Here is a 230,686-nt window from a genome sequence, read left to right as displayed (position 1 = left end):
CTTTTTACCGGAAGCCGTTCCGTCCCATTTGAAATCTCTCATTTTGTTTGCTTCATAAAGCTTATTGCCGTATCTGTCATATACTATAATTACAAGATTTTTCTTGTATGCCAGAGCAGAATAATCAATGTAGTCATTCACATTGTCTCCGTTAGGGGTGATTGCATTAATCAGATTGGGAACAGTGATCTGTACCTCAACAGGCATACAATTGTAAAAGTCTTTAACGAAAACTTGGGCTTCCCCTCTGTGAAGTCCCGTGAACGTATTAGAATCCTGCCAGTCGGTACCATTTAAAGAATATTTATACGGTGGGGTTCCTCCTGATACATTGACGGTTACTGTTGTGTTATTGATGTCGATGCTTGTAATGACAGGATTGGCAGAGGCAATAACCTTTACAATCTGCGTTGTAATACAATCTCCGGTTTTCAATTTTACCCAATAAAGACCTACGCCAACTCCCTGAATAGAGGAGGTTGTTGCTCCTGTGCTCCATTCATAGCTGCTAAAACCAGGACCTGCGTCCAGATCTGTTCTGCCGTCAATACATTCATTTTATCTTTTAAAACGGTAGAGGTTACAGGTGGTAAAACGACAAGATTGACTTTTGCAACAGCAAAACATGCAGTGGCATCTGTTACTTTTACATATACTGAAGTGCTTACAGACATATACTGAGTTGGATTGACAATTTCATTGGTTCCGGCCAGAGCATCTGCAACAGAGGTGTAATATTTTTTAGTGAAACCGCTTGTCAGTGTTGTTACATTAGCGGAAGTCAGATCAAATAAGGCATTTGTGATATTGTTTTGAAGGAAACAAGAGCGAAGCGTGGCTTCTTTCACGGGAGTGTCCGGATAGAATGCTAAAGTGATTTTTGCAGTACCAGTACATCCCAACGGTGTTGTTACTTTTACATAAACATTTCCTGCTGCTGAAGTATAGGTTCCCGGATTTTGTATTTCATTGGTACCCGAATTGAGATCATTCAGGGTTCTGTAGTATTTTTTGACAACACTAAGCCCGCCTGCTACATCTGCTGCGTTGAGGTTGAATAATCCTGTTCCCCCTTTATTGTTGTTACATGCTGTTAAAGTTTTATCAGTAAGCAGAAGAGGGGCGAGTACCAACAGTATTTTTCCGTCGGGGTTGTCACACAGTATTCCTGCATTATCCTTGACGATAACGGTCACTGGGGTGTTTGCGTTGAATTGATAGTTGGTAGGATTTGTAATGGGAGTTGAGCCCTGTAGGTAGGTGAAGGTATAATTAGAAGGGTTGCTTACAAGTTGTGAATTAAAGGTGGTTAAATTTACAGACCCGAATCCTGTCGTTGGATTAGGACAGAAAGATTGTGTCACTGTATTTTGTAAAATAGGAACTTTATCGGTATAAATTTTAACGTTTTTAATAGAGTGTCTAGCACTTGCAGCTCCTGTAGATGCAGAGAACCCAAAGTATCCCTGGGTCATATTGGCGGCTGCTCCTGCTGGTGTAAATGATTGAGAAGTAATAGTATTTCCGTCTACCTTTACAGTAATGATCCAATTGGTTGGCAGAGCAGGATCTGTTTGTCCTGTAACTTCAACGTGCTTGTATGTATTTCCTACAAAAGGTTGGGTAGAATTAAGATCCGCTGAATGGAATGAGCTTCCTGCTGTATTATAATATTCTAAGCCATTTGTATCTGTCGTATTCGGAACCACGCCATAGGCAACATGAACTTTACTCATCAGTCCACCACCACCCATATTATTGTAAATGTCAAAACCAGTAATAAGGCCTGTAGCATTTTGAGGTATGCCTAATCCTGCTCCTTGTTGGCTTGTGACTGGAGGGTTCGCAAGATACCAGAATGCAAAACCATCTCCTTTTCCGGAAGAAGTTCCATTTCCGTCGATTCTGAAATCAAACTCTACTCTCCATTTATCGCAATATTTCAGATTGATGGGGTCGTTTAATTTTATAGATCCTGATTTATTTATTAAATCATCAGTGAGCATTATAAAATCTCCATTAACTATGGCAGGAGTAACTAAAGTCCACCCTGCAGTGGTTACCGGATTTCCTGTTAGCTGATACGTTTGGGAAAGTAGCCCTCCTGATAAAAAAAGCAGAAGAAGGGAAATATAAGACAGTAAAAATTTATTCATTGAATTGGGATTACTTTTAATTAGATACTGTAAATATATTAAATCCCAATTAATTAATATGTGTTTAGTGTTAATTTTACTGAAAATGATAGTAAATTTTCAATGAATTACGTGATAAACGGGTGAATATTGAATAGTATGAAGGTGAATTTAGATTTATTAAAAAAGAGTGTTGTTTTCCAGCCCTTCAAAATAGGTGTCGATCTCAAGTTCAGAAGAAGCTGCAGCAGCAACGGCGAGTTTGTCACAAAGCTCATTTTCAAAGTGTCCGGCGTGGCCTTTTATCCAGTGCATTTTAGGGGTGTGCTTATTGTACATCTCAATGAATCTTTTCCATAGATCTGGATTTTTTACATTTTTCCATCCTCTTTTGATCCATCCTGCGATCCAGTTTTGGTTTACTGCATCAGCGACGTATTTGCTGTCCGTATAAATGTGAATATCATTCTCCGAAGACTTTAGTTTTTCCATAGCGGAAATTACAGCAAGGAGCTCCATCCTGTTATTGGTGGTTTTCCTGAAACCTTTGGAAAATGTTTTCTGATAGTTCTTTTCAGGCACACGCATGAGAATTCCATAGCCTCCTTTTCCGGGATTTCCACTGCATGCACCGTCGGTATATATTTCTATTCTCAAAAGTCTTGGGAGATATAAATTAGTAGTTCATTTAAAATAAACTGAAAGAATACTAAACTGTTATTTAATTTAAAATGCTATCAATTCTAAAACGGGAAATCATCATCGTCATCAAAATCATTCATTGAAGATCCCGAAAGCTTCGAGCTGTCCGGAAGATCAAATGCCGCACCTGGCTGAATAGTTGTTTTGATCTTGTCAAATCCACTAGGTTCATTAGATCCGAAATTAGAAGGATAACCTCCTAAGCCCCCGTCAAAAGCAGCTTCAATATCACCAAATCTTGCAAAATGTTTTAAGAATGACAGTCTCACATCAGCGGTGGCACCATTTCTGTGTTTTGCGATGATCAGCTCTGCCTGGTTTTCCGTTGGTGTTTCCGCGCCTTCTTCATCATTATCCCAAACTGCAATTTTATAGTATTCCGGTCTGAAAATAAAGGATACAATATCTGCATCCTGCTCAATCGCTCCGGATTCCCTCAGGTCAGAAAGTTGAGGTCTTTTTCCAGGACGAGCTTCCACACTTCTTGACAGCTGTGAAAGGGCAATAACAGGTACATTGAGTTCCTTTGCAATGGCTTTCAATGAACGTGAGATCATGGAGATTTCCTGTTCACGGTTACCCACTCCTTTTCCTCCGCCTCCTGCGGTCATCAGCTGAAGGTAGTCGACCATGATTAGTCTTACCCCATGCTGCATCACCAGTCTTCTGCATTTTGCCCGGAAGTCGAATATAGAAAGAGAAGGGGTTTCGTCAATAAAAAGGGGTGCGTTTTCCAGTTCAGATACATTGGAGAAAAGTCTCTGCCATTCTTCGTCATCCAGAGTTCCCTTTCTCAGTTTTTCGGATGAAATTTTGGTTTCAGAAGCAATCATCCTGGTGATAAGCTGTACTGATGCCATCTCGAGAGAGAACAGTACCATAGGGATTTTGTGGTCTACTGCAATATTTCTTGCCATTGACAGAAGGAAAGCTGTTTTACCCATCGCCGGACGGGCCGCAATGATGATAAGGTCAGAATTTTGCCAGCCTCCTGTTTCTTTATCAATATCTCTAAATCCTGAAGGGACTCCTGAAAGTCCTTCTTTATCTTTCAAAGATTTAATCGTTTCAATAGCCTGCTTTACTAATGAGTTAGCCGTGTCAAATCCTTTTTTAATCGTTCCGTTGGTGATCTCAAAGAAGGACTGTTCAGCCTTATCTAAAAGTTCGAATACATCAGTAGATTCCTTATATGAAGAATCGATAACGTTGGCCGAAACATTGATCAGACTTCTTAAGATGTATTTTTCAAGAATAACACGTACATGGTATTCAATATGGGCGGATGAACTTACCCCCATCGTAAGGTCAATGATGTAATGATCACCTCCTGCCTGGCTTAGCTTATCTTCTTTTTTTAACTCCTGGATGATCGTCATAAGATCCACCGGATGGTTGCCTTCATAAAGTTTTAAGATGGTGGAAAAAATAACCTGATGTCTCGGGTCATAAAATACTTCCGGAGTAAGAAGGTCAATAGAGTGGTCAAGTCCCTTTTTGTCAATCAAAAAAGTACCTATAACCAGTCTTTCAAAATCTACAGCATTGGGTGGCATTTTTCCATCCGCAATAGATAGCTCTCTTGCAAAGTTTCCGTGCGTAAGGGATGATAATGTTTCTTTCTGCGCCATGATGCAAAGATAGTTTATTTAAAAAAAATAATAACTAACAAGTTATCAGCAATCCTCCGGACGTATTATAAACAGAACCAAAAAGATGTTGATAAAAATTTGGGGATCAAAAATAGAAAATTTTCAATAAGTAGTATTCATTCATTTGAAAATGATTACTATTTTTTTGGATTATTATGGTTATTAGAGATGATTTGTTGAGTGGAATGAAAAATAATACATAAAAAAAGACTGTCATTTGTGACAGCCTTTTTTTTGATATTTAGAATAGCTTATTCTTTATTTTTTACCAGTATCCATCCTGAATATTTCGTTTCGGTACCGTTCTTATCGTTTTCGTTCCAAGAGATAGAGTACCAGTAAGTACCGGTAGGGATTTTCTTGCCGGAAGCTGTTCCGTCCCATTTATAATCTCTCATTTTATTCGCCTCATAAAGTTTGTTTCCGTATCTGTCATAAACTATAAATACAAGGTTTTTCTTGTAAGCGAGCGCGGAGTAGTCAACCTCATCATTAACTTTATCTCCGTTTGGAGTAATTGCGTTGATCAGATTCGGAACTGTAACGGTAATCTGGATAGGATTACAGTTGAAAGAATCCTTTAAGAATATCTTGTTTTCTCCTCTAGGAAGTCCGCTGAACGAGTTAGATGCCTGCCACGTAACCCCATCAGTTGAATACATATAAGGAGGAGTTCCGCCTGACGCATTCACTGTAATGGTATTGTTGCTGATCTCCACACTGGCAATTACCGGTTGTGTGGATGCAAAAATGGTTACAGTCTGAAGGGTAAAGCATTTTCCTGTTTTTAGTTTTACCCAGTAAACACCTATTCCTGCATTACTGATCGATTGCGTCGTAGCGCCCGTGCTCCATTCATATCCGTCAAATCCAGGTCCTGCATCCAGGGTCGTTTTTTCTTCCGCACAAATCGTTTTGTCTTTCAGGACAGCAGATTTTACCGGAGGAAGAACTTTTAACGTTATCTTAGAAATAGCATAACACTGATTAGCATTAGTAACTCTTACATAGACTTCGGTGCTTGCTGTGAGATAAGCATCAGGTGCTGCAATCGGGTTCGTTTCAGCTGTTGCGTCAGTTAATGTCTTATAGAATTTTTTGGTTTGCCCTGCAATAGCTCCTACATCGGCTAGTGTCAGATCAAATTTTGCCCGCAGGATATCGTTTTCGATATAACATTCCTGTATCAAAGCATCTTTTAATGTAACTACCGGGTGGAAGGATAAGGTAATATTTCCTATAGCAGTACATCCGAATGCAGAAATTACTTTTGCATATACTATTTTTTGAGCTGAAATATAGTTGGTTGGATTCGTGATCTCATTGGTGTCAGCATTTAAATCAGCAAGGGTTGGATAGTATTTTTTTGTACCTCCAGTAAATACATCTGCTGTAGTCAGATCAAATTTTCCAGTTCCTTCTCCATTATTATTACATGCGAAAATAGTTGCATTTTTTGCTGTTATGCTTGCATCTTTGAACTTGAACTTTCCGCTGATGAAACACTTGTTAATAACACTGTCTGGATTATCAGGATCCAGATATCTGATTCTGTAGTAATAAGTGGTCGTTCCGTTTACTGTAGCTATGTTAAGAGGACTATTTCCGGTAACAACATCATTGGTATTGTTATGATAGGTAACTTTGAAGTTAGGATTGTTTCCATTAACGATACCTGCAGTAAGTGTATTGAAATTGAACTGTGAAGGAAGCCCGCATACCATAACGTCGCTTGGTTGGGTAGCATCAGCATTTGGAATTCCAGGTGGCAGAAAAGGGTTCGGTGCCAGAACAGGATCGTTGAATGCTGAACTTAAACTTGCAGTACCTCCCCAGATTAATTTAAATCCATCAGGAGAACTTCTAAAATTGTCTACAACCAGATAGTAAGTTTCTCCGGCTTGTACTTGCATATAAGGGCTCCATTCAAATGCATTCCCTGCGTTTCCGTTGGTGTTGGGAGGTGGAGGTGGAGGCAAGGTTAAAGTAAGACCAGTATTTCCTGTCGGAGTACTACCATTATAGTTACATCTTAGTGGTGTTACAAAAACGTTATTGGTATTCAAAGAGGTACATCCATTGGTCGTTGGACCATATACTGCAAAATCGTAATCGTCGGAATTAACATTTGGATCAATAACAAAGGTTAGTGTTCCTGCTGTTGCAACGGTAAAAGTATACCATACCGAGTAATTTTCATTTCTGCCCAGACATCCATTTGTCGATAGATTTTCAACGATATCTCCATGTCCGGACGGAGTGTAGGAGATTTCGGAGTTTCCGCAGAGTGGGATGGCCGAGACACAATCGGACTGTGCATGAAACACCTGTGCTATAAATAAAATTAAAAGAAGTAATGTTTTTTTCATGTTTAAAATGATTTTTGTGAAACAAGATTTAAGTAAAATAAAGTTATCAGCATTTATGTTGAAAAAAACCGCCCCGTAGAGCGGTTTTGTATTTTTAACAAGAAATTATTCTCTGTTTTTTACCATGACCCATCCTGAGAATTTGAATGGGGTATTCTTTTTATCATTTTCATTCCACGTTACAGAATACCAGTACGTTCCCGTAGGAATCTTTTTACCGGCTACGGTTCCGTCCCACTTATATCCGTTGGATTTATCGGCCTGGTGGATTTTAGTTCCATATCTATCAAATATACTGAAAATAAGACCATTTTTACCGGATAATGCTGAATAATCTATGAAGTCATTGACACCATCTCCGTTTGGAGTAATGACATTGATAAGATTAGGGACCACCACTGTGATCTCAATAGGGTCACAGTCATAAGCGTCTTTTACATAGATTTTGTGGTCTCCTCTTGATACGTTAGTGAATACATTGGAATCCTGCCAGTTGACATTATCCATAGAATACTTGTATTCAGGAGCTCCTGCAATGACATTCACAGTGATCGTTGTATTTGATATATCAATGCTTGAAACGACAGGCTGCTCAGAAGCGTATACTTTTACCGTCTGCAATGTAATACAGTCACCTGTCTTCAATTTAACCCAGTAAGTTCCCACAGCTACACTGTTGATGACCTGTGTAGTTGCTCCTGTACTCCACTCATAAGCATTGAATCCAGGACCGGCATCCAGAGTTGTTTTATCTTCTATACAGATAATTTTATCCTGTAACACGTTAGAGTAAACAGGCGAAAGAACGGTTAATGTTACCTTCGCAATATTATAACATCCCTGTGCATTGATGACTTTTACATAGATCACTCCGCTTGGAGCTGTATACGTCAGAAAATTTAAAATTTCATTGGTTCCGTTTACTGCATCTGTTTGTGATGGATAGTATTTTTTAGTCGCCCCCAGTTGGGTTGTTACCGTAGCATTGCTCAGATTGAAAGTACCCAGTGAATGATTGGTTTCAAGGAAACATGTTCTTAGCGAAGCATCAGTTACGGTTACCAGTGGATGGAACTTCAGGGTGATTTCTGCAGTTGCTGTACATCCGAATTCGTTCGTAGCTTTTACAAATATTTTTCCTTCTGCTGAGACAAACTGGTAGATCGACGGGCTTGTGATTTCATTCGTTCCTGCATTAAGATCGAACATTGTAGGATAATACTTCAACACGTGGCTAGGTAAGGCTCCTATAGTAGCAGTGGTAAGATCAAACATCGCTGTCCCGGCGTTATTATTGCTGCAACTTGTAAGGGTAGCATTGGTTAAAGCGAAGCTACCGTCCCTGAATTTGAATTTTCCTGTAATAAAACAGCCATTCATAGGATTGGTAGGGTTGGCGGGATCCTGATACACAATTCTGTAATAATAAACTGTCGCAAGATTAACTATTTCTGACGTTACAGGATTTCCTCCTGTAATCGCATCATTGGTGTTTTTATGATAGGTTACCTTGAAATTGGCGCTGTTACCATTGATAACTCCTGCATTCAAAGAGAGGAAGTTGAATGGTGTAGCCAATGAGCATACGGTTACTTCATTCGGGTCAGCAGGGTTAGCTGCAGGAAGTCCCGGGGTAATGAATGGAAACGGAGCAAGCGCAGGGTCGTTGAATGCAGAACTTAAACTGGCAGTACCAGTCCATGTCAGAGAGAATCCATCCGGTGAACTTCTATAGTTATCTACAACAAGATAATAGGTCTCACCTGCCTGTACCACCATATGTGGACTCCATTCAGACTGGTTTCCTGCACTTCCATTTGTATTTGGCGGTGGCGGTGGCGGTATGGTAAGGAGTAAACCTGTATTTCCCTGAGAAGAACCTGTACCGTTGAAATTACATCGTACAGGTGTTACAAAAACGTTGCTGTTATTCAGCGAAGTACATCCGTTGGTAGTAGGTCCGTAAACTGCAAAGTCATAGTCATCGGTATCGATAGTCGGATTAATGACAAATGCCAATGTTCCCGAAGTGGCCGCCGTGAAAGAGTACCATACGGAAAAGTGTTCATTTTCAGTGTCACTCAGACAAGAGTTTGCTCCAATGCCTTCCAGTATATTTCCTGGTCCGGAAGGAGTATAAGAAATATCTGAGTTTCCGCAGATAGATATTGCACTAATACAATCTGACTGAGCATATAAGATGCGCGAGCAGATGATTAGAAAAACGAGTAATGCTTTTTTCATAAAGGGGGATTTAAAAAAGACAAATATAAAAAATTATTAAAGTTAATTTAAAGATTTTGTGATATATTTAATAGAATCAGGATATTATTGCCTAATAATTCATTTTTCTCAGCTTGGGATTGGTACTTGCTACAAGGATAGCTACCAGTACCGTCATGCTTCCTCCAAACACGACAGAGCGTACGACGCCCAGCAATTTTGCCATCAGCCCACTTTCAAATTGTCCCATTTCATTACTGGACATGATGAATATAGAATTCACACTCAATACACGGCCTCTGATATGGTCGGGAGTTTTCAGCTGAACAATCGTTCCTCTGATAACCACCGAAATTCCATCAAGCATTCCGCTCATGACAAGGAATATAAAGGAAAGCCAATACAGCTTGGACAGTCCGAAACCAATGATGCAAAGCCCAAATCCGGCAACCACCACCAAAAGTATCTTTCCCTGATTCTTTCTTAGCGGAACAATCGCCAAAAGAGTAATGATACACATAGATCCTATATCAGAAGCAGCATTTAAAAGTCCGAAACCTTCTGCTCCTGCATCCAGAATATCTGTCGCAAATACCGGAATCATAGCTACAGCTCCTCCAAAAAGAACCGCAAACATGTCAAGACATAGTGCCCCTAAAATTTCTTTGGTCTTAAATATATAGGAAATGCCTTCACGCATACTCTCCACAACATTTACTTCTTCCTTCTTATGTTCTGAATGCTGCTGTTTCAGCTGCCAGAAAAATAGAGAAGCGATGAATATTAACGAAATAATAACGATTAAAGTATATTGTACTCCAAAATAACCAATAAGAAGTCCGCCTGCAGCATGTCCGCATACCGAGGATATCAGAAAGGTAGCCTGATTCAGGGTAACGGCATTAGGAAGGTTTTCCTTCTTGACGATTTTGGGAATCATTGATGGAACGATAGGTCCGATGAAAGCTCGTGCAATTCCCGTAAAAAATATAACTGCATATATAAAATAGGTAATTTCATGTCCGTTAAAATGCATTTCTACATTGAAGAAGGCTGGAATAAGCAGAAGTCCAATCAGAAAAATATAAGCATAATTACAAATCAGCAGTAATCGCTTCTTTTCATTCATATCAATAACATGTCCGGCATACAAAGCACAGCTTACTGCAGGAATAACCTCGGAAAGCCCAATGAGGCCTATTGAAAATGGATCTTTCGTTAATTGATATACCCACCATCCCAGTAAAGTAGCGAGCATTCTGAAGGCTAAAACAATAAAAAATCTTCCTGTGAGAAGATTTCTGAATTCAACATTTTGCAATGTTTTTAACGGTGTAAAGGAAATCATGCACAAAAATAGCCCTAAATATTCATTTAAGGCTGTTTTATAGGGTGATTTTTAAATGATAAATCAAATAGTTTCCGAAAGATAAAATCTATTTAGTCTGCTCTCAACGAACTGATCACGATAGCTGCAACCCCGGCTGCTCCGATCACTGTAGCACCAGCCGTTACCCTTGCTTTGGATCTGTCCTTTACAGCAGCAACATTGGATTTTGGGATGATCACCTCTGTACTGTCTTTTTTACCGCCAGTCCCAATAATTTTATCACCATCAATGTTTCGGAACAGTATTTTCTGTTTTGGAGAACCATCTTTCATGGTAACCACATACGTTTTTCCGGCTTGAAGATTAGAATAATTATTTTTTGAAACATCATCGCTGTACTTTGTGGTAGCGCAGGATGAAATCACAAATAAAGACGTTAGTAAAGATGATTTTAAAAGTACAGATGCTCTCATTATTATTTTTTATTTTTTCAAATTTATAATTTTTTTCGAATATATGTTTTCGGAATTGAAAAAATATCTTTAAAGTTTGTAAATTTCTAATAGATCTGCAATTTTTCTGTCATTCGCCAGTCTTGGGGTTTTATTTTGTCCACCCAGTTTACCCTGCGATTTTGCGTACTCATGAAAAGCATTCTTTTTCAAGGTTTTAATATGAAGAGGCTGAAGAATGTTTCCCGTAATAAGATCTTCGTAATACGTATTTCTTTTTTGAAGCTGATAGTCCAGCTCACTTCTGAATCGTTCCATATCCTCAGGTTCTTTTTCAAATTCAATCAGCCATTCATGATAGGGAAGTCCTTCAGTTGGGTTGACCTGCGGCGCAAGGTGGAACTCGATGATCTGGGCAGGATATTTTTCCAGCGTAGCTTTCATCGCTTCCTCTACTTCAAATGCGATAACGTGTTCCCCGAAAGCAGAAGTGAAATGCTTCGTTCTGCCGCTTACCAGGATTCTATAAGGATCTTTATCAATAAACCGGACAACATCTCCGATAGAATAAGCCCACAAGCCAGAATTCGTAGTCAGGATGAGTGCGTAATCTTTATTGAGTTCTACATCTTTTAATGGTAATCTTCTTGCTCCGGGTTTGCCATATTCTTCCAGTGGAATGAATTCATAGAAAATTCCATGATTGGTTAGCAGAAGAAGCCCCTCTTTGGTATAGTCATCCTGAAAAGCGAAAAATCCTTCGGATGCCGGAAAGGTCTGGATGATATCTACTTTTCCGCCAAGCAGATCTTCCATTTTATCGCGATAAGGCTCGTAATTAACACCTCCGGTGACTAAAAGCTGGAGATTGGGGAAAAGCTGTTTGATCTTTTTACCATGTTTTTCGGTAAGCTTTTCAAAATACATAATCAACCATGGCGGAATTCCAGAAATCAGCGTCATGTTTTCATGTTCTGTTTCCTCAATGATTTTGTCTACCTTGGCTTCCCAGTCTTCCATTATATTCGTATTCCAGCTTGGTAGTCTGTTTTTTTGAAGATAAGCAGGAATATGGTGGGCTACAATGCCTGAAAGTCTCCCTGTTTTAATTCCGAAAACTTCTTCCATCTCAGGACTTCCCTGCAGGAAAATCATTTTCCCATTCACAAAGTCTGCATTGTTTTTCTGTGCAATATAGTGAAACAGTGCGCTCTGAGCCCCTGCAATCTGGAAAGGCATTCCTTCCTTAGAGATAGGAATGTATTTTGAACCTGAAGTCGTTCCCGAAGTTTTTGCGAAATATTCCGGGGTATCAGTCCAGAGGATATTGGCTTGTCCTTTTTTGACTCTTTCTATATAGGGTTTGAGATCTTCGTAATCAGCAACAGGAACTTTTTCCTGGAATTCTTTTACAGAATGAATGTTTTCAAAATCATGCTCCCTTCCGAAAAGAGTTTTCTGAGCCGTCTTTACAAGAGACAACAAAAGAGCTTCCTGATTTTTCTCTGAATTTTTTTTGAAATCCCCGGTTTTCTGAACATGTTTTTTTGCCCAGACCAGTGCCGCATTTTTCTTGAAGAAATTTAACATGCTTCAAATTTATAAATAAGTAGAGAATATGGAATCATTTTGATTAAGATATGCCATAAAAAAAACCGGCGAATGAGTTTCACCGGTTCTTCGAAATTTGATTATGAAAATAACAACTATATGTTAAAGTTTACTTGTTGGCTTTGTACCTTTTGTCTGGAGTGCCGTCTTTTTTAAGGTTTTTATTTTCTTTATACCTTTTATCGGGGGTTCCGTCCTTTTTCATTTTAGATGCAGGCTGAGCCGTTTTAGCTGCCGGAGCTTTTACTACTTTTGTAGTGGGATGAGGGGCTGCAGTCGTTGCCGGAACAGTCTGTTGTGCGGTTGCAAATCCTAGTCCTAATGCCAGAGACATTGCTGTTAATAATTTTTTCATGAGGGTGTATTGTTTATTTTTTCTTAAGTAAAGATATACAAAAAACGGGCTGAAAAACGGGTATTTACAACCTTAACTAAAGTTTATTACTGCTTAAAAAAAACTTAAAGTCAAAGGTTTAAAAATAAAATAAGCCTGCTTTCATAACGGAAGCAGGCTTGATATAAATATGAATGATAGATTTAACGTGTACAGTTGGCCGTCCATGTCTTGCCATCCTTAATATATAAAATTTTCAAGTCATTATTGTCAATTCTAATATAAGAGGTAGCAGTCCCACCAACCATGACAAGAGTATGGTCTCCAGATTGTTGAAATTCAACTCCGTTAAGATCCGGAATACCATTGGAGAATGCAAAATTGTATTTCGTACCGCTGGCAATCTTGGTTACAAATACACTTCCGTTATCAGTACTGTTGTTTGTAGATCCATCGTTATAAGAGATACTTCCCTTGTAAGTTCCTGCGAAGAAATCATTGTTTACGGGATCATCATCATTACTACACGATGCAAAAGATAATGTGGTAACAACGACCAACATCAATACGCCTAAGATTCTAATTGCTTTTTTCATAATATTATTTCTTTAAGTTTCGATAAGGTCACATTCCCAAACACTATGCCATGGGATAAATCCTTATTTTTTTTAACTTTTAATTAGATAAATTTGTAAAAAAATTAAGATTTGGGTATGTATTAACTGATTTTATTTAGGTTGCAGAGATTACCTGATTTTCCTTTAAAGAAAAAAATATCCTTACCTTTGTTGTGCATAAACGGTTTCGGATCACTCCCGAAATCGCTTTTGTCGTTTATGCCATTACTATTTATGCAGCTAAAACCCATTCACGAAAAATTTCTTCCGGACCTTCTTCATCAAGAATTTGGAAAAGAAATATTTACTCAGTTAGAAAACAGCCAGCATATTTCCGTAAAGGGAAGTGCCGGTTCTTCGGTTTCTATTTTTGTGGCCGAGCTTTTTTTGACCCGGAAGAAAACCATCCTTTATCTGGTAGATGATAAAGAAGATGCTTTGTATGCCAATACAGAAATGGAAGACCTGATGGGAAAGGATAAAGTACTGTACTTTCCTGCAACACACCTGGAGCCTTATCAGGTAGAAAAAACGCAGAATGCCAATCTTGTCCTTAGAACAGAGGTCTTAAATAAGATCAATTCCGGAAAGTCTCCCAAAGTTATCGTTGCCTATGCGGGAGCGTTATCTGAAAAGGTCTTAAAGAAAGAAGATTTCAAGGCGATATCACACCATATAAAGGTAGGGGATCAGCTTGATTTCGATTTTGTAGACGAGTTGCTTACTCATTATAGCTTTCAGCAGACAGATTTTGTTTCTGAACCCGGAGAATTTTCTGTCAGAGGTGGAATTGTAGACGTATTTTCGTATTCTTACGAAAAACCATACCGTCTCACATTCTTCGGAAATGAGGTAGAAAGTATTAAAACTTTTGATATTGAAACTCAGCTTTCCGTGGATAAAGTGAAAGATTTTCAGCTGGTTTCCAACATGAATTTTTCTGTAACTGGAACCAGAGTTTCACTGCTGCAACTATTGCCTGTTGATAGCTTTATCATTTCAAGGAACGGTCCTGTCGGAATGCAGAAGATCAGAACTTTTTATGAGAAATCTCTGGAGAAATATGATACTTTGAGTAAGGATATTGCTCACAGAAAACCTCAGGAGCTTTTTATATCAGACCAGGAATTCCTGTTTGATTTTAAAAAGTTTAAAACCATTGATTTTGCGGGTACTCCTATTGAGGGAATCAAAGAAATCACCGAAATAAAAGTAGAACAGCTTCCACAACCTTCTTTTCATAAGAATTTTGAATTATTAATTGAAGATCTTGAAGAAAAGCAGAATGAAGGGTTCGATACCTGGATCTCTTTTTCAACTGAAAAGCAGAGAGAAAGGCTGGAGTCTATATTTGAAGAACTGGAACATGAACTTCCTTTCAAAAGCTTCAGGTCTGAACTTCATGAGGGGTTCGTAGATAACGGGCAGAAGCTTTTGGTCTATACAGATCATCAGATCTTTGACCGTTACCAGCGGTATAAAGCGAAAAATACTTTTGCAAAATCTGAACAGCTTACCCTGAAAGATCTGATGTCCTTGAAAATTGGAGACTACATTGCTCACATTGATCATGGAATCGGAAAATTCATGGGACTTGTTAAAGTTAATAATGATGGGAAGATCCAGGAATGTTTTAAGCTAACCTATAAAAATGGAGACTTATTATATGTAAGTATTCATTCGCTTCATAAGATCTCAAAATTCAATGGGCCGGACGGTAAGGAAGTTGTCCTTAGTAAGCTGGGGTCACCGGCCTGGAAATCTTTGAAGCAGAAAACAAAAGCCAAAGTAAAACAAATAGCTTTTGACCTTATAAAATTATACGCTGAAAGAAAGACAGCAAAAGGATTTTCTTTCACTCCGGATTCTTATCTCCAGAATGAACTGGAAGCGAGCTTTATTTATGAAGACACTCCGGATCAGGAAAAAGCAACCATTGATGTAAAAAGGGATATGGAAGCAGATACGGTGATGGACAGGCTGGTCTGCGGAGATGTGGGGTTTGGTAAAACAGAAGTTGCTATCCGGGCAGCATTTAAAGCGGCAACGGATGGAAAGCAGGTAGCTGTGCTGGTTCCTACAACGATTCTTGCTTTCCAGCATTTCAGAAGTTTCAAAGAAAGATTGAAAGATTTTCCGGTGAATGTTTCTTATGTAAACAGGTTCAGAACAGCCAAGCAGAAAGCAGAAGCTTTAGATGGTCTTAAAAATGGAAAGGTAGATATTATAATAGGAACCCATCAGCTAGTGAGCGCTTCAGTTAAATTTAAAGATTTAGGATTGCTGATTATTGATGAAGAGCATAAATTCGGAGTTTCCGTAAAGGATAAGCTGAAAACCTTAAAAAATAATGTTGATACTCTTACATTAACTGCTACTCCGATCCCAAGAACCCTTCAGTTTTCGCTGATGGCGGCAAGAGACCTTTCGGTGATCAAAACTCCACCACCAAACAGACAGCCTGTTGATACACAGTTGACAGGATTTAGCGAAGAAATACTCAGGGATGCTGTTTCTTATGAGCTTCAGAGAGACGGGCAGGTTTATTTTATCAACAACAGGGTAGAAAACCTTAAAGATATTGCCGGGCTCATCCAGAGACTGGTCCCCGATGCAAGAGTCATTACAGGACATGGTCAGATGGAAGGCAAGCAACTGGAAAAAAATGTGCTTGATTTTATGGAAGGAAAGTATGATGTGCTTGTGGCTACTACTATTGTTGAAAGTGGAGTAGATGTTCCCAATGCGAATACCATCTTTATTAATGATGCGCACCGATTCGGAATGGCGGATCTTCACCAGATGAGAGGAAGAGTAGGGCGTAGCAACAGAAAAGCATTCTGTTACCTGATTACACCTCCTTATGATATGATGACTTCCGATGCCAGAAAACGACTGGAAGCGATTGAACAGTTTTCAGATCTTGGAAGTGGATTTCAGATTGCCATGAAAGATTTGGAGATTCGTGGTGCCGGAGATCTTCTGGGAGCAGAACAGAGTGGTTTTATTAATGAGATGGGTTTTGAAACGTATCAGAAAATGATGCAGGAAGCTTTGGAAGAGCTTAAAGATGATGCGGACTTCGAAAATTTATTTGATAATGAAGAGGACAGGCAGAAACTTTTCAAATCCGTTAAAGATGTAAATATTGATACGGATCTTGAGCTGATGCTACCGGATTTCTATATCTCCAATACAGAAGAAAGGCTGCTCCTGTATCAGAAAATTGCAGAGATCAACAATGAGAAGGATCTCCATCAGTTTGAATTGGAGCTGATTGATCGTTTTGGTGCTTTACCTCAAGAAGCGGTTAATTTGTTAAAGAGTGTTGCGCTGAAATGGCTTGCTGCCGACATCGGGTTTGAAAAAATCGTTATGAAGAATGGCGTATTTTTAGGATATTTTCCGGCTAATCCTCAGGATAAGTTTTATCAGACGGATAGATTCAGGCATATCATCAGCTATTTAACCCAAAATCCGGCGGAAGCACAACTTAAAGAGAAGGTGGGAAAAGAAGGAAATCTACTCATGATGAGAAAAGAAAAAGTGAAAAATGTGGATGAGGTTAATATGCTGTTGAAGACCATTATCGGGCATCATTAAATAAAATGTGCTTTAAAATTTTAATAAAAAACAAAAAAGATCTGGAAATGTAAGTTTTCGGATCTTTTTTTATGATTTTTTTCAGTAGAAATGCTAAAAAACGGATGATATAATGTAGATCTTAAAGGGCTTTAAAATCACCATATAATGAGAAAAGAAAACGCTGTATCTATTGCTGTTATTGGGTTTACCGGGGTTTGTTCTGCTCAAAACATGAAAAAAGAAATGATTTGTAGTAATAATTCTACTTTTTGGTACAATTAATTCTATAACGTAATTGCTTTATTTCTACCAGTTTAACTGGTCATAAAGTTTTTTTTATGATTTTAATTCATACCTTTGCAGCCCATATTATGAAAAGAATTATCTATTGTTGCGCAGCCGGGCTTTTATCGCTTTCTGCTAATGCGCAAGTGGGAATTGGGACTGCTTCTCCCAAATCTAATCTCGATGTCAACGGGAAAACCACGTTAAGAAAAGAACTTAGAGTAGGCGGTACATCTTCTCAGGCAGGAAGTGCCGGGTTGAACGGCCAGGTTTTGGTTTCACAGGGAGAAGGCTTGCCTGCTGTCTGGAAATCATTGAATGTTTCCTTTATGGAGGAAGGACAGTACAAATTGATCAATTCGTACCTTTCTTCAGATCAGGCAGGTATTACGACGCTTTCAAGTGGTGTCGCGGCAGATGATGTTTATAAAAATAGTGTAGGTGATGATATTACCGATACCTCAAAGGGAAAGTGGTCGAAAATTGATGGATTGCAAAACAGTTTTATCATCAAAAACGGAAAAAACAGACTTACTTATCAGTTTCAGACAGGGATAGAAATGAAGGCTCCCGATGCTGCTACTTCAGAATCTATTACTTTTACCTGTGGTGTTTTCCGAAACGGAAAATTGGTAGCAGTACGTCCGGATAAGGTTGTTTCAAACAACAATACAGAGAAATCCGGTATTCAGGATTATATTTTTACCCTTAACTATACAGAGCAGAATGTTCCAATTGGCACCCAGAAGCTTGAAGTAGCGTGCCGAAAAATCAATGCATCAAATGTAAATTCGCAGTTTACCGTAGGACGTAATGTGTCGGATACGAATACGGTTTCCAATGCATTTACACTGGAGTCGATTATGAAGATCGATGTTATTGAATATGTAACTTATAAAAGCAATTAATTGATGAAAAATATTATATCAATCCTGTTTTTTATAGCAGGACTGTCTCTTTCTGCTCAAGTGGGAATCAATACCAATTCTCCAAAAGCAAAACTTGATATCAACGGTGATATCAATTTAAGAAATAAAATCGTTGTTCTGAACCCTACAGACAACAGTCTTTCTCAGGGAAATAACGACCAGATTCTTGTTTCTCAGGGAGAAGGTTATCCTCCAATCTGGAAATCACTTCGTATTCCTGAATATGAGCCTAACAAATTCTATTTAATATTCAATAACTCTTTTTCAGACAGAACCGGAGTGAAATTTACCAGTACGGAACAGTCCAGTATTGCGGCTAAAAATACGGCATTTACTAAAGGGGCTGATATTTCCAGCCTTCCGGGATTTAAGAGTATTGCTGGTTTGTCACAGCCTATCAGCGTTTTTAGTACAGAAAGCAAAACTTATTTTCAGTTTGAGACCGTAGTGCAGGCTAACCTGCCGGCCAACGGAACACCGGATATTTCTATAGATTATGCATGTGGTATTTTTGTGGATAACAAGCTTGTCAATCTAAGGCAGAGAAACTTAAAAGCAAGTAGTGCAAGCAGTACTTTTATTACCCATAATCAGATTGGAGTAGTCGCTAATCTTTCCAAAGGACAGCATACGGTAAGCGTTGCCTGTTCAAGACTTGGGTCCTACAGAACTGCAAGTGATGTTGTACTGGCTATAGGAATCAATGCAGAAACGAACATTAACAGCTTTATTGCTCAGTCTTCTCTGAAGGTAGATGTATATGAGGTTCCTCAGGTGTTTAATGCAATTATAAACTAATCTAGGCATGAAAAAAATTATTATTATAAAATCTTTGCTGTTTGCTGTAGTAGCCAATGCACAGGTGGGGGTAAATACTCCCAATCCTAGTACGATGCTGGATATAAACGGTGATATCAACGTAAGAAAAGAAATCAGGACCGGAGGAACGAATTTATTGAAAGGATCAGCCGGATCAGCCGGAACTATTTTTCATAACAATTCGGAAATGAATGCGAATGACTGGAAGAGTATAAAAATTGCTGATGGGCAGGGTAGTATGTCTGTGTTTTCACTGAATACGGTTTCGGATCAAACCGGTGCCACTTTTTCCTCTCCTAATGGGGCTACAACTCCCTACACGGAGGGAACGGCCATTAACAATACCTGGACCGTTCTTCCTGGAACAGTTGATACTTTTTCTATTACCAATGCTGTCAATAAAGTGGTTTTTACTTTTCAGACGACAGCCCAGAAAACAGGGAATGCGAATGCTTCTTCAGGTTTTGCCTGCGGGATTTTTGTGGATAACAATCTTAGAGCGGTTAGAACGGATGTTTTAATAGGATCGGAAGGAAGTTATAAAATCTTTAATCTTAATGCAACCCTTACGAATCTTACTCCGAAGAACAATTACAACGTGTCAGTAGCCTGTACCAAAAGAAACCTGAATTCGGGGACTTTAGGAATAGGAACTGCCGTTAATACGCAATTTCTGAATAATGAGATGTCTCAGTCTGTTTTGACAACATCTGTACTTCAGCCTTACTAAATTAAGCAATAGATCATCATTATAAACCTAAAAGCATTATGTTTTTAGGTTTTTTTTATCAAAAGATAAACATTGTTGTGGATTTGTTGAATAAGTGAATGTTTTCATCAAAAAAATAAATTATATTTGTAAACTCACTAAAATATTTTTTCATGGGAAAAAACTATCTTTTTAAAGTCATTACCGGAGTGGTTTTCGGGCTTCTGGTTTCATGTGACAATTCTTCATCAGATCAATTTGAACCAAGCGCCAATAATGGCGGAAATAACGGGAATACAACCCCTCCACCAGCCAGAGTCCTGGAAAAAATCACATTAAACAATAATGTTCAGGAAGAATATACAGTCAATGGAACTGTTTTTCAGAAAGGAATGTTAAGAGATGGAGTGACCAATAATTATTATACAGGTACAGCGACGTATATCAATAATAAAATTGGAAAAATAAAATTTGTTGGAAGTTTAACAGGCAGTATGGCTTATGATTTCAGCGTAAGTGAAGACAGCAAAGGGAATGTATACAGTGCTACTTGTACCGCTACAGCGGCTGCCGCCATAGATTCATTTGTAAGTGATTATACATTTACCTATGATGCTACAGGCAAAAAGCTTGTTAAAATTCTGGAAAAAAGAAAAGTATCAGGAAATACCGCATACAGCTTATTTACTGAAAGCACTTTTACTTATAATGGAGATAATATTTTTAAAGCAGAATGCACCAATGGTACTCTTACCGGAACAGGTGCTCCTAATATGACTACCGCTAAGTTAACTGTGTACAGCTTTCAGAATTATGATTCTAAGGTTAACCCGTTCTCAACGCTTCCGAAAACATTTTTCACAGCCTGGAGCTTGATCCGTCCTGAAAATTTCTACAGAATTTCTCCCAATAATCCTACATCTGTATTTGTAATGCCTCCAAGTCCTGCATCTGGAGTGAATACCCCAATGACTTATGTGTATGATGCATTTAACTATCCGGTTTCCGATAAGGATCAGGTGCTTAAATATGCATACAGAACCTTATAAGCCTCAATTGATTATCGGTTTTATTAGAATATAAATAAAAACATAACTTTTGTTCAAAAAAAAGTTATATTTGTCAAAAAATAAACAATTACCTGGAAATGAAACGACTTTTCTACTTTATTTTATTAATAGCAGGGGTTTCTTCAATACATTCCTGCAAGGACATGTTGGACGAAAACGGAGATCCATTACTGGATCTGAATAATACAGGAGGATTAAATGGTCCTAGAGCATTATACAGAGAAATCACAGATAAAGATACATTAGCAGAATATCACTACAGTGGCCTTTTGGTAACAAAAGTAATCACGGACAGTGCTTCAATTACGGATATTGCTTACAGTGGCAACAAAGTGAGCCAAATTTCCTTCAATGGATTTCTGGATCTTGATGGAAACGGAAAGCTCGATAAAGACAGTGTTTCTTACAGCCAGTTATTTACTTATGGACCCAACGACAGGTTAGAGACAATTTCTGAAAACCGTTCTGTTTTCAGAAGACCGCCGCCTGTTCCTCCTGCAACAAATCCTGGACCTCAGACGCTTTTAAGAAAAACAAAAGCACTTTATAATCTGAAATATAACGCTTCTACCGCTAAACTGGATTCTATCATTATGAAAAATGGTCCTGATGTCTCCGGAACGCCGTTTGTGTTTATCAGCTATTCTAAAACAGGATATACTTATTTAGGGGATAACGTATCCAGAGTAGTAAGAAATTACGGACCTATGGCTGGTGGAGCATTTGGAAGACCTACCACCAGATTGGCATATGATTTTGTAAATTATGATACTGAAATCAGTCCGTTTACACTGCTGCCTGGGGTTTATAAAATTTCAAGACTTCTATCTACAGAGATCAATGACAGAGAAAGCCATATCTTGTCTCCGAATAATCCTAAGAAATTGTCTGTAACAGACCTGATACCACCAATTCCATCTCCTGTAAGCAGAACAACAAACTATAACTACGATCCTCAGACGTATATGACGAAAGGATTTGGAGTGAACTACATTTATAAGCCATTCTAACAAGAATCTTTAAAATATACAGGCCCAATCTTTGTAAGATTGGGTTTTTTTTATTTTTTATCGCTTAATTTTGCAAAAAATTTCTAAATGAAATATTTAATAGTTGGCCTTGGAAACAAAGGTCCGGAATACGAAAATACACGCCACAATATAGGATTTAAAGTAGCTGAGAAAATAGCGGAAACACTGGAAGCTTCATTTAATACAACCAATTTTGGCTGGATGGCAGAAGGGAAATACAAGGGAAGAAAAGTTTTCGTCCTGAAGCCTGATACCTATATGAACCTTTCCGGAAATGCGGTAAAGTTCTGGATGCAGAAGGAGAATATCCCATTGGAGAATGTACTGATCATTACAGATGATCTTGCCCTTCCGTTCGGAACTCTGAGAATGAAAATGAAAGGCTCCGATGCAGGTCACAACGGTCTGAAAAGCATCAATGAAATGCTGAAAACCCAGAATTATGCAAGACTTCGATTTGGAATCTCTGCAGACTTTTCCGAAGGCCGTCAGGTAGATTATGTGCTGGGAACATGGAATACAGAGGAGGCTGAAAAACTTGGTGAGCGAATTGATCAATTTTCGAAAGCCAGCCTGTCTTTTGTTTTTGCCGGTATCAACAATACAATGTCAGCATTCAACGGAAAGTAATTCACGATTATCTTATTCTGGATCTAGATAGAATAGATTGTTTAATTTCCTTTATCATTAGAGTACAGTCATTAAGTTCAGAAAATTTATCAAAAAATAAAGACCACCGATATTTTGGTGGTCTTCTTTTGTGCTTTAAAAATCAATTTCCAATCTGATTTTTTATATCCGTTTATTATAAATGTGCAAATTTTAGTTCTTACAACCAGGTTACTACTCCGGTTTCAACATCATAGTTGGCTCCAACTATTTTAATTTTACCTTCATCTTCAAGGTTTTTAAGTGTTGAGCTTTGTGCACGGATGTCTTCGATGGCACTTTTTACGTTTTGCTGATTTAATCTTTCTAAAAGTGAGCTGTTTTTTGATGAACGCTCTTCTCCTTCTTCGATAATGTTATTGATAATTGGGTCAAAATGATTAATCAGATGGTTCAGATTATCCATTCCCATTTCCTGAATTTGTGCCGCGTCAAGGCCTCCTTTTAGTGCACCACACTTAGTATGTCCTAAAACGACTACAAGTTTGGACCCTGCCACGTTACAACCAAATTCCATAGAGCCTAAAATGTCCTGATTTACAAAATTACCGGCAATTCTGATACTGAAAATATCTCCCAATCCCTGATCAAAGATAAGTTCTGCAGAAGTACGGCTGTCGATACAGCTTAGAACTACGGCAAAAGGCCATTGTCCTTCCCGCGTTGCATTCACTTGTCCTAAAAGGTCTCTGTTTGCTTTTAGATTATTTACAAATCTCTGATTTCCATCTTTTAAAAAGTCTAATGCTTTTTCAGGCGTAATTGTAGATTGAGTTTCGTGTGTATGTGCTTTCATATGATTTATTTCTGTTTAAAATTAAAAAAATTATTGGAATGAGCTTACATTGCTCTTTTGTGTGTGATCAGAATGTGAGAATCTTCGTTTGTTTCATAGTCTTTGTATGAAGTTTTGAAGCCTAACAGTTCCACATTGATGTCTTCTTCTTTTGCCCGTATATTGGCGAAATCCTGGATCATTTCCAGTACATCCGTCGCAATATATGAAGTCCCTCTTGCATCAATGATCACGGTAGAATTGGACTTGATATTTTTCAAAGTCTTTTTTATTGCTGCCTTATTTAAGAAAGAAACTTCCTCGGCAAGCTTAATATTAATCCCGTCTGCATCATCCAGTTTTTCTCTGCTAAGATAATAAGCCCGTTTCATATTTCCCTGAAGGATATAAAATACGGAAATAGCCAGACCAATACCCACTCCTTTGAGAAGGTCAGTAGCTACTACAGCAACTACCGTAGCGACAAACGGAATAAACTGGAATTTACCCAGATGCCAGAAATGCTTGAACGTGGCAGGTTTTGCGAGTTTGTACCCTACAAGAATCAATACTGCTGCTAGTGTAGCCAGCGGTATAAGGTTCAATATAAAGGGAATGGTCAGCACGCATACCAGTAAAAGCAGACCGTGGATCATGGCCGATGATTTTGATGTGGCCCCTGAGTTGGCATTGGCGGAACTTCTTACCACTACAGAAGTCATAGGAAGCCCTCCTATAAATGAACTGATCAGGTTTCCGATTCCCTGCGCCTTAAGCTCAAGATTCGTGTCGGTAATTCTTCTCTGTTTATCTAATCGGTCTGATGCTTCAATACAAAGCAGTGTTTCTATAGAAGCTACAATGGCAATGGTGGCCCCGACTATCCATACCTTAGGGTTGGTGAATCCATTAAAATCAGGCATCGTAACAAGATTTTTGAAATCATCCAATGACTTAGGAACAGGTAGCGAAACGAGGTGTTGTGTACCAATCGCCAAAGAGCTTCCGGACAGTTTGAATAATTCGTTAAGAAGTATTCCTGCCACTACTGCTACCAATGCTCCGGGAAGCATTTTCATTCTTTTTAAAACCGTAATTCTATCCCATGCAATAAGGATACCTACTGAAAACAGGGTTACCAGGATCGCTCCAGTATGGATCGCTCCGAATAATTCCGTGAAATATCCTAAATTGAGTCCGTTGTCAAAAATAGATTCATGCCCTTCGTAATCTTTGTCGAATCCCATGGCGTGAGGGATTTGTTTTAAGATAATAATGATTCCGATGGCAGCAAGCATTCCCTCAATCACATTATTAGGAAAATAATTGGATATACTTCCTGCTCTGACGAATCCTAAGATCAGCTGCATAAGTCCCGCAATGATTCCGGCACAAAGAAAAAGATCAAATGCTCCGAGATCTGTAATAGCGGTTAAAACAATGGCGGTAAGTCCGGCAGCCGGACCTGAAACTGATATATTTGAATTACTGAGAAACCCTACGACTAATCCTCCTACAATACCGGAGATGATGCCGGACAAAGGGGGAGCTCCGGATGCTAAAGCGATTCCCAGACATAATGGAAGCGCTACTAAGAATACAACGAGTCCTGAAGGGAAATTCTCCTTGATTCCTCCTATGAATGATGTTTTTTTCATAATGTTTTGAAAAATACTATAACCGACTGATCTATCCTTAGATAATCAATTATAAAAGATTGGAAATTTAATTTAAAAGCACACGTACCCGATATCAGTTTTGATATGAATACTATTAAAAAATCTAACTATACTTAAAAATTAAGCTTCCGGAGGCGGAGAAAATATGGTGAGTAGGGGAGACAGATGAAAAGAATCATCTATCAGCTCAAAAGACACACCCTGAAGATCAGGTTCTGAAAACTTTACGTAATCAAATACGTCTAAAGGTTTAGGAAGGGTCTTTTCGTAAACAATAAAAGATGATGGGTGAGAATGAGGTTCCTCTTCATTGATTATTACATTGGTCCTTACAAGATCCCAGCCGGCAACAGCAGCAATGCCTGGCAGTGCTGTGAAGTTTAGGAAAAAGGTCAATACAATAATACTCCAGAATTTCATCTTACATTCATTTTAGAAAAACTATTTTGTTTTTCTGCTCATTACCCAATCAGAACTTGTAAGGTTGTAGATCTTTTGGATGTCTTTCAGAATTTTTTCAAAATCGATCTCCAAATCAATAATCTTACCTGTTCTAAGGTCAAATACCCAGCCGTGTACAACAGGATGCTCATCAATGATGTATCTTTCCTGTACGCAAGCCATTTTGATCACGTTGATGCATTGCTCCTGAACATTAAGTTCCACAAGTTTATCATAACGTTTTCCTTCATCTTCGATAGAATCTAATTCAGCCTGGTGCAATCTGTAAACATCCCGGATGTTTCTCAACCAAGGATTTAATAATCCCAGGTCCTGAGGAGTCATCGCTGCTTTTACACCGCCACAGTTATAATGTCCGCATACGATAATGTGTTTTACTTTTAGATGTTCTACAGCATATTGAATGACCGCTGTGGAACTCATGTCTAAAGTATTAACGACATTAGCAATATTTCTGTGGACAAAAACTTCTCCAGGTTTTGCTCCCATGATCTCTTCCGCTGTAGCCCTGCTATCTGAACATCCAATGTACAAATAATCAGGATTTTGAGTTTTTGCAAGCTCATGGAAGAATTCAGGATCTTGTGAGATTTTAGACTCTACCCACTTTCTGTTGTTTTCGAAAATAACTTCGTACGATTGTGACATAATTTTAATTGGTTTATAATTATTTATTTCGTTTAAATTATTTTCAAATTCAATAGATTAAATCGATAACTATGCAAAAATATAGTTTTTGCTGAAAAGCCAATCAGTTTTAACAATATTTAATATTAAAATATGCTTAAAATCATATTCAAAATGACTGATACTTGCAGTTTCCGGATGAATTCCCATTAAAAAATAATAATCCAAACTCAAAATGCCTATATAAAATTACAAACTATAAATGAAAAAATTAAAATTGAAGATTAAAATATTCTTAATTCATCAAAAAACCGCCTCAAAACTGAGGCGGTTCAAGTTTCATATTACTTAAAATACTATTCTTTAATAATTTTTACAAGCACTTCAGAGTTGTTAATTCTCATCAGATATGCTCCAGATATTAAAGAAGAAAGATCAGTTTTTTCATTTTCAAACTTACCCGATTTTACCAGTTGTCCGGACATGTTGTAAATCTGATAATAGTATTCCTTGACATCATTAGGTTTTATGTAAAGAACACTTTTCACCGGATTCGGGAATACTGTAAACTTATCTTTTGCAACAATTTCTTCAATTTTTGTTTTAGCAAAAGTTTTAGACGCTTTTTTTAATGCATCTTTAGGGACAGCAACAGCATTGGGATCATATCTTCCTATCTCATTGCCATTTCCGTCATATTGAATTTTGGCACAGCGACATGACATTGCTGCCTGCGGATAGTGCGGATATCCTGTCTGGAAGTTAAACTCTCCTGAAGATGCAATATCAAAAATCATTCCTATACCCGCTCCTGAGTAAACATCAGAAGGAGAAGCGGTCCATATTCCGGATTGATTAAATCTCAATCTGCTTGTACCGTCAGCTGTGACTAATGTAAGATCTTTTCCTCCCTGAAAACCTCTTATTCCATTATTTGCAAAGTTGCCTATTGTGAATCTGCTGTTATTAAATACAAATCCAAATCTTGTAGCAGGATAGTAGGAGATTGAAGAGATACTTCCCGGATAAAACTGGTTAGCAGGAGAATAGGCGTCTCTTTTTGCCATGTATACCGCTGCTGGTGCCAATCCATACTTCGTTGAAGTTTGATATCCATTGTAATACCATGGATTATTTCCATGAGAGAATGACCAATAATTGTAAAAATTAGATAATTGTGGCATTGTAGAATATACGGCGGCAGAAAAGGTATCCGGAACTCTCCATCCTTCAGGACAAGGATCAAAAGGTGATTTTACTGAACCATGTCCCCATCTGTCTGTAAATTGTCCGGTTTCATCTGAAATCCAGTCTCTCACTTTCTTGAATTGATTGGTTTCCGTAGAAGGATTCTGGTATAGGTAATACAGCGGATTATTAACCGAATACTGCAATATCTTTTTAATCTTATCCTTTTTAGAATCTGCAGAAGATAAAACCAAAGAATAATCTACACTATATTCCTTGGAATAATTTGCCTTATAAGAATTGTCGTCTATAATTCCGGAATAAGGAATTATCCCATTATTGATAGCGCCATTTTGTGCACGAATGGTATATCTGGCCATACCTGCATACTGTGTTAAAGTAATTCCTGTTACAAAATTATAATTTCCCCCGGGATTAAAGAAAACCGGAAGAGGGTCTTTTCTTCCCCATTGGAAATGCAATCCTCCACTTTTGCTGATCTGCGGAATAAAGCTATAGTTATAACTTGCTCCGGCTACCGGCTCATCTGGAAAACGCATTAATGCTCCTAAATCTCTGTCCATGAAAGTAGTTTTCAGTGGAGCGCCTATACTTTTTACAGGATTAATAAATGCAGTGTTCGCAACATTCATGATACCTCCGTTAGATAAAGTCTCCGTTTCATAATCCAATGATGATACTGCTGTTTCCGGAGACCAGATATGCCAGCTCCAGATAACAGGATCCTGCATTTTGCCATTGGCCCACTGTCCTGAATCACCCAAATGGAAAGCTACAACACCGTTACCGGATTGGTTTTGATTTAAAGTAACTTTTAATTTGGCAGTTTCTTTTGTTCCGTCAATGATTTCTATGTTCTGAATCAAATTGACATTGGTGGTCCATACTACAGATGCAGATTTAATATTTCCTGATGGAAAATCTCCTGTAGTGCTCAGATGCAGCTTGTGCATGGCATAGGCTTTACTTAAAGGAATTTCAATAATACGGTCTTTTTCAGCTTCTGCTACATTCAGAGTACTGTTCGTATATTCCACATAACTGTTAGGTTTTTTTGTCCATTCTTTTAAAGTCGCAAGAGTATACTCTTCCGATGGAGTACTGATGAATTCGGTAGCGAACACAGCAGGCATATAAGCATTGTTAGGATCCTTAATACATCGTATTCCTGATGTTTCGTGCGTATTTCCATCATGAGATGTAGAGGCAATTCTATACCATCCGAAGTAAGGAGGTTCTTTGATATTCGCGGGATCGGAGATATAGGACAAACCTCTTGGGCCATACCATGGTGCTGCTCCTGATCCGCTGGAAAAAGTTGAAGATCCTAAAGATCCGTCCGACGAGCCATCCTGATATAAAAGGCTAGGTTTTACAAGCCCTGAAACAGAAGCTGCTGCGACACCATTGATCGTAACGTTGTTAGGATAATATTCATAGTTTCCGTTAATAGGAATCAGTCCTAAATCGCGTCCGGAAACTCCTTTGAAATCAAATCCTATTCCCGGATATATCTTAATTCCGTTAAATCTGGTTGTTGAGGTTGCCGGATTGGAAGTAAAACTGTCTTCATCACCTGATCCACCCATTCTTCCCCATGGAGATGAGCTGTTCGCAGTACCTATAGTAGCATAGTAGGAAGGTACTCTCCAGTTGCAAGGGCATGGATCATAGGGTGATTTCAGAGCATAACGCATACTTTCTTTAGCAACAAGAGTATCGCTGGAGTTATTGTTGCTCACTTTACCACCACGGGTGTCACCCCACAGGTCCCATGAAACATTTAATGAAGAATTTGACGTATCAAAAACCTTATATTTCTTTTTAGAGAACCAAGTTGTCCGGCGCTGTAGGTACCATGAGTTGTTATCATTCTGTACAAACATATCTTCATCATTATTATTGACCGTTTCGCCTTTTTTCCTAATATATAGGGGAGGTATGATAAGATTGATCGGGTTTTTTATAGAATACCTGATATTTCCATTGGGAGTGTCGGACCCTGTGTTTTCCTGAGCAGAATATAAACTTCCTCTGAATTTCACAGGCATTTTTGATGATCCGGCAGGTAGGGTAACGGCTCCTTCATTTCTGATCTTTCCTACTTCTCCGGTAATTTCATACATGGTACCGTCTTTATATACTAAGGCGGGAAAAGGATCTTTTCTTCCCCATTGGTACTGTAGTCCCTGAGATTTATGCCAGTTATTTCCCAGAAACCCTGCATTGGTTGCTCCCAGGTTTCTGTCCATCCATTTCCAGTCTGTAACAAGATGTCCATCCTTATCTTTTTCGAAACCAAGATGATAATCGCTTCCGTTTGTAGGATCATCGGTTACCCAAACATGCCATGTCCAATATATTTCATTATTTACTTTGTAGGAAACTGATGCATTTCCGGTAAGTAATTTATTGATCATCACTTTAATCCTCGCATTTTCTCCTGAGCCTTCAAGGGATACGGATTTTATAAGACCTGCTTCATCTTCCCAGTATAAACCTGCAGCTTCTGTTCCGGCAGGAATACCTGTATAATTTTCATTGTCATCTTTCATAAATTCCCCACCGCTTTTCCACATCGCATGGGCTTTCTTGACAGGAATGTATAAACCGTCAATGCTGTTACCGTTGTTATCTTTCCCTGTAAAAATATAACTGTTGGGAGCTTTGGTCCAGTCTGCGTGATCAGATTCCGCACCCGGATTTATAGTGTAACAGGTAGTTGGGCAGTCTTCTGTGGTAGGGTTTCCGAAAAGGCCTACATATTTTATAAATTTATTGATTTCGGTTTCTATATCGATCAAAGGTCTTGATGGACCGTTCCAGCTATTGATGACTTTTCTGTTTCGAATAGCACCAACACCATACAATGAAGCCTGAGAAGTATTGCTTAACGAAAAGTTTTCCGAACCAGGCCCTCTTTGTTTGTTATTAAGTGGAGGATAGCCAAAATCATTAGTTGTATTATAATTACTTGTAGCCGTAAGAGAAATGTATTGTCCGTTGCCTTTATAGACTCTTAATCCGGTGACTTTACTGATAACAATGACAACGGGTTGCTGATTGGTAAAAACATCCCCCAGCTTTTCATTGATGTAATTGTAGAGATTATAATACCTGTTAAGAAGAGCATTAGAATTTGTAAAGTCTAAATAACCCCTGCCCCAGGGTTCTCCACCCTCTTCAGGAGGTAGGAACCAGTTGCTGAAATTAATGAAAAAACTTTCATTTGAGAATTTTCCGGCAAACATATATACCGGATCGTGATAGGAAAACTCAAAGGGACTCGTATCACTATCCTGATAGATAAATTTCTGCGAACTGGCGATCGTGGAAAGACTGTTGGGATTGGTGATATTAATAATAGGTGAGTTGGTATTGGAATTATCCAATGTTGCATTACCCTGAAAAGACAAAACAATATTATCTAATTTTTTTGTCAGATGTTGAGAAGTTACCCTGTCTTTAACTCCCGAAACAGATCCATTGGAGTTATATAAAACAGTTCCGTCTTTTTTAGGGGTAAAGAGAAGAGTATACTGGTTTTCATCTAAATCGCAGTTTCCATAGGTATAATTGGCCTTTTTATAGTGCTTGACTGTTTTTTCCCATGTGATGGACTGCCAATTGGTAATGCTTGCGTCTGAACTGAGTTCAACTTTTACAGAGTGAGTACTCGAAGTTGATTCAGGAAGCTCGAAATTAGCGGTAAGATCCTCGTTGTAATCATAATTGCCTGCAAAGGTTTTGCACCATACAGATACCCAGTTATTTTGAGCATCTTTGTACTTGATGGTTACCTTTACATCTCCAGCAGTATTAGGCTTTTGAAAGTTACCTTTTATTGTAACTAATCCCTTTTCATTCACATTCTGTGAAATGGCGATAAGTGGATCAAGATCATAAATGCTTGGAGGCAAGGGTATTCTATGATCAGGCTCAGTAATTCTCTCATGGAGCTTGGGGACAAGAATAGTTCCCGAAAAAGCATGAGACGATGCAATGCAAAAGACTGCAGCAAAAATCTTTAATGTCGATTTTTTTTTCATACGTATAAAATTAAAAGTGTTTTTTTTCGAAATAGGAGAGACGATAACCCGAATGAAATAACAGTCAATCATATCAATACAATTTTAGTGATGATGTTTGGTTTTTTTATCCCAACTTGATCAGCAACTGAACGTTCTGTAATAGATAAAATAAGTGCTGTTTTTAGTTTTAAGCTATATCTGTGCGTTAAACCAGATTCCTGACCGGATAAGTTTTTGCATTGATGAAAAATGAGGCAGTACAGAAACATGCATCATGTTGAAGCTGTGAGTTTTTTTTCATGTGTTGTGTTTTTATAAGTTTTTGTTGTGTTTTTGAAATATTTAAATTAAGACAAACTTTAGTGTTTAAAATTTCTTTAACAAAAATGGATAAAATAATTTTCCCCCACAATAGAAAAATTGACTTTTTATGAAAAAAAAACTTCTGTAGATATAAATCTATAGAAAGAACTTTTATACTTTATTGTTGATGTATGCCTCTGTCGCTCTTTCTGTTGGGGTAATTGTTCCTGGATTTCCAAGGACTACAGAATTTGTCGGAACATCAAAATTAACATAAGAATTAGGGGCAATTAAAACATTGTTTCCAATCGTAATCCCGCCTACGATGACAGCGTTTGCTCCAATCCATACTTCATCACCAATGGTGGGAAAACCCTTTAATTTTCCACGATTTTGCTGACCTATAGTTACGCCTTGAGCAAGGTTACAGTTTTTCCCAATTTTAGCTTTAGGATTGATGACCAGGCTTCCCCAGTGCCCCAGGTAAAAACCTTCCCCAATTTCAGTTTCAGGATAGATCTGGTAGCCGTATTTTATTTGATAATGTCGGAGAACCAGTTTCCAGAATATTCCTAAAACTGATTTGCCGCTATATTGTTGAGCTTTTCTCAGAATATAAATAAAATGCAGGTTCGGATTGATACACTTTTTCCAGATCTCAAATGAAGAGAGCCATTTTCCGCTTTCCCTGTAAAAATCTTTTTGTATCACTGTATAACCCATTCTAAAAATATTTATAATTCGTCAATAATTTCCTGAAGTTTCGCTACAGATTTCTGCAGAACAAAAGGCAGATCAGCTGCCGCAATTTCTTTTTCGTAACGGCCTGCAAGGTCCGGATCCGTAAGGAATTTTTTCATTCCCTCATAGATCCCGTCCTCTGAGTTGGGAGTAATAATTCCTAATTTTCCTTCCTGAAGTAGATCTTTTATTCCGGAAACATCTGTCGATACAACAGGCTTATTCAAAATTAATGCTTCTGCAATAATAGTAGGGAAGCCTTCATGTCTCGAAGACATCACATAAAAATCAGCTTTTTTCAGGTAAGGATAAGGATTGCTTCTGAAACCTAACATTTTTACCGTTTCCTGAAGCCCTAAATGATTAAGTTTTGTCTGAATATTTTCGTAATCGAAACCATCTCCAATAATGATGATCTGATGTTTTAATCCCTCATCCATCAGTTTTTTATGGACATCCAGAAGCCTGTCATAGCCTTTCTGTGGATAAACCGTTCCAATGGTTATGAAAGTTGGGATTTCATTGGAAAAAGGATAATCATCGATGGCAGTATTTGCCTTATTTAGTGTATCTGTTTTGTCAATGGGGTTAAAGATTTTAATAACCGCTTTCTTTTCTTTATCATTCCGGGCCACCTTCTGCATTTCTTCTTTCAGTTTGTTGGAAATAACCAAAATTCGGTCGAATTTGAAAAGCTGTCTGATCACATCCGGAGTATATTCTTTCAGATTAAAAATGTCATTCTGTATCCAGATGATTTTTTTTGAATCCTTTTGCGGACTAGAAAGCAACTCCCGGTACATCCCATGAATAGCTGCTATTTCTACATCATATTTTTTATTTTGAAGTACAAATTTATAAAGTAGAGAGGGAAATAGCAGAAACATTTTCTGATAAAGCACTCTGAATGCTTTCACCGGAATTTCGTGAGGCTTGTTGGTTGTGATCATTTCCCCTTTAATCAGGTAGTGCAGATTGACCCATGATGGGACTTCCTTAATATACATTCCTGTATAAAGGTTGATCAGCAGGTCTACTTCATATTTGTCCTCAGGAAGATTTTTGAGAAAGTTGATAAGAACTTTTTCAGCACCACCATGGCGTAGGGAACCAATTCGGATCAATATTTTTTTTTTCAAAATAATAGATATTATTTATTTAGTCTTTTTTTTAATTGTAGCAGCAATTGATACTGTTTGGTTTTAAGTAACAAAAATAAAACTTTCCGGTAATAGCCGGAGTATAGAAAGTGATTTTTATCAATAGTTGCTTTTATCTTATTCATGCAGATATATGAATCTTCCTTATTGAGTTTTTTTCCTATAATGCCTTGATCTATGCAGGCTTCAATTATGTCCCAATCAACCTGATAAATATATTTTTTTATTTTTTTTCCTGTTTGTTGATGATGGAAAAAAATAAAATCCGCTATGGCAGAGTGTAATATGAATAAAGAATCAAAAGAATGTTTTGTTCTGCTTAGAGAATTCTCTGTAAATTCATAATGATAGAGCGCTGCATTGATAATGTTTATAGCCTGAATTTGTTTGATATATTCCAGGAAAAATATCAAATCTTCCCCATAGCTCACTTCGCTGTTAAAAGTGATATTGTTTTTTGTTATTATTTCTCTTTCAAAAAATTTTCCACACGGACCTCCGAAATATAATAAATTATTCCTGAGAAATAATTCTGTAAAGTCGTTTTGTAGGTTATAGGTTTTATAATGTAAGTTTCTGGGCTTATCCCGAATAACATTCTGAAGGAGTAAAATGTCAGATGATACATAATTGTCAATAAAAACCTGAAGATAGTTTTTTTCAACCCAATCATCAGAATCAATGAAACAGATCGTCTTTCCTTTAGCAAGGGAAATTCCAATATTTCTTGTATCGCTCACCCCGCTATTCTTAACTTTATCAATGACCTGAATTCTTGAGTCCTGTTCAGCAAAAGAATTCATTATTTTTAAAGAATCATCACTGGAGCCGTCATTGATTAAAAGCAATTCAAACTCTCTGTAAGTCTGCCTTAAAATGGAATCGACACACTGATGTAAAAAATCAGCAGAATTATATACAGGAACGATAATAGATATATGGATGCTTTTTTCTAAAGGATTTTTTCCCATTGCTGTATTATTTTTTCTTTCTTCCATGTATTGGATTCAGCATATGAAGACTGTATAAGACTGTCTAATAATTGATCATTATTGATAAGGAGTTCAAGTTTTTCAGCAAAGAGTTGTTGGTTATGCAAAGGTATCAGAAATCCATTCTTTTCGTTAATGATATCAGCGGGACCAAATTCGCAGTCATAGGAAACAATAGCATTGCTGCAAAACATGGCCTCAACCAGTGCTAAACCAAATGCTTCGCTTAGGGAAGTGAATGCAAATATTTTAGATTTTCCTAAGAGTTGAGATATTTCATAGGGGTTCTTTATTCCCAATAGAAAAATAGTATTTTCTAAATTATTATCTTTAATATACTGCGTAATGTTTTGTCTTTCAGGCCCGTCTCCGATAATTTGTAATTTCCAATCTGACGTTTTCTGGGTGTCATGAAATATTTTTACCAGTTCAATGACATTTTTTGTTTTATCTAATCTGCCTACAAAACTTATAATGTTCTCTTTTTGGTCGATTGTAATAGACTTTTGCTCCTCAAAAATTTCATCAATCATATTCGGAATAAAAAAAGTCTTATTAAGTTTTTCGTAATATGCTACAGAAGGTTTATTGATACAGATAATGCTCTTAAGCTTTTTATAGTTCTTTCTAAATAATTTATCATATAGTACACCTCCAACACGAAAGGAAGAGTGTTCCCAGGCGATAGTTTTTTGACTGATATTCTTTTCACCGGAAAGCATTGTAGAAAGTTTGTACCAGCAAGAAACAATGGTATCATAATGATGATGATGTTCTCTAATCCATTCTTTTAAAACAACATACGATCCTAAATCATAGAAATAGGAATGAATATTATATATTTTAGGAATGAATTTGTATTTCTTATTAATATGAGTGGCAAATTTTGAGTATTTATTTGCAAAAGAATCTATATAATACTTGGTGATTTTTGTATTGACAGGATAAAAATCCGGATGGGTGTCCATTAAGAAAAGAATATCCACATCATATCCATTTTCAACCAGTTCTGAAGTCAAATTTGTGAGTACTTTAGCCACCCCGCCAATTTGTATATTTTGATAATATACAAATAGAATTTTTTTTCGGTTCATTATGTTTTTTGTGTTTTTATCTTATTCTTCTGGCTTTTTTAAATTTATAGGGGAGGTTAGCCTTAATATATTCATCTAATTTTTTTCGGTCTTTTTCCAGTTCTCTTGGATATACAGGACTGCTCTTCAAAACAATGTCGCCGTAATCTTCTATTGTGCAAAGGAACTGAGCCGGATTGCCAATGAAAACGGTGTTGTCAGGCATAGACTGTGATAAAACTGAATTGGCCCCCAAAATGCAATTGTTGCCGATCTGTACATCATGAGTGATCACGCAATTAATACCGATTGTACTGTTATTCCCGATTTTAATTCTTCCAAGAATTCTGGCATCCTCATAGCCCGGAAGTTTTCTCAGAAGAGTAGTCGTACCTCCATGATTTACAAATCTTACCCCTGCAGCGATATTTACATCATTACCTATTTCAATGAGATAAGGTTCAGTCCCAAAATAAATTTTGTCCGGCATATTGAAATTTCTTCCGACTTTCATACCATGATATTTAGCAACTTCAAGGTTGGCCTTATTGATAAAGCCGTGACAGACGGAATATATTTTCAATACGATTCTGAATATGAAGATCATTATTGTAAATTTGTTGTTTACTTTTGCAAAGAAAAAGAATTTATATGATAAAAGTTTCCAAAATAGAATATTATTTGCCTCAGCAGGTTCTTACTAATGAGGATCTTGAGAAAGAATTCCCTGAGTGGAGTTCAGATAGAATCCATGATAAGGTGGGTATCAGGCAGCGCCACATTTCCTCAGACAGCGAGACTGTACTTGAGCTTGCAGTAAAGTCTTCAGAAAAACTTTTTGAGAATTATGACAGAAATAAAGTAGATTTTATCCTTTTCTGTACCCAAAGTCCTGACTATTTTCTACCAACGACTGCCTGTATACTCCAGGATAGGCTGGAACTTCGGAGAAATATTGGAGCTATAGATTTTAACTTGGGCTGTTCCGGATTTGTTTATGGACTGGCTTTTGCTAAAGGATTAATTGCTGCCGGTATTGCAAAAAGTATTTTACTGATTACATCAGAAACTTATACAAAGCATATCAATCCTAAGGATAAGGCAAACCGAAGTATATTTGGTGATGCATCAGCATCCGTAATTGTAGAGAAGTGTGCAAATAGCAAAGATTACCAGTTCTGTCTTGGAACAGACGGAAGTGGTGCTGAAAATCTTATTGTAAAAAAAGGAGCTTTTAAAACAGATTTTGAACTGAATCCTGAAAATGATTTTGAACCGGAAAATCTTTACATGAACGGACCTGAGATTTTTAATTTTACAATTGACAATGTTCCGGGATTGGTAAAAGAAACTTTAGAAACAAACGGCCTCACGATGGAGGATATTGATTATTTTGTTTTTCACCAGGCTAATTCTTTTATGTTGAATTACCTAAGAAAAAAAACTAAAATACCGTCAGAAAAATTTTATATTGATATGGAATATACAGGCAATACCGTATCAGCAACGATTCCGATTGCCCTGAAAAATATGATGGATAAAGCAATACTTAAAGAAGGAGACCGTATATTGATTGCCGGTTTTGGAGTAGGATATTCGTGGGGAGCAACGATACTTGAAATTTAAAGAATAACATAAATATTAAAATAAAGAATATGAAGACATCCGTTTTTTTAGAGAAATTACAGGAAGAATTAGAAGAAGACGAAACACTTACACTTGAAACGAACTTGAAGCAACTGGAAAGTTATGATTCTATCAGTCTGCTTTCCGTGATTGCATTTGTTGATGAAAATTTCGATAAGAAAATTGATACAAAGCATTTTAAGGATATAGAAACTGTTTCTGATCTTATGAATATTATCGGTAAAGAAAATTTTGAAGATTAATGAATCAGTTTTCTTTAAAAGATAGAATAATTCTTATTACAGGCGCTTCTTCCGGTATTGGAAGAAGCTGTTCTGTAGAATGCAGCAGGAGTGGTGCCCATCTTATACTTATAGCAAGAAATGAAGAAGAACTGCAGAAAACAGTATCGATGCTGACTCCGGGTACCAGAACAGAAACCATTATTGCAGATATTACGAATGCTGAAAACCTTGAAGAGCTGATCGCTGATAAAGTATCAATCTTAGGTAAGATTTCAGGATTTATCCACTGTGCAGGAATAGAAAAAACACTTCCGTTAAAGAAGCACACCGCTCAGATTTATACAGATATTTTCGCCGTTAACGTTATTTCCGGTTTTGAAATTGCTAAAATCCTGTCCCTGAAAAAATATAAAAACGAAACGTCTAGTTTTGTCTTCATTTCTTCAGTAGCAGGAATGGTAGGAGAGATTGGAAAGGCAGCTTATTCGGCAAGTAAGGGGGCGGTAGTTTCAGGAGCACGTTCTCTTGCGATGGAGCTGTCACGAAGTGGAATAAGGGTCAACAGCGTAAGTCCAGCAATGGTATATACGCCGATATTGGAAAAAATGTTTGAAAATATTGGTGAAGATGCTGCTGGAGAAATTCTTAAAAAACATCCATTGGGAATAGGACAACCTGAAGATGTGGCCAATGCATGTATCTTCTTACTTTCAGAAGCTTCAAAATGGATTACAGGATCTAATCTTGTTGTAGACGGAGGATATTCCGCCCATTAATTCTTTTGATAAAGATCCTCAAGAATACTTTCCACCGTATCAAATATTTTTTGATTATCAAACTGGTCCTCTATGTTTTCCAGATTTTTTCTGATTTTAGAAAGAAGTTCAGGATCTGTTAGAAATTTTTTCATAGCAGAATACATTTCATCAGTTTCATAATTGATGAGGTATCCGGTTTCCTGATCTTTAATCATCACTCCTACATCTCCGGTATTGGTTGCGATAATGGGTTTTTGAAGGATCAGTGCTTCCGCAATTACCAGGGGCCATGCCTCCGATTCGGAAGGTAAAATGAAGTAATCTGCATTTTTTACATAGGGATAGGGATTCATTCTGTTTCCTAATAAAATAAATGTTTCCTGAACACTATGTTTAGAGATCTGATCCGTAAGATTCTTCATTTCTTCGCCACTTCCTACGACCACAATACTATGATGAAAACCTTCATCTATTAACCTCTTGTGAGCATCAATAAGTTTGTGATACCCTTTTCTGCTGTGCAGTCTCCCGACGGAAACAAAAACGGGGCCTTCAGGAAGAGCTTCTATCTTTTCTGCTGCTTTTTGTTTTATTTCATCGATAGGGATGGCATTGATTACCACACTTTCCTGGGGGTATTTCAGATCAGGATAATGCTCGTGCATCAGATCTTTGATTTTTTGTGAACAATAGATTATATGGTCGAATTCCGGAAAGTTTTTAAGGATATCAGCAACCAGGGGTTGCAGAGAGAGTACGTTGATCTCAGAATGGAACCATCCAATTTTTTTAGACGCTTTGTTGCTTGAATTGATGACCGATGAAAATGCTGAATAGGTAGGAGCAATCTCGATATCAAATTTTTTATTTCCTAAAATGCGGTCTGATACTTTATGGTTTTTCAAAATACGGGCAAGCATCAGCCTTCTGCGGACCAACTGCAGTTTATGAATAAGAGGGTTTTTAGAGAAATCTTCCTTCCCCTCTGTAAAGTAGACCTTTTTTACATGGGCCGGAAATTCATTTCTAAGTTCTCCCTGATTCAGATTCAGGCAGACTGTGATATCAAATTTTTCAGGATCAAGATTATGGAGAATACTGAGAACCACTTTTTCTACCCCTCCCATTTCCATAGAGCGGTGTCTGAAAAGTACATTAATTTTATTTTTTTTCATGATTAACTAAATACTTGTTGTACAAATATTTTTAATTTTTTCTTAATCCTAAAAACAATTGAACTTTGATATTCTAGTAAACTATAAATTTCGGTAGAGTTACTGTACTCGTTTGGGACAGCTTTACCGTTTATAGTCTTTAGATTTCTGCGTTTCATGGCATTGAAAATTACCTTTGCAAAATACTCACGGGATTTGGGTCTGTTTTCATTTTGGGAAATTCCTCCTGAATGTGTTCTGTAAAGATAGTGAGCCTCATTGATAAACTGAACTTTTCCTTTTTCATACATTTTTAAATACAGATCCTGATCTTCAGCAATTCTCATGACGGTATCCATCTTTTCAGTCTGGTTATAAACATCTTTTCTGAAACTTACGAAATGAACAATATGAACAGGACAATTAAAAAAGTACGGATCATTATTGGGAACACTCATTGTAAGTTTAGGAATCTCTATCGGAACAAGGTTTTCGTCACACTTTACAAATTTTGAGTAGGTAAGTACTACACTACTGTTTTTCTTGAAAATGGTAATGCTTGAAAGCAACGCATTGGGAGAAATGGCATCATCAGGATCTACAAAACCACAGATGTTACCTTCTCCAAGCTCAATGAGTTTGTTTTTTGTAACTCCTACACCACTGTTTTTTGTGTTTTCGTATATTTTGAAGCGAGGGTCGTTTCCAACTATTCCTTTTATGACTTCTAAAGAATTGTCTGTAGAGCAGTCGTCAAGGATGATAGCTTCCCAATTGTCATAAGTTTGTGCAATAATGGAATCATAGCAGGTTTTGAAAAATTTACCATTATTATAATTAGCTATCAGGATGGAAAACTTCATTGGACATATAAGTGTTTTTTGAATTAATAAATTTTTTACAAATATAAAAATTAAACATTACAGAAAAATATTTATTTTTGTGGATTAAACTTTAACACAGTGAGTGAAATAAATAGAGTTCTCAAAACATTTCTAGGGTATTTGAAAAGACCCGATCTTTATCCGGAACTTGGCCGGAAAATCATAAAAAATACAGTCAACAGAGGCAATGCCTTTAAAGGAAAGGATAAAACGAATTCCTGGGCTTCAGAAAGATCCGTTTCCCAAACGGAAGCGGTATCTAGGTTGTTTGGTCTTGATATAAGTGAGTTTAGGAACGGTTATGCAGATGTTTTAAAGACAGCTGCACAGAGGGAGCAAGATTGTCCGGTAAAAATGGGTGGTCCGGGAGCTTTGGAGCTGATTTACTATGCATGTGAATTTACCCAAGCAAAGAATGTCGTAGAAACAGGGGTGGCCTACGGATGGTCATCATTGGCCTCCCTTCTGTCTTTGGTGAAAAGAAACGGGATACTGTACAGTTCGGATATGCCCTATTTGGCGCAGGACGGTGATCAGTATGTGGGGTATGTGGTGCCGGATAACCTTAAAAGAAGCTGGAAATTATTCCGTTTTGCAGACAAAGAATCACTTCCCAAAATTTTTGCTGAAAATTCTGTTTTTGATGTTCTTCATTATGACTCAGATAAAAGCTATAACGGCAGGATGTGGGCTTATGAAGCTTTATATAGACACCTCAAAAAAGGTGGGGTTTTTATCAGTGACGACATTGGTGATAATTCTGCTTATCAGGATTTTTGTGAAAAAAATAATATAGATACCACAGTAGTAGAGTATGAAGGGAAATATATTGGAGTTTTCATAAAGTAATTTTATACTTACTACATTAAAGAAAACTTTATGCTCTTTAATTCTATTGCTTTTCTCATTTTTCTGCCTGTAATTTTTATTCTGTACTGGTGTGTATGTAATAAAAATTATAAATTCCAGAATATGCTTTTATTAGCGGCCAGTTTCTATTTCTATGGCTGTTGGGATTGGCGTTTTCTGTTTCTTCTTGTGTTTTCTATCCTGCTGGATTATTTTTCAGGTATTCAAATAGAAAACAGTAAGACAAAAAAGCAGGCCACATTCTGGCTTGTCTTAAGTATTACGATCAATCTGGGTTTCTTAGGATTCTTTAAATACTATAATTTTTTCATTGAAAACTTTGCTGAATTATTAAAAACATTTGGTTTTGGGGTCAATATGTGGATTTTAAAAGTGATTTTACCCGTTGGTATCTCATTCTATACTTTCCATGGCTTATCATACGTTATAGATGTTTACAAAAAAAGGATTCCGGCAGAAAGAAATTATGTGGATTATGCTGTTTTTGTAAGCTATTTCCCGTTATTGGTAGCAGGACCTATTGAAAGAGCAACCCATCTTCTTCCACAGATTCAGCGAAAAAGATCTTTTGATTATGAAAAAGCAAAAGATGGGGTAGCACAGATTCTTTGGGGCTTCTTTAAGAAAATGGTCATTGCTGATAATTGCGCACCCATTGTCAATGAAATATTCAATAATTACCATACGGAAAGTGCCAGTAATTTAGTTGTAGGAGCCATTCTTTTCGCTTTCCAGATTTATGGCGATTTCTCGGGATATTCTGACATTGCACTGGGAACGTCCAGATTATTTGGTATCGAATTATTAAAAAACTTTTCATACCCCTATTTTTCCAGAGACATTGCAGAGTTCTGGAGAAGATGGCATATTTCGCTTTCTTCATGGTTCAGAGACTATCTTTATATACCTTTAGGAGGGAGTAAAGGAGGATTGTGGATGAAAATCAGAAATACTTTTATCATCTTTCTGGTAAGCGGTTTCTGGCATGGTGCCAACTGGACTTTTATTATCTGGGGTGGACTAAACGCTCTGTTTTTTCTTCCATTATTAATTGCTGAAAAAAACAGACATAACCTGGAAGTGGTGGCAATGGGAAAAATTATTCCCTCATTCAGGGAGGTTTTTAACATTCTGATGACTTTTGCGTTGACCTGTTTTGCCTGGATTTTTTTTCGCGCAGCAAGTGTTTCTGATGCCATTGGGTATATAAAAGGAATTTTCAGTCAGAGTTTATTTTCATTTCCCACTTCTTTTAACCCGGTTTTATTTGGTCTCATTTTGTTTATGCTTGGAATGGAATGGGCAAACAGAACACAAGACTATGGCCTGAAAATCCAAGAGAAAAAGCCAATTATGAAGGCAGTTATTTACATTGTAGTAGCTTACCTTGTATTGAATTATGCTAATTTCGGGAGTAATGAATTTATATATTTTCAGTTTTAAATGAAAAGATTTCTTTCCATATTATCTTTATTTATAGCCATAATGTTTATTATTGGCTTAATCAAGCTTGCGATAAGTCCCAACAGTAATTATTCTTATCCATTTTTAAGTGCAAAAATGGAATATTTAAAAAAGCATCCCGAATACAATCTTTACTTTATAGGGAGCTCGAAAATTAATAATCAAATTGACTGTAAATTACTTGATGCAAATGTTGAAGGTTTAAAATCATACAACTTAGGAGCAAATGCAAGTTTCAATTTAGAGAATTTCCAAACGCTGGAATATGTCCTTGAAAATCCATCTTTTAAACCGAAATATATTGTTCTTGAACTTCAGGATAAAATAAATATTACCAGATTGAACCTGAAAACAGAAAGAAGTTTTGGTGCTTTTAACTATGAAAATACAATTTTTGCAAGTCAGTTTCAACTGAATAATGACAATTACAAACAGGTTGTTCTGGCTTGGGCTTCATTTGTGCTCAATGTTTTTCATTTTAATAAAAATAGTGATGAAAAAGCTGTTCAGGAAAATTACAATCGTTTTGTTTATGAAGATCAGGGCTTTTCACCGCTTGAATACAGTGTTGTTCCAAGAACTAAAGAAAATCAATTAAAAAGGGTCATTAAAGATAGGCTTGCGGGATATCATGCAGATCATGAAAAGCATGGTTTAAATAGAGCCTTGGTTGAAAAAATCAATGAAATTGCCGGAAAATGTAAAAAAAGAAATATTCAGCTTATCATGTTTATTCCGGGACCGGCAGAACCGGCAGCAAAAAAACTTGAGGTATATAAAGATAAATTCAGTGTTCCTGTCATAAGTCTTGTAGATCCGGATGAATATCCTGAATTTTACCTCTATGAAAACAGATGGGATTATGGACATTTGAATGAAAAAGGTTCTAAAATTTTATCAAATAAATTAGTGCCTTTTCTGAAAAATATTTTGCAAAAAGATATAGAGAAGTAAAAGGGCATAACAAGTGATTTAAAAGTCCTTGATTGCTTTAGTCAAAATGAAATAAATGCTGTTGAACAGCTTTCATGAATGAAGATAAGTCAGATTACCTTTACCCGATTTCTTGCAGCGATAGCCATCGTAATTTCTCATTTTAATAAGGATATGTTTGTCTATAAGACAGATTATATTTCAAGTATATTTCTAAAAGCCAATGTAGGAGTTAGTTATTTTTTCATTCTTTCGGGTTTTATTATGATCGTGGCTTATCATAAGAAAGAAAAAATCGCCTATTTTGACTACTATAAAAACAGATTTGCAAGGATCTATCCGCTATATGTTATGGGGCTGTTACTCTATCTTGTGACGAGATATTTCAACTTCAGTACAGATAAAGTATTTCTGTATCTTTTTGGTTTGCAAAGCTGGATTCCTGGAAAGGCTATGATCTTGAATTTTCCGGGATGGTCTATTTCCGTAGAGTTTTTGTTCTATATGATTTTTCCATTGCTCTATAATTATTTTTATTCCAAAAAAAATAAAAGCATCTGGGTAGCAGCTCTTGTTCTATGGGTCATTACCCAGGTATTTTCCCATCTTTATGAAGCTTCACCATCTTATAAAGGGCCGCATACAGAAAGTCATGAGTTTTTATATTATTTTCCGCTGATGCACGTGAGCGAATTTCTGGTGGGAAATCTTGCAGGACTGTTTTTTGTAAATAATTTTAAACAGAAAAATTATGATATTCCGGTAGTCTTGATCTTTACAGCGATTATGCTTGCCCTGATCTTCATTCCTCTTTTTTATCACAATGGACTCATGGCGTTGCTTTTCATTCCGCTAATTATTTTAATTTCCCGTAATAATGGTGTCGTAACCCAACTTTTTTCACTAAAGCCTCTGGAATATCTTGGTGAAGCAAGTTATGCGGTATATATTACCCATATTCCCATTCTTTATATCCTGAGAGAGTTTCTGAAATGGCAGAAGTATACACTAGATATCAACAGCATATTCTGGATTTACCTGATTTTTCTAATCCTTACTTCCCTACTGTTTTATCAATTTGTTGAAAAACCGCTCAGAGATTATCTTAAAAAACTAAATATCAGATAAAATCTTTATTTTTGTATCAATAAACACAACAGAAAAAAATGAAAAACGTTCCCAAAACATATATTAAGTATATCTGCACTACAAATAAAGGTCGTTCAAAGACCTCTAAAAAGAATAATGGAGATCTGACAGAATTGGTGAACGGTACATTAAGGTTTTAATAAAATAAAAGAATTTATGTACAAAACTTTTTCGGAATTGAAAAAGGAACTCCGCAGAGATATTCCACAGCTTAAGAAGATCAAAGTTGCACTATTAGGTGATACTGCTACACAGTTTCTCAATATTGCTTTGAAAGGAACCGCCATCAATGAAGGTTTTGAGTTTGAAATTTTCGAGGCAGATTTTGGTCAGATTTCAAGACAGATTCTGGATCCCACCTCAGAATATTATGAGTTTAATGCAGATTACACCATTATTTTTGAATCTTCTCATAAACTATTAAGCCAATATTATAAATCCTACGATACACAGCCTTCTTTTGCAGAGCATAAAATATCTTCTATCGAAGATCTTTACCAAAATATACAGAACAGAACCAAAAGCAGGGTGATCTATTGTAATTTTACATCGATTAATAATCAGGTTTTTGGAAATTTTGCCAATAAAGTAGAATCTTCCTTCGTTTTTCAGTTGAATAAGCTTAATTATCTTTTGTCTGCGCAGATTGCCTTTACTCATGATAATTTCTTTATTGCAGACCTGAATTCTATTCAAAATAAATGGGGAAGAGACTTTATGTTTTCACCTAGCATTTATGTCAATACCGAAATGGTGCTTTCACTGGATGCACTGCCCATTGTTGCCCATCACATAGCCGGCATTATTTCCTCTCTGGAAGGGAAGTTTAAAAAATGTCTGATCCTTGATCTTGACAATACAACCTGGGGCGGTATCATTGGTGATGATGGTCTTGAAAAAATCCAGATCGGAAGCCTGGGAATAGGAAAAGCATTCACAGAATTTCAATACTGGATCAAAGCACTTCAGAGAAGAGGAGTTATTCTTGCAGTATGCAGCAAAAATGATGAGGATAAAGCCAAAGAGCCTTTTGAAAAACATCCGGATATGGTCCTTAAACTAGACGATATTGCAGTTTTTGTGGCGAATTGGGATAACAAAGCCGATAATATCAGAAAAATACAGAGTATACTCAATATTGGTTTTGATTCTATGGTGTTTTTGGATGACAATCCTTTTGAAAGAAACATTGTACGTGAAAATCTCCCTGAGGTATACGTTCCCGAATTACCGCAAGATCCGGCTGAATATCTGGAATATCTGTATGGATTGAATCTTTTCGAAACAGCAAGTTTTTCTCAGAATGACGCCGAAAGGACAAAACAGTACCAGGTAGAGGCACAGCGTGCAGTAGATCTGGATAGCTTTACAAATGTGGAAGATTTTCTGAAAAGTATGGGAATGATCTCTGATGTAAAATCTTTTGACAACTTTTCAAAACCCCGGGTTTCCCAGCTAACCCAGCGCTCCAATCAGTTTAATTTGAGAACTATACGATATACGGAGCAGGATATAGACCGTCTGATCCATTCTGAAGAACACTACACTTTTTCATTTACGCTGGAGGATAAATATGGAGATAACGGACTGATTTGCGTGATCATTCTTGAAAAGAAAACTCCTGAGACCCTTTTTATTGATACCTGGCTGATGAGCTGCCGGGTTCTGAAAAGAGGGATGGAGGACTTTACGCTGAATACTATCGTAGAAGCTGCGAAGAAAAATGGCTACAAATATGTTGTCGGAGAATATCTTCCTACAGCCAAAAACCAGATGGTAAAAGACCATTATGAAAGACTGGGATTTGCAGAAGACAATGAGAAATGGGTCCTTGACATAGACCGTTACCAATCTAAACAAGTATATATCAACAATAAATAATAAAATCATATCTAAAAACATTATGAACAAAGATGAAATTTTAGCAAAACTGACAGGAATTTTCCATGATGAACTGGATAACGATGCCATTGTATTAAGTTTTGAAACCACTGCTGAAGATATAGAAGAATGGGATTCTCTTTCTCACATTCAGCTGATTGTAGCTGTGGAAAAAGCTTTTAAAGTACGTTTTACATCCTCGGAAATCCAAAGCTGGAATAATGTAGGAGAAATGATCGACTGTATACTCTCCAAATAATGATACTTCAGGAAAACCAGGCTTTCAAGCATCAGTTTAAAGTAGATGACCATATTTATAATGGTTTTATCTCTGTTTTTGATGACCGTAATTCTCTGCATACCGATGAGGAATTTGCAAAGAATAAAGGATTTCAGTCCAAGGTAATGCACGGCAATATTCTGAATGGTTTCCTTTCTTATTTTGTTGGCGAACTGCTTCCTACAGAAGATGTAATGATTCTTTCGCAGAACATTAATTTCAAGAATCCGGTATACCTGGATGATGTGTTAAATTTTGAAGCGATACTCACAGATCAATCGGAAGCTGTGCAGGTGAATACATTTTCATTTAAGTTCATTAATGCCAGCCTTAAAACGGTTGCTTCCGGTAAAATACAAATCAAAGAATTCTAGTGAAAAAAGTTGTTTTGACCGGAGGTTCATCCGGAATAGGTAAAGAAATCAATGTTTTTCTTTTGGAAAAAGGGTATGAAGTATTATTTACGTACTGTCATTCAGAAAGCTCTGCAAAAGAAATAGAGAATAGGTTTCCCAATGCAAAAGCATTTCATATCGATTTTACTTCCGAAGAACAAATGACAGATTTTCTGGCTGAAATTGAAAATTTTGACCCGGATATTCTGATTAATAATTATTACAGCGGAAGTTTTATAGGCACCTATTTTCATAAGACAGAAGCAGAAAAAATTCTTGAGGATTTTAAGAACAATATACTACCTACTCTTCAGATCACACAGCAATCGATTCATATTTTCCGGAAGAAAAAACTGGGGAGAATTATCAATATTCTTTCTTCGTCTATGGTCGCTCCCGCGATAGGAACATCGGTATATAATTCCAATAAAGCTTATCTGCTTCAGATGAATAAAAGCTGGGCAATTGAAAATGTGAAATTCGGTATTACCTGTAATTCTGTTTCTCCGTCTTTTATCCCGACAGATTTTCATAAGGATATGGATGACAGGATGAAGGAAATGATTGTTTCGGGGTATCCGTTGAAAGATAAACTTGAAGGCGGAGATGTGGCTCATATTATAGAACTTTGCATCAACGGTGGAAAACATTTTAACGGAAACCATCTTTTTGTAGATGCATCCCACTATTAATAAGATTTTAAACAAAGATTAATGCAGTTTACCTCTATTGCTTTTTTTCTATTTTTTACCGGCGTTTTCGGTCTTTACTGGTTCGTATGCAAAAAGAATCTGAAGTTGCAGAATTTTTTGCTGCTGGCTTCCAGCTATATTTTTTATGGATTTTGGGACTGGAGATTTCTGGCTCTTCTGGTTGGAAGTTCTGCAATTACCTATTATTTGGGACCCAAAATTGCTGAGACGCATGGGAAAACAAAGAAAATTTATCTTAATACAGGTTTGGTCCTTGCTATAGGAACCCTGTTTTATTTTAAATATTTTGGATTTTTTATTGATTCCTTTGCTGACCTTTTTGATATTAAAAATAAGATCACGCTTAGCATTATTTTACCACTGGGAATCAGTTTTTATACTTTTAGAATCGTTAGTTATTTTCTTGATATTAAAAATAATAAGCTAAAGCCTGAGACAGATGCTTTGGCTCTTTTCAATTATATTGCGTTCTTTCCGAGTATGACTTCCGGACCTATTGATAAAGGGGGACTTTTGCTCCCCCAGTTAAAAAAAGAAAGGATTTTTAAAGCAGAAGATGGTGCTGATGCTGCAAGACAGATCCTGTACGGAGCATTTAAAAAACTGGTAGTAGCCAATAGTATTACGCCAATTACCCAGGGAATTTTTCAAAACTATGAAGCCCACTCTGGCAGCACAGTGGCGTTTGGTGCTATTCTGTTTCTTTTTGAGCTGTATGCGGATTTTTCAGGATATTCTGATATGGCAGTAGGATTTGCGCGGCTTCTGGGCTTTAAAATCACCAAAAACTTTGCTTTTCCCCTTTTTGCACAGAATATTGCAGAATATTGGAGAAAGTGGCATATATCGCTTACTTCGTGGCTGACAGAATATGTTTTTACACCTTTAGTGATTCAGTTCAGAGATTATGGAAAGAGAGGGCTTATCGCGGCGATTATTCTTAATTTTATACTGATCGGGGCCTGGCATGGACCGAGATTTACATTTGTATTGTTTGGACTGCTTCACGGTCTCTATTATATTCCTTTGATTGTAAAAGATAAGCTAAATAAAAAGAAAAAAATAACAGGCAACTTTCCCACCCTTACAGAATTGGGGAATATATTACTTACAATGGTAATGGTATGTTTTGCACTGGTTCTTTTTGCTGCGCCTGATCTGAAAGCTGCTTTAGGGATGTATGGAAAGATTTTCAGTATTTCACTTTTTTCTGTTCCTCAGTTTATTAAGATTAAAATATTGGGATTAATTGGGATTCTGATTCTGATTGATTGGATGAATAAAGATCAGGAACATGGGCTCGATGTCAAAAGATTAAACCCTTTGGCGAGAAGAGGTTTATATGTTTTTCTTATTTTCTTGATCATGTATTACGGAGTGTTTTCCAACGGAAGTTATATCTACGAACAGTTTTAATATGAGAAATTTTTTATTTAAAATATCGTTCTATATCATTGGAGTAGCAGGAGTTCTGCTATTGCTGGGGTCTTATGCTGATGGCAATACAGACGATAATTATATGCATTTTGCCGTTGAAAAGCCTAAGAATATTATTTTAGGGGATTCAAGAAGTGTTCAGGGGATTGTACCTGATGTTTTGAAACGTAAACTTTCAGTCCCATTTGACAATTTTTCGCTCAATATAGTGCAATCTCCTTACGGACCGATTTATCTTAAAGCTTTAAAAAGAAAACTGAATCCCGATACTAAAAATGGAATTTTTATCCTGACCGTCAATCCATGGAACCTGTCACTCAATAATATTGTAAAGAAGTCAGAGGATTTTCCTGAAGAGAATTCCCCGTTTAAGAATATGTATTTTTACAATATGTCTCCCAATTACGAGTATCTGATTAAAAACTTAGACAAAAGCTGGTTTAGAATTTATCTCGACAGGGAAGAAGTGGGAAGATCAAACACTTTCCTGCATAAAGACGGCTGGATGGAAGTTCAAATTGATATGAACAAAGATTCTGTAGCAGCAAGAACAGCTGAAAAAACAGAGTATTACAGAGCTATGCTGGAGAATTATACGTTGTCCCAGGAACGGATGAAGGCACTCACAGAGATCATAGACTATCTGCAACCCAAAGGGAAGGTGTACCTGGTCCGCATACCGGCTTCTAAGAATATTATTACGCTTGAAAACGGAAGATTTCCTGAATTTAACGGATTAATGAGAGATCTCTCCCATAAAAAGAATATCAAGTTTTATGATTTTTCTGACCACCCGGATGATTTTGTGTATACGGATGGAAATCATATGTACAGAGAATCCAGTAAAATTCTTACTTCAAAAATAGCCGATTCTATAAAAGCTGATGTAAGGAAATCAAAATAAATTATCTCTGAAATTAATATTATAAAGCCCGGAACGTATACTCTTGTAATCTGTCAACAGGTATTTCAGAATCATACCCCATTTCTTCGTTAGCGGGGCGTTAGCGATCTCAAAGCTCCGGTACATCCTGCTGATGTGTTGTTTTACGTTACCAGGTACTTTGTTCTCATCATGAGCCCAGCGGTCAATTTCCTTCCATAAAAGAATCCGGGTACTTGCAGGATTTATTTTTTTGGAATCTACCAGAGTAATTCGGTTATTTTCATGAACCCCTCTTACCGCTACAGCCTCATCAAGAATTCCGGGATAAAGATCAAGATAGAAAGAAAGACGGAAAAGAAATTCGGTATCCTGATGTAGCCTTAAATTGGTCCGGAATAAGATGTCCATTTTTTGTAGTAGTGATTCTTTGCGGATTGTAAGAGCATCAATACTGAAAAGTCCGAAACTTCCCAACATATAAATCTGTCCAAGAAAAACATCTTTTGGACTATGTCTTTCATAAACGGTGGTAAGCTTATCTTCAAATAAGGAATAGTATTGCTCCTTAGCTTTTGCAGAATAATAATGTACCCCCAATGCTCCGTAAACGCCTTCCACTTCGGGTCTTTTGAAAAGTTCCCTTTCTGCATCAAAGCGGTTGGGAAGGAAATAATCATCTGCATCCAGAAAAGCAATGAAATCTCCGGTAGATTTTTCTATTCCCAAATTTCTGCTGGGTCCGGCGCCGTGGTTACCTTTGTCCGGATGCTGATAAAGTCGCACTCTTGTATGCTTTTCGGCAAGTTGAGTGCATACCTGAAGTGCATTATCCGGAGATTTATCTTCTACCAGAATCACTTCATGCACTTCATCAAATTGCAGTGCAGATTCTACGGCCTGAGAAACAAATTCTTCAGCATTGTAAACGGGAATAATTACTGAGATTTTCATTTTTTAATTAAAATTTTCTACGACAAAGATAGTATTCTATCAAGCTTTATAGCTGATTTAGTTTCAAATAGTTAATAATGTATTTTTATGCTAAGGAATTAAAGAATGTTTGAAGTTAATATTATACAACCCTGACCTTATACTTCTGTAATCAATGAACAAAAATTTGATCACCATTTTCCATTTTTTTAATTTGGGTGCTTTGGCTATTTCAAAACTGCGATGCATTCTTTTGACGTGAATTTTAGCTTCTTCAGGAATCTGTTCTTCCGTCTGTACCCAGTTGTATATTTCACTCCATAACAAAGATCTTGAGATAGCCGGATTTATGATATGGGTATCTACTTTTGTGATTCTGTTATGCTCATGTACACCTCTTATCGCAACAGCCTTATCAATACTGCCCGGATAAAGATCAAGATAGTAGGACAGACGCAGCAGAAACTCGGTATCTTCATGAAGCCTCAAATGAGATTTAAAGAGTATCTTCATCTTTTTCATTAAGGATTCTCTCCTCACTGTTAGTGTGTCAATACTGAAAAGCCCAAAAGTTCCCCGCATATGAATCAGTCCGAAAAAGATATCTTTTGGATGATGTTTTTTATAGATCGTGGTTAGCCTGTCCGCGAATAAACGGTAATACTGCTCTTTAGCTTTTTCAGAGTAATACTGCACACCGAGAGCTCCATAGACGCCTTCTACCTCAGGATTTTTAAAAAGTTCTTTTTCTGCAGTAAACCGGTTAGGAAGAAAGTAATCATCAGCATCTAAGAAGGCTAAAAAATCACCGGTTGCTTTCTCCATTCCTAAATTTCTGCTTGGACCCGATCCATGATTACCTTTATCCGGATGCTGGTATAATTTTACTCTTTCATGGTTTTCGGAGAGCTGCCTGCAGATCTGCAGGGCATTATCCGGAGATTGATCCTCTATCAGGATAACTTCGTAAACTTCGTCGAACTGAAGTGCTGATTCTACCGCGTGAGAAACAAAATTCTCCGCATTGTAGACGGGAATGATAACTGAAATTTTCATTTTCATCTTCATCTTTGGAACAATTAAAATAACTTTTGTGTTTTTATAATAGGCTACTTTCGGTCCTATTCAATTTCTTTTCACTACAAAATAAGACAAAAAATTCTGTAACTTCAATGACAATAACCGTTTTTATCGTTAAAAAAGGAATGTGACACAATCCATGGGCTTAATTTCTCTGATATTTATAGCCTGTTTGGATTTTATTGTATTGATTTTCATTGCTTTAAATAAGTAAAGCGATATTTTGTTTTCAGAATTCTCGGATCTTTAACAATTGCCGCAAATAGAGCTGTTGCTTTGGCCGGACCTTCTTTTAAAGAAAGTTCAAAAGCTTTTTTTTGCAGAAAAATATGTCGTTTGGCATCCGGATCTATCCTATTTTTCCTGGACCATTGGTATAAAGAATTCCAGAAAAGAGATTGCCTTTGATTATACTGAGGAGTATATTTGATGATTTTTGTAATCCTATTATCATCATGTATGCCTCTTATAGCCACAGGTTGATCTATAATCCCTGATTTTAAGTGGCAATGATGGGCCAATTTAATAATCAGATCCGAGTCCTGATGGACACGCAATTCCTCGTTAAATTTCAGTTTGTTTTTTTCAAGAGCTGATTTTCTTACAGTCAGAGCATCCAAAGTAAAAAAAGTGCCAAATTTTTTGGGAGTCTGACCTAATAATCCTTTAAAAACTTCTTGTCCTTCCGCCGGATAATTTACCGTCAATAAATATTCGTCATTGATATTTGATAAAAAGTCTTCTTCGCCTTTTTCAGTCAGGAATTCTGTTCCGATTGCATTAAAAACGCCTTCGATTCTAGGATCTTTAAAAAGCACTCTTTCTGCATCAAATCTGTTGGGAAGAAAGTAATCATCAGCATCAAGAAACGCAATGAAATCACTAGAGGATTTTTCAATTCCGAGATTTCTGCTGGATCCGGCACCATGATTGCCTTGATCCGGATGCTGGAATAGCTTGACCCTATCATATTTCAGGCTAAGTTCCCTGCATATCATCAGCGCATTGTCCGGAGATTGATCTTCTATCAGAATCACTTCTTCTACTTCACGAAACTGCAGAGCAGATTCTACGGCTTTAGAAACATACTTTTCTGCATTATATACAGGAATGATCACAGATATTTTCATTGCTATCTATTGTAATAAGTGAAGCGGTATTTAGTTTTAGCAATTTCCGGGTTTTTCAATAGTTCTAAAAAGATGCACCCATATTTTATCAGTCCATCTTTTAAAGAGAGATCAAATGATTTATAAATTAAATAAATCCTTTTTTTATATTCAGGAGAAATGCGGTTTGAGAGAGCCCAGTTATACATCGATTTCCATAGTAGTAATTGTCTCTGGTTGTACTGTGGTGTATATTTTATGATTTTTGTAATTCTGTTATCATCGTGAATTCCTCTTACTGCAATAGCCTCATCTATAATCCCTGTTTTCAGATAACAATGGTAGGCCAGTCTCATGATCAGTTCTGTATCCTGATGAACCCGTAGCGATTCATTAAAACGGATATGATGACGATCCAGAGAAAGCTTTCTTATGGTAAGAGAGTTAAGGTGAAATGAGGTACCGAAAACTTCAGGAGTTAAACTTAAAAGCCCCCTGAAGACTTCTTTTCCTTCTGCCGGGTAATTAACCGTACTGAGAGAAACCTCCTTGAATTTGGATTGAAATTCCTGTTTTCCTTTTTCTGTTAAATATTCTGTACCAATAGCGCCGAAAACGCCCTCTATAGCAGGGTTGGAGAAAAGTTTTTTTTCAGCGTCAAATCTATTGGGAAGATAATAATCATCTGCATCAAGAAAAGCAATAAAGTCAGACGTTGCATGATCAATACCTAAGTTTCTTGAAGCGCCTGCGCCACGGTTTTCTCCATTCGGATGCTGAAATAGTTTTACTTTAGGAATTTCGGACAACAGTCTTCTGCAGATCTCTAATGAATGATCGGTAGATTGATCTTCAGCCAGAATAATTTCTTTTACCTCGTCAAAGTAAGCAGCTGATTTAACTGCTTTTTCCAGGAACTCAGCAGCGTTATAAACGGGTATGATAACAGAGATTTCAATCATAATATAGATTGGTTATTATCCGCCCAAAGAGCAAGCTGAAGAAGATTCCAGTGTTTCTCATCTTTTTGCAGAAACTGTTGGGTTGCTTTATAATCAATGAAATTAAAAACTTTATGATTGGAGTTGGTAAGTAAATCATTGGAGAGATTCATTAGATTTTCTTCTGCAAACCAGTTCTTCACGCCTAATCCAAATCCTTGCTTGTGGCGTTTTCTGATGGTTTCCGTCCAGTAAGATCCCATAGCTTCACGGAGTATGATCTTATCATTTTTTTCATCCAGTTTCAGCTGATCCGGAAGCTGTATACAAAATTCCGCAAAATCCAGATCAAGGAAGGGGGTTCTTACTTCCAATGAATTAGCCATTGCCATTCTATCTGATTTTACCATCATGTTGGCAGGAACATAGTTTTCCAGATCTATTCTCATGATGTCATTTAAAGAATCAGGATCCGGGGTAAAACTGTAGTCCTGAAAATAGTTGGCGGTAACTCCCAGAAGATTACGTTCTTTTTTGTCAAAAGCATTTCTCACAGCATTCAGATGGAAATCCATGATTGAAGAATACTGTAGATTTTTCTGGGTTAAATAAGAGGTTGATTTCAGTTTTTGATATAGTTTTAGGCCAAACTGCGCAACCATATTTTTATAACTGAAATGATTTTTCAGTTTATTTTCAACGGTATAAAAATGATATCCACCAAAAAGTTCATCACCTACATCACCCGACAATACTACCGTAAGATTTTCTTTGGCGTATTTACAGATTTCGTAATGTGGGATAAAAGACGCGTCGGCAAATGGCTCATCAAAAAAAGGAGAAATCTTCAGCAAAGATGAGACAAGATCTTCTTTTTTTTCGTGAACTTCTATATGGTGGGTATTGTATTTATCGGCAATTTCTTTGGCATACTTCAGTTCATTATCCTTGTGATCGTATCCGAAGCTGATCGTGGTCTGATGAGGAAGGAATTCATCAACCATTGCTACCACTGAAGAAGAATCCAGGCCTCCGCTTAAAAAGCTGCCTACTTCTACATCTGCAATAAGCTGTTTTTTTACTGCATTTTTCAGCAGGTAAACAAACTCTTCTTTGGCATCAGATAGACTGATTGTTCTGTCTTTGGCTGGCATAGAGTAATATCTGGAAACTGTGATTTTTCCATCTTTCCAGATCAGTTGATGAGCGGGTGGAAGGGTGAAAATATTACTGTAAATGCTCTGATAGGTGCTTACATAGCCGTATTGCAGATAGTGGGAGAGTGCTTCTGAACTTACTTTTGGCTGTATAAGCCCCGAAGCTAAAATAGCCTTTATCTCTGAGGCAAAAATAAATTCATTATTATTTCCGAAGGCATAATAAAATGGTTTTTCCCCAAATCGGTCCCTGGCACAGAACAACTGCTGTCGCTGATCATCCCAGACTGCAAAGGCAAACATACCCGGAAGATCATGGATGAGGTTTTCCTGTTTCCTTTGATACATAGCTAATATAACTTCTGTATCTGAGCCGCCGCGATAAGGATATTCTGCATATTTTTTTTTGATGTCCTGATATCCGTAGATTTCACCATTAAGGACAATGCATTCATTTTTTGTATTTGAGAACATGGGCTGTTTGCCATTTTCAGACAAATCTATAATGGAAAGTCTGCGATGACCCAATGCTGCATGATCATAAAATTCATAATGTGAAGAGTCCGGACCTCGGTGTTTCAGAGAATCCGTCATTTTTTGGATCTCATCCCGGTAGTTTCTGGCATTGCTGCTAATGATTCCTGCTATTCCACACATAATATTTTATTTTTCATCATTTATTTTTCGTTAATGCTTATGCTAATTTACGACAGATTCAGAAATACGGGACCCTTCTGCATCACTTGATTTCTAAATTTGCTTAATGTTGTACTGTCAGTAGATATTTTTTTATACTTTTTTGAAAGTATTTTATAATTGCTGATATTTCCCTTGAGAAGATTTTTAAGCATCGCTTGTTGAAGATATTTTTTTTCCAGCTGAAGACCGTTGGCTATATTAGGATTCATCGTATTAATCTCAATACGGACATCTTCGTATTTTGTGAAATCTATTTTATGAAGACGTTGCACACCGTCATGTACCACTTTGCTGCCTGGAACGAGTATAACTTTCTTTTTATGAAAGTGAATACGGTTTACATACTCATCATCTTCACCGTAGTGAAAAAAATAGGGATTGAATCCTCCTACCGATTCTATTGTTTTTTTGGGTATAAGCCAATGGGCTGCATTGATAAAATGAATCTCATACCAGGGCTTCAGAGTTTTAAAATATAGGTCTGAAATCATTCTGGTCTTTTCGTAGTTTTTGGCAATATACTGATCAAGAAAAATGTCAAGATACTTTTCTGAACCGTCTATATGTATTGGACTCATGATTCCAATTTCTTCCTTGTCTGGATAGATCTGGTAAACTTCCAGCATTTTTTCTAGACTGTCCTCATACAACCAGGCATCCTGATTCATCAGATAAAAGAAATCCGCCCCGTCTTTATAGGCTTTTTCAATGCCTATATTATTGGCTTTTCCAAAACCAAGATTGACTTCGGACTGAGTGAGCTCCACTTCCGGAAAATGAGTTTTTATATACTCTTGTGTACCGTCCACAGATCCGTTATCGATCACGATACATTTCACAGGAACCGAAGATTTCCTTAGGCTCGTAAAGCAGCGTTCTGCCCATTTCATGGCATTGTATGTAACGATTATAATATGGATCTCAGACATTTTATTTTATATTTTAACAGATCTTTATTTGAATTTAATTTTATCTTTCAGTTTCATGGTCGGAATCTCAAAGTATTTATACAGGATTAATGCTCCCAAGATGGATGCTGTCCAATAAAATATATTCTTCAATACAATGAACTCTATATTTCTCAACGGATTTGATCATAATATTTCCTATGATAAAACCACTGAGAGCAAAGAATATACAAACTCCATCAAAGTAGAAAAGATCAAAAAACATATATACCGTATCAGGAAGTAAAGAGGTGCTATGGCTGAATACCACAAATAAGATGGCAAGGATCCTCAGGATATCAAACCCAAATATCCTGTTGTGGGCAATGTCCAATTTAAGAAATTTTTTAATCTGCATACATAATAAACTCAGGGCTGGAATACTACTTATTTATAAAAACCTGTTTAAAAGTATCCATAACAGGGTGTGGCAGAAATTTTTGGAATTCTTTTTCTGCAGAGATAGTCAGATCACTATCTAAAATAATATCTCTAAGCTCTCTGTCATCACTGTAATAATAAGCTCTCTCACCCAGATGATTGATATGGGCTTTTTCAGGAGGGTTGGCAAAAGCGATGACCGGTTTTCCTTTGATGGCAAACTCTGCCACAGTGATTCCGAAAGTTTCTCCTCTCTCACGGGCATGAAGAAGAGCACTGCAGGTGTTGATGAATTTTTGTTTCATCATAACATCTGAGCTTGGTGGCAGAAAAATAATATTTGACGGAGCTGACTTCCACCATCTTTTTTTCACAAATGCATCCACCCCCATAAAAATGAAATAAATATCCTTATACCTGGAGGCTATTTTTTCTATAGTTTGCTGCGCAAAAAGAATGTTGAAACTGGCATTGCCTCCATAATATCCATATACTTTTGCGTTGGGAGGAATGTTAAGATCTTTTCTGAGATCCTGATCTGTTTTTGCTTCAAAATTAACCATATGGGGGACAAAAGGGTATTTTGAACCGGTCATTTCCTGACTCAGCCATTCAGAAACATAGGCATAGACATCACCGTGAGGTTCAAAATGTTTAAAAACGCTGTGGACAACCGTTTTGCATTCTCTGGTTTCTATATGGTCGATATCTCCGTTTTTAATCGCATAAAAAAGATCGATATTATTTTTGTTGATGAGATCATCTACTTCTTTAAAATCGGAATAACCAAACACATTAAAACGTTTGGTGAATTTTTCTATACCCAGCGGATGGTTGGTCTTCGAATTTTTATCATACACGATCAATGATTCATTCCCCAGGTATCTTTCATTGAAATCTGCATAATCATATAATGCGATGGAGGTCCCTCTGTAATTGAGTTCATTCTCGTGGAAAAGAATTTTCATTCTGTGCTATTTATTTAAATTTATTTTTCAATTTACTAAGTATTTTCCGAATTATATTTTTCTTCGGATACTTGGTAAGATCATTGTGTTTGAAAAGACCTTCTCCCTGTGCAATTTTAAAATTCTGCTTCACCCACCAGGATGCGATATTCCTTTCAAGGGATGCGGTTTCTCCTGAGAATGGAATGATTTTGCCGAGCAGAAAATCTTTTCGGACAAGGTATGGATTATTGGTCCAGTTTGCCCAGCGTGAAGTGGTTATAAAATATTCACCTTGCTTTTGTATTTTGTCCGGAAATTCTTTGGCAGGATCCAGCCAGTGCAGAGACTCCAGAAGGTGCGGGGAGGTACATTCATGCCAGTCGTCATAATAATCAAGCTCATTGCCTTTATGCCGTATTGAGATGAGAGGATATCCTGGATTTTTTCTACTTCGGTATCGTATAGCATCAAATCCCTGATCAAGAAGTTTAATACCGCTCTTAAGCTGTGAAAGAGTTGTTTTTTGATCTTCAATAAGTTCCCAGTCGTGCTCCAGAAAAAGGATATTTTTAGAAGAAGCCTTTTCTGCCAATAATTTCATTCCTTTACCAATCCCGATATTTTCATCCAACCCGATGTACCTGATTCTGTATTTATCTGCCGTTTTTTTATCCTGCTCACTGACTTCCTGAAAAAGGATGACAATATCATCGGTCATTTCCAGGAGACCATGTTTTTTATAGGATTTCAGTGTATTTTTCAGTGTATTTCCTGTTTTCCAGGAGAGTATACAGATGGTTATGGGTAATTTTTCCATAGGAATACATTAAAGATTGAGGAAAGGATGTTTGCCCGTCATGGAAGTTCTTCTCGCAGCTTCTATCTCTTTAAATTTTTTTGAAAAATATTTATACTGCTCGAGGTAAAACTTCGATTCGTTGATATTTCCTTTTGCACTTAATTTTAAAATGTAAGATAAAATTGCTGTTTTTTCTCTTTTGACATTATAATCATAATTAGGATCAAGATACTTTGTCTCTCTCTGCATTCTCATCGAAAGCCTCGTGTTTGCAAGTAATTCGGCCTTATCCTTAGGTGGATTTTTATGAAACGACTGTACGGCATCATGTACTACTTTACTTTTTGTACATACCATTATTTTTAATCCGAAGTAGCTGATTCTGTTCACATACTCATAATCTTCAGCGCCATAAAAAAAATAAGGATTGAATCCGCCTACTTTTTCAATGGTATTTTTGGGAATAAACCAATGGGCAGCATTGACGAAGCTTATTTCATAAAACGGTTTTGCGTCTCCAAAATATACATCGGAAAACATTCTGTTGTTTCTTACATCTTTAGCAAGATAGTTCTCAAAATGGATGTCAAATTTTTTCTCACTTCCGTCCAAATGCATAGGACTCAAGATTCCTATCTTATTTTTATCCGGTGCATTGTTGTACACATCAAGTATATGTTGAAAACTGTCCGGAAAAATCCAGGCATCCTGATTCATAAGGTAAAAAAAATCGGCTCCCTCTTTGTACGCCTTTTCTATTCCTAAATTATTAGCCTTTCCAAAGCCTAAATTTTCAGATGACTGTATGAGATCGATTTCGGGGAAATATTTTGTAATATATTCCCGGGTTCCATCTGTAGATCCGTTGTCTATAACCGTGCATTGCAAAGGGACAGAAGAATGCCTTAAACTGGTAAAACATCTTTCAGCCCATTTCATAGCATTGTATGTAACAATAATAACGTGAATATCAGACATTTTAATTTTAAATATACTTTTGGGTTAAAGTTTCAAGATAATTTTCAGGGTTTATGCCAGAGAAAAATGTTTCTATATCTTGATCAAAATCTACTTTGTAAAAATCTCCTTCATCTGTCTCAGAAAAGAGCGCTTTCTGATCGGTTTTTTTTTCTATTGCATTAATGATCTCTTTCAGATCGTAGTAATAAGGAAAAGCCAGATTGATGGTTTTATTGTCCAGATCCATACAGTGGGAACCCAAAAACTTAGAGATATCGTCAATGTCTAAAAGAAGTCTTCTGGCTTTAAGGTGCAGGGTGAATTGGTCCTGATTTCTGATTCTGGAGGTAAGAAAATTAAAAAGTGTATTAGGGTTTCCTCCTTTTCCCACAATATTGCCTATCCTTACAATAAGAAAATGATCGGCACCAATTTTTATATGATCTTCAATTGCTTTTTTATGCAGAACGTAAAGACTGTTCTGCTTGGACTGGTCATGGATACTTAAAGTAGAAAAGTAAATGATTTTTTTTCCTTTATTTTCTGCAAGTACGGTTTTCAGAAGAGAAAATTCTCTTTCGAATTCTGAAGGTCTCGTTTCCAGTGAATTGGAGACTCCTGAAGCAAAGAAGACTATACTATCTTTATCATAAGATTTTACAGCGTTGGCTATAATACCATTTCCAATAATCATGTTTTAAGTGTTTTCATTAATTGTGTCTTATAAAAATTGTTGAATCCATTTCTTTATCATTGAAGCTTAAAATCAACAGTATTGTTTATTTCAGGTAATCAAATATATGAAAATAGTATTTCATTTTTATTTGGTTGACAAGACGATCCAAAAGAGGGAGCTTTTTAAGATAGTCTTCATACTTTTGATGGCAGTACTGTATGTATTCTGCATCAAATTTTGTATTTAAATTCAATCCTGAGATTATCTTTTTTACAAATGAATATCTTTGGAAGACTTTAAAGAGATCTTCCCGGGATAAATTTTTTACTTCTGAAGGATTAAATTCGGAGAATGCTTTATATCCGATACTTTGCTTGGGATGTATGCGGTATTCACCCAAAATACTTCTTTCTATCCAAAGTGAATTTTGATCAGCAGCAAGCAGCAGCAGCTCATAGTCGTGGATGATTACAGAATTAACTTTTTTTAAAGGAAGATGATTTTTCAGAAAGCCATTGCGAATCGCCATACTCATTCCGGGAAAAACATTTCCTTCGTATAAAAGGCGTTTGAAAAGGTCCTCAGGTTTTGAGAAATTGTCAGGATCAAAAGATTCCATATGCCAGTAAACCATTTCATCAGAACCTTCCAGAGAATTCCCAAAAAGCTTGATATTGTGGCATATAATATTGGTGTTTTTGTTATTTATGAAGATGTCAGTAATTGCTTCGGTTTTATTGCCATACCAGCGGTCATCCTGATCGCATAAAAAAACAATATCACCCGAACATAGGCTCATTGCCTTTTCAAAATTGCCAACATATCCTAAGTTGTCAGGGTTTCGAAACACTTTAATGATCTCAGGATATCTTTCTGCATAATTTGAAAGAAGTTCTAAGGTGCCATCTGTAGAGCCGTCATCACAGATAACGATTTCAGATACCGGCCTGGTCTGGTTCAGAATACTGTCCAGTTGCTCAGAAATATAAGTTTGGCCGTTATAGGTACAAAGTGCTACGGATGAGGTCATAAAGTATTGATTTCTCAGTTTTTTTTCTGAAAAAATTTGTAATAATATCTTTTAAATGCGAGATAGCCGGATACCACCTTACCGCCAGTTACTTTATTGAATTCGTGCTTCAACTGGGAGAGTTGGGTAATATGCACCTCTATCATATGGTAAGCGAGCCTGTCATGAAGATCGTCACCATATAATTTTTTCAATATAGGAAGCACTGTGGTTCTTTGACGAAGAACTTTGTAGGGATCAGAAGACAGACTTTTTTTATTATCTTCTTTCCGGTAATGGGCGAGAGGTTCATCAATCAGACGCACTTCCGGATTATTTTTAGTGATGTAGATCCACATCAACCAGTCTTCATTAATACTTAAAGTAGTATCAAAGATGAATCCCTCAAGAAGTTTCGTGGAGATTAAGGCACAATGTATAGGGATGGTAAATTTAAGGTTCCATCCGAATACTATATTTTCAAATGACACAAAAGCCTTTTCAATGTGGTTGTAGCCTTTATAATGAGTGTTATTCTTATAGATTGTGAACTGGCTTATGATGAGAGGGTATTCTTTATCACCGGCAAGACTTTTGGTGAACTTTTCACGATCTATGGTATCATCAGAGTCCAAAAACTGAATATAGTCTCCTGAAGATTTTTCAAGTCCTGCATTTCTTGCGGAAGATATCCCGCCATTTTCTTTATAAATATACCGAAATCGCGGATCTTTTTTGATCCATTTTTCAGCTGTTTTTTCAGTGTCATCAGTGGAGCCGTCATTGACGATGATACATTCCCAGTACGGATAGGTTTGTTCCAGGACGGATTGCAGGCATTCATCTAGAAACTGTTCCTGATTATAACAAGCAACGATGACGGAGATTACTGTATTACTCATTACAGATATTTATAAAATTTACAGAAACCTAGCTTATAGCCTAATTTTACCCACCGGGAATTTTTAATTTCTTTTTTTAGGTTCGTATTGTGCGTTAATTCCTTATTGTATACTTTTCTACGAACGAAACTTTCCAAAAACAATTCTTCAATACTGATTCCTCTCCGTTCAGACATTTTAATTAATGCCAGCCAATGCCAGAAATAAGCCTGGTCTTCGCTTTTATTCGATATTCCACCTTTATGGACTCTGTAAAGATAAAGATTTTCATCAATGTATTTTACCGGAGCGACTTCACACATCTTCATATACCAATCTTTGTCTTCCGCAATTTTCAGAGAAATATCAATCCCGGATGTTTTCTGATAAATTGATTTTTTTAAGGTGGCAAAACTGGTGATTTCAGCATTGAAATTCAAATATTTTTCATCTAAAGCAGTAATTTGAGCTGCTTTATGAACTCTTACTTCATTCAGCTGATCATCACAATACACAAAATTGGAATAGACCAAACCTACTTCCGGATTCTGGATATGTGCATTAAATACAATTTCCAGGGCACTGCTTATCAATACATCATCAGGATCAAAAAATCCGCAAATTTCAGATGTGCTTAGTTCAATCAGCCGTCTTTTAGTGTATCCTATGCCTTTATTACTTTCGTTGGTATAAATTGTAAACCGGGAATCATCTCTTGTGATATTTCTGATAACTTCCAGTGAATCATCTGTTGATGCATCATCTAAAATAATAGCTTCCCATTCTACAAGAGTTTGCTTAATAAGGCTGTCAAAACAATCTTTGAAAAAACGTCCGTTATTATAATTGGCGATTAAAACCGTTATTTTAGTCATTGCTGTTTTCTTTTGATACTATTTTTTTCAGAGCTTCCAGATATCCGTATCCATTTTTTCTGTCTGGTTCCAGGATATTTCCTTCTGCCCATTCATTCCATGATTTTACCACTAAAAATTTTTGTGAATAATTTTTATCTTTTAGGAAGTTGACTGCTTTTTCTACCTGTTTTTCAAAAAGGGCAGGGCTGTTGTTGCCTAAAATAATGCCACGATTACCACTTCTTGGCGTGTTATCCCAATTGGAAATAAGGCATGGAAAGGTATCTACATCTGTTTCATCAAAATGAAGATCATTAATGACATCAGGTGCATTCTGAATATCAACAGGTTTTTTGAAATCAACAGTTTTAAGTCCTAATATTCCTTTTAATCTGTTGGTGTAATATTGTTTTGCTGAAATATAAGGTTTCTGATTCATATGAGGACGCCATGCTCTAAGAAACGCATTTGATATTTTCGCCTGGTATCCTAATTCTTTATACCCATGATCATCTTCTGTTTTATTACTGGCTATGAGATAAAGGCCATCAAAACCATTTTCTTTGGCAAGATCAGTGAATTTTTCAAGATATTCGGGTGATTTCTCATTGATATTGATAGCGTCATACACCACAAATACAGGTTTGTTATCTACTTTAATATATCTTTTGTCTTTGAAGAAAGGAAGGAGATAGTTGAAATGAGCGATTAGATCTTCATCCGTAGGATATACCTGTTCTGCCAGGATTTTATTTTCTAATCCATGCCAGACTCCGGACCAAGTTTCATTAGCCCAGCAAAAGCAGAAAGGAAAATCCGGTTTTCCGGATTCCAGTACTTCGTTGGCAATACGTTCAAGCAGTTGTTTTCCGTTTCCAAACCAGTAATGGTAATAAATAAAACCGTGTACTCCATAATCACGTGCCATCTGGGCCTGTTGTTCTCTTACTTCAGGAACCCTCAGATCATAATATCCCAGATCTCCTGGACAAATCGGTTGTTCATGTCCTTCAAATAAAGGCTTGGCCTTGCCTACATTAGTCCATTCTGTAAATCCCTTTCCCCACCATTCGTCATTTTCGGGAATGGGGTGGTATTGTGGAAGGTAAAATGCAAGTGTTTTTATGTGTTTCATAAATTATTTTTCTAGTGTTTTTATCAATCTGGCAGGTATTCCTGCAATAACAGAGTTTCTGGGAAAACTTTTGTTGACAACAGAATTAGCGCCTATAATAGAGTTCTCACCAATGGTAACGCCGGGTAATATGCAAACTCCCTCTCCAATCCAGACATTATCTTCAATGACAACCGGACCTTTGGAGGAAAGTGGTCTTTCTGCTGGTACAGTGTGCAAATCTTCAGCACTTATGTTTCCATGATAATGGTCTGAAATGTATATTCTGCTGGCCATCAGTACATTATTGCCGATGATAATTTTGTCTATAGCTCCAATGTGAACATCAGAATTAAAATTTACATTATTTCCAATGCGAATCTCCGGCTGGAAGGTCTTTCCCTGAAAATGATCCCACGCCTCAAGTCTGAGATTGAATAATGAGCTGAAATTGTCTCCTATGCTTATGTATTGAGGGTTTTTGATCCAGAATATGTCGGGAAGACCGGATTGTTTTCCAAAAGTTTTGAAATGGTTTTTCCCCCACTCGTTGTTCTGCTGCTGCTTATATTTTTTATAGGCATCAGAATGCAAAACTCTGAATAAAAACTTAATGATATATTTTTTTATAAAGCTCATAGGTCTTATTTATCATTTTTCCAATAATGAATAATACTCATGGATCATATTATTGATGTTTTTCTGTTCCGCTTCCTCAAGTTCAAAATAGAATGGAAGTCTCAGCAGGCAATCTGTAAAATGATCTGAATTAGGGATATCAATAGGATCGTTATCTTTCAGGAAGAATTCACTTTTATTCAAACTTAAATAATGGAAGACAGGGTGGATGTCTTTTGTTTTTAAATATTGGATCAGATTCGATCTTTCCTCATAATTTCTGCATGTAATATAGAACATATGGGCATTATTAGTGGCAAAAGCAGGGATTTCAGGCATTTTTATGAATCCTTTTTCCTGTAATGGTAAAAGGTTCCTGTAATATTCTTTCCATATCCTGATTCTTTTTTCCTGGATGGCACCGAGGTTTTCAAGCTGTGCGTATAAAAAGGCAGAAAGTATTTCTGAAGGAAGGAAGGATGATCCAAGATCTACCCAACCGTATTTATTGACTTCGCCTCTGAAAAATGCACTTCTGTTGGTTCCTTTTTCACGAATGATTTCAGCCCGTACATTATATTCAGGGTTGTTGATCACCAGCATTCCTCCTTCTCCGCAAATGATATTCTTAGTTTCATGAAAGGAAAAAGCCGCAAAATCTCCAATAGATCCTAATGCTTTTTTTGTACCATCGGAAAAAGTGTAGTAGCTGTCGATAGCCTGTGCTGCATCTTCCACCACAAAAAGATCATGTTTTTTAGCCAGCTCCATTATTTTTTCCATATCACAGGCAATACCGGCATAGTGAACCGGAACGATAACCTTTGTTTTTTCGGTAATATGTTTTTCTATTTCTGCCGGATCAATATTCGGATTGTCAGGATATGAATCTACAAAAACGATTTTAGCTCCACGCAAAACAAAAGCATTGGCGGACGAAACGAAGGTATAACTAGGAACAATAACTTCATCTCCCTCCTGAATATTACAAAGTATAGCAGCCATTTCCAGTGCATCGGTACATGAGGTCGTAAGCAGTACTTTTTGAAATCCGAAATTTTCTTCAAAAAATGTGTGGCACTTCTTGGTGAAAATTCCGTCACCCGAAATTTTACCGCTTTTTACCGCTTCTTCTATATACTTCAGTTCGTTTCCTACTATAAATGGTTTATTGAATGGGATCATAGTGTTTTAAATTTTGAATCTTTATTTATAAGCTTCTAAGATGTGACGATATAAAAATACATTTATTTTATCGTATATACCTCACCGGATTTCCTACATATAATCCCGGTATATCAATGTTTTTAATGACGACGCCACCTCCTCCAATATGGGTTTGTGCCGCGATCGTTATATTATCTATAATGGTAGAATTAATACCGATAATACACTGTTCTCTAATTTTTACAAAACCTGCAATGGCCACAGAGGGAGATAAGAACGAATGTTTTCCTATAACCGAATCATGAGCCACTGTACATGAAATATTCATCAGTACATTTTCTTCAATGCTGACGTTCTGATCAATAACGCACCCGGGATATATAACAGATCCCTGCCCGATTGTAGCAGAAGGGTCTTTGTAACATGAAGAATGGATAAAGGTATGAAAAGGAACCTTTCTGTCAAGTTTTTGAAACAGTTCTTTTTTCGCATTCATATGTTTATAGCCAATCGCTATTAAGATGGCATCGAATTCATTTTGCTGATATTTTGTTATTACATCATTATTTCCACCAATTACCGGGATGTCATCTATTATGGTGTTGACATGCTGAAATTCATCAAAAAAAGCAATCACTTTATCATTGGAATCATGATGAATATGATACGCAATCTGCTGGCCTAAATGGCCCGATCCTATGATGGCAATTCGTTTCATAACGGGTGTATTATATGCTTTAAAATCTGTTTCTATCTTAAGGATTTTATCCTGTTACTTTTATTTTGTGATCAGACTTATAAATTAAGTAACCGGATCTGTCATTACTGGAGTGGGCCGGTTGGAGATGATCTGATAAAAGTTCTTTTTTTACAATATCTTTTTCTTCTTTGTTACTGCTGATAAAAGGAAGAAGAAACTCTGTTTCTTTTGATAAAAAATAGACCCCTGAGAAGGCTGTTGATTGTATGCTTTCAGGTAGAATATATTGATCCAGCGCGATATCCAATACAGCTTGCATATAGTCAAAACCTGTAGATAAAGGAACAAGATCCGAGCCTATAAAATCCCCACCCATACGGCTTCCTATTTCTATGGGATAGACCTTTTCATCTTCTGTGATCATAAGTTCTATGTGGGAAGCTCCGTTTTCAACTTTTGTAGCATTTAAAATAGCATAGCTTATTTCATTGATTTTATTCTTGATTTCTTCAGAAAAAGCACTTGGCTGATGGTGGGCTAACTCTACAAAATACGGCTCTGCGGTTATTTCTTTATCTGTAATGGTAATGATCCGATGTTTTCCTTTAAAACTTACGGTTTCTACACTCACTTCTTTCCCTGCAACAAATTCTTCAACAACACATGTTTTAGAAAAAGAAACACTGACGGCATTTTCAATTGCTTTTTTGCATTCTTCAAGAGAAGATGCTTTTATGACCCCTAAGCTTCCCGATCTGTCGGATGGCTTAATGATAACAGGGTAAGTAAATGATTGGAAGTCTTCTGGTTTAAATTCAGAAACTGTGACCGACTTAGGAGATTCAATACCATTCTCTTCAAAGCATTTCCTCATTAAAGATTTATTGGTGGTCAGTAATGAACATTCAATACTGTTTCCTGACAGTTTTAAATGGTTGGCTACGTATGATATGGTTGGAATACAGATGTCTGTAGCGATTGTAAGGATACCGTGTATTCCGATTTTTTCACATTCAGTAAGAATAAGCTCTTTCTCCAGGACGGAAATGTCATAGAAGCAATCAGCAATATCTTTACAAACTGCGCGTCCGTCGTCCCAGGCAAAACAATGAACTTCAAGTCCATTCTCTTTCGCCTTTTGTACAAGGGGAAGCTGTAAGTAGCTGGCTCCTAATATTGCAATTTTTTTCATTACTTAAATATTAATGTTTTTAGGTGATACAGTGTTATAATGTTTCAATTTCCGGAATCTGAACGGAGAATTCTTTATTGGTCTATATGGCTGTTCCTACATCCTTCCACGGTTTATTCATTTGCTTTAAAAGAAATCCTTTCTCCCAGTGATAAGGAACTGTATCAATTTTTTTTACTTTGATGATGAATTTTGCATCATTTAAATTCACATTATTCATGGCAGCCCAGAAAGCCGTAAAATCTCGGATTCCGGTTTTCAGATTATCCTGATTGATCACATTATTTGAAACTTGGAAAGACCATTTCGTCCATATTGGTCCAGAAAGGTATTTTCCTGGAGTTCCGTCTTTTTCAATAATGGGTAACCAAATTTCGTGTCCTTTGTTATCTAGGTAGGCAATAGAAATAATATGGTTGTATTCCCGAAAATGCGAGTCAAGAAAAACGGCATGGTGAGTGATTCCTGCGTACGTTTTTGAACGTTTTTCTATTGCATCGGAAATCTTATTGATTCTTTTTCCAATCGATGTGTCTTCAAACCCTCCTTTTGCTCCTATTGAATTATAGGAAACAAGAACCTGTATTGCTATTATTAAAACAAGACCTATACTGATAAGGGAGATTTTGAGATCTTTTAATGTATAGTTTTGAAGAATTTTAAATTGATCTTCATCAGGTGGAAGAGAAGGTGGTGTATATCCGCAGTTCTCTTCAGTACATCGTTCGGTATTTCTGTTTTTGGCTACAAACTGATAAACGACTTTTCCTAGATGATAAACTCCGGGAATTCGTAATATCCAGCTTATAGGCCTTAAATAAGTAATCGCATTAAAAACCTGAATATAAGTATCGAGTCCTTTATACACCTTTCTGTTTTTTACCGAATGGATGTCATCCAGTAGATCGTCTACAGAAATATCTTTTAGTAATTTATCTTGTTCAGCATAATACTGAACCGTTCTAAAGTCAACTCTTTTAGCGATATCAAAATGCTGAATCGTAATCTTCGTACGGTTGCACAAAGGACATTCTCCATCATAGTAAAAAATAAGTTTTGCAGGCTTCTTATTAACTCTGAAAAGTCTTTCCCACCATGAAACAGGAACCATTAATATATAAATAGAACACATGCCTAAAGCAAAGTAGGGAATAGGATAGCATATTAGTATTCCTAAATGGAGGCCCAAACCAATAATCAGTAAGGGGAATTTCCATTTTTTGCGAAAAAAAGTAAAAATAAATATAGATTCAAAGGCCAGTGCTAAATACCCCATAAACAGCATGATATATTTCTGATCTAAAAGATTGGTGATCGAAATAAAGTTGGTAAACGGAAGGCTCGTAGGAAACCACACGCCTAAACCTTTGGTCCAGAATATTGATTGAAATTTATAAAATATAGAATCCAAATATACAAAAGCTACTCCAATAAAAAGGGGAATATAGTAGCATAAAATACTTACTTCTTTAGGTGGGGAATATAGAAACCTTGTATTTGAGTATTTATATTTCAGCAGTAACCTGTCGAGTGACAAATTTCTGGAAATGGGTAGGAATAACATCAGAAAGCTCATTCCCAGATAGGTATAAAACATATGATATTCGTAGGTGTTTATACTACCAATAAGAATAACAGTCAGTAAATAGTTAATGATGGTCATTAATCTGGTAAAAAGCCCGACCATCATAAAAATAAGAGCTATCATCCAGATTTTCAAAGGCGTCCCAAAGTCGATTTCCGCAGGAGTTACAAACGGAATCTTATCAAAAATCAGGTGCCTGAAATAATTGAGCTTAATGACCTCACAAAATAAAATTAATGAGAAGACTATTCTGAATATGGCAAGCCCCAGACCGGATATTTTTTTATTATAGAGTCTTTTGATCATATTCTATTCTAAAATTTTAGTAAAAATGTTTTCAGCATATTCATAGGAAGAAAACTCCTTCACCTGCTGTACTGCATTTTTTGAAAAAGCAGCATAGCGGTCTTTATCCAGTTCAAATATCTTTTGAATTCCTTCCGCCAATTTTTGGCTGTCTTTCATTGGTATTTTATACCCGTTGTAGTCATCTACAACCATATTGGTGACGACTCCTGTATCAAACCCTACAACGGGTGTTCCACACGCTAGTGCTTCCGAAACCATCATAGGACCGGAATCTTCAATGGATGTATTGATATAAACATCCGTGGCCTGATATAATAATGACAACAATCTGTAGTCTTTTATGTAATCTATTTTTTGTTTTTTAAAATGAATTCTGTCAAATTCTTCATTGATACTGTTGGAAACCACCAAAATGCATATTCTTTTTTTCAACTCTTCAGAAAGTTGCCTATCCAGCACCTCCAAAGCTTCAATGAGATATTTAAAGCCTTTTCTAGGATCCTCCATGTTCTGTGCTCCGGTGAGTATATAAAAATGGTCATCAGATAATGAAAAAACGGCTTTGGCTATATTTTTATTTCTATCATTCAGCAGGGTGGTATCTATTAAACTATTGACATTATATATAATTTCCTGGTTTTTATAGATTTTTGATTTTTTAGCCTGCTCTAATGTTAAACCGGATCCGGCTATGATCTGAAAAAAAGCTTTTTGAGCATTATCATATTTCCTTTCTAAATTGTCTTTCGCCACAAACTTTTGCGATTCTTCAAGAATTGCAGGACAATGCTCACAATTGTTGACATATCCTTCACAACCCCATGAAAAATGACATCCACCTGTGAAATGGTTCATATCCACCGTGATATTATACATTTTGGCTTGGGTAGCTTTATAAATATTAAAAAGATCAATGCTGTTAAGAAAATCAATTGTCATCCCTGTGAAAATATATTCAGGTATGAATCCTACTGATTTTAGCAGACTATCTACATTAATATTTTCTGTAATTTCGTCTTTACTTAGGAAAGAATATTTTCTGTCTGTGGTCAGTTTTGGCTGTACGGCTTTTTCTGGTTCTGACTGTGGGAGGTATGCTTTAATTTTTCGAACAACCTTCTCTATAAAAAAGTTCTTTTTAGGAGGCGGGACATTTTGTATATGAATATATGGTTTTATAAAATCATCAGTTTTTGTTTTGTTGCGGACACATAATACCACTTCATGGCCCATATTTTTTAAGATATGAGCGACTTTATACATCGCCTCATATGCGCCATTGACATCACCTGTAGATAAAACTAATATTTTTTTTTTCATCATTACATCCAGATTACAGGAGGATGAATTATACCATTATCTGTATCTCCTGCAAGAAAGTTTTCATGCCCTGTTTCAACGATATTAATCTGTATGCCTCCTTTTATATAATCGTAAAGCTCTACTCCGGGAGTATCCAAAGCAACGGAAAGTATATAGGTATTAGGAATCAGTCTGTTTCCTTCAATCTGTAAGGATAGGCTGTTTTCGTGCATGTCTTCAAATCTTTTTCTTGTAATAAAGATTACATTTTCAAACTTATCCAGTATGGCAATATTAATACGGACTCCCTTGTCAACACTCCTGTTGATGTAGTCTATCGTAATATTGATATCATCTATATGGCTGAACTCTGTTGTCTCAATATGTTTATTATTCGAAATTTTAATATTATGAATTTGAGCTTTTTTACTTAAATCTTCAATGTATTTGAATTCTGAATTAGGGGATAATTCATTAATGATGTAGTTCTCCATTATTTTATTGACACCACCCTGATCTACAATATTGCCGTGTTTCATGAGAATGCCCGTATTACATAATTGTTTAACGGCGGCCATATTGTGGCTCACAAATAAGATCGTACGTCCTTCTCCCTTGGTCACATCGCCCATTTTTCCCAAACATTTTTTCTGAAAATCAGCATCACCCACCGCTAAAACTTCATCAACAATCAAAATTTCTGATTCCAGATGCGCGGCTACGGCAAATGCTAAACGAACATACATTCCAGAAGAATACCTTTTTACCGGAGTGTCAATATATCTTTCTACCCCTGAAAAAGCAACGATTTCATCAAATTTTCGTGTAATCTCTTTTCGTGTCATTCCCAGAATAGCGCCATTGAGATAAACGTTTTCCCGACCTGTCATCTCGGGATGAAAGCCTGTGCCCACTTCCAGTAAAGAAGCAATTCTTCCATTGGTATAAATTTTTCCTGTGGTAGGTTTGGTTATTTTACTTAAGATTTTAAGCAAAGTAGATTTTCCTGCTCCATTCCGGCCTATGATCCCTACTGCACTTCCTTGCTCAATTTCGAAATTGATATCACTTAGGGACCATACGTATTCAGAATTTCCTTTTGTTGTTCTGTCATTGGTTTCCCCGATTTTTAAATAAGGATCTTCCTTACCTCTTACTTTATGCCAAAAACGGTTCAGATCATGAGACAGGGTACCTGTTCCCACTTGTCCCAGACGGTATTGTTTTGATATATTTTCTGCTTTTATGGCCAGCATATTTTTAATTGGAATTTAAAATTAATAAAGATTGCAAATATTACACAGTGTCCATAAAGGTTTTTTCCACCTTATTGAAAACTACGATTCCGATCATCAGAAGAATCACAATGATCACTGAGCTGATTCCCAGCATTACCGGTGAGAAATCTCCAACGCCCAGCCATGCATATTTAAAACATTCAAAAATACCTGTCAGGGGATTATAATAAGCCAAACTTTTAAAAATACCTTTTAGTGCTGATACCGGATAGATTACAGGAGTTGAATACATATACAGACTGACTCCGAATCCTAATAACATGCTGAGGTCTTTATATTTTGTGGTAAGTGAAGAAAAAATCATTCCGACCCCTAATGCGAAAAATGCCATAAGGATGATTAGAAAGGGAGTGGCCAAGATCCAGATATTAGGGTGTACGGCTCCCTTACTAAAATAATAAGCCCAGCATACAAGAAATAAAAGGAACTGTACTCCAAATCTCATAAGGTTGGATAGCACGATAGACAGGGGAGTTACAAGTCTTGGAAAGTAAACTTTTCCAAAGATCGCTGAGTTTCCTGAAAATGTAGAGGATGTGGCAAGCAGCGATGTGGAAAAATAATTCCAGAGGGTAACGCCGGCAAGGTAAAATAAAATGGGAGGCGCCCCATCTGTTGGAAGCTTGGCAATTCTACCAAATACCACGAGGTAAACGATGGTTGTAAAGATAGGGTTAATAAAAAACCAGATAGGGCCTAAAATAGTCTGTTTGAAACTTGAAACAAAGTCTCTTTTTACAAACATATAAACAAGGTCCTTATATTTCCAAACCTCTTTGAGCTTCAGATCAAAGAGAGAATGGCTCTCTTCAATTGTTTCTGTCCACTTTTGTTGTGGTTCATTCATTTGTGTAAGTTTATGCAAATTTAAAATATTTAATTTTTATTCTACTTTTCCTAATAGTTAATAATAATTCATATAAAATGAAAAATACTGACTAATATAATAATATTTGTTATTATGAACAAAAACTATTGACCATAAAGCCAATAGTTTTTAAAATTTGTAATATTGTATTTTTATTTATAGACCATTTATGTGAAATAGTCGCATAGCTGTTTTTTATACATAAAATGGGGATTTAATTATGCATTTCTGATTTAAAAATCATTGACAGCTTTAATGATAGTCTGGATTTCTTCTTCTTCTAAAACCGATGAAATAGGAAGACTCAATACTTGATCATGCATTTTTTCGGTGATAGGGAATGAAAGGTCATTATATTCCTTATATGCTTCCTGCTTATGAGGAGGTATAGGATAGTGTATGATGGTGTGAATACCTTTTTCCGTTAAATAAGCTTGAAGTTCATCTCTTTTTTCGGTTCTTATCACAAAAACATGCCATACGTGCTCGTTTTCATCTGCAGGATTTTCAGGAAGGATAATCTTTGGATTATTGATTTCTGAGATAAATCTTTTAGCGATTTCTCTTCTGGTTCCATTTTCGTGACCAATATACTTTAGCTTTACATCTAATACAGCTGCCTGAATTTCATCCAGCCTGGAATTTAATCCTTTATAAATGTTCACATATTTCTGATTTGATCCGTAATTTGCTACCGCACGAATGGTTTCAAAAAGTTCCTTATCATTTGTAGTCACTGCTCCGGCATCGCCCAAGGCTCCTAGGTTTTTACCTGGGTAGAAGCTGAATCCAGCAGCATCACCAAGATTTCCTGATTTTATACCATTCCATTCAGCTCCAATCGCTTGAGCGTTGTCTTCTACTATTTTTAGATGATATTTTTCGGCAATATTTTTAAGTTCTTCGGAAAAGACAATTCTTCCCTGAAGATGCACGATGAGTATTGCTTTTGTTTTTGAACTTATTTTTTCTTCAATTTTTGTAATGTCAATATTATAAGTGTTGACATCAGGCTCTACAAATACAGGAATTAGTCCATTGTCAGATAAAGCCAGAACTGAAGCGATATATGTATTGGCAGGAACAAGAACTTCATCTCCTGCTTTCATTATACCTAATTCAATATAAGCGCGGAAAATCAGACGAAGGGCATCCAGACCGTTGGCTACACCCAAGGCATATTCAGAACCGATGTATGAAGCCAGGTTGGTTTCAAAGTTTTTGAGTTCATTTCCCAAAAGATACCAGCCACTTCTGAAGACACTTAAAAGTTTATCTTCAATTTCTTCCTGATACGTTAGGTTTATTTTTTTTAGATCTAAAAAGTTAATCATTTTCGTAACCGTTTTTTAATTTCCAATTTTCAAAACCTTCATGTTCCCAAGGCATATTTCTTGAAAAACTATAAGGCCATGGGTAGTGAGACTTATCTGTATTTCTGGATTTAAGCTCTCTCACATCCTTGATTTTTTTTGCGGGATTTCCAATAATTAAAGAATAATCATCATATTTCCCACCTACTAGGGACTGGGCTCCCACTAAACAATGCTTTCCGATCTCGGCAGCTGGTAAAAGAACTGTACCCACGGCAATTTGTGAGAAATCTCCGACAGTAGGACCAATACAGGTGTCTGAAGGAGGGGTGGGATCATTGGTGAAAACAGCATAAGGATAAATAAAGACAAAATTTCCAATTTTAGATTGCTGTCCTATATGCACATTGCTGTGCAACCAGCAATTGTTTCCAAATTCTACATATCCCTGAATATCGGAAACAGTTCCAATTCTGCAGTTGTTTCCAAATTTTGAATGTTCTCGTATGGTTACACGATGTCCTGTAGAAAAATTTTCCCCAAAAACAGAACCTGCATAAATTATACTATGGCTTCTGATAAAAGCACCTTCTTTTAAAACGGTTTCAGGGTTTTCGTAACTGCTGGTAAAATAGTAATCATTTACAGGTTCTCCTATCACACAGTCGTTACAGATAATAGAATTATCACCGATGATCACATTGTCATATATAACAGTATTGTCGCCTATTCTGACATTTTTGCCTATTTTGGCTTTTTCACTGATATATACATTCCTATTATTGAATTTCATATATTTTTTAGGTATTATGATTTCTGACTTCTTTACTTTTGGGCTGTAATTTTTTTAAATTCTTCATAATCTCTAAAGTAGTCTTCTTCATCATATATTTCTGAAGCCAGACACAACAGTACCGCATTATGTGAGAACTGAATGTCTCGCCATACGAGTTTTGGAATATATAAGCCTTTTGTAGGATGATCTAAAGTAAAGGTCTCTTTTTTGCCATTCTCGTCTTCCGTATTAAAGATAATGGTCCCGGAAACAGCAAATATCATCTGCTGCAGTTCCTTATGGGCATGGCCGCCTCTCGTTACATCATGAGGCGTATAGTAGGTCCAGTAGACACGTTGTATTTCAAAAGGAACATTCTTCTGCGTCTCTGCTATCGTAATGTAGCCAAGTTGTGATGATCCTATTTTGTCAAATGTAACGATTTGTGGTGTATTGTATTCCATTAATGTTTCTAAAAAAGTTCTTTAAAGTCCCCAAAGTTAATTATAAAATTACTATCGGAAGAAGCCTGTTATTATTATATAACTTTGTATAAAAATCCACAATAAAATATCTGCTTCAGATTACAATAAAGGAATAGAATGTTTTATATTAACAACTATCGGCTGTAAAGCCAATAGTTGTTGAAATTTATAAATACTATAATACTATTTTTTGACGAGTTGTTTAAGGTATTCACCGTAACCGCTTTTTCCATATTTTTCGGCAGTTTCCAGTAGCTTTTCTTCGTTGATAAATTTGTTTCTGAAGGCAATTTCTTCTATACATCCGATTTTGAAACCCTGTCTTTTTTCAATAACGCTTACAAATTCAGAAGCATCATGCAGAGAATCAAAAGTTCCAGTATCCAGCCAGGCAGTACCTCTGTCAAGAACGCCTACCTCAAGCTTATCTTTGCTTAAATAAACGTTGTTGACGTCCGTGATTTCAAGCTCTCCTCTTGGGGAGGGTTGAATATTTTTTGCTATTTCCACAACCTCATTATCATAAAAATAAAGCCCTGGAACTGCATAGTTTGATTTTGGATTTAAAGGTTTTTCTTCTATAGAAATAGCCTTAAAATCATTGTCAAATTCTACAACACCGTATCTTTCCGGGTCAGATACGTGGTAGGCGAAAACAACACCACCCTGTGGATTGGTTTTATTTTTAAGCAAGGTGCCCATTTCAGAACCGTAGAATATATTGTCTCCCAAAACAAGGGCAACAGGATCATTTCCGATGAAAGTGTCACCTAAAATGAAAGCCTGAGCCAGTCCGTCTGGACTTGGTTGTACAACATATTCTATGTTACATCCGATCTGAGATCCGTCACCTAAAAGCTTAATAAACCCTGGCTGGTCATGGGGCGTTGTGATGATCAAAATATCTTTGATCCCTGCCAGTAGCAACGTTGATAGGGGATAATAGATCATTGGTTTGTCATAAACAGGCATAAGCTGCTTGCTTACTGCGATTGTAAGAGGGTAAAGTCTCGTTCCGGATCCTCCGGCCAATATGATTCCTTTCATTTTAAGTTTGTATTTATACTATTGAATTGGATATTTCCTGCATCAAAATTTATGATAAATTTGCCACTGTGATCTGAAAGATTTTCATATTGGCTGTATTTTTTCAAAACATTTGATAGCTCTTCAAAATTTTTAGAATTTTTGTTAAGCGCAATATGCAGTTTATAATATGCCTTAATTGTTCCTCCATATAAATATCCGTTTTCAGATAGATTTTTTAAGAAAGAGCGGTATTCATTTGGCTTTTGTAGTGGACCGTGTAGTAATACAGGGTTTTTCTGATTTTCTTCTCCGTTTAGTATGACAATAATATCTGGCTTATATTTATTAAGATATCTTATATATAGTTCTGTTTTTAATGAGCTATTCTTGTTTGATACTAATTTTGCCAAATAAGGTTCAGAGAGACCATTCAGATCGATAAATTTACAAGAGAATGAATAAGGAATTGCCCCTGCGTCTCCAAATGCAAAATAAATATCGCCAGGGTTTTTAATATTTTCGTTAAAATATTTTCCTAGCTGAATGTATTTATGTTGATTAATTTGAGTCTCTGTATCTGGAATAAATGAAAAAATATTATTTCTTACGTTAGCTGAAGTCTTACCGATCTGTAAAATAGCAATACCTGCAAGCAGGACGCCTCTTTTATTTGAAAATATCTGGATAATAATGAATGACATCAGAATATAAATCATTCCCATAATATTAATCAGGTAGCGGAAATGAACACCAATAAGTGGATTGCTTTTAAGAAAGAAAAGGATGGTCACAAAACAGATAATAACTGAAGAGATTATTATATTTTTATCAATAAATTTTTCGTCTTTTTTTAGAATCTTAAAACCGATTGTTGCTAGAATAATAAATATAATATGAAACTTATACTCCAGTAAAAAATCTTTTACATATAAAATGCCATCCTTGTTAAGCAATCCCGGACTGCTCATTTTCCGGTAGAAACCAGTAGGAAAAATATCACCAAATATTAAATATTTAACCAGAAGATAGGCAATAAATACACTAAGAAAGTAAATAAAATGTCTTATGTATTTTATTTTATCTGCAAAAATTAGCAATACATAGAGTAAAAAAGGGGAGAATATAACAATGTTTTCAGGTCTTATTAAGATAGAAATAAAATAAATAATAAATAATAATAATGTTCCCTTCTGAGAGGTTTTTATCCGTACACAACCATAGATCATTATTAAAAAACAAAGCAGATTTAGTAGGGTCTCAAAAGTCCATCCAATGATTCCTGTGATATTTTTGTCAATAAAGCAAAAGCTTACGAAAAGGATAGCTGCCAAAACACCATTGCTTTTTTTGCTGGTATTTAAGTTTATTGCTTTTAGTAAAAAAAATCCAGATAAAATTAGAGCAGTGGAGTTGATAAAAAAACCAGCAACTGGTAATGGAAATTTTATGTACTCGAAAGGAATGAGGAGTAAAAGGTAGATTAAACTTGTAAATCCTTCACTTGGAATTTTTCTTGAGTCATATGCAAAATAATTACCGTTGACAAAATTTTTAGCATAGTTGAAATAGACATATGTGTCATCATTTACCATTATTTCAACATTCAAAATAATACAAATAATAGTTATTATTGCAAAAACTAGATAAAATCGGGGTGTTAAAATTTTACTTAATTCGAAGTTTAAAATATTATTCATACTGTGAATTATAATACTTTTGGTAGTCGCCACTGGTTACATTCTCAAGCCACTCTTTGTTCTCAAGATACCAGTCGATCGTTTTTCCTAAACCTTCTTCAAAAGTTACGGATGGCTTCCATCCTAAATTTTTATTAAGTTTATTTGCATCGATAGCATATCTTTTGTCATGTCCGGGTCTGTCTTTTACGAATGTGATTAGTTTTTCAGAATAACCTTCAGGTTTTCCAAGTTTTTCATCCATTTGTTTGATCAGTTCTTTGACAAGGTCAATATTCTGCCATTCATTGAAACCTCCGATATTGTATGTTTCACCGGTTTTTGCGTCATTAAATATCTGATGGATCGCTTTTGCGTGGTCTATAACATATAACCAGTCTCTTGTATATTTTCCATCACCATAAATTGGCAATGGTCTTTCGTTGATAATATTAGAGATACAAAGCGGAATCAGTTTCTCAGGAAAGTGATTGGGTCCATAGTTATTGGAGCAATTAGAAACTATAAATGGCATTCCATAGGTATTTCCATATGCTCTTACCAAGTGGTCTGAGGCAGCCTTCGAAGCAGAGTATGGAGATTGAGGGTCGTAGGCAGTTGTTTCTAAAAAGAATCCCGTTTCACCAAGACTTCCATATACCTCGTCTGTAGAAACATGATAGAACAAATTACTTCTTTTCTCGTTAGGGAATCTTCCGTGGGTATGATCTGGATTTAATGTCCAGAATTCTTTACATAAGTTAAGAAGATTAGCCGTCCCGTTTACATTCGTATTAATAAAAGCCATTGGGTCTGTAATACTTCTGTCTACGTGGCTTTCTGCTGCAAGATGTACTACAGCGTCGGGATTGTATTTTTCAAAAACTTTTCTTAATTCTTCAGGCTTTGTAATATCTGCCTTTTCGAAAACATAATTGGGCTCGTTTTCAATGTCCTTCAGGTTTTCTAAATTTCCCGCATAAGTAAGGGCGTCTAGGTTAATGATCGTAGTATCCGGATTTTTTTTTACGAATTCTCTAACCACATGAGAGCCTATGAATCCGGCTCCTCCGGTAATAATTATATTTCTCATCTATTTATTTTCTATGGTCTTTCTTCCTATACTCTTATAGTGGAACCCATTTTGTTCTGGAGTCTCCAAGGGATACATATTTCTTCCGTCAAAAATGACTTTGTTTTTCATTTTTTTTGCCATCAGTTCAAAATTAGGATTCTTAAACTCAGGCCATTCTGTAGCGATAAATAAGGCGTCTGCATCTTCCAGTGCATCGTACATTCCTTTTGCGTAATGAATTTTATCCCCAAGGATTTTCTTTACATTACTTTCCGCTACCGCATCATACGCAGCAATTTCTGCGCCCTTTTCCAATAAAAGGGCAATATTGTCCAAAGAAGATGCTTCGCGAATATCATCTGTGTTGGCTTTAAAGGCTAGCCCCCACATGGCGATTTTTTTTCCTTTGATATTTCCTCCGAAATATTTTTCAATTTCTGAAACCAGAATTACTTTTTGAGCGGTATTTACTCTTTCAGTAGCCTCAAGAATCTGAAAATTGAAATCTTCCTGTATTCCGGACTTGATAAGCGCTTTTACATCTTTAGGAAAACAGCTTCCTCCATATCCAATTCCCGGGAAAAGAAATCGTTGCCCAATTCTATCATCACTTCCCATTCCAAGTCTTACTTTGTCTACATCTGCTCCTACTTTTTCACAGTAATTGGCAATTTCATTCATGAACGTAATCTTTACTGCTAAGAATGAGTTGGATGCATATTTTGTAAGCTCTGATGACTTCTCATCCATAAAGATGATAGGGATTCCCGTATTGGTAAAGGGTTGATAAATCTGAGCCATGATGTTTTTTGCTTTTTCGGAGCTTGCCCCCACAACGACTCTTGAAGGATTCATAGAATCTTCCACTGCAAAGCCTTCTCTTAAAAATTCAGGGTTTGAAACGACATCAAAAGGGATGTTTGTTTTGGAAGCAATTACTTCTCTGACTTTATCTGCTGTTCCTACAGGAACGGTGCTTTTATTGACAATTACTTTGTATTCAGTCATCATTTCTCCAATGTTATTGGCAACCTGAATGACATATGAAAGATCTGCAGAGCCATCCTCACCCGGAGGTGTTGGCAGTGCAAGATAAATGACTTCACTTTTATCCAGAGCTTCCTTAAGATTGGTGGTGAAAAATAATCTTTCAGATTGAATGTTTCTTAAAAACATTTCTTCAAGGTTCGGCTCATAGATGGGAATAATGCCGTTTTTCATACCTTCTACTTTCTTTTCATCAATATCAACACAGTAAACTGAATTGCCAAGTTCTGCCAGGGTAGTACCTGTAACCAGCCCTACATAACCTGTTCCTACAATTGTTATATTCAAAATGTATGTTTTTAAATTTTAGGACAAAAATAATAAAAATACTTTCACCTGCTTCTTTAATTTGCTTTATTAAAAATTATAAGGTATTTACTTGATAACTAAGTAGATTTTGCTTTTTTAGAAAAAATGCGTATATTTGCAGAGGATTTACAGGAAAAAATGAAAAGGCTTCGGAAGAAAGCCTTTTTTCGTACTGGTAAATCAAGATAATTAATGTATGGAGTTTAGAAAAAGAATTGAAGAATTATTAAACGAATTCCTTGATACCAGAGAGGATTTGTTTCTTGTTGATCTTAAGATTTCTGCAGGAGATGATATCACAGTAATCTTGGATGGTGATAATGGGGTGACTCTTCAGGACTGCCTTGATGCAAGCCGTGCCATAGAGTTTAATATGGATCGTGAAGAGCATGACTTCAGCCTTCAGGTGATGTCTGCAGGATTGAGTGAGCCTCTATCGGCTCCCAGACAGTTTAAGAAAAATTTTGGAAGAGAAATTGAAGTTTTACTAAATGATTCTACCAAAATTGAAGGAGAATTGGTAAAAGTGGATGATGAAAAAATCACACTTGTTTTACGCTACCGAAAACCGAAAGAGGTCGGAAAAGGAAAAGTGGATGTGGAGGAGGAAAAAGAAATTCCTTACTCTGAGATAAAAAAGGCGTTAGTAGTAATTAAATTTTAAAAGAAAAAAGAATAGATGGATAATATAGCGTTGATTGAATCCTTTGGTGATTTTAAAGACGAAAAGGGGATCAGTAAGATCGATCTTATGGCGATTATTGAAGATTCACTGAAGACTCTTTTGAGAAAAAGATTTGATTCAGATGATCATTTTGATGTCATTGTAAACCCTGATAAAGGAGATTTTCAGATATTTTTAAATAAAACGATTGTAGAGGACGAGATGTCTGAAGATGATGATCTGGAAATCGAACTTTCTGAAGCAAAGAAAATTGATCCTACTTTTGAAGTAGGGGAAGATTTTACAATGGAAATTCCTGTTGCCCAATTGGGAAGAAGAAATATCCTTACTTTAAAGCAAATCCTGGCTACAAAACTTCAGGAGCATAATAATGCAATGCTTTATGAGCAGTTCAGGGACAAAATCGGGGAAATTGTTATTGGAGAGATTCATCACATCCGTCACAAACATGTGATCCTGTTGGATGATGAAGAGAATGAATTTATTTTACCAAAAGAAAACCAGATCCCGTCCGATTTCTTTAAAAAAGGCGAAAATATCAGAGCTATTGTTGAAACAGTAGATTTTAAAGGTTCAAAACCGCAAATTATTATTTCCAGAACTGCACCTAAATTCCTAGAGAAATTATTAGAGCTGGAAATTCCTGAAATCCAGGACGGAACCATTATGCTTAAAAAAGTAGTGAGAATTCCTGGCGAAAAGGCGAAGATCGCAGTAGATGCTTACGATGACAGAATAGATCCTGTAGGAGCCTGTGTGGGGGTGAAGGGATCCAGAATTCATGGAGTAGTAAGAGAGTTGAGAAATGAAAACATCGATGTTATTCAGTGGTCTAAAAACCCTGAAATTTTGGTTAAGAGAGCTTTAGGAAATGTAACCATTAATAAAATTGATATCAACGAGGATTCAAACTATGCTTTAGTTTATACACCGGTTGAAGAGATTTCCAAAGTAATCGGAAAACAAGGTCAGAATATCAGACTGGCTTCTTGGTTGACAGGATATGAAATTGATGTATATAGAGAAGCTAGCGAAGATGACGACGTTGATTTGAGAGAATTTAATGATGATATCGAGCAGTGGATTTTGGATGAATTTAAGAAAGTAGGTCTTACTACTGCGAAATCAGTACTGGATAAGGATACTGAAAGTCTTTTAAATATGGTAGACCTTGAAGAGGAAACCATCGAAGATGTAAAGCGTATTCTAAAAGAAGAATTTGAAGATTAAGATTTTAATAAATTTTAATAAACAGTAAAAAAGAAATACTTTAATTTTAAGAATTAAAAAAAATAGTAAATAATATAGATGCCAAAAATAAGATTAAATAAAGCGGTTAAGGAATTCAACATTTCGATGTCTAGATTGGTAGAGTTTTTACAGTCCAAGGATTTCGAGGTTGAAAATAATCCTAACGCTCAATTAGAAGAAGCGGCATATTCTGCATTGGAGGCTGAGTTTGCCAAAGACGGTGAACAAAGAAAGGCTTCCCATGAGGTGGTGATCACGAAAGTTCCGGAAGAAAAACTGGAAATTGAGGAAAAGAAAACCCCTGAAGTAATAAGAGCTAAAGCAAACAAACCAGAAACTAAGATTTTAGGTAAGATTGATCTTGAACCTAAAGCCCCTGAAGTTGAAGAGGTGCCTGTTGCACCAACACCAGTACCAGAGCCTGTCGTGGCTAAGGTTGAAGAGAAGAAAGAAGAAGTTGTGGCTGAACCGGAAGTTAAAGCTGCTCCTGAAAAGCAGGAATTCAAAGTTCTGGATAAAATTGACCTGTCCCAAATAGAATCTAGAAATAGACCTGTAAAAAAAGATAAACCCAAAATGGAGGAGAAAAAAGAAGAGGAAAAACCGGCAGAACCTGTGAAAGAAACTCCAAAACAGCCAGAGCCTGCTGCTGAAAAGAAGGCAGAGCCTCAAAAACCAGCTGAGCCTGAATCTCAGGAACCTCAGAAAATAGAAACTGTTTATCAAAAGCTTGATGGTCCTAAGATCGTAGGTGAAAAGATAGACTTAACGCAATTTGCACCAAAACCTGGTTCAGGCGCTAAAAAGAAAAGAAAGAGAATTGAAAAACCAGGAGGTCCGAACCAACCAGGTCAAGGGAATAATCAAAACTCTGGAAATAATAACAATAACCAAGGAGGTCAAAACCGTCCGCAAGGCCAGGGAGGCCCGGGAGGAAACCGTCCACCAGGACAAGGAGGCCCAGGAGGAAACCGTCCGCCAGGACAGGGAGGTCCGGGAGGAAACCGTTTTGGAAACAATCAGGGAAATCGTCCACCAGGTCAAGGAGGAGGATTCAAGAAAGGCCCGGGTGGAAACAATAACAACAACAGACCGGGGCAAAGAACGATGCCTGTTGAGCTTACTGACGAGCAGGTTAAAAACCAGATTAAGGAAACCCTTGAAAAGCTTACCAACAAAGGAGGTAAGTCTAAATCTGCAAAACACAGAAAAGACAAGAGAACCTACCGTAGAGAACAGGACGAACGTCAGCAAGAGATTGACGCTCAGGACAGAACATTAAAAGTAACTGAATTCATCACAGTAGGTGAACTGGCTAGTTTGATGAATGTTTCTCCTACAGAAGTTATTTCTGCTTGTTTCTCACTGGGAGTAATGGTAACAATGAACCAAAGACTGGAAGCTGATACCTTATTATTGGTTGCCGATGAATTTGGTTTTAAAATTGAATTCTCAGATGCTGATTTGGAAGAAGTTGATTCTGAAGAAGATATGGATACTGAAGAGGATCTATCCTTTAGAGCACCAATTGTAACGGTAATGGGTCACGTTGACCACGGTAAAACGTCTCTACTTGACTACATCAGAAAAACGAATGTTATTGCTGGTGAGTCAGGAGGTATTACACAGCACATTGGAGCATACAACGTAAAATTAGAAAACGGACAGAGAATTACATTCTTAGATACACCGGGTCACGAAGCGTTTACCGCGATGAGAGCCAGAGGTGCTCAGATCACCGATATTGCAATTATTGTGATTGCAGCGGATGATGATGTAATGCCACAAACGAGAGAAGCAATTTCTCACGCACAGGCAGCAGGAGTGCCAATGATCATTGCATTGAACAAAGTGGACAGACCAAGTGCAAATCCTGATAATATCCGTCAGCAGCTTTCTGGAATGAACATCTTAGTTGAAGAATGGGGTGGGAATGTTCAGGCACAGGAGATTTCTGCGAAGTTTGGTAACAATATGGACGTTCTATTGGAGAAGGTATTACTTCAGGCAGAAATGCTTGATCTGAAAGCTAATCCGGATAGAGCTGCTCAAGGGGTTGTTATTGAAGCTTCATTAGATAAAGGTAGAGGATATGTTGCTACAATGTTAGTACAGACCGGTACCTTAAAGGTTGGTGATTACGTAGTCGCTGGTAAAAACCACGGTAAAGTAAAAGCAATGCTTGATGAAAGAGGAAGAAACCTTAAAGAAGCTGGTCCGTCAATTCCTGTTACCATCTTAGGTTTAGATGGAGCACCAACAGCTGGTGATAAATTTAAGGTATACGCAGACGAAAGTGAAGCTAAAACCATTGCTAATAAGAGAGAACAACTACAGAGAGAACTTTCGATAAGAACTAAGAAGCATACTACGCTTGAAGAACTTGGAAGAAGAATCGCATTAGGCGAGTTTAAGGAATTGAACATTATCCTTAAAGGTGACGTGGATGGTTCCGTAGAAGCATTATCGGATCAGTTACAAAGACTATCTACTGCAGAGATCAATGTGAATATCCTTCATAAAGGAGTTGGACAGATTACCGAATCTGATGTTAACTTAGCTACAGCTTCTGATGCGATTATCATCGGATTTAACGTAAGAGCTGGTGCTAATGCTAAAGAATTAGCTGATAGAGAAGAAATTGAGATCAGAACATACTCCGTAATTTATGCTGCTATTGATGAGGTGAAAGAAGCCATGGAAGGTATGCTTTCTCCTGAAATCAAAGAACAGGTGATGGGTAATGTTGAGATCAGAGAAGTATTCAAAATCTCTAAAGTTGGAACAATCGCAGGATGTATGGTTCTTTCAGGAAAAGTAACGAGAAGCTCGAAAGTAAGAGTACTGAGAGATGGTATCGTGAAATTTGACGGGGAACTGGAAAGCTTGAAGCGTTTCAAAGATGACGTAAGAGAAGTAACCAAAGGTTATGAATGTGGTCTGAACTTGAAAGGTTACAACGATATTGAAATCGGAGATATTCTTGAAGTTTACGAACAAGTAGCGGTTAAGAAGAAATTGAAATAATAGTTTTTAAACTATTGATATAGGAAAGCCACTTTGTAAAAAGTGGCTTTTTTTATTACTATGTGTTTGTGTAATTTATTTTTATTCCTCTAAATATTTAAGATATTGATAATTTATAGCTTATAATTTTGTCAAATGCTTTGTTTTATATGTTAAGTAAATGTGAAGTCTTAAGGCAAATGTATTTAATCAATATACTTTTAGTGTATTTTGGCTTACGACATCCTTATATAAGAAAAGATCAATTTGGATATCCGAAAAAGGGATGTTAAGAAAAAAGACTACGGCTTTAGAGCGTTATTCAATGTAAATAATAAAGCTGCCTGTTAAAAGAAAGTAATCTAAGAATTATGAAATATAATTTACAAAAAAAAAGGAAAAAAATATCTTCTAGTTTAAATATTTGATAATCATAATTTTAAATTAATATTTTTTAAATTATAGATATTTAAATTTAATTTATATTGGTTCTAAATAATATTTTGCGTATTAGCGATAATTTGTTAAAAAAAATGACATGTATGAAAAAAAAATATTTATACAAATAATGCTGGATATTATCTTTTAATCTGAGTTATTTCACAGAATGGTTAAAAACAATATATCAATAAAAGGGCATGTTTACATCGCTGTAGTATTTGTGAGTGTTAATATTTATTAACATATTTGCCAATTAAAATATATTAAAATTTGTTAATATGAATGTTAAACTACGTGTATTGAGTGCTGGAGCATTGTTCTTTTTGGGACAGGTTGCTTTTGCACAAACGACGAAAAAAGACACTGCTACTACAGAAATTGACGAAGTAGTAATGGTTGGATTCGGACAGAAGAGAACTGTTAAGGAATTAACCGGATCTGTTGGAACGATGAAGAGTGACGCAATAAAGGATGTTCCTGTAGCGTCAGTTGATAAAATGCTTCAAGGTAGGGTTTCCGGTGTTCAAACGGGAAATGCTTCTGGGCAGCCTGGAGGTTTTGCGTCAGTTCGTGTAAGAGGGATTGCTTCTGTGAATGGTGGTGTTAATCCTATTTATGTAGTAGATGGTATTAGAGTGCAGAGTGGAGATTTAACGTCAGGAGCTACAACTGGAAATATCTTAGCTAACCTTAACAGTGATGATATTGAAAGCGTAACTGTACTTAAAGATGCTTCTTCTACAGCAGTTTATGGAGCAGATGCAGGTGCTGGTGTAATTGTTATTACAACAAAATCGGGTAAAAAAGGTAAACCAAAGATTTCATTAAATTTTGAATCGGGAACAAATTCTCGTGCCATTGAAGGAATGAAAGGTTTGAATACAGAGCAATACAGATATCTATTATCTCATGCCTTTGCAAATTCAGATGGTGTTACTCCTGAGCAAGTATATGCTGACATGGTAGCTGGTGAATATGGAGCTACACCGAAGCAAATTTTCACCACAGGAAACAATACAAACTGGAGAGATGTAACCAGTAGAAGTGGATATCAAAACTCGGTAAACGCGTCAATTAGTGGTGGAAATGATAAAATTACATATTATAACTCTGCTAACTACTTCCTTCAGGAGAGTGAATTGAAGGGTTCTGATTTTAAACGTTTAGGTTTCACAACAAAAGTTGATTATAAGGCTACAGATAAATTTAAGCTTGGAACCGATATCCAACTTTCATACAGTAGAATTAATACCTTACCAAATGGAGGGGGATTTGCAAACCCTATATTATTTGAATTATTTGCAAGACCAACTGATCCAGGTTATAATGCAGATGGAACTTACTATTTAGGAAATAGTGGAAGGTTAAGTAATAACTTATTTAACTCTGGTTATGTACAAGATAATAACTATTTCAGAGCTTCTACTGCTAGAGTTTTTGGAAATGTATATGGAGAATATCAGATCTTAAAGAATTTATCATACAAAATAGTTTTCGGAGCTGAATTAAACAATATTGAGAACGATACTTATTACAACCCTATTCATGGGGATGGATATCAGGTAAATGGTAGAAAAACTGAATCTACATCAAGATATTTTAACTGGAACTTACAGAACATTGTTAATTATAACTTTAAATTAGGTGACAAAAATAGATTCAATATTTCTGCTATTCAGGAAGCTTACCAAAGAAACTATAGATTTGTTGCAGGACAAGGGGTAAATGTTGGATCTCCAAACCTTGAAACATTAAGTAATTTTATTAAGCCTATTTATGCACAAGGAGATAGATCTACAAGCTCCAGAAATGGTTATGCTGCAGTATTGAACTACGACTACGATAAACTAATCCTTATTGATGCTTCAGTAAGAAGAGATGCGTTGTCAAATTTTGTACCTGGTCAGAAATGGGGAACCTTCTATTCATTTGGTGCAGGAGTTGATTTAGCAAGACTTCAATTTGTAAAAGAATGGGACAAGATCTCTCAATTTAAATTTAGAGGATCTTATGGTAAAGTAGGTAATACAATTTCAAGTATCCCATATTCTCTGTATCAGTATACAGGTAACTATAATGACGCCCCTGCTGGTGCTCCAAGATTTGTTTATAACCCAGATCTAAGATGGGAAACTGTAAAGCCTTTGAGTTTCGGTCTTGATATGGGCTTCTTTAAAAACAGATTGACGGTTACTGCAGAATACTATAACAAAAAGACTGAAGACTTAGTATTCAGTGTTCCTTTACAATTATCTCAGGGATTACCTGCAGAAACCAGCCCAACATACCCATACAAGGATATTAACGTAGGATCATTGGTAAATAAAGGATTTGAATTTACTGTTAACTATGATGTGTTCAGAAAAGAAGATTTCAGCCTTAGCATTGGAGGTAATATAAGTACCCTGAAAAATGAAATTACATCATTATATGGTGGACAGGATGTGATTACAGGTTCTACTATTCTTAGAGAAGGTGAAGGAATCGGTACTTTCTTTCTTAGAAAATGGGCAGGTGTAGATCCTACAAATGGAGATCCTCTATGGTATAAAAATGGGATGGATGGAGAAACTACCAATAAATATGCGGATGCAGCACTTGCTGTACAAGGAAGATCTTATTCAAACGTATTTGGAGGGGTAAACCTTAACATAGCTTACAAAAACTTTACTTTGTCTGCTTTAGGAACATTTGGATTCGGTGGAAAAGTTCTAAACGATTGGGGATCATATACTCAGTCTGACGGTCAGTATACATATTCTTATCCTGGTTCAACAGATGCCCTTGATTTTTGGACGCCTTCAAATCCTAATGCTGCTAATCCAAAGCCAATATATGGAAATGCTACTAACTCGAACAGATCTTCAACAAGATTTTTAGCTAAGACAGACTACTTAAGATTAAGCAATGTCCGAGTTGGATATAAATTTGATGCTAAGATGCTAAGAGGTACAGGTCTTCAAGGGTTCGAGGTATATGCTCAAGGAAATAACATCTTGACACACCGTTATGACAAGAATCTTAAGTTTGACCCTGAAAACAATTTAAATGCAACTAACAACCTTAACTTGCCAGTTCAAAAGACTTACTCATTAGGGTTTAATATTCAATTTTAATTAGTAAAAAATGAAAAAATATATTTTAAAATATGGAATGTTAGCAGTGTTATCGACTGCAACATTAACATCATGTAGTAATGACTTCATAGAAACTGAGTTCTTTCAGCAGGTTCAACAGGGGCCATTAAATACGATTGAAGAAATGGATGCTTTTGTGAAGGGGCAATACCTTTCAATGAGAAATGCAGCTTATTATGGATGTGATTTCCTGATGATAGGAGAAGCAAGAAGTAACAATATGTATTCTGATTTTGCTAATGGTGCAGGTTATTACCAAACAGTTGCTTCATATTCTATGACTGCAAACGATCAATATGCGACTAATCCATACATGGAAATGTATAAAGTTATTGCAAAGGCGAATATTGTGATAAACAATGTGCCTTCAGGACCATTAACTTGGAAAGCATCTCAGGATCCAACGGCAATTCAAACAAGAGCTAACTTCTTAAAAGGTCAGTCTTATGCTTCCAGAGCTTTAGCTTTATTCGATCTATTGAGAATGTTTGGACAGGAATATGCTGGAGGCACTACAGGAGTAGTGGTTCCTACAGTTTATGACCCCGAAGCTAAACAGGCACGTTCTACAGTTGCTGAAACAAGAGCGCAGATTGAAGCAGATTTTGATAAGGCACTTTCTCTGATGGGAGCTGCAAGTTCTGCTGCTACTACAAACAGAACAGAAATGAATGTATATACAGTAAAAGCATTAATGTCTAGATATTACTTATACAAAGGAGACTTTGCAAGAGTTAGAACTTTAGTTGCTGAAATTGTAGCAGGTAACAAATATTCTGTAATTCCTGCAGCTGATTTTTCTGCTAGTTTCTCAAAACCTAACTCTGCAGTTAACTCAATTTTTGAAATTGCAGTAGGATCTACTAATGATCTAGGTACAACATCTATTTCTAATAAGTTAAACCTTGCTCCAAACGGATATGGAAATATGAAGGTTCTTCCTGCTCTAAGACTTTCTTATATTGCAGATGATGTTAGAGGTTCTGTTATTTCTTCTGCAAACGTTCTGAACGGGAAATATGTAAACGGTTTTGACAATATCCATATTTTGAGATACGAAGAAGTATTATTAAATGGTGCAGAAGCTGAACTTAATGGAGGTTCTGCTGCAACAGCATTAACATATTATAACTTGATCCAGTCTAAACGTGGAAAAGCTACTGGAGCTTTAGCACCAGCAGCAGCAGTTACTCTAGATATGGTAGCAACAGAAAGACAGAAAGAACTTGTTGGAGAAGGATTTGGATACTGGGATCTTCTAAGAAGAAATCAGCCAGTAATTCAAAGAAGCTCTAGTGGTGCAGCTGGTACTATCAGAAATGTAGGGAATCAATTATTAACATTTCCTATCCCTAGAACAGAAATAAATGTTCCTGGTACTCCGGTGACTCCTAACCCTGGGTTTGGTGCTTAATAATGAATTAAATAATAGAAAAGCCGCTGTAAAGCGGCTTTTTTAATCTTAATATGAAAAAAATACTTTTTATTACCGGAGTGCTTTTAGCACAGAGTCTTTTTTCTCAAAATAGTGATATATTAAATGTTGTTACTACTCCAGACGGTTTCTATAGCAAGCCCGGAAGAGTTACTAAGGAAGATCGCAGAATTGATGGTTCCCCATATGTTAATGGTGATAAATTTGAGAAAGTAATTATAAAAGATTACAGTAAAAATGTTCAGGATCTTCGATATAATGCTTACCGTGATGAAATGGAATTCAAGCTAGGAGACGAATTGTATAACGCCAATAAAACAGAAGGACTTAAAGTTCAGTTTCTATCACTAAAAAAAACATATGAATCGGTTACCTATTCTTATGATGGTAAAACTAAGTCCGGATATCTGGTACTGCTTGTAGACAAACCTAAATTTTCCTTATACAAAAGAGAAAAAATGGAACTAATGGGAGGGACCAGAAGCAATAATGGCTTTACAAAAGACGCTAACGATTATTATGAAAGAGATAAAGATTTGTATTTGATAGCTAAGGACAAAAAATTCTTGAAATTCCCTAAAAACACATCAGAAGCATCAGAAGTATTTTCAATTGACAAAAAAGAGCTGGAAAGCTTTGTGAAATCTAATAAAATCAATTTCAACAAGGAACCAGATATGATAAAACTGGTAGAATTTATAAACAAGTAAACGCCATATATTATCCCCTGCTTTTTGCAGGGGTTTTTATTTCCTTTTATTTCTTATTTTTGCTGTACAAAAATGAACAATGCAATCTTTTAGATGCCCTGTCATTTTTGAACAATATAAATAAAAGCATGAAGTACATCCTCTTTATTATCATCTTCTTCGGTTTTGTCTCGAAGGCTCAGGTCGTTAATAAAACAGACATTAAAAATCCACAGAAAGAAGAAGATACCCTGGTCATAGACTCTGGTAAGAAAGATTCTCTGAAAATTTTTAAACCTACGATCAATGATTATTTGTATCAGACCCAGTTTTCTGAAAAGAAGATTTTTGATACGGTGATGACTTTTGATAAGACCAACATCTTTTCACAATACAATAACACCGACAATTTCGGGAGAGCCCAGGTGGCCAATATAGGAGCAGGATTCAATCCATTGGTTTATGAGGTGAATCCGGAACAAAATCTGTCCTTACTGCCTTCCAATAAAGCCTACATGATCATTGGTGCTGATGATGTAAAATACTATGACGTAAAAACCCCTACTGCCACTTTTATCTATCATACAGCGATGAAGAATGGGGCTGCATTGAAATCTACCTACACACAGAATATCGGCAAGCGGTTCAACTTTGCCCTTGAATATATGGGACTCCGTTCTCAGGGATTTTATAGAAATTCCTTAGCTTCAAATAACAATACTTTATTTTCGGGACATTATGTTTCCAAAAGTGGAAACTATGAACTCTTTACCCATTACCTTCATCAGAATGTAAACAACCAGGAAAGTGGAGGAATTACAGAAGATGATCTTTTCCAGAGCGGTGACAGTAATTATAAAAACAGACAGAATGCTCAGGTTAATCTGGCTTCGTCAAGCTCTCAGTATTCCTACAGAAGATATTATCTTACCCACCAGTTTACCCCATTCAATGCAGAAAAATTTCCTTTCAGCATCAGACATACCCTTTCACATCAGGGAAACAAATATTTTTATAATCAGAGTTCAGTAGAATCTTACTGGTATGATAACGTTTCAGAATTGACGAACGGTTTCCCACTGACCACAAAAAAATATTCAGATAATTTCAGTAATATCGTAAGTCTTGTTTTTAATAATGAAAAATTCAAGCTTGATGGAGGAGTACGTTATCAGATGTTAAAATTTGGAGTGAGAGATATTGCTACGGTTAATGGAGTCACTCTTCCAGCTGAACTAAAAGAAAACAGAATTGGAGCCGTTGGAAATCTTCAGGTAAAACTTTGGGATAAATTCCAGCTGAAATCTTTCCTTGAATTTTCAAATGGAAGCCAGTTCGGAAGCTATCTTAGAACGGCAAACAATATTAAATTTGAACCTATAAAAGATTATTTTGTGAATGCGAAAGTTAACTTCCAGAGTGCTTATCCATCATTTAATTACCTTTTAAATACTTCCGTTTACAACAAATACAATTACTATCTTGAAGATGCCAAAAATCAGACAATAACAGAGATCGGAGGAAGTGTTAATCTGAAATGGTTCAAGACAGAAATTTTCGCCAATTATTTCAGAATAGATAACTACACTTATTTCAATGCAGACGGAGCGCCACAACAGAGCAGCAGTTCGCTGAATATTTCTCAGATCGGAGGTGATGCTACATTCAGCTTCGGGAAATTCCACCTTAATACAAGACTTCATTTCCAGAATGCACTGACGAATAAAGAACTCCTTCCCATGCCAAGTTTCATCGGAAGAGCCAATTTCTTCTTCCAAAGCATGGCCTTTAAAAACGCTGCAGAAGTTCAGATGGGCGTAAAGATCTATTATTTTTCGAAATTTGCATCAAGAGATTATTTCCCTATTTTGAACGAGTATATACTTCCTAACGCAGATTCATTCTCTATCGGAGGACAGCCTATCGCCGATCTTTATATCAATATGAAGGTTAAAAAAATGTTCTTCTATGTAGAAGGCCAACAGATAGGAACTGTGATTTCCAACAACAAAGCATACGCATTTCCACATTATCCGGTGTACGATTTCAGATTAAACATTGGAATTGTGTGGTATTTGTTCAACTAAAAGCCAAACAAAGTTGAAAACAATAAATAAAATATCATTTAACGATATAGAAAGCATTCCTCAATTGGTAAAAGATTTTTTGAACCAAAAAATTGAGGGCTTTGAAAACAATACCTTTTCTTTAGATCACTTTAAAGATCAGATCCATCTCAAACAAAATTCTTTTGCATCAGAGCAAAGAGAAATCTTATCTGATGTACTGGAAAAACAGTTGTCAGATATTACCCTTTCATCGAAGCAGAAGGAGAATCTTGAAAACCTGAAACAGCCGAATACATTCACCATTACTACCGGACATCAGCTGAACCTTTTCTCGGGCCCTGTTTTCTTTGTCTATAAAATTTTACAGACGATTAAAACCTGCTCATATCTAAAGGAAAATTTTCCGGATTTTAACTTTGTTCCCGTGTACTGGATGGCTTCGGAAGATCATGATTTTGCAGAGATTAATCATTTTAAGACTGAAAATAATTATTATGAGATCAATGAAAAGTCAGGAGGTGCTGTAGGTAGAATCGAGATCAGTGATACCTTCTTTATTTCAGAATTTGAAAAAGAATTTAAAGATTCCGTATTCGGGACAGAGCTCATCCTCATGATGAAAGAAGCTTACAAGGTAGGAAATACATTAACGGATGCTATTAAAACGCTTGTTAACCGCCTTTTCTCTGAATTCGGACTGGTAATTGTAGATGGTGACTCTAAAGAACTTAAAAAGCAAATTAAAGACATCTTCAAAGACGAATTATTAAATTTCAGCTTACAGAAGAATGCTAAAGATAAAGTAGATTTCCTTACAGAGAAGTATGGGAAAGTACAGGTCAATCCTCGTGACATCAATCTTTTCTATCTTTCCGAAACGCGGGATAGAATAGATTTTGACGGTGAAAAATATATTGTAGTAGATACACATAAAAAATTCACCAGGACAGAAATCCTTCAGGAGTTGGAAAGCTACCCGGAAAGATTCAGTCCGAACGCATTAATGCGTCCTGTTTACCAGGAAAAAGTACTTCCCAACCTTGCCTATATTGGTGGAAATGCCGAAATTATGTACTGGCTGGAACTGAAAGATTATTTTACCACAGTCCAAATTCCTTTTCCTGTTTTGATCCCAAGGAATTCAATGCTTTTCATTAAAGAAAAAACAGTGGGAAAAATTGAAAAACTAGATCTGAATATAGAAGACTTCTTCGGAAGTTTTACGGCCATTACCAATCAGAAAATTTTAAAAGACAGTACCGTATTATCCTTGCTTGAAGAAAAAGAAATGCTTCTGGAAAAAGGGTTCTCTGAATTGAAAGCGATAGCAGCAACTACAGAGCATTCTTTCGGAAATATGGTAAAGGCAGAAGAAGTAAGACAGCTGAAATCATTTAAGAGAATGAAAAAGCGTTTGCTTCATGCAGAAAAAATAAAACAGAGCGAGCTGCTCGAAAGGCTTGAGAATCTGTTTTTAGATGTTCATCCTTCAAAAACCTGGCAGGAACGCGTGTATAACTTCAGTGTGTTCTTTTCAGACTATGGCTATTCATGGCTTGAAAATTGTTGGGAAGAAATGGTCGTTCAAGAATCCAAATTAATAATTGTTGCCATTTAATTTTAAAGAAGTATTTTTGTAAATTATAATTATCGAGTATGATAAAGAGGTTTTTTATTTTATCCAGTTTATGTATGGTTTTGGGGGTATCTGCTCAGAACTCACACACCGTTATAAAAGGAGATAATCCTTACAATATTGCAAAAAAATACGGGATAACTGTAGATGAATTGTTAAAGCTGAATCCAAAATTCAAAGACGGTAAGCTGGCAATAGGAGACGTGGTAACAGTGAAAGCTGAGAAACATACCACTGCAGTTTCCAAACCTGTAGTCGTTGAAAAAGCAAAATCAAATGCGCAAGTTGGAAAAATTATTCTTCAGCCTAAACAGACCGTTTACGGAATTACAAAACAATACCGGATTTCTGAGACAGATCTCAGAAAGTTGAACCCTGAACTTGATTCTCATATGAAAATAGGGGATGAGATCACCTTGCCACTTGATAGCATTAAGAAATATGGTGGAGACCAACAGGTTGCTCCGCTTACGGTAGATCCCAGACCTACAGAACCTCATAGTGGAATGGATGCATCAGCATCTTTAGAGACATCAATGTATGTCATTCAGGCAAAAGATAATTATTACAGAATTACGAAACAGTTTGGAATCAGCCAGCAAGAGCTTTATGCTTTAAATCCTGGATTGGAAGAAAAAGGACTTAAGCCGGGTGAAACCATCAAAGTAAAAAAATCAAAAACGGATACCACTTCAGTCTCTGAGCCGGTGAATCCGAAAACAAAAATAGATTCAGGAAACGAAAGATCCACAGCAACGGCAACTCCTGTTGCAACGGCTGATGATTATGTAACTTATACTGTTCAACAGGGAGATACGGTGTTCTCTATTGTTAATAAATTTGGAGTCTCAATTGATGAATTAATCGCGCTCAACCCGGATCTTTCAAACGGACTGAAAACTGGAATGGTCTTAAAAATTAAGAAGCAGGATCCGGCTTATGTGAAGAAAAACGGTGATGCATTAAGCGTTGTTTTAATGCTTCCTTTCGGATACAGTACCAACGAAACTCAATATAGAGGAATGGCATTAGACTTCCTTACAGGAGCTAAACTTGCTATTGAAAGAAATGCCAGAGGAGGACAGAAACTTGATATTAAAATTGTAGATTCAGGAAACGAAGCGTCATTTAAAAATTCAATGGCACAAATCAATCCTGATAATACAGATTTGATCATTGGTCCATTCTTCAAATCAAACGTTATTGATGTTCTGGATTTTACCAAAAACCAGAAAATACCGGTTGTAGCACCATTTGCTAACTCTCCGGAACTTTACAATTACAGCAACCTGATCATTGTTGAAACCAATGACCAGACCTATGCAGATAAAATCGTAGAAGAAGTAAGATCAGTGTATTCAGATCAGAAAATATACGTAGTGGCAGACAGCAAAAAAGAGATTGCCAACTATATTAAAGGAGGTCTTGAAAAAGCCGTTAAAAATCCAAATATCATTATGGTCAACTCTCCCGCTGAAATCCAGCTGGATCAGAACATGATGACAGGGCAATCTGCTCCCGTTATTGCTATACTGGCCAGTGACAATGATGCCGCCGGAGAAGCATTTGCCAATAAAATTATTGCTTTGTCTAAAGAAGTACAGGGAGTAAAAGGTTTCAGTATGTACTATTCTCCTGTTTTTGAGAAAAAAGTAGATGATCTGAGCCAGGCTAGCTTTGTGTATCTGATGGACAGAAAAATTAATGCAGAAGGTAATTTTGAAAAAGAGATCCTGGCCGCTTATAAAAGTAAATACTGTAAGACCCCTCCAAAATATGCGATCGTTGGTTTTGATGTTGTAAATGACATGCTGACGAGAGAAAATAAAAAAGGAGAAATCTTTAAACAGATGAATAAAGTTCAGACTCAGCTTGCTACAAAGTTTGAGTTTGTAAAATCTAAGGCCAACGGAGCATATGTAAATACCGGCTACCGAGTGATTAGATTAGTTCCTTAACCGATTTATGCCTTTTTAAAGGAATATTTTTAACATTATCTTTATATTTGCATAATATTTAATTCATTACATGAAAGCACTTGTATTTCCTGGGCAGGGTTCTCAGTTCGTAGGAATGGGAAAAGAATTGTACGATTCTAGAAAAGACATTAAGGACTTGATGGAATCTGCCAATGAAATTTTAGGTTTTGATATCCTCACGTTGATGTTCAATGGGACGGATGCAGATCTTAAGAAAACAGAGGTTACCCAGCCTTCAATATTTATACACTCAGTAGCTGCTTTGAAAGCAGTGAACGGTCTTGGAGCCGAAATGGTTGCAGGACATTCTTTAGGAGAATTTTCAGCTTTAGTTGCCAATGGAGTTTTATCCTTTGACGACGGTTTAAAATTAGTATTCGAAAGAGCAAAAGCAATGCAGGCTGCCTGTGATGCCAATCCAAGCTCTATGGCTGCGATTTTGGGCCTTGAAGATGCTAAAGTTGAAGAGATCTGTGCACAGATCAGTGGTATTGTGGTACCGGCTAACTATAACTGTCCTGGACAATTGGTAATTTCAGGAGAAACTTCAGCAGTGGAGGAAGCTTGTATAAAACTTAAAGAAGCAGGCGCAAAAAGAGCAGTGCTACTTCCGGTAAACGGAGCGTTCCATTCGCCATTGATGCAGCCGGCGCAAGAAAGGCTGGCAGCGGCCATCGAAAAAACGAAATTCAGAAAAGCAACAATTCCGGTATACCAGAATATCACGACTACAGCAGTGACCAATCCTGAGGAGATCAAACAAAATCTGATCGCTCAGCTTACAGGGCCTGTAAAGTGGACGCAGTCTGTTCAGAATATGATCAAAGACGGTGCCTCTAAATTTGTAGAAGTAGGTCCCGGAAAAACACTTCAAGGTCTGATCAAGAAAATTGACAGTTCTGTAGATGTTGCTTCAGCAATCTAATTAAAAAAATATGAGCGGAATATTTTCACCGGGAAAGCTTATGCTTACTTCAGAATATTTCGCAATAGACGGAGCTCTTGTCCTGGCGGTACCTACCAAGCTTGGACAAGAGTTTTTTTTTGAAGAAAAAGAGGATGAAAAATCCCTGATATTTTGGGAAGCCTATCATCAGAACAAATTGTGGCTCAAGACTGTCATCGATTATAAAAACTGGCAGATCCTGAAGACCAATCTTCCTTCCGCCGCTGAATTTATTCTCAAAACCTTAAAAAATGTTCAGCAGCTTTCTCAGATTAAATTCAAAGGTAATCTTACCTATCATTTAAAGACCAACCTTCAGTTCCCTTCAGATTACGGACTCGGAAGCAGTTCCACTTTAATGAATAATCTTGCGGAATGGTCTGAAATCAATCCCTTTCAGCTTAATAGTATCAGTTTGGGTGGAAGCGGTTACGATATTGCTGTTGCCAAAGAAAAATCGGCGATCCTTTTCCGAAGCCAACCGGAGATCAGCTATGAAAAGACAAATTTCAGTCCTGCATTCAAAAATGAGCTGATATTTATTCATTTAAATCAGAAGCAGGATAGCAGAGAAGGAATCAATTTTTATAAGTCGAAACCAAAGTCCCAAATACTCGTGGATGAATTTTCGGATATCACAAAGAAAGTTTTATTATGCAATGAATTGGAATGTTTTTCTGAACTGATGATGATTCATGAGCATAAAATTTCAGATTTCCTTGAAATTCCCACAGTTAAAGAGAAGTTTTTCACAGACTGTCCTGTTTTTGTTAAAAGTTTAGGAGCCTGGGGGGGAGATTTTGTGATGAGTGCTAAATTTGACGGCTACAAGGACTATTTTTGGGGAAAAGGTTTTAATACCGTTTTTCAATGGTCTGATATAATTAATTTATAATCAGTAATTTACAATCCTTTTTTTTTATTTGTCATTCTGACTTATATCATTATATTTAAACCACCTTTAACAAATAATTAATATTAATTTTGTTGAACCCAATAAAGAAATAGAAAATATAAGTAAAATGAAACACGCTAAAATCATCCAGGATTTAGAAAAATTAGGGATTAAAGGAAATTACGAATTGGTCTATAACCCATCTTACGAAGAGTTATATCAGGCTGAAGTGTCTCCTGAAAATCAAGGCTTTGAGGAAGCTGAACTTACAGAATCTGGTGCAGTATCAGTAAAAACTGGAATTTTCACAGGTCGTTCACCTAAAGACAGATATATAGTTCAGGATGATGTTACAAGAGACACAATTTTCTGGGATGGAAAAGTAAACCTTCCTACCACTGCAGAAACTTTTGATGCTTGTAAAGGATTAGTGCTGAACCAGCTTTCTGAAGCTAAGAAAATTTATGTAGTGGATGCTTTTTGTGGTACCAATACAGATACAAGGCTAAAAGTAAGGTTCATCGTTGAAGTAGCGTGGCAGGCGCATTTCGTTACTAATATGTTTATCCGTCCGTCTCACTATGAGCTGGAAAACTTTGGAGAGCCGGATTTCACAGTGATCAACGGTTCCAAAACGACCAACCCGAACTGGGAAGCTCAGGAATTGAATTCTGAGAACTTCATTATGTTCAATCTTACCCAAAAAATACAGATCATCGGAGGTACTTGGTACGGCGGTGAAATGAAAAAAGGGATGTTTGCAATGATGAACTACTATCTTCCATTGAAAGGAATGGCTTCTATGCACTGTTCTGCAAATGTAGGTGAAGAAGGAGATGTAGCTCTTTTCTTCGGTCTTTCAGGAACGGGAAAAACAACTTTGTCTGCAGATCCGAAAAGATTCCTTATTGGTGACGATGAGCATGGTTGGGACACAAACGGCGTATTTAACTATGAAGGCGGATGTTATGCCAAAGTAATCGATCTTTCTGAAGAAAAAGAACCGGATATTTTCAGAGCAATCAAAAGAGATGCGCTTCTTGAAAATGTTGTGGTAAACAACGGAATTGCTGATTATAAAGACGGATCTATCACCGAAAATACAAGAGTATCTTACCCAATTTATCATATCAATAAGATTGTTCTTCCATCCAAGGCAGGACATGCTAAAAAGATCGTCTACCTTTCTGCTGATGCATTTGGAGTATTGCCTCCGGTTTCTATCCTAGATGAAAACCAGGCACAATACCACTTCCTTTGTGGATATACTTCTAAATTAGCAGGTACGGAAAGAGGAATCACTGAACCGGAACCATCTTTCTCTCCTGCATTCGGAGAAGCATTCCTTACCCTTCATCCTACCATGTATTCTAAGACATTGATTGGTAAAATGAAGGAACATGGCGCTAAAGCTTATTTGGTGAATACAGGATGGAACGGAACTGGAAAAAGAATTTCTCTGAAAGATACAAGAGCAATTATCGATGCCATCATTGATGGGTCTATTGAAAATGCTCCCAAAGCTCATGTTCCAATCATGAATCTTGAAATTCCAACACAACTTCCCAATGTTTCTGAAGGGATCCTTGATCCTAGAGAAACATACAGCAGTGCTTCAGAATGGGAAGAAAAAGCAAAAGACCTTGCTGCTAGATATATCAAAAACTTTGAACAGTACTGCGATACGGAAGAAGGGAAGAAATTAATTTCTTCAGGACCTCAGCTTCAGCAACAGACTATCTAATATAACAAAAGCCTCATCAACGATGAGGCTTTTTTATTTTTATCCCTAGAAATTCTCTTAGGAAATCAGAATCAGCGGCAATAGTATCAACGTTTTAGGCTTAATAAGGCCAGTTTGTATCCATTCATTCCAAAACCTGATAGAACAGCATCGGTGTTAGCTGCTGTTACAGACTTCTGTCTAAATTCCTCTCTTTTATAGATATTACTGATGTGAACTTCCACCTTGGGTTGAGGGATGTTTTTTAAACAGTCCGCAATAGCATAGGAATAATGGGTATATGCTCCGGGGTTAATAATCAAAGCATCGAAATTATCTTCCTGAAGTCTGTTAATGATTTCCCCCTCAATATTGGACTGGTAATAACTGATCTCATCATCTGAGAATTCAGTTTCCAGTTTTTCCAGATAATCTGCCATCGATACAGTACCGTAGATTTCCGGTTCTCTTGTACCTAATAGATTAAGATTTGGACCGTTAATGATAAGTATTCTCATGTGAAAAATTTATCCAAAGATAAATAATTTCTATACATCTTGGTTAAGATTACTTTGCAGATGCTCCTACAGGTTTATTCTGAATAGTTATTTCTTTCGTCCTTCCTTATGTAATGAGCGTAGAGCTTTTCTGATCATATCTAATGTCTTTTTAAAATTTAGAATATAAACAATAAGAAGTTGTAGTAAAAAATCTTATCGTAATCCATCTTTTAGCATCCTGTTGAATTGTTTTTACATTGAATTTTTTATTTGTTGTGAAAAAGTAGAGTTATATCAGTGTTTTATTGAAAATCATTGATCTAATAATTTGATTTTCATTTATTTGAAAAATTTAAGTGATTTTCCTGTTTTTCATTTGTTGTGTTCTTTTTTGATTTAGCAGCAAACGTAATTTTGCGAAATGTTTGTTCCGAAAGTTAAAATTCATCAGGTAACCATCCTTTTGCCTCTAAAAAAAATGTTTTTTGGGGTGATGGTTGTTTTGTGTTCTTTTTTACAGGCAGGAAATAAGAAGAATTCGGCTGAGCGTAAAAATTTTGAACGACCAACTGAAATATATATTCTTGAAGGAACCGTTATTTCAGGAGCTGATCAATTGTACAATTCGGAAATCAAAACGATAAAAAAGGATATTGTAGTTGACAAAACTATTGTAAAACGTCCTTTGCGAAAATCCCAGATAGCAAAAAAGGAAAAAAGCGTAGCTGATAAAAGAAAAGCTGGAGACTTATCTTGTTATAGAATAGAAATATCCAATCAGGATCAGGACAAAAAATATAAATCCTGGATTTTTAATGAACTTCAGGCCATAAAGGAAAACGGTCAGCATACCTCTGACTTTTCCTTTTTTATCCGGCTTTTATTTTTAAGGCTTCCTTCTGAAAAAACAAAGATTAATTTTTTAAAAGTTTCCGCAAAAACATTTTTACCGGATGAGTACAGTTGTATCAGGCCTCCTCCAGGATCTGCTGCTTACTATAAAATAGTACATAAAACATAAATGCTTCTATAAAAATTACACCAATGATGCTACTATGGTAAAAGTATTCCCAAAACAGCTTTTACCATTTTATTTTAATTTAAAAAAAACAATTCGAACAATGAAAAAAACGATATTATTTCTAGCCGTTATTTCTTCCGGACTTATATATTCCCAGGTTGGAATCAATACATCAAACCCTCGTGGTATTTTCCATGTGGATGGTAAAAAAGATAATCCTGCAACCGGAGCTCCAACTGCGTTACAGGGAGCTAATGATTTTACAGTAGTTGCTGATGGTAGCGTAGGGATTGGTACTACTACCCCTAATGCATCTGCTATTTTAGACGTCAATGTTGATGGTCTTGCTGTTGGAAGCAAAAAAGGACTTCTTGGTCCTAAAGTCGCATTAACCTCTCAGACTGATCAGACTACGATACCTTCGCCTGTGGCTGGACTGCTTGTGTATAATCTGGGAACAGGCGGGCTTGATTATGTAGGCTATGTATTCTGGAACGGAACAGAGTGGAGAACGTTCAGCAATGGTTCTCTTGCTCCGGGAACTTTAGGGACCATTACTTGTAATGGAGTTACTCTTTCTCCAGGTACCTATACTTCGGGAACCCCTTATACAGGAACAATGAGTGTACCTTATACAGGAGGAAACGGAGGTGTTTATGCTGCTCAGTCTATAGGACCTGTAAATGGGCTTGTGGCAACACTTGCTGCCGGGAATTTTAATGTTGGATCCGGAATTCTTACCTATACCGTATCGGGATCACCTACTGTTTCCAGTCCTACGCTTACTACTTTTCCAATAAATATCGGTGGGCAAACCTGTAGCGCAACAGTAGGAGCTGGAGCCGTTATAGCTCCGGGAGAATTGGTTTATTATCATTCTTCAATTCCACGTAAGACAACATCATTTCTTTTAAGCCAGTATCTTAATGACCTTCCAATCATTAACAATACTTTCAGAGTTGATGCTTTTATAACCTCTCCCAACGCATTTGATTCAAATAATGCTTCTACTAATTTTGATCCTCGTCTTTACAATATTACTGCCGCAAACGCGAAAGTATGGGTTTCGGAGGTATCCACGCATACAGGAGATTCACATGGAGCCAATCTATTGATCTTCCCTAATAATTATGCACAGTTTGATGATGGTGTATATCTTACTTATGGAAGGAATGAAACCGTTACTTTTGATATTACGACTCCGGATAACAAATGGTACAGGGTGTATTATGCCTTACGTGTTGATAATAAATCTTTTACTAGTTCAGGTAATGGTAATGTCACTTCAGACTCTAATAATTCAGATAATACATTGGAAGTTTATGTATCTATCCAGAGACTGTATTAATTTGATTTATAGAATTCATTAAATAATAGGGAAGGGGAACTGTAAAAGGTTCTTCTTTCCTTTTTCAAAAGATTAAAAGTAAATATGAGACGTAATAAAGTACAGTATTATAAGCCTGATGAAGTTTAATTTTAAAGAGATTTACATAGGAGAATGTATAAGAAAAAGGGTAGAAGATACGGGGATCTCAATGGTCCGGATCTGTAATTTCCATCAAGCTACAGAAGATGAGATAGATACAATGTATAAACAGAAAAGTATGGATACCGAAGTTCTTCTTCGATGGTGCAAGCTTTTGGAGTATGATTTTTTCAGGATTTACTGTCAGCACCTTATTTTATTCTCACCAGAAAATAAGTCAGATACTCTGGAACCAATCAAAGGAACTAGTCTCCCTGAGTTCAGAAAAAAACTGTATACCAGACAAGTGATAGACTTTATTTTAGAATTAATAAATACAAGGCAGAAAACAAAACTTCAAATTATAGAAGAATACAGAATTCCCAAAACAACACTGTATAAGTGGATAAGTAAGTATAGTGAGATGGAATGAAAGGAAAGATGAATATGATGATCTCTTCACTAAAACTAATGTGCAGGTTTTAAAACTGATGAGAGAAAAGTTTAATTTCTATACCAGCAATAGTTGGACTTATATTCGTGAAACCGGAGGGTTTTACAGAAAAACAGGAATGTTTATATTTTTCGAAAGTGAAAATGTGTCTACAATAGAAATCAGAAAAATGTATGGAAAAGTCAGGACCTGATTATAAAAAAATATATACCGATATTATTTTAAAAAAGCATCCCGGGAAATATGCTTTGTGTTCTTCTATTTTGCAAAAGAAAGTTTTATCTGTATTGGATGTAATTAAACTCAATCAACTTATTTTTTCTTTTGAGGATCTGGAGACTTCACTATTCAATCAAAAACACAAGTCTTACGATAAGGATACGATTTTGGAAATTTTAGACTATCAGAAGAAAAATGGATATACTAATAAACAGGTTGCTGATGAGTTTAGATTAAGCAGAAACTCAGTAGCAAAATGGAAAAAGATATTTAGCAAGTAATGATGATAAGATAAATTTTAATTTAAAACTTTAATAAATAATCAAACAAATTTGAGAATGGCGTCATTGACGTCATTTTTTGTTTTAAAATTTCCTCATCTATTCGCTTTGTGATATTTTACTGATATTTATCATATTTGAAGAAATTGGCAATGCTTTTAAGCCTCTATTTTTGTGGTTTTTACAATTTAATTACGTTAATTTTTGAAAATCTATCATAAAATATTTTAAAGTCTACTTGTTTTGTAGACTAATTGTTTTTAGCTTTGCAGACCTATTTCGATCGGCTTATAAAGAAAGATGGAGGGAACTGACCCTGTGATATCTTGACAACCTGCCCCTGCGCAAGGTGTTACATTCAGCCTTTAAAGGGAAAATAAGCATTTGGTTAATCGTATCTATCGATGCCCTTTGCTGACTTTTCTGCAAAGGGTTAATTTTTAATATATGATAAATAAAATTGATTATGATTAGCAAAAATTTAGTTAATGCTAGGGTTTGGCTTCCGCCAGTCGCTGTATTTTTCCTGGGGATGATCAGTGTACAGGCGCAGCAAGTCAAGCCGAAAAAAGATACCATACAAGAAAAAGAAATCGATGAAGTGGTTGTGATAGCCTATGGTAAAGCGAAAAGAACAAGCTATACCGGTTCGGTGGCTACCATCTCCAGTGATAAGATCAATAACAGAGCGGTTACCAATATTACAAAAGCTCTGGAAGGGCAGGTGGCAGGAATCCAGGCTGTAAGTGCTTCCGGCCAACCGGGATCTACTGCTTCCATCAGAATAAGAGGAGTAGGATCAATAAGTGCTTCAAGTGATCCTCTTTACGTGGTAGACGGAATTCCTTTTGATGGAAATATCAATTCTATCAGTCCAAATGATATTGAATCCATCAGTGTTCTGAAAGATGCAACGGCAAGTTCATTATACGGTTCAAGGGGAGCTAACGGAATCATTATCATCACCACAAAATCCGGCAAAAAGGGAGAATCAAGGGTTAATTTTAATATCAGCCAGGGATTTTCCGGCAGGGCAGTAAAGGATTATAAGCAGGTAACGACAGATCAGTATTTTCAATTGTATTGGGAAGCACTGAGAAACGGTTACCAATCCACTCAGATATCTTCTCAGCAGGCAGGGCAGATGGCAAGTGATAATCTTGTTTCGGCACTTGGGATCAATCCTTACGGAGCTGCCTATCCAAAACCTGTAGGAGCAGACGGAAAACTTCTTCCCGGAGCAAAACCTTTATGGAACGATGACTGGAGAGATATTCTTCAAAGGACCGCTTCCAGAAGCCAGGTAGATTTTGATATCAGCGGAGGGAGTGAGAAGAGCAATTACTTCTTTTCACTAGGTTATCTGGATGATAAAGGGATTGCAATTGAATCAGGGTTTCAGAAGTTCGGAACCCGATTAAAGATCAATTCAGAAGTTAAAAAATGGCTGAATGCTGGTGTGAATTTAAGCTACACCAACAGTATTCAGAACGCACCGCCGTCTTCAGATTCCAGACAGGATAATATCATCCAGGCCGCAAGAGTGGTTCCTTCATTCTATCCGTATTACGAAAGAAATGATGACGGAAGCTACAGGCTGAATGCAGATGGAAACAGAATCTATGATTTTGGAAAGTACAGACCTACCAGTGCATTGCAGAATCAGAATGCAGCGGCAACGTTGCCTTTGGATAAAAATGAAAATAAAGAAGATAATTTTTCAGGAAAAGGATTTTTAGAATTCACTTTCCTTCCGGAACTTAAATTTAAAACCAGCTTTTCTGTTGATTTAGTGAATTACAACGGACATTATTACTCCAACCCGTTGATCGGAGAGGGAAGTGAAATCGGAGGTTCTGTAACAAGATCAAACACGAGAACACTTTCTTATACCACCAGTAATATTCTGACCTATGACAAGAAATTTGGGAAGCACCATATCAATATTTTGGGAGGTCAGGAATTTTATAAATACGATTATCAGACGATTTCCGGTTCCAGAAGCCAGTTTTCCCTTCCTTATTATTATGAGCCGGATGCAGCAGCATTATTGGGAAGCTTCAGTGGAAACAGCAATCAATTTTCACTCTTAAGTTTCCTAGGAAGAGCAGAATATGATTTTAACAATACCTACTTTTTATCTGTTTCAGGAAGAGCAGATGGGTCTTCAAGGTTCTATGCGGATAACAGATGGGGGAAATTCTGGTCTGTGGGAGGTTCATGGAAAGCTTCAAATGAAGATTTCATCAAGGATTTGAACATCTTTGATCAGTTAACCTTGCGGGCAAGTTATGGAGGTCAGGGAAATGATAAACTCTTAAGACCCAACGGATCTTCTCTTTATTACGCTTATCAGGAATTATACAAATTTTATAATAATCTGGGAGAGCCGGGAACGGTTCTTGAAAAAGTACAGACCAATGATGTGAAGTGGGAAACCAATCTTAATTTAAATGTAGGTTTAGAGTTTGCCATTCTTAACAACAGAGTGAAAGGGAATATCGAATATTTTAAAAGAAAAAGTCAGGATCTTTTATTTAATATGCCAGTTGCTCCTTCCCTGGGAATCAGTGATTTTCCTTTTAATGTCGGAACGATACAAAATACAGGTTTTGAATTCTCACTATTTACTACTCCAATTAAAAATGATAATTTCCAATGGAATGTAGACCTAAACCTGAGCACTTTAAACAATAAAATTACGAAGCTTCCCAAAGGAGCAGTTATCACCGGAACCAAGCGTTTGGATGTGGGAGGCTCTATTTATGATTTTTATATTCAGGAATGGAAAGGCGTAGATCCTTCCAACGGAAAACCTTTATGGAGATATATTTATCAGGATGCCAACGGAAATACAGTAGACGGAACCACCTCAGAATATGCAAAAGCGACCCGAACGTTTCAGGGATCTGCACTGCCTAAATTAACAGGGGGACTTTCCACAAGTATTGCGTATAAAAACTTTGATCTGTCAGGATTGTTAACATTCAGGATTGGGGGAAAGATTCTGGATACGGATTATACCTCATTAATGTCTAACGGAAATTCTGGTGGACGTGCCTGGAGTGCAGAAATGCTGAACAGATGGACTCCGGAAAATCCTAACACAGATGTTCCTGCATTGAGCACAACAACCAATAACTGGAATTCTTCTTCTTCAAGATTTTTGTATTCCGGGACTTATGCACGACTTAAAAATGTGAGTCTGGGATATACCCTTCCTTCTGATTATTTTGAAAAACTGGGACTGAAGAAGTTTAGAATTTATGTTCAGGCTGAAAACCTTCTGACTTTCTACAAACATAAAGGAATGGATCCGGAGCAGGCTCTGGATGGAACTACGTATTACAGATATCCTGCGATGAGAACGATCACTTTTGGTCTTCAGGCAACTCTTTAAACTTTTAAAATTTGAAACAATGAAAAAATTAAAATATATCGCTTTTGCTTTGATTGCTTTCTGGTCGTTGACGAGTTGTGAAAACGAGCTGGAAACAGCTCCTACAGATCAGGCGAATGGAGCGGAGGTTTTCAAAACGGCAGAAAGTGCTGAAACCGTTATTAATGGAGCATGGGCGAAATTTAATGATGACGGACCTACCTATGCGAATATTGGCTATTCAACGGTGTTGAGAACCAGTGATGCCATGGGAAGTGATGCGGCTATCCTTACCAATAAATATGGTTTTCCTTCAGCTTATGCATTTACAGAAATGGTGAATAATACCATCTCAAGGCCACAATTTATTTGGTCTACATTGTATGCAACCATTAATAATATGAATAATGTGATCGCCCGTATTGATCAGACCGAGGGAAGTCAGGCAAAGAAAGATCAGGTAAAAGGACAGGCTAAAGCATTGCGTGCTTTCTGTTATCTGAATTTAGCCAGCTTTTACCAGTTTAGTTATCTGAAAGACAAAACTGCTTTAACGGCTCCTATTTATACGGAACCCTCAACGATCAGTTCTGTTCCAAAGAAAAGAGCAAGTCTTGAAGAAATTTATACATTGATTAAAAGTGATCTGACGGAAGCGGATAATCTTTTGACGAATTATACAAGGAATAATAAAGATAAGATCAACAAATCGGTAGTGAACGGACTTTTAGCAAGAACGTATCTGAATACCGGTGAGTGGAGTAAGGCAGCAGCAGCGGCTAAAATAGCCAGAGCAGGTTATCCGTTAATGACTCCGGAAAAATATAAGGAAGGATTCAATGATATCAGCAACGGAGAATGGATCTGGGGCCATGGGCAGACTCAGGAACAATCGGGAGCAAGCTATGCTTTTCATTATCTGGATGTGTCTTCTTCGGGAAGTTACTATTACAGTTTTATGGCAGATCCGTTTTTCAAAGATTTGTTTGACACGAATGATATCAGATATCAACTGTTTCAATGGGATGGTCTGCCGGGCAGAGAAGGTCTGTTGAGGTATTCCAAGTTTAAATTTAAGACAGGACTTATTGCCGATATAGTATTCATGAGAGCTGCAGAAATGTATCTGATCGAAGCAGAGGCAGAAGCCAGAATTGGAAACAGTACCAATGCGGTGGCGGTTTTAAACCAATTAAAAACGGCCAGAAATGCCAATCCTTACACAGGATCTCTTGCTCAGAATGATGTCATCACAGAAATTCTGCTTGAAAGAAGAAAAGAACTTTTCGGGGAAGGATTCTCCCTTTCAGATATTATCAGAACGCAGGGGACGGTTGTAAGAAAACCATTTGTAGATACCAGCGGACAGCCTATAAAAGTTCAGATTACCACACCTAACGGAACCGTGAAAACAGTGAATGGAAGAGGACATTCGGTCTTTAATTTCCCGGATCAAAGCCAGTTTGCTCCTAACAGCAGATACTATATTTTCAGTATTCCGCAGAAGGAAATTGATAATAATCCGAACCTGTAATTTTATTTAGATTTGATTTTTTTTAGCCATCGTGTAGTGCGGTGGCTTTTTTTTGTTATGGAGATTACAGATGGTGTATAATAAAAAAAGCAGGCCTGCAGTCCCAAATGAAATATAAATTGTCATCTAATTTAGTTTAATTAGCGGTTCTGGAGCAAGTGGAACTTATCCAACAACTGGAAGAAAAAGAAAAAAATTAAAGAATTCGTTCAGCAGAACGTCGCACTGTAAAAAATATCCCCCGAAGATTTTCGGGGGAGTGATTATTTTTATTCCCAAGCTATACCTTGAACTTGTTCTATTTTATTGATCTTCTTACAGCGTAAAAAACCATATTTTGTCTTGAAATTGAATTTTTTTAGTTCTTTATTTTTCCATATGAATTTGGAATATAACAAACTTTCATTATTAAAATAATATTTTATTGTATAATCGCCCTTGAAAAAATTTAAAAAAATATCTTTAACATTTTCAAAATAATAATTTTCATTCAAATTAAATTGAATTTTGATCGACTCTTTTTCTAAATCTACTACAACTAAATCCTCACTAATTTCATTTTCTAAATGAATTAACTTCTCATTTAGGATATCATCTTTGCCCAGGCTATATTTCGATGAGATAAGTTGTTGACGTATTTTTTCTATATCCTCCATATTATCTAACCTTATATTTACCCCAGTCTTTAGGATTTGGAAAAATATGTTTATTAAATTTTCCTATTTTTTCAATATTAAAATGTATTGGATATCCTCTTCCTCCACCAATTTTTGGAAGACTATGTTTCTCAAATCTAATCATAAATTTTGTAGGCTTGTCAAGGTATCCATAACTAAATTGTCCTGCTATCTTTGTTTTATAAAAAAATTTTGCACCAGATACAAATCTAAAGAATCCCGCTCCAGAAAATTCAAGAGCAGCCGCACCCAAACCTTCACTCACTGAAAGACCAGTTCCCTCGGTATGAAGTCTTAATCCGTAGGTAGAATAATCAGCAGACATATTATCACCAGCTTCAAGAACAGTTACAGATTTACTACCAATTAATTTTCCTTTTGCATCATACAAATAATCGGTTGTATCACCTCCCTTTTTTCCTCCTGTTGCTGTAATAGTACCATCTGCATTTCTCCTAAATTCATCATCATCAGCTAAAGGAGAGTCTATCTGATGCTCCAAATGGTTGAAAGCCGTAACAAAAAATCCACTCATCGCTCCCTGCCAGAAGTTTCCTCCGGCCAGTACAGAGCCTACACCACCCGATATAATACCAGTGATTAACATTCCTGTATTGCTTCTAAGTGGGTTAAAGTCAAAAATACCATCGCTGGGAGCTTTCAAGAAGTCTCCTGCTAAACTTGCAAATGCACCACTTGCTGCACCACTCCAAAAACTACTTCCTGTAACGGAAGAAAGAACACCCATACTTACCGCATGTAATCCCGCTCTTGCCAATACAACACCTGTAGTACCTAAGGAATTGGCAATACTTGCGACCTGAAACAGTGTTCCTATCCCAAAAGACAATGCCCCGCTTACCATTCCGGTAATCGCCGCCGAAGAGATAGACCTAAAAAATCCGCTAACCGTCCAATTACCTTTTATTAATGCTGTAGCAGTATAGGTTGCAGCTGTTATCGCGATTGCGGAGAAAGCTGCTTTAGCCATTACTGCTACCAAAACAGCAAATGCAAATTCCCCACTTGGGTCATTGTACATCAGGGGATTGTTCAGTACGTACCCATACTTATTATAGTTCTGGGTATTGGTAGGATCCTGTATATTTTCATCAGCATTTAAGAACCTTCTTAAGAGCGGATCATATAGCCTACCATTCATGTGAATAATTCCCACTTCTGCAAAATGCTCATGGCTGGTATATCCTCTTTCTACTAATAACGAAGTAGTATCAATTATATTTTTATCAGTGACTACCCGTAAAGAAATTCTGTCTACTAAACAAGGCATCTATTCCTCTTGCAATAGCTCCATTCATACTACCAACTATGACGGCTCCATTAAAGCCACTGGCTGACATTCCTCCAGTGAGTCCTCATGTAGCAGCTTCTGTTGTGGCTCATATGAGCAAACTTTAGACAACTACTCCAGGACAATATTTCATTTAAAGATTTAAGAATGAACATTACTGCAACTATAATTATCTCTAAAACAGCTCTATAACATGATGCTATCAGTATCAAAATAAAGGAACTGAATATTCCCCACTCGGATCTACTATTCATTCCATATATATTCAAATTCTATTTATTGATATATAATGAATCATTTAAATATATATTCTTTCTGTACATAATATAGTTTAATTTATTATGTTTAATTAAGGATTCTATATTTTTCACATCTTCTTTTGCATAATTATTCACTCTTATTTTTGTGAATTTATCGCTAAAAATTTTATTACGATTATGCGTATTATTATGATACATATAATCATTAAAAGCTAAGAACAGTTCTCTTTTAGAATTTTTTGGAATAAAAAATAATGAATTTGCATATTCTTCATAATTTTTTAATATTGCCATTTTAAAGGCTTCATGAGAAAATCCTTTGTATAGATTTTTTTCAGTAAATTCTTGTAGCATAAAATCCTTCCTATCATCGAAAGTTATAAAATCTGAAGTTATAATCTGTGAAGGAATTGACTGTAACATTTTTTTATCATTATCTAAATAAAAATTTGGACCGATAGGAATCAAATAATTTTTTTTATCGTTGTTCTTAATAATTATTTTGACCAGCAAACAATGACTATTAAGTTGTTGCTTTTTTTCCATATAAATTTCTACACCTTCTTTTTCTTTTTTATTACAAGAGAGGCAAAAAAATGAAAATAATATAATTAAAATGATCTTTATCATGATTTTCTATTTTACTAATTTTTTAATCGCTTCATATACATGATTATATTGTTTTTGTGGTGCAAAATAAGTATCCCAATATGCACCCCATGAATCATGTATTATACCAGATAGACCACTAGAGCCGAATTTTTTCATAAAATCTCTTTCTATACCCCATATCGCACCATGTTCAATACTAATTTTAGGAGCATATGTCCCATCTGATAAATACAATTGCTTCAACATTTCAGGCTCAAAACTTGCCTTACCATTTCTTTCAACTTTATATAGTAAAAATCCTTTTAAAGTTGCATTCATAAAAATTGTAGAATGAGCTAATTCATGTGTCATGACATATTCTAATCTTAACCTTGAAGCAAAGGCTGTTTTTGCTAAATTAATTGAAGTCGTATTATTCCAATTATTAAATCTCGTATATCCAGCTGATCTAACTTTATCGACGGTATCATAATACCAGTCACCGTCTCTAATATACCTCTTAGTTGGATTATCAGCGTAAAAGTTACGTGCTCCAGTACCGTCTTCGTTCCAACCTTTATCATAGAAGGTTTTCCACATAGTACGGGGTGATGCATCTACCTCAGAAGAATTATCTGATTCTAAAGTTTTAAGATCTTCCTCTGTAATATTATGATAGGTGTAATGAGATGTTGTTAGCATCATTATTACTTTACTAATGCCATAACCTATTCCTGCCATTGCCCACCCATTAAGGCTCCTCTATATAGTCCCGTAAAGAAATTCTGTTTGCTAAACAAGGCATCTATTCCTCCTGCAATGGCTCCATTCATACTGCCAACTATGACGGCTCCGTTAAACCCACTGGCGGACATTCCGCCGGTGAGCCCTCCTGTAGCAGCTCCAGTGACGGCTCCTAATAATAAACTTTTGGCAAAACCACCCCAAGACCATGTCCCGTTAACTAAAGATTTTAATATGTACATTCCTTTAGCTACCATTGTTCCTACAACAACTCCTGCAACCCATGATGCCACCAGTACACCAAATAAAGGCACCAAACATTCTCCATTAGGATCATTATACAGCAATGGATTATTCATCACATATCCATACTTATTAATCGTTTAGTAAATTAGCTCTCATTGTGAATTATATAAATCCAGTATTAATCAATGTTATATAATTCACAATAGGTATTAATCGATGCTCCCATTACTAAGTATTGTCTTTGACTATCTCAAAACAATATTATTTCTTTATAAATTCCCAATAAAATGCCTTTCTATATTCTGGAGACTTAATTATTAAATCGTAAACTAAGGTTTCAATTTTAGAATATTTTTCATTTTCTTTTTTGTCATTAGAACACTCACTAGATTTTAATGTTTCATCTTTTGCAGCATTTACATTGAAAGCGATTGTGGATTTATACAAAAGCTTACCATCCATATATGTACATTCACTAAGATATTTTGGATTGAGTAATAAATATAATTGATAGATATTTTGTAATTCCTTTTCACTTAATTTTATAGTTGTGCTTATATTTTTGTCTTCTCCGAAACCAAAATTATATTCTTTATATTGATACAGCCCAGTATAACTATTATACATGTCACTTTCTACAACAACTGAATCTTTATAATACAATCTACTATATTTAAAATTAATGTTGTCATTGTTAAAATTACTATTGTTTCTTTTTTGAGATTTACATCCCGAAAAAGAAAAGATAACAAAAAAAGCTATTATCAAGGATTTCATAATTTATCTTATTAACATAAAACGATTAAAAACTGGATGAATTTTATTAAAAGTATTATCTATTAATGACTTTTGAACACTATTCATTTTTGAATAAGCTGAATTTATACGAGATTGACGTATGAACATAGAAGTTGGTCTGTTGAGCATAAGATTTCTATCACCATATATGTGTTCTAACTTATACAATGCAATATGTTCGGTACTATCTAAATTGGGATTAATTTTTAATTCTTTTGTATCAATTCCAATATCCATCAGGCTTAATTTATTTGCGTAGGCATGTCCTGTTTCGTGTACCATAGTTATAGCAAGAAGAGGTTTATTTTGAGCTGTAATAGGAGCATATACAATATCAGAATTTCCTGTTATAAAATTTTTTGGCGTAGTATAAGCGTACTGTTGCCCGTTACCTGGGTTTAAATAGCCCCCTAAATCTACATTTTTTGTTGCTAATTGGTCCGTGCCAACGCCAAACTCTCGGATTTCTTCTTTTGTGAAATTATCAGATCTCATGGTATTTATGTTTTCTTGCATCGTTTCTTTACTTACAGATGTATCATAGGTAAAATCATCGCTATTAGTTACACTATCTCTAGAAAAATATTTAGTTTTATAACTTCCACTGGCAAAATAATTAATAGCATAGCCAATTCCTCCAATTGCAGCACCCATTACAGCACCTTTATATAAACCAGTAAAGAAGTTCTGCTTATTAAATACAGCATCAATACCACCTGCAATAGCTCCATTCATACTACCAACTATGACGGCTCCATTAAAGCCACTGGCGGACATTCCTCCGGTGAGTCCTCCTGTTGCAGCACCTGTTACGGCTCCTAAAAGTAGGCTTTTGGCAAAACCACCCCAAGACCATGTCCCGTTAACTAGAGATTTTAATATGTACATTCCTGCAGCTACCATTGTTCCTACAACAGCTCCTGCAACCCATGATGCAACCAGTACACCAAATAAAGGTACAAAACATTCTCCATTAGGATCATTAAACATCAGCGGATTATTCATCACATACCCATATTTATTGTAATTCTGGGTATTTGTAGGATCTTGTATATTCTCGTCAGCATTTAGGAATCTTCTCAGTAACGGATCATACAATCTTCCATTCATGTGGATGATGCCTACTTCTGCAAAATGCTCATGGCTTGTGTATCCTCTTTCTATTAATAACGAAGTAGTATCAATTGTATTTTTATCGGTAATAATGGCTCCGTTTCCTATTTGCAGATGAGTGAAATTCCCCCAGGCATCAAAATGTCTTTGCTCCAGCTTGTTTCCGGCTTCATCACTAATGGCTAGAATACTTCCGATATAATCTTTATGTAAGAATTTGTAAGAACCACCGGTTTCATCATAATTCTTAAGGTAAATGATACTGCTTTCGTATGGACTCCCACCAATATAAAGAACGTGCTTTTCTTTACCTGTTGTGTTGTCTTTTACGATTTCAAAACTTCCGTCTTCACTGTAGAACTTAGTGAATTTACCTTCCTGATCAGGATCAAAATTTCCTCCATAGCTTACTTTTTGTCTCATGCTAGTCAATCCGTACTGAAAAGCTACATCTCCTTTCTCGCCATCAATGAAGACAGGATCGTTATTTTCATTGTAGGCTATGCTTTGGATCAGATCATTGTTATAATTCTGAGTTCCTGCTGCATTTAGGGTCATTCCTGTTGACTGATAGATCTTAGTGGAATTTTCATACTTCATCGTTCCCACCTGATCATTTTCTATGATCCGTCCTTTAGTGTCATAGCTATTTTGAGAGTTTTGTCCCGTTCTAGGATTTGTCCAGCTGATTAATCTGTTATTGTCATCATAATCAAATGATTCAATTATATTAAAATCTCCTAAAGTTTTTCTCAACTTAAGTTCATTTTTAATAACATTGAAAGTATACTGGATATTTAAAATACTTTGTAGAGGAGAGATATGTTTGATTTCTGTTAAGAAACCAGTTGCATCATTATATGTATTGTTAATATCTGATGCTCCTAATTTGGCTCTTACAACTTGACCTTTAACATTGGTCTCTTTAAGTTCCCATAAAACTTTCCCTGAGTTTTTATCTTTTACCTGATAAAGCTCTCCATTCCAGGCACTATATACATTTTCTACCTGTACTTTAGTCAAAATACCAGAAGAATATAACTGTTTTTCGTAAGAAATCACTCTGCCTTTGTCATCATATGTAATACCTTTTCGTATAAAATATTTCCCATTACTGCTTTCAGACGAAGATAATAATCTTCCCTGCGGATCATAGGCAACATTTGAGCTGTGAGATTTTCCTTTGGAGGTTCCGGCTTTTGAAACTACCCTACCTTTGTTATCATAAGAATAGGAAATTATCTTATTAGTTGCCTGTCCGCCATCTGTTGTGGAGATTTCTGTATGCGAAATAAGCTGACCTAAATTATTGTAAGTGTATTGTTTAGTTCCTTTCGGGCTAATGATTTTTTTAGATTGTCCAAAAGGATCATATTCATATTTATACAATCCGTTAGACGGGTCGTTGAATTCTGATTTTCTTCCCCAAGAATCATATTTAGTAGTAACTATATTTTCAGCATATTGTGCTTTTATCTGTTCTCCCGCAGCATTGTAAGAGAAATTGACTGTTCCCCCCTTATCTGTACTGGAGATAACATTATTTAAAGCATCAGCAGTTTTACTATTTGTTCTTGCATATCCGTTAACTTCTGTTACAGAGATGGTATTTCCGGAAGTAATAGTTTCTATTCGCTTGCCCAAGAATGAAGATATTTCTCCGGCATTATTTAATGTTGCTAATGCAGTTGCTGTTACTTTAGCGGGATAAAAAGTATCATTATAGGCGATGACGTTCCAGAGGCTTATATTTCCACCTTCAAAATAAGGTTCACTCTCTTTCGTTTTCCTGCCCAAAACATCGTATTGGGTTTCCTGGGATACAAATTGTCCCTGTCCAAATGCTTTTGTAGATGTTTTATACTCCTGTCCTAATTTGTTGGTGTATTTTTTGGAGACATCGCCATCAGGATCATATTGAGTAATAGTTATATTTGATTGGCTATCTTTTTCATATTGATATGTTGTTGTTCCTTCGAGATTGGTTTTAGATTTCATTAATTTGCCCCAAGTATCATATGTGTTGGTAAGCTTATTATCCAAAGGATCGGTCTGGGTAAGAATTTGTCCTTTATCATTGTATGTGTAGCTAATCGCTAGTCCGAGATTATCCGTATTCTTTTCAACAAACCTTCCTGTAGATTCGTATTTAGATATACTGGTTTGGGTTTGAGAATCTACACTGTTACTGATAACTTTTTGAATAATATTTCCAAAACTATCATAATTATAGGTTTCCTGTAAATATTCTGTGTTATCCCTATTCCATGTTTTAAGCGTCTTTAAAAGGTTACTTTCATAGACATATTCTTCTTTTGCAGATGTTGTGTCACTATAGGCCTGTGTTACAACTGTTTTAGATTTTGGGCGACCGATATAATAATTAGAGCTTATACCAGCCGGGTTATGAATGTATTCAAAAGTGGTATTTACTGTTGAAAAATTATTATTGATATTGAGCTGAGTGGAAGTCGGTAGATAGTAATTATTGTAAGTAACTGATTTCGTTAAAGTAATGTTTTTTAAGAAATCTTTTTCAATAATAGATTGTGGGAGTACAACATCAATTCCTCCGGATAACTGCTGTACTGAATAATCATTTTGCTTAAATGATAAGAGTTGTTGATTATTGACAGAAATATCAACAGGGAAAATAAGACTCTCATCATTAGTTCTGATACTCCATTCTTTTGACGGAAGTCCAAATTTTTGGCTATCTGTTTCAATCCCGCTCCATATTTTGGTGTTTTCCATACCATCTGCATACCAGGAAGAGCGGGCCATCTGGTGGTAACCAATAGTTCCTCTTCCTTGTAAATGTGCCGTCATTCCTCTATATCTGAAATCCTGTTTTCTTCCTGCCTGTAGGAGCTGGGATACAGCATATGTTTGATCAACTCTATTTAAAGAAAAGTATGGATAGAACTCTTTTTTTATTTTTTTATAAAAATTAGGATTTATTATATTTTCGGGTACTATTTCTAAGTAGTTCGCTGAAGTTGTCACTCCTCCCTGAGAAATTGAACTGATTCTTGCTAATTCAGAGACAGGAGTAGGGCCTTTGATCTTTTTCAAATACTGTTTCCAGTATAAAAATACATTATAATAATTATTGCCTGATTTGATAGGGTTAGTAAGTGGGGTAAATAAGGTAGTATCATTAATATCCTGAACCTCATAGTCTGGACTTTGGAAAATCCAGTTAGACGTAAAATTCAATGTTCCATCAGATGCAGACCCATTAGCCATTTTAGCACTAACAATATAACCGAAATTTCTATAACCCTGTGCACTAAGCTGATTAATCTGATTATATGAAAAGACCTGTACAATATCAGATTTTCCATCCTTATTCATATCTGTCACACTCAGGAAATATTGTTTTGTATACTTATTGTAATTATTAGTTATCTGGGTTTGTCTTTTTTTATAACCAAAAAAGTTTTGTTTTAGCTGGGGCTTAAAATCCTTTCCTGTACCTATATAAAATCTCCAATCTTCTACTCCTACACTTTTTTCAGCCACTGGAATCGTAAAATCAAGTTTTCCATCTCCATTAAAATCACCGTATAGTACCGGAAACTCAGGGTCTTTGGTTTCGGCTAAGTTTCCTGCCAATCTTACTTTTTTAAGGTATTGGTTAGGTGCCGTTTTTACAAATTCAAAAACAGTATATGCTGTATTGGATATATTTATAATATCAACTTTTCCATCTCCATCAACGTCAGTATATTGTTGATTATATAATACACTTTCATTAATTCCAGTATCAATTGTATAAGTAGCAACGGGATTATTCTGATTTTTTAAATCCACAATAAAGTTTCCTATATCATATGTGGCACATCTGAGAACAGTACAAGGAGCAGGTCGGTTTGTAGTTTCATTTGGCGTAATATTACTACAAGCAGGATCTGGAGTCCATTCGCAAACTCTCTTTTTTAAAGTTAAGAAAATATCCGAAATACCATCCCCATTAAGATCTCCCTCATTTAGAGATAGCTGTTCTATGTAACAACCCGCGGGTGGAGGTTCATTACCTGTCACGCAGTTGGATTCATTGTATACTAATTTTTCAAATACTTTGACAAAAATATTATTTCTGAAAATGTAGCCTACAATTTTACCTTCTTCATACTGTACAATCCCATTACCATTATAGATTTGTCCTTCTTCGTCCAACAATGTGTTTACTACTTTAGCTTTATTACTAAAGATTTTATTGGTGGAAATATTTGAAAATGTTTCATTAAAAGCACCCAATTTTACAATACCATTATTCATAACGAAATCTAAATAGGAGTCACCGTTAAAGTCTCCAACTAATTTTACATTATTGAAGGGATCAGGCTCTGCAATATACTCTTCGTGAGAAGAGCTTACCATATTAGGGTAATTTATAGTTACAGGATTCGCGGGTTCATTATTTGCATTATATTCAGTTATTTTATTGGCAAACTGGTAACTTGTTCCGTTGTTAGTATAATCTATAGTATATTTTCTATACGTATTATTGCCTGATGTCACAATCACATGATCAAGTATTTTATCCTGAATTAATGATAGTCCATTGATATATGACAATTCTGATAAATTTCTTGGAATATAGCTAAATGTAATTTCATTGATAGTTGGAGTATTTAATGTGTCATTACCTCCCCATTTTATAGAAGAAACATTAGCTACATTGTTTGATGTGGTTTGTGCATAACTATATAAAATGTAGTTACCTTGTGTATCTCTCCACTTAACAATATTGTATTCTACAGGAGTTCTAGCTTCATTATTTCCTATAGTAGTATCTCCATACCATGCCTGGGATCCATCTTCGAAGGTAATTTCCCAATATGCAGGTCCTTTCCATAATTGTCCCACAACAGATCCGACAGATTTTATTTTAACATTAGAATACTTCTCGGTTACATATTCAGCTCCATCTTTACCATATTCTCCATCTTTTAATATCAACCTCTGCCCATTGAAACTATAGTAATCTGAATAATCTAATTTAATACTACTTAATTCTCCGTCTTTTTCAATATTCTTTCCAATTCTTGAAATTGTAGTAACCCCTGAAATTGTCCAGCCATAGCCAGCAATTCCATTTCCTGAATTGCTTAAATAAATCAAGCTAATGTTTGGTGACACACTTTTCACTCCCGGAGGCAAAGCAATGGGTAATGCGAATTGTAACTGTCCTGCTCCTGTAACCTCTATATTTCCCTTTGTATCATGGAATTTTTGATCACCTGAAACAGATGTTCCACTTGGATTGTTCGTTCCTGCATTGGAGTCCACAGGTCCTCCTCCCGGATTTCCTGTATTGGGTCCTATTTTAGCAACAAAAGGATTGGATACATTAGATGTTGCGTGGAATCCCTGTGCAAGCACCACGGTCTGTGGATCCTGAACCGTCCGTGATGTATTTTCCGCCTGGTAAAGTATGGTCTGTGAAAAGCCCAGTACTGAACACAAGGACAGTATAAATGATAAAATAAATTTCATTTCTATAATATAATTATAAGTGATAATTGTCGATCGATAAAGAAAAAATAGTAGCATCGGAAAATTTTTAAATCTTTCAATGCTCAATCTTTTAATCCAAAAAAAATCTATCTTTTGGTAACATTTCTACCAAAGACTCTTCCGTCTTTCAGAGTAAATCGTAGAATATAAACTCCCCAGTCATATCCGGTCATATTGATCTTCAGCTGACGATTCAAGCCTGGAAGATTCTGTTGTTGGAATTTCCAGTGTACTGTACTATGCTGGTACAGCGAAACAGATTCTATAAGATTGTCTGCTTCTTCAGTCCAGTCTATGGTAAGAACATCATTTACGGGCACTGGATATAATCTTATCTGTTTCCAGAAAGTTTTTTCATCCATTGCAGGAGGAGTTTGTTGCAGGGCGGCTACTGTTTTAACCTCTTTTTTTGCTACTTCTTCAGCAGGTGCATTTTTTGCTGCCGGATTTGGTCCTCTGTATCTCTGGTTTCCGGCTTCATCATATTTGAAATAGACTTCAGTTTGGGAAAAGCCTAAAAAGCCTATAAACAAAGAGAATATCGAAAGTAATTTTGTTTTCATGTGTATTTTATTTTTTTTCAGAAAGAAGTTTTTCCAATTGTTTCTCCATCTTCTCTACCTTTTCAGATTGAATCTTTAACTTTTTATTCTGCTCAATGGAATACAGGGTAAGTTCCTCAATTTTTTCAAGAAGCTTTACGTTCATTTCTGCTACGTTGATACCATCTTGTAAAACCTTTTCTGATGATGGAATATTCGGAAGATGACCTTTCTCCTGAATGTGTTTTTCTACCTCTTCCAAACTGTTTAGCTTGTAATCTTTTTTAAATACATAATCCGCCCATACGTTTGTTTTTACTTCAACTTCCTTAGCAAAAATTTTTCCGTCAAATCGTGCAGTGGCATTATTAAAGAATTTTACCCAGGTACCATTAGCAAGATCTTGGATTCCTACATAATATCTCCCATCATTGTAATTACTGGGCATGGAAAGGATAATATTATGGGTTTTTCCTTTATTTCTAAGGACTGTATCTCCTGTCTGGCCACCAAAGCACCCGTCACAATTGGATTTAGTGATTTGGAATGATCCCAATGAACTCGCAACTTCAAATACAGGATTTTCTACCCTGTAGATTCTAAAAAATGACTCATTGCTTCCTACAGGATCATTTGTTCCTACTTTTACAGTTCCATCCGGGAGTATACGCATAGCTTCCGTATTATTGGTTTTAAGAACCAGAGGCTGGTTGTCTGTTGTTCCCAGAAAGTTATTCGAAGAGTTTGTTCCGGAGTTTCCTGTTAAATTCCAGGATTGAGCGAAAGTAAACGTTGAAGTCAATAGCGCTACAACCAGTAATTTTTGTTTCATCATAATAGTTATTTTAATATTCCGCAAAAGTATATTTTTTAGTTCACAATGAAAAGATTTATTTTATAGGTTAGCTTATGAATCTTCTCATATTTAACCTTTTGAAGATTTTAATTATTGTTTACAAATATAGATAGGTAAAGCGTCAAAACTTGTCGTATTTTATTTCATAACATAAATAGATTAAACTTTTAAATAAAAAATAACACTATCCATAGTCTTCTACAGATATAATTTATTCTGTTATATTTGTGCCCTGAATTAAAATCATCAAATGTTATTTAGAAATGATATACAAGGAATAAGAGGCCTGGCTTTTTTATTAGTTTTTATTTTTCATTTAAATCATAACTGGTTGCCTGGAGGCTTCATAGGAGTAGATATCTTCTTTGTAATCTCGGGATTTTTAATGACATCTATCATTATAGAGCAGAAGAATAATAATACTTTCAGCTTTTATGATTTTTATATCAGGAGGCTAAAGAGAATATTTCCGGCTTATCTTTTTTTTATTATTATCGTAGCAGCAGTAGGTTTTTTTATTTATCTGGATAGAGATTTCTGGATGTTTCAAAAATCTGTAGGAACATCAGCTTTATTTATTTCCAATATATTATTCTCCCGTGGAGACTCCTATTTCGGATCCAGATTAGAGGATAACCCCTTTCTACATACTTGGTCCCTTTCCATTGAAATGCAGTTCTATCTTCTATTACCACTGATCCTTATATTCACAAAAAGAAGATATCTGACAGCTTTAATCTTGTTAATTATTTTTTTCTTAACAATATATGTTGATATTTCAATGTATATAAGTAATGAAACATCAGCAAAGTATTTTTCACTTCTTGCCAGAATTCCGGAATTTTTGGTTGGTGCTTTTTTTAGCCTTAGATTTAAAAATAAAATAAGTTTTAGCAGGATCAATAATAATATTATATCCTCTTTGAGTCTGGCAGTATTAATATTATCTGCTTTTTTAATAGATAAAAATACATTTTTCCCAGGAACATTAGCTTTAATCCCAACAGTTGCTACTGCCAGTTTATTAGTTGTAGGGGATAATTTTATATCTGATTTTTTTACTGGAAAAATTACGACATATATTGGCGAAACTTCCTATTCTCTTTATCTGTGGCATTGGCCAATTATTGCCTTTATCAGGTATTATAATGATGATTATTTTTTGAGTGTAAGTGAAATCTTTTTCATTTGTATTTTGACATTTCTTTTAGCCCGGTTTTCATATTGTTTTATTGAAAATTATTTTAGGAAAAGGAACAACTCTGAATTTTATCGATATGCAGGTTATGGAGCTGTTTTACTGATTTTACTATCGCTCCTTCTCCCAAAAGCAGCAGAGATAAATAAAATCCCAGAAGTATATACATCACCATCTTTCGGGGTAAAATCCCATGATCAGAAAAGAACAGAAGTATTTGGAGATAAAAATTCTAAACACAACAAAATACTGCTTATAGGAGATAGCCATGCCTTGGCAATTAAACCATTTTTAGATTATATAGGTAAAAGAAATGGTTTTTCTTTTACAACAGTGACAACTAGTGGGTTACCTCCCCTAAAAGGAATAAAAAGAAGTGAAATTCCTTCTTACGGAATGAAGTTTTACGATTTTTCCCAGCAGTTTGTAAAATTTACAGAGCAGAATATTAGCAGAAATAAAATAATTCTGATTAACTGTTCATCTTTTATAGGTCCTATGTCAATATATCAATCAGTTAAAAAAATGGCGGATACTTTAAAACCAGACCAAAAACTGATTGTATTTGGAACATTTCCTTCAGTTGATCGTGATCCTGTAAAAATTAACAGAGATTTTATCAAAAAAACTTCCAAAAAATTTAAAGTTATCATTCGTGAAGATAATAAAGAGGCTCTGAAAAAACTGGCAGCAACAAACAAAAATGTGTATTTCTATGATCTTTCCAAAAGCAAAGTATTTAAAAATGCTCCATTTTATAAAGATACGTTAATGTATTATAACCGCACACATATTAATGATTATGGCTCGGTTTCCTTATCAAGAGACCTAGAAAAAGATTTTATGTCCTTCTTTAAGCCTATAATTAATGGTGAGCATAAGTAATATACAAAATATTAAAAAAGAATTTTTTCATTTAAATTTGCAGATTTATTCTTTACTATTTCTGCTACCATTTTATCTCTTCTGAACAAAATAAACAACCTTCTCATTTTTATTTCCGTCTTTAAAACCGATCTTGATACTGTTTAGGCTTTCTCTATTGCTGATGTCATCATAATACAGCACAACATTATCATTGTTAATACCTCCACAGAAATCACAATAGAAATTGAGGAATTGACTGTGATCACTGTCTTCAACGGAAAGACCTGCCTTACCTGTCTTAAGATTTTTAATCCTTACACTGAAGGCAAAGAAATTTTTATTGATCGTTTGATCATTTTTCGAGTTCAATTTGAAAGTAGTAAACGCTTCCACAATCTCATAGTCTCCCTGATTGATGGTCACCTTATTTTCCGTAGGTTTATATTCCTTGATGAAGAGATTTTTACTTTTAGATTCTGAAATAGTTTGGGGTAAAAATTCGGTATCAGAACCGACACACGATATTAGGACAAAAAATAAAGGGATTAAAATCAGTTTTTTCATAAGCTATCAGGCACATCTTATATTCAAAAATAAAGAAAATATACTGCCTTTTCAATAAATACTGCAATGTGAGGAATATATTAGGTATATCATGTAGCCTTTCCATTTTAGAAAAAAACTTTACCTTTGTCCGTATGAACCTGTTAAGATGGATACTAGCATTCTATTTCATGGCATTGTCACTGATGCCTTGCGAAGATGTGCACCGTCCTTCAGGACCAACAGATACAAGATTATCCTTCAGCATTAATGACTCCCATTCAAAAGATAAAGGAGATATCTGTTCGCCGCTTTGTACCTGCAGTTGCTGTCAAATGACGGTGTCTTCTTTTAAAATGGATCCTTTATTCGAAATTCCTGGCCAGGTTAAGGCTTACTTTTCAAAGAAAATTCTTTTCCAGAAAAATAATTTCGCTTACCAGATGTATGACCATATCTGGCAACCTCCTAAGATTTAATTTTTATTGATTATTAGAAAGTTAGGCTTTCTATATCTTGAACTTTGCAATACCATTGCAGAGGTCTTCGTGATATTTTTGCAACGGCATTATTGCCGTATGCAGTTATTTCCAATAAAAATTAAATACAGATCGTGTTAGATAAAATCATAAAATTCAGTATCAAAAACAAGGTGATTGTTGGTATTATGACCCTGCTTCTGATTATCTGGGGTGTATGGAGTGCTACAAAACTTCCCATAGATGCCGTTCCCGATATTACCAATAATCAGGTGCAGATTATTACCGCATGTCCTACACTCGCAGGTCAGGAAGTAGAGCAGCTTGTTACCTTTCCCATAGAACAGAGTATTGCCAATGTACCGGATATCGAGGAAACCAGAAGTATCTCAAGATTTGGGCTTTCCGTGATCACCGTAGTCTTCAAAGAAAATGTAGACGTTTATTTTGCCAGACAGCTGATCAATGAACAGTTGAAGCTGGCCGTTGAAGAAATCCCCAAAGGAGTGGGAACTCCCGAACTTGCTCCTGTAAGTACAGGTCTTGGGGAAGTGTATCAGTATATTCTCCATCCCAAAAAAGGCAGTGAAAAAAAATATTCAGCCAAAGATCTCCGTACCATGCAGGATTGGATCGTCCGCAGACAACTGAACGGAACTCCGGGTGTTGCAGAAATCAACAGTTTCGGAGGAGAATTGAAACAGTATGAAGTAGGGGTAAATCCTGACCGCCTTAAAGCAATGGGCGTAAGTATTACAGATATTTTTACCGCTTTAGAAAAAAACAATCAGAATACTGGTGGAGCTTATATAGACAAAAAACCGAATGCCTATTTCATCCGGGGAATTGGTTTTGTTACCTCTTTGGAGGACATTAAGAATATTTCCGTTAAAAATGAAACAGGAAGCGTTCCGATTTTTATAAAAGATGTTGCAGACGTACGTTTCGGAAGTGCTGTTCGTTACGGAGCATTGACCTATAATGGAAAAGTAGATGCAGTAGGAGGTGTGGTCATGATGCTGAAAGGAGCCAACAGTAACGATGTTGTAAGTCTTATTAAAGCTAAAATCCCAACCATTCAGAAATCGCTTCCCGATGATGTGGTCATAGAACCATTCTTGGATAGAACAGATCTTGTCGGAAGAGCAATCAATACCGTAGAGAAAAACCTTATTGAAGGTGCCCTGATCGTTATTTTCGTATTGGTAGTTTTCCTTGGAAACCTGAGAGCAGGACTTATTGTAGCTTCAGCCATTCCATTATCATTGCTGTTTGCTTTGGGAATGATGAATGTTTTTGGAGTCAGTGCCAATTTGATGAGCCTTGGAGCCATAGATTTCGGATTAATCGTAGATGGTGCCGTGATCATCGTTGAAGCTACTTTACATCATTTAGGCTTAAGGAAGTCTGTACGAAATCTTACTCAGAACGAAATGGACGAAGAAGTTTTCCTCTCCGCATCCAAGATCAGAAGCAGTGCCGCTTTCGGAGAGATCATTATCCTTATCGTTTACATTCCCATTCTTACACTGGCCGGAGTTGAAGGAAAAATGTTTACTCCGATGGCCAAAACAGTAGGATTTGCCATTTTAGGAGCTCTAATCCTTTCATTGACCTATATTCCAATGATGAGTGCCTTGTTCTTGTCCAAAAAGATTTCACATAAAAAAAACTTTTCAGATAAGATGATGAATTTCCTGCAGAAGATCTATCAGCCGATGTTGCAGAAAGCAATTAAAGTAAAATACATCATCGTGTCAGCCACGATTTTCATTTTTGTCATCAGTGCTTTTATTTTCAAAAATATGGGAGGCGAATTTATTCCGCAATTGCAGGAAGGCGATTATGCATTCCACTGTATTCTGCCGCAGGGAAGTTCACTCAGTCAGAGTATCGAAACATCTATGCAGGCTTCCAGAATTATCAAACAGTTTGATGAGGTGAAAATGGTCGTTGGAAAAACCGGGTCCGCTGAGGTTCCTACCGATCCGATGCCTCCCGAAGCCACCGATTTGATTGTCGTTTTAAAACCACAAAGCGAATGGAAATCAAAAAAATCATACACAGAACTGGCCGATGAGATCAGTGAGAAATTAGAAACCATTCCCGGGGTGTTTTTTGAAAAAAACCAGCCAATCCAGATGCGTTTCAATGAGCTGATGACGGGGATCAGACAGGATGTTGCCGTTAAAATTTTTGGGGAAAACCTGGATTCATTGTCTATTTATGCAGATAAAGTAGGAAAGATCATCCAGACTGTTGACGGAGCCACGCCTCCGCAGATTGAAAGAATAAGCGGACTTCCCCAGATCAATGTAGAATACGACAGAACGAGAATGGCTAATTATGGTTTAAATATAGAAGATGTAAACAACGCAGTAAGTACAGCCTTTGCCGGGAAAGCAGCCGGACAGGTGTTTGAAAACGAAAGACGTTTTGATCTTGTCGTCCGTCTCGACAGCCTTCACAGAACCAATATCGATGATGTGAATAACTTAATGATTGCAACGGGTACAGGAGCTCAGATTCCCCTTTCCCAGGTGGCTAATGTCAGCTATAAACTGGGTCCTGCACAGATCAGCCGTGAAGAGGGAAAAAGAAGAATCGTGATCGGTTTCAATGTAAAAGACCGTGATGTACAAAGCGTCGTGAAAGATATTCAGACCAAACTGGATCAACAGATCAAGTTACCTTCCGGATATTATTTTACCTATGGTGGACAATTTGAAAATTTACAGGAAGCCAGCAAGCGTCTGATGATAGCCGTTCCGGTTTCTCTGTTTCTGATTTTTATGCTGCTTTATTTCACCTTTCACTCATTTAAGCAGGCTGCATTGATCTTTACGGCCATTCCCATGAGTGCCATTGGTGGGGTATTTGCCCTTCTTTTAAGAGATATGCCTTTCAGTATCAGTGCCGGAATCGGATTTATCGCACTTTTCGGAGTCGCAGTTCTTAATGGAATTGTTTTGATCGGAACCTTTAACCAACTTGAAAAAGAGGGCGAGACGAATGTATTGAAGAGAGTATATGAAGGAACGAAAACAAGACTAAGACCCGTTCTGATGACCGCAACAGTAGCTTCACTGGGATTTCTGCCGATGGCGATTTCTACAGGAGCCGGAGCTGAGGTACAGAAACCATTGGCAACCGTAGTTATCGGAGGATTGGTAACCGCTACATTTCTTACTTTATTTGTTCTGCCGATGCTCTATATTATTTTTAATTCAAAGATTCCATCGAAGATGAATAGAATTAAACCATTCACAACAGTTATTGTTCTTGGGTTGCTGATGTTCGGACAGACGTTTAATGCGCAGACCAAACAGATTTCCGTAGATCAGGCAGTAGAAATGGCCACTGAAAACAATTTGGTTTTAAAATCAAAAGATCTCAATATAAAATCTGCAGAAGCGCTGAAAGGGACGGCAAAAGAACTTCCCAAATTAAATTTTGAAGCCCAGTTGGGACAGTACAACAGTCCGAAATTCGACCAGTCATTTGCCATTTCGCAAAACATTCCTTTCCCGACACTGTTCAAAGCAAGAAGAGAATTGATCTCCGAAAACATCAGAAGCAGACAGATTGATAAAGAAGTTTCGGCGAATGAACTGACCAAACAGGTTAGGAGTTATTATTATCAGATCGAATACCTTCAGTACAACAAATTCAAACTGAAAGATCTGGACAGTCTTTATCAGGATTTTATCAGAATTGCCACTGTGAGATTTAAAGCAGGAGACATAAAGAAGATTGAGATTAACACCGCAGAAACCCAAAAGGGTGAAATCAGCCTCCTGCTGAAACAAAATGAAGTCTATTTAAACAATGCCTATAAAAATCTAAAGACATTATTGAATACTTCCGAAGATTTCGAAGTTCCCTTCAAAAAGGATTATGAACCTTTAAGAACAGAAAATATCCTCGACAGTTCATCCATAGCTAATAATCCTACGGTTAAGGCTTTTTATCACGAAATGGAAATTGCTGAGAAAAATAAAAATGTGGAAAAATCACAGGGACTTCCAGAATTCAGCCTTGGATTGACAAGTCAGTCGCTGATAGGTTTCCATACCAAAAACGGGCAGGAAAAATTCTATAATGCCGACGACCGATTCAATTCCTTCTCTGTGGGGGTTGCGATTCCGTTGACGTTTGGGGCAACAAAAGCAAGAATGCAATCTTTGGAATATGAAAAACTAGCGGCTGAAACCAATGCAAAGATGAAACAGAATCAGCTTTCGACACAGCTTGAAAATGCTTTTGCACAATATCAGCAGGATATACAGCAGCATGAATATTATGTAAGTCAGGCAATCCCGAATGCAGAAAAAATTGTCAAAGCAGCCCAATTAGGCTACAAAACTGGAGAAATCTCTTACGTAGAATATCTTTTTGCCCTGCAGACTGCCACGAATATTCAGCTAAAATATTTAGAATCCATTCAGCAGGTCAATCAATCTGTAGTTACCATTAATTCAATCATCAATAAATAACATGAAAATAAAGCACAATATCATATATCTGACCGTCACGGCATTTTTACTTATAACCTGCGGAAAAAAAGAAGCGACAGTAGAAAAAACTGAAGTGAAAACTGAAAAGGCCGAAACTGGCCACGAAGAAGCAGCTCAGACTATTGCTTCGTTAACAGAAGATCAAATCAAATCTGTAGGAATATCTTTAGGCCCCATAGAAATGAAAGAACTTACTTCCACCATCAAGGCAAACGGCCTTCTGAGAGTTCCAAACAATAATAAGGCGACGATCACTTCATTGTACGGCGGAGTGATCAAAACTCTGAATGTGCAGGTAGGAAGCATCGTGAAAAAAGGACAGGTGATTGCAACTATCGCCAACCCAGAATTTATCCAGCTGCAGGAAGAATACCTGACCACGAACAGCAGAATTACCTATGCAGAGCAGGAATACAGAAGACAGCGGGAGCTTTTTGATAATGATGCAGGGGCAAAGAAAAATCTTCAGAGCTCAGATGCAGAACTTAAAACCCTGAGAACAAAGAAAGCCTCTCTTTTAAGACAGCTTCAGATGATGGGAATCAGCCCGGGGAAAGTAAATAATTCCAATATGAGATCAGGGCTCGTCATTACGGCACCAATCAGCGGAACCGTTAGCAGTATCTCCGCACAGATTGGAAGCTATGTAGACGTTTCGTCGCCTGTGGCGGAGATTATTGATAACAATTCGATTCACCTTGATCTGCAGGTTTTTGAAAAAGATCTTCCTAAAATGAGAGTAGGACAGATCGTGCATTTTAAGCTGACCAATAATCCTGAAACGGAATATGATGCCATGGTTTACAGTGTAGGATCTTCGTTTGAAAACGAAAGCAAGACCGTTTCTGTACACGGAACAGTGACCGGAAATAAGGCAGGCCTCATCGACGGCATGAATATCACTGGAATTGTAAGTCTTGATAAAAATACAACTCCAGCCGTTCCCAATGAATCTATCGTAGAAGCAGACGGAAAATACTATGTTTTCATCCGTACCGATAAAAAACCGGAGGAACATGAAGAGGAAGAAGGTGGAGATGATCACAAAAATCAAAAAGAAGAACCTGCCCAACATCAAAAAACCTTGAATTTTGAAAAAATAGAAGTGATAAAAGGAACATCAGATATGGGATATACAGCCATTACGCCTGTAAAAGAAATTCCTGTTGATGCAAGAATTGTAGTGAAAGGAGCTTTTTTCGTTAATGCTAAACTTTCCAATTCCGGCGGGCATGAGCATTAAAATAAGGAAATGATCATTGATTTACAGGAACAGACCGGAAGAACTACCGATTTTTATGCCTAAATTAGAGGAGGTTACGGTAGATTTTTCAGAGTCAGACAGACAAGAAACATTTTAATACATCTTCAGTTATGCTGTTAAACAAGAAAATATCCATCTGGTATTTTATCCGTGAAATAAAAACCCAGATCCTGTATATGGGAATATTTGCTGTATCCATAGGATTATTAGACCTTCTCCCATGGTTCCGGAAAATCTCACTTCCCCTTAATATTCCGGCTCTTTTGGGAACGGCTGTTTCATTGCTGCTCGCATTCCGGACTTCCCAATCCTACGAAAGATGGTGGGAAGCCAGAACAGTCTGGGGCGCGATAGTGAATGATTCAAGGACGCTGATGAGGTTGGTCACTCAGTTTTTCCCGGCGGGAGAACATAAGATCATAAAGGAATTTGCAGAAAGACAAATCATCTGGACGTATGCACTTGGTGAATCTCTGAGAAGACAGCCTTTTTCAGACCGGGTTCAGAACTATCTGGATGAACATCAGATCAAAGCAGCAAATATTCCGAATGCCCTTCTGGATAGACATTCCCAACAGCTCAGAGAAATTGCTTTTTCGAAAGGTTTAACAGACTTTCAGCAGATGCAGCTGAACGATATCATCACCAGACTCTGCGACAGCATGGGGAAATGTGAAAGACTGAAAAATACGGTTTTTCCAAGGTCTTACAGTATTTTGCTGCATACCTTAATCTATGTTTTTGCAGCGATCCTTCCTTTTGGGCTGGATGATGCACAGCTGGCTGTTGAAATTATCATTACGTTCCTTATCCCGGTGATGTTTCTTGCGATCGAGAAAACATCCATTATCATGCAGGATCCTTTTGAAAACGGGCCTGTAGATACACCTGTGACCGCGCTGGCACAGACCATTGAAATTAATATTAAACAGATGACGGGAGATCAGAATATTCCTGTCAAAAAAGAAAATTCTTTGTATTACGAAATGTGATCCACTAAAATAATCGTACAAATGAAAAAAGATATAGAAACCAAACTCATTGATAAAAATACCAAGCCTACCAGCATGAGGATTCTCGTCTATGATTTTTTGAGTACACAGGAAGCTGCGTTGTCTCTTTCTGAAGTAGAAAATCATTTTGACAATGCAGATCGTACTACGATTTACCGGACATTGAAAACTTTTGAAGAAAAGGGAATTGTTCACAGCATACAGGAAAATACCACCACAAAGTATAAATTATGTGATGACGGCTGCGATGAAAAAACCCACAAAGACTGGCATCTGCATTTTTACTGCAAAATATGTAAACAGACCACCTGCAGAGAAGATATTTCATTTCCTCAAAATGTTCAGGCCAACTTTCGAATCGATGAAATAAGACTTTTTGCCAAAGGAATCTGCGAAAACTGCCTTGAAAGTTTGCAATAGTATTGCATTGAGTATACCCTTAATTTTACATCAAAATAGTATTTATGGAAGAATGTTGCAGTACAAAACCCAAAAAGAAAGAACAGCATGCCCACGATCATTCCGAAGGAGACGGACATGATCACTCTCACGATACAGGAGACAAAACACCTTTTCAGATGTTTCTTCCTGCCATCATCTCTTTTCTGCTGTTGCTGATAGGAATCGCATTAGATAATTATATAAAAACAGAATGGTTTACAGGCTGGGTACGCTTAGTATGGTATCTGGCTGCCTATATTCCGGTAGGATTTCCCGTATTAAAGGAAGCCTACGAAAGTATCATTCACGGGGATGTCTTTTCCGAGTTTTTCCTGATGGGAATTGCCACAGTAGGAGCATTTGCAATTGGTGAATATCCCGAAGGTGTTGCGGTAATGCTGTTCTATTCCGTAGGAGAGGTATTTCAGGGAATGGCCGTTTCAAGGGCAAAAGGAAACATCAAAGCATTGCTGGATCAGCGTCCTGATGAGGTAACAGTCATTGAAGGCAGTCAACCTAAAATAATTAAAGCAAAAGAAACAAAAATAGGCGATATCATCCAGCTGAAACCTGGAGAAAAACTGGCTCTTGACGGGAAACTGATGACAGAGTCAGCTTCATTTAATACCGCAGCGCTCACAGGTGAAAGCAAACCGGACACTAAAACAAAAGGGGAAACCGTACTGGCGGGGATGATTAATATGAACAGCATTGCTCTTGTAAAAGTAAATACCGCTTATGAAGACAGCAAACTGAGTAAGATTTTGGAAATGGTACAGAATGCCACGGCACAGAAAGCTCCGACAGAATTATTCATCAGAAAATTTGCAAAAGTATATACGCCGATTGTTGTATTTCTGGCCATCGGAATCTGTCTTCTGCCTTACTTCTTTGTCAGCGATTATCAGTTCAGAGACTGGTTATACAGAGCCTTGATCTTCCTTGTTATTTCATGTCCTTGTGCATTGGTGATCTCTATTCCGCTTGGATATTTCGGGGGAATCGGAGCAGCCAGCAGAAATGGAATTCTTTTTAAAGGAAGTAATTTTCTTGACAGTATCGCAGAAATTCAGAATGTGGTGATGGATAAAACAGGAACCATGACAGAAGGAGTATTCAAAGTACAGGAAGTTAACATCAAACCTGAATTCAATAAAGATGAGATCCTGAAACTGGTGAATGTTCTGGAAAGTAAAAGTACACACCCTGTAGCGACAGCGATCCATAACTACGCTGGCGAGATAGATCATGCTATTCCTCTGGAAAATGTGGAAGAAATTGCGGGGCATGGTTTAAAAGCGTCAGTCAATGGAAAAGAATTGCTGGTTGGTAATTTTAAGCTGATGGATAAATTCAAGATCAGCTACGATACCAATCACTCGAATATTGTGTACACGCTTATTGCCATAGCTTATGATCAAAAGTTTGCAGGCTATATTACCATTGCAGACAGTATAAAAAGTGATGCTAAAGAAACCGTTGAAAACCTTCACAGGATGGGTGTAAAAGCCACTATGCTCAGCGGGGATAAAAGTACCGTTGTCAAATATGTGGCAGACCAGTTGGGTATCGACAATGCTTTTGGAGATCTCTTACCGGAAGACAAAGTGAATAAAGTAAAAGAGATCAAAGCGAAAAATCAAACCGTAGCCTTTGTAGGGGATGGAGTGAATGATGCTCCGGTAGTAGCACTTAGCGACGTAGGAATTGCCATGGGCGGGCTCGGAAGCGATGCCACAATTGAAACAGCAGATGTCGTGATACAGGATGATAAACCGAGCAAAATTCCAATGGCGATCAATATCGGTAAACAGACCAAGAAGATCGTTTGGCAGAATATTGTTTTAGCCTTCGCGGTAAAAGCAGTTGTTTTAGCTCTGGGAGCTGGAGGTCTGGCAACCATGTGGGAAGCGGTATTCGCAGATGTGGGAGTAGCAATGCTGGCCATTTTAAATGCGGTGAGAATACAAAGGATGAAGTTTAGTTAGAGAGTAGGGGGTAATCCCTTTCGCGCCTTTGCGATTAAAACCCCTGTATTATTCATTAAAAAATATGAAACACCCAAACCTTATAGATGGTCAAAATCTATAAGGTTTTTTTATATCCAAAAAAGAATCTGCAAAATCACCACAATCCGCGAAAGAAAGAATAACTCAAAACTCCGTAACGAAATATTCCCCACCAAAAATAATCAATGACATTCATCATAAATAATCCATAAACCCAATTTGAGTAGTATATTTGTACAACAGAACAGATCATTGAGATTTTTTATTTCCATATTTATCATTTTTACCATTGCATTACGCCCTGTTTTGCCATTGGTGAACTATGCCGTGAACTATGATTATATTGTAAAAAACCTCTGTGAGAATAGAAATGTTCCTCAGTCAACGTGTAAAGGGAAGTGCTATGTCAGCAAGGAACTGGCGAAAACAGAAAAGCAATCCAATAATTCCCAGGTTATTAAAATATCTGTACTGGATGTTTTTGTTTCCCATGATCCGCTTTCATTTTTTCATCATAAAGAATCCGATACTGACGCTAAGGCTATCCATTCAGATTATACTATTAATCATACTTCAGAATATTTTTCACGGATATTCCATCCTCCTTTAGCTTAATAGATTAACTATTTTTTTAGTTTTTTTTCTCAAAAATGTCTTCGTGTGGTACGCATGAGTGTTGCTTTTAATGGCATCCCGCAATAAAACCCATGATTATCTTTGCGTTGAGAATTAGTTTACACATTTATCATACTATTAATTTCAATTTAAAAATAAAATGAAATCAAAAATTATTTTGACTGCATTATTGTCAGTTTCATTATTCGCCTGTGGCCAGGAAACCCCTAAGGTAAAGCATAAAAAGAGCACAGCATCTTCAAAATCCACTGTTAGCAAAGTGAAATTTGTCAATGCAGAAGATCCTATCTGTCACATGAAAACGGAGGATGATATGAAAGATACCGCAGTCTATAAAAATAAAACGTACGGTTTTTGCAGTAGCTTATGTAAGGACGAGTTCAAAAAAAATCCTGAAAAGTATGTCCAAAAATAACAAGACCCAAACGGGTACAAAGAAAAAGGTAATTATTCCAATTGCAATTTTTGCTTTGTTGTTTCTGGGAATTGGTGTAGGAATGGGATATTTTAAGAAAAACCTGTACACGGTAATGAAGGTTCCTGATTTTGAACTCACCGATCAGAACAATAAGAAAATCACCAATAAAGAGATGCTTGGAAAAGTATATCTGGTAGAATTCTTCTTTAGCAAATGTCCTACCATATGTCCGGTGATGAACCGTAATATGAGGTTTATTGAAGATGAGGTAAACAGTCCTGATTTTGGGATTATTTCAATAAGCATTGATCCTGATAACGATACGCCGGCAGCATTAAAAGAACATGCTAAAAGTGTAGACGCAAAATCTCCGGACTGGCATTTTCTTACGGGAAACAGAGAGTATATAGGAAAGCTGGCAGACCAGTTCAATATCTATGTCGGGGATAAAGAAGATGAAGGAGAAAGCCTTAATCATAGCGGAATGATCGCTCTGGTAGATAAAGAAGGAAATATCCGCTGCAGGTACAATAAAGACCATATGCCGATCCTGTATTATTCGGGATTGAATTATGAAGATCCGGAAGGGAAGACCCCAAAGCTTAATGGGAAATACCACCCCGACAGGGAGATATTGGTCGAGGATATTCAAAAATTATTGAAATAGAGTAAAGAAACGAAGATGGAAGTTAATGAAGAAAATAATGATTGATGGCAGTCATTAGATTGAGAGCGTAAAATGATGAGATGAAGAAAGATCAATGAAGCAGAATCATCTAAAGGTATGCATAACTTCGTGCTTCCATCTTCCTTCTATGAGTAAAAAAATATTGTTAAACCATAAAAACAAAACGTTATGAAGATTTTGAAAATAGCAGCTTTAAGTGCCGTATTTGCCGCACAGTTCGCTTTTGCGCAGTTTAAGCAGACTCCCCTTCCTTATGCATACAATGCACTGGAAGGTTCAGTGGATGCTCAGACTATGGAAATTCACTATTCAAAACATGCGGCAGCGTATGTTGCGAATTTGAATAAAGCGATCGCGGGAACACCACAGGAAAAACAGACCCTTTTCCAGATCCTTTCAAATGTTTCTAAACTGACTCCGGCAGTAAGAAACAATGCCGGTGGACATTATAACCACGAACTTTTCTGGACCGTTCTTACTCCGGTAAAAAATACACAGCCTTCTGAAAAATTGACTAAAGCAATTACGGAAACTTTCGGAAGCATGGATGCTTTTAAAGCAAAGATCAGCAAAGCAGGGGCAGATCGTTTTGGTTCAGGATGGGCATGGCTTGCTGTAGACAAGAGCGGAAAATTATTCGTGTCTTCTACACCTAACCAGGATAACCCTCTGATGGATGCAGTGGAAGAAAAAGGAACACCGATCTTAGGAATTGATGTTTGGGAACATGCTTATTATCTGAAATACCAGAATAAAAGAGCAGATTATTTAAATGCTATCTGGAATGTGCTTAACTGGAAAGAAGTGAGCAGAAGATATGATGAAGCGGTAAGCAAAAAATAACACATGAATTTAATTTGCAGCATATTCCTTACTTTCTATATGGTGTTCAGACCTCTGATCCCACTGGTGGAGTATGCTGTAAATTATAATTATATTTCCACCGTTCTTTGTATCAACAAAAGCAAACCGGAACTTCACTGTAATGGAAAATGCTACGTAAGCAAAGAATTAGCAAAGACGAATGATTCTGACTCTTCGCCTCTGAATAAAACCAAAAGTTCAGGACAGAAAATTATTGATATCTGTACACTTCCTGAAATTATATCCATCCAAAAAGCAGAAAAATTTCTTTCTGTAAATTTCAATTTTCTCTACGAAACAGCCTATTCTTTTCTGTTTCTGAAACACATTTTCAAACCACCTGTTTTTTAAGTTCAGTTTTAATCATTAAAAAACCACAAAAAATATAGAGAATCTTTTAATCAATTGGCAATACATCCTTTTTAAGGTAGTATGTAAAATCATAGATTTTTAAAAATTGATGTGTTCTTCTATGCAGTTTTTCACTACACTTCAAATAATTTAAGTGTCAAAAAGCTTTTGCGCCTTTTGTGGTTAAAAAAAATGAATGTTCACGCATTCAAAAGCATTTCTATTCATAAAATTCAACTTAAAAAATCAAAATGAAAATTTATAAATTTTTATCATTATTATGTATTGCCTTTAGCGTATTCACTTTAATCTCATGTCAGAACAGCGATGATGACGATCCTCAGGATACTTCAACCGGAAACCTTCAGATCAAATTTGAAAATGGATTCAATAATCTTGGGAATATTGTGCTCAACCAAACGGTACAGACTTCTGCTGCCGGTCAGAAGCATAACTTCTCAGCGCTAAAATATGTCATCAGCAATATCACACTGATCGACGAAGGTGGAAACGAATTCAAATACAACGAAAACAATCCTGATAAAGGGGCTTTTATCATAGACCAGGCAGATGCCGTGGCGGGTGTTGTGTATATTGATCTCAATAATATTCCTAAAAATAATTATAAAAAAGTAAAATTCGGCCTTGGGATCAGTCAGAAAGCTTATCTCTTGGGACAGGATGGTCAGGCAGAATTCTGGACAAAAGCGAAACAGAAAGGAATGTCATGGTCATGGGCTGCCGGTTATATTTTTGTAAAGCTTGAAGGGAAATATGGAAGTGGTACAGCCGACACCGAATTTATGAATCATACCGGAAACATGGGAAATGTAACAGCTAATACTACGCCCGATCTTTACCGGGAAATTACGTTGAATCTTCCGACAACAGCCAGAGTAACTTCACAGATAAAACCATCCATTCACATCCTTGCCGATCTCAATCAGTTTCTGAGTGGAAGCAAGACCCTTTCTCTTACTACAGAAAATAATATGATGATGGGCTCCAGTCAGCATTTGGTGGATGTTACCAATAACCTGACAGCAATGTTTAAAGTAGATCACGTTCACAATGATTAGGATTTTACTGAAAACAATACTGCTTGTCATTACTTTTTTAAGCTGTCTGTCCTGTTCAGATGAGGTCATGCAGCCGCTGGATAAGGATGAAGCCTATTCACTGCAGTTTCCGTCTTATTTTCCTGATATGACTTTCGATGCATCCGGCAACCCCGTTACAAAAAATGGAGTAGAGCTGGGCAGAAAATTATTTTATGAAGGGAGACTGTCAAGAAATAACACGATATCATGTGGTTTCTGTCATATCCAGGAAAATGCTTTTACTCATCACGGCCATACCGTAAGCCATGGTGTCGATGACAGAATAGGGATCAGAAATGCGCCACCTATTCAAAATATGGCATTTCTCAAAAGGTATATGTGGGACGGCGTGATTCATAATCTTAATGAACAGCCCATCATCCCGATTACAGATGTGAATGAAATGGACAGCTCCATGCCGGAGGTGCTCGCTAAGTTAAAGGACGATCAGAAATATAAAAAACTTTTCATGGCAGCCTATGGTGACGAAAATATGACGGGCGAAAGAATATTAAAAGCTCTTTCACAGTTTATGGCGAGTATGATCTCTGGAGATTCAAAATATGACAGAGTAAAACAAGGCAAAGAAGTATTTACTTCTGAGGAAGCCCAGGGATTTGCGCTTTTTAAGCAGAAATGTACAACCTGTCACAGTGGAGAATTATTTACAGATGAAAGTTTTAGAAATACCGGAATGTATTACAATGCACAGTTCAAAGATGCCGGACGTTACCGCGTTACTCTTGATCAGGTGGATTGGATGAAATTTCGTGTCCCGAGTCTGAGAAATGTAGAATATACCGCACCGTATATGCATGATGGAAGATTTTACACCCTGGAGGCAGTTCTGAATTTCTACTCGGATAATGTAGAAGATAATCCCAATCTTGATCCACAGCTTAAGCAGAACGGACATGTCGGAATTGCGATGAATACTCAGGAAAAACAATTCATCATCGCCTTTTTGAAAACCTTGTCAGATAAAACCTTCATTTCTAATCCAAAATTTGCAGAATGATCATGATGAACATGAATAAAATAATTTTTATCCTCAGCCTGACATTATCATTGGTTTGTCATGCTAAAACAATCAACGACAGTCTTTATATTGCAGCTCCAATTAACAGAATCGTTCTGGATGACTGCGATGCCTGTGGCTGTGCCGCGGGAAACGGTTCTTCAGGTTTTGAATCTTTGCTGAATCCCCAGTTTATAGGAATCAAATATTTTGCCCAGCATTATAAAGCCAAAGAAAACCTTTTTGTCAAAGATCTCACGCAGGATCAGTACTTCAATACCCTTCAGATATGGGGGAAAATTCCATTGACACAAAAGCTGAGTGTATACGCCAGCCTGCCATTTCATTTTCATGAGAAGAACACAATGCAGGGCGATATCAAAATTAATGGTATCGGAGATTTGAACCTGATGGGAATTTACCGGATCATCAATTCTAAGGATAATTTTCACCAGCTCAACGGAGGGCTGGGCGTAAAAATTCCTTTGGGTAAGTTTGATGAAAAAGGAGCTTCCGGTGTCAACCCCAGTTTCCAGCTGGGAACGGGAAGCTGGGATTATCAGGCGGCTTTAAACTATAAATTTCAAAAGAACAAACTGGCTGTACTGGTCAATACAGATTACACCGTAAAAACCGAAAATAAAAAGAATTACCGTTTCGGAAACCAGTGGAATTATGCAGCAACAGGTTTTTATCAGCTCGCAGGAAATGAAAAGACTATTTTTTCTGCCAAGGCGGGACTTCAGGGCGAAGTCTATGATAAAAACAAACAGTTTGACGAGGTATTGCCCAAAACTGCGGGTAGTGCTTTATATGGAAAATTCGGTTTTGAAGCTTCCTATAAAAAATTCAGTTTAGGTGGCGAACTAATGCTGCCCGCCTATTCTAATCTGGCGGGAGGTGAAATTGAAGCAAAATCCAGATTCAGTGTTTTTATCAATTTTGGAATTTGATGTAAATATTGTTGAAATCTTGGTGATGCAGGATTCCGAAGCCACCAGTTGTCATTATTGACAATTATTTACTATTAATGAACCTTATAGATTTTTAAAATCTATAAGGTTTTTTACAGTAAGCAATTCATTCCCTTCAAAGGTTAATGTAAACACTGCATCCGTGATTGATCTTAAAACAATTGTTTCTGATGAAGATAACCTTTCATCTGCCATTGTAAAATCAATTAAATCCAATTCAAATCCGGCCGCTGTTTCTGCTGTGATCAATAGAAATGACGAACTTTTTCAGACCCCGATTGCTTCAGGAACTGCTGATATTAAAATTACTTTAATTCAAATGGAAAAGTTGTTAACACACAGCTTAGCAATGGTCAGATCAATGTAAGCATGCTTCCAAAAGGAGTATATATTCTGAAGGCTGTTACTGATAAAGCAGTATATCAGCAGAAAGTATTCAAAAAATAGTTTTCACAGTCTATTTTATTTCAATGAATCGGCGGCCCGCAGGGCCGCCGATTTTTTTAGCTTATTAAGTAAAGACACAAAAGAACTCGGGCAGGCTGAAAGCCTGCCCGAGTTCTTAATAAGTACTATCATTTAGTTCGTAATTCTGATCTTACGGGTATAAGTTTTTTTGTCTTTTGCTTCCACCGTCAGGATGTAAACACCTTCTGGTTGTGGAGTAGACAGTTCAAAAGTATTTGATTTCAGGGTAGAACGGTGTACTTCTTTTCCTGAAGTGTTTCTTAGGGTAACTTCGGCACCTTCTAATGGAACGGTACCCCCCAAAGTAATCTGTCCGGCTTTGCTGTACGCCATGATCGTAGCAAGAGGATCCTGGTAAGCATAATACACTCTGAATCCTCCTCCCAGACTTAGTACACCTCCGCTCAGTCTGATTTTAACTGCGTTATATGAACTGACAGGAATAAATTCAATAGTGGCTCTGTTAGGACTGTCTGCAAGCTTTAGCAAACTGGCGGTAATCATTTGGCTGTCGTTATTAGCGGTAGCTCCGCTCATTGTTTCTATATATACACCGCTTAACAGCTGAACGGTCAGGGGAATATTATTGGTACCGATACCAATGACTAATTTAGTATTCGTTCTCACTTCAGGAAATCTCAAGGTTTGTTCAACACCTCCCAGTAAAACGGTGCCCATTACCAAGGTAGAATAGTTATCTTCGTTATCTCCCACTGCATTCAGAGGATTCTGTACAGCACATCCCAGACATACACCATACACATTCGAATACTGATCGTTCGCATAGATTCTGCTTTGTGCCTGTATATTGGCTGACTGAAACAAGAATGCTGACAATAGGGCGGCCTGAAAAAAGCGGCTCTTTGAAAGTAGAATAGATTTCATACTATAGAGATTTAGGGTTAATGTTTTAACCAAATTTAAGCATAAAAGTATATGTATGCAATATTATCTCTATCAAATGTGAATTATGTAATGATTATGTAATCTTGAGTTGAACTACTTACATTTTATAGTTTCAGATATGAGGGAAGAACCAGAATTTCCGGTTATATATGATTCTTCAGATTTTGAATCTATTTTTTCCTTCCTTTAATGTTGGGTAGAAAAGCAGTGATAATACCGATAAGAGGCAGAAAAGCACAGATTTTAAATACATATTCTATTCCTGTATCATCAGCTACAGCTCCCAGCACTGCAGAACCAATTCCGCCCATTCCAAACATAAATCCAAAAAACAATCCCGCTACCAATCCAATTTTATTGGGCATAAGGTCTGTAGCATAGACCAGAATGGCTGAAAAGGCAGAGGCGATAATTAAACCAATTAAAACAGCAAATATGATTGTCCATGCCAGAGGAAGATAGGGAAGGCAAAGAGTAAAAGGCGCGGCTCCCAGAATAGAAACCCAGATAATTTTCTTACGGCCATATTTATCTCCTAACTTTCCTCCTAAAATGGTTCCTATGGCAACGGCTGCCAGAAACATGAATAAATAAAGCTGTGAATCTTTTACAGAAATATGAAACTTATCAATGAGAAAGAACGTAAAATAATTCGTCATTGAAGCCAGATAGATGTATTTCGAAAATACCAAAGCCAGTAAAACACTGATGGAGAAGATAACCTTTTTACGGGATAGCTGTACCTCAATGATATTATCCGGATGTATCGCTGATTTCTTAAATGATAGTCTTTCCGCATACCAGTTTCCGATTCTCCATAATACGATAATGCCTATAAAAGCAGCAATGGCGAAAAGGGCAACATAACCCTGACCTAAAGGAAGTATAATTAAAGCAACCAGTAAAGGACCGATCGCACTTCCAGAGTTTCCTCCTACCTGAAAAATGGATTGGGCGAGTCCTTTTTGACCACCGGATGCCAGTTGGGCAACTCTGGAAGCTTCAGGATGAAAGATGGATGAGCCCATCCCAATTAATGCAACTGCTATGAGAATCACATAATACTGATGGGCAGCGGCTAAAAGTAATAAACCCGCCATGGATAATCCCATTCCTATAGCCAGAGACCTTGGATTAGGCTTTTTATCAGTGTAGATTCCTACAAAAGGCTGTAAAATAGAGGCCGTAAGCTGGAAGACTAAGGTGATGATCCCAATCTGGGAAAACGATAAGCTGAATTCACCTTTTAAAATGGGATATAAAGAAGGAATTGTAGATTGGATCAGGTCATTAAGCAAATGAGAAAAACTGATCATAAATAAGATCGGATACACTATTTTGGAAGTGTCAATGGTTTGTGTCTGTACCTTGTCCATAATATTGAAATCTTAAATTCATCTGGTCATCTGATGAATTTTATTATAAATTTAGTTTTTAATATACTTTTTCAACAATAAGCTGTGCAATGCGCGCTGCAGTGTCGGAATCTTTATTTTCGATAGCATTATAAAGTTCAGTATGTATTTTTTGAGAAAGTTGAAATGAAGCAGTGTTGTTATCATGACTGCTCTCAAAAGTTCTGAGAATATGCTTACTGGCAATTCTGTAGATTTCTTTCAAAAGACTATTACCACACGCTTCGGCAATAGAGATATGAAAATTGATATCTGCCTGATAGCACTCCAATGCCTGGTTTTCTTTTGCAAACTGATTTCTTAGATCCAGATACATTTTAATAGTCTCTAATTCATTTTCACTTCGGTTAGCAGCTGCTTTCGCGGCAATTTTTGAATCTAGAAGTGCACGCACCTCATATACTTCGTTGAATTCGGCATTATTGATTTGATCTTCCAGTGATTCCTGAATGTTTTTAGAAGTCACAAAAGTACCAACACCCTGTTGCACACTCAGAACTCCTTTTATCGATAAAATTTTTATCGCTTCACGGATTGTGGACCTGCCGACACCATACATTTTCATCAATTCCGGTTCAATCGGAAGCCTATCACCAACAACATACTCTTCATTGGTAATTCCCTGAATTAATCTTTCTGCGACTTCCTGAGCTAATGATTTTCTTTGAATCTGTATATACATCTTATCATCTGATGAATGCAAAGTTAAGTCTTTTTAAATAGATTCTATAATGATTTTAATTCTTTTTGTACCAGTTTAGATAAGGAGGAGAGAGGTTAAGAGAGAAAGATAGGACAGGAAATCCCAAATAGAGAATATAACCTAAATAAAAAGAGAGATTCTAAAAAAATAGAATCTCTCTTTAAGTAGCCCGTAGGGGAATCGAACCCCTCTTACCAGAATGAAAATCTGAGGTCCTAACCGATAGACGAACGGGCCATCTACCAAACTGCAAATATAATCTGCAGGGCTAGTTTTTTGTTTTTATAAGTTTCAACTCTTATTTTATAATCACCCGGTTAGTAGTGATTAAGTTTTGTAGCCCGTAGGGGAATCGAACCCCTCTTACCAGAATGAAAATCTGAGGTCCTAACCGATAGACGAACGGGCCTACTATACTTTTACGCTAATTTATTAACGTGCTTAGTTAATTTGCTTTTCAAGTTAGAAGCTTTGTTCTTGTGGATAATATTTTTCTTAGCTAATTTATCCAACAAAGCGATAACTTTTGGCAGTTGCTCTGTAGCAGCAGCTTTATTTTCTTCATTTCTCAAAACTTTAAGAGCTGTTCTTGCAGTCTTGTGATAATATCTGTTACGAACTTTTCTAACTTCGTTTTGTCTAATTCTCTTTAATGCTGATTTATGATTTGCCATATCGTTCAAATGTGAGTGCAAAACTATAAACTTTTTTTTAATCTGCCAAATTTATTTTTAAAAATTTTTAATTTTCTTCTGACAGGTATTTTCTGAGTTTATCTATTGCTTGTTCTATTTTTAAATTCTCTTGTTCTCGTTCTATTTTCTTGATTGTGCTACTTAGCATAATCATTGCGTTGTTCCATTCTCCAGTAGTGTTGGTGAAGGTAAGTCCATCAATTGTTACTTCAAAGGCGACCCTTTCTCCAGTCCTGTAAAGTCTGAAACTTATTTTATCATCCCTGCCTGTAATCCCGTCTTCATTGATTTGTAAATCGTAACTTTTTGGGTTAGAGTGGATTTTCTTAAAAAGAAGTTTTGCTTCTTGTATTTTTAAATCCGGCATGATATCAAATTTGGTAGCCTATAGGAGAATCGAACTCCTGTTGCAAGGATGAAAACCTTGAGTCCTAACCACTAGACGAATAGGCCAAATTTTGAGGTTGCAAAAGTAATGATTAACTTTTTAACTTCAAAATTATTTTATAAATTATTTAAAAACTTTTTGAATAATCGTGTTCTTGATTCCCTTGGATTCAAGGTCTTTTTGAAGCTTTACAGCATCTTCCAAAGTGTAAACTTTACCATACGTGTAGTAAAAAATACCATTGTCTTTATTCCTTTCCACATCCTTAAGTGTCTGAAGGATAAATGAGTTCCCATTCAGCTTTTCGCCTACATAAACCTCGATGGTATAGTAACCCGTCAATAGTTTTTGATTCGGCATAAATCCTACTGCATAGGCATTTCTGAAACCTGCATCTTTTGCCGTTTTTAAATTGATATCTTTTACAGAGGCCATGTTAGTTACCCCATAATAGTATTTGTACTGTCCGTTGTCTTTGAGAGGAAGAATATAATTTAATCCTTTCAAAGCTGGATCTCCGTCATTGTATTTGGTAGGTGAACTCAGCAATAAAATCCTGAAATCATTTTTCAGTGGAGTTTCTGCCGGCTTCTCAGGTTCAGGTTTTCTGGTAGCAATAGAAGAACCTCCTGTTTTTCTGTCAATCGCTTTTTTATAATCGATAATGGCGTTATAGATACTTTCAGAAATTTCTTGCTGACCTTTTTCAGATGCCAGGTAGTGACTTTCTTCAGGATGATTGATAAAACCGGTTTCTATCAGTACAGATGGCATGGCATTCATACGAAGTACGTGAAGGTTTTTCTGGAAAACACCTCTCGAGAATCGTTTATCTTTATTCACGAAATTACCTTCCACCAGTCCGCCAAGCAGTAAACTTGACTCCAGATATTTATTCTGCTGCAGTTTCAGCGCAATAAGAGATTCCGGAGAACTTGGATTGTAAGAACCAAACGTCTGCTTATCCTTTTCATCAAGAAAGATCACGTCATTCTCTCTTTTTGCCACTTCCAGGTTTTCATCATTCTGATTCGGACCCTGTACATACGTTTCTGTTCCGTAGGCTGTAGGTCGCTGCGAAGAATTACAGTGGATCGAAACAAAAAGGTCAGCCTTACTTCTGTTGGCCAGATTTGTTCTGTCCGAAAGTGAAGGGTATTCATCAAACTTACGGGTATATATTACTTTGAAATCTCTGTTTTTCTCCAACATTGCCCCTACCTTTAAGGTAACAGCAAGCGTAACGTCTTTTTCTGCCACCCTTCCAATATCCGCATAAGACCTGTTCGCTCCGTGATCACTTCCCCCATGTCCGGCATCTAAAACGATCGTAAATTTCTTTTGCGAAAAAAATAAAGTGCTTGAAAGAATAAGGAAAAATGATAAAATTATTTTAAATTTTTGTTTGTACATCTTACAGTTTTAAAAATTATACTAATTTTGAGCCTTAATTATATATAACAAAATTGGCCAAAACCGTCCTCAAAAATATATTACAAATTTTAATTATCCTAATTTTTAACAATTTTTTAGCACAGAAAACCCCTGAAAAATTGCCTAAAAATGTGGTTAATGATACTATTTCCAAAAAGGATACCATTGTTGTAAAAAAGGAAGCATTAGATGATATTCTCCGTACAAAAGCGGACGATCAGAGAAGAGATGTTCCTAAAAAAATGACATTCCTGAATAAAAATGCCCAGGTAAAATACCAGGACATGCAGATTGATGCAGATTATATTTCGATCGACGATAATAAAAATCTCATCTATGCCCGTGGAAAATTGGATTCTCTGGGAAAAATTATTGAACCTGTAATTACTACTCAGGCAGGGAAAAAGTATGAAACAAACGAGTTCAGCTACAATACAAAAACCAGACAGGCCATTGCCTTTAATGCAAGAACAGAAGAAAGTGGTGGGGTGATCACCGCCCAGAAAACTAAAAAATATAGTGATTCTGTCTTTGCCATGAGGAATGCAGATTATACTACCGACGAATATTATATCAAGAAAAAAGATACTGCGTCGGATTATTTTATGCGTGCCTCGAACATTAAGCTGATCAAAACCAAGAATAAATCACAGATTGTTACCGGACCTATTCAGATGTACATAGAAAAGGTTCCTACTCCGCTTATTCTTCCTTTTGCTATTCTTCCGTTTTCAGAAAAAAGAGCAGCAGGTATTCTGATCCCGAGTTTCGGGGAAAGGGAAGATGTCGGGTTTTTCCTGAACGGACTTGGATACTATCAGCCGATAGGGGAGCATTTTGACCTTAAAGTTCTCGCTGATATCTATACCAAAGGGAGCTGGAATTTAAGACCACAGATGAATTATCTGAAGAAATACCGGTATTCCGGAACCTTTACGGCAGATGTAGGAACGATGGTAAGGGGAATTAAAGGTCTGGATGATTACACAAAAAACAGTACGTACAGAATTGCATGGACGCATACGCAGGATTCAAAAGCGAACCCTTTCCTGACTTTTAGTGCTTCAGTTGATATTGTGAGTACCAAGTTTTATAACAATCCGCTTAACAACAACTATATTTTCAACCAGAATGTCCTGAATACGCAGCAGAGTTCAGCCGTAACGGTGACCAAAAGATTTTTGAAGTTGCCTGCCACCATCACCGGATCGGCATCATACTCTCAAAACTTTGCAACCGGACTGGCAGATCTTCGTCTTCCCCAGATGAATGTGGCGATCAACCAGTTCTATCTGTTTAAATCAAAAACAGGAGTAAGACAGGGACTCCTTGAAAATATTACAGTGAATACCGGTTTTAACCTGACCAATTATGTCAGCACCCAGGAGAATGAGCTTTTTACCAAGGCAATGTGGGACAAAATGCAGACAGGACTTAAAAATAATATTGCTTTAGGAACCAATACAACATTAGCCAAATATTTTACCTTCAGTTTAAGTGCGAATATTGATAATGCCTTAACAACAAAAACGCTTAACAAATTCTATGATCCTGTAAAAGCTGTGGATGTAGAAGAGATCCAGAAGAATGTGGCAGGCTATTCTACATTCTCTTCATCAGCCAGTCTACAGACCACGCTGTACGGAATGCTGAAGTTTAAGAAAGGATCTGTTGTGGAAGCAGTAAGACACATGATGACACCGAGTCTTAGTTTTACCTATTCACCGGATTTCTCAAGTCCTGGCTTTGGCTACTATAAAAATTACTATAATGCACAGGGTGCTTTAACGCCTTATTCTATTTTTGAAAAAGGAATTGTTGGAAGTCCTTCAAGTGGTGTTGTAGGAGCTTTAGGTTTTAATATTGGAAACAATATCGAAATGAAAGTAAAATCTAAAAGTGACTCTACCGGTGTAAAGAAAATAAAGATCTTCGAATCTCTTAACCTTTCAGGAAATTACAATTTTGCAGCAAAAGATCACCCGTGGTCTGTATTCAGTATCAATGGGCAATCTTCTTTCTTTAATAATAAACTGAGTGTTAACACAAGTCTTGCGCTGGAACCGTATAAAATCTATTTTGCTCCGGGTGCTACTCAGGGAATCAGAACAGAAGAGTTCGGTCACTTCAGTGTGCAGGGATTCAACGTACAGCTGTCCTATCCTTTGAGCAGTGAGATTTTTGGAGAGAAAACAGATTATGCCAAAAAGTATCCTTCAAAAGGAGAAGTGAGAAATGAAAACTATTATTTTGATAATGATAATTATGCCCATTTCGATCAGGCATGGACTTTAAATATCAATGCGAACTATGCCTATTCAAAAGGACTTTCAGCACTTGGCAATAAAATTGCTTCTGTAGGTCTTGACGGTAGTATTAAGCTTACTCCTTACTGGAATATCAATGGGAGCACGCATTTTGACCTTGTAACGAAGGATTTGGCGTATACAAGAATAGGATTCTCCAGAGATCAGCGAAGTTTCACGATCAACTTTAACTGGGTTCCTTTCGGACAATATAAGGTATATGACTTCTTTATCGGTATCAAAGCCAACATCTTAAGCGATGCACTGAAATACAAGGACAGAAGTTTTACGCAGCCTAATGCACCTTTCTAATATCAAATTGAGAATTGTCAATATAAATTTTATATTTGCAACCAAAATAAATTCTAGTGAAATCACTGTCGACGGAATTGCCCCAAAAGCGATTACAGGAGATAGCGATTGATGACCTTGGAAAAATAAATATACATATGAAACAAATAATCAACACAGTTAATGCACCTGCAGCAATCGGGCCTTATTCACAAGCTAATATGGCAAACGGAATTTTATATATTTCCGGACAGATTCCTGTAGATCCGGCAACTGGTAAATTGGTAGAGGGAATTGAAAAGGAAACGCATCAGGTAATGAAAAACCTTGAGGCTATTCTTACAGAAGCAGGAATGACCTTTAAAAATGTTGTGAAAGCGACCATCTTCCTTAAGAGCATGGATGACTTTGCAGTAATGAATGATATTTATGCTTCATATCTTGATGCAGACAGCTATCCGGCTCGTGAGACTGTACAGGTTTCATGTCTGCCTAAGAATGTTGATATTGAAATTTCTATGATTGCACATCAGGATTAATGAATTTTATTAGAAATACAATTGCGGTTCTGGTAGGCCTTGGTATAGCGGGGCTTATGATCACCCTTGGTATAAGGGTTTTTCCGCAATGGATCACTTTCGAAGCTTTTGCTCCTTTCGAGCATTGGCAGAGATTCCTTTTCAGCATGAAAGATGATAATGCATTTTTCGGATTTCTGCTGTTTATTTCCGGGCTGGGCTCTACCATAGGGGGAGTGGCTACTGCACTTATTGTGAAGTATGCTAAGGTAGCCTATGCTATTCTTATCGGCTTTATTATGCTTTTTATTGCCATGCTGGATGTTATTATATTTCCATACCATCCTACGTTTTATAAGATTTCTATTTTCCTTACGTTTTTCCCGTTTTCGTGGATAGGGGGAAAGATCGTAGAAGTTATTTATGAGCGGAACAAGAAGAAAAGGATTGCTGAGAAAATGAATAAAACAAAATAAAAAAAACGCTGCAAATTTGCAGCGTTTTTCGTTGATATGAAAAAGACAATTGTCTTTGTTTGTTAAGGCATTTTGAATCCTTTTGTATAGATTCTACCGTAGTCATCTACAAATTTCACCTGTACATTACCTTGGTATTTCTCAAGAACCTTTTCTACATCTTTCTGTGAATTCACCGGCTTCCCGTTGATCTCAATAATGATATAATTATCTACGATTCCGATCTTAGCCATTTCGCTTCCTTCACTTACATTTTTAGCAACCACTCCACTGTTTAATCCGTATTCTGTTTTGAATTTTTCAGTAAGCGGATCAAAGTCTGCTCCAATTTTTTCAGTGACGCTCAGGTCAGCTTTTGTTCTGGTAGTTGTACCTCCCTTCTGGTCTTTAAGCGTTACCGTAGTCGTACTTTCTTTACCGTTTCTGGCATAAGTTACCTGAACTTTATCACCAGGACGTTTGCTTCCGATAGACATAGAAAGATCCGCAAAGTCGGTAATGTCATAGCTGTCGATCTTGGTGATGATATCCCCTTTTTTCAGACCTGCATCTTCTGCACCGCTGCTATCTCCGAATCCTGTTACATAAACTCCCGCACCGGATTTAATATTGGTTTTGAACTGCTTGTTGTATGCCGCTACCTGCTGATCATTGGAAAGGTCTAATGATGACACCCCTAAGAATCCTCTTTGTACAATTCCGAATTTCTTGATGTCCTCAACAATCTTTCTTGCTAAGTTAGCCGGAACTGCAAATCCATATCCCTGATAATAACCTGTCGTAGACTGGATCGCAGAGTTGATTCCGATAAGATCACCATTGACATTAACCAATGCTCCGCCTGAGTTACCCGGGTTGATAGCTGCATCGGTCTGGATAAAGCTTTCAATAGGGTTTGTGGCTTTGCCCTGACCTCCCAGGATACCAATTCCTCTGCCTTTCGCAGAAACAATACCTGCCGTTACCGTAGAGTTCAATCCAAGCGGGTTACCTACTGCAAGTACCCATTGTCCGACTTCAATATTATCCGAATTGGCAAAATTTAAATAGGGTAGACCTTTTTCTTCAATCTTTAATAAAGAGATATCTGTGTTTGGATCTGTTCCTACAAGCGTGGCTATATAAGATTTTTTATTGCTTAATACGACCTCCAGTTTATTAGCTCCTGCTACAACATGGTTGTTGGAGATGATATATCCATCCGGTGAAATGATCACCCCGGATCCCATTCCCGACGGCATATTGTCCGGAGCCTGCTGCTTCTGTCTCTGTTGTCCTCCTCTTCCTCCGAATGGATCTCCGAAGAAGAAGTCAAACAGATCCTGCTCTGAAGCTCTGCTCGTTGATCTGCTTTGGTAATTTTTAATGGTTACCACCGCAGGAACGGTAGTTTTTGATGCCTTTACAAAATCGTCGCCCACAGTTCCTGTATTCATTCCTACAAATGATGCATTAGGAGCTGCTGATGTAAAGTAAGACTGGTCGCCATTATTAGATTGATGACCGAAATATTGTAAGGTGCCAACAGTAGTAGCTCCGGAGATCACTCCGACTACCGCAAATGGTAATAGTTTTTTTAAAGTACTCTTCATTGTATATCTTTCTTTTTTTATTTATTGATTTTTTTGTTTTACCGTAAACAAATTTAATGCTAAATAAGTAAGCAATTAGCATGCTATGTTTCAATTTTAACTAAAATTTAACGGCTATTATGTCATTTTATGCATTATGTCATAATGTTGAATAATGTATTAACAAAACTTAAAAAAATATTAAAGTAAAAATGTGACATTTTGTAAGCAGGACAAGGAAAAAATGTCAAGATTAAGGTACAACAATTAATTGAGATGTCTGATATCTGTCAATTGTTCACCAATAATACGTATCATGTAGTATTCACTGGCTATCTGTACACTATCTGATTTTCCAAAAAAAAGAACTCAATTGAAAAATTACTATATTTGCAAAAATATTTTTCTCACTTAAAACGTTTATAGCATGCAACTGTATAACACCTTAAGCGCAGAAGAAAGAGCTCAACTTATTGATGAAGCTGGTAAGGAACGTCTTACATTGTCTTTCTATGCGTATGCCAAAATTGAAGATCCCAAAAAATTTCGCGACGAATTATTTATAGCCTGGAACGCACTGGATGCATTGGGTCGTATTTATGTTGCTCATGAAGGAATAAATGCTCAGATGAGTGTTCCTGCAGATCAGTTGGAAGCATTTCGCGATACACTTGAAGGGTATGAATTTATGAGAGGAATTCGTTTAAATGTTGCGGTTGAGCAAGACAATCATTCCTTCTTGAAATTAACGATTAAAGTAAGACATAAAATTGTTGCTGACGGTCTGAATGATGATACTTTTGATGTTACCAATAAAGGAGTTCACCTGAAAGCACAGGAATTTAATGATTTACTGGAAGACCCCAATACCATTGTGGTTGATTTTAGAAATCACTACGAAAGTGAAGTGGGGCACTTCGAAGGAGCAATTACTCCGGATGTAGAAAATTTCAGAGAAAGTTTACCGATCATCAACGAACAATTACAGGATTTTAAAGAAGATAAAAATCTTTTGATGTATTGTACAGGAGGAATTCGTTGCGAAAAAGCGAGTGCCTACTTCAAACATCAGGGTTTTAAAAATGTATTTCAATTGGAAGGCGGGATTATTGAATATACCCGTCAGATCAAAGAAGAAGGAATAAAAAGTAAATTTATCGGTAAGAACTTCGTATTCGATCACCGTTTGGGAGAACGAATTACAGACGACATTATTTCAAAATGCCATCAGTGTGGGAAACCTTGTGATAACCATACCAACTGTTCTAATGATGCCTGTCATTTGTTATTTATCCAGTGTGACGAGTGTAAAGCGGTAATGGAAAATTGCTGTTCTACCGAATGTCTGGATATTACACATTTACCTTTAGCGGAACAGGTAAAATTAAGAGAAGGACTGCAGGTGGGAAATAAAGTGTTTAGAAAAGGAAAATCTGATGCTTTGAAATTTAAAACCTCGGGTGACTCTTCAGTTCAACCTTTAGCAAAAGCACAAACCAAAAATATCCGCAAGAAAATAACCGTAAAAAAAGTACTGCTTGGAAAGGCAGAACATTATTATACAAAATCAAAGATTGCACAGTTTTTGATTGAAAATAAAGAACTTTCAGTAGGAGATAAGGTATTAATTTCAGGTCCGACAACCGGTGAGCAGGAAGTAACGATTACAGAGATTCATGTAAACGGAGGTCCTTGTGAAACGGCAAAAGTTGGAGATCAGATCACTTTTGAACTTCCGTTCAGAGTTCGTCTATCCGATAAATTATATAAAATTTTGCCACCTTCTGAAAACGCATAATGTAAAAATGACTATTGTGAAAAATGACAAGCTTGTCTGATAAAAATGATTCAATCATGATAAAAGCAGAGCTTAGAAAGAAATATATGCAGAAAAGAAAAGCCTTGTCAGTTGATGAGGCTTTCTCATTATCTGAAAGAATACTTGAAGCGTTTTTAGATTATTTTAAACCTGTTGCAGGGCAGAAGGTGCATATTTTCACCCCAATCAGGAAGTTTAATGAGATTGATACCAAGATCTTTATTCATGCTTTTTTAGAGAAGAATATCCGCGTTTTTGTTCCCAAAGTGATCGCAGAAGATTTGATATCCGTCGAGATCAATGAGGATACGCTATTTGAAACCAGCAATTGGGGAATTGAAGAACCTGTTTCCAATGAAGACTCCGGAGAGCATTATTTTGACTATGTAATTACCCCTTTACTCTATGGGGACCATAAAGGAAATAGAGTAGGCTACGGAAAAGGATTTTACGATGCATTTTTCCAAAGTATTTCGCCCGCATCAAAAAAAATTGGGATCAACTACTTTAGTCCGGATGAACCGATCGATGATGTCTGGGAAAATGATATTCCCCTGGATTATTTAGTCACTCCTACCGAGGTGCTGTCTTTCTTTAACGGACTCGAATAGAAATCCAGGAAATAAAATTTAAATTCTTTTTTGATCATAGGAGTTGACAGCAAAATGTACTGAGCATTTTTCTCAAATGTTCCCAGAGACTTATTTTTGGCGTCAAAGTATTCCAGATTGAATTTAGCGTAATCCAAAGTATCTTTTTTATAAAACTCTTTATACACGTTCAGACTATTGACTTTAACTGATTTCACTTTCAGGCTGTCCAGTTCTCTGAACAGTTTTCTGAACGTCATAGAATCCGGCTTATGGAAATAGCTTTCCATTTGTGAAAAAATAACGGTGTCTATTTCTGTATTTCTGTTGCCGGATAAGTAAAGCGTGGAAAGATCAAGAAGTTCCTGTACTTTCTGTTTGGTAATGGAATTAATGGCCTGCATGCTGTCCATCTGTACCGCAGGGTAGCTTTTTACATTCGTGCTGTTTCTCAGTTTATCCAGATCGCTTACTTCAGTCTTTTTATTATTGCAGGAAACCAATGCTAAAAAAACAACGGTGAACATTAAAAATTTATTTATTCTCTTCATCTGTGGTGGCAATTTTAAATTTGATCGATACGATTTTTCCTTTGATATCCTTTTTCATCTCTATTACATTTAGATTCTTAAGAGAGGTGGTAGGTGTCGTTACCAGCGTGATATATTTTTGCTTATCCAGTCTTTCTATACCGTAGGTTTTGTTATCATACACCTGATAAATAACGGCATTGTTGCTGATCAGGTTTTCCAGTTGGTTTCTTTTCTGCTTGATAAGCGCTACCTGCTCTTCAGGATTACCGCCTTTGACATCTTTAATGGAGAAATAATAAGCAGCCATCTTATAATCATCAGGCTTCAGTTCTATCATTTCTTCGTCCGGAGCATTCTCCAGATTTCTGTTGACCTCCAGATACTCATAGAAGGGAGCACTGATCTGCATTTTAAGATTTTTATCCTTGGTAGAGTAGTAAAAACACTCTCCCGGTTTTATTTTAAACAAAAGCGGTGATTCATTTTCTTTGATCACTCTTATTTCAAGGGTATTGATGGCGGCAACGCCACGGTCTTTGTCCGTAAAACAATATTTGTAGGTTTTCGAAAAAATTTCATCCTTAAATCCAAGAATTCCGGTAATGGTAATTAATATCGAGGTGATAATGGCCCAGGCATTCTTTTTGAAGAAATTTTTCCTGGGTGCAGAAGATGGAATTTCGATATTTGTAGGTGCTACTGTTTTTTCTGTAGTTAATTGATTATCAGTAACTGATTTTTGTAAATCTATATTTTCCTGAGGTGAATATTCGATATTTTTCGCTGGAATTTCAGTTTTTGGCAAATCCAGGGCTGCAGAGACTGTTTTTTCCAATTCATTCATTTCTTCTTCCTCAAGATCTTCATTTTCCTGCAGCAATTCTCCCGCAAAAAGATGCTGTTTCTTGAAGTCGTACCATGAATCATATCCCGCATAGATACTCAATAAATTGAGCATATCGATCCGGGGTAATTTGGTAACCGGTGAAGTTTTGAAGTAGGTGTAAAATGACTTTTCACTGATGTTGCCTTTTGCCTTTTTGCGAAGGTCTTCCTGAAAATATATGATATCTATACCCTTCCATTTTGAAATATCATCATGGGAAGAGCTCGATTCTTTTAAAAATTCGGTCTGAACATCCTTTTTTAGCTGTTCAAAATGTAATAGATCTAAATCTGTCAATTTTTATAAAATAATTAAATTGTTGATTATCAGTACTGTTTTTTTGTAAAACTATTTTACAAATGTATTACAATTATTTTTCATAAACAACTTTTCTATCTGGTCTACCTTTGTCTTGTTCAAATAATGGAACAGAAGAAAATTTATATAAAACAATATTAACAAAATTAAATTTAATTTATTATGAAAAAGTCATTATTCGTAGCTGCTATCGCTGCAATCTCTCTAGTTGCTTGTAAAAAAACTGAAACTACTTCTACTGAAGGAGCTACTGATTCTGCTGCTGCTAACGTAGCTGATTCTGCTGCTGTAGTTTCTGATTCTGCTGCTAAAGTAATTGATTCAGCTGCTAACGTTGCTGTTGACGCTACTAAAGATGCTGCTGCTGCTACAACTGCTGCTGGTGCTGATGCTGCTAAAGCTACAACTGAAGCTGCTGCTGACGCTGCTAAAGGTGCTGCTGATGCTGCTAAAGGTGCTGCTAAAGATGCTGCTAAAGAAGTTAAAGACGCTGCTAAGAAATAATTCTAGCAATAGCTTAACAATAAAAGAACCGTTTCACTTTGTGAGACGGTTTTTTTATGCTTTATATTTTAGGAAATCAGGGGTTCAATTGATCCTGTAATTTTTAAAAACCTTTAATCGGGACAAAACTAGTTTTTAGACATTAACAAACTTCCCTCTCCGCGCTTTAAGGATTCTTTTCAAACCTTACCCTTTCTTCTGCTTTAGAGATTCATAGCAGGTAATCGCCACAGCATTACTCAAATTTAAAGAATCAATACTTCCGGCCATGGGAATCAAAGTGTTTTTTCCCTTGCCTGTCCAGAAATCACTTAATCCGGAATGCTCAGTTCCAAACAAGACTGCCGATCGCTCTCTGAAATCTCTTGTATAAAGATCTTCAGCGGTCTCGTCCATAAGCGTAGTGTAGATGTTGAACTTATTTTTCTGAAGAAATTCAAATGTTTCATCATTTCCTGCATCATAAACCTTCATTCCAAAGAGACAGCCTACACTTGAACGGATAACATTAGGGTTATAAAAGTCTGCCTTTCCATCCGCAACAATCAGGGCATCTATTCCAAAAGCTTCACAGCTTCTGAGGATTGCTCCTAAATTACCAGGCTTTTCGACCCCTTCCACAATAATAACGGTAGCGTTTTCCTTAGGAATAAATGATGAAAGAAGATTTTCTTTGGTTTGATAGATTCCGAGAATCCCTTCAGAACTTCCTCTGTAGGCTATTTTTTCGTATACTTTTTCGCTTACATAATGGATTCTGCTTTCAGGAAGCTTTCCCTTAAAGATGTTTTCACACACAAAAAACTCTACAGGTTCAAAGTGATACTGTAAAGCTCTTTCGTTCTCCTGCTGTCCTTCAACAACAAAAACTTTTGATTTTTTACGGAACCTGTTGTCAGCCAATAGTTTGGTGACGTTTTTTACTTTTTCGTTTTGAAAGCTTTCTATCAACATCCTGCAAAATTATGCAAAATTTGTGATTAGGCCTGTTTCGTTTTAGAGAAAAGGGATTTTATAAGGCCGGTCAACCGTATTTTCTTCTGAATTAATCTTTTGAAACAGGTTGGGTTTCCGGCTTAGATTTTAAGAGAAGTAAGCTTCCGATAAACATCGTAACACAGCTTGCAATCCAAACATAATATCCTAAACCAAAGCCCGTAATCGGGTATTTGTGGCCTGCTTCATCAACGATTATTTCTGTTTCTGTTACATAATAAAGAGCTACGGCTACAGAAAGTAAACCTAAAAAAGCGGCAATTTTGGGTTGTTTAACCAAAAGGAATACCCATGAAAAAAGCAATATAGGATTGGCCAGCCATGAAGTTCCGTCTCCCGTGAGATCTGTCCAACCAAACAGGAAAAGGGTAAGACCATACACTTCACTGCCTTTTTTGGTAAAAACTGTTGGCAAAATCAGGGAAATCATGAAAATGACGATACTGATAATTAAAATAATGTAACTTTTTTTCATACAATTATTGGTCTGTTTCTATAAAGTTGCCATTGTCAATAAGACTTTGAGGCAGATCTTTTTTGTTTTTGATACCGAGAGATTTCAGTTTCTGAGTCTGGATCACCAGATTGTCATTTCCTGTATACAGCTGTTTGTATGCATCATTGTAAACATTTTTAGCCTGATCGAGATTTTTCCCGACCTTCTCCAGATTGTCTACAAAACCTACAAACTTATCGTACAGTTTTGCTCCACGCTCAGCGATCTCCATAGAATTTCTGTTCTGGTATTCGCGTTTCCAGAGATCTGCGATGAGCTTCAGGGAAGTGATCAGGTTACTAGGATTTAAAAGCAGGATCCTTCTTTCATAAGCAAAATTCCAAAGATTCGGGTCAGCTTGCATCGCGGCGATATAAGCGGGTTCACTTGGAATAAACATCATGACAAAGTCCAATGATTTCCCATAATCATCATACGCTTTCTGACTCAGTTGCAGGATGTGATTTTTGATGGAACCTAAATGCTGGCTCAGTTTTACCGCGTAGACATCCTGATCGGTCTCGTCTACCAGTTCCGTAAAAGCGGTAAGTGATACTTTGGAATCAATGATCACATTTCTTTCATCAGGATATTTTATAACAGCATCAGGCCGCATTTTTTTGCCGGAAAATTCAGAGAAAAGGGCTTTATTATCTTCATCACGAAGTTCATGCTCCAGAAAATATTCTCTTCCTTTTACAAGTCCGGATTTTTCAAGGATACTTTCAAGGATCATTTCTCCCCAGTTTCCTTGAGTTTTACTTTCTCCTTTTAATGCCCGGGTCAGTTTTTTCGCATCTTCAGAGATTTGCTGATTCAGTTCTGCCAGTTCTTTTACCTTTTCCGCGAGAGAAAAGCGTTCCTTGTTTTCCTTTTCGTAAGCCTCATTCACTCTGTTTTTCAGATCAGTGATCTTTTCCTGGAAAGGCTCAAGGATATTTTTTAAATTACTTTGGTTTAAGGTCGTGAATTTTTCCGTTTTTTCATCTAAAATTTTATTGGCCAGATTTTCAAACTGCAGCTTTGATTCATCCTGAATTTTTGTGATTTCCTCTTTCTGGGTGTCTAGGGAATGCTGCAGGCTTTCATTTTTGGCAGAAAGTTCAGAATTTTTCGCGAAAATATGCTGCTTCTCGGATATCAGATTCTCTATTTGAGACGTTTGCTTTACATTAAGCTGTTTCTGTTCCAGAAACTGGGAGTTTAAGGAAGTGTATTCCGCAGAGATCTTCGCATATTCATTCTTCAGATCGTTCAGAAGGTCTGTTTGCAGTTGGTTTTGTTCTTTTTCTCTGTAGATATTTTCATTCAGTTCCTGTATTTTCAAATTCAGGTTTTCCAGATCCGAATGATTTTTGATATGCAGATGATTCAGTTCATCATAAGAACTTCTTGAAACCATCGATGATTTTAAGGCAAAATACAAAATCACGGCTCCCAGAACTCCGCCGGCAATACATCCAATAATTAAATAGGTCATCTCCATGTTTCAAAATTACAAAAAGAAAAATTAAATGGGATTTAAAATAATGATTCGGAAGATGGGAGAGAAGGGCTAAAAGTTATCCTATAACAGATAGAATTTAAGCGGTCTTGGTTAAAGATAAAATTTCAATATTCTTTACTACATCGGTGCTTTCGCATTTTTTCAGTTCTTTGGTTAATGCAGGCGTCAGTATTTTGGGATTTACAATCTGTGAGGCGACTTTTGCCGCAGCATAATCTACAATGTTGATGACTGATTCTCTTAAAAAGTTGGGTGTATTGGACGCAATAACGGCTGTTGCCCAGGAGGTTTCCCTTGCTTTGGAGATCGCAAAATCCAGAACGGCATTATCTTTTCCGTTGGAAATTTTGTCGATGAGATCCACGGGATAGCATATTTTATTCAAAGCCTCCTGAACCTGTTGGTTGATGGAGGCGATGACTGTATTGATGGTTTCAAAATCTTTTTTGAGCGGATTTATTTTACGATAGGGCATCACTGTGGCTGCAGAAATCCCGAGATCCAGATTAATGTGGGCATTCATTCCCAGAAAAATGTGTTGTAAGATCAAAAGGTTTTTATTTTTCGTGGCTTCAAAGGCGGTGTACCACGATTGGCTGCATTTTTTTCCTTTGCTGTAATTTTCCCATGCTTCCAGATATCTTTGGGCAAAAGCAATATCTAAGGAAGTCATTCTTGGGTTGTCTTCAAATTTCTTCTGTTGAATTCCTTTTAGTACTTGGGCAGTCATAATCCGGTACGTGCAGGCAAAATATCCGGCCGGACTTTGGTTTTCTTTGCACCAAATGATGATGGTATCCAGCTTTTGCAGAACTTCTTCAATGGTTTTCATGGTGGTTTTTGTTTATTTAAAGATAATAAAAAAAACAATGATCATTGGTGTGCAGCTTTGATAGCGAATCAAGTGACCTTTTTAATAATGAAAAAGTGAGCCGGAAAGCTCACTTTATTTTTATGGATCAGATTATGGCGTGATGATAATCGGATCTGGAAAAGGTTCAAGAACGAGTGGTTTGCAAATGGCAGCCGCTGCGCATCCTCCCCCCATGCATACAAAATTTGTCATAGTGGTAGATCCGTCAGGACATCTGATCAAGGCTTCACCAGGGCATCCTCCCGGACATGGTGCCGGATATAAATACCCGCCGAATACTTCTTTCAGTTCTGTTCTTGAAAGTTTTGATAGGTTCGTTTTTTTCATGGAATTAATTTTTTTGTTGGTTTTAATTTGTATAATTCTGAAAATGAATGCCTAAGATAGTAAAAAAATAAATCAATATGTAACGTTTTGGTGATTTATTTAGGTTTTTATTCAACCTTTTCGTGAAAGATTGCTATTTGTATGCTGTGTGCTTTTTATAATTCATTCAATAGTTTTTCTGAGTTCCATACGGTTGCAAATTCATCATTTAAATTGGCAAGACTGGTCAAGTGTATTAATTCTGAATCATATTTTTCTCCATGTATTCCTATCCTGTCAAAGGTAGCAGTGGCGTCTGAAATTACGTAGGTCTCGTACCCGAAATTTCCTGCCATTCTAGTGGTTGTTGAAACACAATGATTGGTTGTTATTCCAATAATCACTAAAGTATTGATATCCTGCTGATCGAGGTGTTCTTTTAAATTTGTTCCTATGAAAGCACTGTTTACCTGTTTTGTAATCACAGGTTCATTGTTTTTAGGAAGTACATAATCATTAAATTCAAAGCCGGTATGAGTCTCATGCAGTTTTGAATCGGGGTTTAACGAGCTGTGTCTGATGTGGAATACAGGCAGGTTGAGCTCCCTCCATTTTTCCAATATTTTTCCACTGATCTGTTCTGCTGTTTTGTTATTTCTGTTTCCTCCCCAATATTTTTCATCAAGAAATCCTTTTTGAATGTCAATTAAAAGTAAGGCTGGCTTTTTATGTTGAAGTTTCATATACGTTGATTTTAATAGTATATCTAATAAATTGGATTAGCTTCCTAAGTACATCGAGTAGAGTGGCGTTTGATACTTTTCTTCGGTATCGTTGGCGGTGAGGCCTTCAAAGAATATATGATCACCAAGATCTTTATTAGCCACTTGATTTTCTAACTGAAAGAGCAGATCCAGAGCTGTGAAATAGGTTCCGTTGCTGGCTTTCAGTCTTGCACAAAATTCTACCTGAAATAGACCATGGTCACTATTATCTTCGTTAAAGGCATCATCTTCATCCGTTACTGTTTCATTGGACGAGATATCCTCTTTTCCTTTGATCCAGGCTTCGTAGCAAACGTCTATCTCAGGTACATCAATCACCATTTGATTAGCGTCCCAGCATGCTCTTTCTTTTAATATCAGAGTCTGATAGTCTGTGATTTCTTTATTGAAATCTTCGATGCTGCTGTATCCTTTCCTTTGAAAAGCCCAAAGAATGTTTGATAATAGGCCCATTTGTTTTTTTTAGAGAATTAGTTATGAATAATTAATAAGAAAAATAAAATACACACAATTAAGTAAAGTCGCTATAAATGAAGCAATAAATACAGCTAAGTTAACCCGTGTTTTACCTGTGATCAGCCGGATGACCCAATAATTAATGATATAAGCTGGAATCAGTAAGCTAAAATGGAAAACTGATAAAAATGAAAACTGATAGAGAATAGTGAAAATAATAACCGAACTGATGATTGAAGCAACTATAGTCCCAACAAAGCTGTACATCAATGTTTTTGAGTCAACTTTGAGATTTTCAACATTCTGGTGTATTTGATCGTATTTTATATTTACAAGAAGTCTGATGCTTTCACCAGATAACAGAGTAGAGCTGATCAATGATAGGCATTCCTGTTTGGATCGTTTGTTGACGTAGTGACCATTAATTTCTCTTATCAATCTATTCTTCTCATTCTGGTATAAGTTTTTGGTTTTAATTTTATTCAAAAAATCTTCCAGCGAACTTCTTCTTAAAATTTCTTCTAAAATTTCATTGTCTGCTTTGCCTTGGTGGTCAACTTGATTAGTATAGGACTCAATCAGGTCTTCCTCTGAAAAGTTACTGTAAAAGCCCATTTAAGGATTTCCTTTAGATATTTCGTCGTGATGTTTCAGATACAAAGGCAAGGCGGCAGATCCGTACCACGGAAAAATTTCATAACTGAAAACGCCGGCCTGTACCGCTGGGTCCGTTTTTACCCATTGCTCAGCTTCCTCTTTAGATTTTGTATTGAAGATGAACATGCCACGGTAGTTTTCTTTGTTCTTCTCCAAAAACGGTCCGGCCACTACGATTTTTCCTTCGTCAGCCAGCTTCCCGATATTGGTCATGTGACCTTTCATCAGGTCTCCCATTTTGGCTTTATCTTCAATTTTTGTGGCACCGGTGGTCAGCATTACGATGGTGTAGGCTTTCATTCCATACTGATCGGCACCCAGAGAGGTTGCCAGTTCCTGATTGAATTTTGCCTTTTCTTTTTTCTTTTCCTGGGCAAAAGATAAGGTGGCGATCAAAACACTAAGCGGTACATAAATTTTTAATCTCATAGCATTGGTTTTATAAGTCTATCCTCTGAAATCTGAAATCTAATTTAATCTTTTATTCTCAGGAATTCTTTAGCCAGTTCAATCATTTTTGGATCACCTGTGTATTTTCCATGTTCGTCGGAAAGTTTTACGGTTGGGATCCATTCTTTGTTTTGGGCCTGTACTCCAATTAGTTTCATAACGATATTCATTGGTTTTAAGCCTACGTCATTGGTAAGGTTGGTCCCGATTCCGAAAGATACGCCAATCTTTCCGCGGCAATAATTGGTAATTTCCTCCACTTTTTCAAGGTTCAGAGCATCGGAGAAAATAATGTATTTAAATAAAGGATTGATTCCGTTGTTTTGGTAATGCGCGATTGTTTTGTCTGCAAATTCCAGAGGATCACCGCTGTCATGGCGAACGCCGTCAAACAGTTTTGCAAACTTCTTGTCAAACTGCTGAAAGAAAACATCCGTAGTATACGTATCGGAAAGGGCAACTCCAAGATCACCTCTGTACACATCTACCCAGTGTTCCAGCGCCAGCTCGTTCGCCATTTTGAATCCGTATTCTGCTGCGTGGAACATAAACCATTCGTGAGCGTGGGTGCCTATTGGCTTTACGCCATATTTCATCGCAAAATGTACATTGGAGCTTCCGATGAAAGTGGAGGGCTTGTTTTGCGTTAAAGCTTCCATCACCAGATTCTGTACCTTATAGGAATGTCTTCTTCTGGTCCCGAATTCTGCGAAATTTACACCAAGTTTTGCCAGGGAATCTGCTTTTTCCAGAGTTCTACTCATCACGATATCATTAGAATCCCTTTCCATATGGTTCATTTCGTAATGAAGCTCACTGATTAAGGCTAATAATGGAACTTCCCAAAGGATTGTTCTGTACCAGAGTCCTTCCACCGTTACAGAAAGCTCACTGCCTTCCTGATGAATTTTCACCTCGGAAGGATCATAATGATAGCCTTCCAGAAAGTCAAGATAGGGCAGGTCTATATAAGGACAGGTTCTTGCCATGAATTTTTTTTCATCCTTGGTAAGTTTCAGTTCCGCCATTTTGTTGACGGCTTCTTTTAAAGCGGCATCAAAGCCTTCCGGAAACTGGTGCTTTCCTCTGTTGATGAATTCATATTTTACAATAGAACCTGGAAATAGTTTCACCACGGCATTCTGCATGGTTATTTTATAGAAATCGTTATCCAGAATGGACTTTAATCGAACGTCGTGCATGATATGTGTAATTTTAACGCAAATATAGGTATTTAAAATAAAAAACCGCCTAAATGTAAGGCGATTTTTTTATTTATCTGTTGATTTCTGCAGGTTACTTCCCTAAATAAGAATTGTACATCCATACTTCTTTTTCCTGTTCTGTGATGTAGTCGCTCATCTGAGAATTGGTTCCTTCATCTCCTGCTGCATCGGTAATGTCAAGAAGTTCTCTTTGTAAGTCGATTACCACTTTGAAAGAGTTCAGGATAAGTTCTACGCTCTTATTGGCATCAGTAACTTCTTTACTTTCTTTAATCGTTGATACTTTTAAATAGTCTGAATAGTTGTGGGCAGGCGTTGCGCCTAAGGTCAGAATTCTTTCTGCAATTTCATCAATCTTCAGGACAAGGCTGTTATATAATTCTTCAAATTTCGGGTGAAGAGTAAAAAACTGTTCCCCTTTAATATTCCAGTGAGAACCTCTTGTGTTCTGATAGAATACAGAATAGTTGGCTAAAAGGACGTTAAGTTTTTCTGAAATGTTTTTACAGTCGGCTTCTTTCAGGCCGATAATGCTTGCATTTTTCATATGTTTATTTTTTATACTAACAAATTTAGAAAATATTGTGCCGAAAAGCTTTCAAGGCTGATAGAAGATAACTATCAGAAAGTTTTTTAAAATAGTTTGGAAGTATAATTTTGGGGCTTCAATTAATTAGCAATCATTATTCGTACGTAAGTTTTGTACAAAATGATCATTTCAGCATACCTTATTATATAGGAATTGGAATACCGATTCAAAAATAGGGTAGTTAAAATAATAGAATAAAAATTTTACAATTATTTAATAGAGAGTCTCTCAGGAAAAATACTTTTCTTTTTTTTACTTTTTCTCAATGCACATCAGGGGTCTGTTAATTATCTCATCAGAAGCAACTGCTTTTTTATGTAAGTGTTTGATTTTAATTTTTATATAAGTTATTGTAGTTTGAAAAAATATTCCTATTTTTGCACCCTAAAATAAAAAGCAATTAAATGCCTACTATTCAACAATTAGTAAGAAAAGGAAGAGTCGCACTCACCAAGAAGAGTAAATCGGCTGCCCTTGATTCTTGTCCACAAAGACGAGGTGTATGTACGAGAGTATATACTACCACTCCTAAGAAACCTAACTCTGCACTTAGAAAAGTTGCAAGGGTAAGACTTTCTAACGGGAAGGAAGTCAACGCCTACATCCCGGGCGAAGGACATAATCTTCAAGAGCACTCGATAGTATTGGTACGCGGCGGAAGGGTGAAAGACCTACCGGGAGTACGTTATCATATCGTAAGAGGAGCATTAGACACTGCAGGTGTTAGTGGAAGAACGCAGAGAAGATCTAAGTATGGAGCTAAGAGACCAAAACCAGGTCAGGCACCAGCTGCACCAGCTAAAGGAAAGAAAAAATAATCATTAAATAAGGTACAGAAACAATGAGAAAGACAAAAGCGAAAAAAAGACCGTTGTTACCAGATCCGAAATTTAATGATCAATTGGTAACAAGATTTGTAAACAATTTAATGCTAGACGGTAAGAAGTCTATCGCATTCAAAATATTCTACGATGCATTAGACCTTGTAGAAGCTAAAAAAGGAGAAACTGAAAAAACTGCCCTTGAAATCTGGAAAGATGCATTAACTAACGTTATGCCTCACGTAGAAGTACGTTCTAGAAGAGTAGGTGGAGCTAACTTCCAGATTCCTATGCCAATCAGAGCTGACAGAAAAATTTCTATGGCAATGAAATGGTTAATCCTTTACTCTAAAAAGAGAAATGATAAGTCAATGGCTTTGAAATTAGCGAACGAAGTAGTAGCTGCTTCTAGAGAAGAAGGTGCTGCTTACAAAAAGAAATCTGATACTCACAAAATGGCGGAAGCTAACAAAGCTTTCTCACACTTTAAATTCTAATTAGAAATGAGTAGAGATCTTAAATTTACAAGAAATATTGGTATCGCTGCCCACATTGATGCGGGGAAAACTACCACTACAGAAAGAATCTTATTCTATACTGGTGTAAACCACAAAATTGGAGAAGTTCACGATGGTGCTTCTACAATGGACTGGATGGAGCAGGAAGCAGAAAGAGGTATTACCATTACTTCTGCTGCTACAACTTGTTCTTGGAATTTCCCAACAGATCAAGGTAAAATTTTACCTGAAAGTAAGCCTTACCACTTCAACATCATTGATACACCGGGACACGTTGACTTTACAGTAGAAGTAAACAGATCTTTAAGAGTATTAGATGGTTTGGTATTCTTATTCTCTGCAGTAGATGGAGTAGAGCCTCAGTCTGAAACAAACTGGAGACTTGCTGACAACTATAAAGTTGCAAGAATGGGATTCGTAAACAAAATGGACAGACAAGGTGCTGACTTCCTTAACGTGGTAAACCAGGTTAAGACGATGTTAGGATCAAACGCAGTTCCAATCGTTTTACCAATCGGTGCTGAAGAAGATTTCAAAGGTGTTGTAGACTTAATTAAAAACAGAGCGATCATCTGGGATGAAGCAGGACAAGGAGCTACTTTCGAAGTAGTGCCAATTCCTGAAGACATGAAGGCTGAAGTTCTTGAATACAGAGAGAAACTGGTAGAAGCTGTGGCTGACTACGATGATACTTTGATGGAGAAATTCTTCGAAGATCCGGATTCAATCTCTGAAGAAGAAATCAACGAAGCGCTAAGAAAAGCGACGATTGATCTTTCTATTATCCCAATGACTTGTGGTTCTTCATTTAAGAATAAAGGAGTACAGTTTATGTTGGATGCAGTATGTAAATACTTGCCTTCTCCATTGGATAAAGACGATATCAAAGGTACTGATCCTAGAACAGATCTTGATATTACAAGAAAACCAGACGTAAATGAGCCGTTCGCAGCTCTAGCATTTAAGATTGCTACTGACCCGTTCGTGGGAAGATTAGCATTCTTCAGAGCATACTCTGGAAGATTAGATGCAGGTTCTTATATCTTGAACACCCGTTCAGGAGATAAAGAAAGAATCTCCAGAATCTATCAGATGCACGCTAACAAGCAAAATCCTGTAGAATATATTGAAGCAGGAGATATTGGTGCAGCGGTAGGTTTTAAATCTATCAAAACTGGTGATACTATGTGTGATGAGAAACACCCAATCGTTCTTGAATCGATGGTTTTCCCTGATCCGGTAATTGGTATCGCTGTTGAGCCTAAAACTAAGGCTGACCAGGATAAAATGGGTAACGCTCTGGCTAAATTAGCTGAAGAAGATCCTACTTTCCAGGTTAAAACTGACGAAGCTTCCGGTCAAACGATTATCTCAGGAATGGGTGAACTTCACCTTGATATTCTTGTAGATCGTATGAGAAGAGAATTCAAAGTTGAAGTTAACCAGGGTCAACCTCAGGTAGAATACAAAGAAAATCTTACAAGAGTTGCTCAGCACAGAGAAGTTTACAAAAAACAATCTGGTGGTAAGGGTAAATTTGCTGATATCGTATTTGAATTAGGACCTGCTGACGAAGGTAAAATTGGTTTAGAATTCATCAATGAGATCAAAGGTGGTAACGTTCCTAGAGAATTTGTTCCTGCTATTGAAAAAGGCTTTAAAGCTGCAATGAAGAACGGTCCTTTGGCTGGTTTCGAAGTTGAAGGGATTAAAGTTGTTCTTAAAGACGGATCTTTCCACGCGGTGGATTCTGATGCTCTTTCCTTTGAAATGGCTGCTAAATTAGGATTTAAAGAAGCGGGACGTGCTGCTAAGCCAGTAATTATGGAGCCTATTATGAAACTGGAAGTTGTAACTCCGGAAGAATATATGGGTAACATCATTGGTGACCTTAACAAGAGAAGAGGGACAATCAGTGGTCAGGAAGAGAAAAACGGAGCTGTTGTAATCAAAGGTTCTGTTCCACTTTCTGAGATGTTTGGATATGTTACGACTCTAAGAACACTTTCATCAGGAAGAGCTACTTCTTCTATGGAATTAGAGAAGTATCAGGCTACTCCACAAAACGTTGCTGAAGAAATCATAGCTAAAGCAAAAGGTTAATTTTTTAAATTAGAAAAATGTCACAAAGAATCAGAATAAAACTAAAATCTTACGATTACAACTTGGTAGACAAGTCTGCTGAGAAAATCGTAAAAACGGTAAAGGCTACTGGTGCTGTTGTAAACGGACCAATTCCATTGCCTACCAATAAGAGAATCTTCACAGTATTGAGATCTCCGCACGTAAACAAGAAGGCTAGAGAGCAGTTCCAGTTATCAGCTCACAAGAGATTGATGGATATCTACTCTTCTTCTTCTAAAACTGTTGATGCTCTAATGAAATTAGAGTTACCAAGCGGTGTAGACGTTGAAATTAAAGTGTGATAAACGCATACTTTGCAATGATAATAGAATCCGTCCCTGAAAAGGGACGGATTTTTTTTGCATTCTCTTCAAAAGTAAATGAAAGAAAAGGTATTTATTCTTTCTGAAATAGATTGAGATTTGTTTTTTTTGATTTCGCTATTTCTACCTATAACTCCAATTTAGAACCATACCTCTAATGATGATGTGGTATCTTTAATGGATCCTTATAGCATCTGTTAAGCCATTTATAATCTGATAATGATTAGTCAAATTGACGTGAGAAATGTCAGTTGCTTTTATTTATTTAGAATTATTAAAAATAATAATTTTGCAAAAAGTTATCAGATGAATAAAGTAGTATCCTTTTCTCTGCTTGTATTGGGTGGGGTTTTTGTCAACGCACAGCAAGTGAATGATTCTATTAAAAAATCAAAAGAGATTGATGAAGTAGAATTATTTGGTGAAAGAAAGAAACAGCCGGAAGGCTTAGAAGCCATTACGAGACTTCCTTTGAAAGCAAGAGACCAGATCCAGAGTATTTCTATAATTTCCTATAAGGTAATTGAAGATTTAGGTGGACTGACGGTCACTGATGTAGCTAAAAATATTCCTGGGGTTACTCAGTTTGGAAGCTATGGAGGGACCAGAGAAAGTATGTCAATCAGAGGTTATAGAGGAGTTCCTGTTCTGAAGAATGGGGTTCAGATGGACTCGGATTTTCGTACTGGAGCTATGATCACGGATATGCAGGGCGTAGAAAGTATTCAGGTAATTAAAGGTTCTGCTGCAGTTACACAGGGAATAGGTGATGGACTTGGTTCTGCCGGTGGAGTAATCAACGTAGTGACCAAGGTTCCTAAATTTATCAACCAAACCAATGTAGGTTTCAGATATGGGAGTTGGGATTTTTACAGACCTACCGTAGACTTCCAGAGAGTACTGGATTCTCAGGGTAAGATTGCTGTAAGATTGAATGCAGCGTATCAGGATAACAACAGTTTTAGACGATTCGTTAATACAGACCGTATCTACGTAAACCCTTCCATTGCCATTCGTCCAGATGACAAGACCGAAATTGTGGTGGAAATGGATTATATGCACAATAATACCACACCGGATAGAGGAACCGTGAATCTTGCAAAAGGAGATACTGAAGCCATATACAGAATGCCGGGAAGAAAATTCTTGGGTTTTGCCTCTGATAAAGCAAAAATCGAAACATTTAATTTCTCTACAACGGCAACCAGAAAGCTGACTGAAAAGTTAAAGTTAAGAGCTGCCTTCATGAGTTCTTCTTACCAGTCTGAAATTACGGGAGCAGCACTTGCCCCGGTTAATAATAAGAATCCAAATGAATTCCGTAACAGAACATTGACCAGATCAGACAGAGAAGATTTGAATAAAGTTCTTCAGTTTGACTTTATCGGAACAGATGTGATGACCGGATTTATGAAACATACATTTCAGGTAGGTTTCGACTGGAAAGAATCTAACGTTACAACCACTTCTTATAAAGCTAAAACCGTAGATCAGATCAATGTACTGAATGATATCAATAATGTTCTTCCTTCAAATATTGATCCCAATACTTTTAGCATGATAGACAAGAATCCAATAGTGAAGGCAGTAGCACCAACTATGGGATTAATGGCGCAGGATGTGATCACTTTCAACAAATATATTAAAGCCCACCTGGGAATTCGTTACAGCCAATTGATTGGTTCTGAAAAGGAAAAAGACTACGCATGGAATCCTTCATTAGGGATTATGATTTCTCCTATTGAGAATATGAATGTTTTTGGTTCTTACACAAGTACTACATCGTTGAGAAGCTCCAATAATGCATTACTTGGAGGCGGTACGGTAGGTGCTTCCACTACAAAACAATGGGAAGCAGGGATCAAGTCAGACTGGCTTAATGAAAGATTAAGATTTAATGTTACATTCTTTGACATCAATACCGATAACTTATCATATGAACTTTTAAAGGATGGAAACAGTACCGGGATCTATGCCATGGCGGGTGAGCTGAGAAGAAAGGGAATGGAAGTAGAACTTATCGGAAAAATTCTTCCCAACCTACAGATAATGACAGGATGGGCTTACGTAGAGGCACAATATCAGAACAGTCCTTCATTTGTCAATGGATCAGCTCCTATCAATACACCTAAACATTCTGCCAATGCTTGGTTAAATTATAAATTTAATACAGGAACGCTACAGGGATTTGACATAGGGGCAGGAATTTATTATGTAGGAAACAGACCGGTTGACGATTTTAAGCAGGTATATACCAATGCAGAGAATGGGCATGTAAACGGAACTCAACCTGGAAAGAAGCCTTTCAATATGCCTGATTATACCACAGTAGATGCACAGATTGGATATACTTTCAAGAATGGATTGGGACTGAGAGGTTTCTTCAATAATATTTTTGATGCTGTAGGATATAATTCTTATTTCCGAGGTGGTTATATCGATCAGATTCAACCCCGAAACTTTGCCGTGCAGGTAAACTATAAATTTTAATCAACAAAATTATTTATTATGAAAAGCGTAAAAACAGTATTCTTGGCCATTGTTATTGGCGCAGTATCCATGGCGTGTTCAGGAGATAAAAAGAAAGGCATTGATTATGATCAGTTCAAAACTGAAGTGCAGCTTACTCCTGATCAGACGAAAAGCTTTGATGAAATCACTAAAAAATATCAGGATCTTCAGGAGCAGAACTTCCAGGCTGCCAAAGCACATGGTGGTAATATGGACCGTGTGGCACTTGGGATTAAAAGTGAAGAACTGAGAGCACAGCAGTCTGTTGAAATGGCAAAAGTTCTGGACGGACCACAGATGGAGAAGTTCAATACCTTCGTGGATGAAAATTCAAGAAAAAGACCCAGATACGATAATGCACTGCTGGAAAGAATCAAAACGGAAGGTCAGCTTTCTGAAGATGAGTTCAAAGTAGTGAATGCAGCCAACGATGCATTTGAAAAAGCATTTAATGATGCCCACGATGTATACCACGGAAATAATGATCTTGCCAAAGAATACTGGGAGAAATTTGATGCTCAGAGAAAAGCAGCGATCAAGACCGCACTTACGCCTGAACACTATTCGAAATTTGAAGAGATCGTAAAAGATATCAAGTTCAAAGAAAGAAAATAATCAGGGTTCAAACTTCCGTCCCAAATTAAGAAACATTCATATCAATTTTAATTAGAAAACATTAAGGCAGTTATTCCTGTCTTAATGTTTTTGCTATTAAGCCTTAATGAAATCATTATTTAAAAGCCTTTACCGGAAGCGTAGAAAAAATGAATCCCTCATTAAATATCTCATGTGGATCATCCACCTCTGGCTCGGACTTTTGTCCAGTATCATTGTGTTCGTGATGTGCCTTACCGGAGCTCTCTATACTTTCAAAAACCAGATCATAGACCTTTATAATAAAGATAAGGTGTATATCTCTTCCGGCTCACAGATGGCCAAAACTCCGGACCAGATCCAGGCTGGATTGTTGAAAAATGGAAAAGAACTTACTGCCTTGCTTATCCCTGAATCTAAAAACAGAAGCTATGTTGTTTCCTACCGTGAAAACCAGTTGGATAAAAGTTCGTATTATAATCAGTATACTGGTAAGATTCTCGGTCAGGCTGATACAGGAGCCAATCAGTTTTTTGAAATCGTTCTCGATATTCATAGAAATCTGTTGATGGGAAATGCTGGACGGCAGATTGTGGGTGCATCTGTACTGGTCTTCTGTCTGTTAATTATTTCAGGGTTTGTTTTATGGCTCCCTAAAAAACTGAAATTTCTAAAGCAGGGATTAACGGTAAAGTTCAAAGCAAAGTTCCAGCGCGTGAATTATGATCTGCACAATACACTCGGCTTTTATACCTTTTTTATACTTTTCTTTATTGCTGTTACCGGTTTGTACGTGACCTATCCGTGGGTGAAAAACGGTCTCATCGTAAGTTTAGGCGGCTCATCAATTGCTCGTATCTCTGAAGAGAACAATGGCGACGATCCTTTTGGAGGCCTCCTTGAAGATATGCTTCAGAAGCAGGACGAAAAAAAGAATCTTAAAAATACAGTGGCAATATCTATAGACAAGATTCTTGAACTTTCCAATAAGCAGCTTCCGTACCATGCTGTTACCAGTATAGAACTTCCCAATAAAGAAAATCCGAGGTATGTAGTCATGAAGACCAATACCCAAAATTTTTTGGGTATGATGCTCCCGGATGAAGTGACCTTCGATAAAACCGGGGTTTTTAAGACCAGAGAACTTTTCTCCGACAAACCATTGAATAAACAGTTCACAGCTCTTGCAAAACCACTCCATACAGGAGAGATCATGGGCTTACCAAGCATTATCCTGTATTTCATTGTTTCACTAATCGGATGCTCCTTACCCGTGACAGGCTTTCTGATTTGGTGGCACAGGTTTAGAAAAATAAGGTAGAAAATCTGCTTTTAAAGAGGAACTTTAGGAGCTACTGTTATCCATGTCAAGGTTTTAAACCTTGACATGGATCAGTTCCTTCAAATGATAACCGAAGCTTCACCGGGAATTAGTATTTCAATCACCAGACTTCCGTGTTCAAGTACTGCAAATATTACTGATTTTTTTACTTCCGAATTAAGTTAATTCAATACATTTAATCATTAAAAGAATTGACATCATGAGCCATAAAAACAATAATCTTTTTGAAAAATTTTCCGACTGGGCCACTAAATTTACGGGAAGTTCTTACGCATTTATCGGAGCAGTACTGGTGGTCGTGTTATGGGCAGCGTCAGGTCCTGTCTTTAAGTATTCTGAAACCTGGCAGCTTGTCATCAACACCGGCACCACCATTATCACTTTTTTAATGGTATTCTTAATACAGAAAGCCCAGAACAAAGATTCAAAGGCTATTCAAATCAAACTCAATGAGCTTCTGGCAGCTAATGAAAAAGCGAGCAACAGAATTGTGGATATTGAAGATCTTACCGAAAAAGAACTGGATCAGCTTCACTGCTATTATGAAAAACTGTCCGATTTCGCAGAAGAAGATGAGGATATTCATACCTCGCACTCGATAGATGCTGCTAAAAGAAATCAACATTATAAACATGATTTTTTCAAAAGAAAACACGAAGAATGGCTGCAAAAACAGACACAAAAAAAGGAATCGAAATGATTCCTTTTTTATTTTATCTAAGTTTAAAATTATCTTTTCAGGAAATATCCGAAATAGCTGCAGCTTCCTGCCAGTCCTTTCGCTGTTTCCGTATCTGCATACTGAGATTTCAGCTGGGCAAAATAGGTTCTGTATTTCTCATTCCTCATATTATCCAGTTCAGTCTGATGAGCCTGTTCCTTTTCGGAATATTTCGGATCTGAATAGTTAACAGTCGATGCATTTTTCGCCTCATACTGGTAGTATTTTCCTTGTTCAGCGCTGGCCATCTGAAAGAGAACCCTTGCTCTTTGTTCCTTGTCTTTCGAAAGCTTAAGGCTTTTTTGATAATAATTGATTGCGAGGTCAAAATTATCCGGTTCAATATAAGTCGTATACAGGAAGTTCTTGTAATAATACTTGTATGGATTCTTTCGGTCTGTATTCCAGAAATCATATTTTCCGCCGTTGCTGTTGTCGATATCCATCACAAACAATTGACGGTAATATCCTAAACTTGAAGTATTGTACAATAGGTTTCCGATCAGCTGATTCGCTTTTGCTGCCTTTTCATCTGTTCCGTTACTGATCTTTTTAAGCTGGATCAAGGCATCTGCCAGTTCCAGTTTATTCATATTGTTCTTAATGAAAGGGAACCCTGAATAATCTTCAGCGGTCATGCTTTCAGTTTCAGCACTACCGAAACTCTCCCATACATTGTGTCCGAAAACAAGATCAGAAATTCCTCTGAATCCGTTATACTCATCAGCTGTATATTGTTTTGGAGTGATTTTTTCACCTTTGTCTGTCCAGTCATAATTCATTCTTGGAATTCCTGCAAAACCCTTAGCTTTTTCATAATAGGATTTAGCCTTTTCAAAGTCTGCCTGTCTCATGGCTCTGTCTCCGTAAATTGTACTGAAGAAAGCATCAATATTTCCTACATTGTCCATATTCTTGGCGATGATCTGCTGTTCAAACTGAGTCTTATTCGGTTTCTTATAAAAATCTTCAACACTTTTCACCAGACTTGAATTCGGATTATACTGAAGATCTGAAAGTTTATTGTTCATCAGGAAAGATTTTCCGTCTTCTCCCTGTAAGAAATATCTGTTGGCAAGAACATCTTTAAGGAAATCTGCTGTAGATGGAGTTTCACCGTAGTAATCATAATCGGAAACAGCTGTACTGTCCTTTTTCACTTCTTTTTTTACGAAATATTCAGCATAGTCTTTCATCAGGTGATCTTCGAATTCTGCATCAATCTTAGGATGAGAAACGATGTCATTCAGAACTTTCATTCTTTTTATTTCTTCCAGGTATTCAGGATTGGTTGTTTTGATATCTTCAAGAACCTCTGAACTTCCCTTGTAGTCTTTTTTCAAGAACTTGAGGTAAGCATCTGCGATCTGCCAGTATTCATCCTTGGATACTTTTTTGATTTTTTCTGTGAATTTTTCCAGGCTGTCCAGATAGTCATTCGTTTTTTCATCATAGCCGTAGCTGGATTTCGTATAGAAAGGAATCCTGTCCGGATTGTTCAACAGATCATCATCGCTCTGATCATTTTTATCTCCATTCGCACTTTCAGATTTCGAACTTCCGAAAAGGTTTTTAAAGAATCTTACAATCTTCTGCCAGAATGAAAGTTTTTCTTCTTTCTTTACCTCTACGGGTTCAGATTTTGTGTCAGCAGAAGCTTTATTGTGGTCATCGGTATTCCCTCTCATGACATTAGGGCTGTCCGTAGCATCCGAAGTATAATAGTAGATAGGAAGATAGCTTCTTTCAAGCTCATTGATGCTCCTTACGGCCATGACTTTCAGGATCTCAGAATCCGGATTGATGTCATACATCTTTTCCATGATCGGAATAGGATCTGTGAACCCCTCATACCCTAACAGGAAATACGCCATATTCTTTTCATCACTCGTTCCTGCTCTTTTCATAATATTACTGAAAGAAGCCGTGTCAGAAAGTTTCATCGATACAAAAGCTGATTCTTTGCGGTCTCTGCTGTTCATGAAAACCTGAAAAAAATTCCAGTTGGCATCGCTGTTCATTTCTTTTCCTCTCTGCGCGCCCGCAAGCTGATCAAGAGCCATAAAATAGACGGTCCCTTTTTGCTTGATCGGTTCTATATATGTTTTGAAAGCTTCCAGAGCAGCATCATAATTTCTTGTATAATGATTGAAACGTACGAGTTGATATCCGTAACGCTGTTTGATCTCAGGATTTCTGGTAGCATTATATAAAGAAGTGAGCGCGTTGACTGTTTTTGCGTAGTCAATAGACGTGGCATTTTGAGACCTTGAAGGGCTGCTGTAAAATGAGTCAGGACTTTCAATATAGTTGATGCTCATGTACGGCTCAAGATATTTGGCTTCAATTAAATAATCGATACCTTCCTTGTACTTTTGGTAGAATCCGGTCCCCAGTTTCTGCAATAAAGGATTGTTTGGAGTTCCGTTTTTCAAAGCATTAAGATCATTCATGCTGATCTTGTACACCAGATTTTCTGTTTCTGCGTAGTTCAGTTGGTTATTGAAAAATTTTTTCCAGGTCTCAATATTGTCATCAGGAATTGTCATGTTCTTATAATCACCATAGAACCTGTTCGAATAGGTGAGCAGGAAAGGAAGGTAAGATTTATCCTTGATGATACTCTGTGTAAACAGATTGAAATATTCATAATCTGGGTCTGACCATGCGCAGGCGTCAGATTTAGTATAAAAAAGCGAAAGGACCGCCAGTGAAAGAATATACTTTTTCATATTGTTGATAGTGTTTTTTATTTTTATAATTTAATTTCATGATGACTTTAAATCTTCACCATCCGTTGAATCATTGGATGGTAAAACTTTAAAAAGTTCGGTTACTTACAAATTTACTATCTAATTGATAATAAATTACATTAAAATTCGGGATTTTTTTGTCCAGAAAATGAATGACTTCTGTTAATTGGTCGTCCGATATTTCTTCCACCTTGATCCGAAAGCCCTTGCTTAAAAAACTTCCGAAATAGAAACCGTCTTTGCTGATTTCAACCTCATGATCTGAGATCTTTTTGAACGCAGGATTTTCCAGATCTTTTCGGGATAAAGCATTAATCAGTTTATGCCTTTCAAGGTGATTGGTGACAATTCCCCAGGAATAGATCGGTAAAGCCACTTCAATTTTTTTAATGGGATAATCTTCCAGTTTGGAGAGGTAGCTTTTTAAAATCGCCACATCAAGGATTGAATTCCTGTCGGAGTTTTCCAGTGGGGAAGAAGTAGAGTAGCACATCAGATAAACCTTTTGTACAGGGGGAATTCCGGTTTGGCTTTTATCTTTGACCTGATGGAGACGAAGGGTGCAGGTAATTTCTTTTCCGGAGACTCTTTTCAGTTCTTTTAAAAATTTAAAATAATCATTCCTTGTTCCCGCCGTCCAGTCACAGTCGATCTGGATTTCATTGTTCATTTTCAAACCATATTCCTTCGCTTTTTTCTGAACCAGATCATGAATGTTTTTGGCAAGAAACCGGATCTCTTCTGCCGAAATACGGTACATAGACTGATTGGTAATAAACACCGTTGGTACGATCTGTTTATTCGTTTGAAAACTGGTATCTTTGGTGGTAACAGCAACCGGCTGAAATTTTCCGGCCGATTTATCGATATCAAAAAATCTTGTGTATATATAAGGAACGGTAGCCTGATCCAGCACTTTTTTCTCTTGCCGATCAAGTTTAAGGTTGGTCTTCCAGTAATAAAAAGTATAAGGATGACTCTCTTTCCTGCCACATGAAATGACAAAAAGGAGGATGAAAAGAAACTTGAGTATTTTCATTCCTTGTACAGTTTACTTTCGCAGGTACACGTATCGTTGGTAGCACTTTCCATGGAAGAGCAGCAGTCCTCAGATTTCTGGATATTTCCTTCTTTATCTGTAAGGTAAATATTATCCTTGTCAAATTTTACAAAAAAGTTTTCACCATATTTCTTAAAATCTACCTTCATTACCCTGGGGTTGTATTTTCCGGCATTCACTTTCTCAGTAGTTTCAGTTCTGTCCGCCTGGTTGATCTGAACAAATCCAAAGTAGACATCACCGTTTTTCTTTACATCCAGATAATAATGTGGTGTTCCCGATCCACTGTATCCTTCAATAATGTCAAAACTTCTTTGTCCCACAAAAGGAGTTTTTGTTTGTGCAAAAGACAAAATGCTGATGCATAAGATCACTAAGCTGAAAATCTTTTTCATATATTTTTCTTCAAAAGTAAAAATATTTAAGCAAAAATTAAACCGTAAAAACCCGGTGATTGGCTGTTTCAGATAATTACCGTAATCTATTTTTTTTAACGATAAGAGTCACAAAAGTTTTAAAAACACTTAAGTTCATTTGAAGTATCAAGTCTGATGGAAAGAAGTAAACTTAAGTCTTATAAAAATCTTTGATTTTCTGCTGATGTGATTTTACGATTTTCAAAAGGTTAAAATTTTTTCAACTAAAGTGTTCTTATGTGTTTAAAAGAACAAATGACTTTTGTGGTTCAATTTTAATTATCATAGAAAATATAAAGACCACCCTGTTTTGGAATGGTCTTTATATAATTGAGTTAAATGAAAATTAGAAAACGGTAGCTGCCAGTTGAATTCTTGCGTACTTATTCGAAGGATTCCACATGGCCATCATAGAAACCGGAAGACTGTAATGTTCCGTGATTTTGACCGTCTTACCTGCTTTTACCCCAACGTTGACAATATCAAAGCTGTTTTTACCGTTTCCGTAAAGGAAATATCGGTCGTTCAGAGCAAATCCGGCACCCACGAAAGCGTCCAGATTGACCTTTTTACCCGAAATGACGGGATAGCTAGCCTGAATGTAGGTAGAATACTTATTCTTTTTGTAGCTACCGTCAGAATCCAAAACAACTTCTCCAGCATTCGCTCCTCCATACAGCATAATATCCGCTTCTACATTAATTGGGAAAGAAGGTCCGAAAGTATAGTTGGTTCTAAGATCGATGATATGGGCTGTTCTTCTCTGTGAATAACTGAAAATATCGTCTGCAGCGATGGCAGTATTAATGTTTCTTGAGTTATACAGATCCCAAAGCCCAATATAAAAACGATGATGGGAGTATTGAATGTAATAATTGATCTCCTTATAATGAGTACCATCCTTATCATCTGCTAATGCTGAAGCTCCCCAGATCCCAATCTTCCATTTCTTTTCAGCATCTAAAGCATAAGAAAGATTCCCCATCACTACAGGTTTATCTGTAATGATCAAACCTCTCCACAAGTGATTATTCTGAATATTGGCGGTAAAATCCAATCTGTTGTTCTCCTTAGGTTCCTCGTTCTCCTGAGAGAATAGTTTCCCTGTGCCTAAAATGATCAGGCATGCAGTTATTAAAATTTTCATCGCGTAATTTTTTTATTGTATTAATCCATATAGAACCGCTGCAATGACAGCTCCCAGAACAGGACCCGCAACCGGAATCCAGGCATATCCCCAGTCACTGCTCCCTTTCACAGGAAGGATAGCGTGCATGATTCGGGGTGCTAAATCTCTGGCCGGATTGATGGCATAACCTGTGGTACCCCCTAAAGATAAGCCGATGGCCCAAACCAGTAAAGTAACAGGAAGTGCTCCGACAGATCCAAGTCCTACTTTAGCTGTTGGATCAGTATTCAGAGAAATGCTGGGATCAGAAAAGTGAAAGATGACAAAGACCAGGACAAAAGTTCCGATGATCTCACTGATGAGATTGGAAAAAGTATTTCTGATGGCTGGCCCGGTACTGAAACAGGCCAGTTTTGCCCCTTCATCTTCGGTAATCGCAAAATGATCTTTGTTAAAAAGCCAGACAAGGAACGCGCCAAGCATTCCGCCGATCAGTTGTGCGGCAATATACGAAGGAACCAGATCCCAAGAGAATTTTCCGGCAACAGCCAGCCCTATCGTTACGGCCGGATTCAGATGAGCACCACTTGCCGGGCCGGCAACGGTAACTCCTACGAAAACGGCCAGTGCCCAGGCGGTGGTAATGACGATCCATCCTGAATTATTTCCTTTGGTATTTTTTAAGACAACATTCGCTACAACGCCGTTGCCTAATAATATAAGAAGCATTGTTCCTATAAGTTCTGCGGTAAATGGGGTCATGAGTAGTTTTTTTTAGTGAGGAATTAATCTTCGATCCAGCTTTGAGAACGCTTCACGGCTTTGTTCCAGAAATGGATCATGTTGTCTGCTTTTTCTTTATCCACTTTCGGATTGAAATCTTCATCTACTACCCATTGAGATTGAATCTCATTGAGGTCTTTCCAGTATCCTACGGCTAAACCGGCAAGATAAGCAGCTCCTAATGCGGTAGTCTCAAGCGTTTTTGGTCTTGTAATTTTGAATCCGAAAAGATCAGACTGGATTTGCATCAGAAGATCACTTGCAGAAGCTCCTCCGTCTACCCTGAGTTCCAGACTTGGTCTTCCGGAATCTGCTTCCATGGATTTCACAATATCATAAACCTGAAATGCGATTCCTTCCAAAGTAGCTCTGGCGATATGTCCGTTGGTCGTTCCGCGGGTTACCCCGACAATAGTTCCTCTTGCATACTGATCCCAGTAGGGCGCTCCCAATCCCGTAAGGGCTGGAACAAAATAAACACCTCCGTTATCTTCAACACTTGCCGCCAGATCATTCACTTCCTCCGCCGAATGAATCAATTTCAGACCATCTCTCAGCCACTGAATCGCGGCACCGCCTACAAATACACTTCCTTCCAGTGCGTAGTTCACCTCTCCGTTGATCTTCCATGCTACCGTTGTTAACAGGTTATTTTTGGAAGAAACCGCTTCTTTTCCGGTATTCATCAACAGGAAACATCCTGTTCCGTAGGTGTTCTTGACCATTCCCGGAGTGATGCACATCTGTCCGAATAAAGCAGCCTGCTGATCTCCTGCAATTCCTGCAATAGGAATTTTGGTTGAAAATAAAGTCGTTGCTGTCTCTCCATAGATTTCACTGCTCTGTTTCACTTCAGGAAGAACAGATCTTGGAATGTCAAACAAATCTAATAGATCCTGATCCCATTCTAAAGTATGAATGTTCAGAAGCATGGTTCTGCTGGCATTGGAAACATCGGTAATGAACATTTTTCCACGGGTAAGTTTCCATACGAGCCATGTATCTACCGTTCCGAAACATAATTTACCTTCTGCGGCTTTTTCTCTTGCTCCATCTACATGATCCAGAATCCATTTTAATTTGGTTGCCGAAAAATAGGCATCCAGTACAAGCCCGGTTTTCTCTTTGATGATTTCGGCGTGGCCCTGTTCTTTTAATTCGTCACAGTATTTTGAGGTCCTTCTGTCTTGCCATACAATAGCATTATAAATAGGTTCACCTGTTTCTTTATCCCAAACAATAGTTGTTTCACGCTGGTTGGTGATGCCAATGGCGGCTACTTCCAATCCGGAAATTCCGGCTTTGGCAATGATTTCTGCTGCGACGGATATTTGGGATGACCATATTTCGTTCGGATCATGCTCTACCCAGCCCGGAGTAGGATAGATCTGTTCAAAGTTTTTCTGGGAGATATATTCAATAGCTCCGCTGTGATTGAATAAGATGGCTCTAGAGGAAGTTGTACCCTGGTCCAGAGCGAGAATCAATTTTTCCTTCATACTGCAAAGTTTTAATTATGAGTAATAGTTTTGGGAGAGTAAGGGGTTAATAAATATCCTTGTGCTAATTCAATAAATTCTTTTTCCTGTTGGTTCGCCCATTCCTGAGAATATCCTTTTTCTTTGGCAATAAGCTGCGCAATGGTATGCGCGCTGTCGATTGCAGCTCTTGCGTCTAAAAATAAGAGTCGGACTCTTCGGGCGAGAATGTCTTCTATGGTTTCTGCCATTTCATGTCTCAAAGCCCAAACTGCTTCTGCAATCGTGAAACCGTGATCCGGGTGGATTTTCTGAGCATATTGGGGATTGCTTTTTTGTAACGATTTTATGGCAGGAATATCTGATCCGTATACATAAAGATGGCTGCTTCGATCAACGAGTTCTGCTTTCATATTTCCATGAATAGACAGGTTTTCTGTTTGAGAAGGCCCTCCATTTAAATGAAGAATCTCTACAGCTTTATCAATGGTATCTTCTGCCATTTTACGGTAGGTGGTCCATTTTCCACCAATGATGGAAACCAGTCCTGTATCGGAAGTAATGACTTTATGACTTCGGGAAACTTCTTTGGTGCTTTTGCCTCCTTCTTTTGGAGCGGCTAGCGGCCGTAATCCTGCGAACATCGATTTTACATCTTCTCTCGTTGGTTTCTTGGCTAAATACTGTCTTGCCGTATTTAAAACAAAATTAATTTCAGATTCCAGAGCGTGGGGTTCAAAGCTAGGGTTTTCGAGAAGAGTGTCTGTAGTTCCTACCAATGCTCTGTCATGCCAAGGGACAACAAAGAGAACTCTTCCGTCTGATGTTTTTGGGATCATGATAGCATCATCACTTTTCAGGAAAGATTTGTCCAGTACTAAATGGATACCCTGGCTTGGGACAACAAATTTACCATGCTTAGGATTATTCATATTCAGAATATCATTCGTGAATACCCCTGTTGCATTGATCACTGCTTTTGCACGGAGTTCGTACTGTTGGTTTGAAAACTGATCTTCCGCTTTTACTCCATTTATTTTTCCGGAATCATTTTTCAGAAGTCCGGTTACTTTCATATAATTAACGGCACTTCCTCCTTTTTCGATCAGGGTCTGGGATAGGTTGATCGCTAATCTTGCATCATCAAACTGTCCGTCCTGATACACCACACCGCTTGCGAGATTGTGCTGTTCAATAGTCGGGAGCTTTTCAATAGTTTTAGATTTGCTGATGTATTTTGTTTTTCCTAGACTTAGCTTTCCAGCAAGAAAATCGTAGATAGACAATCCTATTTTATAATAGATTCCTCCCCACCAAGTATAATTGGGAATAATAAATGACTGGTTTTTGACTACATGTGCCGCATTTTGCGCGAGAAGTCCTCTTTCTTTCAGGGCTTCTTTTACAAGTCCCACATCTCCCTGCGCCAGATATCTTACGCCGCCGTGTACCAGTTTGGTACTTCGGCTGGATGTTGCTTTGGCAAAATCGTGGGACTCAAGGAGCAGTGTTTTAAATCCTCTGCTGGCTGCATCTAATGCTGAGCCCAGACCACTGGCTCCACCTCCGATGACAATAAAGTCCCATTCCTCTACATTGGTCAATTTACTAATTTCTTCGTTTCGTTTCATAAATGTTTCGTTTATGTTTCGTTTTCAAATGTATAAATTAAAAATGAAACTAAAAAGAAAATAAATGAAATTTTATCGGTCTCGGAAAAAAATGGTATTTTTGATGAAAGAATCAGAATGGAAAAGTTAATACCAAGGCACGATGATATATTAAAGGAACTCGATGAAAAGGGGCATGTTCTTGTACAGGATCTTTGCGAGAAGCTGAATGTTTCGTCGGTTACGGTTCGAAAGGATCTGAACTATCTCGAAAGCTTAGGATTACTTTTCCGAAACCATGGAGGAGCCAGCAAGCATGTAAGGTATGCGTATGAAAGGAATGTGGATGAGAAAGAAAATATCAATGTAGAAGCGAAACAGAATATTGCGAAAGGAGCTTTGCAACTGATCCAGGAGAATGACTGTATTATTCTGGCTTCGGGTACAACGATGCATTATCTTGCGAGGATGCTGGTAAATTTTGGACCGCTTACGGTTCTTACGTCTTCTTTAAGGGTTGCTCTTGAACTTTGTAACAATCCTAATATTAATATCATTCAGCTCGGAGGAGAGGTGAGGAAGAGTTCTACATCTATAGTAGGATCTATTTCAGAAACTATCCTCAGACAGTTTTCCTGCAACAAGCTCTTTCTTGGAGTAGATGGGATCGATTTGGAGTTTGGGATCAGTACTTCCAATGCTGCGGAGGCTCATTTGAATCAGCTGATGATAGAATGTTCCGAAAAAGTGGTCATTCTGGGTGACTCTTCGAAACTGAATAAAAAAGGATTCGGAAAAATAGCTCCGTTGGATAAAATAGATTATCTGATTACAGATAGTGGCATCTGTGCAGAAGATAGAGTTGCATTAGAAGAAATAGGGGTTGCGGTGATTGTAAAGTAGTTTCGTACTCAGATTGTAAAGATTAATATATCAGAATAGAGACCATCCCGTTTCCGGAAAGTCTCTGTTCTAATAAAGGATTAGTAGGTTTATACCTTCCAGAAAAATCTTTCTTTGGCCTTTTTTTCTGCTCCAAGACGGCTATAGAATGTAATGGCTTTTGTATTAAATGCTGGTGTTTGCCATTGAATGACTGAGCAGCCATCCGCTTTTGAATACTCTTTTACTTCTTCCATTATTTGCTTGCCTATTCCGTTGCCTCGTATGTTTTCTTTCAGAAACAGACAGTCGAGATAAATGTAACTGCTGGCATCCCATGTTGAAAACTGCTTAAAGAATGTTGCATAACCTACAATTTCGGTGTTAGATTCAACGACCAGACATTTTATATTTAAGCTGAAATCGAAAATGTAGTGAGAAAGCTGTTCCTTCTTGTTTTCTTCATCAAAGAGACTGTTTTCGTATTGAGCATGGGCTTTACATAATTCAATAATAGAATCCATATCTCTTTCTTCGGCAAATCTTATTTTCATACCTTCTTTGGATATTAACAAGCACATTCGAATGCAGATCCTTTTGCCGGACTTGCTCCCTGAGTAGAGTAGCCGTCAAATTTCCACCATTCAATTCCTCCGATAAGTTCAAGCACCTTAAATCCTAATTGGGTCATTTTTAAAGCTCCTTTCGTAGAGGCATTGCAGCCAATACCATCACAATAACATACATACGTTTTGGATTTGTCAAGATGTCTGGTATTTTCTTGCGTCATTTCCCGGTGTGGAAGATTGATTGCTGTGGGAATGTGTTCTTTTTCGAATGCGAACGGTTTCCGTGTGTCAACTGCAATATAGTTTTCTTTGCTCTTAAGCTCATCATATAGATCTGATGGATCTATTTCGAAGGCTAATTTTTTTTCGTAAAATTCAATTTGTTCTTTCATAATTCAATTATTTTATGCTGTTACAAAGCTATGCTCCCTTTATTTTTTCTCCTAAAATTGGAATTGAATTATTTACAACTTTAATTGAAAAGTTTTCAATTATTGTATAATGGGATATTTTTACTTTTGTAGCTATGGAAATCAGATTTTTAAGACTTATAAAAACGATTGCCGAAGAGGGTAATCTTGCCAATTCTTCCGATAGACTCTTTTTGACCCAATCGGCATTGAGTCATCAGCTTAAAGAATTGGAGATCCAATTAGGTTTTAAAGTTTTTTACAGAGTACGAAATAAGTGGGAGCTCACAGAGGAGGGAAGTGTGCTTTATAAAATTGCCTGTGATGTCATTGATACTATAGATAAAGGTCTGGGAACTATAAAACAAATAAGAGCTGGTTCGTCGGGAAAAATAAAAGTAAGTACAGAATGCTATTCATTTTACCAGGGATTGCCGGCTTTTCTTCAAAAGATGAATATTTTGTATCCTGACATTGATGTCGATTTAGTTTTGGAAGCAACCCACCATCCTGTTTCCAAAATTTTATCAAAAGAAATTGATATTGCCGTTGTGACTTCCCAGCCATCAAATGATGAATTGATCAGCATTGAAATTTTTGAAGATGAAATTTTTGCGGTTCTTCACGTTGAGAATCCATTGTATGCACTCGGATATATAGATGTTTCTGATTTTACAAATATTCATCTGATTATTCATTCCTATCCTTTGGAAACCGTTTCTGTATTTGAAAGATTTTTGAAGCCGAATGCGGTGATACCCTTTAAAATCTCTGCAATTCCTCTTACGGAGGTAGCTTTGGAGATGGTGAGTGCGAATGCAGGTGTTATGTGTATGCCAAAATGGGCTTTGAGGTCTTTTAAGATTTCAGATGGATTGGGTTTTAAAAAAATCGGAAAAAATGGTTTGAAAAGGAAACATTATCTCGTGGTAAGAAAATCTGATATGACTAAAAGATATATCAATGCTTTTCTTGAAAATTTTAAAGAGCACTTCCAAAATTTTTAGAGAGAATTTTGCGAGGGAATTGCTAAATGATTAAAAATCAAAATATTTTACTCGAAATATTTGTCAGTTCTAAAAATATTCATAAATTTGCACACTCCATTTTAGGGGCGTAGTATGCCTATATCAAAAGTAGAAATTACTTCAGACCTCCTAAAAATGTAGAATTAGAAAGATAAATTTTATTATAACATAAACAATGTCAGGTATTATTGGTAAAAAAATCGGTATGACGTCTTTGTTTAACGAAGAAGGAAAAAATATTCCTTGTACAGTTATTCAGGCGGGTCCATGCTCGGTTTTACAGGTCAGAACCATTGAAAAGGACGGCTATAAGTCAGTTCAGTTAGGTTTCGATGACAAGAGTGAAAAGAACGTAGGTAAAGCGTTAGCTGGCCATTTCAAAAAGGCTGGTTCTGCTCCTAAAGCTAAGTTGGTAGAATTCTACAGAGAATTCGTAGACGAGGTAAAAGTAGGAGAAGAAGTAAAAGTTGATTTATTCGCTGAAGGTGAATTTGTTGACGTAACAGGTACTTCAAAAGGTAAAGGTTTCCAGGGTGTTGTTAAAAGACATGGCTTTGGAGGTGTAATGCAAGCTACTCATGGTCAGCACAACAGACTTAGAGCTCCAGGTTCTATCGGTGCTGGATCGGATCCTTCAAGAGTATTCAAAGGAATGAGAATGGCGGGTAGAATGGGAGGTAAGCAGGTAACTGTACAAAACCTTCAAGTATTAAAAGTGGATCAAGAACAAAATCTTTTAGTAGTAAAAGGTGCTGTTCCGGGAGCTAAAAATTCTTATGTAATTATCAGAAAATGGAACTAGTAGTATTAAATACATCAGGAAAGGAGACCGGAAGAAAAGTAACTCTAGACGAATCAGTATTCGGAATTGAGCCAAATCAGCACGCGGTTTACCTAGAAGTTAAACAGTACCTTGCAGCACAAAGACAAGGGACTCATAAATCAAAGGAAAGAAGCGAAATTACTGCTTCTACCAAGAAACTTAAGAAGCAAAAAGGATCTGGTTCTGCTAGATATGGTGATATCAAATCTCCAACTTTCAGAGGTGGAGGTAGAGTATTCGGACCAAAACCAAGAGACTACAGATTCAAATTGAACAAAGCTCTTAAGAGATTGGCTAAAAAATCTGTTTTATCTCAGAAAATGAGAGATAACAGCATCAGAGTAATGGAAGATATGAGCTTAAACGCTCCTAAAACTAAAGATTTTATCACGATCCTAGATGCATTGGCATTGAACGATAAAAAATCTTTATTCGTTCTTCCTGAAGCTAACAAGAATGTGTATTTATCTTCAAGAAACTTACCTAAAACTAAAGTAATGAACTTTAACGAAATTAGTTCATATGACTTAATGAATGCAGGTGAAATCGTATTCTTAGAAGGTGCAGTTGAAAAATTCCAGGAAAATTTAAAGAAATAAATCATGTCACTTATTATTAAACCAGTTATTTCAGAGAAAGCAAACTATCTTACAGATTTAAGAGGTGCTTATTCTTTCTTAGTTGATCCTAGGGCGAATAAAATCCAGATTAAAAAAGCGATAGAACAAGCTTACGGTGTGAAAGTAGCAGACGTTAGAACCATGATTTATGCGCCTAAAGTTTCTTCAAAGCATACTAAGAAAGGTCTTCAAGTAGGAAAGACAAACAAATTGAAAAAAGCGGTTATCACTCTTTCTGAAGGGGAAGTAATCGATATTTTTGCTGTAAATTAATTATAATTATAAATAATAGTAATGTCTGTTAGAAAATTAAAACCTATCACCCCAGGACAGAGATTCAGAATTGTAAACAATTTTGAGGAAATTACTACCAACAAACCAGAGAAATCTCTAACCGTTGGTATTAGTAAGTCAGGTGGACGTAACCAAACTGGTAAAATGACCATGCGTTACACCGGAGGTGGACACAAAAAGAAATACAGAATTATCGACTTCAAAAGAAACAAGCATGATGTTGAAGCAACGGTAAAAACTGTAGAATATGATCCAAACAGAACTGCATTTATCGCTTTATTAGAGTACGCAGACGGAGAGAAGAGATATATCATCGCTCCAAACGGTATCAAAGTAGATCAAAAGGTAGTTTCAGGTGAAAGCGTAGAACCGAACATCGGTAACGCAATGAAATTGAAAAACATTCCATTGGGTACTGTTATTTCTTGTGTTGAAATGAAACCTGGACAAGGGGCAATTTTAGCAAGAAGTGCTGGTTCTTCAGCTCAATTAACTTCAAGAGACGGAAAATATGCCATCATCAAATTGCCTTCAGGAGAATCTAGAATGATCCTTACTGAATGTTATGCAATGATTGGATCTGTTTCTAACTCTGATCATCAGTTAACTGTTTCAGGTAAGGCTGGTAGAAGCAGATGGTTAGGTAGAAGACCTAGAACTAGACCAGTAGTAATGAACCCTGTAGATCACCCAATGGGAGGTGGTGAAGGTCGTTCTTCTGGAGGTCACCCAAGATCTAGAAATGGTATGCCTGCTAAAGGGTACAAAACCAGAAAGAAAAACAAAGCGTCTAACCGTCATATCATATCTAAACGTAAATAATTATGGCAAGATCACTTAAAAAAGGACCATTCATTCATCATACTTTAGATAAGAAGGTTCAGACAAACATAGAGTCTGGTAAGAAGACAGTTATCAAAACTTGGTCTAGAGCGTCTATGATCTCTCCAGACTTCGTAGGACAAACTATCGCTGTACACAACGGGAAATCTTTTATCCCTGTATATGTTACAGAAAACATGGTTGGTCACAAGTTAGGCGAATTTTCTCCAACAAGATCTTTCAGAGGTCATGGTGGTAATAAAAACAAAGGAAGTAGATAATCATGGGATCAAGAAAAAGAGAAAGTGCATTAGCACGTAAATTAACAAATCAAGATGTAGTAAAAGCATTACATAACGATTGCCCTTCTTCTCCAAGAAAGATGAGATTAGTAGCTGATATCATCAGAGGCGTAGAAGTAGACAAAGCTTTATACATCCTAAAATATTCTAAAAAAGACGCTTCTAACAAGTTAGAAAAAGTCTTACTTTCAGCAATGGCCAACTGGCAAGCTAAAAACGAAGGTGCTGATATCGAAGAAGCTAATCTTATCGTTAAAGAAATTTTTGTAGACAGTGCAAGACAATTGAAGAGACTAAGACCAGCTCCACAAGGTAGAGGGTATAGAATCAGAAAGAGATCAAACCACATTACATTAATCTTAGGTAATAAAGAAAATTAATCAAGGTATGGGACAGAAGACAAATCCAATTGGTAACAGATTAGGTATAATCAGAGGATGGGATTCTAACTGGTTTGGTGGTAAAGATTATGGAGACAGAATCGCAGAAGACTACAAAATCAGAAGATATCTTGAAGCTAGATTATCTAAAGGTGGTATCTCAAAAATTTATATTGAAAGAACTTTAAAATTAGTTACAGTAACTATTACTACAGCTAGACCGGGACTTATCATCGGTAAAGGAGGTCAGGAAGTTGATAAATTAAAAGAAGAATTGAAGAAACTTACAGGTAAGGATATTCAAATCAATATTTTCGAAATCAAAAGACCTGAACTTGACGCAGTATTAGTGGCTGACAGCATCTCTAAGCAAATTGAAAACAGAATCTCTTACAGAAGAGCTGTTAAAATGGCAATTGCCAGTACAATGAGAATGGGTGCTGAAGGTATCAAAGTTCAGATCTCTGGTAGATTGAACGGTGCTGAAATGGCAAGAAGCGAATCTTTCAAAGACGGAAGAATTCCTTTGTCTACTTTCAGAGCTGATATCGATTATCACTGGGCTGAAGCTCACACTACTTACGGTAGACTAGGTGTGAAAGTTTGGATCATGAAAGGAGAAGTTTACGGTAAAAGAGAACTTTCTCCACTAGTGGGACAACAGAAGAAAGGAGGTCCTTCAGGAGGTGGAAACAGAGGTGGAGACCGAGATAACAGAAGACCTAGAAAGAATAATAACAATAATAACAATAATAATTAAAAATTTTAGGTTAGAAATTTTGAATTTTAAATTACCGTTACTTTTTTAAAATATAAAAAATCTAAAATCTAAAATCTAAAATCTAAAATTTAGAAATTATGTTACAACCAAAAAGAACCAAATTCCGTAGAGTTCACAAGATGAAGATGAAGGGGATTGCTCAAAGAGGTAATCAACTTGCATACGGAACATTTGGAATCAAAGCTATAGAAGGTGCTTGGATCACTGCAAGACAAATTGAAGCTGCTCGTATCGCTGCGACAAGATATATGAAGAGAGAAGGCCAGCTATGGATCAAAATATTCCCGGATAAGCCAATTACTAAGAAACCAGCTGAAGTACGTATGGGTAAAGGTAAAGGTGCTGTGGAATATTGGGTAGCTGTAGTGAAACCAGGTAAGATCATGTTCGAAATCGGAGGTGTATCTTACGAGATTGCTAAGGAAGCTTTAAGACTTGCTGCTCAAAAATTACCGGTAGTTACTAAATTCGTAGTGGCTAACGATTTTGTTAAACCTCTATAATCTTTGATACAATGAAACAAGCTGATATTAAAAATTTAAGCGCGGGTGATATTCAAGCAAAACTTGCTGAATTGACAACTCAATATTCAAAACTGAAATTGGCTCACAAGATCAGTCCAATTGAAAACCCGATTCAAATCAGAGATTTGAGAAGATCGATCGCTAGACTAAACACTGAGTTAACCACTAAACAACAATAAGATTTTCATACATTATGGAAAGAAACTTAAGAAAAGAAAGAATCGGAATAGTTTCCAGCAATAAAATGGAAAAGACCATTGTTGTAAGTGAGACTACGAGAGTGAAACACCCGATGTACGGTAAATTCGTTCTAAAAACGAAAAAATATACTGCACACGACGAGAACAACGAATGCACAGAAGGAGATACAGTTCTTATCCAAGAAACTAGACCTTTGAGCAAGAGCAAGAGATGGAGATTAGTAAGAATCATTGAAAAAGCTAAGTAATAATGTTACAAACAGAATCAAGATTAAAAGTTGCTGATAACACAGGTGCAAAAGAAGTACTAGTTATCAGAGTTCTGGGAGGAACCAGAAGAAGATATGCTTCAGTTGGTGATAAAATCGTTGTTACTATCAAGGATTCTACACCATCAGGAAATGCTAAAAAAGGTCAGGTATCTAAAGCTGTAGTAGTAAGAACTAAAAAAGCAGTAAGAAGAAAAGATGGTTCATACATCAAATTCGAAGACAATGCTTGTGTATTACTAAACGCAGCAGGAGAAATGAGAGGAACACGTGTTTTCGGACCTGTTGCTCGTGAGTTGAGAGACAAAGAATATATGAAAATCATTTCATTAGCTCCTGAAGTACTTTAATTTTTAAAATTTTTAAAAGAAAATGTCAAAGTTAAAAATAAAAAGAGGAGATAACGTCATCATTACTACTGGTAAGAAAGATATCAAAGGTAAGACAGGTGAAGTTATTGAAGTGATCAAAAAAGAAGGAAAAGATCCTAGAGTTATCGTTGCAGGTCTTAACATCGTTAAAAAACACGTTAAGCCTTCAGCTTCTAACCCTCAAGGTGGAATCACTGAAAAGGAAGCTTCTATTCATATCTCAAACATAGCTTTAGTTGGTAAAGACGGAAAAGCTATCAAAATCGGTTACAAAATCGAAGGAGATAAGAAAGTAAGAATCGATAAAAAAACGGGTGAAACTTTATAATTTGAATTAACACATGGAATTTATAGCAAGACCCAAAAATATATACAGAGAGAAAATTGTTCCTGCAATGATGGAAGAATTTGGCTACAAATCTGTAATGCAGGTACCTAAATTGGAAAAAATCATCCTATCTCAAGGATTAGGTGATGCCACTGCAGACAAGAAAATCATTGATTATGCTGTAGAAGAATTAACAATGATTACTGGTCAGAAAGCGGTTGGTACTATCTCTAAGAAAGACGAAGCTGCTTTCAAATTGAGAAAAGGTATGCCTGTAGGTGCTAAAGTAACATTGAGAGCTCATAAAATGTATGAATTCTTAGACAGACTTACTGCTTCTGCTTTACCACGTATCAGAGATTTCTCTGGTATCAAAGCAGACGGGTTCGATGGTAGAGGTAACTACAACTTAGGTATTACTGAGCAGATTATCTTTCCTGAGATCGTAATTGACAAAGTGAAAAAAATCCAAGGGATGGACATCACTTTCGTAACAACTGCGAAAACAGATAAAGAAGCGAAAGCATTATTAACTCACTTCGGTTTACCATTTAAAAAGAACTAAGAAATGGCTAAAGAATCAATGAAAGCGCGTGAGCGCAAAAGAGAAGCACTAGTTGCTAAATACGCTGACAAGAGAAAAGCTTTAAAAGAAGCTGGTGATTATGAAGGACTTCAGAAATTACCTAAAAATGCTTCTCCTGTAAGATTACACAACAGATGTAAACTAACAGGTAGACCAAGAGGGTACATGAGAACTTTCGGTCTTTCTAGAGTAACGTTCCGTGAAATGGCCAACAACGGTCTTATCCCGGGAGTGAAAAAAGCTAGTTGGTAATAATTACTAATTAATCGGGACAATTAAGTTGTCTGGATACTAAAGAATAAAAATATCAGACCCAAGTTTTTCTGAAGTCTGATATTTTGATCTTCAAGTCCCTTCAATACTGATTGTCTTTAACCAATAATTTAAAAAAGAAAAATGGTAACAGATCCAATTTCAGATTTCCTAACAAGAGTAAGGAACGCACAAAGCGCAGGCCACAAAGTGGTGGAAATTCCTGCATCGAAAATCAAAAAGGAGATTACTAAGATCTTATTTGATCAAGGGTATATCTTAAACTTTAAGTTTGAAGATAACGCTGTTCAAGGGACGATCAAAATCGCTTTAAAGTATGACAAGCAAACTAACAAACCGGCTATCAAGTCTATTCAAAGAGCTTCTAGACCAGGTTTAAGACAGTACAAAGGTTCTGCGGAACTTCCAAGAGTACTGAACGGTTTGGGTATAGCTGTTATCTCTACTTCTAAAGGAGTAATGACTGACAAGAAGGCTAGAGAAGAAAAAGTAGGCGGTGAAGTAATCTGCTATGTTTATTAATTTTTAATCAGAGGAAAATGTCAAGAATTGGTAAAGCAATTATAACAATTCCAGCTGGAATTACAGTCACTGAAAATAACGGTGTTGTAACGGTAAAAGGTCCTAAAGGAGAACTTTCTCAGGAGCTTACAGCAGGAATTACTTTAGAACAAAAAGATGGCGAGCTTAATGTAAACAGACCATCTGATTCTAAGCAACACAAGGCGCTTCACGGTTTATACAGAGCGTTGATCAACAATATGATTGTTGGTGTTGAAAAAGGTTTCGAAAAGAAACTAGAACTAGTAGGAGTAGGATACAGAGCTTCACACACAGGTCAAAAACTTGAGTTGGCTTTAGGATTCTCTCACGGTATCGTATTAGAACTTCCAAACGAAGTAAAAGTAGATACATTGACTGAAAAAGGTAAAAACCCAATTATTACTTTAGCGTCTCATGACAATCAACTTCTAGGAATGGTAGCTGCAAAGATCCGTTCTTTCAGAAAGCCTGAGCCTTACAAAGGAAAAGGTGTAAGATTCCTTGGAGAAATTGTTAGACGTAAAGCTGGTAAATCTGCTTAATAAATTATAAGTATTATGGCATTAAGTAAATTAGAAAAAAGAATAAGAATCAAAAGAAGAGTAAGAGGAAAAATCTCTGGATCTTCTGAATTGCCAAGATTATCTGTATATAAAAGTAATAAGGAAATTTACGCTCAGTTAATCGATGATAAAAATGGTACAACTTTAGTCGCTGCTTCTTCCAGAGAGAAAGGAGTGGATGCTAATGGTACTAAGACTGAAGTTTCTGCTGCTGTTGGTAAGGCTATCGCTGCCAAAGCTATCGCTGCAGGAATTGAAAAGATTGTATTTGACAGAAACGGATTCGTATACCACGGAAGAGTGAAAGCTCTGGCTGATGGGGCGAGAGAAGGAGGACTTAAATTCTAATCATTAAAATTTCGGAAATATGTTAGGACTAGATAATATAGAAAGAGTAAAACCGGGAGGATTAGAATTAAAAGATCGTCTCGTAGCTGTTAACAGAGTAACAAAAGTAACCAAAGGAGGTAGAGCTTTCGGATTTTCTGCTATTGTTGTAGTAGGTAATGAAGATGGAATCATCGGTCACGGTTTAGGAAAATCTAAGGAAGTTGCTTCTGCAATTGCTAAAGCAGTTGAAGATGCTAAGAAAAACCTTGTGAAAGTTCCTGTAATGAACCACACCATCCCTCACCAGACTACTGCTAGATACGGTGGTGCAGATATCTTTATGAGACCTGCTTCTCACGGTACAGGACTTATCGCCGGTGGTGCGGTAAGAGCGGTATTAGAGTCTGCTGGTATTCACGATATCCTTTCAAAATCTAAAGGATCTTCTAACCCTCACAACGTAGTGAAAGCTACTTTCAAAGCGTTATTGGATATCAGAAGACCTGAAGAGATCGCTAGAATGAGAGGAGTTTCTCTAAGTAAAGTGTTTAACGGTTAATATTAGAACAATGGCAACAATCAAAGTAAAGCAAGTAAGAAGCGCTATTGGAAGAACAAAAACCCAAAAGAGAACGCTTGAAGCATTAGGATTTAAGAAACTTCACCAAGTTGTAGAACATGAAGCTACGCCTTCTATTTTAGGAATGATAGCTGCAGTTAGTCATTTACTTGAAGTTCAAAAATAATTTTAAAACAAAAATTAAGATGAATTTAAACAACATAAGACCTGCTGCAGGTGCAACTCACAACTCTAAAAGAATTGGTAGAGGTCAGGGTACAGGAAAAGGAGGTACTTCTACGAAAGGACACAAAGGTCAGAAAGCTAGAGCTGGTTATTCTCAGAAAATCGGTTTCGAAGGTGGACAGATGCCTTTACAAAGAAGATTACCTAAATTCGGTTTCAAAAACGTAAACAGAAAAGAGTTTAGAGGAGTTAATCTTGATACTATTCAAACTTTAATCGAGAACAAATCCATCACTGGAGAGATCACGAAAGAAGTTTTAGTAGAAAACGGGATCGTTTCTAAAAACGAATTAGTGAAAATTATGGGTAGAGGAGAATTGAAATCAGCGGTTTCAATCTCTGCTGACAAGTTCACTAAATCTGCTGAAGAGCTTATTGCTAAAGCAGGTGGAAAAGCAATTACCTTATAATACTTACTAATGAAAGAATTTATACAAACACTTAAAAATATATGGAGCCTAAAGGAGTTAAGAGATAAAATTCTCTTTACGTTAGGTATTATCCTTGTGTATAGATTCGCATCTTATATCTCACTTCCCGCAATTAACCTTGCAGAAGTGGGAGATCTCTTAGAGCATTATAAAAATCAAGGCGGTAACAAGCAAGGAGCAGGTCTCCTTGGCTTGCTTTCGTCGTTTACGGGGGGAGCTTTCAGCCACGCTTCCGTAATGGCGTTGGGAATCATGCCTTATATTTCTGCTTCTATTATTGTTCAGTTGATGGGAATGGCTATTCCTTATCTTCAGAAACTTCAGAAGGATGGAGAGTCAGGTAGAAATACATTGAATCAAATTACGAGATGGTTAACGATTGGAGTTTGTCTTGTACAGGCCCCTTCTTATTTAACTTCTATTACTCAATTATTCCTGCCGTATGCTCAGTTCCAGTCTGCATATTATGTAGAGCCGAATTCCATCATGTTCTGGTTACCAAGTATTGTTATCTTGGTTGCTGGTTCAGTGTTCGCAATGTGGTTAGGTGAGAAAATCACCGACAAAGGTATCGGAAACGGTATTTCCATCCTTATTATGGTGGGAATCCTGTCAAGATTACCTGAAGCATTCGTACAGGAAATGGCCGTGCAGAACGGAAAAGGAGGAATGGGATCAATCATGATCCTTATTGAAGTAATATTCTGGATGCTGGTAGTTCTTTTAGCGGTGGTATTATCCGTCGCTGTGAGAAAAATACCGATTCAGTATGTAAGCAGAGCTCAAGCAAGAGGAGGTGTAAACAGAAATCTTATGCAGGGAGCAAGACAATGGATCCCATTGAAAGTGAATGCTGCTGGTGTAATGCCGATTATCTTTGCTCAGGCATTGATGTTCGTACCAGGATTATTGACGAAATTCGATGAGTCCAATACTTTTCTTGCAGGTTTCAAGAATGTTTTTAGCTGGCAGTACAACGTATTGTTCGCGCTATTAATTATTATATTCTCATTTTTCTATACTGCAATTACAATTCCGGTAAACCAAATGGCTGATGATTTGAAGAGAAATGGAGGTTTAGTACCGAAAGTAAGACCCGGTAAAGAGACAGCTGATTATTTAGATGATATTTTATCAAAAATAACCTTGCCAGGTGCAATATTTTTGTCTATCTTTGCAGTCCTTCCAGCAATAGTGCATGGAAGCTTTGTTCAGACAGATGCGTTCGCCCTATTTTTCGGGGGAACATCACTATTGATTATGGTTGGAGTTATTTTAGATACCGTTCAACAGATTAATACTTATCTGCTGAATCATCACTATGATGGCTTAATGCAGTCTAAATTATCAAGAACGACTGGATATTAATTTATGGCGAAACAAAAACATATTGAACAAGACGGCGTTATTACGGAAGCACTTTCGAACGCCCAGTTCCGTGTAGAGCTGGAGAATGGGCATATACTTATTGCTCATATTTCCGGTAAAATGAGAATGCATTATATTAAACTTTTACCTGGAGACAAGGTAAAACTAGAAATGTCTCCCTATGATTTAACAAAAGGGAGGATCACATTTAGATATTAAAACAAACGCCAAATGGAATGTATGTTCCGTTTGGCTCTTGTTGAAAAATAAATACTATCAAAATGAAAGTTAGAGCATCAATTAAAAAAAGAAGCGCTGATTGCAAAATTGTACGCAGAAAAGGTGTGCTGTTCGTAATCAACAAGAAGAACCCAAAATTTAAACAAAGACAAGGCTAACATTAAATTATGGCGAGAATTGCAGGTATTGATTTACCAAAAAACAAAAGAGGTGTTATCGGTTTAACTTACATCTACGGAGTTGGAAGAAGTACTTCTTCTGAAATCCTTAAAGCTGCCGGTATCAGCGAAGACAAGAAAGTCAACGAATGGAATGACGATGAATTGGCTGCAATCAGAACATATATCTCTGAAAACGTAAAAGTTGAAGGAGAATTAAGATCTGAAGTGCAATTGAACATCAAGAGATTGATGGACATAGGATGCCAACGAGGAATACGTCACAGACTAGGATTACCTTTAAGAGGCCAGAGAACGAAAAACAACTCTAGAACCCGAAAAGGAAAGAGAAAAACAGTTGCTAACAAGAAAAAGGCAAGTAAATAATCGTTAGGAATTATGGCAAAACAAAGTAAAGTAGTTAAAAAAAGAAAAGTAAAAGTTGAAGCTATTGGTGAGGCACATATTCAAGCTTCTTTCAATAACATCATCATTTCTTTAACAAATAAAAGCGGAGAAGTTATCTCTTGGGCATCTGCCGGTAAAATGGGTTTCAGAGGTTCTAAAAAGAATACTCCATTTGCTGCTCAAATGGCAGCTGAAAATTGCTCTAATGTTGCTCACGAAGCTGGATTAAGAAGAGTAAAGGTGTATGTGAAAGGTCCTGGTGCAGGTAGAGAATCTGCTATCAGAACAATCCACAATTCAGGTATTGAAGTTAGCGAAATTATTGACGTTACTCCTATGCCACACAATGGATGTAGACCACCGAAAAGAAGAAGAGTTTAATTTTTAGAATTTACCCATTATGGCAAGATATATTGGACCTAAAACTAAGATTGCTAGAAAGTTTGGTGCTGCAATCTACGGAGACGACAAAAACTTCGAAAGAAGAAAAAACCAACCGCCAGGACAACATGGTCCTAACAAAAGAAGAGGTGCTAAAAAATCTGAATATGCAGTTCAGTTAGCTGAAAAGCAAAAAGCTAAATATACTTACGGTATTTTAGAAAGACAGTTTGCAAATTTATTCGAAAAAGCACACAGAAGTAAAGGTGTAACAGGTGAAGTTCTATTACAGCTTTGCGAATCAAGATTGGATAACGTAGTATACAGATTGGGTTTTGCTAAAACTAGATCTGCTGCTAGACAGTTAACTTCTCACAGACACATTACAGTGAATGGTGAGATCCTTAACATTCCTTCTTATATCGTAAAAGCAGGTGATGTGATCGCTGTAAGAGAGAAATCTAAGTCTCTTGAGGTTGTTACTGATTCATTAGCTTCTAAAGCTAATTATGAGTGGTTACAATTCAACGATGAGAAGAAAGAAGGTACTTTCGTTTCTGCTCCTGAAAGAATCCAGATTCCGGAGGACATCAAGGAACAGCTTATCGTCGAACTTTACTCTAAATAATTTTTTAATCAAATTTTTGCTCAACCCAATAATATGGCAATTTTACAATTCATAAAACCCGATAAAGTAATTTTACTTAACTCTGATGAATTTAAAGGTCAATTCGAATTCAGACCATTAGAACCAGGTTTCGGGCTTACAATCGGTAATGCTTTGAGAAGAGTGTTGCTTTCTTCTCTGGAAGGATATGCTATTTCATCTATCAAAATAGAAGGTGTAGAGCACGAATTTTCAACTATTCCAGGAGTAATCGAAGACGTTACCGAAATCATTCTTAACCTTAAGCAGGTAAGATTAAAAGCTTCAGCAGAAGGCCAGGCTAACGAGCAGGTAATTGCTAAAGTTTCCGGTCAAACGGTTATTACTGCTGGTGATTTAGGAAAGTCTGTCAACGGATTTGAGGTGCTAAACCCGGATCTTTTGATTTGCAACCTAAACAGTGATGTAACTTTCGAAATTACTTTCAATATTGAAAAAGGTAGAGGGTATGTTCCTTCAGATCAGAATAAGTCAAACAATGCACCGGTAGGTACTATTGCTATTGACTCTATTTTTACGCCAATCAAGAAAGTACAATACAGCATTGAAAATTATCGTGTAGAGCAAAAAACAGACTACGAAAAACTTGTATTAGATATAGAAACTGATGGATCTATCAGTCCTCAAAATGCTTTAACTGAAGCTTCTAAGATATTAATTTATCACTTCATGTTGTTCTCTGATGAGAGAATCACCCTTGAAACTGAAGCTGTAAAAGCATCTATCCAATACGATGAAGAGACGCTTCATACAAGACAATTACTTAAGTCTAAATTAGCAGATATGGATCTTTCTGTAAGAGCCCTTAACTGTCTGAAAGCAGCTGAAGTAGAAACTCTTGGTGAACTTGTTTCTTACAGTAAGTCTGATTTGATGAAATTCAGAAATTTTGGTAAAAAATCTTTGACAGAACTAGAAGAATTAGTGCATTCAAAAGGTCTTAACTTCGGTTTCGACGTTGCAAAATATAAGTTAGACGCTGATAAATAATTAATAATGAGACACGGTAAAAAATTCAATCACTTAGGAAGAACAGCTTCTCATAGAAGTGCTTTACTTTCTAATATGGCTTGTTCTCTAATTGAGCATAAGAGAATCAACACTACTGTAGCTAAAGCAAAAGCTTTAAGAGTATATGTTGAACCTCTATTAACAAAGGCAAAAGAAGATACTACACACAATAGAAGAATTGTTTTTTCATATCTTCAAAGTAAAGAAGCAGTTACTGAACTTTTCAGATCAGTAGCTCCGAAAATCGCAGAAAGAAACGGCGGATATACAAGAATCATCAAAACTGGTTTCAGACAAGGTGATGCTGCTGATATGGCTCTTATCGAGCTTGTTGATTTCAACGAACTTTACAATCCTAATGCTGAAGAGAAAAAGACTACTAGAAGAAGTAGAAGAGCTACAACTGCTAAAAAAGAAGCTGTAGTTGCTGATGCTCCTAAAGTAGAAGAAAAAGTTGAAGAGCCTAAGGCTGAAGCAACAGATTCTACAGAGGAAAAAACTGCAGAATAATATATTCTCAGATATAAATAGAAAACCATCCAGATTCTGGATGGTTTTTTTGTTGTTTAATGGTGAGTGTTTTTGTTTATTCTGGTTATTCTAAATAGAAAGCCAATGACTGCAGATCGCGAAACTAGATCTGCAATAGAAATCCTAATTAGATTTTGGTTCTCTTTAGTTCAATGACATTGTTACCCTGTTCAAGGTGAAGACTATCTCCTTTTACCCTCGCCGTCATATCATCTTTTTTATAGATGGTTTCACCGTTTTTTGTTTCCGTTTTAGGTAAGGTGAACGTCTTTTTATTGCTGGTGATGGCCACTGTATTTTCCTTAGGATCATTTTTGAATACTACTTTTACCAAAGTACCGTCTGTGGCTTTGTAAACAAAATCTGTCTTTTCCGTCTTCTTACCATCTACTTCAATGGTTGAAGAACTTTGGGTTAAAGAATCAATTTTTCCGTTGTGGTCTGTGATCACAGTTTCCGAACTGTCCATCTTGATGACACTTTTGTTTCCGCTCTCATTTTTTTTGCAGCTTGTTAATAATAATGCTACGGCTGAAACAGCTATTAAAAGGCTTTTTCTCATGATATTTATTTTTTAATATATCGGGTTAATTGTTTTTCTATTGTAATAGAAATTTAACTAAATTTAATAGAAACAAAAAACAAACCAATAACCCTGAACTCAAGTCTCAAAATTACACAAAAGTGTAATTGATTCCGTCTTGTTTTCTTCCGAAATTTGTCTTAAACAAAAAAACAATGAGCATTTCCATCGCCATAGTAGAAGACGAAAAGAACTACAACAATGCGTTGAAGAAGGTCATCAATTATCAGGATGACATGAAGGTCGTTGCCCAGTTCTTTGATGGTAATGATGCGCTTAAGAACCTTACTTCTTTTTCTCCGGATGTGGTCATGATGGATATCCAGCTGCAGGATATGCTGGGGATTGAAATCATTGAAAAACTCAGAAAAGATATGCCGGAGACTCAGTTCATCATGTGTACCAGTTTCGAAGATGACGAAAAGATTTTCAATTCCTTAAAAGCCGGTGCTATGGGCTATCTCATCAAAGGGGAAAGCATGGATAAGATTCTTTCTTCTATCAGAGATGTTTACAATGGTGGTGCACCGATGAGCCTGTCTATCGCTCGCAGGGTCTTAGGACACTTCGAAAGAAAACTACCGGAAAACAAAGATTTCGATGATCTTACAGAACGGGAAAAAGAAATTCTTGAACTTCTTTCCCAGGGGCTTCTCTACAAAGAAATTGCCGATCAAAAATTTATTAGCATCGACACCGTAAAAAAACACGTAGGAAATATCTACCGAAAGCTGCATGTCAGCAATAAGGTAGAAGCAATAAATAAATTTAATAATTTAAAAAACTAAGAGACATGGAAAACAACAATTACACTCAGGAGGCTTTTGCCGAAACCGAAATTAAGGACGGTGATAAACTAAGGAATTTAGTTTATAGAAAAAATATAGAAAGATTAGAGCCAGTACATCATGATGTTGGTATTATGTTTATTTATCAAGCAAGTGCTGGAATTCTTAGTGAGCTTGAAGATAAAACTAAAACCCGACCGTATTTGGATGGCTATAAATTGGACATCAGTACAATTGAAAGTTTATACAATACTTATGGTCAGTCAGGAATAGGATTGCAATTTAAATTTGTATTTCTCACAAAGCAGGAATACATTAAATACACAGGTGATAACTCTGTATTAGAAAGTTCTGATATTCCAAATGTATTTTTATACATTGTAGCTACACCACTTGATAATATTGGAAATCCCATAAAAGAACATTTTGTACTATTTAATCTTAACTATCCATTTGATATTACTAAAATAATTTTAAATGATACTGATTATAGTAATCTTTGTACTAATTATTTGGTGAATAGCTTGTATCATATTATGTCTGCGTATAGTTATCCTAAGAATGGATCAGTATGTTTGAAATATACTTGGAATAATGTTAAAGAGATAATGAACGAACAAAATTCCGATGGGGAAAAGTATCAACAAGTAGAATTTATTTTGGGAGAGGTTACTCGGTACAAGATTTTATCTGATTTTTTTAGAAGAAATCCTGACTATGGGCTTAAAGAAGCAGAATATAAGCAAGCTTATTCTGAGCATGAAAGACAAATAACTGTTGTTGGAAAATATTTACCAGAAGAAATCGATGGTAAAGAAGGCTTTTTCGATATGGGCTCTCTATATCCATAAAATGTTTATTCAAATTATATACATTACAGTACTCTTCATAGATACTGTTAAATCTATAGCTTTAGCTGGGAAGAAAGGTCTTTCCAGCCAAAACTATTTTGTAGTTTTTCTATTGGTTTCATTAGGCTTGGAACTATATGGACATTATAAAATGTATATTAAAGAGTTTGATTTTGCTTATCTCTTCAATTATTACAGTATTTTTTTGATTCTATTTTTTTATCGCTTTTACGAAACGGTTTTTTCAAAAAGATTGAAAAGAATTTCATTATGTATAGTCATAGCTATATTGATATACATAGGCTTATTTACAAAATTTTATGGTGAAAATTATGAAAACAAGCTTGGAATATTGGTCTGTTTTTATTTTATAATTACAGCATTAGTCTGGTTTTATCTGAGGCTTAAAAATTTTGATGAAAAAAAAATTATTGATGATCCACATTTTTGGATTTCTTGTGGGATACTGTTTTGGAGTATTTTTTTTATTTTCCGGTCCATACCTATGTTTTTTCTAAAGGATAATGATCCGGTTTTTCTTAATATCTTGAAGACGATTCAGTATTGTGTTAATATAGTCATGTACACAATTTTTTATGTAGCTTTAAGAAAATTTGATAGTACCAGCAAAATACAAACACAAATATGAAACAGTTACCGGACACAATAAGATTGACCTACATTATTGCCGTGATTCTGTTGATAACTTTTGTCTTCTTTATTGTTTTAATTGTTATTTTGTATAATAAAAAACAACTCTTTTTTATTCAACAGCAACAGCTCAAAGAAGCCGAACACCAAAACCAGCTCCTCCAAAAGGAACTCGAAAAGCAAAAATCTATAGAACAGGAACGCGAACGGATCTCCCACGATATGCATGATGACTTGGGTGCCGGTATCTCAGCTCTGAAACTTCAGGCAGAATTTTTGAAACAGAAAGCAGAAAATGATGATCTTCAGAATGATCTGGACGAACTTCTGAAAACCTCCGAAGAAATGAACCTCTCCATGCGGGAAATGCTTTGGAGTTTAAATTCAGGCAATGATACTCTGGGAAGCTTTATAGACTATGCTATACAGTATGCAGATAACTTTCTAAAAAGGACCAAAATCAAATTATGGTCAGAGAGTATAGACATTGTATCAGATACTCCAATTTCTACCGAATTGCGACGGAATATGTTTTTATGCTTAAAGGAAGCCATTAATAATGCTTACAAGCATAGCCACGCCCAATCATTGAAACTTTCTTTCTCGCAGGCAAAGAATGTTTTTTCTATGCGAATTTCTGATGATGGTCATGGAATACCGGACGGACATCCTGAAGGCAACGGTCTCAGAAATATGAAAAGGAGAATGCAGGAGCAGAACGGAGAATGCCATATTATAAAGGAAGGACCCGGAACGCAGATTCTTTTCAAAACCACGATTTAAGTATATTAATTCTATACGGACAGCATCATTTTTAAAGTGGTGCTGTTTTTTTTATAATCACCCTTTTGGGTAATTGACAGGCTGACTTTTTAAATGGAACTTTGAGTTATAAAACTAAGACTTATAACCATGAAAACTCTTATTAATGACAGTATCGGAGATTTGGAAACTGCTTTGAAAAACAATACTCAACTTCGGGAAGATTTTATGGCGGATCCTGTTGGAGCGTTAAAAAATATCGAAACACAAAATCCGAAGGATACAGATTCATGGATCTACCGGATCATTGTTTTTATGCTGGGATTGGCCGTAATAATAATTGTCGTAGGGCTTATTGTACTTTCTATGAACGGGAGAACTTTGGAGACCCAGCTGATTACCATTTTTACGGCAATTTCATCAGGCGCCATCGGGGCTTTGGCCGGACTTTTAGCACCTTCATCTAAAAAATAAAAATTTAAAATACGAATATCATGAGCGAAAAAATTGTTAAAGACTATTTATTAGAGTGGAAAATGAACTCTAACGAGGGAAAAATCATTTTCATATTTGAAGATGGCAGTGACGAGAAATTAGATGGCTTGGAAGTAAAAGAGTTTACAGCTATGACTGCCGTTCTGGAAAAAGGGGAAACCATGTTTGATGATGACGATAAAACACTTTATAATGTAATGCCATGAAAACACTTCTATTTTTACTGGGAACAGCTATACTGCTTGTCTCCTGCGCCACGCACAATACTAAATTAGAAGAACTGAAAAGCACCAGTTCGAATTATCAGATATCTTATGATGCAACAAGAAGAGGATCTGTAGTAAGCATCAGTGGTACGGGAGAGATCAATACAATATTGTCGGAAGTACAGCCTGATGCCGCAATAGCAACTACACGTGAGATCACCACCAAGCTGATGGCTAAACTGAAATCCGGCGACAGTGTTTCAGCTGATCAGATCACTAAAATCACGGAAACACTTTCAAAGCTGGGCGAAAGAACTGCACCCGTCAATATGCTTAGAGATGCTCTTTATAGATTGGAAGAGCATTGTGTCAATTTCAAAGACCATTGTCAAAATGGAAGGTATTGGGATAGTTTTCAAACTGTGATAAAGGCTATTACTGATGTACAAAAAGAAATTTCTTCTACAGCAGCAAGTGAAGCTAAGGCTGAAGAAGAAAAAACCTTACGCGCACTGACGCCTGACGAAAGAAAAAAGTACCGTTTGGATAAAGAAAAATAATAATCTTAATAATTAATCTTGGATTCTCCACAGTTATAAAAAACTTTGGAGAATTTTTGAATTATTACCAAATATTAAAGCCTACTTTTTTCATCAGGTTAGTTTTTTCATTAAATTTGTAAGAAGTATAATTATTAATATTAAACAACTTGAAGCTTTTGCGGATGGTTTAAAACTAAACAATATGAGTGCAATTTCTTTCATAGAAGCAAGACAAATTTTGGATTCCAGAGGTAATCCTACCATTGAAGTAGATGTATTTACAGAAAGCGGAGCCATGGGACGTGCTGCGGTACCTTCAGGAGCATCTACCGGTGAACATGAAGCAGTGGAATTACGTGACGGGGGTTCAATTTATATGGGGAAAGGAGTCCTGAAAGCTGTTGAAAACGTAAAAGAAGTAATTGCAGAAAACTTAATCGGGCAGCCGGTTTTTGAGCAGAATTTTATTGACCAGATCATGATCGATCTTGACGGAACAGCCAACAAAGGAAACCTTGGTGCCAATGCAATTTTAGGAGTTTCTCTAGCCGTTGCAAAAGCTGCTGCTGCTGAACTAAGAATTCCGTTATATAAATATGTGGGAGGCGTAAATGCCAACACACTTCCTGTTCCAATGATGAATGTCATCAACGGGGGATCTCACTCTGATGCGCCTATCGCGTTCCAGGAATTTATGGTAATGCCGGTAAAAGCAGAATCTTTCTCTGATGCATTAAGAAAAGGAACTGAGATTTTCCATCACCTGAAATCTATTCTTCATTCAAGAGGTCTTTCTACAGCGGTAGGAGACGAAGGAGGTTTTGCACCTACTTTCAAAGGAACTGAAGATGCTTTGGATACCTTGCTTCAGGCTATTGAAAAAGCAGGTTATAAGCCAGGTGATGACATCATGTTAGCCCTTGACTGTGCAGCTTCAGAATTCTATAAAGACGGAATTTACGATTACAGAAAATTCCAGACTCCGGATGCAGCTCAGTTCTCCAGCAGCGAGCAGGTTTCTTACCTTGCTGAACTAGCCGCTAAATATCCAATCATCTCTATCGAAGACGGGATGCAGGAAAATGACTGGGAAGGATGGAAAATGCTTACTGATAAGATCGGAGACAGAGTACAGCTTGTGGGAGACGATTTATTCGTAACCAATGTAGAAAGATTATCAAGAGGTGTAAAAGAAGGTATTGCCAACTCAATCCTTGTAAAAGTAAACCAGATCGGTTCTCTTTCTGAAACAATGGATGCGGTACAGATGGCTCAGAACAACAAATTCACTTCAGTGATGTCTCACAGATCAGGAGAAACTGAAGATTCTACAATCGCAGACCTGGCAGTAGCCATGAACTGTGGACAGATCAAAACAGGATCTGCTTCAAGATCAGACAGAATGGCGAAATACAACCAGCTGTTGAGAATTGAAGAAGCATTAGGCGATACTGCAATTTTCCCAGGATTAGAAGCATTTAAAATTAAAAGATAATTGAATTTATAAATGACGGCAAGCGATAATTTTTGTTTGCCGTATTTTATGGAAAGTAGTATATTTAAAAAAAAATAAATAAATGTCAGACAACAAAGTAATATTGAATTACGACGGTAATTCATATGAATATCCAATCGTGGATAGTACTATCGGAGACAGAGGGATTGATATTTCAAAATTAAGAGACCAGACAGGTTTAATCACTCTGGATTTAGGTTACAAAAACACCGGAGCTACTCTTAGCGACATCACTTACTTAGACGGAGATAAAGGAGAATTATTCTACAGAGGTTATCCAATCGAGCAGATTGCTGAGAAATCTAACTTTACAGAAGTGATGTACCTTTTATTAAACGGTGAATTACCTACTCAGGATCAGTTCAGTTCTTTCAACAACAATATTAAAAAATATAACTTCATCGCAGAGGAGATGAAAAAAATCATCGATGCTTTTCCTCGTTCTGCACACCCTATGGGAGTTTTATCTTCTTTAACTTCCGCTTTGACAGCTTTTAATCCTAAAGCCGTTAACGTCAACTCTAAAGAAGAAATGGACCACGCTGCAGAATTGATGATTGCTAAATTCTCTCACCTTTGCGCATGGACTTACAGAAAAACTCAGGGTCTTCCACTTAACCACGGAGACAACAGCCTGAACTACGTAGAAAACTTCTACAAAATGGCATTCAGATTACCAAACGAAGAATTTGAAGTAAATCCGGTAATTGTAGATGCTCTTGATAAATTATTAATCCTTCATGCTGACCACGAGCAAAACTGTTCTACTTCTACCGTAAGAATGGTAGGTTCTGCTCACACAGGTCTTTTCGCTTCTATTTCTGCAGGGGTTTCTGCTCTTTGGGGTCCTCTTCACGGAGGGGCTAACCAGGCAGTAATCGAAATGCTTGAACTAATCGAAAAAGATGGTGGAGACGTTAACAAATGGGTAGCAAAAGCTAAAGATAAAAATGATAACTTCCGTCTGATGGGCTTTGGACACAGAGTGTACAAAAACTTTGACCCAAGAGCGAAAATTATTAAAAAAGCAGCTGATGATATCCTTAATGCATTAGGTATTCAGGATAAAGCCCTTGACATTGCTATGCAGTTGGAAAAAGTAGCTCTTGAAGACGAATACTTCGTAGAAAGAAAACTATATCCAAACGTAGATTTCTATTCAGGGATCATTTACAGAGCATTAGGAATTCCTACAGAAATGTTTACGGTAATGTTTGCATTAGGAAGACTGCCAGGATGGATTTCTCAGTGGAAAGAAATGAGAATGAAAGGAGATCCTATCGGAAGACCAAGACAGGTTTACCAAGGAGCTCAACAAAGAGATTACATCGATATTACAAACAGATAATCCCTGTTTTTATCATAATAAAAATCCCAAAGCTTGCTTTGGGATTTTTTATTGTAGATCATTGTTTTGAAATTAAATTTCCTGGCTGATAAATACTAAAGTTTTTACACCATTAATCATAATCATTGAAGCTTTGCCAGTTTCTACAAAATAGCATAATCTCTGCCCTGTAGATAACTCAACCTCTCCTAAGGTATACAGATCTGTTTTGCTTTTAAATTCTCCATACCATTTGTTTTTAGCATGGTTCAAATTTCCGGATTCCATATTTCCCTTGTTGTTTGTTATTAATTTTCTTGTTGTTAAAATACTGTAATGGTCAGGATCAATAATGACAGAACAAATAATCAGTTCTTCTTCCGAAAAATCAATTGGGAAGTTTTGAAATAATAACTTAGGATTGGAATCTGAATCATAAAACTGAGTCCACCTGAAATCGTAAGGTTTCATTGTTTTTCTTTTTATTGAAGCGATGCATATATTGTAAAGAGATTGATCAGATTTTTTCATGGATTTAAGAATTGTCTAAAGTATAAAAAAGTAAAGATGAAATCTTTTATTACATAATATCAAATCTAACACGATAATTTTATTAAATTTACCTTCATAAGTTGATAAATTTTAATTGGTTTTAGCAAAAGCAAAATAAGGGATCTTTATCAAAAATAAAAAACAAATATAATGACTTTCGGACAGCAGATGTTATTTTTCTTCAGTGCGGTAGGAGCCTTTAATGGCTTGCTGCTGGGAATTTATCTTCTGTCTGTTAAAAAACTAAAATACATTCCGGATTTCTTTCTAGGTCTGATTTTATTGACATTAAGTAGCAGAGTCGGAATTTCGGTTGGTATGTATTTCTATCCGGACTTGCCTAGAATTATTCCCCATCTGGGAATGTCGGCATTGTTCTTTACCGGACCTGCTTTGTATTACTATATCAGATCATCATTTCTGCAGGAAAAGTTTGATTTAAAACAATGCAGAACATCTTTCGGCTTCCTGACATTGGTACTTGGAATAGTTGGATTGGTCTATTTATTCTTTCCGGTTACTTGGGACCAATATTTCGGAACCTTTATTTATACGGTCTGGTCAGTATTTGTCTTGCTTTCGGTGTATCAGTATTATATTTTTTCAAAGCAGAAAGCCGGAAATCCCAATCAATTTATTCTTCCGGTACTTATCAGCAATGCAATCATTTTTCTGGCCTACCAGTTAATTTCTACAGGATGGGTACAGATCTATTGCGCAGGTGGAAGTCTAGTATTCTCATTTGTATTGTATGCTAATTTTTTAATTATATTCAGCAAAAAAAATGATCAGGAGTTGGTAAAGGAAGTTCCAAGATATACCAATAAAAAGATTTCAGAAGAACTGGCAGACAGTTTTGTTTCAAAACTTGAACAACTGATGAATTCCGAAGAATTATACAAAAACCCAAATCTGAAATTAAGTGATTTGGCCACTCAAATGAAGATGTCAGCCCATCAGCTTTCCCAACTATTGAATGACAATCTCGGTAAAAGCTTTTCAACCTACATCAATGAATACAGGATCAGTGAGGCTTGTGAAAAAATAGAAAACGGTTCTTTCCTTAAAATTGAAGAGATTGGTTATGAGGTCGGCTTTAATTCCAAGTCTACATTCTTTTCCACATTCAAAAAAATTAAAAATACAACGCCCCTTTTATATAAGCAGTCTAAAATCCTCTCTGACGTTAGGTTTCAGAGTTCAGAATTATAATTGTGTACTGCGGAATTTAAACTTCAAAACCTTATTTTTCCTCCATCACTCTACTTTTGGTTTCATAAAATTTAAATTTATGAATATCAGATTATGTCTTTTCCTGCTGCTCTTATTTCTTTCCTGTTTTGGAAAAGCTCAGGAAAGAATTAAAGGAAAAATTTTGGATTCTGAGACAAAAGCACCGGTTTTTCAGGCTGAAATTTCTCTGTTCGATGTATCAGACCGACGAATCATTCAAAAAGTTCTTACAGATTCCTTAGGGTTTTTCCAATTGAATAACAGCGCTGATGATTCCTATGTCGTCATTCAAAAACACGGATACGAGACCAAAGAATTGGATAAGACCGGAGATTTTTCTTTGATTGAAGTGAAACCGGCAGTCGGAAATATTTCAGAAGTAGTGATTCGTTCGGCAGCGAGAAATATCAAGCTCAGTGATGGAAACATTGTCATGAGTGTTTCAGGAAATAAAGACTTTAAAACATCAGCCAATATTTTGGAAGTCCTGAGAAAGACACCCGGCGTTTCTATAGATGATGAAGGCGCTATTTTTATAGGGGGAAGAATTACACCAGCAGTATTTATTGACGGGAAACCTGTTGCCATGAGCAGTCAGGAGTTGCAGTCGTACCTACGGTCACTTCCACCCGAAATGGTAGAATCTATTGAAGTGAACTCAAATCCTTCCTCAAAATATGATGCGGAATTTAAAGGAATCATCGATATCAGGCTGAAAAGAAACGGAAATCTCGGTTGGAAAGGAAATTACAATGGAAATATATTTACCAATAAATTCAGCTACAGAGAAAATTCTTTAAATCTGTCTTATAACAGAGAAAAAATAGTCTACAGTTTACAGGCCGGTTATAATAATGGTATTTCCACCTATCGTTATCATGCATTGCAAAAGCTTGCGAATACCAACGTGATGCGTACCAATACCTATCAGGAAGATGAAGGAAATGTATACAGTATCCAGACTGGAGCGGATTTTAGACTGAATGACAAAAATAGATTTGGGGTTAACCTGAGAGGGAATTTCAGAACCAGCGACCGGATTCGTTCAGGATCACTGTATACGACAAATCAAGATGAATCACAATTGATTTTTAATACTGAAAGTAAAAATCCTACAGCATATTCACAGGAAAACTACGGAGTCACTGCTGACTATTCATTTCAAAACAAAGACTTTAAAATCAGTTTTTTAGGCAATTATCTTTCCGTTAAAAATAAGCAGATAGATGATTTTCTTAATAGTGATCAACCGACGACTGAATTATTGTCCTACTGGAAATCTGATCTGCTTAATAAAATTGATATCCAAACTGCCCAGATCGATGTTTCACAAAAGATCGGTAATGCAGATATTGAAACCGGAGTAAAATACAGTCACTCCGATACCCATAATAATATCAGATACGACACCCTGTCTGTCAATGACCGTTTTGTTTTTGATCCTGAACGGAGCAATATGTTTTCATATAAAGAAAAAATTTGGGCAGTTTACATATCATACAGGCAGAAGTTTGGAAAACTTCAGGTCAATGGAGGGCTCAGGTTGGAGAATACAGGAAGTATTTCTGATGCGGTTACCAGAGATTCTGTGGTATCAAGAAATTATCTGGAATGGCTGCCGTCTTTCAGTACAAACTATACGTTTAATAAAGCTAATGAATTATCACTGTCATACAGCAGAAAAATGACAAGACCCGTATTTTCGCAGCTCAATCCGTTTCGCGTTTATTTCAGCCCTTTGAATTACTGGATTGGAAATCCCTATCTGTTACCTTCTTTCACCAGCCAGATCAAACTTACCTACCGTTATAAGAATTGGGTCACCAGTTTGATGGCAGGAAAAGAAAAAGACGTAATGGTACGCTATCCACTTTACAATCCGAAAACCAATGTTCTCGAATATCTTGGAACCAATCTTCCATACCGGAAATTTGTGTCTGTGGAAATCAGTTTTCCTTTAAAAGTGACAAAATGGTGGAATATCACCAGCCAAATCACCGGATACTATAATGATGAGTACAGACCGTATCTTGATGAGGTATTTGCTTTAAAAGTGTATAGTTATGAAATAAGGGTCAATCAGGTTTTTTCACTGCCAAAAGGATATACAGTGAATCTCTTTGCCAACTATGAATCAAAGACAGGAAACAGTCTGTATATTATCAAGCCCAGATATACAGTAGATCTGTCTTTGCAGAAATCATGGTTTGATAACAAACTTAATACAAAGATCAGCTACAATAATATTTTTGACTCTTACAATCAGCAGCTGGAATTCAGACATAAACAGATTATGGATAACCGTTTAACTCATTGGTGGGATAGCAGTCGGCTTATTATTTCAGTAGCGTACAGTTTTGGAAGTTCAAAATACCAGACTAAGGAATTGCAGAAGACAGAAGAAGAAAGCAGGGCCAGATAAAAAGAAAACCTGCTTATCACAAGCAGGTTTATTAATTTGGTTATGGACAAACACAGTTTCCGCACGTCCAAATCGTACATTTTCCGTTCTCATCCCATTCACAGCAGTATCTAGGTCTGTTGATGCCTCCTCCTGTGATTAATTTTTGCTCGTTTCTTCCTAATTTTTGTGCGTTTTTCAGCACTGGATTTTTTTTGTTCATGACTTTGATTTTTTGGTTTTAATCGTTAAGTTTTAAAAATGTAATTCCATAGGAATTATATCACTAATATAGGAAATTACTTTATAATATTTATAATTTTCCGTTTCTTATGTAGATGAAAAATAGTTTGTTGTAGATGGTTTATATACAATTTACAATTTGAATTTAGGTTAGGATATGAAATTTTTGCACAAAAAAGAGGACATTAATTAAAGCTAAACCAATATTAAAATCAAATTTGCTGCATAAAACAAATCAAAAGTTTTCCAGATAGAGACCTTTACTTATATTTGTAGTATTGCATAAATCTTTATGAGACTAAACATTAAAAACGAAACGGGCAGGCTGAAATCAGTAGTTCTAGGCCAGCCTAATTCAATGGGAGGTGTTCCCACATTAGAGGAGAGTTATGACGCCAAGTCCTATTACTCCATCGAAAACAATATATATCCTAAAGAAGAGGATATCATCAACGAAATGAATGCTTTTGAAGCAGTATTAAAAAAATATGATGTAGAGGTACTTCGACCAAGCATTATCAAAGATTACAACCAGGTTTTTTCAAGAGACGTAGCATTTGTGATCGACGATAAAATGATCATCTCAAATGTGATTGCAGACAGGGCTGATGAGCAGGAGGCCTACAAAAAAGTTTTTGAAAAAGTAGCCTGGAGAAAAATTATCAATCTTCCGGAAACCGCACACATCGAAGGTGGAGACGTCATTGTATGGGACGATTTCCTTTTTATTGGAACATGTTTCAGTGAAGATTACAGAAACTATAAAACCGCAAGAACCAACGAATACGCGATTGAAATTCTAAAAGAATATTTTCCAAAGAAAAGAATCATCGATCTGGAGTTGAAGAAAAATGACAAAATTCCGTTTGAGGGGATTTTACACTTAGACTGTACATTCAATCCGGTAGGAAAAGATAAATGTCTTATTTATAAGAATGGATTTGTAGATGAAAGCGATTACCGCCTGATCATCGACATTTTCGGAGAAGAAAACTGTTTCCATCTTAATGATGAAGAGATGTTTGAAATGTTCCCGAATATTTTCTCCATTTCTCCTGATGTGGTAGTGTCAGACCAAACCTTCACAAGAATGAACAACCACCTGAGAAACGAGTGGGGAATGACTGTAGAAGAAATTCCTTACAGAGAAATCTCTAAAATGGGAGGCCTTTTACGTTGCTCTACCATGCCGTTGGTGAGAGAGTAATCATTTTAAGTAGGAGTGTTAGAGTGTTTGAGAGTAGGTAGGTTTCCTAATCTTTCAATCTTTAAATCTTTTAATTTTTAAATCTAAAACAATGCAAACAACAGATACCGTATTAATGATAGAGCCGATTGCATTCGGCTACAACGCTGAAACAGCGAAAAATAATTATTTTCAGGTTGAACAGAAAGGTTCTGATATCCAAGGTAAAGCTTTGGCGGAATTCAATAGTTTTGTTGGGAAACTGAGAAGCAAAGGCGTGAATGTGATCACTATTAAAGATACATTAGATCCCCATACACCGGATTCTATTTTCCCCAATAACTGGGTGAGTTTCCATAAAGACGGAAAAGTCGCTCTATATCCAATGTTCGCATCCAACAGAAGAGTAGAAAGGAGAGAAGATATTCTTGAAACCATAAAAGAGCAGGGATTTGAAATCTCAGAAATTGATGACTGGTCATTTTCTGAAACTCAGGGACATTTTCTGGAAGGAACGGGAAGTATGATCTTTGATCATGATAATAAGATCGCTTACGGTTCAGTTTCTTTAAGGCTTGATGAAAAGCTATTCAGAGAATTCTGTGGAAAATATGGATTTACGCCCATCGTTTTCCATTCTTATCAGACCGTAGGAACAGAAAGGCTTCCTATCTACCACACCAACGTTATGATGTGTGTGGCAGACAAATTTGTCGTAATCTGTTTAGATTGTATTGATGATGAACTGGAAAGAGAGAAGGTGATTGAAACCATTAAAAACTCAGGAAAAGAAATCATCGAAATTTCAGAAGAGCAGATGCAGCAGTTTGCAGGAAATATGCTACAGGTTCAGAATAAAGACGGGCAAAAGTTCCTGGTAATGAGCCAGACTGCGTACCAGTCTTTATTACCAGAGCAGGTTGCAGTTATTGAAAAATACTGTGAGATCATTTATTCAGATCTGAATACGATTGAGGTGAATGGCGGGGGAAGCGCAAGATGTATGCTTGCTGAGATTTTCCTTCCTAAAAAATAGTTTGATAAAATTCTGCTTACCCTATATTTCCGGCCTTGTCTCAAGGCCGGATTTTTTTGATCTGTTTCATTTCTTCAAATTGAGACAAAAGACAAAAAAGTTACCTAAATTTGTTTTTTAAGCAAAAATTATGAAGATGCAACAGTACCTTTTATCATTCGCTGTTCTTTTGGGAATATTCGTTGGTGCCCAGCAGAAAACGTTCTGTAACCCCATTAACATCGATTATGGTTATACCCCGTTTGAAGTTTTCTCAAAACAGGGGAAACACCGGGCAACAGCTGATCCTGTAATCGTTAATTTTAAAAATAAATTGTTCCTTTTCTCCACCAATCAGGAAGGATACTGGTACAGTGATGATATGCTGGACTGGAAATTTGTCAAAAGAAAATTCCTGAGAGACAATAAATACATCCATGACCTGAATGCTCCGGCAGTCTGGGCCATGAAAGATACACTTTACGTGTACGGATCTACCTGGGAACAGGATTTTCCCATCTGGAAAAGTACCAATCCTACCAAAGACGACTGGAAAATTGCGGTCGATACTTTAAAAGTAGGTGCATGGGATCCTGCGTTCCATTATGATGAAGATAAAAACAAATTATACCTGTACTGGGGATCCAGCAACGAGTGGCCTTTACTGGGAACTGAAGTGAAAGTGAAGACCTTGCAGTCAGAAGGTTTTACAAAACCCATTATCAGATTAAAACCGGAAGATCACGGCTGGGAAAGATTTGGAGAATATAATGACAATGTTTTTCTTCAGCCTTTTGTAGAAGGAGCATGGATGACCAAGCACAACGGAAAATACTATATGCAGTACGGCGCTCCTGCCACCGAATTCAGCGGCTATTCTGATGGGGTCTACGTCAGTAAAAATCCTCTCGAAGGGTTCGAGTACCAGCAGCACAATCCGTTTTCCTATAAACCTGGTGGTTTTGCTAGAGGAGCGGGGCATGGGGCTACTTTTGAAGACAATTACAAAAACTGGTGGCATATTTCAACCATCTTTATTTCCACTAAAAATAATTTTGAAAGAAGACTCGGAATCTGGCCTGCAGGGTTTGATAAAGATGATGTAATGTATACCAATACCGCTTACGGTGATTATCCAACCTTCCTTCCGCAATTTGCTCAGGGAAAAGATTTCTCAAAAGGACTTTTTGCCGGCTGGATGTTACTGAATTACAATAAACCCGTTCAGGTTTCCTCTACTTTAGGAGGTTATCAGCCCAACCTGGCGGTAGATGAGGATATCAAGACATATTGGAGTGCAAAAACCGGAAATTCGGGAGAATGGTTTCAGACCGACCTTGGAGAAGTTTCCACAATTAACGCAATTCAGATCAATTATGCAGATCAGGATGCTGAATTCATGGGAAAAACATTGGGCAAAATGCACCAGTATAAGATCTATGGATCAAATGACGGTAAAAAATGGAATGTTGTGGTGGATAAAAGCAAAAATACCAAAGACGTTCCCCACGATTATGTAGAGCTTGAAAAACCTGCAAAGGTAAGATTTCTAAAAATGGAGAACCTGAAAATGCCTACCGGAAAATTTGCCTTAAGTGGTTTCAGAGTGTTCGGAAAAGGAGCAGGTGAAAAACCAAAGAAAGTGGAAGGATTTGTACCGCTAAGAGCAGAACCTAAAAAATTCGGTGAAAGAAGAAGCATCTGGATGAAGTGGCAGCAGAACCAGGATGCTGACGGATACGTGATCTATTGGGGAAAATCTCCGGATAAATTATACGGAAGCATCATGATATACGGAAAGAATGAATATTTCTTCACCGGAGCCGATAGAGCCGATGCCTACTATTTCCAGATTGAAGCTTTCAACGCGAATGGAGTTTCGGAGAGAACGGAGATTTCAAAATCTGAATAAAAAGAAAGAGATAATCCGAAAATTAATTGCCTGTTATTACAAATGACAATAAGAAAATATAGTTTTAAATGTCCTTAAAATGTATCACTTTTTAAGGGCATTTTTATGGAAAACAAAATACAATTTATAAGCTTTAAATCACATTTCAAAATGTTATGATGGGAATATCTTGATCAGGATAATTGTTAAACTTATTAATTATTTTGTTTAAATAATCATTCGTCTCTATATAATTTTTATCTCTAACCCCACTGAATTCATAACTGAAGCTATCACCCAAATCATTTTTGAAGTTGATAGGATGAGCGGCTGGATCTTTAATAAAATCACTGATATTTTTAATCAGTTTTTCTTTTTTAATGTTTTCTTTGTTTTCTTTGATTGGGAGTAAATTATCTAACTTTTTAATTTCGATCATTTCAAACTTATAATCACCATCCAATGATTCTGATTTAATGACCAGACCCGGCAAACCTGCAAAAACATAAGGACCATCATGTATAGGAATATCGGCGGTGTATAGAATATTCCATTTTCTCTTTCCAAATTCTGTAAAAGCTTCTGTAGCAGCATAACCTTTATAAATGCCATACTTTTTAAGCTGACTATATTTAGTTTTTTTCTCTTTATACCAGTAATTTAATTGGTTAAAATTTCCCCCTATCTTATAGTGATCTTTTGAAAAATCTTTGAATACTTTAATTCTTAAAAAAGAGCTTTTAATCGAAGATACTCCCTTGTAATCCAATTTACTTACTAAGGAGTCAACTTTTTCTTTGTTCAGATTATAAAAAATGCTTTTATGACTAATTATTCTTAAAACCATGTACTCTTTTACTATTGAATCTTTTTCTTTTGTAGGTTTAAATTGAACCTCATATGTAATCTGATAATCTTGAGCAGTTAAATAGGGACATAATGATAAAAAAAGAAATAAGAAAAATATAACCTTTCGTATTATATATTTATTGATCATTGAATTTTTCATTTAAAACTTTTTCGTAATAATCTTTCTTAGGATCATTAATATGATTAAGATACCGATATTTCTCAAGAAAATAAAACTTTTGACAGCTTCTTGGAAGATATTGATTGATGCTATCTGAATCAGTAGGTTCGACAATAGGATATATTGGAAATTGAGCAGGTACTGCATCTTTATTTTTTACTAATATCACCATAACATTATATGGAAAAACCCCATTACAGCTATATTGCGTAATATCTGAGTCAATATATTTTTTATAATAGTAAGTGATAACTTGACTGGTGAAATTTTTATCCTTTAGGCTAATAATGGCAGAAAATACGGTATAAAGCCAATTGTACTTTATATGATTTTTAATTTTCTTTGTTAAATCACTGTCTTCAGAAGAAGAAACGATACTTGATAAATTCACTTTCTTTAAAACGTCTGCAAGAAATAATTCTGAAGTGATTTTTAGCGACCCCAAATTTTTCTTTTCACTTGCCTTTAAATAATCCTTCATTTTCCCAAAGGTGTCAACATTCAATTTTTCATTAAGATATTCATTGACGTTCGCCTGATCTCCTGTATAAGCAATTTTATTATCCTTTTGTACGGTGATGATTAATTTTTCATTAGGCTCAAGGTATAGAGTCAATAATCTATCAAGATCTTGTGTTCCATTAATTGAAACTCTGTTTACTACGTTTGAAAATTCTCTTTTATTTCCTCCTTTTATAATCACTTCTTCTTTACTATTTTTTATCGTAATCGATTCAGTTTGATTATTAATAATAGTGAGTTTTTGGGATGATAAGGCTGAATAATAGAGTAAGAGGATAAAAACTATCCTCTTACCTAAAAATGACTGTTTCATTTTGTGGGGTGTAAATTAAGAAATCTTAATTGTTTCTATATTCATCGCATTTATTAAAGCAATCAACAGCGTTATCAGCGATTATATCTATTGCTGGTTTTCCAGATCCAGATGGACTACAATGGCAGTTAGCCTGAGGACCTGACCCTCCAAAAATGCTTTTTAATTGATCTTTTGAAATTTCTTTTAAATTTTTCATGAGTATAATAGTTTAAATTAAGGCGTAAATATATAAATATAATTCATACAGTTGGGATTTTTATTTAAAAATTAAAAATTATTTACTTTTTGCCTCTACTATTTAAAAAATAATCAATTTTATCAATCAAAAGTTGATCATTCGGAGATTTATCCCAATCCAGATGCCCTCCATTGAATTCATAACTTTCATGGTTTACTTTGTTTTGGGTGAAAACAGAATCCAGTCTTCGCTTTTGGGATAAAGGAATAATCTGGTCTCTGTTTCCATAATACGAAAGTGTAGGAGCGGAAGCAGAATCTACCCAATTGACCGGACTCGCAAATGAGGTTTTAGATCTACCGGAAAAGACAGCCTTGGGATCCACCAGATAGTTTTTGACAAAGGAGTAATCCATATACTTTTCAAAACCGGGATCAGACAGATCAGAAGGTCCCACAATATTCACCACAGCTTTTACCCTTTTTTGAGCATCAGAATGATAAGCATAGAGCATCGATAAATGACCGCCGGCACTATTTGCCCAAGAGAACAAACCTGGGATTGTATCGAAGTTTTTTGTCTAAATAATTAACAACATTTTGAATGTCATCTGTCTGATTCGGAATACCCGGGCGGGTCGATGTTGCCAGTCTGTAATTGATGTTTGCAAAAGTATGATCCGGAAATCTCTGCATCATCGAAAGCGTAAAGAAAGTAAGCTGGGATTTATCTCCACCGCGCCAGCCTCCGCCATGGATGATAATAAATATGTCTCTCTTTTTTGATGGTTCCTGATAAGGTATATAAAGATCCATCACCTGTTCGGGATCATTTCCGTAATGAATATTCTCTTCTTTCTGAAAACTGATGTCTTTACCCAACGTAACTTTTTTTTCCTTGCAACCCGTCCAGAGAAAACATAAAGAAAGGCAGAAGATGATCATCGAAAGACTTTTATTCATGATTCTAAAGATAGAAAAACCCACCGGAAATACCGGCGGGTTTACCACAAAAATAATTGAATATGAAGAATGATAATCTCTTTATCTTGTTCTGCTTTTGATGGCATCTGATGCCCCTTCGATGTCTCTTACTTTTTTCACTTTCTGATTTCCGAAGTTGTAGACCATACTGAAAGTCATCCCACGTCTGAACTGATCGTTTTTCACGTAATTATAGTTTCCTGACGACTGATAATCTTCAATTTCTACAATATTGGTTTTCAAAACGTCTGTTACATTAAGAGAAAAAGTCCAGTCGTTCCAGTTTTTTTTGATGCTCAGATCCAGGCTCATCAGATTTTTCAGCATTCCCAGCTCGATCTGTTGTTTGTCCACATAGAAATAATTAACGCCCAGGAACCATGTTTTCTTTTTGTCTAAACGGATGGTGTTGTTCGTTTGAATCACCATACTCGTCGATTTTGTCTTATTGATATACGTGTCAAAAACCTGTCCCGTAGTTGGGTCCGTATTCAATGTCCCGTTATTGATATTGTGCTGAACCCCAATATTAAAATTCGTGGTTAAATACTGCTTGAAAAATGTCTTTTGCATTCCAAGCATCGCAGACATTTCCTGCTTGTCCCCAAAATTGGTTCTGATATAAGCCAGCTGTCTGTAGGCTACGCCATCTCTGATAATCTCCCTCTGCAAAGGAACCTGCGTAATGATATCTTTAAAATAAGAGTGATTTAAAATTAAGAAGTAAGAGCTTTTAAGCATATACGTCAATTCCTGGTTGTATGTAGAGGATGACTTTACAAATGGATTGTTCTGAGTATAATTATCCTGAGTAAGGATATTTTTTACCGGATTTAATTCCCAGAAGCTTGGTCTTCGCATTCTGCTTGAAAAAGCGTATGAAATATTATTCTTATCATTAATCGAATAATTAAAGCTCAGATAAGGCAATAGATTGTTGTAGTTTCTTTCAATTTCCTGGTACTGTGCTACCGTATTCTGAGGATTGTCAGAAGTTCCTAAACTCTTGGTGATTTCATATCTTGCGCCTACTTTTCCTGAAAGTTGATCGGAAAATTTCTTTTCAAGCGTTAAATACACCCCATAAATACTTTCATCATAGATAAAGTGATTGAAATCGGGTTTTGTAGCGATAAGTACTCCGCTTCCGTTATAGGAATAACTGTAATTTTTGGTGTCATTATCTGTTTTCGTTTTATTGAAGTTCCCACCCAGAGAAACGGTAAAATCATTTTTAAACTTCTGAATATAATCTACTGTCCCTGAAAAGTTATTGATGACCTGAGGAATGTCCTGGGTAATTTGTTGACGTAATAATGAAAAATCAGTGAAAGTTCCCGGAACTACTGAAACTAAAGTCCTGTTATCGGAAAACTGAAACCTTCTGTAGTTCAGATAAGCCGCATTCACATTTAATTTACTTCCCAGAGAGTCTGTTTTTAATTCATAGTTTAAATTCAGGGAATTGTTGTAATAGTGCGCGTCTTCTCTATTTTGAGATTTGTTTTGTTCAGTTGATTTTAAACTTCCGTCCGTATTGTAATTTCTTAATGTATTCAATAGATCTACCGTTGAATCATTACTTTTATTATACCATGAATTCCAGGTAAGTGCTAAATTGCTGTTATCCGTTAACTGATAATCGAAATTCAAATACCCTCCAAGATTTTTATTCGGGTCATTAATGTCACCTACAGATTCATTGGAAATTAAATTGGTTCCGTTTCGCAAAACATAAGATTGAGCCTGGATGTTTTCTCCTGCAAAAATATTACCGCTGATTCCCAGTTTATCCTTTCTGTAGTTCAGAGAAAGTGAAGCACTTGATCCATTGTATTTGTTCTGCATATTACTCATCCTCATGTTGCCGTTCAGTCCGTCACTCATCTTTTTCTTCATCACGATATTGATGATTCCGTCTGAAGACTCCACCTGATATTCACTACCCGGAACAGTGATGACTTCAATTTTCTGAATATTTTCTGCTGGTGTACTTTTTAAAAGCTGTACCAAAGATTCCGCATCCATATTGGTTTTTCTTCCATTGATGTAGATCAGGGCATTGTTCTTTCCTGCAATCTTTAGTGTTTTGTCATCCGTTGAAGAAAGAAGCGGAGTCTGTTTCAAAAGATCAAAAGTGGTATTTCCTTTGGCAACCGGAGAGGCGGCAACATCATAGACAAAACGGTCGCTTTGTTTTTTGAAAACCTGCTTCGTAAGCGTGATTCCCTCGATGGCATTTGCTTTTACCGTATCGGATTTTTTTTCCTGGGCAAAAACTGCGATTCCTGATATAGCTGCTGCTAGTATAATTATCTTTTTCATGATTATTCTTATTTAAGTGTCGTTGTGAAACGGAGGAGTTGTGGTTGTTTTTATTTTTTTATGGTAGACTTAAGTCCTTGATTTTATTGCATCGTTGGCAGATTTAATTTCTCTTGCCTTTTTCAGTTTCTGGTTTCCGAAATTGTAGGTGACCCCGATATTCAGAAGTCTTGGATATTCGAAGTTGACTATATTATTGTAGCTTCCGTTAGGCTGTACTCCTTGTATGCTGTTGTAATTCTGATTGAATACATCATATATTTCTGCTATAAAAGTCCAGTTACCCATGATTTTCTTTAAGCTCACATCAAAGCTCTGTCTTACGCCCAATGTTCCGCTTTCAATTTTTACTTTACTGCCATAATAGTAATTCACTCCCAGGAACCAGTCTTTATTGGAAGAAAGACGGATATTATTATTAAGATTACCGGAAATATTAAAGTTTTTGAAATTGATTACATAAGGGTCAATAACTTCTGTTTGTCCCGGAACCGAAACCGAAGTAGGATCTTCCGATACTGTTCCGCTGTAGATGTTGTATCCCAAATTCACAGAATAGTTCGTGGTCCAGATTTCTTTAAACCATGACTTGTTCATTCCTAAGGTAAGACCAAACTGCTTGTTGTTGCCATAATTGGTTCTGATATATCTTAAGAATTTTGTAGTGGCAATTACCGTATTTCCGTTTTCATCCTTCTTAGGCCCGGTTACACTTCCCTGAAGGGGGATCTGGTTGGAAGCATCTTCTACATAATTGAAACTCAGATTAGCAAAAAATGCATTCTTATACATATAACTGATTTCCTGATTGTAAAATTTGGATGCCAGTACAAAAGGATTATTCTGTGTGTAATTGTTCGGCGTGAAGTAAGTTCTTGATGGATTCAGTTCCCAGAATCTCGGTCTTCTGATTCTGCTGGAGAAACTGTAGGTAAGATTGTGATCTGAATTAATAGCGTAATTTAAATTAAGATACGGAAGGAGATTGTTATAGTTTCTGTCAAAACTTGTCTTTCCAAGAATCTCACCGCTGCTTCTGGTGATCTCATAACGAGTTCCCACTTTTCCTGAAAATTTGTCACTTAGTTTTCTTTCATACGTAATATACGCACCCAGAATTCTTTCTTTATAAATGAAGTGATTGGTCTGATTGACGTCATTCACGATTGTACCGTTCTCAATTTTATCCTGTCGGGTATCATTATCCGTATTCGTATGGTTGTAGCTTACTCCCATCAGCCAGGTGTTACCTTTAGCGGTCTTCTTCAGATAGTCGATATTTGCAGCATAATTGTTAATGATTTGAGGAACCGACTGCTGCAAGGCGCTGTACTTATTCTTAGGATCAGTATTTAAAGGGAAACTTTCATTCGTGCTCATTTTATCCCTGTTGAACCATAAATAAGAAACATTAGAGGTAAGTTTACTTCCGATGGAGTCCGTTTTTATTTCATAATTTAAATTGAAAGAATGATTTCGGGTCTGGGCATTCTCATTGTTTACCGTTCTGTTGATAAGCGCTCCATTTTCCCAGTTTGTCACATCCAAAATTGAGTTGAAGCTTTTATTGTATCTCATGTTATAGGTCAATCCTAAACTTTGATTCTTACTAAGCTCATAATCAATATTCACGCTTCCTCCCACATTTTTGTTTGGATCAGAATTGTACCCGAAAGACTCATTTCTGAAAGTAGCATCTCCGTTGGATAAAGTATATCTTTCTCTGTCTGTCCAGCTTCCGCTATTGAAATTGGAGTTCACAGACCACTTGTGTTTTCTGAAATTGAATGAAGCTCCCGCAGAAGGATTATTGTAGTAAGCCTGTTCATTGTTCATTTTAAGGGTTCCGTTGTACCCGTCATTTTTCTTCTTTTTCATCACAATATTGATCACTCCTTCATTGGACTCTACCTGGAATTCACTTCCCGGCGTTGTGATCACTTCAATTTTCTGGATATCTTCTGATGGAGTTCCCTTCAGCATTTCAATCAATGCCTCAGCATCCATATTTGTTTTTTTGTTGTTGATGTAGATGACCACGTCAGATTTTCCCATGATCTTCAAGGATTTTCCATCGATGCTGGAGATCATCGGGGTCTGTTTCAAAAGATTGAACGTATTCGTTCCCTTGGCAATAGGAGAAGAAGCAACGTCATAGATGAAACGGTCACTTTGCTTTTTGAAAACTTGCTTTCTGATATTGACAGCTTCAATGTTTTTTATTTTCAGACTGTCTTTTGTCTGCTGGGCAGCTGCCAGTCCGCTGAAAAATAAGGAGGCAATTAGAATCTGAGTTTTCATGATGATTATTTTTTAGTTGTTAATAGCTTGTATGGATGATTATTTAACATTGCAAAGATATATAATAAAAACAGTATCATGCAATACAAAGTACTTAAAATATTTTATACGTGAATTTAACTAATTGATTTTCAGGTATTAAAATTTTGAATTAAAAATTTAATCTCCTTTGACTTTCTACCTATTTAGACAATTGAACAAACTTAAATATTACATTCAACGAAGAAATTTCTGAAACTATTAAAAAAAGACTAACTTTATTTAAACTACAAATCATGAAATTGCTACTCAAATTCTGCGTTGTCATCGCATTCCTTTGCTTCGCAAAAATGAGTTCACAAAATATGGGCAACTATTCTGTGACCAGGATTACTCAGGATGAAGGACTCTCACAGGGCTCTAATTATTTCTGGTTTGAAGACCGTAAAGGTTTTGTATGGCTTACCTGCAATGATGCCCTCAACCGATACGACGGCTCTTCCGTTAAAGTATATAATCTCAAATATTTTTTCAAAAACTGCCCGGCACTTCAGCAGGGCTACGGTTTTGCAGAAGATGGAAATCACTTGTACATCGGAAGTACAAGAGGTTTGTATAGCTATAATTATCAGTTGGATGAGTTTACCTTAATTGACGTTTATAAAACCTTTTCCAAAGATAAAACAGCCATTCCCATTGGTTTTGCAGAGGGTAAGATCTGGATCTTTAATGAAGCCTATCAATTGGTAAGTTTTGATGTCACAACTAAAAAGGTCAGACTCGAAGCCCAAATTCCGATCCCTCACTTAAAGTCAGTGCACATCTACGACAGCGACGGAAATGTATTTTATTTCAGAATGCCTTTTTTGGATAAAAACCGCAACCTGTGCTTTATTGGAACAAAAGAAGTAGTCACCTACAATCTGGATTCTAAACAAATATCTTTTCCTTGTCGTCAATTCTCCTTAGATCCTTCCATGACCCTTCAGTCTGCAGCCTACGATAAAAAAAATGATGCTCTTTATCTTGGAACGACGGATCATGGAATAGTAATTTTCAAAGACCATTATCAGCATATAGAGCATCATCAGAAATCCTTTAAAAGAATTGGCGGAATTACCGTTAATGATCATAAAGTCGTTTTTAAAAGTGGCAGTTCACTTTTTATTTTTGACAAACAGTTCCGGAAAAACACTGTTTTTCTTACAGGTTATGAGAGAGTTTTCAATTTTCAGTTCGATAAAATTGGAAGGCTTTGGATCTGTGATGATGGACAGGGAGAGGTTGTTATGGATTTTAGGGGAGCAATGCTCAAAAATACTACAGATAGCACAGATCCTTTGATGCAGACTTTTAAACAACAGGGGGTTTCGGATTTTGCCGAACTGCCCGACAAGAAAATCCTGATCAATTCATCTTCTGTTTTTGATCCTGTCCACTTTTCTGTTACCAAATTTGCAGCAGAAAGAAACAGCTATTATACCAATTCAAGAGGAAAAAGTTACAGCAATCCATATACTGGCGAAGTTTGGATGTTTGAGAATGGAGTAAGAGGCAATCAATCAAAAATTACAGTTTTTGATCAAAATTTAAAATTTAAAACCAGTTATTCTTTTAATCATATCGTGATGGGCAGGCTCCAGCATATGGTTGATTTTCCAGATTTACCGTCCTTATTTTCTTTTTCCACAGGTCTGTATCTTTTAAATAGAACAACTGGGAAATTTGAAAAAATCAAGAGCATTCCTGACCAGAATCCTTTTTATATAAATGTTTTGAGTGATAACAGAATTGCAGTAAGTTATCTGAACCGGGACATGATGCTGATACAAATGGAAGGGGAGAAGAAATATAAAACGATCGAAAAAATTCTTCCGAAAGTACAGAGTTTCTATGTACAGGAGGATGTGAAAAAAAAACAGTATTGGGTAGGAACCAATCTGGGAGTTTATCTTTTGGATCAGGATTTTAAGCCCATAAAAATATTTGACAGCAATAACAACCTGGCCGGAACCTACATCTATGGAATTCTGCTGGATGACTTTGGAAAACTCTGGTGCAGCCATCAAAGAGGTTTGTCAAGTATCGATACAGAAACCCATCTGATCTCCAATTATGATAAAGAAGACGGAATTCAATACTGGGATTTCAATAACCGTAGTTTTCTTAAAACGTCAGACGGAATGCTGTATTTCGGAGGCGTAAAAGGATTTAATTATTTCAAACCGCCTTTGAAACTCAGTTCATTCTATAAACCTGAGATCTATTTCGATGAAATTCTGATTAATAATAAAAGATATGCCGCCCAAAAAGGAATTAATTTTTTGAACGAAGTTCATCTTAAATATGATGAAAACAACATTTCCATCAAAGCATTAATCAAAGATCTAGAACATGGATCGCAGAGAAATATGATGTACAGGATCAAAAATATTGATCAGGGCTGGAAGAAGCTCTCAAAAAAAGCGCCGCTTAATCTGAGCAGCTTAGGCCCTGGAAAATATGAAATAGAATTTGGGATCACGGATAAATTTACAGGTAAAGTTTTCTCTCAAAAATTGATAACGCTCCATGTTGCCAAGGTTTTTTACCAGACTTTTGTGTTTTGGATTATTCTGGGAAGCTTATTTTCCGGTGGCCTCATTGTAGCGGTAAGCCGGTGGGAATTCATCAGACAGAAAAATGAATTTAAGGGAAAAATGGCCCTGGAATCCCAGAGAAATAAAATTACGGCGGATCTTCATGATGATATTGGTTCCACCTTAAGCAGCCTGCAGATCAATTCTATGGTTGCCGGACAACTGATTGAGAAACAAAGAATGGAAGAAGCCCAGAAAGTTCTCAGAAATATTGAAGATCAATCCCGGAAGCTTTCCGAAAATATGAGTGATATCGTCTGGAGCCTTCAACCCAATAATGATTCTCTGATGACACTCTCTACCCGAATAAGAAATATTGTCAGTGAAATTCTTGGAAATACAACTGTTAATTATACAATAGATATTGATGAAACCATTGATGCCGAAATTCTGGACTTCAGTATCAAGAAAAATATTATTCTCATTGCCAAAGAAGCCCTGAATAATATGGTAAAATACAGCAATGCTGCTGAAGTTTTTATTAATCTTAAAAAAAATGTACACCATTATATTCTTGAGATCAAAGATGACGGGATTGGTTTTGATCAATTAAACCTGAAAGGGAATGGCATCGGAAATATGAAAAAAAGAACCCTGGAGATGAATGGTATTTTTGAATTGGAATCACAAAACGGAACCACCATCAAAATTCTTATCCCTAAATTTAGGGATTGATGAAAGCTTAGCAAGACGATAACTTTGAATACCTCTAGCAGTACCCACCATGATTAAGATATTTGCCTACGACGACAGTCAGGAATGCCTGAACAGTATGAGAATTCTGATTGAACTTTCAGAGAATATGAAATATATCGGAGAAGCCCTGAATTGCGAACATGTAGAAGCAGAAATGGAAGCCTATCAGCCGGATGTGGTTCTGATGGATATCAATATGCCGGTGGTAGATGGAATTGCGGGTTTAAAAATCATTAAATCCAAATTTCCACAGATTAATGTTTTGGTACAAACCGCTTTTGACGATAGTGAGAAGGTATTTCGTTCTATTTCCAGTGGGGCAAGCGGTTATATTTTAAAAAGTGATAATCCCAGAAGAATTCTTCAGGCGATCGAAGAGATCTACGAAGGAGGGGCCTTTATGAATCCTGCAATCGCTAAACGCGTCCTGGAATATTTTCAGCCCACAGCAGAGCAAAAACTTTTAACACAAAAAGAACAGGAAGTCCTGAAGCTGCTTTCAAACGGACTGAGTTACAAAATGATTGCAGACAAACTAGAGATAAGCTATTCTACAGTCAATACCCATATCAAGCATATTTATAATAAACTTCATGTTTCATCTTTAGGAGAGGCCGTCTCATGGTATTTTAAAAATATAAAGGAGTAAAACCCGGTATTCATCTTTTTCTATGTCCCTATAATTAGGGATTTTTTTATGTTTTGTTTTAAATGAATTTTGAGAAATAATTCTAAAAACAAAATATTATGAAAACAAATTTTACTTTGATGAGAAGAGCAACAGTCTTTGTATGGCTCTTATTTTTTATCGCAGCTGGCGCGCAGGAAGCCAGACCAGGACAGCCTATCAAAGGGGTTATCGTGAAAGGGGGCAAAAACCCAGGCGGAAATCTTTTGATCTCAGCTGGTGGGGGAGGACTGTTTCCCGGAAATACATATGGTCTGGACAGCCACGTTGGAAACGGATTCAATGGAAATATTAATCTTTACATTCCTTTTGTTACGCTGAATTCTTCAGAAACCAATTATGCTTCACTTGGGCTGAATGGGGGTGCCGGATTTTTCGGAATGAAAAAAGACTATAATCCGGAAGGCCCTGTTTATAATATTGCTGGACAACCTGCGCCACCATCACTGAAAATAGAGATAGGGAATGGAAGTAGACAAAATGGCTTTATAGGGGAGGCCGGAATTCAGTCTAATTTTTCCTTCAGTAAATTCACCGTATCACCCATTGTTAATTTAGCGTATATCAGCTCCAAGGAAAGTCAGTTTACCGCTGTTCAGACTTCAAGTGTTAATGGACAGACCCGCAGTTTTGAAACCTCCAAAAGAATCATTTCCAAGACAGATGGTTTGGGCATTATTCCAAAATTGAGACTTTCTTATTTTCCCGGAAGAATCGGTTTTTTTGTGGAAGGAAGCTATTGGGCAGGCCCGAATGTAAAAAGCGTCACAACGATCTTTAAACCCAACGGTACTCCGAATAGTGAAGGATTTTACAGCATTGATCAAGTGATGGCCGGAAAATATGAAACTGTAGAAACAAAAAATAAATTGAATGCTTTAGGGTTCAATGTTGGGGTGGTTTTCAGTATTCTTTCGAAAAAAGAATATGCTCCTAAAAATACCGAGATTGTCAATGAGTCTCAAGCCAAAACAAATAACAGTTGTGTGTGTCTGAGTTCACCCACTGCCTCTGTACAGTTTCCTAATGTAAGCGGTCCGTCAATTAATCCCGGAGGTACTTTGACGATCCCATACAATCCTGCAAATTCCACTAAATTTTTAAGAGTTGAAGCATCACCGCATCCATATAATTCATTGAATACAGGTACCTGGGCTTCTATCATAACCATTCTTACCAATGGAGTTCTTAGTACGTTAAGTCCAGCAGGAAATCCATTTACCCATACCGGCGGTCAGAATCCTTCCGGAAGGTTAATTCCATTTTCAAGTCTGAATGTAGGAATAAATACGATTTGTATTAATGTGAAATGCCCATATTCAGGGACTACCTGTTCCATAGGCTGTTTTACTGTGATGGTAGAAGGTCCTCCTGCAACATCTTCAGGAAATATTACCACAACGCCAGTCTGCTGTACCAAGTTTGTTGTTGTGCCGGGTAATCCTCATAAAGAAGTTCTCACCGGGCAGGTGAAATTTAAAATGACAGGAACGGTAGTCAATGCAAAATTAAAAATAGTATCAGCAGGAGGAGTGGTGAGTTATGAGAATTTTGTACAGAATGGCTTTACAGCTTGTTATACAATGCCGGTTGATATTTCAATAGTCAGCAATACCAATCTTCCGGTTACTTCATCCACTGTTAATGGTTTGCCGGTTTATAGGTACTCAGTCAAATTCGGTTGTAGAGAATTAGGCCCCAAATTACCAGTTCAAGTAATACCAGGCATCAAAATACCACAATAATTTACTAAAATCATGATGGAAAAAGTGAGACCGTAGTGTCTCGCTTTTTTTATTGCTCACGGTCTTTTCTAGCTAAAGACTTATCGATCCAGATCGTTGCAAAAGGGAAAAATGCGGAGATTAAAGCGAAGACGCTGTCTTCATCATCCCATGTGTATATTTTTCTTATAGAAGGTAGAAACAGCAGGTAAAGCGTAAAAAAGAATCCGTGAATACTGCCAATAGTACTGATGTAGACGATCGGAAAAACACCTTCAGGATCAATGCGTATCCAGGTCATCGCTATGAATAAAAAAAACCATGAGATCGCTTCAGCTAAACAGATTTGCTTAAACCATTTAATCATTTTTTCCTCCGGATATTTTGAGAAATATTTTTCGATAAATTCCATGTCGTCAGGTATAGGGTAAGAGTTAAAGTCGAGAACTGATATCAACTTCTGATATCTAACATCTAGCTTCTTATTGGCAAAATTACTTATAAAAACTACTTCCGTCCAAATATTCAAAAACTTCCGG

At 36.7% G+C, this 230,686-nt stretch carries 221 protein-coding genes, 3 tRNA genes and 1 riboswitch (2 of these 225 only partly in view); of the genes, 116 read left to right on the top strand and 108 right to left on the bottom strand.

Features of this window, described 5'->3' with window-relative positions:
* From EG346_RS25045 to EG346_RS04660, 11 genes are all read right to left on the bottom strand, one after another.
* Window positions 1-435: the 5' portion of a T9SS type B sorting domain-containing protein gene (locus EG346_RS25045; protein ID WP_228429374.1), read on the bottom strand. Its footprint begins 105 nt before the window's first position; only the first 435 of its 540 coding nucleotides appear in the window; the start codon lies at window positions 433-435; its stop codon lies beyond the left edge, outside the window.
* 17 nt (window positions 436-452) lie between these two features.
* The gene (locus EG346_RS04705) at window positions 453-2,156 is read right to left on the bottom strand and encodes a legume-like lectin family protein (RefSeq protein WP_228429372.1); all 1,704 of its coding nucleotides are present in this window, start codon (window positions 2,154-2,156) and stop codon (window positions 453-455) included.
* A gap of 159 nt (window positions 2,157-2,315) precedes the next feature.
* Entirely contained in the window at window positions 2,316-2,792 is a 477-nt protein-coding gene (rnhA, locus tag EG346_RS04700; RefSeq protein ID WP_073330455.1) for a ribonuclease HI, read from the bottom strand.
* An 86-nt stretch (window positions 2,793-2,878) separates the two neighbouring features.
* On the bottom strand, window positions 2,879-4,468 hold the full coding sequence (gene dnaB, locus EG346_RS04695; protein WP_073330452.1) for a replicative DNA helicase: 1,590 nt from the start codon (window positions 4,466-4,468) through the stop codon (window positions 2,879-2,881).
* Window positions 4,469-4,740: 272 nt separating this feature from the next.
* Entirely contained in the window at window positions 4,741-6,858 is a 2,118-nt protein-coding gene (locus tag EG346_RS04690) for an FIDD domain-containing protein (RefSeq protein ID WP_073330449.1), read from the bottom strand.
* A 105-nt stretch (window positions 6,859-6,963) separates the two neighbouring features.
* Window positions 6,964-9,102, bottom strand: coding sequence for an FIDD domain-containing protein (locus tag EG346_RS04685; RefSeq protein WP_073330446.1), 2,139 nt, complete (start codon window positions 9,100-9,102; stop codon window positions 6,964-6,966).
* Between the two features lie 91 nt (window positions 9,103-9,193).
* The gene (locus EG346_RS04680) at window positions 9,194-10,429 is read right to left on the bottom strand and encodes an MFS transporter (RefSeq protein ID WP_123877148.1); all 1,236 of its coding nucleotides are present in this window, start codon (window positions 10,427-10,429) and stop codon (window positions 9,194-9,196) included.
* A gap of 92 nt (window positions 10,430-10,521) precedes the next feature.
* On the bottom strand, window positions 10,522-10,884 hold the full coding sequence (locus EG346_RS04675; RefSeq protein WP_073330441.1) for a hypothetical protein: 363 nt from the start codon (window positions 10,882-10,884) through the stop codon (window positions 10,522-10,524).
* Between the two features lie 69 nt (window positions 10,885-10,953).
* Entirely contained in the window at window positions 10,954-12,453 is a 1,500-nt protein-coding gene (locus EG346_RS04670; RefSeq protein ID WP_123877147.1) for a GH3 auxin-responsive promoter family protein, read from the bottom strand.
* Window positions 12,454-12,583: 130 nt separating this feature from the next.
* Window positions 12,584-12,829, bottom strand: coding sequence for a hypothetical protein (locus tag EG346_RS04665; protein WP_123877146.1), 246 nt, complete (start codon window positions 12,827-12,829; stop codon window positions 12,584-12,586).
* A gap of 182 nt (window positions 12,830-13,011) precedes the next feature.
* Entirely contained in the window at window positions 13,012-13,404 is a 393-nt protein-coding gene (locus EG346_RS04660) for a hypothetical protein (RefSeq protein WP_073330432.1), read from the bottom strand.
* A gap of 255 nt (window positions 13,405-13,659) precedes the next feature.
* Here EG346_RS04660 and mfd point away from each other — a divergent pair, with 255 nt between their 5' ends.
* From mfd to pth, 7 genes are all read left to right on the top strand, one after another.
* On the top strand, window positions 13,660-17,028 hold the full coding sequence (gene mfd, locus EG346_RS04655) for a transcription-repair coupling factor (RefSeq protein ID WP_123882567.1): 3,369 nt from the start codon (window positions 13,660-13,662) through the stop codon (window positions 17,026-17,028).
* A gap of 320 nt (window positions 17,029-17,348) precedes the next feature.
* The gene (locus EG346_RS04650; protein ID WP_228423615.1) at window positions 17,349-18,203 is read left to right on the top strand and encodes a hypothetical protein; all 855 of its coding nucleotides are present in this window, start codon (window positions 17,349-17,351) and stop codon (window positions 18,201-18,203) included.
* A 3-nt stretch (window positions 18,204-18,206) separates the two neighbouring features.
* Window positions 18,207-19,022, top strand: coding sequence for a hypothetical protein (locus EG346_RS04645; protein ID WP_123877145.1), 816 nt, complete (start codon window positions 18,207-18,209; stop codon window positions 19,020-19,022).
* A gap of 7 nt (window positions 19,023-19,029) precedes the next feature.
* The gene (locus tag EG346_RS04640; RefSeq protein WP_123877144.1) at window positions 19,030-19,773 is read left to right on the top strand and encodes a hypothetical protein; all 744 of its coding nucleotides are present in this window, start codon (window positions 19,030-19,032) and stop codon (window positions 19,771-19,773) included.
* Window positions 19,774-19,925: 152 nt separating this feature from the next.
* On the top strand, window positions 19,926-20,801 hold the full coding sequence (locus EG346_RS04635; protein WP_073330421.1) for a hypothetical protein: 876 nt from the start codon (window positions 19,926-19,928) through the stop codon (window positions 20,799-20,801).
* Between the two features lie 98 nt (window positions 20,802-20,899).
* Window positions 20,900-21,832 carry a hypothetical protein gene (locus EG346_RS04630; protein WP_073330419.1) on the top strand — a complete coding sequence of 311 codons (933 nt, stop codon included), beginning with the start codon at window positions 20,900-20,902 and terminating at the stop codon, window positions 21,830-21,832.
* 87 nt (window positions 21,833-21,919) lie between these two features.
* Complete coding sequence (pth, locus tag EG346_RS04625) at window positions 21,920-22,483, top strand: aminoacyl-tRNA hydrolase (protein WP_073330416.1); 564 nt, start codon at window positions 21,920-21,922, stop codon at window positions 22,481-22,483.
* 199 nt (window positions 22,484-22,682) lie between these two features.
* On the opposite strand, the gene EG346_RS04620 is transcribed toward pth, so the two are convergent.
* The 10 genes from EG346_RS04620 to EG346_RS04575 form a co-directional block, all read right to left on the bottom strand.
* On the bottom strand, window positions 22,683-23,318 hold the full coding sequence (locus EG346_RS04620; RefSeq protein WP_073330413.1) for a carbonic anhydrase family protein: 636 nt from the start codon (window positions 23,316-23,318) through the stop codon (window positions 22,683-22,685).
* Window positions 23,319-23,362: 44 nt separating this feature from the next.
* Window positions 23,363-24,955, bottom strand: coding sequence for a SulP family inorganic anion transporter (locus EG346_RS04615; RefSeq protein WP_073330410.1), 1,593 nt, complete (start codon window positions 24,953-24,955; stop codon window positions 23,363-23,365).
* A 141-nt stretch (window positions 24,956-25,096) separates the two neighbouring features.
* A complete protein-coding gene (locus EG346_RS04610; protein WP_123877143.1) occupies window positions 25,097-25,396 on the bottom strand; it encodes a hypothetical protein in 300 nt (99 codons plus the stop codon).
* Between the two features lie 21 nt (window positions 25,397-25,417).
* The gene (locus tag EG346_RS04605) at window positions 25,418-26,086 is read right to left on the bottom strand and encodes a carbonic anhydrase (protein ID WP_073330405.1); all 669 of its coding nucleotides are present in this window, start codon (window positions 26,084-26,086) and stop codon (window positions 25,418-25,420) included.
* A gap of 335 nt (window positions 26,087-26,421) precedes the next feature.
* Window positions 26,422-31,323 carry a T9SS type A sorting domain-containing protein gene (locus EG346_RS04600; RefSeq protein WP_164466326.1) on the bottom strand — a complete coding sequence of 1,634 codons (4,902 nt, stop codon included), beginning with the start codon at window positions 31,321-31,323 and terminating at the stop codon, window positions 26,422-26,424.
* Between the two features lie 456 nt (window positions 31,324-31,779).
* A complete protein-coding gene (locus EG346_RS04595; protein WP_123877141.1) occupies window positions 31,780-32,331 on the bottom strand; it encodes a serine acetyltransferase in 552 nt (183 codons plus the stop codon).
* Window positions 32,332-32,342: 11 nt separating this feature from the next.
* Window positions 32,343-33,491 (bottom strand): glycosyltransferase, encoded by a 1,149-nt coding sequence (locus EG346_RS04590; protein WP_123877140.1) that lies wholly within the window; start codon window positions 33,489-33,491, stop codon window positions 32,343-32,345.
* A gap of 8 nt (window positions 33,492-33,499) precedes the next feature.
* Window positions 33,500-34,507, bottom strand: coding sequence for a glycosyltransferase family 2 protein (locus EG346_RS04585; protein WP_123877139.1), 1,008 nt, complete (start codon window positions 34,505-34,507; stop codon window positions 33,500-33,502).
* Window positions 34,462-35,595 (bottom strand): glycosyltransferase, encoded by a 1,134-nt coding sequence (locus EG346_RS04580; RefSeq protein WP_123877138.1) that lies wholly within the window; start codon window positions 35,593-35,595, stop codon window positions 34,462-34,464. The genes EG346_RS04585 and EG346_RS04580 overlap by 46 nt, the downstream gene beginning before the upstream one ends.
* Before the next feature lie 16 nt (window positions 35,596-35,611).
* Window positions 35,612-36,181, bottom strand: coding sequence for an acyltransferase (locus EG346_RS04575; RefSeq protein WP_123877137.1), 570 nt, complete (start codon window positions 36,179-36,181; stop codon window positions 35,612-35,614).
* 44 nt (window positions 36,182-36,225) lie between these two features.
* Here EG346_RS04575 and EG346_RS04570 point away from each other — a divergent pair, with 44 nt between their 5' ends.
* The 3 genes from EG346_RS04570 to EG346_RS04560 are packed head-to-tail and all read left to right on the top strand — an operon-like array spanning window position 36,226 to window position 38,221.
* A complete protein-coding gene (locus EG346_RS04570) occupies window positions 36,226-37,200 on the top strand; it encodes a ketoacyl-ACP synthase III (protein WP_123877136.1) in 975 nt (324 codons plus the stop codon).
* Between the two features lie 29 nt (window positions 37,201-37,229).
* A complete protein-coding gene (locus EG346_RS04565; RefSeq protein ID WP_073330385.1) occupies window positions 37,230-37,463 on the top strand; it encodes a phosphopantetheine-binding protein in 234 nt (77 codons plus the stop codon).
* The gene (locus EG346_RS04560) at window positions 37,463-38,221 is read left to right on the top strand and encodes an SDR family NAD(P)-dependent oxidoreductase (protein WP_123877135.1); all 759 of its coding nucleotides are present in this window, start codon (window positions 37,463-37,465) and stop codon (window positions 38,219-38,221) included. Before EG346_RS04565 ends, EG346_RS04560 begins: the two co-directional genes overlap by 1 nt.
* Here the strand turns inward: EG346_RS04560 and EG346_RS04555 are convergent.
* Window positions 38,218-39,378 (bottom strand): glycosyltransferase, encoded by a 1,161-nt coding sequence (locus tag EG346_RS04555; protein WP_228426598.1) that lies wholly within the window; start codon window positions 39,376-39,378, stop codon window positions 38,218-38,220. The two genes, EG346_RS04560 and EG346_RS04555, sit on opposite strands and share 4 nt — an antisense overlap.
* Before the next feature lie 2 nt (window positions 39,379-39,380).
* Window positions 39,381-40,220: a glycosyltransferase family 2 protein gene (locus tag EG346_RS04550; protein ID WP_123877133.1), complete on the bottom strand. Its 840-nt coding sequence runs from the start codon at window positions 40,218-40,220 to the stop codon at window positions 39,381-39,383.
* Window positions 40,221-40,319: 99 nt separating this feature from the next.
* Here EG346_RS04550 and EG346_RS04545 point away from each other — a divergent pair, with 99 nt between their 5' ends.
* From EG346_RS04545 to EG346_RS04500, 10 genes are all read left to right on the top strand, one after another.
* On the top strand, window positions 40,320-41,090 hold the full coding sequence (locus EG346_RS04545; RefSeq protein ID WP_123877132.1) for a class I SAM-dependent methyltransferase: 771 nt from the start codon (window positions 40,320-40,322) through the stop codon (window positions 41,088-41,090).
* Between the two features lie 30 nt (window positions 41,091-41,120).
* Complete coding sequence (locus tag EG346_RS04540; RefSeq protein WP_123877131.1) at window positions 41,121-42,554, top strand: MBOAT family O-acyltransferase; 1,434 nt, start codon at window positions 41,121-41,123, stop codon at window positions 42,552-42,554.
* Window positions 42,555-42,671: 117 nt separating this feature from the next.
* Window positions 42,672-43,529 (top strand): hypothetical protein, encoded by an 858-nt coding sequence (locus tag EG346_RS04535; RefSeq protein WP_123877130.1) that lies wholly within the window; start codon window positions 42,672-42,674, stop codon window positions 43,527-43,529.
* Between the two features lie 78 nt (window positions 43,530-43,607).
* Window positions 43,608-44,636: an acyltransferase family protein gene (locus EG346_RS04530; RefSeq protein WP_123877129.1), complete on the top strand. Its 1,029-nt coding sequence runs from the start codon at window positions 43,608-43,610 to the stop codon at window positions 44,634-44,636.
* Between the two features lie 177 nt (window positions 44,637-44,813).
* The gene (locus EG346_RS04525) at window positions 44,814-46,538 is read left to right on the top strand and encodes an HAD-IIIC family phosphatase (protein WP_123877128.1); all 1,725 of its coding nucleotides are present in this window, start codon (window positions 44,814-44,816) and stop codon (window positions 46,536-46,538) included.
* A gap of 22 nt (window positions 46,539-46,560) precedes the next feature.
* Window positions 46,561-46,797, top strand: a complete 237-nt coding sequence (locus EG346_RS04520; protein WP_073330362.1) for an acyl carrier protein — start codon at window positions 46,561-46,563, stop codon at window positions 46,795-46,797.
* Window positions 46,797-47,192 carry a MaoC/PaaZ C-terminal domain-containing protein gene (locus EG346_RS04515; protein WP_073330360.1) on the top strand — a complete coding sequence of 132 codons (396 nt, stop codon included), beginning with the start codon at window positions 46,797-46,799 and terminating at the stop codon, window positions 47,190-47,192. Before EG346_RS04520 ends, EG346_RS04515 begins: the two co-directional genes overlap by 1 nt.
* Window positions 47,192-47,905, top strand: coding sequence for an SDR family oxidoreductase (locus EG346_RS04510; RefSeq protein ID WP_073330357.1), 714 nt, complete (start codon window positions 47,192-47,194; stop codon window positions 47,903-47,905). Before EG346_RS04515 ends, EG346_RS04510 begins: the two co-directional genes overlap by 1 nt.
* A 21-nt stretch (window positions 47,906-47,926) precedes the next feature.
* Window positions 47,927-49,342 (top strand): MBOAT family O-acyltransferase, encoded by a 1,416-nt coding sequence (locus EG346_RS04505; protein WP_123877127.1) that lies wholly within the window; start codon window positions 47,927-47,929, stop codon window positions 49,340-49,342.
* Between the two features lies 1 nt (window position 49,343).
* The gene (locus EG346_RS04500) at window positions 49,344-50,267 is read left to right on the top strand and encodes an SGNH/GDSL hydrolase family protein (protein WP_123877126.1); all 924 of its coding nucleotides are present in this window, start codon (window positions 49,344-49,346) and stop codon (window positions 50,265-50,267) included.
* Here the strand turns inward: EG346_RS04500 and EG346_RS04495 are convergent.
* The 30 genes from EG346_RS04495 to EG346_RS04350 all read right to left on the bottom strand — a co-directional run bounded on the left by EG346_RS04495 (window position 50,259) and on the right by EG346_RS04350 (window position 81,466).
* On the bottom strand, window positions 50,259-51,200 hold the full coding sequence (locus tag EG346_RS04495) for a glycosyltransferase family 2 protein (RefSeq protein ID WP_123877125.1): 942 nt from the start codon (window positions 51,198-51,200) through the stop codon (window positions 50,259-50,261). The two genes, EG346_RS04500 and EG346_RS04495, sit on opposite strands and share 9 nt — an antisense overlap.
* A 90-nt stretch (window positions 51,201-51,290) precedes the next feature.
* Window positions 51,291-52,235, bottom strand: a complete 945-nt coding sequence (locus EG346_RS04490; RefSeq protein WP_123877124.1) for a glycosyltransferase family 2 protein — start codon at window positions 52,233-52,235, stop codon at window positions 51,291-51,293.
* Between the two features lie 218 nt (window positions 52,236-52,453).
* On the bottom strand, window positions 52,454-53,389 hold the full coding sequence (locus EG346_RS04485) for a glycosyltransferase family 2 protein (protein ID WP_123877123.1): 936 nt from the start codon (window positions 53,387-53,389) through the stop codon (window positions 52,454-52,456).
* Window positions 53,390-53,391: 2 nt separating this feature from the next.
* Window positions 53,392-54,330 (bottom strand): glycosyltransferase family 2 protein, encoded by a 939-nt coding sequence (locus EG346_RS04480; protein WP_123877122.1) that lies wholly within the window; start codon window positions 54,328-54,330, stop codon window positions 53,392-53,394.
* A complete protein-coding gene (gene asnB, locus EG346_RS04475; protein WP_123877121.1) occupies window positions 54,327-56,123 on the bottom strand; it encodes an asparagine synthase (glutamine-hydrolyzing) in 1,797 nt (598 codons plus the stop codon). Before asnB ends, EG346_RS04480 begins: the two co-directional genes overlap by 4 nt.
* A gap of 47 nt (window positions 56,124-56,170) precedes the next feature.
* Window positions 56,171-57,094, bottom strand: a complete 924-nt coding sequence (locus EG346_RS04470; RefSeq protein WP_073330338.1) for a glycosyltransferase family 2 protein — start codon at window positions 57,092-57,094, stop codon at window positions 56,171-56,173.
* Between the two features lie 76 nt (window positions 57,095-57,170).
* Entirely contained in the window at window positions 57,171-57,470 is a 300-nt protein-coding gene (locus EG346_RS04465) for an acyltransferase (RefSeq protein WP_123877120.1), read from the bottom strand.
* A gap of 25 nt (window positions 57,471-57,495) precedes the next feature.
* On the bottom strand, window positions 57,496-58,461 hold the full coding sequence (locus EG346_RS04460; RefSeq protein ID WP_123877119.1) for a glycosyltransferase: 966 nt from the start codon (window positions 58,459-58,461) through the stop codon (window positions 57,496-57,498).
* 10 nt (window positions 58,462-58,471) lie between these two features.
* Window positions 58,472-59,260, bottom strand: a complete 789-nt coding sequence (locus tag EG346_RS04455; protein ID WP_123877118.1) for a glycosyltransferase family 2 protein — start codon at window positions 59,258-59,260, stop codon at window positions 58,472-58,474.
* 9 nt (window positions 59,261-59,269) lie between these two features.
* Entirely contained in the window at window positions 59,270-60,220 is a 951-nt protein-coding gene (locus tag EG346_RS04450; RefSeq protein ID WP_123877117.1) for a glycosyltransferase family 2 protein, read from the bottom strand.
* Window positions 60,221-60,227: 7 nt separating this feature from the next.
* Window positions 60,228-60,896 (bottom strand): NAD-dependent epimerase/dehydratase family protein, encoded by a 669-nt coding sequence (locus tag EG346_RS04445; RefSeq protein WP_123877116.1) that lies wholly within the window; start codon window positions 60,894-60,896, stop codon window positions 60,228-60,230.
* An 85-nt stretch (window positions 60,897-60,981) separates the two neighbouring features.
* Window positions 60,982-61,908: a glycosyltransferase gene (locus EG346_RS04440; RefSeq protein WP_123877115.1), complete on the bottom strand. Its 927-nt coding sequence runs from the start codon at window positions 61,906-61,908 to the stop codon at window positions 60,982-60,984.
* A 14-nt stretch (window positions 61,909-61,922) separates the two neighbouring features.
* The gene (locus tag EG346_RS04435; RefSeq protein WP_123877114.1) at window positions 61,923-62,789 is read right to left on the bottom strand and encodes a glycosyltransferase family 2 protein; all 867 of its coding nucleotides are present in this window, start codon (window positions 62,787-62,789) and stop codon (window positions 61,923-61,925) included.
* Entirely contained in the window at window positions 62,789-63,643 is an 855-nt protein-coding gene (locus tag EG346_RS04430) for a glycosyltransferase family 2 protein (protein WP_123877113.1), read from the bottom strand. The genes EG346_RS04435 and EG346_RS04430 overlap by 1 nt, the downstream gene beginning before the upstream one ends.
* Complete coding sequence (locus tag EG346_RS04425) at window positions 63,636-64,760, bottom strand: glycosyltransferase WbsX family protein (protein ID WP_073330313.1); 1,125 nt, start codon at window positions 64,758-64,760, stop codon at window positions 63,636-63,638. The genes EG346_RS04430 and EG346_RS04425 overlap by 8 nt, the downstream gene beginning before the upstream one ends.
* 3 nt (window positions 64,761-64,763) lie before the next feature.
* The gene (locus EG346_RS04420) at window positions 64,764-65,378 is read right to left on the bottom strand and encodes a DapH/DapD/GlmU-related protein (RefSeq protein WP_123877112.1); all 615 of its coding nucleotides are present in this window, start codon (window positions 65,376-65,378) and stop codon (window positions 64,764-64,766) included.
* Window positions 65,379-65,390: 12 nt separating this feature from the next.
* Window positions 65,391-66,542: a dTDP-4-amino-4,6-dideoxygalactose transaminase gene (gene rffA, locus EG346_RS04415; protein ID WP_123877111.1), complete on the bottom strand. Its 1,152-nt coding sequence runs from the start codon at window positions 66,540-66,542 to the stop codon at window positions 65,391-65,393.
* 67 nt (window positions 66,543-66,609) lie between these two features.
* Window positions 66,610-67,242 carry an acetyltransferase gene (locus tag EG346_RS04410; RefSeq protein WP_123877110.1) on the bottom strand — a complete coding sequence of 211 codons (633 nt, stop codon included), beginning with the start codon at window positions 67,240-67,242 and terminating at the stop codon, window positions 66,610-66,612.
* Between the two features lie 46 nt (window positions 67,243-67,288).
* Window positions 67,289-68,416 carry an ATP-grasp domain-containing protein gene (locus EG346_RS04405; RefSeq protein WP_123877109.1) on the bottom strand — a complete coding sequence of 376 codons (1,128 nt, stop codon included), beginning with the start codon at window positions 68,414-68,416 and terminating at the stop codon, window positions 67,289-67,291.
* A gap of 82 nt (window positions 68,417-68,498) precedes the next feature.
* Window positions 68,499-70,307, bottom strand: coding sequence for a DCC1-like thiol-disulfide oxidoreductase family protein (locus tag EG346_RS04400; protein ID WP_123877108.1), 1,809 nt, complete (start codon window positions 70,305-70,307; stop codon window positions 68,499-68,501).
* 3 nt (window positions 70,308-70,310) lie between these two features.
* The gene (locus tag EG346_RS04395) at window positions 70,311-71,633 is read right to left on the bottom strand and encodes a glycosyltransferase (RefSeq protein ID WP_123877107.1); all 1,323 of its coding nucleotides are present in this window, start codon (window positions 71,631-71,633) and stop codon (window positions 70,311-70,313) included.
* Window positions 71,633-72,868 (bottom strand): ABC transporter ATP-binding protein, encoded by a 1,236-nt coding sequence (locus tag EG346_RS04390; protein ID WP_073330296.1) that lies wholly within the window; start codon window positions 72,866-72,868, stop codon window positions 71,633-71,635. Before EG346_RS04390 ends, EG346_RS04395 begins: the two co-directional genes overlap by 1 nt.
* A 40-nt stretch (window positions 72,869-72,908) precedes the next feature.
* The gene (locus EG346_RS04385) at window positions 72,909-73,757 is read right to left on the bottom strand and encodes an ABC transporter permease (protein ID WP_073330292.1); all 849 of its coding nucleotides are present in this window, start codon (window positions 73,755-73,757) and stop codon (window positions 72,909-72,911) included.
* Window positions 73,758-74,011: 254 nt separating this feature from the next.
* A complete protein-coding gene (locus EG346_RS04380) occupies window positions 74,012-75,112 on the bottom strand; it encodes a DegT/DnrJ/EryC1/StrS family aminotransferase (protein ID WP_123877106.1) in 1,101 nt (366 codons plus the stop codon).
* Window positions 75,105-75,884 (bottom strand): acyltransferase, encoded by a 780-nt coding sequence (locus EG346_RS04375; RefSeq protein ID WP_123877105.1) that lies wholly within the window; start codon window positions 75,882-75,884, stop codon window positions 75,105-75,107. The genes EG346_RS04380 and EG346_RS04375 overlap by 8 nt, the downstream gene beginning before the upstream one ends.
* 32 nt (window positions 75,885-75,916) lie before the next feature.
* Window positions 75,917-76,330: a sugar 3,4-ketoisomerase gene (locus tag EG346_RS04370; RefSeq protein ID WP_073330283.1), complete on the bottom strand. Its 414-nt coding sequence runs from the start codon at window positions 76,328-76,330 to the stop codon at window positions 75,917-75,919.
* A gap of 204 nt (window positions 76,331-76,534) precedes the next feature.
* Window positions 76,535-77,398: a glucose-1-phosphate thymidylyltransferase RfbA gene (gene rfbA / locus EG346_RS04365; RefSeq protein WP_073330280.1), complete on the bottom strand. Its 864-nt coding sequence runs from the start codon at window positions 77,396-77,398 to the stop codon at window positions 76,535-76,537.
* Window positions 77,395-79,077 (bottom strand): DUF8728 domain-containing protein, encoded by a 1,683-nt coding sequence (locus EG346_RS04360; RefSeq protein WP_123877104.1) that lies wholly within the window; start codon window positions 79,075-79,077, stop codon window positions 77,395-77,397. Before EG346_RS04360 ends, rfbA begins: the two co-directional genes overlap by 4 nt.
* On the bottom strand, window positions 79,070-80,149 hold the full coding sequence (rfbB, locus tag EG346_RS04355; RefSeq protein ID WP_123877103.1) for a dTDP-glucose 4,6-dehydratase: 1,080 nt from the start codon (window positions 80,147-80,149) through the stop codon (window positions 79,070-79,072). The genes EG346_RS04360 and rfbB overlap by 8 nt, the downstream gene beginning before the upstream one ends.
* On the bottom strand, window positions 80,150-81,466 hold the full coding sequence (locus EG346_RS04350) for a UDP-glucose dehydrogenase family protein (protein WP_123877102.1): 1,317 nt from the start codon (window positions 81,464-81,466) through the stop codon (window positions 80,150-80,152).
* 217 nt (window positions 81,467-81,683) lie between these two features.
* Here EG346_RS04350 and rimP point away from each other — a divergent pair, with 217 nt between their 5' ends.
* The 12 genes from rimP (at window position 81,684) to pckA (ending at window position 101,400) form a co-directional block, all read left to right on the top strand.
* The gene (gene rimP / locus EG346_RS04345) at window positions 81,684-82,151 is read left to right on the top strand and encodes a ribosome assembly cofactor RimP (RefSeq protein WP_073330269.1); all 468 of its coding nucleotides are present in this window, start codon (window positions 81,684-81,686) and stop codon (window positions 82,149-82,151) included.
* Window positions 82,152-82,166: 15 nt separating this feature from the next.
* Complete coding sequence (gene nusA / locus EG346_RS04340; RefSeq protein WP_073330266.1) at window positions 82,167-83,402, top strand: transcription termination factor NusA; 1,236 nt, start codon at window positions 82,167-82,169, stop codon at window positions 83,400-83,402.
* Window positions 83,403-83,480: 78 nt separating this feature from the next.
* Window positions 83,481-86,450: a translation initiation factor IF-2 gene (gene infB, locus EG346_RS04335; RefSeq protein ID WP_123877101.1), complete on the top strand. Its 2,970-nt coding sequence runs from the start codon at window positions 83,481-83,483 to the stop codon at window positions 86,448-86,450.
* A gap of 698 nt (window positions 86,451-87,148) precedes the next feature.
* On the top strand, window positions 87,149-89,986 hold the full coding sequence (locus EG346_RS04330; protein ID WP_123877100.1) for a SusC/RagA family TonB-linked outer membrane protein: 2,838 nt from the start codon (window positions 87,149-87,151) through the stop codon (window positions 89,984-89,986).
* A gap of 10 nt (window positions 89,987-89,996) precedes the next feature.
* Window positions 89,997-91,421: a RagB/SusD family nutrient uptake outer membrane protein gene (locus EG346_RS04325; RefSeq protein ID WP_123877099.1), complete on the top strand. Its 1,425-nt coding sequence runs from the start codon at window positions 89,997-89,999 to the stop codon at window positions 91,419-91,421.
* Between the two features lie 53 nt (window positions 91,422-91,474).
* Window positions 91,475-92,152 carry a hypothetical protein gene (locus EG346_RS04320; RefSeq protein ID WP_123877098.1) on the top strand — a complete coding sequence of 226 codons (678 nt, stop codon included), beginning with the start codon at window positions 91,475-91,477 and terminating at the stop codon, window positions 92,150-92,152.
* Between the two features lie 128 nt (window positions 92,153-92,280).
* The gene (locus tag EG346_RS04315) at window positions 92,281-94,218 is read left to right on the top strand and encodes a putative porin (RefSeq protein WP_123877097.1); all 1,938 of its coding nucleotides are present in this window, start codon (window positions 92,281-92,283) and stop codon (window positions 94,216-94,218) included.
* A 13-nt stretch (window positions 94,219-94,231) separates the two neighbouring features.
* Window positions 94,232-95,818 (top strand): bacillithiol biosynthesis cysteine-adding enzyme BshC, encoded by a 1,587-nt coding sequence (gene bshC, locus EG346_RS04310; protein WP_123877096.1) that lies wholly within the window; start codon window positions 94,232-94,234, stop codon window positions 95,816-95,818.
* Between the two features lie 38 nt (window positions 95,819-95,856).
* Window positions 95,857-97,794 (top strand): amino acid ABC transporter substrate-binding protein, encoded by a 1,938-nt coding sequence (locus tag EG346_RS04305; protein WP_123877095.1) that lies wholly within the window; start codon window positions 95,857-95,859, stop codon window positions 97,792-97,794.
* A gap of 70 nt (window positions 97,795-97,864) precedes the next feature.
* Entirely contained in the window at window positions 97,865-98,740 is an 876-nt protein-coding gene (fabD, locus tag EG346_RS04300; RefSeq protein ID WP_073330246.1) for an ACP S-malonyltransferase, read from the top strand.
* A 10-nt stretch (window positions 98,741-98,750) separates the two neighbouring features.
* Window positions 98,751-99,656, top strand: a complete 906-nt coding sequence (locus EG346_RS04295) for a GYDIA family GHMP kinase (protein WP_073330243.1) — start codon at window positions 98,751-98,753, stop codon at window positions 99,654-99,656.
* Between the two features lie 127 nt (window positions 99,657-99,783).
* A complete protein-coding gene (gene pckA, locus EG346_RS04290) occupies window positions 99,784-101,400 on the top strand; it encodes a phosphoenolpyruvate carboxykinase (ATP) (RefSeq protein ID WP_123877094.1) in 1,617 nt (538 codons plus the stop codon).
* Window positions 101,401-101,486: 86 nt separating this feature from the next.
* Here pckA and EG346_RS04285 read toward each other — a convergent pair whose 3' ends face one another.
* Entirely contained in the window at window positions 101,487-101,897 is a 411-nt protein-coding gene (locus EG346_RS04285) for a type II 3-dehydroquinate dehydratase (protein ID WP_123877093.1), read from the bottom strand.
* A 403-nt stretch (window positions 101,898-102,300) separates the two neighbouring features.
* Here EG346_RS04285 and EG346_RS04280 point away from each other — a divergent pair, with 403 nt between their 5' ends.
* The 7 genes from EG346_RS04280 to EG346_RS04250 all read left to right on the top strand — a co-directional run bounded on the left by EG346_RS04280 (window position 102,301) and on the right by EG346_RS04250 (window position 110,235).
* On the top strand, window positions 102,301-102,900 hold the full coding sequence (locus tag EG346_RS04280) for a hypothetical protein (RefSeq protein ID WP_123877092.1): 600 nt from the start codon (window positions 102,301-102,303) through the stop codon (window positions 102,898-102,900).
* Between the two features lie 100 nt (window positions 102,901-103,000).
* Window positions 103,001-104,248, top strand: coding sequence for a phage tail-like protein (locus EG346_RS04275; RefSeq protein WP_123877091.1), 1,248 nt, complete (start codon window positions 103,001-103,003; stop codon window positions 104,246-104,248).
* Window positions 104,249-104,366: 118 nt separating this feature from the next.
* Window positions 104,367-104,801 (top strand): transposase, encoded by a 435-nt coding sequence (locus EG346_RS04270; protein WP_073330228.1) that lies wholly within the window; start codon window positions 104,367-104,369, stop codon window positions 104,799-104,801.
* Complete coding sequence (locus EG346_RS04265) at window positions 104,788-105,015, top strand: hypothetical protein (RefSeq protein ID WP_123877090.1); 228 nt, start codon at window positions 104,788-104,790, stop codon at window positions 105,013-105,015. The genes EG346_RS04270 and EG346_RS04265 overlap by 14 nt, the downstream gene beginning before the upstream one ends.
* Window positions 104,996-105,322, top strand: a complete 327-nt coding sequence (locus EG346_RS04260; RefSeq protein ID WP_073330223.1) for a helix-turn-helix domain-containing protein — start codon at window positions 104,996-104,998, stop codon at window positions 105,320-105,322. Before EG346_RS04265 ends, EG346_RS04260 begins: the two co-directional genes overlap by 20 nt.
* Window positions 105,323-105,607: 285 nt before the next feature.
* A riboswitch (SAM riboswitch) is annotated at window positions 105,608-105,705 on the top strand.
* A gap of 83 nt (window positions 105,706-105,788) precedes the next feature.
* Window positions 105,789-108,722 carry a SusC/RagA family TonB-linked outer membrane protein gene (locus EG346_RS04255; RefSeq protein WP_123877089.1) on the top strand — a complete coding sequence of 978 codons (2,934 nt, stop codon included), beginning with the start codon at window positions 105,789-105,791 and terminating at the stop codon, window positions 108,720-108,722.
* Between the two features lie 19 nt (window positions 108,723-108,741).
* Complete coding sequence (locus EG346_RS04250; protein ID WP_123877088.1) at window positions 108,742-110,235, top strand: RagB/SusD family nutrient uptake outer membrane protein; 1,494 nt, start codon at window positions 108,742-108,744, stop codon at window positions 110,233-110,235.
* A gap of 269 nt (window positions 110,236-110,504) precedes the next feature.
* Here the strand turns inward: EG346_RS04250 and EG346_RS04245 are convergent, their stop codons facing one another.
* The 9 genes from EG346_RS04245 to EG346_RS04205 form a co-directional block, all read right to left on the bottom strand.
* Window positions 110,505-110,891 (bottom strand): hypothetical protein, encoded by a 387-nt coding sequence (locus EG346_RS04245; protein ID WP_073330215.1) that lies wholly within the window; start codon window positions 110,889-110,891, stop codon window positions 110,505-110,507.
* A gap of 1 nt (window position 110,892) precedes the next feature.
* On the bottom strand, window positions 110,893-112,203 hold the full coding sequence (locus EG346_RS04240) for an RHS repeat protein (protein ID WP_123877087.1): 1,311 nt from the start codon (window positions 112,201-112,203) through the stop codon (window positions 110,893-110,895).
* A 293-nt stretch (window positions 112,204-112,496) separates the two neighbouring features.
* Entirely contained in the window at window positions 112,497-113,114 is a 618-nt protein-coding gene (locus EG346_RS04235) for a hypothetical protein (protein WP_123877086.1), read from the bottom strand.
* 6 nt (window positions 113,115-113,120) lie between these two features.
* Window positions 113,121-113,816 (bottom strand): hypothetical protein, encoded by a 696-nt coding sequence (locus tag EG346_RS04230; protein ID WP_123877085.1) that lies wholly within the window; start codon window positions 113,814-113,816, stop codon window positions 113,121-113,123.
* Entirely contained in the window at window positions 113,804-114,178 is a 375-nt protein-coding gene (locus tag EG346_RS04225) for a hypothetical protein (RefSeq protein WP_123877084.1), read from the bottom strand. The genes EG346_RS04230 and EG346_RS04225 overlap by 13 nt, the downstream gene beginning before the upstream one ends.
* Before the next feature lie 148 nt (window positions 114,179-114,326).
* Window positions 114,327-114,842 (bottom strand): hypothetical protein, encoded by a 516-nt coding sequence (locus EG346_RS04220; RefSeq protein WP_123877083.1) that lies wholly within the window; start codon window positions 114,840-114,842, stop codon window positions 114,327-114,329.
* A gap of 3 nt (window positions 114,843-114,845) precedes the next feature.
* Window positions 114,846-121,481: an RHS repeat-associated core domain-containing protein gene (locus EG346_RS04215; protein ID WP_164466322.1), complete on the bottom strand. Its 6,636-nt coding sequence runs from the start codon at window positions 121,479-121,481 to the stop codon at window positions 114,846-114,848.
* 107 nt (window positions 121,482-121,588) lie between these two features.
* Window positions 121,589-122,065: a T9SS type A sorting domain-containing protein gene (locus EG346_RS04210; RefSeq protein ID WP_073330209.1), complete on the bottom strand. Its 477-nt coding sequence runs from the start codon at window positions 122,063-122,065 to the stop codon at window positions 121,589-121,591.
* Between the two features lie 7 nt (window positions 122,066-122,072).
* Complete coding sequence (locus tag EG346_RS04205) at window positions 122,073-122,879, bottom strand: cell wall anchor protein (RefSeq protein ID WP_228429370.1); 807 nt, start codon at window positions 122,877-122,879, stop codon at window positions 122,073-122,075.
* 271 nt (window positions 122,880-123,150) lie between these two features.
* Between EG346_RS04205 and EG346_RS04200 the strand changes: the two genes are divergently transcribed.
* Entirely contained in the window at window positions 123,151-124,983 is a 1,833-nt protein-coding gene (locus EG346_RS04200; protein ID WP_123877081.1) for an acyltransferase family protein, read from the top strand.
* A 72-nt stretch (window positions 124,984-125,055) separates the two neighbouring features.
* Here the strand turns inward: EG346_RS04200 and EG346_RS04195 are convergent, their stop codons facing one another.
* Window positions 125,056-125,529 carry a hypothetical protein gene (locus EG346_RS04195; protein ID WP_123877080.1) on the bottom strand — a complete coding sequence of 158 codons (474 nt, stop codon included), beginning with the start codon at window positions 125,527-125,529 and terminating at the stop codon, window positions 125,056-125,058.
* Between the two features lie 134 nt (window positions 125,530-125,663).
* On the opposite strand from EG346_RS04195, the gene EG346_RS04190 reads away from it, so the two are divergent.
* The 16 genes from EG346_RS04190 (at window position 125,664) to EG346_RS25300 (ending at window position 141,727) form a co-directional block, all read left to right on the top strand.
* Window positions 125,664-125,987: a DUF6660 family protein gene (locus tag EG346_RS04190; protein ID WP_123877079.1), complete on the top strand. Its 324-nt coding sequence runs from the start codon at window positions 125,664-125,666 to the stop codon at window positions 125,985-125,987.
* A gap of 134 nt (window positions 125,988-126,121) precedes the next feature.
* Window positions 126,122-130,483, top strand: a complete 4,362-nt coding sequence (locus EG346_RS04185) for a CusA/CzcA family heavy metal efflux RND transporter (RefSeq protein ID WP_123877078.1) — start codon at window positions 126,122-126,124, stop codon at window positions 130,481-130,483.
* 1 nt (window position 130,484) lies between these two features.
* Entirely contained in the window at window positions 130,485-131,747 is a 1,263-nt protein-coding gene (locus EG346_RS04180; protein WP_123877077.1) for an efflux RND transporter periplasmic adaptor subunit, read from the top strand.
* A gap of 131 nt (window positions 131,748-131,878) precedes the next feature.
* Window positions 131,879-132,760: a bestrophin family protein gene (locus EG346_RS04175; protein WP_123877076.1), complete on the top strand. Its 882-nt coding sequence runs from the start codon at window positions 131,879-131,881 to the stop codon at window positions 132,758-132,760.
* A gap of 21 nt (window positions 132,761-132,781) precedes the next feature.
* Window positions 132,782-133,201 carry a Fur family transcriptional regulator gene (locus tag EG346_RS04170; protein ID WP_073330184.1) on the top strand — a complete coding sequence of 140 codons (420 nt, stop codon included), beginning with the start codon at window positions 132,782-132,784 and terminating at the stop codon, window positions 133,199-133,201.
* 44 nt (window positions 133,202-133,245) lie between these two features.
* Window positions 133,246-135,210, top strand: a complete 1,965-nt coding sequence (locus EG346_RS04165; RefSeq protein WP_123877075.1) for a heavy metal translocating P-type ATPase — start codon at window positions 133,246-133,248, stop codon at window positions 135,208-135,210.
* A 240-nt stretch (window positions 135,211-135,450) separates the two neighbouring features.
* Window positions 135,451-135,846: a hypothetical protein gene (locus EG346_RS04160; RefSeq protein ID WP_228426581.1), complete on the top strand. Its 396-nt coding sequence runs from the start codon at window positions 135,451-135,453 to the stop codon at window positions 135,844-135,846.
* Window positions 135,847-136,006: 160 nt separating this feature from the next.
* Window positions 136,007-136,282, top strand: a complete 276-nt coding sequence (locus tag EG346_RS04155; protein ID WP_123877074.1) for a YHS domain-containing protein — start codon at window positions 136,007-136,009, stop codon at window positions 136,280-136,282.
* Window positions 136,269-136,952, top strand: a complete 684-nt coding sequence (locus tag EG346_RS04150) for an SCO family protein (protein WP_394343273.1) — start codon at window positions 136,269-136,271, stop codon at window positions 136,950-136,952. Before EG346_RS04155 ends, EG346_RS04150 begins: the two co-directional genes overlap by 14 nt.
* Before the next feature lie 189 nt (window positions 136,953-137,141).
* Window positions 137,142-137,816 (top strand): superoxide dismutase, encoded by a 675-nt coding sequence (locus tag EG346_RS04145; RefSeq protein ID WP_123877072.1) that lies wholly within the window; start codon window positions 137,142-137,144, stop codon window positions 137,814-137,816.
* Window positions 137,817-137,819: 3 nt separating this feature from the next.
* Window positions 137,820-138,188: a hypothetical protein gene (locus EG346_RS04140; protein WP_123877071.1), complete on the top strand. Its 369-nt coding sequence runs from the start codon at window positions 137,820-137,822 to the stop codon at window positions 138,186-138,188.
* A gap of 251 nt (window positions 138,189-138,439) precedes the next feature.
* A complete protein-coding gene (locus tag EG346_RS04135; protein WP_073330163.1) occupies window positions 138,440-139,267 on the top strand; it encodes an MbnP family protein in 828 nt (275 codons plus the stop codon).
* The gene (locus EG346_RS04130) at window positions 139,260-140,306 is read left to right on the top strand and encodes a cytochrome-c peroxidase (protein ID WP_073330160.1); all 1,047 of its coding nucleotides are present in this window, start codon (window positions 139,260-139,262) and stop codon (window positions 140,304-140,306) included. Before EG346_RS04135 ends, EG346_RS04130 begins: the two co-directional genes overlap by 8 nt.
* Before the next feature lie 11 nt (window positions 140,307-140,317).
* Window positions 140,318-141,259, top strand: a complete 942-nt coding sequence (locus EG346_RS04125) for a transporter (RefSeq protein WP_123877070.1) — start codon at window positions 140,318-140,320, stop codon at window positions 141,257-141,259.
* 163 nt (window positions 141,260-141,422) lie between these two features.
* Entirely contained in the window at window positions 141,423-141,647 is a 225-nt protein-coding gene (locus tag EG346_RS25040) for a hypothetical protein (protein ID WP_073330157.1), read from the top strand.
* Complete coding sequence (locus EG346_RS25300; RefSeq protein ID WP_338076020.1) at window positions 141,638-141,727, top strand: T9SS type A sorting domain-containing protein; 90 nt, start codon at window positions 141,638-141,640, stop codon at window positions 141,725-141,727. The genes EG346_RS25040 and EG346_RS25300 overlap by 10 nt, the downstream gene beginning before the upstream one ends.
* Window positions 141,728-141,859: 132 nt before the next feature.
* Here EG346_RS25300 and EG346_RS04115 read toward each other — a convergent pair whose 3' ends face one another.
* The 9 genes from EG346_RS04115 to EG346_RS04075 all read right to left on the bottom strand — a co-directional run bounded on the left by EG346_RS04115 (window position 141,860) and on the right by EG346_RS04075 (window position 147,268).
* Window positions 141,860-142,633 (bottom strand): T9SS type A sorting domain-containing protein, encoded by a 774-nt coding sequence (locus EG346_RS04115; RefSeq protein WP_123877069.1) that lies wholly within the window; start codon window positions 142,631-142,633, stop codon window positions 141,860-141,862.
* A gap of 191 nt (window positions 142,634-142,824) precedes the next feature.
* On the bottom strand, window positions 142,825-144,030 hold the full coding sequence (locus EG346_RS04110) for an MFS transporter (RefSeq protein WP_073330151.1): 1,206 nt from the start codon (window positions 144,028-144,030) through the stop codon (window positions 142,825-142,827).
* Window positions 144,031-144,088: 58 nt separating this feature from the next.
* Window positions 144,089-144,772 carry a FadR/GntR family transcriptional regulator gene (locus EG346_RS04105; protein ID WP_123877068.1) on the bottom strand — a complete coding sequence of 228 codons (684 nt, stop codon included), beginning with the start codon at window positions 144,770-144,772 and terminating at the stop codon, window positions 144,089-144,091.
* A 165-nt stretch (window positions 144,773-144,937) separates the two neighbouring features.
* Window positions 144,938-145,009 (bottom strand) — tRNA-Glu (locus tag EG346_RS04100).
* A 100-nt stretch (window positions 145,010-145,109) separates the two neighbouring features.
* Window positions 145,110-145,181, bottom strand: a tRNA-Glu gene (locus EG346_RS04095).
* A gap of 10 nt (window positions 145,182-145,191) precedes the next feature.
* Window positions 145,192-145,446: a 30S ribosomal protein S20 gene (gene rpsT / locus EG346_RS04090; protein WP_073330148.1), complete on the bottom strand. Its 255-nt coding sequence runs from the start codon at window positions 145,444-145,446 to the stop codon at window positions 145,192-145,194.
* Window positions 145,447-145,513: 67 nt separating this feature from the next.
* Window positions 145,514-145,834, bottom strand: a complete 321-nt coding sequence (locus EG346_RS04085) for a hypothetical protein (RefSeq protein ID WP_047454243.1) — start codon at window positions 145,832-145,834, stop codon at window positions 145,514-145,516.
* Between the two features lie 11 nt (window positions 145,835-145,845).
* Window positions 145,846-145,920 (bottom strand) — tRNA-Glu (locus tag EG346_RS04080).
* 58 nt (window positions 145,921-145,978) lie between these two features.
* A complete protein-coding gene (locus EG346_RS04075; protein ID WP_073330145.1) occupies window positions 145,979-147,268 on the bottom strand; it encodes an N-acetylmuramoyl-L-alanine amidase family protein in 1,290 nt (429 codons plus the stop codon).
* A gap of 53 nt (window positions 147,269-147,321) precedes the next feature.
* Here EG346_RS04075 and EG346_RS04070 point away from each other — a divergent pair, with 53 nt between their 5' ends.
* From EG346_RS04070 to EG346_RS04060, 3 genes are all read left to right on the top strand, one after another.
* Window positions 147,322-149,907 (top strand): putative LPS assembly protein LptD, encoded by a 2,586-nt coding sequence (locus EG346_RS04070; protein WP_123877067.1) that lies wholly within the window; start codon window positions 147,322-147,324, stop codon window positions 149,905-149,907.
* Between the two features lie 137 nt (window positions 149,908-150,044).
* Window positions 150,045-150,425: a RidA family protein gene (locus tag EG346_RS04065; protein ID WP_034738882.1), complete on the top strand. Its 381-nt coding sequence runs from the start codon at window positions 150,045-150,047 to the stop codon at window positions 150,423-150,425.
* Window positions 150,425-150,880 carry a hypothetical protein gene (locus tag EG346_RS04060; protein WP_073330139.1) on the top strand — a complete coding sequence of 152 codons (456 nt, stop codon included), beginning with the start codon at window positions 150,425-150,427 and terminating at the stop codon, window positions 150,878-150,880. The genes EG346_RS04065 and EG346_RS04060 overlap by 1 nt, the downstream gene beginning before the upstream one ends.
* Window positions 150,881-150,942: 62 nt before the next feature.
* On the opposite strand, the gene EG346_RS04055 is transcribed toward EG346_RS04060, so the two are convergent.
* Complete coding sequence (locus EG346_RS04055; RefSeq protein WP_073330136.1) at window positions 150,943-152,472, bottom strand: trypsin-like peptidase domain-containing protein; 1,530 nt, start codon at window positions 152,470-152,472, stop codon at window positions 150,943-150,945.
* 406 nt (window positions 152,473-152,878) lie between these two features.
* On the opposite strand from EG346_RS04055, the gene trhO reads away from it, so the two are divergent.
* Together trhO and EG346_RS04045 are read left to right on the top strand one after the other, a co-directional pair.
* On the top strand, window positions 152,879-154,249 hold the full coding sequence (gene trhO, locus EG346_RS04050; protein WP_123877066.1) for an oxygen-dependent tRNA uridine(34) hydroxylase TrhO: 1,371 nt from the start codon (window positions 152,879-152,881) through the stop codon (window positions 154,247-154,249).
* A gap of 56 nt (window positions 154,250-154,305) precedes the next feature.
* Window positions 154,306-154,881: a 5-formyltetrahydrofolate cyclo-ligase gene (locus tag EG346_RS04045; protein ID WP_123877065.1), complete on the top strand. Its 576-nt coding sequence runs from the start codon at window positions 154,306-154,308 to the stop codon at window positions 154,879-154,881.
* Here EG346_RS04045 and EG346_RS04040 read toward each other — a convergent pair.
* Entirely contained in the window at window positions 154,830-155,411 is a 582-nt protein-coding gene (locus tag EG346_RS04040) for a hypothetical protein (protein WP_083563955.1), read from the bottom strand. The genes EG346_RS04045 and EG346_RS04040 overlap by 52 nt on opposite strands.
* Entirely contained in the window at window positions 155,395-156,576 is a 1,182-nt protein-coding gene (locus tag EG346_RS04035; RefSeq protein ID WP_123877064.1) for a hypothetical protein, read from the bottom strand. Before EG346_RS04035 ends, EG346_RS04040 begins: the two co-directional genes overlap by 17 nt.
* A gap of 183 nt (window positions 156,577-156,759) precedes the next feature.
* On the opposite strand from EG346_RS04035, the gene EG346_RS04030 reads away from it, so the two are divergent.
* Window positions 156,760-157,101, top strand: a complete 342-nt coding sequence (locus tag EG346_RS04030) for a hypothetical protein (protein WP_073330127.1) — start codon at window positions 156,760-156,762, stop codon at window positions 157,099-157,101.
* A 186-nt stretch (window positions 157,102-157,287) separates the two neighbouring features.
* Here EG346_RS04030 and EG346_RS04025 read toward each other — a convergent pair whose 3' ends face one another.
* The 11 genes from EG346_RS04025 to EG346_RS03975 all read right to left on the bottom strand — a co-directional run bounded on the left by EG346_RS04025 (window position 157,288) and on the right by EG346_RS03975 (window position 165,401).
* The gene (locus EG346_RS04025) at window positions 157,288-158,055 is read right to left on the bottom strand and encodes a TrmH family RNA methyltransferase (RefSeq protein WP_123877063.1); all 768 of its coding nucleotides are present in this window, start codon (window positions 158,053-158,055) and stop codon (window positions 157,288-157,290) included.
* A gap of 91 nt (window positions 158,056-158,146) precedes the next feature.
* Window positions 158,147-158,572 (bottom strand): hypothetical protein, encoded by a 426-nt coding sequence (locus EG346_RS04020; protein ID WP_123877062.1) that lies wholly within the window; start codon window positions 158,570-158,572, stop codon window positions 158,147-158,149.
* Window positions 158,573-158,576: 4 nt separating this feature from the next.
* A complete protein-coding gene (rmuC, locus tag EG346_RS04015; RefSeq protein WP_394343272.1) occupies window positions 158,577-160,079 on the bottom strand; it encodes a DNA recombination protein RmuC in 1,503 nt (500 codons plus the stop codon).
* A gap of 97 nt (window positions 160,080-160,176) precedes the next feature.
* Window positions 160,177-160,932, bottom strand: a complete 756-nt coding sequence (locus EG346_RS04010) for a DUF5995 family protein (protein WP_123877060.1) — start codon at window positions 160,930-160,932, stop codon at window positions 160,177-160,179.
* 132 nt (window positions 160,933-161,064) lie between these two features.
* Window positions 161,065-161,301 carry a hypothetical protein gene (locus EG346_RS04005; RefSeq protein ID WP_123877059.1) on the bottom strand — a complete coding sequence of 79 codons (237 nt, stop codon included), beginning with the start codon at window positions 161,299-161,301 and terminating at the stop codon, window positions 161,065-161,067.
* Window positions 161,302-161,456: 155 nt separating this feature from the next.
* Window positions 161,457-162,023: a cysteine hydrolase family protein gene (locus tag EG346_RS04000; protein ID WP_123877058.1), complete on the bottom strand. Its 567-nt coding sequence runs from the start codon at window positions 162,021-162,023 to the stop codon at window positions 161,457-161,459.
* Window positions 162,024-162,059: 36 nt separating this feature from the next.
* Entirely contained in the window at window positions 162,060-162,518 is a 459-nt protein-coding gene (locus tag EG346_RS03995; RefSeq protein WP_123877057.1) for a hypothetical protein, read from the bottom strand.
* Between the two features lie 21 nt (window positions 162,519-162,539).
* Window positions 162,540-163,136 carry a hypothetical protein gene (locus EG346_RS03990; protein ID WP_123877056.1) on the bottom strand — a complete coding sequence of 199 codons (597 nt, stop codon included), beginning with the start codon at window positions 163,134-163,136 and terminating at the stop codon, window positions 162,540-162,542.
* Entirely contained in the window at window positions 163,137-163,607 is a 471-nt protein-coding gene (locus EG346_RS03985) for a YciI family protein (protein WP_123877055.1), read from the bottom strand.
* 44 nt (window positions 163,608-163,651) lie between these two features.
* On the bottom strand, window positions 163,652-164,830 hold the full coding sequence (gene pncB, locus EG346_RS03980) for a nicotinate phosphoribosyltransferase (RefSeq protein WP_073330102.1): 1,179 nt from the start codon (window positions 164,828-164,830) through the stop codon (window positions 163,652-163,654).
* A gap of 94 nt (window positions 164,831-164,924) precedes the next feature.
* Window positions 164,925-165,401 carry a Dps family protein gene (locus EG346_RS03975; RefSeq protein WP_073330098.1) on the bottom strand — a complete coding sequence of 159 codons (477 nt, stop codon included), beginning with the start codon at window positions 165,399-165,401 and terminating at the stop codon, window positions 164,925-164,927.
* Window positions 165,402-165,847: 446 nt separating this feature from the next.
* Here EG346_RS03975 and rpsL point away from each other — a divergent pair, with 446 nt between their 5' ends.
* The 8 genes from rpsL to EG346_RS03935 all read left to right on the top strand — a co-directional run bounded on the left by rpsL (window position 165,848) and on the right by EG346_RS03935 (window position 174,376).
* Entirely contained in the window at window positions 165,848-166,261 is a 414-nt protein-coding gene (gene rpsL / locus EG346_RS03970; RefSeq protein WP_073330096.1) for a 30S ribosomal protein S12, read from the top strand.
* Between the two features lie 23 nt (window positions 166,262-166,284).
* Window positions 166,285-166,761 carry a 30S ribosomal protein S7 gene (gene rpsG / locus EG346_RS03965; protein WP_028122161.1) on the top strand — a complete coding sequence of 159 codons (477 nt, stop codon included), beginning with the start codon at window positions 166,285-166,287 and terminating at the stop codon, window positions 166,759-166,761.
* A 6-nt stretch (window positions 166,762-166,767) separates the two neighbouring features.
* Window positions 166,768-168,885 carry an elongation factor G gene (gene fusA, locus EG346_RS03960; RefSeq protein ID WP_073330093.1) on the top strand — a complete coding sequence of 706 codons (2,118 nt, stop codon included), beginning with the start codon at window positions 166,768-166,770 and terminating at the stop codon, window positions 168,883-168,885.
* A 17-nt stretch (window positions 168,886-168,902) separates the two neighbouring features.
* Window positions 168,903-169,208, top strand: coding sequence for a 30S ribosomal protein S10 (rpsJ, locus tag EG346_RS03955; RefSeq protein ID WP_002661363.1), 306 nt, complete (start codon window positions 168,903-168,905; stop codon window positions 169,206-169,208).
* Window positions 169,209-169,535: 327 nt separating this feature from the next.
* Window positions 169,536-171,719: a TonB-dependent siderophore receptor gene (locus EG346_RS03950; protein ID WP_123877054.1), complete on the top strand. Its 2,184-nt coding sequence runs from the start codon at window positions 169,536-169,538 to the stop codon at window positions 171,717-171,719.
* An 18-nt stretch (window positions 171,720-171,737) separates the two neighbouring features.
* The gene (locus EG346_RS03945; RefSeq protein WP_123877053.1) at window positions 171,738-172,355 is read left to right on the top strand and encodes a hypothetical protein; all 618 of its coding nucleotides are present in this window, start codon (window positions 171,738-171,740) and stop codon (window positions 172,353-172,355) included.
* 106 nt (window positions 172,356-172,461) lie between these two features.
* A complete protein-coding gene (locus EG346_RS03940) occupies window positions 172,462-173,655 on the top strand; it encodes a PepSY-associated TM helix domain-containing protein (protein ID WP_123877052.1) in 1,194 nt (397 codons plus the stop codon).
* A 220-nt stretch (window positions 173,656-173,875) separates the two neighbouring features.
* Window positions 173,876-174,376 (top strand): low affinity iron permease family protein, encoded by a 501-nt coding sequence (locus EG346_RS03935; RefSeq protein WP_123877051.1) that lies wholly within the window; start codon window positions 173,876-173,878, stop codon window positions 174,374-174,376.
* 29 nt (window positions 174,377-174,405) lie between these two features.
* Here EG346_RS03935 and EG346_RS03930 read toward each other — a convergent pair whose 3' ends face one another.
* The 7 genes from EG346_RS03930 to EG346_RS03900 form a co-directional block, all read right to left on the bottom strand.
* Window positions 174,406-177,129, bottom strand: a complete 2,724-nt coding sequence (locus EG346_RS03930) for a hypothetical protein (RefSeq protein ID WP_123877050.1) — start codon at window positions 177,127-177,129, stop codon at window positions 174,406-174,408.
* Window positions 177,130-177,217: 88 nt separating this feature from the next.
* Entirely contained in the window at window positions 177,218-178,189 is a 972-nt protein-coding gene (locus tag EG346_RS03925; RefSeq protein ID WP_073330075.1) for a hypothetical protein, read from the bottom strand.
* Window positions 178,186-178,605: a hypothetical protein gene (locus EG346_RS03920; RefSeq protein WP_123877049.1), complete on the bottom strand. Its 420-nt coding sequence runs from the start codon at window positions 178,603-178,605 to the stop codon at window positions 178,186-178,188. The genes EG346_RS03925 and EG346_RS03920 overlap by 4 nt, the downstream gene beginning before the upstream one ends.
* Window positions 178,606-178,972: 367 nt before the next feature.
* On the bottom strand, window positions 178,973-179,773 hold the full coding sequence (locus EG346_RS03915; RefSeq protein WP_123877048.1) for a hypothetical protein: 801 nt from the start codon (window positions 179,771-179,773) through the stop codon (window positions 178,973-178,975).
* 12 nt (window positions 179,774-179,785) lie between these two features.
* Window positions 179,786-180,517 carry an MIP/aquaporin family protein gene (locus tag EG346_RS03910; RefSeq protein ID WP_073330066.1) on the bottom strand — a complete coding sequence of 244 codons (732 nt, stop codon included), beginning with the start codon at window positions 180,515-180,517 and terminating at the stop codon, window positions 179,786-179,788.
* 23 nt (window positions 180,518-180,540) lie between these two features.
* A complete protein-coding gene (glpK, locus tag EG346_RS03905; protein ID WP_123877047.1) occupies window positions 180,541-182,037 on the bottom strand; it encodes a glycerol kinase GlpK in 1,497 nt (498 codons plus the stop codon).
* 11 nt (window positions 182,038-182,048) lie between these two features.
* A complete protein-coding gene (locus tag EG346_RS03900) occupies window positions 182,049-183,647 on the bottom strand; it encodes a glycerol-3-phosphate dehydrogenase/oxidase (protein WP_123877046.1) in 1,599 nt (532 codons plus the stop codon).
* Between the two features lie 117 nt (window positions 183,648-183,764).
* Here EG346_RS03900 and EG346_RS03895 point away from each other — a divergent pair, with 117 nt between their 5' ends.
* A complete protein-coding gene (locus tag EG346_RS03895) occupies window positions 183,765-184,529 on the top strand; it encodes a DeoR/GlpR family DNA-binding transcription regulator (protein WP_123877045.1) in 765 nt (254 codons plus the stop codon).
* An 89-nt stretch (window positions 184,530-184,618) separates the two neighbouring features.
* On the opposite strand, the gene EG346_RS03890 is transcribed toward EG346_RS03895, so the two are convergent.
* The gene (locus EG346_RS03890; protein WP_123877044.1) at window positions 184,619-185,062 is read right to left on the bottom strand and encodes a GNAT family N-acetyltransferase; all 444 of its coding nucleotides are present in this window, start codon (window positions 185,060-185,062) and stop codon (window positions 184,619-184,621) included.
* Between the two features lie 14 nt (window positions 185,063-185,076).
* Window positions 185,077-185,469: a rhodanese-like domain-containing protein gene (locus EG346_RS03885; protein WP_123877043.1), complete on the bottom strand. Its 393-nt coding sequence runs from the start codon at window positions 185,467-185,469 to the stop codon at window positions 185,077-185,079.
* A 134-nt stretch (window positions 185,470-185,603) separates the two neighbouring features.
* Here EG346_RS03885 and EG346_RS03880 point away from each other — a divergent pair, with 134 nt between their 5' ends.
* The 29 genes from EG346_RS03880 to rplQ all read left to right on the top strand — a co-directional run bounded on the left by EG346_RS03880 (window position 185,604) and on the right by rplQ (window position 200,503).
* Window positions 185,604-186,494 carry a LysR family transcriptional regulator gene (locus EG346_RS03880; RefSeq protein WP_123877042.1) on the top strand — a complete coding sequence of 297 codons (891 nt, stop codon included), beginning with the start codon at window positions 185,604-185,606 and terminating at the stop codon, window positions 186,492-186,494.
* 196 nt (window positions 186,495-186,690) lie between these two features.
* On the top strand, window positions 186,691-187,317 hold the full coding sequence (rplC, locus tag EG346_RS03875) for a 50S ribosomal protein L3 (RefSeq protein ID WP_034738787.1): 627 nt from the start codon (window positions 186,691-186,693) through the stop codon (window positions 187,315-187,317).
* Entirely contained in the window at window positions 187,308-187,937 is a 630-nt protein-coding gene (rplD, locus tag EG346_RS03870) for a 50S ribosomal protein L4 (protein WP_073330055.1), read from the top strand. Before rplC ends, rplD begins: the two co-directional genes overlap by 10 nt.
* Window positions 187,938-187,940: 3 nt before the next feature.
* Entirely contained in the window at window positions 187,941-188,231 is a 291-nt protein-coding gene (rplW, locus tag EG346_RS03865; protein WP_073330053.1) for a 50S ribosomal protein L23, read from the top strand.
* A gap of 21 nt (window positions 188,232-188,252) precedes the next feature.
* The gene (gene rplB / locus EG346_RS03860) at window positions 188,253-189,074 is read left to right on the top strand and encodes a 50S ribosomal protein L2 (RefSeq protein WP_034702846.1); all 822 of its coding nucleotides are present in this window, start codon (window positions 188,253-188,255) and stop codon (window positions 189,072-189,074) included.
* A 2-nt stretch (window positions 189,075-189,076) separates the two neighbouring features.
* Complete coding sequence (rpsS, locus tag EG346_RS03855; protein WP_034702850.1) at window positions 189,077-189,355, top strand: 30S ribosomal protein S19; 279 nt, start codon at window positions 189,077-189,079, stop codon at window positions 189,353-189,355.
* Window positions 189,356-189,357: 2 nt separating this feature from the next.
* Complete coding sequence (rplV, locus tag EG346_RS03850; protein WP_034702853.1) at window positions 189,358-189,756, top strand: 50S ribosomal protein L22; 399 nt, start codon at window positions 189,358-189,360, stop codon at window positions 189,754-189,756.
* 7 nt (window positions 189,757-189,763) lie between these two features.
* Window positions 189,764-190,516 carry a 30S ribosomal protein S3 gene (rpsC, locus tag EG346_RS03845; RefSeq protein WP_073330050.1) on the top strand — a complete coding sequence of 251 codons (753 nt, stop codon included), beginning with the start codon at window positions 189,764-189,766 and terminating at the stop codon, window positions 190,514-190,516.
* A gap of 98 nt (window positions 190,517-190,614) precedes the next feature.
* Window positions 190,615-191,040: a 50S ribosomal protein L16 gene (rplP, locus tag EG346_RS03840; protein WP_034738777.1), complete on the top strand. Its 426-nt coding sequence runs from the start codon at window positions 190,615-190,617 to the stop codon at window positions 191,038-191,040.
* Between the two features lie 11 nt (window positions 191,041-191,051).
* Entirely contained in the window at window positions 191,052-191,240 is a 189-nt protein-coding gene (gene rpmC, locus EG346_RS03835; RefSeq protein WP_034738775.1) for a 50S ribosomal protein L29, read from the top strand.
* 11 nt (window positions 191,241-191,251) lie between these two features.
* Complete coding sequence (gene rpsQ, locus EG346_RS03830; RefSeq protein WP_053073319.1) at window positions 191,252-191,509, top strand: 30S ribosomal protein S17; 258 nt, start codon at window positions 191,252-191,254, stop codon at window positions 191,507-191,509.
* A gap of 2 nt (window positions 191,510-191,511) precedes the next feature.
* Window positions 191,512-191,880, top strand: coding sequence for a 50S ribosomal protein L14 (gene rplN / locus EG346_RS03825; protein WP_007839504.1), 369 nt, complete (start codon window positions 191,512-191,514; stop codon window positions 191,878-191,880).
* A 22-nt stretch (window positions 191,881-191,902) separates the two neighbouring features.
* Window positions 191,903-192,229, top strand: a complete 327-nt coding sequence (gene rplX, locus EG346_RS03820; protein WP_034738772.1) for a 50S ribosomal protein L24 — start codon at window positions 191,903-191,905, stop codon at window positions 192,227-192,229.
* 13 nt (window positions 192,230-192,242) lie between these two features.
* The gene (rplE, locus tag EG346_RS03815; RefSeq protein ID WP_073330047.1) at window positions 192,243-192,794 is read left to right on the top strand and encodes a 50S ribosomal protein L5; all 552 of its coding nucleotides are present in this window, start codon (window positions 192,243-192,245) and stop codon (window positions 192,792-192,794) included.
* Between the two features lie 3 nt (window positions 192,795-192,797).
* Window positions 192,798-193,067 carry a 30S ribosomal protein S14 gene (gene rpsN / locus EG346_RS03810; protein ID WP_034702868.1) on the top strand — a complete coding sequence of 90 codons (270 nt, stop codon included), beginning with the start codon at window positions 192,798-192,800 and terminating at the stop codon, window positions 193,065-193,067.
* Between the two features lie 144 nt (window positions 193,068-193,211).
* Complete coding sequence (rpsH, locus tag EG346_RS03805; protein ID WP_073330044.1) at window positions 193,212-193,610, top strand: 30S ribosomal protein S8; 399 nt, start codon at window positions 193,212-193,214, stop codon at window positions 193,608-193,610.
* Between the two features lie 17 nt (window positions 193,611-193,627).
* Window positions 193,628-194,173: a 50S ribosomal protein L6 gene (gene rplF, locus EG346_RS03800; RefSeq protein ID WP_034725977.1), complete on the top strand. Its 546-nt coding sequence runs from the start codon at window positions 193,628-193,630 to the stop codon at window positions 194,171-194,173.
* Between the two features lie 15 nt (window positions 194,174-194,188).
* Window positions 194,189-194,542: a 50S ribosomal protein L18 gene (gene rplR / locus EG346_RS03795; RefSeq protein WP_073330042.1), complete on the top strand. Its 354-nt coding sequence runs from the start codon at window positions 194,189-194,191 to the stop codon at window positions 194,540-194,542.
* A gap of 19 nt (window positions 194,543-194,561) precedes the next feature.
* Window positions 194,562-195,083, top strand: coding sequence for a 30S ribosomal protein S5 (rpsE, locus tag EG346_RS03790; RefSeq protein ID WP_073330039.1), 522 nt, complete (start codon window positions 194,562-194,564; stop codon window positions 195,081-195,083).
* Window positions 195,084-195,093: 10 nt separating this feature from the next.
* Entirely contained in the window at window positions 195,094-195,270 is a 177-nt protein-coding gene (rpmD, locus tag EG346_RS03785; RefSeq protein ID WP_007839493.1) for a 50S ribosomal protein L30, read from the top strand.
* A 19-nt stretch (window positions 195,271-195,289) separates the two neighbouring features.
* Window positions 195,290-195,739, top strand: coding sequence for a 50S ribosomal protein L15 (gene rplO / locus EG346_RS03780; RefSeq protein WP_073330767.1), 450 nt, complete (start codon window positions 195,290-195,292; stop codon window positions 195,737-195,739).
* Window positions 195,740-195,748: 9 nt separating this feature from the next.
* Window positions 195,749-197,128 carry a preprotein translocase subunit SecY gene (secY, locus tag EG346_RS03775; RefSeq protein ID WP_034702876.1) on the top strand — a complete coding sequence of 460 codons (1,380 nt, stop codon included), beginning with the start codon at window positions 195,749-195,751 and terminating at the stop codon, window positions 197,126-197,128.
* A gap of 3 nt (window positions 197,129-197,131) precedes the next feature.
* Entirely contained in the window at window positions 197,132-197,347 is a 216-nt protein-coding gene (gene infA / locus EG346_RS03770; RefSeq protein ID WP_034684855.1) for a translation initiation factor IF-1, read from the top strand.
* Between the two features lie 62 nt (window positions 197,348-197,409).
* Window positions 197,410-197,526 (top strand): 50S ribosomal protein L36, encoded by a 117-nt coding sequence (gene rpmJ / locus EG346_RS03765; protein ID WP_007839480.1) that lies wholly within the window; start codon window positions 197,410-197,412, stop codon window positions 197,524-197,526.
* Between the two features lie 9 nt (window positions 197,527-197,535).
* Window positions 197,536-197,913 carry a 30S ribosomal protein S13 gene (rpsM, locus tag EG346_RS03760; protein ID WP_002983260.1) on the top strand — a complete coding sequence of 126 codons (378 nt, stop codon included), beginning with the start codon at window positions 197,536-197,538 and terminating at the stop codon, window positions 197,911-197,913.
* 12 nt (window positions 197,914-197,925) lie between these two features.
* Complete coding sequence (gene rpsK / locus EG346_RS03755) at window positions 197,926-198,315, top strand: 30S ribosomal protein S11 (protein WP_034702879.1); 390 nt, start codon at window positions 197,926-197,928, stop codon at window positions 198,313-198,315.
* Window positions 198,316-198,334: 19 nt separating this feature from the next.
* A complete protein-coding gene (gene rpsD, locus EG346_RS03750) occupies window positions 198,335-198,943 on the top strand; it encodes a 30S ribosomal protein S4 (protein WP_073330035.1) in 609 nt (202 codons plus the stop codon).
* Window positions 198,944-198,976: 33 nt separating this feature from the next.
* Entirely contained in the window at window positions 198,977-199,972 is a 996-nt protein-coding gene (locus EG346_RS03745) for a DNA-directed RNA polymerase subunit alpha (RefSeq protein WP_073330032.1), read from the top strand.
* 6 nt (window positions 199,973-199,978) lie between these two features.
* On the top strand, window positions 199,979-200,503 hold the full coding sequence (gene rplQ, locus EG346_RS03740; RefSeq protein ID WP_073330029.1) for a 50S ribosomal protein L17: 525 nt from the start codon (window positions 199,979-199,981) through the stop codon (window positions 200,501-200,503).
* Window positions 200,504-200,651: 148 nt separating this feature from the next.
* On the opposite strand, the gene EG346_RS03735 is transcribed toward rplQ, so the two are convergent.
* The gene (locus EG346_RS03735) at window positions 200,652-201,086 is read right to left on the bottom strand and encodes a hypothetical protein (RefSeq protein ID WP_073330026.1); all 435 of its coding nucleotides are present in this window, start codon (window positions 201,084-201,086) and stop codon (window positions 200,652-200,654) included.
* A 176-nt stretch (window positions 201,087-201,262) separates the two neighbouring features.
* On the opposite strand from EG346_RS03735, the gene EG346_RS03730 reads away from it, so the two are divergent.
* From EG346_RS03730 to EG346_RS03695, 8 genes are all read left to right on the top strand, one after another.
* Window positions 201,263-201,895: a response regulator gene (locus tag EG346_RS03730; RefSeq protein ID WP_123877041.1), complete on the top strand. Its 633-nt coding sequence runs from the start codon at window positions 201,263-201,265 to the stop codon at window positions 201,893-201,895.
* Window positions 201,896-201,900: 5 nt separating this feature from the next.
* Complete coding sequence (locus EG346_RS03725; RefSeq protein WP_123877040.1) at window positions 201,901-202,746, top strand: hypothetical protein; 846 nt, start codon at window positions 201,901-201,903, stop codon at window positions 202,744-202,746.
* Between the two features lie 645 nt (window positions 202,747-203,391).
* The gene (locus EG346_RS03720; RefSeq protein WP_123877039.1) at window positions 203,392-204,180 is read left to right on the top strand and encodes a sensor histidine kinase; all 789 of its coding nucleotides are present in this window, start codon (window positions 203,392-203,394) and stop codon (window positions 204,178-204,180) included.
* Between the two features lie 129 nt (window positions 204,181-204,309).
* Window positions 204,310-204,633: a hypothetical protein gene (locus EG346_RS03715; RefSeq protein WP_123877038.1), complete on the top strand. Its 324-nt coding sequence runs from the start codon at window positions 204,310-204,312 to the stop codon at window positions 204,631-204,633.
* 20 nt (window positions 204,634-204,653) lie between these two features.
* Entirely contained in the window at window positions 204,654-204,860 is a 207-nt protein-coding gene (locus EG346_RS03710) for a hypothetical protein (protein WP_123877037.1), read from the top strand.
* Window positions 204,857-205,420, top strand: a complete 564-nt coding sequence (locus EG346_RS03705; protein WP_123877036.1) for a hypothetical protein — start codon at window positions 204,857-204,859, stop codon at window positions 205,418-205,420. The genes EG346_RS03710 and EG346_RS03705 overlap by 4 nt, the downstream gene beginning before the upstream one ends.
* Window positions 205,421-205,604: 184 nt before the next feature.
* Entirely contained in the window at window positions 205,605-206,897 is a 1,293-nt protein-coding gene (gene eno, locus EG346_RS03700) for a phosphopyruvate hydratase (RefSeq protein WP_076507019.1), read from the top strand.
* 82 nt (window positions 206,898-206,979) lie between these two features.
* Window positions 206,980-208,266 (top strand): citrate synthase, encoded by a 1,287-nt coding sequence (locus EG346_RS03695; protein ID WP_073329998.1) that lies wholly within the window; start codon window positions 206,980-206,982, stop codon window positions 208,264-208,266.
* 72 nt (window positions 208,267-208,338) lie between these two features.
* Here EG346_RS03695 and EG346_RS03690 read toward each other — a convergent pair whose 3' ends face one another.
* Window positions 208,339-208,716 carry a hypothetical protein gene (locus EG346_RS03690; protein WP_123877035.1) on the bottom strand — a complete coding sequence of 126 codons (378 nt, stop codon included), beginning with the start codon at window positions 208,714-208,716 and terminating at the stop codon, window positions 208,339-208,341.
* A 231-nt stretch (window positions 208,717-208,947) separates the two neighbouring features.
* On the opposite strand from EG346_RS03690, the gene EG346_RS03685 reads away from it, so the two are divergent.
* Both EG346_RS03685 and EG346_RS03680 read left to right on the top strand, forming a co-directional pair.
* Window positions 208,948-210,009 (top strand): helix-turn-helix domain-containing protein, encoded by a 1,062-nt coding sequence (locus EG346_RS03685; protein ID WP_123877034.1) that lies wholly within the window; start codon window positions 208,948-208,950, stop codon window positions 210,007-210,009.
* 79 nt (window positions 210,010-210,088) lie between these two features.
* Window positions 210,089-212,452, top strand: a complete 2,364-nt coding sequence (locus tag EG346_RS03680) for a TonB-dependent receptor domain-containing protein (protein WP_123877033.1) — start codon at window positions 210,089-210,091, stop codon at window positions 212,450-212,452.
* 40 nt (window positions 212,453-212,492) lie between these two features.
* Here EG346_RS03680 and EG346_RS24730 read toward each other — a convergent pair whose 3' ends face one another.
* On the bottom strand, window positions 212,493-212,654 hold the full coding sequence (locus EG346_RS24730; RefSeq protein WP_164466062.1) for a hypothetical protein: 162 nt from the start codon (window positions 212,652-212,654) through the stop codon (window positions 212,493-212,495).
* A gap of 312 nt (window positions 212,655-212,966) precedes the next feature.
* On the opposite strand from EG346_RS24730, the gene EG346_RS03675 reads away from it, so the two are divergent.
* From EG346_RS03675 to EG346_RS03665, 3 genes are all read left to right on the top strand, one after another.
* Window positions 212,967-213,881, top strand: coding sequence for a dimethylarginine dimethylaminohydrolase family protein (locus tag EG346_RS03675; RefSeq protein WP_073329989.1), 915 nt, complete (start codon window positions 212,967-212,969; stop codon window positions 213,879-213,881).
* A 91-nt stretch (window positions 213,882-213,972) separates the two neighbouring features.
* Window positions 213,973-214,896 carry a citrulline utilization hydrolase CtlX gene (gene ctlX / locus EG346_RS03670; RefSeq protein WP_123877032.1) on the top strand — a complete coding sequence of 308 codons (924 nt, stop codon included), beginning with the start codon at window positions 213,973-213,975 and terminating at the stop codon, window positions 214,894-214,896.
* Between the two features lie 136 nt (window positions 214,897-215,032).
* A complete protein-coding gene (locus EG346_RS03665) occupies window positions 215,033-216,787 on the top strand; it encodes a discoidin domain-containing protein (RefSeq protein WP_123877031.1) in 1,755 nt (584 codons plus the stop codon).
* 145 nt (window positions 216,788-216,932) lie between these two features.
* On the opposite strand, the gene EG346_RS03660 is transcribed toward EG346_RS03665, so the two are convergent.
* From EG346_RS03660 to EG346_RS03640, 7 genes are all read right to left on the bottom strand, one after another.
* Window positions 216,933-217,775 carry a GLPGLI family protein gene (locus EG346_RS03660; RefSeq protein WP_123877030.1) on the bottom strand — a complete coding sequence of 281 codons (843 nt, stop codon included), beginning with the start codon at window positions 217,773-217,775 and terminating at the stop codon, window positions 216,933-216,935.
* A complete protein-coding gene (locus EG346_RS03655; RefSeq protein WP_123877029.1) occupies window positions 217,753-218,631 on the bottom strand; it encodes a hypothetical protein in 879 nt (292 codons plus the stop codon). The genes EG346_RS03660 and EG346_RS03655 overlap by 23 nt, the downstream gene beginning before the upstream one ends.
* A 25-nt stretch (window positions 218,632-218,656) precedes the next feature.
* The gene (locus tag EG346_RS24725) at window positions 218,657-218,830 is read right to left on the bottom strand and encodes a bacteriocin-like protein (protein ID WP_164466320.1); all 174 of its coding nucleotides are present in this window, start codon (window positions 218,828-218,830) and stop codon (window positions 218,657-218,659) included.
* Between the two features lie 82 nt (window positions 218,831-218,912).
* Entirely contained in the window at window positions 218,913-219,365 is a 453-nt protein-coding gene (locus EG346_RS25030; protein ID WP_228426575.1) for an alpha/beta hydrolase family protein, read from the bottom strand.
* Window positions 219,346-219,774, bottom strand: coding sequence for an alpha/beta hydrolase (locus tag EG346_RS25025; protein WP_228426573.1), 429 nt, complete (start codon window positions 219,772-219,774; stop codon window positions 219,346-219,348). The genes EG346_RS25030 and EG346_RS25025 overlap by 20 nt, the downstream gene beginning before the upstream one ends.
* 81 nt (window positions 219,775-219,855) lie before the next feature.
* Complete coding sequence (locus EG346_RS03645) at window positions 219,856-222,120, bottom strand: outer membrane beta-barrel family protein (protein WP_123877028.1); 2,265 nt, start codon at window positions 222,118-222,120, stop codon at window positions 219,856-219,858.
* A 69-nt stretch (window positions 222,121-222,189) separates the two neighbouring features.
* On the bottom strand, window positions 222,190-224,421 hold the full coding sequence (locus tag EG346_RS03640; protein ID WP_123877027.1) for an outer membrane beta-barrel family protein: 2,232 nt from the start codon (window positions 224,419-224,421) through the stop codon (window positions 222,190-222,192).
* Window positions 224,422-224,696: 275 nt separating this feature from the next.
* On the opposite strand from EG346_RS03640, the gene EG346_RS03635 reads away from it, so the two are divergent.
* From EG346_RS03635 to EG346_RS03625, 3 genes are all read left to right on the top strand, one after another.
* A complete protein-coding gene (locus tag EG346_RS03635; protein WP_123877026.1) occupies window positions 224,697-227,714 on the top strand; it encodes a sensor histidine kinase in 3,018 nt (1,005 codons plus the stop codon).
* Between the two features lie 49 nt (window positions 227,715-227,763).
* Entirely contained in the window at window positions 227,764-228,384 is a 621-nt protein-coding gene (locus tag EG346_RS03630) for a response regulator (RefSeq protein ID WP_123877025.1), read from the top strand.
* A 98-nt stretch (window positions 228,385-228,482) separates the two neighbouring features.
* Window positions 228,483-230,168, top strand: a complete 1,686-nt coding sequence (locus tag EG346_RS03625; protein WP_123877024.1) for a hypothetical protein — start codon at window positions 228,483-228,485, stop codon at window positions 230,166-230,168.
* 49 nt (window positions 230,169-230,217) lie between these two features.
* Here EG346_RS03625 and EG346_RS03620 read toward each other — a convergent pair whose 3' ends face one another.
* Entirely contained in the window at window positions 230,218-230,559 is a 342-nt protein-coding gene (locus tag EG346_RS03620) for a DUF3817 domain-containing protein (protein ID WP_123877023.1), read from the bottom strand.
* 82 nt (window positions 230,560-230,641) lie between these two features.
* A protein-coding gene (gene nadD / locus EG346_RS03615; protein WP_123877022.1) for a nicotinate (nicotinamide) nucleotide adenylyltransferase crosses the window boundary here: on the bottom strand, window positions 230,642-230,686 show its final stretch. 540 nt of this gene lie beyond the right edge of the window; only the last 45 of its 585 coding nucleotides appear in the window; its start codon lies off the right edge, out of view; it ends in the stop codon at window positions 230,642-230,644.

The sequence above is a fragment of the Chryseobacterium carnipullorum genome, from assembly GCF_003815695.1.
GTDB lineage: Bacteria > Bacteroidota > Bacteroidia > Flavobacteriales > Weeksellaceae > Chryseobacterium > Chryseobacterium carnipullorum.
Note: the sequence above shows the minus strand (reverse complement) of the source record. Positions and strands in the feature narration are given on the sequence as shown.

Excerpts from the sequence above, each read along its gene's own strand:
- EG346_RS04705 (WP_228429372.1), bottom strand. The coding sequence starts at position 2,156 with ATGAATAAATTTTTACTGTCTTATATTTCCCTTCTTCTGCTTTTTTTA.
- dnaB (WP_073330452.1), bottom strand. The coding sequence starts at position 4,468 with ATGGCGCAGAAAGAAACATTATCATCCCTTACGCACGGAAACTTTGCA.
- EG346_RS04690 (WP_073330449.1), bottom strand. The coding sequence starts at position 6,858 with ATGAAAAAAACATTACTTCTTTTAATTTTATTTATAGCACAGGTGTTT.
- EG346_RS04685 (WP_073330446.1), bottom strand. The coding sequence starts at position 9,102 with ATGAAAAAAGCATTACTCGTTTTTCTAATCATCTGCTCGCGCATCTTA.
- EG346_RS04680 (WP_123877148.1), bottom strand. The coding sequence starts at position 10,429 with ATGATTTCCTTTACACCGTTAAAAACATTGCAAAATGTTGAATTCAGA.
- EG346_RS04675 (WP_073330441.1), bottom strand. The coding sequence starts at position 10,884 with ATGAGAGCATCTGTACTTTTAAAATCATCTTTACTAACGTCTTTATTT.
- EG346_RS04670 (WP_123877147.1), bottom strand. The coding sequence starts at position 12,453 with ATGTTAAATTTCTTCAAGAAAAATGCGGCACTGGTCTGGGCAAAAAAA.
- EG346_RS04665 (WP_123877146.1), bottom strand. The coding sequence starts at position 12,829 with ATGAAAAAATTATTAACAGCAATGTCTCTGGCATTAGGACTAGGATTT.
- EG346_RS04660 (WP_073330432.1), bottom strand. The coding sequence starts at position 13,404 with ATGAAAAAAGCAATTAGAATCTTAGGCGTATTGATGTTGGTCGTTGTT.
- mfd (WP_123882567.1), top strand. The coding sequence starts at position 13,660 with ATGCAGCTAAAACCCATTCACGAAAAATTTCTTCCGGACCTTCTTCAT.
- EG346_RS04650 (WP_228423615.1), top strand. The coding sequence starts at position 17,349 with ATGATTTTAATTCATACCTTTGCAGCCCATATTATGAAAAGAATTATC.
- EG346_RS04645 (WP_123877145.1), top strand. The coding sequence starts at position 18,207 with ATGAAAAATATTATATCAATCCTGTTTTTTATAGCAGGACTGTCTCTT.
- EG346_RS04640 (WP_123877144.1), top strand. The coding sequence starts at position 19,030 with ATGAAAAAAATTATTATTATAAAATCTTTGCTGTTTGCTGTAGTAGCC.
- EG346_RS04635 (WP_073330421.1), top strand. The coding sequence starts at position 19,926 with ATGGGAAAAAACTATCTTTTTAAAGTCATTACCGGAGTGGTTTTCGGG.
- EG346_RS04630 (WP_073330419.1), top strand. The coding sequence starts at position 20,900 with ATGAAACGACTTTTCTACTTTATTTTATTAATAGCAGGGGTTTCTTCA.
- pth (WP_073330416.1), top strand. The coding sequence starts at position 21,920 with ATGAAATATTTAATAGTTGGCCTTGGAAACAAAGGTCCGGAATACGAA.
- EG346_RS04620 (WP_073330413.1), bottom strand. The coding sequence starts at position 23,318 with ATGAAAGCACATACACACGAAACTCAATCTACAATTACGCCTGAAAAA.
- EG346_RS04615 (WP_073330410.1), bottom strand. The coding sequence starts at position 24,955 with ATGAAAAAAACATCATTCATAGGAGGAATCAAGGAGAATTTCCCTTCA.
- EG346_RS04610 (WP_123877143.1), bottom strand. The coding sequence starts at position 25,396 with ATGAAATTCTGGAGTATTATTGTATTGACCTTTTTCCTAAACTTCACA.
- EG346_RS04605 (WP_073330405.1), bottom strand. The coding sequence starts at position 26,086 with ATGTCACAATCGTACGAAGTTATTTTCGAAAACAACAGAAAGTGGGTA.
- EG346_RS04600 (WP_164466326.1), bottom strand. The coding sequence starts at position 31,323 with ATGAAAAAAAAATCGACATTAAAGATTTTTGCTGCAGTCTTTTGCATT.
- EG346_RS04595 (WP_123877141.1), bottom strand. The coding sequence starts at position 32,331 with ATGGGTTATACAGTGATACAAAAAGATTTTTACAGGGAAAGCGGAAAA.
- EG346_RS04585 (WP_123877139.1), bottom strand. The coding sequence starts at position 34,507 with ATGGAAGAAAGAAAAAATAATACAGCAATGGGAAAAAATCCTTTAGAA.
- EG346_RS04580 (WP_123877138.1), bottom strand. The coding sequence starts at position 35,595 with ATGAACCGAAAAAAAATTCTATTTGTATATTATCAAAATATACAAATT.
- EG346_RS04575 (WP_123877137.1), bottom strand. The coding sequence starts at position 36,181 with ATGATCTTCATATTCAGAATCGTATTGAAAATATATTCCGTCTGTCAC.
- EG346_RS04570 (WP_123877136.1), top strand. The coding sequence starts at position 36,226 with ATGATAAAAGTTTCCAAAATAGAATATTATTTGCCTCAGCAGGTTCTT.
- EG346_RS04565 (WP_073330385.1), top strand. The coding sequence starts at position 37,230 with ATGAAGACATCCGTTTTTTTAGAGAAATTACAGGAAGAATTAGAAGAA.
- EG346_RS04560 (WP_123877135.1), top strand. The coding sequence starts at position 37,463 with ATGAATCAGTTTTCTTTAAAAGATAGAATAATTCTTATTACAGGCGCT.
- EG346_RS04555 (WP_228426598.1), bottom strand. The coding sequence starts at position 39,378 with ATGAAAAAAAATAAAATTAATGTACTTTTCAGACACCGCTCTATGGAA.
- EG346_RS04550 (WP_123877133.1), bottom strand. The coding sequence starts at position 40,220 with ATGAAGTTTTCCATCCTGATAGCTAATTATAATAATGGTAAATTTTTC.
- EG346_RS04540 (WP_123877131.1), top strand. The coding sequence starts at position 41,121 with ATGCTCTTTAATTCTATTGCTTTTCTCATTTTTCTGCCTGTAATTTTT.
- EG346_RS04535 (WP_123877130.1), top strand. The coding sequence starts at position 42,672 with ATGGAATATTTAAAAAAGCATCCCGAATACAATCTTTACTTTATAGGG.
- EG346_RS04530 (WP_123877129.1), top strand. The coding sequence starts at position 43,608 with ATGAAGATAAGTCAGATTACCTTTACCCGATTTCTTGCAGCGATAGCC.
- EG346_RS04525 (WP_123877128.1), top strand. The coding sequence starts at position 44,814 with ATGTACAAAACTTTTTCGGAATTGAAAAAGGAACTCCGCAGAGATATT.
- EG346_RS04520 (WP_073330362.1), top strand. The coding sequence starts at position 46,561 with ATGAACAAAGATGAAATTTTAGCAAAACTGACAGGAATTTTCCATGAT.
- EG346_RS04515 (WP_073330360.1), top strand. The coding sequence starts at position 46,797 with ATGATACTTCAGGAAAACCAGGCTTTCAAGCATCAGTTTAAAGTAGAT.
- EG346_RS04505 (WP_123877127.1), top strand. The coding sequence starts at position 47,927 with ATGCAGTTTACCTCTATTGCTTTTTTTCTATTTTTTACCGGCGTTTTC.
- EG346_RS04500 (WP_123877126.1), top strand. The coding sequence starts at position 49,344 with ATGAGAAATTTTTTATTTAAAATATCGTTCTATATCATTGGAGTAGCA.
- EG346_RS04495 (WP_123877125.1), bottom strand. The coding sequence starts at position 51,200 with ATGAAAATCTCAGTAATTATTCCCGTTTACAATGCTGAAGAATTTGTT.
- EG346_RS04490 (WP_123877124.1), bottom strand. The coding sequence starts at position 52,235 with ATGAAAATTTCAGTTATCATTCCCGTCTACAATGCGGAGAATTTTGTT.
- EG346_RS04485 (WP_123877123.1), bottom strand. The coding sequence starts at position 53,389 with ATGAAAATATCTGTGATCATTCCTGTATATAATGCAGAAAAGTATGTT.
- EG346_RS04480 (WP_123877122.1), bottom strand. The coding sequence starts at position 54,330 with ATGATTGAAATCTCTGTTATCATACCCGTTTATAACGCTGCTGAGTTC.
- asnB (WP_123877121.1), bottom strand. The coding sequence starts at position 56,123 with ATGTGTGGAATAGCAGGAATCATTAGCAGCAATGCCAGAAACTACCGG.
- EG346_RS04470 (WP_073330338.1), bottom strand. The coding sequence starts at position 57,094 with ATGTCTGAGATCCATATTATAATCGTTACATACAATGCCATGAAATGG.
- EG346_RS04465 (WP_123877120.1), bottom strand. The coding sequence starts at position 57,470 with ATGCAGATTAAAAAATTTCTTAAATTGGACATTGCCCACAACAGGATA.
- EG346_RS04460 (WP_123877119.1), bottom strand. The coding sequence starts at position 58,461 with ATGAAAATTCTTTTCCACGAGAATGAACTCAATTACAGAGGGACCTCC.
- EG346_RS04455 (WP_123877118.1), bottom strand. The coding sequence starts at position 59,260 with ATGGAAAAATTACCCATAACCATCTGTATACTCTCCTGGAAAACAGGA.
- EG346_RS04450 (WP_123877117.1), bottom strand. The coding sequence starts at position 60,220 with ATGTCTGATATTCACGTTATTATTGTTACATACAATGCTATGAAATGG.
- EG346_RS04445 (WP_123877116.1), bottom strand. The coding sequence starts at position 60,896 with ATGATTATTGGAAATGGTATTATAGCCAACGCTGTAAAATCTTATGAT.
- EG346_RS04440 (WP_123877115.1), bottom strand. The coding sequence starts at position 61,908 with ATGACCTCATCCGTAGCACTTTGTACCTATAACGGCCAAACTTATATT.
- EG346_RS04435 (WP_123877114.1), bottom strand. The coding sequence starts at position 62,789 with ATGAGTAATACAGTAATCTCCGTCATCGTTGCTTGTTATAATCAGGAA.
- EG346_RS04430 (WP_123877113.1), bottom strand. The coding sequence starts at position 63,643 with ATGACTAAAATAACGGTTTTAATCGCCAATTATAATAACGGACGTTTT.
- EG346_RS04425 (WP_073330313.1), bottom strand. The coding sequence starts at position 64,760 with ATGAAACACATAAAAACACTTGCATTTTACCTTCCACAATACCACCCC.
- EG346_RS04420 (WP_123877112.1), bottom strand. The coding sequence starts at position 65,378 with ATGAGCTTTATAAAAAAATATATCATTAAGTTTTTATTCAGAGTTTTG.
- rffA (WP_123877111.1), bottom strand. The coding sequence starts at position 66,542 with ATGATCCCATTCAATAAACCATTTATAGTAGGAAACGAACTGAAGTAT.
- EG346_RS04410 (WP_123877110.1), bottom strand. The coding sequence starts at position 67,242 with ATGAAACGAATTGCCATCATAGGATCGGGCCATTTAGGCCAGCAGATT.
- EG346_RS04405 (WP_123877109.1), bottom strand. The coding sequence starts at position 68,416 with ATGAAAAAAATTGCAATATTAGGAGCCAGCTACTTACAGCTTCCCCTT.
- EG346_RS04400 (WP_123877108.1), bottom strand. The coding sequence starts at position 70,307 with ATGATCAAAAGACTCTATAATAAAAAAATATCCGGTCTGGGGCTTGCC.
- EG346_RS04395 (WP_123877107.1), bottom strand. The coding sequence starts at position 71,633 with ATGATGAAAAAAAAAATATTAGTTTTATCTACAGGTGATGTCAATGGC.
- EG346_RS04390 (WP_073330296.1), bottom strand. The coding sequence starts at position 72,868 with ATGCTGGCCATAAAAGCAGAAAATATATCAAAACAATACCGTCTGGGA.
- EG346_RS04385 (WP_073330292.1), bottom strand. The coding sequence starts at position 73,757 with ATGAATGAACCACAACAAAAGTGGACAGAAACAATTGAAGAGAGCCAT.
- EG346_RS04380 (WP_123877106.1), bottom strand. The coding sequence starts at position 75,112 with ATGATTAACTTTTTAGATCTAAAAAAAATAAACCTAACGTATCAGGAA.
- EG346_RS04375 (WP_123877105.1), bottom strand. The coding sequence starts at position 75,884 with ATGAAATTCAATAATAGGAATGTATATATCAGTGAAAAAGCCAAAATA.
- EG346_RS04370 (WP_073330283.1), bottom strand. The coding sequence starts at position 76,330 with ATGGAATACAATACACCACAAATCGTTACATTTGACAAAATAGGATCA.
- rfbA (WP_073330280.1), bottom strand. The coding sequence starts at position 77,398 with ATGAAAGGAATCATATTGGCCGGAGGATCCGGAACGAGACTTTACCCT.
- EG346_RS04360 (WP_123877104.1), bottom strand. The coding sequence starts at position 79,077 with ATGAATAATATTTTAAACTTCGAATTAAGTAAAATTTTAACACCCCGA.
- rfbB (WP_123877103.1), bottom strand. The coding sequence starts at position 80,149 with ATGAGAAATATAATTATTACCGGAGGAGCCGGATTCATAGGCTCTCAT.
- rimP (WP_073330269.1), top strand. The coding sequence starts at position 81,684 with ATGGAGTTTAGAAAAAGAATTGAAGAATTATTAAACGAATTCCTTGAT.
- nusA (WP_073330266.1), top strand. The coding sequence starts at position 82,167 with ATGGATAATATAGCGTTGATTGAATCCTTTGGTGATTTTAAAGACGAA.
- infB (WP_123877101.1), top strand. The coding sequence starts at position 83,481 with ATGCCAAAAATAAGATTAAATAAAGCGGTTAAGGAATTCAACATTTCG.
- EG346_RS04330 (WP_123877100.1), top strand. The coding sequence starts at position 87,149 with ATGAATGTTAAACTACGTGTATTGAGTGCTGGAGCATTGTTCTTTTTG.
- EG346_RS04325 (WP_123877099.1), top strand. The coding sequence starts at position 89,997 with ATGAAAAAATATATTTTAAAATATGGAATGTTAGCAGTGTTATCGACT.
- EG346_RS04320 (WP_123877098.1), top strand. The coding sequence starts at position 91,475 with ATGAAAAAAATACTTTTTATTACCGGAGTGCTTTTAGCACAGAGTCTT.
- EG346_RS04315 (WP_123877097.1), top strand. The coding sequence starts at position 92,281 with ATGAAGTACATCCTCTTTATTATCATCTTCTTCGGTTTTGTCTCGAAG.
- EG346_RS04305 (WP_123877095.1), top strand. The coding sequence starts at position 95,857 with ATGATAAAGAGGTTTTTTATTTTATCCAGTTTATGTATGGTTTTGGGG.
- fabD (WP_073330246.1), top strand. The coding sequence starts at position 97,865 with ATGAAAGCACTTGTATTTCCTGGGCAGGGTTCTCAGTTCGTAGGAATG.
- EG346_RS04295 (WP_073330243.1), top strand. The coding sequence starts at position 98,751 with ATGAGCGGAATATTTTCACCGGGAAAGCTTATGCTTACTTCAGAATAT.
- pckA (WP_123877094.1), top strand. The coding sequence starts at position 99,784 with ATGAAACACGCTAAAATCATCCAGGATTTAGAAAAATTAGGGATTAAA.
- EG346_RS04285 (WP_123877093.1), bottom strand. The coding sequence starts at position 101,897 with ATGAGAATACTTATCATTAACGGTCCAAATCTTAATCTATTAGGTACA.
- EG346_RS04280 (WP_123877092.1), top strand. The coding sequence starts at position 102,301 with ATGTTTGTTCCGAAAGTTAAAATTCATCAGGTAACCATCCTTTTGCCT.
- EG346_RS04275 (WP_123877091.1), top strand. The coding sequence starts at position 103,001 with ATGAAAAAAACGATATTATTTCTAGCCGTTATTTCTTCCGGACTTATA.
- EG346_RS04270 (WP_073330228.1), top strand. The coding sequence starts at position 104,367 with ATGAAGTTTAATTTTAAAGAGATTTACATAGGAGAATGTATAAGAAAA.
- EG346_RS04260 (WP_073330223.1), top strand. The coding sequence starts at position 104,996 with ATGGAAAAGTCAGGACCTGATTATAAAAAAATATATACCGATATTATT.
- EG346_RS04255 (WP_123877089.1), top strand. The coding sequence starts at position 105,789 with ATGATTAGCAAAAATTTAGTTAATGCTAGGGTTTGGCTTCCGCCAGTC.
- EG346_RS04250 (WP_123877088.1), top strand. The coding sequence starts at position 108,742 with ATGAAAAAATTAAAATATATCGCTTTTGCTTTGATTGCTTTCTGGTCG.
- EG346_RS04245 (WP_073330215.1), bottom strand. The coding sequence starts at position 110,891 with ATGGAGGATATAGAAAAAATACGTCAACAACTTATCTCATCGAAATAT.
- EG346_RS04240 (WP_123877087.1), bottom strand. The coding sequence starts at position 112,203 with ATGCCTTGTTTAGTAGACAGAATTTCTTTACGGGTAGTCACTGATAAA.
- EG346_RS04235 (WP_123877086.1), bottom strand. The coding sequence starts at position 113,114 with ATGATAAAGATCATTTTAATTATATTATTTTCATTTTTTTGCCTCTCT.
- EG346_RS04230 (WP_123877085.1), bottom strand. The coding sequence starts at position 113,816 with ATGGCAGGAATAGGTTATGGCATTAGTAAAGTAATAATGATGCTAACA.
- EG346_RS04225 (WP_123877084.1), bottom strand. The coding sequence starts at position 114,178 with ATGAATAATCCATTGCTGTATAATGATCCTAATGGAGAATGTTTGGTG.
- EG346_RS04220 (WP_123877083.1), bottom strand. The coding sequence starts at position 114,842 with ATGAAATCCTTGATAATAGCTTTTTTTGTTATCTTTTCTTTTTCGGGA.
- EG346_RS04215 (WP_164466322.1), bottom strand. The coding sequence starts at position 121,481 with ATGAAATTTATTTTATCATTTATACTGTCCTTGTGTTCAGTACTGGGC.
- EG346_RS04210 (WP_073330209.1), bottom strand. The coding sequence starts at position 122,065 with ATGAAAACAAAATTACTTTCGATATTCTCTTTGTTTATAGGCTTTTTA.
- EG346_RS04205 (WP_228429370.1), bottom strand. The coding sequence starts at position 122,879 with ATGATGAAACAAAAATTACTGGTTGTAGCGCTATTGACTTCAACGTTT.
- EG346_RS04200 (WP_123877081.1), top strand. The coding sequence starts at position 123,151 with ATGTTATTTAGAAATGATATACAAGGAATAAGAGGCCTGGCTTTTTTA.
- EG346_RS04195 (WP_123877080.1), bottom strand. The coding sequence starts at position 125,529 with ATGAAAAAACTGATTTTAATCCCTTTATTTTTTGTCCTAATATCGTGT.
- EG346_RS04190 (WP_123877079.1), top strand. The coding sequence starts at position 125,664 with ATGAACCTGTTAAGATGGATACTAGCATTCTATTTCATGGCATTGTCA.
- EG346_RS04180 (WP_123877077.1), top strand. The coding sequence starts at position 130,485 with ATGAAAATAAAGCACAATATCATATATCTGACCGTCACGGCATTTTTA.
- EG346_RS04175 (WP_123877076.1), top strand. The coding sequence starts at position 131,879 with ATGCTGTTAAACAAGAAAATATCCATCTGGTATTTTATCCGTGAAATA.
- EG346_RS04170 (WP_073330184.1), top strand. The coding sequence starts at position 132,782 with ATGAAAAAAGATATAGAAACCAAACTCATTGATAAAAATACCAAGCCT.
- EG346_RS04165 (WP_123877075.1), top strand. The coding sequence starts at position 133,246 with ATGGAAGAATGTTGCAGTACAAAACCCAAAAAGAAAGAACAGCATGCC.
- EG346_RS04155 (WP_123877074.1), top strand. The coding sequence starts at position 136,007 with ATGAAATCAAAAATTATTTTGACTGCATTATTGTCAGTTTCATTATTC.
- EG346_RS04150 (WP_394343273.1), top strand. The coding sequence starts at position 136,269 with ATGTCCAAAAATAACAAGACCCAAACGGGTACAAAGAAAAAGGTAATT.
- EG346_RS04145 (WP_123877072.1), top strand. The coding sequence starts at position 137,142 with ATGAAGATTTTGAAAATAGCAGCTTTAAGTGCCGTATTTGCCGCACAG.
- EG346_RS04140 (WP_123877071.1), top strand. The coding sequence starts at position 137,820 with ATGAATTTAATTTGCAGCATATTCCTTACTTTCTATATGGTGTTCAGA.
- EG346_RS04135 (WP_073330163.1), top strand. The coding sequence starts at position 138,440 with ATGAAAATTTATAAATTTTTATCATTATTATGTATTGCCTTTAGCGTA.
- EG346_RS04130 (WP_073330160.1), top strand. The coding sequence starts at position 139,260 with ATGATTAGGATTTTACTGAAAACAATACTGCTTGTCATTACTTTTTTA.
- EG346_RS04125 (WP_123877070.1), top strand. The coding sequence starts at position 140,318 with ATGAATAAAATAATTTTTATCCTCAGCCTGACATTATCATTGGTTTGT.
- EG346_RS04115 (WP_123877069.1), bottom strand. The coding sequence starts at position 142,633 with ATGAAATCTATTCTACTTTCAAAGAGCCGCTTTTTTCAGGCCGCCCTA.
- EG346_RS04110 (WP_073330151.1), bottom strand. The coding sequence starts at position 144,030 with ATGGACAAGGTACAGACACAAACCATTGACACTTCCAAAATAGTGTAT.
- rpsT (WP_073330148.1), bottom strand. The coding sequence starts at position 145,446 with ATGGCAAATCATAAATCAGCATTAAAGAGAATTAGACAAAACGAAGTT.
- EG346_RS04085 (WP_047454243.1), bottom strand. The coding sequence starts at position 145,834 with ATGCCGGATTTAAAAATACAAGAAGCAAAACTTCTTTTTAAGAAAATC.
- EG346_RS04075 (WP_073330145.1), bottom strand. The coding sequence starts at position 147,268 with ATGTACAAACAAAAATTTAAAATAATTTTATCATTTTTCCTTATTCTT.
- EG346_RS04065 (WP_034738882.1), top strand. The coding sequence starts at position 150,045 with ATGAAACAAATAATCAACACAGTTAATGCACCTGCAGCAATCGGGCCT.
- EG346_RS04060 (WP_073330139.1), top strand. The coding sequence starts at position 150,425 with ATGAATTTTATTAGAAATACAATTGCGGTTCTGGTAGGCCTTGGTATA.
- EG346_RS04055 (WP_073330136.1), bottom strand. The coding sequence starts at position 152,472 with ATGAAGAGTACTTTAAAAAAACTATTACCATTTGCGGTAGTCGGAGTG.
- trhO (WP_123877066.1), top strand. The coding sequence starts at position 152,879 with ATGCAACTGTATAACACCTTAAGCGCAGAAGAAAGAGCTCAACTTATT.
- EG346_RS04045 (WP_123877065.1), top strand. The coding sequence starts at position 154,306 with ATGATAAAAGCAGAGCTTAGAAAGAAATATATGCAGAAAAGAAAAGCC.
- EG346_RS04040 (WP_083563955.1), bottom strand. The coding sequence starts at position 155,411 with ATGAAGAGAATAAATAAATTTTTAATGTTCACCGTTGTTTTTTTAGCA.
- EG346_RS04030 (WP_073330127.1), top strand. The coding sequence starts at position 156,760 with ATGAAAAAGTCATTATTCGTAGCTGCTATCGCTGCAATCTCTCTAGTT.
- EG346_RS04025 (WP_123877063.1), bottom strand. The coding sequence starts at position 158,055 with ATGTTGATAGAAAGCTTTCAAAACGAAAAAGTAAAAAACGTCACCAAA.
- EG346_RS04020 (WP_123877062.1), bottom strand. The coding sequence starts at position 158,572 with ATGAAAAAAAGTTACATTATTTTAATTATCAGTATCGTCATTTTCATG.
- rmuC (WP_394343272.1), bottom strand. The coding sequence starts at position 160,079 with ATGGAGATGACCTATTTAATTATTGGATGTATTGCCGGCGGAGTTCTG.
- EG346_RS04010 (WP_123877060.1), bottom strand. The coding sequence starts at position 160,932 with ATGAAAACCATTGAAGAAGTTCTGCAAAAGCTGGATACCATCATCATT.
- EG346_RS04005 (WP_123877059.1), bottom strand. The coding sequence starts at position 161,301 with ATGAAAAAAACGAACCTATCAAAACTTTCAAGAACAGAACTGAAAGAA.
- EG346_RS04000 (WP_123877058.1), bottom strand. The coding sequence starts at position 162,023 with ATGAAACTTCAACATAAAAAGCCAGCCTTACTTTTAATTGACATTCAA.
- EG346_RS03995 (WP_123877057.1), bottom strand. The coding sequence starts at position 162,518 with ATGGGCCTATTATCAAACATTCTTTGGGCTTTTCAAAGGAAAGGATAC.
- EG346_RS03990 (WP_123877056.1), bottom strand. The coding sequence starts at position 163,136 with ATGGGCTTTTACAGTAACTTTTCAGAGGAAGACCTGATTGAGTCCTAT.
- EG346_RS03985 (WP_123877055.1), bottom strand. The coding sequence starts at position 163,607 with ATGAGATTAAAAATTTATGTACCGCTTAGTGTTTTGATCGCCACCTTA.
- pncB (WP_073330102.1), bottom strand. The coding sequence starts at position 164,830 with ATGCACGACGTTCGATTAAAGTCCATTCTGGATAACGATTTCTATAAA.
- EG346_RS03975 (WP_073330098.1), bottom strand. The coding sequence starts at position 165,401 with ATGAAAAATGCAAGCATTATCGGCCTGAAAGAAGCCGACTGTAAAAAC.
- rpsL (WP_073330096.1), top strand. The coding sequence starts at position 165,848 with ATGCCTACTATTCAACAATTAGTAAGAAAAGGAAGAGTCGCACTCACC.
- rpsG (WP_028122161.1), top strand. The coding sequence starts at position 166,285 with ATGAGAAAGACAAAAGCGAAAAAAAGACCGTTGTTACCAGATCCGAAA.
- fusA (WP_073330093.1), top strand. The coding sequence starts at position 166,768 with ATGAGTAGAGATCTTAAATTTACAAGAAATATTGGTATCGCTGCCCAC.
- rpsJ (WP_002661363.1), top strand. The coding sequence starts at position 168,903 with ATGTCACAAAGAATCAGAATAAAACTAAAATCTTACGATTACAACTTG.
- EG346_RS03950 (WP_123877054.1), top strand. The coding sequence starts at position 169,536 with ATGAATAAAGTAGTATCCTTTTCTCTGCTTGTATTGGGTGGGGTTTTT.
- EG346_RS03945 (WP_123877053.1), top strand. The coding sequence starts at position 171,738 with ATGAAAAGCGTAAAAACAGTATTCTTGGCCATTGTTATTGGCGCAGTA.
- EG346_RS03940 (WP_123877052.1), top strand. The coding sequence starts at position 172,462 with ATGAAATCATTATTTAAAAGCCTTTACCGGAAGCGTAGAAAAAATGAA.
- EG346_RS03935 (WP_123877051.1), top strand. The coding sequence starts at position 173,876 with ATGAGCCATAAAAACAATAATCTTTTTGAAAAATTTTCCGACTGGGCC.
- EG346_RS03930 (WP_123877050.1), bottom strand. The coding sequence starts at position 177,129 with ATGAAAAAGTATATTCTTTCACTGGCGGTCCTTTCGCTTTTTTATACT.
- EG346_RS03925 (WP_073330075.1), bottom strand. The coding sequence starts at position 178,189 with ATGAAAATACTCAAGTTTCTTTTCATCCTCCTTTTTGTCATTTCATGT.
- EG346_RS03920 (WP_123877049.1), bottom strand. The coding sequence starts at position 178,605 with ATGAAAAAGATTTTCAGCTTAGTGATCTTATGCATCAGCATTTTGTCT.
- EG346_RS03915 (WP_123877048.1), bottom strand. The coding sequence starts at position 179,773 with ATGAAAATTTTAATAACTGCATGCCTGATCATTTTAGGCACAGGGAAA.
- EG346_RS03910 (WP_073330066.1), bottom strand. The coding sequence starts at position 180,517 with ATGACCCCATTTACCGCAGAACTTATAGGAACAATGCTTCTTATATTA.
- glpK (WP_123877047.1), bottom strand. The coding sequence starts at position 182,037 with ATGAAGGAAAAATTGATTCTCGCTCTGGACCAGGGTACAACTTCCTCT.
- EG346_RS03900 (WP_123877046.1), bottom strand. The coding sequence starts at position 183,647 with ATGAAACGAAACGAAGAAATTAGTAAATTGACCAATGTAGAGGAATGG.
- EG346_RS03895 (WP_123877045.1), top strand. The coding sequence starts at position 183,765 with ATGGAAAAGTTAATACCAAGGCACGATGATATATTAAAGGAACTCGAT.
- EG346_RS03890 (WP_123877044.1), bottom strand. The coding sequence starts at position 185,062 with ATGAAAATAAGATTTGCCGAAGAAAGAGATATGGATTCTATTATTGAA.
- EG346_RS03885 (WP_123877043.1), bottom strand. The coding sequence starts at position 185,469 with ATGAAAGAACAAATTGAATTTTACGAAAAAAAATTAGCCTTCGAAATA.
- EG346_RS03880 (WP_123877042.1), top strand. The coding sequence starts at position 185,604 with ATGGAAATCAGATTTTTAAGACTTATAAAAACGATTGCCGAAGAGGGT.
- rplC (WP_034738787.1), top strand. The coding sequence starts at position 186,691 with ATGTCAGGTATTATTGGTAAAAAAATCGGTATGACGTCTTTGTTTAAC.
- rplD (WP_073330055.1), top strand. The coding sequence starts at position 187,308 with ATGGAACTAGTAGTATTAAATACATCAGGAAAGGAGACCGGAAGAAAA.
- rplW (WP_073330053.1), top strand. The coding sequence starts at position 187,941 with ATGTCACTTATTATTAAACCAGTTATTTCAGAGAAAGCAAACTATCTT.
- rplB (WP_034702846.1), top strand. The coding sequence starts at position 188,253 with ATGTCTGTTAGAAAATTAAAACCTATCACCCCAGGACAGAGATTCAGA.
- rpsS (WP_034702850.1), top strand. The coding sequence starts at position 189,077 with ATGGCAAGATCACTTAAAAAAGGACCATTCATTCATCATACTTTAGAT.
- rplV (WP_034702853.1), top strand. The coding sequence starts at position 189,358 with ATGGGATCAAGAAAAAGAGAAAGTGCATTAGCACGTAAATTAACAAAT.
- rpsC (WP_073330050.1), top strand. The coding sequence starts at position 189,764 with ATGGGACAGAAGACAAATCCAATTGGTAACAGATTAGGTATAATCAGA.
- rplP (WP_034738777.1), top strand. The coding sequence starts at position 190,615 with ATGTTACAACCAAAAAGAACCAAATTCCGTAGAGTTCACAAGATGAAG.
- rpmC (WP_034738775.1), top strand. The coding sequence starts at position 191,052 with ATGAAACAAGCTGATATTAAAAATTTAAGCGCGGGTGATATTCAAGCA.
- rplN (WP_007839504.1), top strand. The coding sequence starts at position 191,512 with ATGTTACAAACAGAATCAAGATTAAAAGTTGCTGATAACACAGGTGCA.
- rplX (WP_034738772.1), top strand. The coding sequence starts at position 191,903 with ATGTCAAAGTTAAAAATAAAAAGAGGAGATAACGTCATCATTACTACT.
- rplE (WP_073330047.1), top strand. The coding sequence starts at position 192,243 with ATGGAATTTATAGCAAGACCCAAAAATATATACAGAGAGAAAATTGTT.
- rpsN (WP_034702868.1), top strand. The coding sequence starts at position 192,798 with ATGGCTAAAGAATCAATGAAAGCGCGTGAGCGCAAAAGAGAAGCACTA.
- rpsH (WP_073330044.1), top strand. The coding sequence starts at position 193,212 with ATGGTAACAGATCCAATTTCAGATTTCCTAACAAGAGTAAGGAACGCA.
- rplF (WP_034725977.1), top strand. The coding sequence starts at position 193,628 with ATGTCAAGAATTGGTAAAGCAATTATAACAATTCCAGCTGGAATTACA.
- rplR (WP_073330042.1), top strand. The coding sequence starts at position 194,189 with ATGGCATTAAGTAAATTAGAAAAAAGAATAAGAATCAAAAGAAGAGTA.
- rpsE (WP_073330039.1), top strand. The coding sequence starts at position 194,562 with ATGTTAGGACTAGATAATATAGAAAGAGTAAAACCGGGAGGATTAGAA.
- rpmD (WP_007839493.1), top strand. The coding sequence starts at position 195,094 with ATGGCAACAATCAAAGTAAAGCAAGTAAGAAGCGCTATTGGAAGAACA.
- rplO (WP_073330767.1), top strand. The coding sequence starts at position 195,290 with ATGAATTTAAACAACATAAGACCTGCTGCAGGTGCAACTCACAACTCT.
- secY (WP_034702876.1), top strand. The coding sequence starts at position 195,749 with ATGAAAGAATTTATACAAACACTTAAAAATATATGGAGCCTAAAGGAG.
- infA (WP_034684855.1), top strand. The coding sequence starts at position 197,132 with ATGGCGAAACAAAAACATATTGAACAAGACGGCGTTATTACGGAAGCA.
- rpmJ (WP_007839480.1), top strand. The coding sequence starts at position 197,410 with ATGAAAGTTAGAGCATCAATTAAAAAAAGAAGCGCTGATTGCAAAATT.
- rpsM (WP_002983260.1), top strand. The coding sequence starts at position 197,536 with ATGGCGAGAATTGCAGGTATTGATTTACCAAAAAACAAAAGAGGTGTT.
- rpsK (WP_034702879.1), top strand. The coding sequence starts at position 197,926 with ATGGCAAAACAAAGTAAAGTAGTTAAAAAAAGAAAAGTAAAAGTTGAA.
- rpsD (WP_073330035.1), top strand. The coding sequence starts at position 198,335 with ATGGCAAGATATATTGGACCTAAAACTAAGATTGCTAGAAAGTTTGGT.
- EG346_RS03745 (WP_073330032.1), top strand. The coding sequence starts at position 198,977 with ATGGCAATTTTACAATTCATAAAACCCGATAAAGTAATTTTACTTAAC.
- rplQ (WP_073330029.1), top strand. The coding sequence starts at position 199,979 with ATGAGACACGGTAAAAAATTCAATCACTTAGGAAGAACAGCTTCTCAT.
- EG346_RS03735 (WP_073330026.1), bottom strand. The coding sequence starts at position 201,086 with ATGAGAAAAAGCCTTTTAATAGCTGTTTCAGCCGTAGCATTATTATTA.
- EG346_RS03730 (WP_123877041.1), top strand. The coding sequence starts at position 201,263 with ATGAGCATTTCCATCGCCATAGTAGAAGACGAAAAGAACTACAACAAT.
- EG346_RS03725 (WP_123877040.1), top strand. The coding sequence starts at position 201,901 with ATGGAAAACAACAATTACACTCAGGAGGCTTTTGCCGAAACCGAAATT.
- EG346_RS03720 (WP_123877039.1), top strand. The coding sequence starts at position 203,392 with ATGAAACAGTTACCGGACACAATAAGATTGACCTACATTATTGCCGTG.
- EG346_RS03715 (WP_123877038.1), top strand. The coding sequence starts at position 204,310 with ATGAAAACTCTTATTAATGACAGTATCGGAGATTTGGAAACTGCTTTG.
- EG346_RS03710 (WP_123877037.1), top strand. The coding sequence starts at position 204,654 with ATGAGCGAAAAAATTGTTAAAGACTATTTATTAGAGTGGAAAATGAAC.
- EG346_RS03705 (WP_123877036.1), top strand. The coding sequence starts at position 204,857 with ATGAAAACACTTCTATTTTTACTGGGAACAGCTATACTGCTTGTCTCC.
- eno (WP_076507019.1), top strand. The coding sequence starts at position 205,605 with ATGAGTGCAATTTCTTTCATAGAAGCAAGACAAATTTTGGATTCCAGA.
- EG346_RS03695 (WP_073329998.1), top strand. The coding sequence starts at position 206,980 with ATGTCAGACAACAAAGTAATATTGAATTACGACGGTAATTCATATGAA.
- EG346_RS03690 (WP_123877035.1), bottom strand. The coding sequence starts at position 208,716 with ATGAAACCTTACGATTTCAGGTGGACTCAGTTTTATGATTCAGATTCC.
- EG346_RS03685 (WP_123877034.1), top strand. The coding sequence starts at position 208,948 with ATGACTTTCGGACAGCAGATGTTATTTTTCTTCAGTGCGGTAGGAGCC.
- EG346_RS03680 (WP_123877033.1), top strand. The coding sequence starts at position 210,089 with ATGAATATCAGATTATGTCTTTTCCTGCTGCTCTTATTTCTTTCCTGT.
- EG346_RS24730 (WP_164466062.1), bottom strand. The coding sequence starts at position 212,654 with ATGAACAAAAAAAATCCAGTGCTGAAAAACGCACAAAAATTAGGAAGA.
- EG346_RS03675 (WP_073329989.1), top strand. The coding sequence starts at position 212,967 with ATGAGACTAAACATTAAAAACGAAACGGGCAGGCTGAAATCAGTAGTT.
- ctlX (WP_123877032.1), top strand. The coding sequence starts at position 213,973 with ATGCAAACAACAGATACCGTATTAATGATAGAGCCGATTGCATTCGGC.
- EG346_RS03665 (WP_123877031.1), top strand. The coding sequence starts at position 215,033 with ATGCAACAGTACCTTTTATCATTCGCTGTTCTTTTGGGAATATTCGTT.
- EG346_RS03660 (WP_123877030.1), bottom strand. The coding sequence starts at position 217,775 with ATGAAAAATTCAATGATCAATAAATATATAATACGAAAGGTTATATTT.
- EG346_RS03655 (WP_123877029.1), bottom strand. The coding sequence starts at position 218,631 with ATGAAACAGTCATTTTTAGGTAAGAGGATAGTTTTTATCCTCTTACTC.
- EG346_RS24725 (WP_164466320.1), bottom strand. The coding sequence starts at position 218,830 with ATGAAAAATTTAAAAGAAATTTCAAAAGATCAATTAAAAAGCATTTTT.
- EG346_RS25025 (WP_228426573.1), bottom strand. The coding sequence starts at position 219,774 with ATGAATAAAAGTCTTTCGATGATCATCTTCTGCCTTTCTTTATGTTTT.
- EG346_RS03645 (WP_123877028.1), bottom strand. The coding sequence starts at position 222,120 with ATGAAAAAGATAATTATACTAGCAGCAGCTATATCAGGAATCGCAGTT.
- EG346_RS03640 (WP_123877027.1), bottom strand. The coding sequence starts at position 224,421 with ATGAAAACTCAGATTCTAATTGCCTCCTTATTTTTCAGCGGACTGGCA.
- EG346_RS03635 (WP_123877026.1), top strand. The coding sequence starts at position 224,697 with ATGAAATTGCTACTCAAATTCTGCGTTGTCATCGCATTCCTTTGCTTC.
- EG346_RS03630 (WP_123877025.1), top strand. The coding sequence starts at position 227,764 with ATGATTAAGATATTTGCCTACGACGACAGTCAGGAATGCCTGAACAGT.
- EG346_RS03625 (WP_123877024.1), top strand. The coding sequence starts at position 228,483 with ATGAAAACAAATTTTACTTTGATGAGAAGAGCAACAGTCTTTGTATGG.
- EG346_RS03620 (WP_123877023.1), bottom strand. The coding sequence starts at position 230,559 with ATGGAATTTATCGAAAAATATTTCTCAAAATATCCGGAGGAAAAAATG.